This window comes from Maribacter sp. MS6, from assembly GCF_056839185.1.
In genome coordinates, this window is the sequence record NZ_CM166389.1 from 576,548 (window position 1) to 807,233 (window position 230,686).

Sequence of the window (230,686 nt, forward strand, 5' to 3'; positions counted from 1 at the left end):
TCCGCTTGCCGGCAACTGAATTAAATCCATTAATACCACAAACGCACCTATGTACCATAGTTTTACATTAAAGAAAATTAACCGTACTTCTTGGTTGGGTATATACGCACAAATAAAAATTAGGATAGCACTTGCACCCGCAGAAGCTCCAATTAAATAGGCATTCACATTAAAAAAAGCAGGAAATATATTGTAGCCCAAAAAGAAAAAGAGCCCCCCCATGATTACACCAAGGAGGTAAACATTTAGAAAACGTTTTGCATCAAAGAGATTTAAAAATATGCGCCCCACAAAATAAATGAGCAGCATGTTCCAAAAAAGATGACCAAACCCGCCATGAAAGAAGGAATAGGTAATTATGGACCAAGGCTGCAGCAAAAAATCAAAAAAGTCTTTAGGCAACTCAAACCACTGCACAATACTGTTACCGGACAGTTGCAACAAAAAAGTGGATAAACGTTCTACTATAAATATAAGCACGTTTATGGCAATAAGCTTTTCAGCAATAGATAATCTGTTGTATTGATATTTTAAATTTCCTTGCGTCATATACTAATCCCATCTATTATTGTTAAATTGATTTTTCTTCCAATACCACATCATTAAAAATCCAAAGAGCGCTCCTCCAATATGGGCAAAATGGGCAATTCCTTGACCAAACAAACTGTACCCGGTAACTCCAGAAAATAAGTCTAATCCAATTAAAACAGGAATAAAATACTTTGCTTTTACTGGAACAGGAATGAACAAAAGAAACAGCTCACTGTTCGGATAAGACATTCCAAAGGCCACCAATACACCATAAATAGCGCCAGAAGCACCAACGGCAGGCGTATTATACGCACTCAAAAAGTTATCTATGGTAGATTTTCCTGCAATCTCGTACCAGCCAGGACTATATTGTCCACTAGATATAATTTCCATAACATTCCCTTCAGTAATTCCGGCTTCTACCAATGCGGACATACCTGCATTAAAATGATAATAATTTACTCCGGTATGTATGAGTGCGGCACCCAAACCTGCCGAAAAATAAAAGAAAAAAAACTTGTTCCTTCCCCACATTTGTTCCAACGGCGTGCCAAAGGCCCATAATGCATACATATTAAACATAATATGCCAAAAGCCCCCGTGCATGAACATATGGGACAGTATTTGCCAAAATCCAAAGTTTTCGTTTTTTGGAAACCATAACGAGAACCATTCGTACATCATATCCCCATACAACTGGGTAGCAATAAAAAATAAAACATTAATAATCAATAAATGCTTAATCGCATCTGTTAGTCTACCCATCTATATAAATTTTCTATCAATATCATTTTCGGTAATCGTCACATACGTACGTTTGTTAAAGGGACTCAACGTGGTTTCTTTACAAGCAAACAAATCATTTACCAAGGCAAGTTGGGATTTATGGTCCAAAAACTCACCCGTTTTAACAGATAAAGTTTTGGATAAGGTTTTGGCCAACATATCGCTCTGTGAAAAACTATCGGCAGAAATTTCCATTTGAAAATCGGAAATTAATTGCTCCATAATCATTTGAACTTCACTTTCTACAACCACAACCGGAACTCCCTTCACTTCCGCTGTTTCAGCTCCAATTTCACCAAACACAAAACCTACGGCACAAAGATTGTCTTTTATCTCTATTAAAATTTCCAGTTCGGTTTTGGAAAAGGATAGTGAAAGTGGAAACAACAACTGCTGGCTCACGGCCTCTTTTATGGTTATATTTTTAAGAAACTTTTCGTAGAGCACCCGTTGATGCGCCCTACTTTGGTTAATAACCACCATACCTGATTTAATAGTTGTAATAATATATTTTTTACGCAACTGAAACGTAGTGGTCACTTGATTCTCCTGATCTTTTTCTGAATCAAAAATAGTACTATTAATCTCTTCCGATTCAAAAGCGATGGTGCTTGGTCTAAATTCCTGCTTGTTTGTATTCAAGCCTTCATAAAGGTTTTCCCATCCTTTTGCACTTGTCCTGGTGTATGTTCGGTAATGGGATTTCTTAAGGACCTCCTCCTTAAACGGATTAAAACCGGCATCAACAGATACACTTGGCGAGGTTACATGCTTGTTCTGGTACGCATAAGGGGTATCTAAATTCTGATTTTTTTCAAAATCCAAAGCGGGAACCACATTAAATTGACCCAAACTATGCTTAACGGCTGATTTTAAATAAGCATATAAGGTATGCTCATCATCAAATTTAACTTCGGTCTTTGTTGGATGAATATTAATATCGATAGTACCAGGATCCACATCTAGGTTTAAGAAATAACCAGGATGCGTACCAGGTTTAATTAAGCCTTCAAAAGCGCCAAGTATCGCATGATGCAGATAGGGACTTTTTATAAATCGGTTATTGGCAAAGAAAAACTGCTCTCCCCTGCTTTTCTTGGCAAATTCTGGTTTTTGAACAAAACCGGAGATGCGTACGACTTTTGTATCTTCAGTGACAGGAACTAACTTCTCGTTCGCCTTTCTACCGAAAATATTAACAATTCGCTTTCTAAAATCGTTGGAAGGCAGAATAAATACCTCACTACCATTGTTATAATATTGAAATGCAATTTGAGGATGTGCCAATGCTACCCTATGAAATTCATCGGTTATATGGCGGAATTCTACCTGATTTGACTTTAGAAAATTTCTTCTCGCAGGAATATTAAAGAAAAGATTCTTAACAAGCATGGAAGTCCCTTTGGGAACCACAGCTACCTCCTGACTACTAATTTTGCTACCTTCTATTTTAATGTGTGTACCAACTTCGTCCGTTTCGGTCTTGGTCATCATCTCCACATGGGCGATGGCCGCAATAGAAGCCAAGGCTTCTCCGCGAAAGCCTTTGGTACTTAAGTTAAAAAGATCTTCTGCCTTTTCAATTTTGGAAGTGGCATGGCGTTCAAAACTCAACCGTGCATCGGTAATACTCATTCCCTTGCCATTATCGACAACCTGAATCAGGGTTTTTCCTCCATCTTTTACAATGAGTTTAATTTCCGTTGCTCCAGCATCTATCGCATTTTCCAATAGCTCCTTTACCACCGACGAAGGGCGCTGCACCACTTCACCTGCAGCAATTTGATTCGCTACGTGGTCCGGTAAAAGTCTAATAATATCAGCCATTATTAGAAAAAGAATATGGTGAGATCAAAATCAATGATGTACAAAAAAATAAAGACTAGAACAGCCAATATTATCGCCATTCGTATTTTTAGGCTGCGGTCTCCTGCTCTGCGCGTATCTTCAACTGCATTAGTAATCTTATTTTTTAAACCACGCTGATTACTTAAGGTACTTCTAAACTTATCAAACTTAGGTTCTAGTTTATATGGGTTTCCCTTACCCTTATCATCGAAGTATCTGGGACTATAGTCATATCTTCTGTTTCTACGCAATCGCGTTATTTTACTAAGCATTCCCATAGCTTCAAAGTTACTTAAAAAGCAAAAACTGGCCTTATAAAGTAATGCCAAAATTTGTTAACAGTGCCTGTAATGAAAGTTCTATATTGGAGAATGGCAAAAGAAAGGAAAAACTAAGGGCAATGCTCCAGGGTTTTTAAAGTCCCAAAGCTGCCATTTTTATAGCGGCAATTGCAGCTTCTGCTCCTTTGTTACCATGTTTACCACCACTGCGATCAATCGCCTGTTGCAAGTTATTATCTGTAAGAACACAAAAAATAACCGGTACATCGTTATGAACGTTCAGGTCCATGATGCCTTGTGAAGTTGCGCTACACACAAAATCAAAATGCTTGGTTTCGCCCTGTATCACACTTCCAATGGCAATGATAGCATCAAAATCGCCTTGCTGAATCATTTTTTTGCACCCATAAGTAAGCTCAAAACTACCAGGAACGTTCCAACGTACAATATTATCCCCTAACGCTCCACAATCGCTTAGTGCTTCAGTAGCGCCTTTGTACAAGCCTTCGGTAATCTCTTGGTTCCATTCAGAAACAACAATCCCAAACCGAAATTTCTTCGCGTTTGGGATTGTTGTTTTATCGTACGCCGATAAATTTTTATTCGCTGTGGCCATTACGCGCCACCTTTTGCCATACCAATAAAGGCATCGATGGATGTGGCTGCCTCAGAATCGGAGAACTCTTCCTTAATACGTTGGAAAAACCCTAATGCCTTGGATTTATCTCCCATATCCAATGCTGTAACACCTGCTTTGTACAAAAACTTAGGCGTAGTATACATATTGCTACTATGAGCAGCTGCCGCTTCATAATACCCTAAGGCATCCGAAGGCTGTTCCAGTTGCATAAACGCATCGCCCAACCCTCCTTTTGCCAGTGCACCAAGAATTTCATCATCAGAACTAAAACCTTCTAAATAATCAATAGCCTCCTGATATTTATTCATATTCAAATATGCCATACCAGCAGAATAACTTGCTAAATTAGCCGCCTTGGTTCCACTGTATTCTTCCATGATATCCAAAAAACCGTATTTACCTTCAGCACCTTCCAATGCCAATGTAAACAATGAATCTTTCGCTGTTGTGCTAGCTAACGCCTGGTCAAAATACTGCTGTGGATAATACATTTCGTTTGCAGCACTAGTCTCTTTTGGTTTTTGTACAAACTGTACGTATGCCAAGTAACCTAATACACCTATAGCGACGACACCGATGATGCCTAAAATATAATTTTGGTTTTTAGAAACCCACTCCTCTGACCTTGAAGCTCCTTCGTCCAAGCTACTAAACACCTCTGCCGTTGTGCTTTCTTGCTCATCAAACTCCTGAATTTCAGCCTTAGTTTGTGGTTTAAATCCTCTTTTCTTATATGTTGCCATCTCAAATTTTATTGGTCGCGCAAAAATAAAGTTTTTATTGAAATCCAATAGCGTATTTATTCGTTATTTTTGAATTATTCGGGCAAAATAGACCTATCCAAATCAAAAATTCGGTAAATTTTAATGTTTCTCAAAACGGTATCCCTTCTTAACTATAAAAATTTTGAGTCAAAGGACTTAGCTTTTGATTTAAAAATCAATTGCTTTGTAGGTGATAACGGCAAAGGAAAAACCAATATCCTAGATGCAATTTACCACCTCTCTTTTGGTAAAAGTTATTTTAATCCCATAGCCTCACAAAACATTAAGCACGGTGAAGACTTTTTTGTAGTGGAAGGAATTTTTGAAAAGGAAGAGCGAGAAGAGAAGATTGTTTGTAGTTTAAAACGGAACAATAAAAAAATCATTAAACGAAATGGAAAAGCGTACGAACGTTTTGCTGATCACATAGGGCTTTTGCCCTTAGTTATTATTTCGCCGGCAGACCGTGACCTCATTTCAGAAGGTAGTGATGTTCGACGCAAATTTATGGATGGGGTCATTTCCCAATCGGACAAAGGGTACTTACAGTCCTTAATCAATTACAACAAGGTACTATCTCAACGAAACGCGCTTTTAAAATACTTTGCCGCCAACCATACCTTTGAAAAGGCCACCTTAACTATTTATAACGACCAGCTGCACACCTATGGGTCTGAGATATACGCTAAACGAGCTGATTTTCTTGAAAAGTTCATTCCAATTTTCAAAACCCAATACAAGGCAATTACGGGAAACACGGAAGATGTAGATTTAACATACGACAGCAAGCTTCACCTAAATGACACAGCAAGCCTTTTAGAGAAAAATCTAAATAAGGACAGGGCCTTGCAATATACCAGTGTAGGTATTCATAAAGATGACCTCAGCTTCACCATAGCAGGGTATCCCATTAAAAAATTTGGAAGTCAGGGGCAGCAGAAATCTTTTTTAATCGCTTTAAAATTTGCACAGTTTCAGTTTATGCAAGAAATTTCTAAAACTACGCCTATTTTACTTTTGGACGATATTTTTGATAAATTGGATGAAAACAGGGTAGCCCATATCATTACACTCGTAAATAATGAAAATTTTGGTCAGATATTCGTGAGCGATACCCATGCGGACAGAACAGAAAATGTGGTAAAAAAGATACATCAATCCTACAAAATATTTAAACTCTAACTATGAACCGATTGCTCATTTTTTTAAGCTTTTTATTGGTGGCCGCTTGCACTTCGGTCAGCAAAGAAAAACTCTCTATACTGAATGGATACTGGGAAATAGAACGGGTTGAATTCCCTAACGGAGGGCAAAAAGAGTATAAGATGAATACTACTGTGGATTTTATTCAGGTAGATGGATTAAAAGGATATCGTAAAAAAATGAAACCGAGATTTGATGGGAATTACGAAACATCGGATGATGCGGAATCCTTTGAAATTACTATTGAAAAAGATATATACACCCTAAACTACAAAAACAACCTTAGCACCTGGACGGAAGAGCTTACCGCAATAAGCGAAGATAACTTTTCCGTTCAAAATCAGGATGGTATCGTGTACCAATACAAACGTTTTGAACCTATTAAGATAAATCCCTAGTATGGCAAAACGACAAAACGATAACCAGAATATGAAAGAGGCGCTATCTGCCTTTATCCAAAAAAATAAGCTCCAGGGCGGTATGGATAAAGTAGATGCACGTGCTGCTTGGATGCGGCTCATGGGAAACGGCGTAAACAATTATACCACGGCTATTGAACTTAAGAACGACACGCTCTATGTTTCCCTATCTTCCTCGGTGCTTAGGGAGGAGCTTAGTTTAGGTACCTCTAAGATTATCAACATGTTAAATGAAGAACTTGGAAAAAACCTAATTAAAAGAATTGTCCTTCGCTGAGTTGTCCTATTGACTTTTATCTTAATCATAGCCAAAACACTTCAAATCGCACCTCTTTTCAACCTTAAACTGAGTTGACCTTAGTATAAACACCCATCCATATAACCTTAAGTCAAATATTCTAAAGCCTTTAGTTAAGATAAGATTTGTAGTTCAGCTACAATTTTATGTTCAAAGCAAAAAAAACCGACTCACAGCAAGTGAATCGGTCTTTACTATCTTTATAACTTAATCTGCCTAATAAATTTCCCTACCTGAAAAGTGAAAAGCGCCTTCAATAGCAGCATTTTCATCACTATCAGAACCGTGAACCGCATTCTCAGCGATATCTGTAGCAAACATTTTACGAATGGTTCCTTCTGCAGCCTCTGCAGGATTGGTAGCACCAATTAATGCTCTAAAATCTTCCACTGCATTTTCTTTTTCTAAAATAGCTGCAACGATAGGTCCTCTGGTCATAAATTCTACCAATTCACCAAAAAATGGACGTTCCTTGTGAATTGCGTAAAATTCCTGAGCATCCCTAAGACTCAACTGTGTGTATTTCATAGCTACAATCTTAAATCCTGATGCGGCTATTTTTTCCAATATAGCTCCTATGTGTCCGTTAGCGACAGCATCGGGCTTAATCATTGTAAATGTTCTATGTGTACTCATATCTAAAATTTTGCGCAAAAATACGACTTTCTAATCAACACACAACTATTCGTATCGTTGTCGCAGTTCTCCAAGCACAACACCATTATCTCCAAGCATTTGAAACAAGGCCGTTTTAGTTTTAAAATTGAATGTCACAGTCCCAAAGCTCTCAGTGCTTACCACCTCTCCTACTCTAAAGGGATTGGGTTCTCCGGTAAAACTACGGTAAGCATGGGTAAGGCCGCTACTTGTAAAGTCGATTAAAGGGTATGCTAGATTGTAATCTGTTTTAGAGAATTCCGAAATATGCCTGTCTCCAGAAAGTACCAAAACTCCCTTTGCCTTGGTATCTATAATGGTTTTTTTTAGTCGATCTACTTCATGTGGGAAGTTGCCCCAACATTCGAATCCGTGTTCATTGGACAATACCTGAATACTACTTACGATAACATTGAAATCTGCATTGGAGTTTTTCAATTCCCTTTCCAACCAGGACCATTGCGTTTCTCCAAGCACGGTCCCTTGGCCGTATTCATTAGGTTTGGTTCGCTTTTTCGTTTCGGTATCTGGTGTAAGGGCCGTTCTAAAATAGCGTGTATCCAATACAATTACTTTAACACTTCCTTCTGGTTCTTCATAAACGTGCGAGGTATAAACTCCTTCTTTTTTTCTTCTAGGACTATTTTTAGGCACATCCATGAAATCAAGAAATTCTTTCTGACTTTCTTTTTTGGCCAAAAATTCTATTCCGCCGTCATTAAGACCATAGTCGTGATCATCCCAAGTACCAATGACCGATACATCTTTTATCAAGGATGCATAACCTGGTATCGCCTTTTGTTCTTTGTACATGCTTCTGAGCTTTTGCATATCATCGGTATCGGCATAAATGTTATCACCTCCCCAAATCCATAAATCCGGGTTGATGTTTTTAATATCGTCCCAAAGCAAATTGGGCAGAGAAGCCTTATTACAAGAACCAAAAGCAATAACAAACTCATTGGTTTCTTTCATTGCTGTTTTGGTAGACCCGCAGGAAAAGATCAATAAGAAATTAAGAAGTAAGAGTATTTTTCTCATGGCATAGGTTATATGGAAATACAAAAATACACTTTCATTTTTACCATTATGGTATTAAATTGTATCTTTGCCGCCATGAATTTAGAGCATATAAATGCGCTTAAAAAGCTACTTTCACACCCAAAGAAAATAGCGATAGTTCCGCACAAAAACCCTGATGGCGATGCAATAGGATCAACATTGGCACTATGGCATTACCTAAAAAGTCAAGGACATACGGCCACAGTGGTAGCACCCAACGACTTTCCAAAATTTTTGAAATGGATGCCCGGAGCGGACCGTATTATAAATTTCGAAAAAGAAAATAGTCAGGCAAAAGATTGTGTTGCCAACGCCGAACTAATCTTTACCTTAGACTTTAACCATCTAGGAAGGGTAGGCCAAATGACTTCTTATTTAGAGGCGGCAACGGCTACTTTTGTTATGGTAGACCACCACCAAGAACCGTCAGACTATGCACAGATTATGTACTCTGATGTGCGTATGAGCTCTACTTGTGAAATGGTGTATCATCTTTTAGAGTATTTGAATGCCGAAGACGAAATAACCTCCGAAATGGCGAATTGTATCTACACGGGTATTATGACCGATACGGGTTCTTTTAAATTTAAGGCTACCACGAGCGTAACACATAGAGTAATAGCAAACCTGATAGATAAGGGTGCAGACAACACGGAAATTCATAGTCGCATTTACGACACCAATTCTCCTAGCAGGTTACATCTCTTGGGCTGTGCCCTAAAGAACATGGTAATTTTATCCGAATACAATACTACCTACATCACCTTGAGCCAAGAAGAACTGGACGAATATAATTTTAGCAAAGGAGATACCGAAGGTTTTGTGAATTATGGTCTAACGTTAGAAAATATTCGCTTTGCGGTAATCTTTATAGAAAATAAAGAGGAAGGTATTCTTAAAATTTCTTTTAGGTCTGTGGGTGATTTTGATGTAAATAATTTTGCGAGACAGTTTTTTCAAGGAGGGGGTCATACAAATGCAGCAGGAGGAAAAAGTGATGTGTCAATTCCTGAAACAACACGCTATTTTGAATCCTTATTACCTCAATTTAAAAAAGAACTTACCTTATGAGAGCAAGGTTTGGGATCGTTATACTGTTGTTAATTGTGAGCTGCGCTGGTCCGGAGCCAAGAAAACCGGTTCAGACAAAGAGCGGTAGTTTTTTTAAAGCATCCATAGAACGAAGTAAAAAACTGCTGCAACTGGAGGAAGAAAAAATTCAAAAAATCATCAATGCCGATTCCTTAAAGCATTACAGCCATACAGCATCCGGCTCATGGTATCATTATTTGGTTGTAAACGACAGCACTAGCTATACACCAAAAACCGATGACCTTGTTGTCATGACCTACGATTTGCTTACTTTGGACAACGACACCATATATTCACAAGATGAAATTGGCGTAGTGTCATATAAGGTAGACAAGCAAGAACTTTTTATCGGACTTAGAAATGCAATAAAATTGCTAAAGGAGGGCGAAAAGGCCACATTTTTGTTTCCTTCTTCACTAGGCTTTGGTATTCATGGCGATGCGAACAAAATAGGAACCAATATCCCTCTAAAATCTACAGTACATATTTTAAAGATTGAAAAACAACTAGTAAACCCAGATATTTAAATTTACCATTATGTTCAGAAAATTCTATGTTTTAATTTTATTTACTTTGGTTTTGGCCAGCTGTAAAACCAGTCAGAATCCAGAACTTGGCGATGGATTGTTCGCCACAATTCAAACGAACAAAGGCGATATCATCGTACGTTTGGAACATGACAAAGCCCCAGTAACTGTGGCCAACTTTGTATCCTTAGCAGAGGGAAACAGTCCTTTCGTAAGCGAAAATTTTAAAGGTAAAAAATATTACGACGGACTTATTTTTCATAGGGTCATGAAAGACTTTATGATACAAGGTGGCTGTCCCACGGGTACCGGTACCGGAAATCCGGGGTACCGTTTCATGGACGAGTTCAACGATTCTTTGGTTCACGATAGAAAAGGAATCCTTTCCTCCGCCAATAGTGGCCCTTCTTCCAATGGTAGCCAGTTTTTTATAACGCACAATCCAACACCTTGGTTAGATGGTGTTCATACGGTCTTTGGAGAGGTAGTAGAAGGTATTGCAGTAGTAGATTCTATTGCAAACGTACCAGTGGCAGCAGGCAACAAGCCCGTAGACAGTGTTACCATGAACACCGTAAAAATTATCAGAAATGGCAAAGAGGCCAAGCAATTTGATGCCGTACAGGTAATGACCGATTATTTTGATAACGAAGAGGAACGTTTAGCGGCTATAGCGAAAGAAAAAGCCGAAAAAATGGCTGAAATGAGAGGCATGATGGCAGATTTCGCAACCGAACTAGAAAAACAAAAAAGTACGGCAAAACAACTCCCTTCGGGACTAAAAGTACTTGTACTAAACGAAGGTGACGGTGAAAAACCAAAAATAGGTCAGAAAGTAAACGTCATGTACTCCGGGTACCTACCCGACGGTTCTTTGTTTGAAAGCAACTATGAAGAAATTGCGAAAAAGTATGGTACTTACGATGAAAGAAAAGCACAAGGAGGCGGCTATATGCCAGCACCTATGACCTACGCAACAAATTCTGGGCTTGTTGCCGGATTTGAAGAAGGTTTGTTGAGCATGAAGGTAGGTGATAAGATTCGTTTGTTTATTCCTTCCCACATGGGCTGGGGGCCACAAGGTGCAGGACCTATACCACCAAATTCAGACGTAATTTTTGATGTTGAACTAACTGGGATTAAATAAGAAAACGCCAGACTTACTTCGACATAAAGTAAATAAATCGGCATAGCTGCTAAAAAACAAACGTTTTTACCGGTAGTTGTGCTGATTTTTTTTGCTTTATTTTCTTTGAGCTGTGGATTACCCTATAAAATCCCCTTCTATAACAACGGCACTACTCCATAACGAGAAAACATTACAAAGGACTGATAACCTGTTACTGTAATTTCAGAAACGGCTGTTTCCTATCACGAATAATTGCAAATCAATGGCAAGGTGATTGTTTATAATCACTATTTACCATTCAATCACACGAAATATCCTTTGTTATAGGTAAATGGATAGGATAATTCCACTCTCAACAAGTGATTTATCCTAAGAACGATTTTGGGTAATCACTTTGGTCAGGGCGGTCATCACCATAATAGATTTTGATGGATAACGAACAAATCCATAAACCGAAAAATAAAAAGAATTGACACTGTCATTGAATAAGGCATATTTTGTTCTTGTACATTGACTTGTTGTGGACCGGCATACAAATTCCTTTATGCTAATCCCAAATGTGAGCACAGTCGGTCAATGACTAGCTAGCGTTTACTGCGATCACACCATTAGTTCGCAAGTAACTGCGGAAATAACATTCAAAGTTCTTACAAACACTGACTGAAACGACTGGAAGAAAACGACCTATTTTAAGGCGTATGCTTCAATACTTCCAATAAGAACTTCCAGAACTTCTGCACCGATGAGATAGCTACCCGCTCATCTGGTGAGTGGGGAGCCAAAATCGTAGGGCCAAAACTGATCATATCCATCTCGGGATAATTCTGTCCAAGAATACCACATTCCAATCCGGCATGGCATGCCACTACCCTAGCGTCTTCTTTGAATATATCCTTATATATTCCTTTGGCAACTTTTAAAATGGCTGAATTGGGATTTGGATTCCAACCCGGATAAGCCCCACTAAAAGCAACATCAAAACCTGCAAGTTCAAATGCAGATTTTAAAGAGTTTGCTAAATCCATTTTACCACTTTCAAGAGACGAACGTGTTAGGCACAAAATAGCAACCGTACCTTCCGCTACTTGTATTCTAGCAATGTTGTTCGAAGTTTCTACTAAATCTGTTATGGTAGAACTCATACCGTAAACACCGTTAAGTGCCGCATAAACACCCTTAATGAACTTTTTTTGCGCTCCAAGACCCATTACCTTTTTACACGTTTTTTCCTTGCTAATACTTATTTCTAAGTTTGGCTCTACCATCTTCAGTTCCTTTTTAATGGTATGCGCTACCTTCGTAAGAGCTGTTAGGAAAGCAGTTTCTTGTTTTTTATCTATGTTAATGTGGCAGGTACTTTCTCTTGGAATTGCGTTTCGCAAACTTCCACCTTCAAGCTTTCCAACCCGCATGTGATAATCCATCCCAGCATATAACAACCTGTTCATTATTTTATTGGCATTACCCAAGCCTTTGTTAATGTCCATACCGCTATGCCCTCCCTTGAGTCCGTTTACCACAAGTCGATACCCGATATCTCCATGAAGAGCGCTCTTTTCGTTATACTCTCTTTTAGCCGTTATATCAATACCTCCTGCGCAGCCTATATCAATCTCATCATCTTCCTCGGTATCTAAATTCAATAAGACCTCACCTTTTAGCACACCTTCTTTTAAGCCAAAAGCTCCCGTCATTCCGGTTTCCTCATCAATAGTAAATAATGCCTCCAAAGGAGGGTGATCAATATCATTACTTTCTAAAAGCGTCATAATTGCGGCAACGCCCATTCCATTATCCGCCCCCAAAGTAGTGCCTTCTGCCTTTACCCAATCGCCATCAACGAACATTTGAATTCCCTGAGCATCAAAATCAAACACAGTATCTGCATTCTTTTGATGTACCATATCCAAGTGAGACTGCAGAGTGACCATTTTTTTATGTTCCATACCCCTACTCGCCGGTTTTCTTATAATCACGTTCCCTACATCATCCTTAAAAGTTTCCAAACCCAAGGCTTTTCCAAACTCCATAGCAAAAGCGATGACCCGTTCCTCCTTCTTTGATGGCCGTGGAACCGCATTCAATTTGGAAAAATTTTTCCATACGTCTTCAGGTTGTAAATCTAGTAGTTCTTTGTTCATAGCATCAAAGTTATAAGCTGTAAAAATACTAACAGAAAAAGGATTTCGCTATTTTTGACCTGATGAAGATGAACCTAAAGACAGGAATTGCCCTTTCCTTGATTCCCCAAATCATACTTGTAAAATGGCTGGGTTCCCATGCAGACTGGATAGAGACCTATTATAGCAACGGCATATACCCTTTTATCTCCACATCATTTCGGTCTTTCCTGGGATGGATTCCTTTTTCCATAGGTGATGTTCTATATACTTCTTTATTTCTACTCGCGATTGGCTATCTGTACAAGAACAGACGCAACTTACTTCATAATAAAATTAGATTTTTTAGAGATGTAATAATGGTACTCTCCATTGCCTATTTTACCTTCCACTTTATGTGGGGATTCAATTATTACCGAGAACCGATCGTGGCTAAATTCGATTTAGTAGAAACAAAGGATTACCAAGAACTGGTCGACTTTACAAGACGGCTGGTCAACAAAACCAATGAGATACAATTGGCGATAACATCAGATTCCACGAAACGGGTAGCCGTTCCCTATACTCAAAACGAACAATTTCAAAAGACCTTGGAAGGATATGAGCGACTCACAAAAAAGCATCCTTTTTTAAGCTATACCAAACCGAGTATAAAAACATCACTTTTCAGCAAAGCACTTACGTATATGGGTTATGCCGGATATTTAAACCCATTTACCAACGAAGCGCAAGTAAACGGACTCTTACCAAATTTTCGTTTTCCGGTAGTTGCTGGCCATGAAATAGGACATCAATTGGGTTATTCTGCTGAAAATGAAACCAATTTCATCGGATATCTAGTGACTGCAAATAACGAAGATCTTTATTTTAAATATGCAGCCTATTCTTATGCGCTCGGTTATTGCCTTAATGATGTAAGAAGAGGCGATTCAAGGATGTTTGACGAGCTGCTATCGGAATTAAATGGCGGAGTAAAATTGAACTTTCAAGAAATGTCTGCTTTTTGGAATCAATATAAGAATCCATTGGAACCTGTTTTTAAGTCAATTTTCAACTCCTTCTTAAAGGCTAATAATCAATCACAAGGCATTCAAAGTTATAATGCGGTAGTGTCATTGTTGGTTGCCTACCACAGGGAGTATCCTTTGTAAAGTTCAAATCCAAGAATTAGATTCAAACTCAAACTCAAGTATTAATAAACAGCCATCAATACTATTTGGGTATGAACTAAATATTGAAGCTTTAGCATTTTATCTTGAACCCAAGCCACCTTCCTCCTGTTAAAATAAGACAAACAATAGCCAATTAGAACGAGAAATAGTATTTTTAAACCAACTAACAGAAACTCACTACTAATGAAAAAAACGATGCTGACGCTATGCCTTTTTTGGTGTAGTGCATTTTTATTTGCACAGGACTACTTTCCTGAAAACGAAGGCGTAAAGGCCAATAACAACAATTACACTGCCTTTACCAATGCCAAGATTTACGTTACTCCAACTGAAGTTATTAATAAGGGTACGCTACTCATCCAAAATGGAAAAGTGGTAAATGTTGGAACTTCCGTAAGTCTTCCGGCCAATACAATTATAGTAAATCTAGCAGGAAAATCTATTTACCCTTCCTTCATCGATGTCTATTCTAAATTTGGTGTAGAACAAGCTAAAAGACCAAGCGGTGGTGGCCGTTCTACGCAATACGAAGCGGAACGTGAAGGCTTTTACTGGAACGACCATATTATGCCCGAAAATGATGCCATCGGTAAATTCAAATACGATGACAAATCCGCCAAGGAACTAAGAGAAGCTGGTTTTGGGGTAGTCAACTCCCATATTCATGATGGTATTGCTAGAGGAACAGGCGTCCTTATAGCCCTAAATGCTACTGGCTCCGACGCCAATAGGGTGTTAGATGATCGTTCCGCACAGTATTTTTCATTGGATAGGAGCGTATTAAAAAGACAATCCTATCCTTCCTCACTAATGGGCACACTTGCGCTATTAAGACAAATGTACAGCGATGCAGATTGGTATTCCAAGGGTAATGCCACTACAAAAGACCGTTCATTAGAAGCGTTGAACGCCAATAAAGGAATGGTTCAAATATTTGAGGCAAAAGATAAGGGACATGCCCTTAGAGCCGATAAAATTGGTGATGCCAATGGCATTCAATATACCATTTTAGGAGGTGGGAACGAGTTTGAGCGTATAGCTGAAATAAAGGCAACGAACGCTAAATTCATACTTCCGATAAACTTTCCTGAAGCTTATGACGTTTCGGACCCATATCAAGAGAGTTATGTCTCTTTACAGGACATGCGATTCTGGAACCAAGCACCTTCCAATCCTAAGGTATTAGCAGAAAACGGAGTGTCATTTTCTCTTACGCCCTATGACCTTAAATCGATTTCCAAGTTCAATGAAAACCTGATGAAGGCAATATTATACGGTCTGCCAAAGACCAAGGCATTGGAGGCATTAACTACCGTGCCAGCTCAAATTCTTGGCAAAGAGGATAAAATAGGAAGCTTAAAAACGGGTACCTATGCCAATTTCCTTATTACATCGGGAGATATTTTTGACAAATCGACCACCCTATATGAAAACTGGGTACAGGGTACACAAAACATAATCAACAATAAGGACATTAAAGACATTCGAGGCGATTACACCTTGGCCCTGCAAGGACAAAGTTTCGATGTTTCCATTACCGGTGAAGTTGCGAAACCTAAAATAGAAGTAAAACAGGATACCGTTAAACTTACTTCAAAACTGGCCTATGATAATGATTGGATACAACTATCGTTTGCAACGAACGAGGGAGAAAAAACATATCGAATGACCGGGGCAGTTACCAAAGGCTCTGACAATCTATCAGGAAGATTAATTCTGCCAGATGGAACAGATAGCTTTTTTACAGCCGTTAAAAAATCGGTTTTTGAAAAAAAAGACACCAAAGATTCAGACATGCAAGCGCCTAAAGTGATGCCCGTAACCTTTCCTAATGTGGGCTATGGTTATACCTCCATACCTAAGCAAGAGAACGTTTTGTTCAAAAATGCTACGGTTTGGACAAGTGAGGATGCCGGAATTTTAGAAAATACGGATGTATTGGTCAAAAATGGAAAAATCACTAAAATCGGTACAGACCTTAGCGCTGGTGGTGCCAAAGTGATAGATGCCACCGGAAAACATGTTACGGCCGGTATTATTGATGAACATTCCCATATTGCAGCTCTAGCTGTAAACGAAGCAGGACACAACAGTACTGCCGAAGTAAAAATGGAAGATGTAGTAGACCCTGAGCACATGGGTATTTATCGCTCCCTAGCTGGTGGCGTTACATCCCTTCAATTGCTGCACGGTTCTGCAAACCCAATTGGAGGTCGTTCGGCTATTTTAAAATTAAAATGGGGAGAAGAAGCAGACGGACTCATTTATGATAACTCTCCTAAATTCATCAAATTCGCTTTAGGAGAGAACGTGAAACAATCCAACTGGGGCAGTAGATCACGTTTTCCGCAAACACGAATGGGCGTAGAACAAGTATTCATAAACTATTTTCAACGTGCCAAGGAATATGATACCAAAAAGAAAAACGGAGAAGCCTATCGTTACGATGAAGAAATGGAAGTTCTGGCGGAAATAATTAATGGCGAACGTTTTATTAGCTGTCACTCCTATGTACAGACCGAAATTAATATGATGATGAAGGTAGCCGAGAAATTTGGATTCGTCGTTAATACGTTTACCCATATTTTAGAGGGATATAAAGTAGCCGATAAAATGGCAGAACATGGTGTTGGTGCCGGAACCTTCAGTGACTGGTGGGCTTACAAGTACGAAGTGAACGATGCCATTCCTTACAATGCCGCCATCATGCATAACCAAGGGGTTACCGTGGCCATTAACAGTGATGACCGTGAAATGATCAGAAGATTAAATCAGGAAGCTGCCAAAACAGTGAAATACGGTGGCATGACGGAATTAGAAGCTTGGAAAATGATTACTATCAATCCAGCCAAGCTTTTACATTTGGACGAGAGAACAGGTAGCATAAAAGTAGGTAAGGACGCAGATTTGGTATTATGGTCCGGTCACCCTATGTCTATCTACACCAAAGCAGAAAAAACAATGATAGAAGGGGTTACGTATTTTGATTTAGCGAAGGACGAACAGCAACGCGCAGCAATAAAAAAAGAACGTAATGAACTGGTAAAAATGATGCTGAACGAAAAAGCGGACGGCAAAAAAATGCAGGCGCCAAAGAAAAGCGTAAAACGCGAACTAACCTGCGAAAGCCTTTAATCGCTTAAATCTAAAAACTATCAAAATGAAAAAATACATACTAATTATTGCGACAGGACTGCTTTCCTTTAAAGGAATGGCACAACAAACACCGGCCGCCAAACAAACCGAAGCTATTACCATTGAAGGTGCAACGGCACATTTAGGGAATGGGGAGGTCATAGAAAATGCCTTGATTATGTTCGAGGATGGCAAACTGACTTTTGTAGGGAGTGCCAATGCAAAAATAGCTCGTAAAGGGAATGTAATCGATGCGACTGGCAAACACATCTATCCTGGGTTTATAGCCCCGGCTAAAACTTTAGGATTGGTAGAAGTAGATGCGGTCAGGGCCACTGACGACAGCGATGAAATTGGAGAAATCATTCCCCATGTGCGCAGTTTAATTGCTTATAATGCAGAATCCAAAGTGGTAGAAAGCATGCGACCGAACGGTGTATTATTAGGACAGATCGCGCCGGAAGGTGGACGCATATCCGGAACCTCCTCAATCGTACAGTTCGATGCCTGGAACTGGGAAGATGCCGCCGTGAAAGTAGATGATGGTATACACCTCAACTGGCCAAATAGTTTTAAACAAGGTAGATGGTGGGCCGGTGAAGACCCTGGCTATTCCCCAAATAAGGATTACGCCGAACAAACCACTGCCATTGTTAATTTTATGAAAAATGCTATTGCTTACGGAAAAGCCAATTCAAAAGAACTAAATCCCGCATTCTTGGCCATGCAAGGTATTTTTGACGGCTCGCAAAGGCTATATGTATATGCAGATGGAGAGCGTGAAATCATAGATGCGGTAAATACCTTAAAGAACAATGGTGCAAAACATGTAGTTTTAGTAGGAGGTTACCATGCGTATAAGATTACCGATTTTCTGAAGCAAAACGATATTCCTATATTGGTTCAATCTACGCACAATCTCCCTGGTTTTGACGATGATGACTACGATTTACCGTACAAACTTCCAAAATTATTGGTAGATGCGGGATTACTTGTGGGACTTCAAAACTCCGATGCTTCTAATTTTCAAACAAGAAACTTACCGTTCTATGCAGGGCAGGTAGGTCAGCAAGGGCTGGACAAGGAAAAAGCCTTACAGTTGATTACCGGAAATACGGCTAAAATATTAGGTATAGACGCTGATTATGGCACCTTGGCAACAGGTAAAAGCGCAACCCTTTTTGTATCTGAAGGAGACGCCTTGGATATGCGCGGTAACCAACTTACCCATGCCTTTATAGATGGTAGAACTATTTCTTTGGAAACACACCAAACAGAGCTTTGGAAAAGGTATTCAGAAAAGTATGAAGGAAAAAAATAAGGCCTCGTTTCAAACAATGTTGGTGATAAACCAATTTATTTGATTCAATCCAAAATTCTTTTAAAACTAAAATCAATTGTAAAAAGCTTGGCATTTGCCGGGCTTTTTTTATGTAACTTGTTTACCTCCAACGAAGGTTATTTATGTAAAGCTACAAGCTAGATGATGTTGTGTCAGAGGGCAGTATTGGGTGCAATTAAAAGCAACTACTATAGAAAAACGTACCACTCATGCCTACCAAAAGCAAACAATATAAAATCTAGTCCCAATTCTGAGTTTAAAAAGGTAATTTTAAGGAGATGCACTTTGGTAGAACAACGTACTTCTAAAAATAAATTTCTACAAATCTAAAAGTCTAATCGACCAACGTGATAGTAATGACCAACATATCAACGATTATGAAACAACTGTTCTTGCTAAGCATTTTAACCCTGCTGTTTTCCTGTAAAGAATCACAGAAAACAGCATCAGATGAGCTGAAACTAGAAGGTCTACAGGAGTCTGTAGAAGTTGTGCGGGACCAATGGGGCATTAATCACATTTATGCCAAAAACCAGCACGACCTTTTCTTTGCGCAAGGCTATGCAGCTGCGGAAGACCGACTCTTTCAGTTCGAGATTTGGCGCAGACAAGCTACAGGAACCGTAGCAGAAATACTGGGAGAACGTGAACTCAATAGAGATATCGGGACACGACTTTTTAGGTTTAGAGGGGATATGACAACGGAAATGAACCACTATCACGATGAAGGAGTCGAAATCATTACGGCATATACCGATGGTGTAAATGCATATATTACCGATATAGTAAAAACACCAGAGCAACTTCCTATAGAATTTAAAATGTTAGATATCCAACCTCAAAAATGGACTCCGGAAGTCGTCATCTCCAGACATCAAGGTCTACTGGGAAATATTGACGAAGAATTACAGGTTGGCCGTACCGTGGCAGTCTTGGGCGAACAAAAAGCCAAAGAACTATTTTGGTTTCATCCTAAGGAGCCAGATTTAAAGATGGATCCCAGTATCAATACAAGTTTATTGTCCCAAGATATACTAGCACCATATCACGCCTACCGTAAATCTGTAAAATTTGACAAGGCAGATATACTGCCAAGCTATCAAAAAAAGCAGGAAACACAAACTGCCCTTACTCTACTCAATGGAAAAAATGATTCTCTAGCTATTGGCAGCAACAACTGGGTAGTAAGCGGCAATCTTATGAAAGATGGCAATACCTACATGGCCAATGATCCGCACAGAAGAATTGCTGTGCCCTCTTTGCGCTATATGGCACATCTAGTTGCTCCCGGATGGAACGTTATTGGTGGCGGGGAGCCAGAAATCCCAGGAATATCCATTGGTCATAACGAATATGGCACTTGGGGACTTACCGTTTTTGAAACAGATGGAGAGGACCTTTACGTGTATGAACTTAATCCAGAAAACCAGAATCAATACAAGTATCAAGGCCAGTGGGTGGACATGGAGCAGCTTACGGAAACCATAAAAGTAAAGGGTCAAAAAGATACTATTGTTGAACTGAATTATACCCAACACGGGCCAGTTACCCATATTGACAAAAAGAACAATGTAGCCTATGCCATGCGTTGTGCTTGGCTAGAACCAGGCGGATCTCCTTACTTGGCCTCTTTACGTATGGACCAAGCCAAAACATGGGAAGAATTTAGGGAAGCCTGTAACTATAGCAACATTCCTGGGGAAAATATGATTTGGGCGGATAAAGAAGGAAATATCGGTTGGCAGGCTGTAGGTATTGCCCCGATACGAAGAAATTTTAGTGGTCTTGTTCCTGTTCCGGGTGATGGGCGTTATGAATGGGATGGCTACCTACCTATTATAGAAAAGCCGCATAGCTTTAACCCTGCATCTGGTTTCATTGCTACGGCTAACCAAAACGTGACTCCTAATGAATATACGCATTGGGACGCCATTGCCTTCTCATGGTCAGACCCATATCGTGGTAATCGCGTGAACGAGGTACTTGGGGCTGGAAAAAAATGACTATGGAAGATATGAAGGCATTGCAGACCGACTATCTCTCCATCCCTGCCCGTACCTTAGTTCCTATGTTAACTGATATTAGTTTTGACGGTAAAGCCGCTGTGGCCAAAGAGAAAATTATGAATTGGAACTACAGCCTTGATCCTAATTCCGTTGCGGCAGCTATCTATGTGGCATGGGAAAATCAGTTAGGTCTAATGAGCGATGAACGCTTTATCCCTGAACGAGCAAAAACTACCATTTCTGAAATTCAAATGAAGCGTATTATCGATTGGCTAATGGAACCCGATACAAAATTTGGAGCCAACCCCATTTTAGGAAGAGATCAATTTTTAGAAGATGCATTTATTAATGCGGTTGAAGATTTAGAAAAAAATCTAGGTTCTGATATTACCCAATGGCAATACGGACAAGAAAAAAACAAACACACCTATATGGAACATGCATTAAGCGAGGTCGTAAATGCGGACATAAGGGCCAAATTAGACCTAGGACCGCTTCCTAGAGGTGGTAATTCCTATACCCCGGGCTCTACAGGTGGTAACTTAAGGCAAACTAGTGGCGCTTCTTTTCGTATGATCGTAAATACTGGGGATTGGGATGCTGCCTTAGGCACAAACGGTCCAGGACAATCCGGTAATCCCGATAGTCCGTTTTATGATAATCTGTTTGAACCTTGGGCAAAAGACCAATATTTTCCAGTGTATTATTCACGAAGTAAAATAGATTCGGTTGCGGTAAGTACAAAGATGCTCATTCCCTTAAGGTAAGTAAATTCGATGCCTTTAAACTTATAAAACCAATTGGATACTTTCGTCCATCAAAATTGAAACTCTGAGTGGATTTCATGAGCGATTGGGGAAGTACTTCCTAGAATATGGGAGTATCTAGAAGATTATAAATATCCTACTTGCCTAACCTCCCACCCAAATACGCCATAGGAATATAAGCCACGGCCAAATCCAACACGGTAAACCATAAAGGGCCGCCAAGCATAAAGATATTGACGCTACCACCTATAAGGAAGAACACACCTATAATCAAGGCCATGGACATTTTTCGTGTGGCGGCTATTCTAGCAGCTACAAAAGCACCTACCAACGTACCTATGGCATGGGCTAAAAATGGAAAAATAAAATGTTTGGGCTCAAATAAGTGCATGGTTGCCTTAAGGCCTTCCATAGTGGTAATATCTCCGTCTTCTGGGGGTGGAATTATAGAACCACTGAGCATAATAATCCCCATATTAACGATACTCCCTATGACTAAACCGGCAACTACGGCCAGTACATTTTTTAAGATTGGATTCATAAGTGAAAAGTTTTGGTTATTAGTTACCTCCTGTAATATAGCCATAAATAACTACTATTTAACTACTTATAATCAAGAACAAACCATAGTATACCTAGCCAAAATAAATATAATATACACCTAACAGTATACTAGGTGCTATCTGGAACCAGACATAGCGAACCTAGAAAACATACAAAACAAAAAAGAGGGCTATCGCCCTCTTTCATTTTTACTACTTCATCGTACTTAAGAAAAACGAATCAGTTTTAATCCGGTATGTCTTCGGTGATTTTTCCAACTGGAATGTCTCGTAACTACTTTATCGGTACTTGCTTCGTTTTTCGTATGTTGTTTTTTCGTATTTGTCATAATTAGATATTTTATTCATTGTTGTGATGAGTGCAATTCGCACTCCTATATAGACTCCTACTTAGACGAACAAAAAGGCAAAATATTACATTGTTATGACAAGCTTAACACTTAGCGATTCCCCGCAAAATATAAACTGTCAAGCATTTGAACCCAAATCTAACAATACTTCAAGCAAGCAATTCCAGATGCTATTATTTATCAAAAACCAGGTGAATAATCATTCTATTTCGTAATTCTGACATTACGAGACTTTCTATCCCGTTTCGAATGAAAAAGTGGTGTTTTTAGTACAACATCAATGTTAAAACTGGATATTGTTATGTACCAAAACTGAACTCTCAAGAATATCATTATAACGATTAGGTTTCGCTCTCCTAAAATAGCAGTAGGTTAATACATTTAAGATTAATTAGTTCATTAAAAACCTCTATTAGAAAACTATAATAACGCGAAGCTTAGGAAAATTAATAGCAATTCATAACACTACTTTTGTTCATAAAATCTTAAAAACCTTACGTTTAAGAGTAAGATAATACCCCAAATAGGTTTTAACTTGTATAACATAGGCGATTAGCTGCTTCCTATTCAGATTAGTGAACAAGTAAGTCTATAAAAAAAAAGACAAGTAGCAAAGCTAAATTCACAGTCATAAAGAGATAGGTATAATTGTGAGCACAACCCTTCTATAAAGTCAATATAATGCAAACGACATGAAATCAACCGAAAAGCGTACATATCAAGAATTGGAAGAAGAGATTGCCGAACTTAAGTTACGCTATCAATTCCTAAAAGGAAAAGGTCAAACCAATTTATCAGAAGATTTAGAGCATAATTTATTGGAGCACAAGCTGCATTCTACACTTCTATTTGAAACTATGCCCAGTGCATTTGTTTATGCTAAAATCATTTATAAAAAAAACATGCCGGTTGATTTTGAATTTATCGATATAAATAGAGCGTTTACTGAACTAACCGGACTTAAAAATGTAGTTGGAAAAAAGAAATCGGAAGTACTTCAAGGAATTCAGAATTCAGACGCTAAAATGTTTGAGATCCTAGGGCGTGTTACAACAACAGGAATCTCAGAACAATTAGAATATTTTGTGGAGGCTTTGGATAAATGGTTAAATGTCAAAATTGTTTCTCTAAAGAAGGGCTATTACATATCTGTAATCAATGATATTACCAAGCGTAAACAGCTTGAAGAGGAACTTATTAAAGCTAATAATGAAGCTAAAAGAAACGAAGAATACCTAAATAAAGTACAGCTAATAACACATACAGGTTCGTGGTATCTTAATCTTGCTACTAATGAAGTAACATGGACAAAAGAATTATATAGGATGTATGGCTTTGATCCTGCCCTTCCCGTGCCACCTTATACAGAGCATCAAAAGCTTTTTACTCTCGAAAGTTGGGAACGCCTTTCAGCAGCACTAGAGCAAACAAGTGAAACTGGTATCCCTTACGAACTTGAACTAAAAACAGTACGAGAAAACGGTAGCAATGGTTGGATGTGGGTTAGAGGTGAAACAGTAACTGATGAAGACAATAAAATCATTGGGCTTTGGGGGGCTGCGCAAGATATTACCGAGCGTAAGCTGGCAACAGAAGAATTGTTAAAAGCGAAACAAAAAGTAGAAGAAAGTAAAAAGTTAAAAGCTGCTAAATTAATATTGGAAAAAACCGAGAAGGAATTAAATGAGGCGCAGAAACTGGCACATTTAGGTAGTTGGTCATTTGACCTTGACACTCAAAAGATAAAATGGTCGGATGAGTCGTTTCACATCTGGGGATTAGACCCAAATAAAGATATCCCCCCTGAATTTGAAGCATTGGTTGCGCAAATTCATAAGGACGATCAAGAATTATTTACAACTGCTGTAAAAAAAGCCGCTAATCTAGGAGTGCCATATGATATCGAACATAGAATTTGCTTTCCAAACGGCGAGCAAAAAGTGGTTAGAACCATTTGCCGACCTGTAATAGGAACCACGGGTGAGGTGGTGAGCTTGGCGGGTACCGGTCAAGACATTACCAAACAAAAACTGTTGGATATAGAACTTATCAAAGCTAAGGAAAAAGCAGAGGAAAGTGAAGATTACCTGAACAAGATAATAAATAATATTGGTGACCCTATATTTGTAAAAGATGATAATTACAGATTCGTTTTGGTTAACGATTCCCTCTGTAAACTCTTAGGAATTCCCAAAAACAAAATAATTGGTAAAACATTGGCCGAAGATTTCCCGGCAGATCAGATGGAAGGTTTTCTTAAAATAGACCAGCAAGTCCTATCAAGTGGCGAAGAAAACTTAAATAAGGAGTTGGCAGCTCTTCCAAATGGGGAAGAATTGACCATTATCACAAAAAAATCTAGATATATTGATGAACATAATAACAAGTTCATTATTGGCACGATTAGGGACATAACCGAGAAAAAAAAGAATGAAGCAGATAAATTGGCCGCTAAGTTATTGCTAGAAAAAACCGAAAAAGAATTAAATGAAGCTCAAGCTTTAGCGAAAGTTGGTAGCTGGATTTTTGATATTTCCAACCAAAAGATAGAATGGTCGGATGAAATGTTTCACATTTGGGGCTACGACGTAAACAAAGGGGCTCCTAAATATGACGATCTGGTTAAGCGCGTTCACCCAGATGACCTAGATTTATGGAATGGTGCTGTTGAAAAAGCTATAAATCTGGGTAAGCCGTACGATATTAATCATCGAATTTTTCTTCCTAATGGGGAGCAAAAAACGGTAAGGGGTATTTGTCAACCGGTATTGGCAGTTACTGGTGAGGTGGTCCGTTTATCAGGTACAGGACAAGATATCACAGCGCAAAAACGATTAGATACGTAGCTTATAAAAGCTAAAGAAAAAGCTGAGGAAAGCGACCGACTAAAATCGGCATTTCTTGCAAATATGAGTCATGAACTCCGCACTCCAATGAACGGTATTCTAGGTTTTTCGGAATTGTTAAAAGGAAAGAATATTTCTGATGAAAAGAAAGACACTTATTTAGGGTTAATTGAAAAAGAAGGAAATCGTCTTTTAAGTTTTATTTCGAACATTGTAGATATTTCAAAGATTGAATCTAATGTAATTACCGTAGACAAAACTTTTTGCAATATCAATTCACTTATTGATGAGCTATATTCAAAATACTCTATTATACTGCAGGGAAAGGACATTAAACTTCAAACCAAAAAAGGGTTGGAAGACATTGACAGTTGTGTACAAACAGACCCAAATAAATTAGTTCAGGTAATCTCTAATTTATTGGAAAACGCAATAAAATTCACTAAAGAAGGTGAGATTGAATTTGGCTATACCCAATCGTTAGGCAAACTTAAATTTTATATTAAAGATTCTGGTGTTGGCATTGAAATTGAAGAACAAAAAAATATATTTAACAGATTCACGCAAGGTAAATTAGAACAGACCCACAATCACGGTGTTGGATTAGGATTGTCAATTGTACAAGGTCTTGTAACTGTTCTTGGCGGTGAAGTGGGAGTCGATTCTCAAATAGGAGTGGGTTCAACATTTTTCTTCACCATACCTTATGAAAATGAAGGTATTGAGCTAAAGGTAGTTTCAGATCATAGCGACACGGCTTTGGAAAGTGGCCATTTTACCGTATTAATAGCTGAAGATGATGAGTTTAGCTTCATGTATTTAAAGGCATGTCTTTCAGATTTCAACTGCTCCATTTTACATGCGATTAATGGAAAAGAGGCCGTTAAACTAGTAAGCGAAAACGCAGATATAGACGTAGTATTAATGGACATAAACATGCCTGAAATGAACGGAGATAAAGCGTTGGAAGAAATTAGAAAAACAAATATAAAAGTACCAATCATAGCACAAACAGGTTTGGCGATGTCTGGAGATAAACAAAGGATGTTAAAGGCCGGGTTTAATGATTACATATCCAAGCCCATATCTTCTAAGGTTTTGATAACAACAATAAACAAATACTTAAAGAAAGCAAGTGATGCTAACAATGTTAATAAAAACCCGGGGCCCCCGTATTAAATGGGCATTTAACAGCGTCAATCAAAAACTATCAAACCAAAATCTTATATCATAAAACAATTATTAAAAGGCTGCCTGACTATTCGCAAAATTGAAAAGGTAGTTTTAAATTTATATATGTTTAGAAGCCAAGAGCAAGACTATTCTACAACTGCCTCAATACTAAAAATTTTGGTAATTCAAATACAAACTAGTGCACGTTTGGTAGTTTAACACTATTGGAAGTATGAATTGTACTGTTCGAAACCGGTAGCGTTTCGGGCAAATCAATAGCGGTTAAATTCCTACCTACAGCGACTCCTCAAAACCTATCCGTTCTGGATTAGAAGAAACATCCTTACTCCAAGACACACCAATTCCATAAAAAATTAAATCAATGATAAAAAGGAAATTAAAAAAGCCTAATTTAAAATAAGTAACACCAAAATTGCTACTCAAAACATAGTTGGAATTTTAAAATAGTATGTTTTATCCTTATTTTAGAGCTTAGAAAATTAGAAGACATTTTAGGTAAGGCCCTTCAGTAAATAACACCAACTCCCAAGCCTAAACTAACCCGCATCAAATGGTAGCCGTTCCATTTTAAATGTTAAGAAAAACGCCAATGACCGATATAGAAATTGCACAAAAAGTAAAAGCGAAGCACATTAAGAAAGTTGCCCTAAAACTGGACATCAAAGAAGCTGATTTGGAGTATTACGGAAATGAAAAGGCAAAGCTTCCGTTGGATTTAATTAATAATGATAATGTCGGCAAGAGCAATCTCATCTTGGTTACGGCCATAACCCCTACTCCTGCCGGAGAAGGGAAAACCACAACATCCATAGGTCTAAACGATGGTTTGAACCATATTGGAAAAAAATCTGTTGTTGTTCTGCGAGAGCCAAGTCTTGGACCTGTTTTTGGAATGAAGGGCGGCGCGGCCGGTGGTGGATGGAGTCAGGTTATCCCAATGGTGGACATCAACCTTCATTTTACCGGGGATTTTCATGCTATTGCTATGGCTAATAATCTGCTTGCCGCTCTCATCGATAACAACATACAGAGCAAGAGCAGAAACTTGGGTATAGACCCGCGTACCGTCATCTGGAAACGATGCATGGATATGAACGATCGGGCACTCCGCAACATCATTACTGCATTGGGAGGTAAATCCGGCGGAATTCCGAGAGAAACCGGATTCAATATTACGGCCGCTTCTGAAATTATGGCCATCTTGTGTTTGTGCAATAACTTGGAAAACCTTCAAGAGATGTGCGGTAACATTTATTTAGGCGATACCTTTAAAGGCGACGCAGTGTACGCCAAAGAAGTAAACGCGGCAGGCGCCATGGCCGTGTTATTAAAAGATGCCATTAAACCAAACTTGGTACAAACCCTAGAAGGCAATCCAGCGCTGATACATGGAGGTCCCTTTGCCAATATAGCACAGGGAACCAATTCCATCATCGCCACAAAAATGGGAATGAGCCTTGGGGACTATGTAGTAACCGAAGCAGGATTTGCAGCTGATTTGGGTGCTGAAAAGTTCCTGAACATTAAATGCAGAAAAGCAGGACTATCACCAAAGGCGGTGGTCATAGTAGCCACCATCAGAGCATTAAAGTATCACGGTGGAAAATCGCTAAATACGCTAACGGAAGAAGATGTAATTGCTTTGGAGAAAGGAATGCCCAACCTAGAGCGACATATCGAAAGTATTCAGAGCTTTGGATTACCCGTGGTAATTTCAGTAAACGCATTCAGCAGCGATACCGAAGCTGAAAAACAATTCATTTATAATCATTGCGAAAAATTAGGTGTGCCCGTTGCTTTAAGCTACGGTTGGGCCAATGGTGGCAAAGGCTGTATTGAGTTGGCGGAGAAAGTTGTTGCTGCAGCCAATACCTGTAATGCAATATTTAAACCCACCTATGAACTTGAAGACGCACCATTACTAAAAATAGAAAAAATCTGCCAGACGATATACGGAGCAAAAAATGTGGTTCTTACCGCTGTTGCAAAACGACAATTAAAAAGATTTGAAGCCTTAGGCTACGGAAAACTACCTATTTGTATGGCAAAAACCCAAAAGAGCCTAAGCGATAACGATAAACTTTTAGGCCGACCAGAAAATTTTGACATTCACATTCGTGAGTTTGAAATTGCTGCCGGAGCAGGTTTTATTATTCCCATTGCCGGTAACATGCTTAGAATGCCAGGACTCCCGGTAACACCATCTTCCGAAAATATTAAAATGGATAGCGAGGGAATTATTTCGGGATTGTTTTAATAAAAATAAATCTAGACAAAGTTAGATTTCAGCCTTGAATTGTTGTGTTTCTATTACAGTCGTACCATATGCTATATCCAAAATCTCAGCGTGGGAAAACCAAAAATTGCTTTTACAAATCGAGCAGATGAGTCTACATCGTAAAGCCTACAGTAAATGACTCACTACTAATAGCTCTGTAAGATACTAGAACCATAAACAATTTTAATTTACTAGCTTTGAATATGAGTACATCAAAAAGCATATTTATCCTTTTATTATTGCTATCTGCGTTCAATTCCTGTGGAGAACCGAAACCCATAGCGGCTATTAATGTATCTGAATTAACAATTGCGGAAATACACAAGGCTTATCAAGAAAATACTTATTCCAGTAGTGAATTGGTTGCCACATACCTGCAGCGCATTAAAGATTTGGATAGCACTATCAATGCGATTACCATGCTAAACCCAAATGCACTTGACATTGCAAAGGCCTTAGATGAGGAATATGCAAAAACAGGCATATTACGTCCCTTACATGGAATCCCTTTCATCATAAAAGATAATATTAATGCCGCAGGGCTGCCAACAACAGCAGGATCTTTGGCCTTACAAAATTATATTCCCGAGAAAGATGCTTTCATAATTAAAAAATTAGTCGATGCGGGAGCGATTATACTAGCCAAATCCAATATGGCAGAATGGGCCTTTAGTCCCATGCATACCGAAAGTTCTACAGCTGGCACGACCAGAAACCCTTACAATACAGGCTATGTTCCAGCAGGCTCTAGTGGCGGTACTGGCGCATCAATTGCGGCCAACTTTGGTACTATTGGTCTTGGTACGGATACCGGAAACTCCATACGAGGTCCTGCCTCGCATAACGCCTTAGTTGGCTTTCGCACCACTTTAGGATTGGTGAGCAGAAGTGCCATTATACCGCTCTACTTAAGAAATGATGTAGTTGGTCCAATGAGCCGTACAGTAGCAGATGCTACAAAAGTGTTGGAAATTATGGCAGGTTATGACCCAAAAGACACGCTTACCAACTATTCAAAAGGTAATATCCCAGACAACTATCGTCAATTTCTTTTGAAAGACGGCCTTACAGGTGCGAGAATAGGAGTACTTAGAGCACTAAGCGAAGACGACCCACATCCTGAAATAAAAGGGTTATTTGAAAAAGCACTTTCGGACCTAAATGCATTAGGTGCCACGGTAATAGATTCCGTGATAATACCCGATTTCGATGTACTAAGCGAAAATCAATGGTGTGCAACGTTCACTACAGATATAGAAACATTTCTCGCCAACTATGTAAAAACTGATTCTTTGACTACCATAGAGGACCTTATTACGATTGGCACCAAGTCTGATTATACCAGAGAGCGATTGGAACGGAATGCGGCCAACAGCGGCAGGTGGGAAAATCCAGAAATTCCCTGCTTGGATGCCTATATAGATTCCAGACGCGTAGCATTCCGTGGGGCTATTGAACAACTGATGGATTCCTTAGAATTAGACGCCATTGTGTACCCTTCTTGGAACCATCCACCGGCTAGTATTGATTTATTTCAAGAGGAGTATAAAGGAGATAACAGTCAGGTAATAAGTCCTCATACAGGGCAACCTGCTTTTACGGTTCCTATGGGTTTTACAACGGGAAATCTACCAGCAGGATTACAATTTTTGGGTAGGATGTACGATGAGCCCACTTTGATTAGATTGACTTATGCTTATGAACAAGGGACAAAACATCGAAAATCTCCGGATTTATAAAATAATATGGAAAGTGAATAACTCCATTATTTCATAAACAGTATCATACGTTTTCCAACAAATAGTAATAGCTACATTGATTGGCTCGGTTAAGTAGCAATAAACAAAGTTTCGGGTAAAATTGTAACATTTTATTACAGTTCCAATCGTTTGTAACAACCCACTAAATTTTCAGATAATGTGTACTTTTACCCATGTCGTAATTATGAAACTAAAAGATGTATAGCCAGCTTTATTTTGATTACAACTCTACAACCCCTTGCGACAAACAAGTGGTTAATACCATGCTCCCATTTTTCAATGAAGATTTTGGGAATCCATCAAGCAATCATCACCCATACGGATGGTTGTCAAAAAGTGCCGTTGAAGATGCCACTGCATCCTTAGCAAAGAATTTAGGAGTCTCAGCTACTAGTTTAGTCTATACTTCCGGTGCAACGGAAAGTATAAATATGGTACTCAAAGGTGTGGCCAGAAAACTGCGGAATAAAGGAAAGCATATTATAACTACCCAAGCAGAACATAAGGCCGTTTTGGACACCTGCGCTTTTTTGGAGGACGATGGATATGAAGTGACATATTTGAAAGTCAATTCTAAAGGATTAATTTCTACAGAAGATTTAAGCGATATGTTACGACCCGATACAATTCTTGTATCCATTCTATATGCCAATAACGAGACCGGAATTATTCAGCCCTTACAGGAGATTGCAAAATTGACCCACCAAAATAAAAGTCTACTTTTTTCAGATACGACCCAAGCTTTAGGGAAAATAGATGTAACTAAGGCTCTAAACCAAGTAGATTTCGCCTGCTTTTCAGCGCATAAAGTTTACGGACCAAAAGGGATAGGCTTGGTTTATATTAAGGATAATGAGGACCAAAATAGTCTGCCGAGTTTTATACAAGGCGGTGGCCAACAAAAGAAACAACGTGGAGGTACTATTAATACTCCCTTAATCGTAGGATTTGCAGAGTCAGTTGAACTAGCTTATACCAATTTAGAAGAAGAAAAACGAAGATTAGAACACCTAAGAAATGAACTAGAAACTGGATTACTAAAAATTGAATTAGCGATTTCCAATACTAATACGCCAAAGCGTCTTCCAAACACAGTTCATATTTCTTTCCCCTTTGTTGACGGTACTAATTTACTAAATGCTCTAAGCGGACAAATAGCGGTTTCGAATGGATCTGCATGCAATTCCGCTGCCGTAGCACCTTCGCATGTATTGACTGCAATGGGTATTGACCGCAGTTTAGCATTCGCTTCTTTACGAATGAGTATCGGGAGATTTACAACCGAAAACGATATCAAAAATGCAATTGAAATAATCTCTAAAGAAGTAAATAAACAAAGAGAACGTAATATTTTATGGGAGCGACGTTAGAACACCGTCTCTAGTTTCGTTCATGAATAGGCCCACTTTTTTCTCGAAGCATTCCGCCAACCTTACCAGAAAGGACTGCGATCACTTCACTAAACAAACTTATTGCAATTTCCTCGGGCGTTTTAGCCCCAATTTCCAATCCGCAAGGTGCGTAAATGCGACTCAATTCTTCTTTGGAAAATTCGATTCCATTAGCTTTAAATTCAGTAATCATTTTAGCGAAACGCTTTCTAGGTCCCAAAGAAGCTATATAAGGCACCGGGGTTTTTATTAATTGCTCAAGATTGTTATAATCTGTGTTATAATCGTGTGCCATCAAAATAATTGCCGTACGTTTATCTAACTTGGGGCGCTCTTCAAAATCTTTGGGGTAGATATTTTTTACAGACCGTAGTTTTTCTTTTTTTAACTTTTGAACATTCCCAACCAGACTTACATCCCAATCCATCAACCTTGCCATTTCTAGCATCGGATACACATCATAATTATCCCCATAGATTGCCAAATGAAATTGAGGAGGTATCATTTCAATAAAAACACTTGCCTTTACCCCTTCTTCGTCAAAATGGTACGTTTTTGATTTCTGGTTTTTTAAAACTTCTTGAATTTTATTATGAAGAAAATTTCGCAACCCATTATGCTCGCAATCTTCAAGAGATGCAGAGTCCTTATCATAGTAAAAACTTCTACCTAGTGGTATAGAATCAATTTCGATATTTAGCGCGGTCACTGTAGCAATAATGTGATAATCCCTATCGGACACACATTTCTGCAGCATTTTTAACGTAGACGAGTTATCCGAAATTGGCGAAATCAAAACATCGATGATGCCATTACAGCCAAGTCCTACACCTATTTCGTTCTCCTTGGAAGTATCGTAGGTAACAATAGAAGGTTGTTGTTTTAAAATAGCGATTTGGGAGCGTTTCAAAGCATCACCTTCTAAACATCCGCCGCTAATCCCTCCTTCAAAAACACCAGATTCAAAAACTAGCATCCTCGCACCTTCTCTTCTATATGATGATTCTTCTACACGAACCACTTGGGCAATGGCACATTTTTCTCCTGACTTATTAAATGAATTATAAAGCTTTAAAATCGATTTAATTTCCTTCATGTTCGTATTAGTACTAATCTATTAAAAATAACTTCTCTAATTTATCTAAATTTAGCTATATTAAATTCTTAATTGCTAAGAAAGAAAATGAAAGATTCCTTTAATAGAACTATCGACTATGTGCGCATTGCTGTAACAGACCGTTGTAATTTACGGTGTTTTTACTGCATGCCGGCCGAAGGCATTACCTATGAACCGAAAGCACATTTACTTAGCTATGAAGAGATTACCAGATTACTAAAAATTTTAGGCGAACTAGGTTTTCAGAAAGTGCGCTTCACGGGCGGAGAACCATTTCTTCGAAAAGATTTTATACAATTGTTGGAGAATACCGCAGCATTGGAAGATTACAAATCTATTCACATTACTTCTAACGGTACCCTTTTACAGCAACATATCCCAAAACTAAAAGAATTAGGCATCTCCAAAATCAATCTAAGCATTGACTCTTTGGATAGAGAACGATTTCACAAAATCACTCGTCGTAATGATTTTGAAAAAGTAATGAAGACCTTTCATATGTTAGTAGACCATGGATTCAAAATAAAATTGAATGCGGTTATTATGAAAGGTATCAATACCCAAGATATTATTCCTTTAGCAGAATTGGCCAAAGACCATCCTGTGGATGTTAGGTTTATTGAAGAAATGCCTTTTAATGGAGGTTATAAAAAGAATGTAGAATTGTATTCCGCCCGCGATATTCGTGCGCGTTTAAATTCGTACTATTCCAATTTGGTAAACCTTCCAAGCAGGCACGGTGATACCGCAAGCTTGTTATCCGTGCCCGGTTATAAAGGAAATATAGGAGTCATTGCCGCATTCTCACGAACCTTTTGTAATACTTGTAATCGCTTACGTATTTCCTCAAAAGGAGAAATAAAGAGTTGCTTATATGACGATGGTGTGTTTAATATTCGTGATTTTATGAGAACAGGTGTTTCTGATAAAGAATTGGCGTACAAATTCAGAGAAATCGTACGGATGAAACCCAAAGATGGATTTGAAGCAGAACAATCCCGTAAGTCTCCAAAGGATGCCATGCAGAGCATGAGTAGTATTGGAGGGTAATTGAATTAATACGTCTGTCATTTCGAGCGGAGTCGAGAAATAGACAGATTTGGTAAACTACCTCGGGGCAAGTCCATGAGGTATTCGTAGGAAACCGAATTTTAATTTCCAGGCAAGCCTCGGGGTATTATACCTCTTGGCAGTGCCAATAAAAAGCATTTCGACTCCGCTCAAAGTGACAGATGAAAGAAAACACATTTATCCCATACGAAAAAGCCCTTTCAATTTTAGAAGCGCACAAAGGCGATTTTCCGATTGAATCAAGAAATTTAGAAGATTGCATCGGCGCCTATCTTGCGGAAGATTTAATTGCCGATCGGGACTTCCCGCCTTTTGATAGGGTTACAATGGATGGAATCGCTATCGCATTTGAGGCTTTTGAGAAAGGACAACGAACCTTCTTCATTGAAACCACAGCGGCTGCCGGCACTCCAAAACAATCCTTAAAGGATATTTCAAATTGTATTGAGGTGATGACCGGTGCCATAATGCCTAATGATGTTGATACGGTAATCCGTTACGAAGACCTTACTATTGAGGGTAAAAGGGCTACCATTAATCCTAATGCCATTAATCACAAACAAAACGTGCATTTCAAAGGAATTGATATTGAACAAGGAGCTATTATTGTTAACGAAGGAACAAAGCTTTCTAGTGCAGAAATAAATATTGCCGCCACCGTTGGAAAAGCTAAGTTGCGTGTCAAACAAATGCCTAAAGTGGTTATTTTTTCTACTGGAGATGAGTTGGTACCGGTACATAAAACTCCCAAATTACATCAAATCCGCAGATCTAATATCTTTGGAATTCAAGCAACGTTGAAGGAATGGGGGGTTTCATCAGAGGTACTTCATTTAGCGGATGACAAAGAAGAAATGTTGGAAGTCATTTCACAATCTTTACTGGAGTACGATTTGTTTATTTTCACTGGAGGGGTTTCCAAAGGAAAGTTTGATTACCTACCGGATGTACTAGAAGAACTTCAAGTAGAAAAACACTTTCATAAAATTCAACAACGCCCTGGCAAGCCCTTTTGGTTTGGAAGTAACGCAGATGGAAAAAAGATTTTTGCATTACCAGGCAATCCGGTCTCTTCTTTTGTTTGTGTTTATATTTATTTACAGTTCTGGTTACTGAAGTCTTTGGGTATTGCGCAAGAAGTATTACATGTACGGCTCAAGAACGATGTTGAGTTTAAACCCGACTTAGTGTATTTCTTAGAAGCAACTTTAGAAAGTTCTTCCGACGGCGCCTTAGTTGCAAAAGCGATCAAAGGAAACGGTTCCGGAGATTTCGCAAATCTTGTTAAAACAGACGGATTTTTAATTTTACCCCAAGGTAAGAGCGAGTTTTCGGCAAATGAAGTTTATCCTTTCGTATCTTACCGCAAGAAATGGTGATTCCTGCACTAAGAATTACATCTTTCTCTAGTATCTAAAAACATAATAACATGTCCACGTACAGCAAAAGAGATTTTCTAAACCATAAATTTCCTGAACTCTTAAAAACATTAAGATCAGATACCAAGGCCAATTTCGGACTTATGACGCCACAGCATATGGTAGAACATTTGATTGGGGCTTTAGGGAGTGCAACCACAAAATTTGAAGGAGAACGAATACTACCAGCAACGGAACAACAATTAGGTATGCAGAAATTCATACAAAGTGGTTCTGTTTTGGTGCATAGACCTAGTGCTAAAACAAAGGCAGATTTACCGCCTTTAACCTATGCGTCATTAGAAGAAGCGGTTTCCAATGTACCTGAAGCAGTCCAAAAGTATTATGCCTTTCAAGATAACAATCCCGAATATAAGCCCTACGCGCCATTCATGGGAGAGGTCTCTTATGAAGATGTGGAATTATTCCATTACATGCATATTAAGTACCATTTATGGCAATTTGGTTTGTTAGCGCAATATCCGTGAAGTAACCAAGATCAACAATTTTAAAATCATAGCTGTAAACCATTCACCAAAAACACTCTAATACCAACAAACAAAACCAAAATAGCTGTAACTATCTTAATCCCGTTTCCCATAAGTTTCCCTAAGCTTAAACGAATCCCGATTTGCCCTCCAATAAAAACGGCAACAATTAGCCCTATAGCCTCTATCCAAGGTACCTCAAAAGTACCCTTTGTCAATAAACCACTAATACCTGAAACAGAATTTACTAAAATAAAAAAACTAGCTAGTGCAGCTATTTTAATAGACTTGTCCCAACGCATATGATTTAGGATAGGAGCTAAAAAGATTCCACCACCAATACCTACCAAACCTGATAAGAGACCAATGCCTGCTCCTAATAAATGGGTGACATAAGGCGGATAATTTGGATTAACCTCTTGCGATTTTTTCAGATTGAACGTTTGAATTATTAATGCCAGGGATGAAATAATCAATGCACCACCTAATAGGATAAAGAAGACTTGTTCTGATAATCGAAATCGTGCTCCTAAAAAAGCGAATGGGATACTTGCTATAATAAAGGGTAGAAACTTCTTAAAATCTAGATATCCATTTTTCCAATAGAGATAACTACTACCTGAAACAACCACTAAATTACAAATCAAAGCAATACTGCGAATAGCAAAAAAGCTGGCAAAAACCAAAGCTAACAATGCCAAATAACTAGAACCCCCACCAAAACCAACAGAGGAATACAACGTTGCAATAACTAAAAAGGCTAGCATTACCAATAAGAGTTGGGGAAGGGTCAGGAGCATGAAGCCAAATACTGATTTAAACCTCCCAAAATACTAAAAATAGAACTTTCGGGAAACTGATTGCGTAATTGTTTCAAAGCTATTTCACTGCGCTTTCCCGATTGGCATACTAAATAAACAGTACGCGAAAAATCAATTTTATTAACAGTTTCACCCAATTGATCTAAAGGTATGTGAATGGTATCTGGAAGATGATATTGTTTAAATTCCCCAAAAGTACGTACATCAATAATCTGTGCATTTCTCGCCAACAATTTTTGAATTTCTTGTGCGCCAATCGTTGGAATAACCTCACAGGGGTCACTCCATTCATAAAAATCTTGGAGTTCTGAAATAGCCAAGTTCTCAGGTTGTAATTTGAACTTTATTTTTTGATAAGAATTTTGGAGTCCATCAAAAATCAGCAATTGTCCTGAAAGTACCTTTCCTATTCCTGTTAATACTTTTATCACTTCTAAAGCTTGCAAGCTCCCAATAACTCCGGGTATGATTCCCAATACGCCATGTTCATTACAATTTGGAACTTCGTTTTCCTTGGGCATATCTGGAAAAAGACAACGATATGTTGGTCCCTTCTTGTAGTTAAAAACACTAACCTGACCTTCATACCCATGTAAGGCACCATAAACGAATGGTTTTTTTAAAATAACACAAGCATCATTTACTAAATAACGGGTTGGGAAGTTATCAGATGCATCCACTACAATATCGTAATCAGCCATAATCTCAAGTGCATTCTCGCTGCTTAACAGGGTATTATAAGCCTTTATATCGGTATCCGGGTTTTGTGCCTTTAGTTTATCCATAGCGGCAAGCACTTTAGATCTACCCAGATCACTTTCAGTATAAAGTACCTGCCGATGTAAATTGGTTATAGAAACGACATCATTATCGACAATACCGATTTTGCCAACACCCATGGCATTGAGATAGGTCATAACGGGCACTCCCAAACCTCCGGCACCAACAACCAATACCCTTGCTTCCGCTAATTTTGTTTGACCCTTTAATCCAAAATCTTTCAAGGTGGTTTGTCTTATGTAGCGGTCTTTATTCAAGGGTTAGTAAGTTTTAACAAAGCCTCCTTGTACTCCACTTCAGAATTTGCATTTAACAACACGTTTTCGTTAGTAGGAAACACCAATTTAGTATCATGGTTAATTAGATATTTTCTTGGGCACGTTCCATTACCACTTTCCAAATAAGCAATGGAATTTTGTAACGCAGGAGGTTCCCATATAGCACATAAAGGTTCTGGCAATGGGTTTTCCCTTAGCGCAAAAGCAGTTGCTTGTTTTGTTTGATCACGTTGCGCTATCAATTCTTTTAAAGCATCCAAATCCATTAATGGAAGATCACAAGCCAACACCAGCCATGCAGCTTCAGGATGTTTTTTATGAGCAGAAAGCAACCCGTTATACGGACCGCGATATTCATTCAAATCTACAATGGTTGACATCCTTGAAGGCAACTCAGCAGCCTGCTCTTCTCGAAGACTTACAAAGGTTTCTTCACAAACCTCACTTAGCAAATCGTATAAATATTCGCGTTGTGGAACGCCGTGATACCGTATCAATCCCTTATCCGTTCCCATTCGGGTACTTTTTCCTCCAGATAAAACGAGTCCGTATAATTTAGCGATTGAAGTCATTCTTACCACCTGTTTTTTGTTCTAATTGTACTTCTGAGATTTTGATATCATGTGATAGTGCTTTGCACATATCATAAATTGTCAATGCACTCACAGAAACTCCAGTTAAGGCCTCCATCTCCACACCTGTTTGCTCGTTACACTTTACTGTACATGTTACTTGTAATGCATCATCAATCGGGGTAATATCAATCTGTATTTTAGAAAGATTGATTTGATGACAGAGCGGAATGAGTTCTGATGTCTTCTTGACCGCTTGAATTCCTGCGATAACCGCGGTTTGAATGATACTTCCCTTATGGCCTAAAAAATCTTGAGACGCTAGTTCAGCAAAAATATCCACAGGAAAAACAACTTTTCCAGAAGCTACAGCCGTTCGTACTGATGCTTGCTTATTTGAAACATCTACCATGGAAGCATTACCGGCTTCGTCTATATGTGAAAGTTGCTTTGTCATATATAAGTTTCAATTCCCTGCCTATGCTAAAATCATTTCAGTAAGAGGGAAATCTGTTTTTAAATTAATTTACAAGTCTTGAGCTTAAAGCAAATTCAACTGCTTTTTCAGCATGGATTTGAGTGGTATTAAATGTCGGAATAGAAACATCTGAAGGCCCAATCAACAATGGTATTTCGGTACAGCCTAATACGACGCCTTCCGCTCCATTTTTAATTGCCTCTTCTATGATTCTAATATATTCAAGCCTTGAACCCGCATTTATTTTGCCCTGAACTAGTTCTTCATAAATGATAGTATGCAATATTTCTCTATCGACCTCCTTCGGAACCAGCACTTCTACACCGAAATCATCAGTTAGAATGTTTTTATAGAAATCTCTTTCCATAGTAAATTTAGTTCCTAAAAGCAGTACTTTTTTGAGTCCGGCTTCTTTTATTTTTTCACCCGTAGCTTGCGCGATGTGAATCAAAGGCAAGTCTACATTTTGAGTTATAGCACCGCTGCATAAATGCATGGTATTCGCACAAATAAGAATCAATTCAGCTTTGGCATTCTTTAAATTTGTGGCTGCTTCAATCATTTCTATATCCAAGGCATCCCAGTCATTTTGTCCTTGTAATTTGTGAATTACAGAGAAGTCAACAGAGTCAATAACAATTTTAGCCGAATGAAATTTCCCCAAAAGTTCTTTGACTTTTTGATTTAAGACGTTATAGTAGATTTGGGTAGATTCCCAACTCATACCTCCTATCAATCCTATTTTTTTCACCTTTTACTTTTATGGATGTGCAGAAACCCAAACCGTTTTATTCTCGAACCTTTCTTTTTTCCAGATAGGAACAGTTTCCTTTAGGGTATCAATCAAAAAGCGACAAGCCTCAAAACAAGCATCACGATGCGCAGAAGAAGCACCAACTACTACAACAGGTGCTTCTACTTTTTTAAGTCCCACTGCGTGACGAATAATTACCTTATTCAGTTTCCATTTTTCAATGGCATCTACAGCAATCTTATTCATTTCCTTTAGCGCCATTTTTTCATAGGTTTCAAATTCCAAGGAAACTACTTCTTCTCCTTGTGTGAACTCACGCACGGTTCCAACAAATACGCAAATACCCCCACTATGGGCATCAGACAATTCTGAGAACACCTTCGACGTATCAATACTAGTAACTATTTCTACTATTTTTCTACTCATCAGCCTCCACTTACAGGGGGAATAATTGCAATTTCGTCATTCCGAGTTAACACCACGTTATCTTGAACATACTCACTATTTACCGCCACGGCAAAAGAAGAAAGTTTCCCGAAATCGGGAAACTTTTTAATCATATAATCTTTTAATTCTTGAACTGATTTAGGAATATCGTTGTTATCATTAATTTTAAATGCTGATTCTCCTACAATATCCTTGGCAATCCCAAAAAGCAAAACATCCATAGGCAATTATCCTAAAATAGGTTTCGTACTCATGTTACCTATGAAAGGCTGTTTATACACACGATTACCTGTCGCCTTTTTCATGGCAATAGCTACTGCAGCTGCCGCTGGAGGCAAAGCTGGTTCTCCAAGCCCTGTTGGACTTAGGGTATTTTTCACAAAATAGGTTTCCACGATTGGTGTTTCCTTCATTCGAATCAAACGGTATTTGTCGTAATTGTTGCTTGTTGCCTTTCCGTTCTCAAAAACCAGGTCACCATACATAGAGTGACCTATACCGTCTATAGCACCACCTTCTATTTGGTTTTTGGCACCAAGTGGATTTATTACGATGCCGCAATCTACGGCGACGGTAATCTTTTTTACTACTGGTTGGTCGCCCTCCATGACCACATCGGCAACTTCTGCAACATGGGTATTATGGCAATAGTATGCACAAATCCCTTGATAAACACCATCTTTAGGAGTTCGATATCCAGACTTTTCAACAGCCAATTTCAAAACATCCTGTAGGCGTTCTGCAGAATACTGGATTCTGTCATCAGTCGTTCCTTTTACCTTTTCCAATAAATCCAATCGCATTTGAACTGGATCTTTATCCAAATTCTCCGCTAGTTCATCTAAAAAAGATTGTTCAGCGAAGGAAAGGAAATTAGTATATGGTGCACGCCATGCACCCGTGGTTATATTACTCTTATAATTGGCAACGTCTACTTGATAATTCTCAATTGCTCCTGCAGGGAAGAAATTCGGAATTAATCCGTACATATTGCCATTGACGGCAGCTTCTTTTAAATGATACCCCGTAACCTCTCCATTCTTTATAGATGCTGCGATGCGGTATTTTATAGCTGGCCGATACACACCGGTCATCATATCATCTTCCCTTGTCGAAAACATTTTCACAGGTCTTCGTATCTTATCCGAAATCTCAGCAGCCTCATAAACAAAGTCACCGTATAACCTTCTTCCAAAACCACCGCCCATTCGGGTCATTTCTAAACGGATATCCTCCTGATTTCGACCAAGTAATTCCGTAACCGTTGAAGCAGCATCTGCCGGAGTTTGCACTGGACCTACCAAAAGTATTTTGGAATCGGTTACATCTGCAAAGAAATTCATAGGCTCCATAGTGTTATGCGGAAGAAACGGTGATTCGTACGTCTGTTCAACAATCTTATCGGCCTCCTTAAAAGCCTTTTGCACATTCCCATCCTTGCGCATGTTCTGGAATTCATTTCCATCTAACAAATCCGTCAATATTTTATCGTGAGCAGCAGTACTCTCTAAGGGTGAGCTTTCTGTCCATTTTGCATTAAGAGCTTTTTTACCTTTTATCGCGGCCCATGAATTCTCGGCAATTACAACAACCTTCTCGGAAGGCGATAACACTGCTGTCCAGTTCACTTGCTCCTTTTCCAAAAGAGCTTTTGCCTTCGCTCCTATTTTAATCACATCCAACACTCCGGGTACAGCTTTTGCAGCGCCATCATCATAGGATTCCAAAACTTGACCAAAAGCTGGAGGACGCAAAACCGTGGCATAAACCATACCGTCAACTTTGTAATCCAAGCCAAATAGTGGTTTTCCGGTAATGATTTTATCTATATCCACATTCCCAACATCGGTGCCGATAATCGTATAGTCTTTTGGGTCTTTTAATTTCACTTTCCCGGCAACCTCTTGCGCTTTTGTATCCTTGAATTCAGGATTTTCAGATTTGGATTCTTCCTCTTCAGCTCCTTCTGATGTAGGAATTTGCAATTTGGCAGCCTCCTTGACCACATCGCCATAACCTAAAGTCTCTCCCTTTGCATTGGTAATGACACCTTGCTTGGCAGTGCATTCGGAAGCATCAACCCCCCATCGTGCCGCGGCCGCATTAACCAACATCTGACGCGCGGTTGCTCCTGTTTGGCGCAACGCATCCCAACCGAAGCGAATAGATTGGCTACCACCCGCAACTTGCCGGGTATAATTTTGAGTATCCAAAACTACCTGGACCACATTAACATTAGCCCAAGGAACATCCAATTCCTCTGCAATAATCATGGGCATTGCCGTTTTAACACCTTGGCCAATTTCCGGGTTTGGCGAGAATAAAGTTACCATGCCTTCATCCGAAATTTTAATGAAAGCATTAAAGTCGTTATAATTGAGTTTGGAAATATCTACCGGCATTTTTACATTGTCTTTACAGGCTGTGAAAAAATTAAAACCGATGAGCATTCCGCCACTTGCTAGCGAAGAAGTTCTTAAAAAAGACCTTCTGCTAAATTTTGTTGATGTGATAGTTGACATTTTTTTCAGTTTTCAGGTTAGGCCATTTTTTTCTCTGCGGCTTTTGCAACCGCATTTTCAATTCGATTGTAGGAGGCACAACGACAAATATTACCGTGCATAGCAGTACGAATCTCTTGTCTAGAGGGGTTTGGGTTATTTTCCAAAAAGGCCGAGGCAGTCATTATTTGACCCGATTGGCAATAACCGCACTGCGGTACATCTACTTCTTTCCAAGCTTGCTGTACTGGATGGGAACCATCTTCGGACAAGCCCTCTATTGTAGTTATCTCTTTACCGTCCAATTGAGATACTAGTAGTTGACAACTACGCGCCGCATTCCCGTCTATATGAACTGTGCAAGCGCCACATTGACCTATTCCACAGCCAAATTTGGTGCCCACCATATCTAAATCGTCTCGTAGCGCCCATAGTAGTGGCATGTCTGGTGTTGCCTCTATTTCTTGAGAAACACCATTAATTTTTAGTTTGTACGTTGGCATTATAATCGTGTTTTGGTTCATAAAACAAATATGCCTTTTTCAGTATTCACTATACTAAATACACTCGAAAGACATTCTCCTCTAAGTTAAGAATAAATATGAGATGTTTAACGATTCGGTAATTCCATTAACCTTTTTTTAAGTTAAAAAGCACTGTATACAATAATACTATTCTATAAACACGGCCTTCTCAGGCTTATCATAAAACCCCGCTGGTTTTTCCTTAGTACTCAAAACAACCTTCTCAAACATCACAGTATTTTTCGGTTCCGTTATTTTTTTTTCTTCAGAAGTATACCAGGTTATCGATTTTGGAAGTTGGAGTCCGTTTACCTCCATCCAATTGTTATATCGAATCCATTTTACATTCGCTGATTTTTCTCCACTTCTATACGTTACCGTATAACCTAGCCATTGCATTTGAAACGTTTCTGGGTCATAGTGCAAAAAATATTCATCCTTGGGAGAATTACCAACTCCGGCATTGTAACTTATACGAATACCAGGATAGGTCTTTCCCTCAAACTCCAAAGAACGGGTTTCCTCATAATTAATACCATCATCCCCTAAAACAAAAGGCATTGCATAGAAGTAAAACATCAAATTATGATAGAAAACGGCATCGCCTTTATAAGAATCATTTTCATCCAACAACCAAATCTTGGAACCATCAAATCCTGTACTAAAGTCAGAAGCGTTAATTGTTTCTTTTCGGCTTTTTAGAGCTATAGTATGTGTTTCCGAATCTGCTTCTTTTGGCATCGTAAAACTTAGGGTTTTAAATGACTTCCAAGTAGCCAAGCCACCATGTGCATCAAACACCTTGGATACAACTTCTGGGTATTCGCCTTTGCCATCAATGCTAACTATGGGAACATCTTCCGGCATAGCCTCCTGTTTGTTTTTATCGGTCTTACAAGCAAATAGTATGGTAACGACGGCAAAAAGAATAATTTTCTTCATTATAATTTCTATTTATAGGTATTAAGTCGTGGCAAGATACATTAATTGACATATTGGTTTATTTTTGTAGCCCATGCAACATGTAAAACATATCAGTAGCGCCCAAAATTCTTTGGTCAAAAGAATCCTGCTACTTAAAGATAAATCTCGGGAAAGAAAAAAGACAGGCTTTTTTATCTTGGAGGGAAAACGTGAATTAAGCTTAGCTGTAAAAGCAGGGTACGCTATAGAAGCGTTATGTTATTGCGATGTCTTACAAGATATAAATCAGCTAGAAACTGAAATAGTCCTTGAGCCATCTATACATCGAATTAGTTTTTCACTTGACGTTTACAAAAAAGTAGCGTATAGAGACACTACAGAAGGTGTTATTGCCATTGTAAATGCAAAATCACACGAACTGTCCACATTGGAACTAAAAAAAGAGAAACCGTTTATCCTAGTTGCAGAAGCTCCAGAAAAACCAGGAAATATTGGAGCATTACTACGTACCGCAGATGCCGCTAATTTGGACGCTGTTTTAATTGCCAATCCTAAGACCGATTTATACAATCCAAATATTATCAGATCAAGTGTAGGCTGCGTTTTCTCTAGATCCATAGCCATGGGAACTACATCTGAAATCATTACCTATTTAAAAGAAATAGACGCCAGAATATTTTGTGCGGCGCTCAGTGCCTCTAAGAACTATACCGATGTGGATTACACAGGCGGAACAGCTATTGTTGTAGGGACGGAGGCAAGCGGACTTAGCGAAGAATGGCTTTCAAATTCCGACCAAAATATCATCATCCCGATGGAAGGAGAAATTGATAGCATGAACGTTTCTGTGTCCGCTGCAATACTTATCTTCGAAGGAAAGCGACAACGTAACGAATAATAGCAACTAAAAGTTGTCCGCCCCGTTAACAAAAAGACCAAAACAACATTTATGAATACAACGCTCATATTTTATTGCATCATTGGAATATTGATAAGCGAATATATACTGGCTACCACGCTCAATTTTCTAAACGCAAAGCGATTTAAAGAATCTATTCCTGAGGAATTATCGGATGTATTCAATTCGGAAGAGTACAAAAAATCACAAGACTATAAACTAACAAACTATCGTTTTGGAATTCTTACCTCCACCTTCTCGATCCTGCTTATTTTAAGCGTGTTGATTTTTGGTGGTTTTGGATGGGTAGATAATTGGGTTTCGAGCCTAACAGAAAACACTATAGTACAGTCCTTGCTGTTTTTTGGGGTCATTATGATGGGTAGTGACATTCTCAATACTCCTTTTGGCTATTACAAAACGTTCGTGATCGAAGAAAAATTCGGTTTCAACAAAACAACATTGAAAACTTTTATCGCCGATAAGGTTAAAGGATGGGTAATGATTTTAGTTTTAGGAGGTGGAATACTAGCGTTGGTACTTTGGTTCTTTGAATGGGCAGGAACTAACTTTTGGCTCTATACCTGGGGCCTAATCACCGTTTTTACGATTTTTATGAATCTGTTCTATAGCAAACTTATTGTGCCCCTGTTCAATAAACAGGAACCGCTGGAAGAGGGTAGTTTAAAGTCAAAAATAGAATCCTATGCGGAAAACGTGGGCTTTGAACTGCAAAATATCTTCGTAATCAATGGTTCTAAGCGCTCTACGAAGGCAAATGCCTATTTTTCCGGTTTTGGAAGGGAAAAACGTATTACCTTATACGATACACTTATAAATGATCTGGAAGAAGATGAAATTGTTGCAGTATTGGCTCATGAAGTTGGTCATTATAAAAAAAATCATATCCTATTTAACCTGGCAACTTCTATTATAGTAACAGGTGCCATGTTGTTTGTACTATCACTTTTCATCAATAACCCTATTATTTCATTAGCCATAGGAGTAGACAAGCCCAGCTTTCATGCGGCATTAATAGGTTTTGGAATGCTGTATAGTCCTATCTCAGAAATTATGGGGTTACTCATGAATTATTTTTCTCGCAAGTTTGAATATCAAGCAGATGATTTTGCTAAAAATACTTTTTCCGCATCTCCTTTAATTACCTCGCTTAAAAAGTTATCCAAGAACAGTCTAAGCAATCTTACTCCACATCCCGCCTATGTGTTCATGCATTATTCCCATCCACCTTTAAGGGATAGAATTCGGAACTTAAAGGCATAGTTTTTGTTGTCTATCAACTAGGATTATGGTAAATTTATTCTAGTATGACGGAAGCCGATTTAGAACAAGAGAAGAAACGTATTGCCACTGAGTATAAAGAACTACTACGTATTAGTTATCAGACCCTAACGGATGATGATAAAAAGCTAATTCGTAGTGCGTTTGAAATTGCGGTAGATGCCCACAAAGACCAGCGAAGAAAATCTGGGGAAGCCTACATTTTTCATCCTATTGCCGTTGCCAAAATAGTAGCGTCCGAAATTGGTCTCGATGCAGTGTCCATAGCCTCTGCCCTGCTACATGATGTGGTCGAGGACACAGAATATACTTTAGATGATATTGATCGTATGTTTGGCGAAACCGTGGCGAGAATCGTAGACGGACTCACAAAAATATCGCATTTAAAAAAGGACATGAATATCTCCCAACAAGCGGAGAATTTCAGAAAAATGCTACTTACCCTAAATGATGATGTACGCGTAATTATCATAAAAATTGCGGACCGCTATCACAACATGCTCACCATGGACTCCATGCCTGAGCACAAGCAAGTAAAAATTTCTTCCGAAACACTATACATTTACGCCCCCTTAGCACATAGGATAGGACTTTATAACATAAAAAGCGAATTAGAAGACCTTAGTCTGAAATATACGGAGCCAGAGGTATACAACGACATTAAGAGTAAGATAGAGGATAGTAAAGAAGAGCAACAAGAATACATTGACGCTTTTGCAGCTATCATAGATAATTCTTTGAAAAAGGAAGGATTAGAGTACACCATAAAAGGAAGAATGAAATCCATTTTTTCGATGCGTAAAAAAATGATGACGCAAAATGTCGGCTTTGATGAAATCTATGACAAGTTTGCCCTTCGTATCATTTATAAATCCGAAAAACAAAACGAAAAATTTCTGGCATGGAAAATCTACTCCATTGTTACCGATCACTTTACCCCTAATCCGGTGCGCCTACGCGACTGGATTTCCTCCCCAAAATCTACGGGGTATGAGGCCTTGCACATTACCGTAATGGGACCAAAGGGAAAATGGGTAGAGGTGCAGATTCGTAGTGAGCGTATGCATGAGATTGCGGAAAAAGGATATGCGGCACATTTTAAATACAAGCATGGGGACCAAAAAGAACAAGGAATAGAGGTTTGGCTTAACAAGTTACAGGAAGCGTTAGAGAACGCCAACACCAATGTGGTAGATTTTGTAGAAGAGTTTAAATTGAATCTTTACTCGAAGGAAATATTTGTTTTTACACCAAATGGAGAGTTAAAGTCTTTACCAAAAGGGGCAACTCCCCTAGATTTTGCCTTTAGCATTCACACCGAGGTAGGTATGCGTACCCGTGGCGCAAAGGTTAATGGTAAACTTGTACCCTTGAATACAACCTTAAACAGTGGAGACCAAGTAGAAATCATTACGTCCGAACAAGCAAAACCCAACCAAAACTGGTTAGATTACGCTACAACGGCAAGGGCAAGGGCAAAAATAAAGTCAGTATTACGCGAAGAAAAGAAGGAAATAGCGGAGGATGGCAAAGAAATTCTAAGGCGGAAATTAAAGTCGCAAAAAATTTCCGTAAACGAAGATTCCATCAATAAATTGGTAAGTTACTTTAAGCTAAAGACCAGTCTAGACTTGTTTTATAGAGTAGGCGTTGGCTCTATTGACAATCAAATGATCAAAGAATTTGCTTCGTCCTATAATAATGCATTTATAAGCTTCTTTAAGAACAGAATGCGTAAAAACCCGGTACCGGAAGATATAGGAAAGGACGAAATCACTTCTAAATACGACATGCTCGTTTTTGGAAAGGAAGAAGAAAAATTAGAATATAAACTTTCACAGTGCTGCAATCCCATACCCGGCGATACCGTTTTTGGTTTTGTAAGTGTTTCCGAAGGCATTAAACTTCATAAGAAAAATTGCCCAAATGCCATTTCATTACAATCGAACTATGCATATAGAATCATAAGTGCAAAATGGGTAGACTCCTCACAGGAAGAGTCTAAGGCGGAAATACAATTGACCGGAATAGATAACCTTGGATTAATCAGTGAAATTACCAAAGTCATATCGGGTAATATGCATGTAAATATGAGAAACCTAAATTTTAATACTGATGGCGGCACATTCTCCGGGAAGATAACGGTAGTAGTGAAAAATAAGGATATGCTTAAAAAAGTAATTGAAAATTTGAAACAAATTAACGGAATAGACAAAGTCACACGACTTTAGAATAGGAATAAAAATTAACTGTACCTTTGTAAATTAACCGTATGGCTATGGCTTTGGATAAAAATCAAGAAATTGTAAAGAACGTATTTACCAAATTTTTGGAAGATAACGGACATAGAAAAACCCCAGAACGTTACGCCATACTTCAAGAAATCTATGAAAGTAATGACCATTTTGATATAGAATCGCTCTACATCAATATGAAAAATAAAAACTATCGTGTAAGCCGCGCAACGTTGTATAATACCATTGAATTGCTACTAGATTGCAAACTGGTTCGAAAACATCAATTTGGCAAAACACAAGCACAATACGAAAAATCTTATTTTGACCGCCAGCACGATCATGTAATTCTTACGGATACCGGTGAAGTCATGGAGTTTTGCGACCCTCGGATTCAATCCATAAAAAAAACAATTGAAGAGGTATTCGACATTAAAATAAATACACATTCGCTCTACTTTTACGGAACTAAGAATTCCGCAGAAAAGGGTATGGAAAAAACAGAACAAACAACCAATTAATCAAGTAAAATTACAATGGCAGTAGATTTATTGTTGGGCCTACAATGGGGTGACGAAGGAAAAGGAAAAATTGTTGACGTACTAACGGCGAATTATGACATTATCGCACGCTTTCAAGGGGGTCCAAACGCAGGCCACACCTTGGAATTTGATGGTATAAAACATGTTTTGCATACGATTCCTTCGGGCATATTTCATAAGAATGCAATCAATGTAGTAGGCAATGGCGTAGTCATAGACCCAGTAATCTTTAAAAAAGAACTTGATGCTTTAAAAAAGTTTAACCTGGATATCAAATCCAAATTGTTGATTTCTAGAAAAGCGCATCTTATTTTACCAACGCACAGACTTTTGGATGCTGCATCTGAAGCGGCCAAGGGAAAAGCTAAAATTGGATCGACCCTAAAAGGTATCGGTCCTACTTACATGGACAAAACGGGCAGAAACGGTATGCGTGTCGGAGACCTAGAACTAAGTGATTGGAAAGAAAAATACAGAGCATTGGCCAACAAGCATGAAGCCATGATAGGTTTCTACGATGTAGATATTCAGTATGATCTTGCCGAACTGGAATCAGATTTTTTCAAAGCCATTAAAGAACTAAAGGAACTTACCTTCATCGATAGTGAAGAATACCTGTACCAAGCGCAAAAATCTGGTAAAAAAATATTGGCAGAAGGAGCACAAGGATCATTATTGGACATCGATTTTGGAACCTACCCCTTTGTAACATCATCCAACACTACCGCCGCAGGAGCCTGCACAGGACTTGGGGTAGCACCTAACCAAATTGGCGAAGTTAAAGGAATTTTTAAAGCCTACACCACTAGAGTAGGAAGCGGTCCTTTTCCAACGGAACTTTTTGATGCAGATGGCGAAACGATGGGTCGCGTGGGCAATGAATTTGGTGCTACTACCGGAAGAGCAAGAAGATGTGGCTGGTTAGATTTAGTAGCCCTAAAATATGCTGTGCGTATTAATGGCGTAACAGAATTAATGATGATGAAAGGCGATGTTCTTAGCGGCTTCAAAAAGTTAAAAGTTTGTACTGCTTATAATTATAAAGGTGCGAAAATCGATCATCTTCCGTTTAATATCGAAGCAGAAAATGTAACTCCTATTTATACCGAAATGGACGGGTGGGCAGAGGATTTAACAAAAATGACCCAAACGGACCAATTACCCGCTACTTTGAATGAGTATATTTCGTTTCTAGAGGAAGAATTGGAAGTGCCTATTAAAATTGTATCTGTAGGTCCGGATAGAACCCAAACCATACACCGATAGTTTTATTTCCTCGGTAAGGAGACAAATGGCGTTAAGCGAAAAAAAAGCTTAACGCCATTTTTTTTATGTACTTTAATGCAATAATATAAAGTACAAATGAGAAAATTTAGTGTATTACTTATCTTGACAATTCTATTTCTTTCCTGTAAGACCGATAAAAAACTGGAATCCATTGAACAACCGGAGACAACTGCACAAGAGGACGAATGGATTGTCCTTTTCGACGGCAGCAGCACCGAAGGCTGGAGAGCTTATAACGGAGACGCACTACCTCCGGGATGGATTGTTAAAAATGGTGAATTAACCTTTGATACCGAACTTGGTCTTGAAGAGAATTATACCGGTGGTAAGGACATCATCTATGGGGCAGAAGAATTTGACAACTTCGAATTTTATGTAGAATGGAAATTACCAAAAGGAGGTAATAGCGGGATTTTCTATCATATTAAGGAGGGTCATACCAGTATTCCGGAAATATCCCCTGAATATCAACTGATTGACGACGAAAACTATGCCAGCATTCATGACTTAACGGAATATAACCTTAGTTTAGGATATACCGATAAACCAGAAGAATTAAAGCCATTACAACAGACGGCTTCCGATTATGCTATGCACCCGGCAGATGCCGCTAACAAAATACTGCACCCCGTTGGCGAATGGAATTCCTCTAAAATTGTGTTTACCCCAGAAAAGGTTGAGCATTGGCTGAATGGAAAAATGGTAGTATCTTTTGTTCCTTGGGACGAAGCATGGCAAGAAAAAAAGAACTCCGATAAGTGGAAGAACAGCAAAGACTATGGGAAATATAAAAAAGGATATGTCGGTTTTCAAGACCATTCTAGTCCTATATGGTTTCGTAACATAAAAATCAAAAAACTATAACCACCATCTCATGAAAAAAAGAGAATTTTTAAAAAAATCGGCCATAATGGCTTCTACTACTGCTTTAATGCCTTCATTTTTACTGGCATGTAAGGAAGAAAAAGTAGTCACTGAACCAAAAACTTTAAAACGCCTTAGGACTGCTCATGTTGGTGTAGGCAATATGGGAGCGGCAGATCTTAACGACATTTCATCTCATGCAAAAGTGGACGTAACGGCATTATGTGATGTAGATGCTACCAATCTTGCAGAAGCCAAAAAACTACACCCAAATGCTAAAACATTTAGTGACTACAGGGTTATGTTAAAGGAAATGGGCGATGAGATAGACGCTGTGGTAGTTTCCACACCAGACCATTCCCATGCCCCTATATCTATGATGGCAATGGAAATGAATAAATCTGTTTATTGTCAAAAGCCTTTAACACACTATGTTTCGGAAGCAAGAGCAATGAAAAAATTAGCGGAAGAAAAGGGTCTGGTTACTCAAATGGGTATTCAAGTACATTCTTTCTATGATTATAAACTGGCAACGTTGTTAATTCAGTCCGGTATCATCGGAAAGGTACATACCGTACGAGCTTGGTCTCCAAAAAATTGGGGATATAATGGGCCGGTCCCTGAGGGAGAAGATGCGGTACCAGAAACTTTGAACTGGAACCTTTGGTTAGGAACTTCAGCAGAGCGACCATATAAAGAAGGGATTTACCATCCTGGAAATTGGAGAAAATTAGTTGACTATGGCTGCGGAACTTTAGGAGATATGGGCGTACATATTTTTGACACTCCATATAACGCACTCGCTTTAGATGTGCCACGCACTATAAAAAATGAATGCAGGGAACCGAACGGTTTTGGTTTTCCGGAGAACAATATCGTTACGTATGAGTTTCCAGGAACACCTTACACCGCAGATAATTTAAAATGGATATGGTCTGATGGCCCGGGGGCACCTAACATGCATGAGGATTTAAAACTTCCAGGTGCAAGTGAGATGGCAACCACAGCCAACGGAGCGGATACAAAAGAAGCTTCTGTTGAAGAGAAAATGTCCTTGGAGACTAAAATAAGTGGTCCAGGAACATTACCAGAACAAGGAGCCATGTTTATAGGCGACAAAGGGCGCTTGTTATTGCCACACTTTATGCAATTACCAACTAAAATTGTGGATGGAAAATATGTTGACATTTCGAAAGAGATCGAAGCAGTCAGCAAAGCGAATAACATGGGTAATCCAATCCGTGATTATGCCTCGGAAGGACCAAAACATTACCATCAATTTGTTGATGCTTGTTTGGGTACGGATGAATGCAGCGCACCTTTTAGTTATGCTTCAAAACTTACGGAAACTATTCTGTTAGGGGTAATCGCAAGCCGCTTTCCAAATCAAACATTGAATTGGGATAGCAAGAACGCAAAGTTTGCAGAAGAAGAGGCAAACCAATATCTTGAAGGTGATTATCGGGAATTTTGATAATCCTAAGTACTGAATATGAATTGATTCATCATAAATTTTAAATTAAGCCACCTCCAAGGTGGCTTTTTTATGAGTATATTTAAAAAACAGTAGTACTAAAACAGCTTACCAACTATGCATGCATTTCGCAAAAGTTTTTTTTACATTTCTACAAACCTTTTTTTTCTTCTTCTATTGGGATATTCTTGCTCAAAAGAAACAGCTCCCTTGGTATCCATAGGGCCAAATAGTTCTATTGCCCTAGTAGGCAATAACTTAGGGTCGAGAATGACACATTACGGATATTTTGAAACGGAAATGCACTTGCGCTTTCCTAACGACTCCCTCACTATAAGAAATATGTGCGATGGAGGGGATACACCTGGGTTTAGGCCACACTCTTCCCGAAATACGCCGTGGGCTTTTCCTGGTGCTGATAAATTTCAGACAGAACTTGCAAAAACCTCCGGAAGCGAAGGAAGATTCGATTATCCCGATCAATGGCTTAGTCGTGTAAAAGCAGATATTGTTATTGGCTTTTTTGGCTACAATGAGTCTTTTGAGGGACCTACTGGTTTAGATAATTTCAAAAATGAATTGCAGGCATTTATAGCACATACCAAAGCGCAACAATACAACGGAAGTAACAGTCCACAACTAGTGTTGGTATCGCCAATTGCCTTTGAGAACCTATCGGATGAGCATGACCTTCCTAATGGTGAACAGGAAAATATAAATCTTTCTATGTACACCGAGGCTATAAAAGCTATCGCTTTAAAAAATCAGGTTCCATTTATAGATATTTTTAATGCAAGTAAAGACTGGTATGGTAATGAAAACTACACAATTGACGGATTTCAATTAAACGACGTGGGCTACAAAAAATTCTCAAGCCACATAGCCCAAGTATTAACAGGCGATAAAGATATTACAACAGAAAATAATCGCAGCGCGGTTAATAAAGCGGTAAACGAGAAGAATTTCTTTTGGCTTAACGATTATAAAATACCCAATGGCGTGCATGCCAACGGACGCAGGTATGCACCGTTTGGGCCTGATAATTATCCTTATGAAATACAAAAGATAAGAGAAATGACGGCCATTAGAGATACGGCCATTTGGACTACCCTACAGCAAAAAGCCTACGATGTTGCGTTTGCAGATAGCAAAACCTTAACCTTACCAACGGTAGAAACCAATTATAACTTGGGCGACCCAGATGAGGCCAAGCGCTATATGTATGGAGAGGAAGCAGTAAATCAACTTACCGTACCAAAAGGATACAAAGTGGAATTATTTGCGTCGGAAACAGAATTTCCGGATTTAGCCAACCCCGTGCAGCTTTCCTTTGATAACAAGGGAAGATTATGGGTGGCAACAATGCCTTCATATCCACATTACAAACCTGGAGATGCAAGGCCAAATGACAAACTTCTGATTTTGGAGGATACAAATAACGATGGAAAAGCGGACAAACAAACAGTATTTGCCGATCAACTTCATTTGCCAATAGGGTTCGAGTTCGCTCCAGAAGGTGTTTATATTAGCCAAGGAACCAATCTGAAATTATTCAAGGACACGGACGGTGACGACAAAGCAGATACCATAGAGATTATTCTCAGTGGCTTTGACGACCATGATACCCACCATGCCATTTCGGCATTTAGTGCAGATCCGTCCGGAGCTTTTTATATGGCCGAAGGTGTATTTCTGCATACAAATGTGGAGACTCCCTATGGTCCGGTCAGGGCTACCAATGGTGGATTTTACCGATATGCACCACAACGAAAAAAACTAGAACGTGTAGCGCAGGTTAGCATACCGAATCCTTGGGGAATAGCATTCGACAAATGGGGCCAGGATTTCTTTTTACACACCTCGGGTCCTACCACACAATGGATGATGCCAAGCACATTAAAATCCATTTACGGCGTATCCTCTCCGTTAACGGCCAATTTAATTGAAGAAAAGCATAGGGTTAGACCAACTTCCGGATTGGAGTTTGTGTCCAGCCGACATTTCCCGGACGATGTACAAGGCGATATGCTACTTGGTAACACGATAGGCTTTTTAGGAATTAAACAGCATCAAATGCAGGAAGACGGTACGGGTTACAAAACAACACACCGTCAGGATTTGATTACTGGCGCCGATAAAAACTTTAGACCGGTAGATATGGAATTTGCACCGGACGGCTCCTTATATATGGTAGACTGGCATAATGTGCTCATTGGTCATATGCAGCATAATGCTAGAGATCCATTACGAGATCATGCCCATGGCCGAATTTATCGTATTACATACCCGTCAAGACCTCTGGTCACACCGGCTAAAATTGCCGATGCTAGCATTGATGAACTCCTAGACAACCTGAAACTTCCAGAATATAGGACACGTTATAGAACTAAAAGGGAACTTCGTGGACGCGATAGCGAAGTAGTACTAGAAAAACTAAAGGTTTGGGTAGGAAATTTGGATAAAACCGATTCCAATTACGAACATCAACGTCTAGAAGCTTTATGGGTTTCCTGGGGCCTCAACAAGGTAGATGCCGAGTTACTTCAACAGACTTTACAATCTTCGGATTATAGGGTCAGGGCAGCTTCGGTTCGTTGCTTGCGCTATATGGGGCATCAAATACCAAATGCATCGGACTTATTTAAAACAGCTGCTGCTGACAGTCATGGAAGGGTTCGTCTAGAGGCTATTACCGCTGCCTCTTGGATGGAACCGGAGGTTGGACTACAAATATTGGCGGTGGCTGAAAAGCACCCATTGGATGATTGGATGGAAGATTCCTATAATTTTTCCAATACCAGACTCAACAATGCATTCCTACCCGATGGGAAAGAAGAACTGTTGGCAACCCATTTAAAAGGCGATGATTTAGAAACGTTCGCAAAAGGAAAAGAAATATATGAACGGGAAGGCTATTGTGTTACCTGCCATCAAGAAAGCGGTTCTGGACTGCAAGCATCAGGTTTTCCAACATTGGTAGGTCAAGATTGGGTAATGGGCAGTGAAGAACGACTTATAAAACTTACCCTGAACGGACTTTATGGCCCTATGAGTGTTATGGGGCATAAGTACGACGGACAGGTACCCATGATGGCGTTTAGAGGCCTACTCAATGATGAAGAAATAGCACAAGTACTAACGTATGTCAGGAATGCTTTTGGCAATAAAGCCTCTGTAATTCGTCCAGAAAAAGTGAAGAAAATACGAAATACCACTAGGAATAAGGAAGGTTTTTATACGCCTGACGAGCTTTTAGAACAATATCCCTTGAAACAATAAGAGAAAACCATATAGATATAGCATGAAAAACATACTACCTACCATACTCATCGTACTTTTTATTTTGATCAGCTGTAAAGATGGTACAGACAAGAAAAAAGAAATGGTAATGGACGGCCCTTTAACTGCTGAGCCCATACATCTCGTCTTCGTTACCGGAGGAGAAGAATACCGTTCAGAAGAGTCGATGCCCATGTTGGCCAGATTAGCAAAACGGGAATTAAACGCCAAGGTGACTATTTGTTATGCGCTAGACTCCCTAGGCTTCGTAGAACCCAATAGATTGGATCATATAGCTGGACTCGAAGCTCTGGAGACTGCTGATTTAATGGTTATTATGACGAGATTTAGGGCGCTTCCAGAAAATGAAAGGACCTACATTTCGGACTATGTAGAATCCGGTAAGCCTATTGTAGGATTCAGAACAAGTACCCATGCCCTTAAATACGACGACCCAACCCTAGCATATTGGAACAATGAATGGCCCACAAAGGTATTTGGCCAACAATGGATAACACACCATGGTCATTTTGACGATGGTAACAATCCGCTAACGGAAGTATACGACATTGGTAAGCAACACCCCATTTTAAACGGATTTGATTCGATTAAAGCCTACTCTTGGCTCTATCACGTGGATGGTGGCGATTGGAAACTCTATGGAGATTCGGAGCCACTTTTAGAGGGGCGGTCTTTAAAATCCAAGCATCAAATGGATGGTAATCTAGATCAATACCCCTTAACGAATCCGGTAGCCTGGACCAAAAGTTATACCGGCAACAAGGGTATAAAAGCGCGAGTTTTCTTCACTACACTTGGCCACCCCTTTGATTTTAAAATTCCGGAGGTAAGAAAATTGGCTCTCAACGGTATCTTTTGGGCACTGGGAAAAGAAAAAGATATCCCCGTAGACGGCACTAACGTAGTGTTGGATTTTGCTTACGAACCGAACAATTCAGGCTTTGGCAAACAATATAAACCGAACCTTAAACCCATGCAGATAAACTAGTGGAGTGCTAAAAGAATCCCAATCTTGAAGCCGCCTAGGTTAAAAATCCTATTTTTGAAAAAAAATTACCTTGTATAGGACAGCTTCACTAATCATAACCCTATTTTTTTTCATAGGATTGGTTGCCCAAGACGAATCGTCGGAAACCAAGCAAATCAATATTGTTTACGGTGCAAATTTCACCAAAAACGAAACAGAGTACCCTGGAGCGTCTATTTTTAGTAAGGATGACCGACAGGTTCAATTTGAACACCAAGGTGCTGACTTATGGTGCGATGTTGCCATCTATTTTCAAAAAGAAAATAGATTGGAAGCTATTGGCAACGTACTTTTAAAACAAGGTGACTCCGTGGAAATGACGAGTCAAAAAATAGACTATCAAGGTGATATTAAATTGGCAAAGGCATGGGGCAATGTTGTCCTAACCAATTCGGACATGACCCTAAAAACGGATACCCTGCGGTTAAATCGCGAAACTCAAGAAGCCTATTACCAAGATAACGGCACCGTAATCGACTCTGCCAACGTGCTAACCAGTAAAGTGGGACGCTATTTTATGGAGCGCAAAAAATATCAGTTCCTGGATAGCGTTCATATAGACAATCCTGAATATATTTTGGATTCCGAACAATTGGATTATTATACCAGTTCAAAAAATGCCTATATGTACGGCCCTTCAACTATTGTGGGTGACACGTACAAGATTTATTGTGAACGAGGATTTTATGATACTAAAGTTGAAAGTGGCTATGGCATTAAAAATACAAGAATAGACTATAACGACCGCATTATGGAAGGTGATAGTGTGTATTTTAATAAAGTGCGCGAATTCGCATCAGCCACTAATAATATCACCGTAACAGATACTATTAATAAAGGTGTCGTTAGAGCGCATTACGCGGAAGTCCATAAAGCGAAAGACTCGCTTTTTGCCACGAAACGAGCCGTTTCTATTTTAGTGCAGGAACAGGATTCCTTATATGTTCATGGAGATACGTTAATGATTACCGGCAAAGCGGACGAACGCATCACGCGCGCATTTAGAAACGCTAAATTTTTTAAAACTGATTTAAGTGGAAAATGTGATTCTATTCATTCCGAAGAAAAAACGGGAATCACACAACTGATTACAAAACCGATACTTTGGAACGGTGAAAATCAAATGACAGGAGATAGTATTCATTTGATATCAAATAAAAAAACGGAAAAACTAGACTCCCTAAAAGTTCTGAACAATGCCTTTATAATTTCGTTGGATAGTATAAGCATGGAAGGCTACAACCAGGCAAAAGGAAAGGATTTGTTTGGAAAATTTATTGAAAATGAGCTTAAAATAATTGACCTGATTAAAAACACGGAGGTTGTTTATTACATGTACAATGACGATGATGAGCTCATTGGAATAAACAAAACCATTTGCAGTAAGATTCGTATTACAATGGAAAATAACGATGTGGATGAACTTACTTTCTTTACCGATCCAGATGGGGACATGTTTCCAGAAAAAGACCTTCCTGAAAATAGCAGAATCCTGAAAGGATTTGTTTGGTATGGCGATGAGCGTATTCTTACCAAGGATGATATTTTTGACGAAGATGACAACACCATAAAACTTGCAGTGATTAAAGGTCTAGATAATCCAATAGATATCGATGCAGAGGAAGAAGAAAGGAACAAGAACGAAACCGACCCTATAAACAATGCCAATTCGAAAGCTACAAATCCAAAAGAGCTTAAAAAACAAAAAAAGGTAAAGTAGCTATTTCAATGACATCGGATTTCCTAAAATATCAAGCCCAAACCACACCTCACCCTTTGGGAATGAAGGTGTCCCATGCTAAAGGTAGTTATATCTATGATACTGAAGGAAAAGCGCATTTAGATTTTGTAGCAGGTGTATCTGCTTGTGGCCTGGGACATTGTCATCCTAAAATTGTGACTGCGATTCAAGAACAAACCGCTAAATATATGCACGTAATGGTCTATGGCGAATATGACCTAGGACCTGCAGCCTCCTACGCTAAACTCTTAGCAAACAACCTACCACCTCGACTAAACACCACATATTTGGTAAATTCGGGAACCGAGGCAATTGAAGGAGCTATCAAATTAGCTAGAAGACATACCGGCCGAACCGAAATTATTGCAGCGCACCATGCTTATCATGGAAATACCATGGGCAGCTTAAGTCTTATGGGCTACGAAGAACGTAAAAGTTCATTCCGCCCCTTGATGCCGGACATCGCTTTCATACATTTTAATATAGCGCAAGAATTGGAGCGCATAACCGAAAAAACAGCTTGTGTTGTTCTAGAAACCATTCAAGGAGGTGCAGGTTTTATACTCCCAAAAAATAAGTATCTAGAAAAAGTAAGGCAACGCTGCACGGAAGTTGGGGCACTGTTAATCCTGGACGAAATACAACCCGGATTTGGACGTACAGGAAAACTTTTTTCCTTTGAGCATTTTAATTGTACCCCGGATATTCTGGTTATCGGCAAAGGTATGGCCTCGGGACTGCCTGTGGGCGCATTTACAGCTAACCGTGAAATCATGCAATCCCTTCAAAACAGTCCTAAACTGGGGCATATCACCACGTTTGGCGGCAATCCTGTAATAGCTGCCGCCTGCTTGGCGACCTTGAATGAATTACTACACACCAACCTGATTGAAGAAACGTTGGTAAAAGAAAAACTATTTAGAACATTATTGGTGCATCATTCTATAAAAGAAATACGGGGAAAAGGACTTATGCTCGCCCTTATTATGGTAAATCCTGAAAAGGCAAATGAATTAGTCTTGTGCGCAAAAAAGAACCAGCTCATCCTTTTTTGGTTATTATTTGAACCCAAAGCAGTGCGTATATCCCCTCCCCTGACCATTTCTGAAGAAGAAATTAGGATAGGCTGTGCACTGATTCTTTCTATTTTAAATGGAGAACAACAATATCCTGTTAACTAATTTGTTAATAATATAGGACTAGTGCATCCCTAAGAACACCATCAAAGACTTACTTTTATTAAAGAGTTTAACCAAAATGTTTCTATGGCGTTAGAATCTAGCGAAAGACCTGACAGGCCCATTACCAAGTTTGAATCCATGCTAAAGACAGATGATGTCTATTTCTTTGATGCAGAAGACTTTGAAGATATCATCCATCATTACCTTAACAACGGGAAAATTTCCTTAGCAAAAAAAGGAATTAAGATTGGATTACAACAACACCCAGCTTCAATAGAGTTAAAACTCCTCCAGGTAGAAGTAATGGTGTTTGAGAATGACCTTCCCGCTGCAGAAAAATTATTGGACGAATTGCAATTATTAGACGCAAACAACCAAGAAATATACATTCAACGTGCCAATATATATTCCAAAAAAGATAACCATGAAGGGGCAGTTGGTCTTTTACAAGAGGCTTTAAATCTCTCCAGCGATACCGTAGATATTTATTCTCTACTAGGAATGGAATATCTTTTCATGGACGACTTTAAAATGGCCAGGGAGAGTTTTATGAAATGTGTAGACTTTGATGAACATGATTACTCATCGCTTTACAACGTCATCTATTGTTTTGAATATTTAGAGGATTATGATGGAGCTATAGTGTATCTAAACGAATACTTGGAGCATAATCCGTATTGTGAAGTTGCATGGCACCAGTTGGGAAAACAGTATTACTGTAAACAGATGTTTTCAGAAGCATTAGCCGCATTTGATTTTGCTATTATCTCCGATGACACATTTATAGGTGCCTACTTTGAAAAAGGCAAGGTTCTTGAAAAACTCGGAAAATATAAAGATGCCATAGAAAACTATGAAACAACCATTTCTATAGAAGATCCAACCTCTCATGCTTTTTTAAGAATAGGAAAATGTTATGAAAAGCTAAATGACAGTGAGATGGCTAAATATTATTTCTATCAAACTGTACATGAAGACCCCCTTTTGGACAAAGGTTGGTTGGCCATAACCAATTATTACTTCCGAATAAAAAACTATGAAAAATCGCTTTTTTACATCAATAAAGCATTAAATATTGATGGCGGCAATGCCATGTACTGGAAAAAATGTGCTAAAATTCATGTAGCGTTAAATGATTTTGACCAAGCATACTTTGCATTTAAGCAAGCTGTAGATTTAGGGAACTATGAATTAGATACATGGTTAAAATGGGCTGAAGTAGCCCATAAGAACAATGATGTCGAAGGGGCTATTCAAATTTTAAAACAAGGGAAGGAGTTCTACCCGAATAACATAAAAATACTATATATGAGTGTTGGGTTACTGCTGTTAACGGGAGACGCCATCAACGCCCGAATTTTCCTTTTAGATGCCCTTAAATTGGACAAACAGACAAAAAAAATACACCTCTTCCAGAATCAATTTCCTGAATTTAGGGATTCCGATTGGTTAAAAACAATTGTAACCAATTCTAAAAAAGGGTAGGACACTTACCACCATTTATGGAAAACAGAAATTTGAGTCAGCATATTTTTATTATGCTAAAAGGGATGGCCATGGGCATTGCTGAATTAGTGCCCGGCGTTTCTGGCGGTACGATTGCTTTTGTTACCGGCATTTACGAAGAGTTCATCTCCTCTATCAACAATATTTCCCTTAGTACGTTTAAAACACTTAAAACGGAAGGTTTTAGTGCATTTTGGAATAGATTAAACGGTACTTTTTTAGTGGTTCTCTTTGGCGGTATGCTCTTAAGCATTCTTTCCTTTTCCAAGCTAATTACATGGTTGTTGGAATTTCACCCCATTCCAATTTGGTCATTTTTCTTTGGGTTGGTACTCGCCAGTGTCATATTTGTGGCAAAGGCTATAAACAAATGGAACTTAGCCGCTATTAGCTTGTTTGCTTTAGGAGCAATAATAGCATTTTACATTACCACCCTACCGCCTTCTGCAAATACCGATAGTTTACCATTTCTGTTCTTTTCCGGAGCATTGGCCATTTGCGCTATGGTACTGCCCGGTATTTCTGGCTCCTTTATTTTAGTGCTATTAGGGTCCTACAAGACTATTTTAGATGCCGTAAACGATAAAGACGTTAAGATTATTCTCACTGTAGGTGTTGGCGTAGTATTTGGTATATTAAGCTTTGCAAGAGTCTTAAAATGGATGTTCACAAATTATAAAAATGCAACTTTAGCAATACTTACGGGATTCATTTTAGGGTCATTAAATAAAATATGGCCGTGGAAAAAAATACTTGAAGTAATACGGGTAGGTAAGAAAGAGGTTATTATAGATGAAAACATTTCACCCTTTGCTTTTGAAGGGGACAATCAATTAGTATTTGCTATTATTACGGCTATCATAGGTTTTTCCCTTATTTTTATACTGGAAAAAACAGCTTCTAAAAAGTAAGTATAGCACTTCATGAACCAGCCTAGAACCCCTTTGGATAAAGTATTTCTTGTCTTAAAGGGCTTGTGTATGGGAGCGGCGAACAAAGTTCCGGGCGTATCTGGCGGCATTGTTGCCTTCGTAGGTGGTTTTTATGAAGAATTTATCTATTCCCTTCAAAAGATAAACGGAAAAGCGTTCAAATTACTTCTTAACGGAAGGTTTAAAAGTTTTTATCGCTACACAAACGGTTCATTTTTAACACTTCTACTTTTTGGAATGCTCATCAGCTATTTTAGTATTTCTAGAGTATTGGACTACTTCCTAGAACAGAAAGAACTGTACGTGTGGTCTGCATTTTTTGGTATGATCCTTGGCTCCATTTACTATATAGGAAAGGACTTTAATGCTTGGAACAAAAAAACCATAACTGCGGCATTTATTGGTCTTGCTGTTGGCATAGCCATTAGCTTTTTAAATCCGGCAACAGAAAACGACAATCTATTCTTTATATTTTTGTGCGGAATGATAAGCGTTTCCGGTATGACCTTACCCGGACTCTCGGGTTCTTTTATATTGATGTTGTTGGGAAACTACGTACTGCTATTGGTAGACTCTGTAAACGCTTTATATGATACCTTTTCTGAACTCGTACAAGGCGATTTTAGCTTTGTAAATAATCCTGAACGATTAGAAATCTTAACTATACTATTAGTGTTTACTGCTGGTTCCGCTGCCGGTTTGGTCACCTTATCCCATATTCTCAGCTATGTCCTTAAGCATTATAAGCATAGAACCACGGCAGTAATTCTAGGCTTTATAACAGGTTCACTTGGGGTGGTATGGCCATGGAAAACAACGGTATATAAAATAAATACTGACGGCACCCTTCTGTTGGACACCAACGGAAACCCTATTATAGTAAATTATGAACGTTTTTTACCAAACTTCGAAATATTTGAAACTTGGTGGGCATTGTTCTTTGTATTATTTGGAATAAGTATTTTATTACTCTTAGATTGGTATGGAAAAAACAGGCGACAAAGCGTTTAAATTTGGTTTACTTGGAAAGAACATCGATTACTCCTTCTCCAGGGGTTATTTCTCATCAAAGTTTTCCAAGTTAGGGCTGTTAAACTACACCTATGAGAATTTTGATCTAGGGGATATTTCAGGATTTATAGATATCATTCAAAACACTAAAAATATTTCAGGGTTAAATGTTACCATACCTTATAAAGAAGCTATTATTCCTTATTTAAACGAACTTGAACCATCAGCAAAGGCTATTGGTGCAGTTAATACTATAAAAATTAGCCCGTCTGGACTCAAAGGCTACAACACTGATGCCTATGGATTCCAAAAATCAATTGAACCATATCTAAAAAATCACCACCAAAAGGCACTCATTCTTGGTACAGGTGGTGCGTCAAAGGCTGTTGCCTATGTATTAAAACTACTGAACATTGACTATAAATTCGTCTCTCGAACAGGAAAAAATAATGGATTTACGTACGAAAGCTTAACCAAACATATCATAAAAGACTATACTGTAATCATCAACTGTTCTCCAATAGGCACATACCCCGACATAACTGAAAAACCCAACATTCCCTACACGTTCATCAGTCAAGATCATTTGCTATTTGATTTGATATACAATCCTGAAAAAACCGCCTTTCTAGCTCATGGTATGGCTAAGGGAGCAACCATATTAAACGGTTTACGAATGCTGGAACTACAAGCAGAAAAAGCCTGGGAAATCTGGAATGCCTAAGTACGCAGACTATTGACCTAAAGTGTACTTAAAGAAATGGAGCACTTTTTCGTTTACCATACAAAATCAAAAAGAAAGTATATATTCTTTGCCATTGTTTAGGTTGTTACTATCTTGTAAAAACCTAACACAAAGATGATGTCCGGAGACAATGAACAATCAACACCTGAAAGCAAGGTGATAGAAAACAACTCGGAAACTACCAAAATAGAGAAGAAGAATTTGGAGAAAAAAACCGATGAAGCAAGTACACCATTAGCAGAAGTCCAAACAGATATCACAATTGTATCTGAAGAAAACTCTGCAAAGGTAAAAGAAGAAATAAGCAGCACAGTCAGTGAAGAAATAATAGAATCGGTAACCGATAAGGATAAAACAGCTACTATTGCCGAAACAAACGAGGAAAAACCCATTAAAGCTGCGGATGACCAAAAAGCGGTAGGGTCAGCAAAAAGCGCCAAAACAGAATCCAGCAAACAATCTAAAGACGATGTCGAGGCTGTTGAGGAGATAGATGAAAGTAACGCCGAAGATGCGGAGGATACAGATACGGTTAAAAGACACGAAATTCCAATTTTGGATTACCATTCCATGACCATGGAGAATTTGGTGGGAGAACTACAACGACTCATAAAAAATGAGAAAGTACAAGCTATCAAAAAGCATGTGGATGGGATACGGGATGAATTCAATTTAAAATTCCAAGAGTTTATAGATGAAAAAAAAGAGGAATTTGTTTCTGGTGGTGGCAACGAAATAGATTTTAAATACAACTCAGTTACCAAAAGGCAATTTAACGAGTTGTATACCGAATACCGTGAAAAACGAAATCAGCATTACAAAAGCCTGGAAAAAAGCCACAAAGAGAACTTAGCCCATAGATTGGAGCTAATAGAGAACCTAAAGGCGTTGGTTAACGTAGAGGAAGATATAAATACAACCTACAATAGTTTTAAAAATATTCAGGAGCAATGGAAAAATGCAGGTCCTGTTCCACGCACAGAATACAACAATGTTTGGAAAACCTATCAGCACCATATAGAGATTTTTTATGATTTTCTTCATTTGAACAGAGAGTTAAGAGACCTCGATTTCAAACATAATTTAGAAGAAAAACAAAAAATAGCCGAACGAGCAGAATCCCTGGCCGTTGAACCAGATTTAAATAGAGCATTTAGGGAATTGCAGGTTTTGCACAAAATTTGGAAAGAAGATATTGGCCCTGTTGGCAAAGAACATCGTGAAGAAATATGGGAGCGTTTTAGCAAGGCTACCAAAATTATTCATGGACGAAGACAAGACTACTTCAAAGACTTGGACAAAGTATATGAGCAAAATCTAGAGAAAAAAAACCAAATTATAAATGAAATAACCGCCCTTTCTGAAAATGTATCCAATAACCATGGCGCAATACAAAAGCAAATAAAACAATTAGAAGCCCTACGTGATGCTTTTTTTAATGCCGGCAAAGTACCTCAAAAAGATAACGAAACTACATGGAACGCATTTAAAACTGCCGTAAGGTCATTTAACAGGAATAAAAACGCATTCTATAAAAATCTAAAAAAGGACCAAGACGAAAATTTAACCAGAAAGAGAGCCTTATTGGATATAGCCAACTCCCTAAAGGACACCGAAGATTTTGATACCGCAACAGGAGAAATGAAGCGTATTCAAAATGAATGGAAGAAAATAGGGCATGTACCACGAAAGTATTCCGATAAAATTTGGAAAGAGTTTAAAGCGGCTTGTAACCATTATTTTGAAAGGTTTCATGCATTAAAAAATAAGGAGAACAAGGAAGAAGTCGAAAATTTAAAGGGTAAAGAAGCTATCTTACTTCGGTTAAAAGAATTGCAATTAACCGAGAATAGGGAGGAAAATTTAACTACTATAAAAGTATTTATTGAAGATTGGAAAAAATATGGTCACGTACCCTTTAGACAAAAAAATATCAATCAAAAGTTTAATAAAATAATTGATGCGCTTTTCCTCAAATTGGACATTAGCAAACAAGAAATAGAGCTCTTAAAGTATGGGAATAAAATTCAACGGCTTAAAGAAGATGATAACCAAGAAAGAGCGATACAGAACGAACGTAGCTTTATCCGCAAAAAAATAGACGAATGTAAAGATGAGATTCGCCAGTTAGAAACTAACTTACAGTTTTTCTCAAATGCTTCGGAAGACAACCCCATCGTTAAGGATGTAATCAAAAAAGTGAATAGCCACAAAGAAGCATTGGATTCATGGAAAGCGAAGCTGAAAAAATTAAATATTTTGCGAAACAATCTCCATAAAGAAGCCGAAGAAGACAACTCCGAATCAGAGGAAGAATAGGATTATACAAACAAACCAAAGCCCTGCATACATAATGTCTTACAGGGCCTTCTAATTAATGGGATAGTTTAAATTAACTATTTTCTGCCAATAGAACTCCATTATAAATACGATATAGGTGTTGACAATGAGTACCATCAACAGAAAAAAGAATTATATAAAAAAATACCGACGACATACTATTAGAACTGAATCAATTAAATGATATGTAGTACTTTAGAGTGTACATAACAAACACCAGTAACAACACGTAATTAAAAAAAGCTAATAATTACAAGCATGAACAACAAAGTCCAGTTTAACCTAATAGCACTACTAATATTGATTTGCTGTTCTAATTGTGCGCCGGACAAGCTAATCCAAGATCCGATTCCTACGTTTGATTGGAGCAACAAGGTTACGGCAATTTCTGACGCCGACAGCTTACGACATGGCACTTCCTACTTATCAGTTTATTCTCAAATATACAGCTACACAGAACATATCTCCTTAGATTTAACGGCTACTGTAAGTATCAGAAATACTAGCGAAACAGATTCTATATACTTAAAAAAAGCAAATTATTATGATACAGCAGGTAATCCTATCCAATCCTACCTAGAAGCACCTATAGCGCTAAAAGCAATGGAAACTTTAGAGATAGTGATAGCCGAGGTCGACAAAAAAGGGGGAACAGGAGCCAATTTTATGTTTGAATGGGCAACAAAACCGAATGTTTCCGAGCCTATTTTTGAGGCAGTGATGATATCAACCTATGGGCAACAGGGACTCTCTTTTATGACACATGGCAAACGCGTTGATTAAAATATAAACGCTCTAATAAACTTAAAAGAGCCGCTTTTAGCGGCTCTTTTTATTCTAAAAAATACGTTATTATTTAGCAACATTAACAGCTCTAGTTTCTCTTATTACTGTCACTTTTACTTGTCCAGGATACGTCATATCCGTTTGTATTTTTTGTGAAATCTCAAAAGATAATTGGGATGCTTTATCATCACTGACTTTTTCACTTTCTACAATTACCCTAAGTTCTCTACCGGCCTGTATGGCATACGCTTTCTGAACTCCGCCAAATCCAAACGCTATTTCTTCCAAATCCTTTAAGCGTTGTATGTACGAATCTAGGACCTGTCTCCTTGCGCCGGGTCTTGCCCCACTAATGGCATCACAAACTTGAACGATGGGTGAAATAAGCGTTTTCATTTCAATTTCATCGTGGTGAGCTCCAATGGCGTTACAAACATCTGGTTTCTCGCCATACTTTTCTGCCCACTGCATACCTAATATCGCATGTGGCGTTTCTACCTCCGCCTCAGTATTGGGAACTTTACCTATATCATGTAATAATCCTGCTCTTTTGGCCATTTTAGGATTCAGACCTAATTCAGAAGCCATAACCCCACATAACTTTGCAACTTCCCTGGAGTGCTGTAGTAAGTTTTGACCATAAGAAGAACGATATTTCATTCTACCAACCGCTTTAATAAGCTCTGGATGTAAACCGTGTATGCCTAAATCTATAACAGTACGTTTGCCTATATCTATAATTTCGGTTTCTAACTGTTTCTCTGTTTTCTTAACGATTTCCTCTATACGGGCAGGATGAATACGGCCATCGGTCACTAATTTGTGTAGCGATAAGCGCGCAACTTCTCTACGGACCGAATCAAAACAAGACAAGATAATCGCTTCGGGCGTATCGTCTACTATAATTTCGACACCGGTTGCGGCTTCCAAAGCTCTAATATTCCTTCCTTCACGACCGATAATTCTACCTTTAACATCATCGGACTCTATATTAAAAACAGAAACACAGTTTTCTACCGCTTCTTCTGTTCCAATTCGCTGTATTGTGTTTATTACGATTTTACGTGCCTCTTGCTGCGCGGTTAACTTTGCCTCCTCTACGGTAGTTTGGATGTAACCCATAGCATCTGACTTGGCTGTTTCGCGTAAACTTTCAATAAGTTGGGTCTTCGCATCATCTGCCGAAAGTCCTGAAATAACTTCCAATTGTTGAATTTGGCTGTTATGCAATTTATCTACTTCTGATTGCTTTTTTTCAAAAAACTCTTTCCGATGCTCTATATCCTTCAACTTCTCATCTAACTGAGCGTTTAACTTTTTACCCCGAGCGAGATCGCTACTCACTTGGGATTCTTTGTCTCTAGTTCTCTTTTCTGCTTCGTTTATCTTTCTATCCTTGCTTATAATTACTTTCTCGTGCTCCGCTTTTAACTCTAAAAATTTTTCCTTTGCCTGCAGAATTTTATCCTTTTTGATACTTTCTCCCTCGACCTTCGCTTCCTTTAAAAGTTGGGATGCCTCTTTTTTGGCATTCGCAATGGTTTTGGAGGCTTTCCCCTTTTCCATAAACTTCGCTATTCCGAAGCCTATTGCCAATCCTACGATGGCGGCTATAATAATCATTGTACTGTCCATAGTTGTTTGTGTTAAATGAAAAAAGCCCACATTGGAGAAGTTTTGTACAAACTCCGGTAAACAGGTTTAGGGCTAACAGACTGATCAAGGATCCCTATACGAGTAGGGCTTGCTTTTACAATCTAAACTCACCCTTTTTAAAAAAATAAATGTTGAGTTCGACAAAAGGTATTACCAATGTGGGCAGTAACTTTAATTGATTTTAAAGAACGTTTTTATTGTGAAGCTAGCTTTGAATGTACCAAATCGCTTAACGCTTGTAAGCGTTGTTCTGCTTCTTGGGTACCTTCTGTCTGCTCTATGCCTTTTTGTTCTATTTTAGAGGCAAACTGCAAGGCACACATGGCCAAAACATCTTGTTTGTCCCTTACGGCATAGTTCTGCTCAAACTTCTTGGCCAATAAATCTATATTCTTCGCGGCCTTTCGCAACCCTTCTTCTTGACTTGGATCTATCGTTAACGGATATACCCTGTCTGCAATGGAAAGCTTTATTTTGAGCTTATCTGACATATTATTTTTAACGTTACTCCGAGAGCTGTGCAATGCAATGGTCCAACTCCCGTATCAACGAATTTATTTTTAGCTTTGCTTCTGTTTTATTGGTGTTACTGCCTAGCATTGAACTTGCAAGTTTAAGTGAGTTATATTTTTCCTCCCAATCCGAAACCGATTTATCAGCTTTTTGCTGAACGGACTTTATAGAAACCAATTCATTTTCTAGTTCGGTATTAGCACGTTTCATTACTTCTAATTTATGAAGCAACTTGCTAACCCTGTTTTCTAAAGAATCAACGATTTGTATTAACTCACTCATCTAAAAAATTCGATGCTATTTACACAAAGTTAACATTCATCGGCAGACTTAGCAATACTTTTGACAAATAATCTTTTAAGTATTTAAAATAGGCAATAGAAGGCCATAGACAGCAGGCTTTCACACATTCACAACAATCCTTTCTAGAATTGGCTTGGTTTAATTATTTTAGTAGCAATTTTGCACACTTATGAAAAACATCATTTTTAACTTCCTACTTCTATTGATTACTTACACAAGTTTAGGACAGGAAACGTACCCAACTGATGCTTTTAGACCTCCATTGGACATCCCCATTATTTTGGCTGGAACCTTTGGAGAGCTGCGGTCCAACCATTTTCATGCCGGGATCGACATTAAGACCCAGCAGCGAGAAGGTTTACCGGTATACGGTATTGGCAACGGCACCATTACTCGAATAAAAGTAGCGTTGTGGGGTTATGGTAAAGTTTTATATATAGCTCATCCTAATGGCTACACGTCCGTATATGGACATTTACAGAAGTTTTCTCCCAAGATAGAAGCCTATATCAAAAAGATACAATATCAAAAAGAATCTTATGAAGTAGAAGTATTCCCAGACTACGGAGAGCTAAAAATAGACAAAGGGGAACTTATCGCTTACAGTGGTAATACGGGCGGTTCTGCCGGGCCGCATGTACATTTTGAAATTCGCAGCAGCGTATCCGAAAAGCCAACAAACCCTTTACTTTATGGTATTGATGTTGCAGATGCTACCAATCCTATTTTAGAAAAATTATTTTTATACCCGCTCGCTAAAAACGCTCGGATCAACAAAAGTGAGGAACGAATCGAAGTCAATTTCACCAAGCAAAGCGATGGTACTTTTTTGGCAAATACGGTGAATGCAATTGGAAAAATTGGCGTTGGATTTATAGGGTTTGACCGTCAAGACATGGCAGCAAATAGAAACGGCATATACTCGGCTTCACTTTCCGTACACGGAAAAATATATACCGCTTACGATTTTGAATCCTTTTCCTTTGGCGAAACAAGATACCTCAATACCTTGATCGATTATGATTATTTTGGACGCTACCGAAAACGAATTCAAAAACTCTTTAAATCTCCGGGAAACAGATTAAGTATTTATGAAGAACTATATAATAATGGAGAAATTGAAATTAGAGAGGGTCTTAGTTACAATTTTTTAGTAAACATTAAGGACCTTAAAGGAAATGAGGTGATCTTAAAAATTCCGGTGGAAGGTAAAAAAGAAGAACTCAAGGTTCTAAGAACAGAAACAAAAACCGAAAATTACGTTATAGCAACAAAACCTAACAATTACGATTTAGAAGGTGCAAAAGTATATTTTCCTTCCAATACGTTCTATGAAGATTTTTATATTGACCTTAAAAAAGGAAGGGACACGGTTACTATCCACAGGAATACAGTTCCCGCACATCGTAACTTTACCATAACTTTTGACGCAACCAAATACAGCAATGAAGAACGGAAACAGTTGTTTATTGCAAGGTTGGACAGTAAATTAAGACCTAGCTATGTGAGCACCTATAAACGCTCCGGCACTTTTACGGCCAGAACTAGAAACTTAGGAACCTATACTTTGGCAAAAGATACGATAGCACCTAAAATCCGGACTAAAAACTTTAAGGAAAAGCAATGGTTAAACAATTACAGATATCTAAGTCTTGCCATTACGGATGATTTGAGCGGAATAGACACTTATTCCGCAACCTTAAACGGCAACTGGATTTTAATGGAATACGAGCCTAAAACAAATACACTTACGTACAATTTTGACGATAAGATAATAAACGAAAAGCAATGTCTTCTTGAAGTTATCGTTACGGATAATGTAGGCAACCAGAATACATTAACAACCACTTTTTTTAGAAAATAAACTGTTTGAAATTTTGCAAAAATCCTTTTATCTTTTTTTTACTATGCCAAGTTTATAGCCTAGCACAAACGGCTACTATTACTGGGATAGTCTTAAATGAAGCAAATACGCCCCTATCCGGAGTAAACATTTCTTCCGGTGCATTTGGAACTGCAACGGATGATAACGGGTTTTACCTCCTAACCATAACCGCAGATAGGGAAACACAACTTACCTTTTCACACTTAGGTCATAAAGACGTGATATTACAAGGGTTGCTATTGTCTACCAACGAAACTTTTGAATTTAGCCCCGTGCTTAAAACCGACGTTGTACAAATGGCCGGGGTTACCGTATCGCCAAGGGGAAGAAAAGAAGTTACCGGAATCACATCTATCTCGCCAGAACAATTGCGAAAAATTCCAGGTGCCAATGCAGGTGTTGAAAACATATTAAAACTGCTACCCGGCGTAAGCGCCAATAATGAATTGAGTACGCAATACGCCGTACGTGGCGGAAATTTTGACGAAAACTTGGTGTATGTAAACGAAATAGAGGTGTACCGCCCCTTTCTTATACGCTCCGCACAACAAGAAGGCCTCAGCTTTGTAAACAGCAGTATGGTGCAAGGCGTTATGTTTTCGCCAGGCGGTTTCCAAGCCAAGTATGGGGATAAACTTTCTTCGGTATTAGACATTACCTACAAAACTCCAACAACCGTTTCCGTGGAAGGTGACTTTAGCTTTTTGGGTGCCAGTGCCACCTTGGAAACCCTTTCCAAAAATAAAAAAATAAGTAGCATTACAGGACTACGTTACAGAAACAATGCCTTACTTGTAAACAGCCAACAAACCCAAAGCAATTTTAATCCTGCTTTTACCGATATACAAAGCTATTTTACGTATCGTTTTTCGAACAAGTTCAATCTAAGCTTTCTAGGAAATCTCTCGGTTAATAACTACACCAACGAACCATTAAACAGACAAACTAATTTCGGAACCCTAGAAGACCCGAAAGCACTAACGGTTTTCTACCAAGGAAAAGAAGTAAACCGCTATGCCACGGCGCTTGGCGCTTTTAAGGGAAATTATCAAGTCAGCGACAATACTACCTTAAAACTGATCACATCGCTTTACCATACAACCGAGGAAGAATACTCCGATGTTATTGCCTCGTATCAACTGGGTACCGTAGAAAGCAATCTCGGTAGCGAAAACTTAGGTGAAATTACGAATCCCAGAGGCGTCGGATCTCAATTCAATAGGGCTAGAAATGACTTGGACGCTTTAATTTTCAATCTTAATCACAGAGGAATCCACAAACGAAAAAATCTTGTGTTAGAGTGGGGAATTAAATATACCCATGAAGATATACGCGATCAACTACGAGAATCCGAATTTATAGATTCGGCAGGTTTCTCCGTTCGTCCTCCGCGCTCCGAATTTATTAACAACCAACCAGAAGAACCTTTTAACGCCCCATTAGAGGCCTTCGAAAATCTTGCGGCAACCAATTTTGTAAAGACCAATCGTTTTTCCGGATTTTTCCAGCTTGGAAATCAAAGCAAGTGGGGCGCACATGACGTATACTACAACATTGGTATCCGTAGTCAGCACTGGACCGTTAGCGGAACCGATGTTGCAAAAGTGTCACAAACCGTAATAAGTCCTAGAGCTCAGGTCGCCATAAAGCCCGATTGGGGAAAAGATATGTTATTTAGACTATCTGGAGGCGTTTATCATCAACCCCCATTTTACAGAGAGCTTAGAGATAGTTCTGGTATTATAAAACCAAATGTAAAAGCGCAAAAAGCGGTACATCTTGTAGTAGGAAACGAATATAGTTTTTTACTTTGGGAGCGGCCCTTTTCATTAATCAGTGAGGCCTACTATAAAAATTTGACCAACGTAAATCCCTACACCATTGAAGATGTACGCATACGCTATGCTGCTATTAATGATACAAAAGCATATGTTTATGGAGCGGAGATGCGACTAAATGGCGCATTTGTACCGGGAACCGAATCTTGGATAAGTTTGGGCTATTTAAAGACGGAGGAGAATAGAAACGGAAGGGGCTATATCGCAAGACCTACTGATCAGCGTATTAAAGTGGGAATTCTATTCCAAGACTATATCCCAACCGTACCGGAGTTAAAAATGTATCTGAACCTCGTTTATAGCACTGGAGTGCCCGGCGGTTCTCCAAGTTATGCAGATCCCTATATTTTTCAGAATAGATTAAGAGATTATAGACGGGCAGATTTAGGAATTTCCTATATTTTTGTAGAAAAGAACAAAAGGTATGGAACAGGGCATTGGTTGGGTTCCTTTAAAGCGCTGAGTGTTGGTTTTGAAATTTTCAATCTTTTCAACAACCTAAACTCTATCACCAATACCTGGGTGAGAGATGTGGATAGCAAAAATGAATTTGCAGTTCCAAATTTTTTAACCACTAGAGTGCTGAACCTTAGATTGCAAATGCGTCTTTAATATAGTAGTATGTACAAATTTCTATTTTTAATTGCCTCTTTTACGGCAATATCCTTGCAAGGACAAAAGAATATCTATGAGAGTCCCAGATTTGATGCATTAAGCAGTAGTCATAAAACCCTCGCTATATTGCCCTTTTTAACCCATTTAGATTTAAAAAACAAAGTTAGCGCTGCCGATTTAAAGGCGCTGGAAGAGAAAGAAGGCTACGCTGTACAAGATGCCCTAGAAACTTATTTTTCTAAACGTGGAAAAAAGAAAAAATTACCTGTTGAGTTTCAAAATACGAAAAACACAAAAGCTATTTTATCCCAAAAAGGAGTAGATTATAAAAATATTGATGTGTATACAATGAAACAGCTTAGCGAAATGTTAGGCGTTGACGGCATCATAAGTGGTACTCTAGACCTTAATGTTTTATTGTCGAATGGTGTATCTACGGATTTTAGCTTTACAGATTATTTCTCTGGAAATGCCAACTATGGCCGTATAGGAGTTAAAATTAGTGATGGGGATACAGGAAAGCTATTATGGAAATACGAAAAGGAAATCAACAAAAAAACTGGTAAAAACACAACGGACCTCATCGATAGAATGATGAAACTCGCTATCCGTAAATTCCCCTATGAACGGGAACGAAAGAAAGACAGGAAAAATTAGCAAAGCTTAAACTTCTAGTACTTCTAGTAATTAAAACAAAGGCATCTGGTGCTACAGAATGTCATTATATTTGCTTTGGACAACTGCATTTCACAGGGAATAGTTCGTTTACTGAAGCATAAATTCCTTCAAAACCCCAATGGTATAGTCTATATCTTCTTTTGTATTGTATTTTGAAAAGGAAAATCGTAATGAAGGTTTCTTTTGCTCTTCTTTAGACAAAATTTGGGACAATACATGAGAACCTTGGTCACTACCCGATTGGCATGCACTTCCTTTGGAACAGGCAATGCCCTTAATATCCAAATGAAACAATAACATCATCGCCTTATCTGGTTGTACGGGCAAATAAACATTAACCAAGGTATATGTGCTGTTTTCCAGATCTGCCGACAAGCCATTAAAACGTGCATCTGGAATTTCTTTTTCTACCTTTTTAATAAAATGCACTTTTAAATCTGTTACATACTTTTGTTCTGCCTCCAAATTTTCATAAGCATTGACAAAAGCCTCCTCCAACCCAACAATATTATGAAAGGACTCCGTTCCTGCCCTAAAACCACGCTCTTGGGAACCCCCTGAAATCATACACCCCATACCCGAGTTTTTCCTTATAAAAGCAAATCCGATGCCTTTGGGCCCATGAAATTTATGGGCGGCCGCGGCAAGAAAATCCACAGGTGTTTTCTTTACGTCCCACTCATAGTGCCCTATGGACTGTACGGTATCGGAATGCACCAGTGCTCCGTGTTCCTTTGCCAATACTGCAATAGCATGAATATCCACTTTGTTCCCAATCTCATTATTAACATGCATGATACTGACAAGCTTTTTAGAATCGTCCATTGTCAATAATTGCTCCAAATGCTTCATATCCGGATTCCCGTCAGTGTTTAAATCTACAAAATGAAGATTTACCAATCCCTTTTCGTGCAATTCCTCAGCAGTATGCAATACGGCATGGTGTTCGATTCTGGTCGTGATAATGGTCTGTACCCCTAAATCCCTTACCGCACACCTAAGCACCATATTATCCGCCTCCGTGCCGCCAGAAGTAAAAATAATCTCCGAAGGAAAGGCGTTCATCTGTTTGGCAATGGTTTTTCTAGCGCTTTCAATGGCAGTTTTGGCAGTTCTTCCAAAACTGTGTGTAGAAGAGGGATTACCATAAGAATTGGCAAGAGCCTCTTGCATTTTAATGATTACCTCTTTCCTCACTTGAGTAGTTGCAGCATTATCCAGATATACACTTTTCATTCTTTGTATGCGATTAGTTTGATGGTTACTTATCTATAGGAAATATCACTCTCCTAGGAATTACAATTTTACTTGTCAACCGTTATACAACTAGAATTGACCAAATTAAGGTAAGTATTCCCACTTAGTCTTCAAAAATAATTCAAATAAAGTTAAATAACTTGTAAATGGTTTTTAATCGCTCTTAGCATATCCCATATTTGCAGTAAATTTGGACTATGAAAAAAATGTTTAGTCTTATCCTTTTCATTTGCCTTATTTCCTGTGACGATGGAGATTTGGCTATTGAAGCGGTAGATTTTGATACTATTACGACAGTACAAACCTGCGGCACCGTTTCTGCAAGTGCATCAAATCTTCTATTTAAAATCAATGGATCTGAAGCTCTAATTTTAGAACTACCGGCCGGACTCCTAAAAAATGAAATTTCGGATGGGGTAATAACAAGTGAAATTTCTTCTACTACGAAATTGACCTACCGTATTTTCACCGATGAGGTGTCAAATGACTATTTCTGTGATGTGATACCTCCAGTCAATCCATCTGTCACCGAAGAAATTGAAGCCAACGAAGGAGCTATTTTTATCACAACAACGACGGAAGATTCGGAAAACTTTAGCCACCTCATAGAATTAAGTGGTATTTCTTTTATCACGGAAGATGGATCAAGAATTACAGACCTTCAAATAGACTTATTTGGAACTGTAACTACGGCACTATAGCCTAATGCTAACTGTTCTGGTATATGTACACTTCTGTTGCACCTAGGCCATATTTTTGATAATCGGCATCATAGTGTTTTACGTTATCGTATTTATTGAAAAGGTATAGTAATTCCTCTTTCAATACACCTTCTCCTATTCCATGTATAAATACTACCTTTTGAATACGTTTGGACATGGCAAATTCCAATTGTCTTTTTGCAGTATCTAACTGTAAGTTCAGCATCTCATAATTTCCTAAGCCTTTCGTATTCCCTACCAGTTGGTTAATGTGCAGATCTACTTCCATTTTTGGAAGGTTGCGTTCTTTGGGCTTAGTTATGGCAGATTTACGCCTTTTGGGAAGTTCCTTTTCCTTTTTAACCTGAGCAACTTCATAGTTACTAACGGTAATTTGCCCAGTGATTACCACTAATTCCCTGGCTTCGAACACCATAGAAAAATCATCCTCTGTCTCTACGGTTATAGCAGTACCGTTTACCTCTGAAACTACCCCACGAATAACATCGTCTATGGCCTCTACAGTATCCCCAATATTAAAAACAGCCATAATTTTATTTTGATTACACAAAAATAGTAGTAATTTTCCTTTCTGAATAGTTCAGCTTCATGCGCGTAGCCTTTATTTTTTTTCTTTTGACATTAGAAAGTTTTATGTTGCCCTGTTTTACAAAGCAACTTTGGGGCTTTGATTGCCCTGGATGTGGTATGCAACGGGCTATCCTTTTTTTGTTTAAAGGAGAGTTTGGAGCTGCATTTGATATGTATCCGGCTATTTATCCCATGCTACTGCTTTTCGGATTCTTAATTATGGACAAGGTACTTTCCATTAAATATGCCGGTAAAATAACCAATGTATTAATGATAAGTACCGTGGCCTTTATACTCACCAACTACATACTAAAATTCATTTAACTAAACAACCAAAATTATGGAAAAACAAAAATTACCGAATGTTACAACTGCAATGATACTAAGTATTGTTTCTTTTCTATGCTGCTGTTTTAGCGTGGGAATAGGTGGCATCTTAATGTCTGGAATTGCACTATTTTTAGTAAATAAAGATGCGAAACTATACCAACAGAATCCTGAAGACTATTCTAATTACAGTACCTTAAAAACAGTAAAAACTATAGCTATTATAGGCTTGGTATTAGGTATTGTAAGTCTAGCTTGGAGTATTTTTTCTATTGTCTCGATGGGAGGTTGGGAAGGATATATGGAACAAAACCAAGAACTTTTTGAGCAACTAGGTTTACCTTCTGAATAAAAGAGAAATGAATCAATCGCTACCCGGTGCAAGTAATGCCCTAACCTTTGGAATTTTATCTATTGTCCTGACCCTATTCTGCTGCGGACCCTTTGGAGCTATTTTCGGTTTCATAGGGCTGAGCAATGCCAAAAAAGCGGAAAGACTCTATCAAATGGATAGCACCAGCTACAGCGGTATTGAAAACGTGAAAACGGGTAGGATACTTTCTTACATTGGATTGGCAATTGCCGGAGTACTACTAATTTTGAGCATCGTCTATTTTGGTGCCCTTGGCGCCATTATTTATGCGGCAGCTCAACAAGGCGGCTTTCAATAGCACTTCGTTTTAAACTAAAAAAGTCCCGTTTCGAGAAATTGAAACGGGACTTTTTTTATTGAACCAATACGTATTACTTTTTAAACTCCGTTAAGGTAGTTTTGATAATACCTACACAATCCAATAACTCTTCCTTGGTCATTACCAACGGCGGTGCAAAACGGATGATATTCCCGTGTGTAGGTTTTGCCAGTAATCCATTTTCTTTCAAGGCCATACAGATATCCCAAGCCGTGGAGCTATCCTCCGTATCGTTTATAAGAATGGCGTTTAAAAGACCTTTACCCCGAACACTGGAAACCAAATCACAATTGGGAATAAAAGCATCTAATTCCGCCCTAAAAAGTTCACCTAGTTCAAAAGCATTCTCCGCTAGTTCTTCCTCTTTCACGACCTCCAAAGCTGCCATACCAACTGCAGCAGCGATAGGATTCCCTCCAAAAGTACTGCCATGATTTCCTGGTCTAATAACGCCCATGATTTCATCATTTGCCAGTACGGCAGAAACTGGATAAGCCCCACCGGATAGTGCTTTTCCCAATATTAAAATGTCTGGCTTAGTCTCGGGAGTACCGCTACAATGTTTGTCCGAACAGGAGCAGTTGCCACAAGTAGCCAATAATCGGCCTGTCCTAGCTATCCCGGTTTGGACCTCATCTGCTATAAAGAGTACATTATGCTTTTCACACAGGGCTTTTGCCTTGCTTAAGTAACCTTCAGAAGGCACATAAACTCCGGCCTCACCTTGTATGGGCTCTACTAAGAATCCTGCGATGTTCTTATTTTCTTCGAGTGTATGTTCCAACGCTTCAAGATTATCATATTCTATTTTTATGAATCCCTCTGTAAACGGACCAAAATACTTCCTAGCAACTGGATCATTTGAAAAAGAGATAATTGTGGTGGTCCTACCATGAAAATTATTCTCACAAACCACGATCTGCGCCCGGTTTTCTGGTATTCCCTTTTTTTCGTACGCCCACTTTCGGCAAATTTTCAATGCGGTCTCAACAGCTTCGGCTCCCGTGTTCATAGGCAAAAGCTTATCAAAATGAAAGGTCTCCGTGGCATACTTTTCATACATCCCCAACATATCGTTATAAAAAGCGCGCGAGGTCAGTGCAAGTGTTTTTGCCTGATTCACCATTGCATCCACAATTTTTGGATGACAATGTCCTTGGTTCACCGCAGAATACGCGGATAGAAAATCATAATACTTTTTCCCTTCTACGTCCCAAACATGAACACCTTCTCCCCTGCTTAGTACAACTGGTAAAGGATGATAATTGTGAGCTCCGTGTTTTTCTTCCAATGCAATTGCATCCTCAGAAGTGATGTTTTCTAAAACTGACATGATAAAAATTACTTTAAATAATACTTTAGCAATTCCTTCTATACCTTTTTTCTTTCGTAGTGTTCGAAAATTCAGCGTAGGAGAGAAATCATCCTGTAGAGTTGCTAAATTACTAAAAATTTCAATGCTTTAAAATATATTGGCTACTGGGTTCTGTTTTGCTGTTGATGTGCTACCACAGACACCTCTAGTTCTAATCGTTTGAGTTCTCTTAACACGTCATTTTTATCCATTTGCATCCAAACATATAATTTCAACATACACATCACAATAAGACAGATGAAACCACCACTGGCCCATTTAATCAACGACACTAAGGCATCAGTCTGTACAAACTGAATCACACAGAAAATGAAAATTACAAAAACACCAATATTTATAGCTGTCATTACAGATGCCAACCATCCCATTTTACCTTGGTAAACCTTACCGACTTTTTCCAATAGCGATTGTTCTCCTAAGGCATCGTAAAATTCAGCTTCTTCAATGCTTAACGCTTCCTTGATCAGCTCGTCAATTTTTTCCTCCTCTTTTTTCATCTTATTGTTCTTTTAAAATTGTTTTTAATTTTTCCCTTCCATGAAACAAGCGCGATTTTACCGTACCTACTGCAATTTCCAGTATCTCGCTCATTTCGTTCAATGAATATCCTTCGGTATAAAACAGTCTAATAACCACTTGTTGATTTACTGGTAATATTAAGATAGCCTGCTGTAGTAAAGGAACTCTGTCATCTTTTGATGTATCGGTCGTAGCTTTATCAGCTAAAACCCAATACTTCTGTAATTCTTGCTGACCTTTTTTTTGCTTATTGAAATGGTCCAGTGCTTTTCTCGTTACAATTCTAAAAATCCAACTTCCAAACTGTTCAGGTTCTTTAAGGGCATTCAGGTTAGCAATGACACTTCTCCAACTATCCTGAACAATATCTTGGGAGCTATTTACATCACGAGTAAACCAAAAGGCATGCTTACACAGCTTCACATGATATTTCTTTACCAAGGTTTCTAAAGCTTTGGAATTACCGGAACGATACTCCAACACCAACAAAGCGTCTACTGTCTTACTGCGATCAATCATAGTTCTATTTAATAGACCAAGCAAATGATAAAAGGTTCATTTTTACTAATTAATTGTTATTCTGTTTAAAGTTATCTCAATTAAAACAAAGCAATTCCTATTTTTGTGCCATGCGAAGAAAGAACAAGCGACAAGTTTTTGAAAATGTAGCAGTGGTTGATGCTGGGGCAAAAGGAAAAACCATTGGAAAAGCACCTGATGGCAGGGTTATTTTCCTAACGAATACGGTTCCAGGGGATGTTGTAGATGTGCAGACCACCAAAAAAAGAAAAGCATATTTTGAAGGTGTTGCCACAAACTTCCATTCCTTATCCGATAAACGGACTACACCAGTATGTGAACATTTTGGCGTTTGTGGCGGTTGCAAATGGCAGGATATGGGCTACGAGCATCAATTATTTTACAAACAAAAAGAAGTAGCGAACAACCTTAAGCGTATTGGACATCTAGAATTGCCGGAAATTACCCCTATAAAAGGTTCCGAAAAACAGTACTTCTATAGGAATAAAATGGAGTTTTCTTTTTCGGACAGTCGGTGGTTGACCTTGGAAGAAATCCAATCTGATACGCAAATAACAGATAAAAATGCGTTAGGGTTCCATATTCCGGGTATGTGGGATAAGATTTTGGATATCAATAAATGTCATCTTCAGGCAGACCCTTCCAACGCCATTAGGTTGGAAACCAAGGCCTTTGCAACCAAAAACAATATTACTTTTTTTAATCCCCGGAACCAGCATGGGATGTTGAGAACCCTAATGATACGTACTTCTTCTATAGGTGAAATTATGGTGTTGGTGCAGTTTTATGAAAATGAGGAGACCAAAAGAGAACTGTTGATGGAACACATAAAAACTAGCTTTCCAGAGATTACGTCATTACTGTACGTTATCAATCCAAAGCAGAACGATACCATTTACGATCAAGAAATAGTTTGCTATGCAGGCCGTGACCACATTTTTGAGGAGATGGAGGGACTCAAATTTAAAATCAACGCAAAATCTTTTTATCAGACGAACTCGGACCAAGCCTATGAACTTTATAAAATAACTCGAGATTTTGCAGGGCTTACGGGGAACGAATTAGTTTATGATCTCTATACAGGGACGGGAACGATTGCACAATTTGTAGCTAAAAAGGCTAAAAAAGTAATCGGGATTGAATCGGTTCCCGAAGCCATACTGGACGCCAAGTCCAATGCAGAAAACAATAAAATAACAAACGTTGATTTCTTTGTTGGAGATATGAAAAATGTCTTTAACACGCAGTTTATTTCGGAACACGGGGTGCCCGATATTATTATTACAGACCCCCCAAGGGATGGCATGCATAAAGACGTTGTGCAGCAAATACTAAACATTGCACCGCAAAAAGTAGTTTATGTGAGCTGCAACAGTGCTACACAAGCTAGAGATTTGGAACTGATGAAAGAACTATATTATGTAACTAAAGTACAGCCGGTAGATATGTTTCCTCAAACCCATCATGTTGAAAATGTTGTACTTTTAGAAAAGAAGTAGCTCTACTTTGGCATATGATAAATCACCATGTAAAAACAATGGTTACAACAGAAACCCGATTTAAAAAATCAAGAAACAAGTAATCGGCCAGATTTTAAATACATGAAAAATTTCGGATATAGTATTTTACTGCTCAGCATCTTCATTACCATTGCTTCTTGCGAAAAGGATGACATCTGCGTCGAAGGAACCACACCATTAATGGTTGTAGAGTTCTTTGATGTCGACAATAGGGAAACCCTTAAAAATGTAACCGCATTAAGAGTCGTAGGCGAAGGACAGACTATCACGGTAAATACGGTAGCAGATAGAACCAATTTAAATGTGATAACAGTGCCGCTTAAAACTACGGAGGATAATACGAGCTTCTTATTAATATCGGATTCAGCTGATAATGATGACGGCTCCGAAATTGGGAATATCGATACCGTTACTTTCGATTACGCTCGGTTAGAAGACTTTAAATCCCGTGCTTGTGGTTTCATCGTAAATTATGAAGAACTATCAGGAGCGTTACAAACAGATACCAATAATTGGATTCAAGAAATCGAGATTATACGTTCGGAAATCATTAACTCAGATTCTACGCATGTTAAAATATACCACTAGCCTAGCTTTTTTTCTGGGAACAATTTCTTTGGCCGCACAAAGCAAGCCAATAGATACCCAACCAAAGGATACGGTTGTCTACGAACAAGCTTATGGTTTAAGGGTAGGGATAGACCTGAGTAGATTAGTAATGTCTTCTTTGGATGAAAACTATACGGGTTTAGAACTTGTTGGGGACTATAGAATTACACAAGACCTGTTTTTAGCTGCCGAACTAGGCAACGAGAACAAAACACAACAAGAAGATTTATACGAGTTCAATACAACAGGTAGTTATCTAAAAATTGGTGTGGATAGGAATACCTACGCCAATTGGTATGGGGAGCAAAATCTTATTTTCTATGGGGCGCGCGTTGGATTCAGTACCTTTAGTAATACGATAAACAACTACCAGATATTTGACAATAACCGGTATTGGAACCCGGAGGGCTTCGCAACGGCATCCGAAACACCGGAAGAATTTAGCGGGCGTACTGCATCTTGGATAGAGGCACTTTTTGGTACTAAAGTGGAACTATTGCCAAATATCTATTTAGGTGCAAGTGTTCGGTTAGGCTTCCTATTTACGGATGCGAACGAAGGGCGATTTCCCATCTTATACGTTCCCGGTTTCAACAAGGTAACTTGGGATAGCAAATTCGGAGTAGGGTACAACTATTCTATTTCCTACTTCCTTCCGCTTTATAAAAAAAAGAACAAAGTCAAGAAAATAACGGGTGAGGAAGCAGAATAACCGACTAAAGTTCCTTCGGTGATTTCATAAAAATAGATTTCATCATCAACTTTTCATTACCGGCGTCTCGGACTACAGCAAATTTCGGAGCAAACACAGTGGCGAATATTGCCGAACCAATAGCCAAATATAACCGTGGAACCTCTATAAAAAGACCTATACCAAATCTTGCAATCAAAAATAAGACTGCGAATCCCAGAAAATTAAAGAGCAAAGCCTTGTGTTCTAACTTCATGATTAGGTTTCCTTATTGTATTTCGCCTTTTTACTTCCTTCGTACATTACATATTGCACCAATCTAGATTCCAATTGACTATTAAATACCTTTATTTTTCTTGAAGGTCTAAGACCTACAAACTTCAATGCCTGTAAATTAGAGGTAATGAACCAAGCATTGGTTCCTGGATAACCCTGTTTTAAAGTATCACCAATATCAGAATAGAATTCTTCCACATCAAAATCGGAATCCAAGTCGGAGCGGTCTAACCTTTCTCCGTATGGCGGATTAAAACACATATGCAGCATACCTTCCGTTTGCTTTTCCGTTTTGAAAAAATCGGCTCTTTCAACAGTGATATAATCAGCTAAGTTTGCGTTTCCAATATTCTCTTCTGCTTTTCGTATTGCGGACGGTGCCTTATCAAAACCTGTAATTTTATGATGAAACTCGCGTGTTTTCTTTAGACTGGAATCTACGATTTTCTCATAAAGTTCGGCATCAAAATCCGGCCACTTTTCAAATGCAAAACCATTTCTATTGATATTTGCTGGGATATTACAGGCAATCATGGCAGCCTCCGTTAGCATTGTACCACTCCCGCACATTGGGTCTAGAAAATCACATTGACCGTCCCAACCACTTAGCAATAATAAGCCAGAGGCCAATACCTCGTTGATTGGTGCAATATTGGTAGATATGCGATATCCTCTATGATGCAGGGAGCTACCCGAACTGTCCAAAGAAACATTACAGGAAGTATTGTGAATATGGATGTTGATCCTTAAATCTGGATGCTTTACATCTACACTGGGTCGATGACCATCTGTATCCCTAAACTTGTCCGCAATAGCGTCCTTTGTCTTCTGGGATACGTACAACGAATGGGTAAACTGCTCCGAATTAACCGTAGAATCGATGGCAAAGGTGTCTTCAAGAGACAGGTATTCTGTCCAATCCATCTGATAAATCTTTCGATATAAGTCTTTTTCGTCCCGGACCTGAAAAGAGTTAATGGGCTTTATAATCTTAATTGCAGTTCTTAAACACAGATTTGCTTTGTACATAAAACCGGTATCCCCTTCAAAAGAAACATTCCTGGTACCTTCTACAACATTACTTGCACCAAGGTTTCGTAGTTCTTTTGCTAGTATTTCTTCAAAGCCAAAAAGTGTTTTGGCCACCATTTTAAAATTATTCCCCATATACTATTTTTAGCATACCGCAAAAATACGCTAATTTTGATGCGGAAGTAGCTAGTTGACCACTTCGATTATAAAAGCCTAACCAACACATACATGAATTATATTCTCCCAATTCTTGGGGTACTTTTAAGTTTTGCTTTTGTTTACATTACCAAACCTAAGAAAAAGGAGCATTTTAAACTGCTGCTGGCCTTTAGTGGTGCCTTTTTATTAGCTCTTACGATATTTGAATTGCTGCCACAGGTGTACCAAGAATATTCTGGAAAAACAATGGGAATATTTATTATGGGTGGAATTTTACTACAGATTTTCCTAGAATTTTTTTCTAAAGGTGCAGAGCATGGGCATGTACATCTATCAGATCAAAGTACTGATTTCCCTTGGCTATTATTCGCTAGCCTTTCGCTTCATTCCCTATTAGAAGGTCTACCAATTCATAGTAACCACACCATCATCTACGGGATTCTTATCCATAAAATCCCTATCGCCATAATTCTGAGTATCTTTTTATTAGGTTCTAAACTAAAACTGACGAACGCAGTGCTCTTTATCCTACTCTTTTCGGCAATGACGCCAATTGGTACCTTTTTAGCGGCAAATGTTCCGGCAATTACCCAGTACGCCATGCCATTGAACGCCCTTGTTATTGGTGTGTTTCTTCATATTTCTACCGTTATTCTTTTTGAAAGTTCGGAAGGACACAAATTTAATCTCAGAAAATTGGTTGTTATTATTTTGGGAATTGTAATTGCTTATTTTTTGTAAAATGTTCAGTAAAGAGGAATCAAGAAAATTACGTGAAGAATTCTGGATAGCCTTTGGTAAATCGTTTCCCAGAAAATGGCTTTTATATAAAACTGGAATAAAGGAGATCAGTTTAAAATTTCATTTTGACCTAAAAAAGGCAGTAGTCTCTCTAGACGTAGAAGGGGATTTAGAGCAACGAATTAAATATTGGGAAAAGTTAATTTCATTAAAATCAATCCTGCTAGAGGACTACCTGCCCGAGGCAATATTTGAGGATGATTGTGTATTGGAAAACGGTAAAGAAATCTCAAGGATTCATGTAAAAAAAGAAGGAGTTTCCATCCATAATAAAAACAAGTGGCAAGAAACTATGGTTTTCTTTTATGAAAAAATGTCATTACTCGAAGATTTTTTTACCGAATACGAGGACATCTTACGAAATTAAAATACGATTTTTTTTAAAGCACAATCCGGACACCTTTGATTATACTTCGTTTTAAATCGAAACAACCGATTACTTTTGTAAGTCCAAAGATTCCCTTATGCCCATTTCCTATCCCGATAACTACGCAAGACCCATTGCTCTGCCTATAAGGGAATACCCGGAATAAAAGTCGTTTTGTCGCTTTTTATCGTCTAATAACACATGACCGTGATCGGGACGCATGGGTATAGAGACTATCCCAGAACTCTTCCTATTTCTTCTCAACTGTTCATTCACAACAGCCCTCATTACCTTATCTATTGGTACCAGACCATTTAAATGGTCTGCTTCGTAAAAAGCGCCATTTGTCTCCCTGATTACATTTCTTAGATGGATAAAATGGATTTTAGCCCCAAAATCTTTAATAATTCGCACCGAATCATTATTTGCAGATGCACCTAATGAACCTGAACAAAACGTAAGACCGTTACTGGACGGGGGACAACATTCCAGTAAAAATTTAAGTTCTTCGTAATTAGAAACAATTCTTGGGACGCCAAAAACGGAAAATGGTGGATCATCTGGATGAATGGCCAGTTTTATCCTTATTTTTTCTGCCTCGGGAATAATGGCATTCAAAAAATAAGATAGATTCTGTTGGAGTTCTTTCTTACTAATACCCAATACCGTTGCATGATTCTTATTGAATTGGTCTAAGTCAATCAATTTTCGGGAACCTGGCATTCCAGCTAAAATGGATTCCTCTAATCTTTTTCTACCGGAATCGCTCAATCCTTAAAAATAGGTATTTGCTTCCTCATAAATAGTTTGGTCAAGAGTTTGTTTAGTATTTTGGCGCTTTAAAATAAAAAGATAAAACGCGGCACCGGCAACAGGACTATAGTACAATGCCGACCCTCCAGAAGGTAAGACATAATCCAAATCGGTTCGAGTCCAATCAATTAACTGCATAAAATTATAGCAGACGACGTATATCCTATTTTCAGCTAGATTCTTTAAGGTTTGAATATAGTTTGCGATATATTCATCTTTTTCAGGAAGCCCATACTTTATAGCAGTATTAATATTTACACTTTCTACCACAGACCATTCTAGTCCGTAAGATTCAATTTCTGATTTAAGTGAAGCAATAGTTTCTACCGGCGAGACTGCCCCTAAAGGAATTTTTTGTCAGGCTGCTGCAATACCACTTGCACCGATTTGTTGATTTCATCTAAAGACACCCCGAAAGAAGAACCGAACCATCTAAACGTTTTTTTAAATACTCCATAGTCTATACGCCTGAAAATAAATTAAAACCACCATCGACATCAAAAATACTTCCGGTTACAAAACCGGAGGAATCGCTCAACAAATAATGAACTGTTCCATTAAGTTCTGAAATATCACCAAATCGACCATGAGGCGTGCTCTTTAGAATGCGGTTCGCTCTGGGGTAAAAGAACCATCTTCGTTGGTTAATAATTTACGATTTTGGATACCGATAAAAAAGCCAGGAGCAATCGCGTTCATCCTAGTTTTATGTAGATGTTTGGATGCCAGTTCTTGAGCCATCCATTTAGTGAAAATATCAATTCCTGCCTTTGCCATCGAGTAGGCTAGAAATGCCTTACTTGGCTGCTAATTTATCGAGTGTCCTGCCTAGCAGGATTACGGTAGCTCTTCTCCACTAACTGGTTGGCTTTAGGACCTCCAAGAACGCCTGTTCCTCCAGAAAGAGCATATATTAAATTTTTAATCGGTAGTGAGTTTTCATTATTTAGGTCTCTTTTGTTCGCTTTTGCCATCTCATGTGCCGCAATAATCATATACTATTTGGCGCTTAAGTTCGGAATTTCCCATTCTGGCAACTCCCTATCATAAAAATAATTCATGTAATTTTCTGTAACCTGCCCAAATTACGCTCAATAAGCTATTTTAAATTCATCTTAAATAGTAAAAGTATAAGGTGGTTTTTATAACTATATCTTCCAGTTCACTTGTGATTTAGTATTCTTTCAATTTCTTTTATTGTTTTTTCAAATACGTTTCTTTTGTAATCTTTCTAAGGAAAAATTTTTAGCCAAATGACTGGCGGTAGTTTTGACTGCCACGCAAAGCAACAAACGATTTATGTTCAAGAAGTAGACAAGAATCCCCCGCTAGTGAAAGCCTGCAAAGGTAACGGCATAACTAAATTATCAAAACCTACTTATACAGTTCCAACAGTTCCTTTTCTGTAAATTCTCCGCCACTTTTTGATTTCACAGTTCTCAGCTCCTTAATTCTTTCTGGGGTTAGCCATTTTGGATGCTTTGCAAATGCGTTGGTAACATAGGATATAATATCGGCTATATCCTTATCGGTTAACGCATCATTTGCTATTAAACCAGGCATGGATTGATTTAATTCATATAGCTCCCCATTTACATGGATAGGACCAGTTACACCATGTAACAGTATTAAAGCTAAACGCTCCACAGGTTCGGAAACATATTCCGAATATTCCAATGGCGGCGCTAACCCGTTGATTCCTTTACCGTCAATCCCATGGCAGGCAGCACAAATCTGCCGAAATAATTTAGCTCCTTTTGTACGATTATCCTCGGCCAAAGTAAAGCTTGTAAATATCGGATTCTTTTTATTCGCTACCCTATTTATAATAACATATTCCAACTCTTTCTGAAGTAAATCCGTTTGTACTTCCCTATTTTTTAAAAACGAAAGGAACGCTTCCTCTCTATCGGACAGACCACTTAAAATGGCTTCGTTTAAGATAGAGTTGTTAGCACCGGTTTTTAATAATTGTATTATCAACGTAAAAAAGTATTCCTCAGAAAGTTGAGCCCATTTACCCAATGTACTCCCTAGATACAAATCTATCAAGGTATCATTTCTACGCATTAGACTTTTAAAGAGTGTTAGTGCTTTAAGTCTGTGCTCAACGCTTATAAATTGTTCTAATTGAACCAATACATGAGCAACCAATTGAGAGTTTCGGCTATGTGCTGCCTTTTCCAACATTTCAAAACTAAGTTCACCTAAGCCTTCCAATACATAAAGTGCATGTAACTGAGCCAATGGCTTCTCCTCATCAAGAAGTACCGAGACAAGTGAAGGTATGACATCAACATCCTTCGTCATAATAAGCTTCTGTTGGGCCCGATCGCGAATCCAACCATTGTGATCATTCAAGGAGTTTAAAAGCTGTGCTTCATGTAGCTGATTTTTAATGGAACTATCTTTAGCATGACCAGGGCTAACTTTTAAAATTCTACCATAATTTAGCACAGTATCTATTTGTGAAGCTCTAGCCTTTTTTTTATAATATGGACTTGCATACGCACGATGTTGAATAACACCTTTATGCATATCAACTATGTACATACTGCCATCTGGGCCATCGGCTAAACTAACCGGGCGAAAAGCCCGGTCCAATGAAGCCAAGAATTCTTTACCTTCCCAAGCCTGTTTGGCAGAGATACTGTCGCCATGGAAGCTTAGTAAATTTCGTTTAATAAGGTTTGCTTCCGGAATACATACAAAGACGTTTTGGTGGTACTCCAATGGAAATGCGCCTCCCCTGTATACAAAAGGACTACAAGCAGCGGTAACGTTCACTAATAAGCTATCTGAATTCAAAACCCCGTTTACATATCCTCTGTTTACCAAAGTAGCCTGCAAGGGATATACGCGCTGATCCTCAGTTATAATCTGATTTACCGCGGACGTAGGATGAACATAATCATTTCTAATCATACGATTAGGAAGTACATAATCGGCTATTAACTGCGTGGCATTATTATTATAATAGAGCCTACCGAAATTATCATTTGATATTCCCCACTGGCCCCTAAAGGTTGTCGGCTCCTTAAGCCATACCCCATTTAATCTACGATACCTAAAATTGGATTTAGCGCTGTAAATCCAATTATCAATATTCATAATTAACCCGTTCGGTTGATGCTCCGGATTCCCATCGGCTGCGTAAAGCGAATCCACAACAACCCGATTCACCGGTTTATCATTCTCTATTTCCGTAAAATATAGATAAGGGGGTTCTGCATATAGTAATCCTCCGTAAACATGGGATATAGCCCTGGGTAATACGAGGCTATCTAAGAATATTTTAGCGTTATCCATAACACCATTCTTATCTAAATCCTGTAAAATTTTAATACTGCCATTTGGTTCTTCTTCGCCAAATCCTTCCATATTGGACATATATCCTGGCATCTCTACTACCCAAATTCTACCAGTATCATCAAATGACATCGCCACGGGTGCTCTCAAAAGGGGCTCCGCAGCTACTACTTCCAAATCAAAACCTGTTTCAATCTCGTAATCATCCATCGATACTGAAGTTTCGTTATATGACGGGGAGCAAGACACTATACAGCTAAGTATTACTAAGAAAGTAATGTGAAAAAATCCAAAACGTTTTTTTCCTGAAAAAGAATTACACATCAAATAGGGACTATTTAAATAACATGTATAAAAATAAACAACCAATGGCAAAAAGCACCTGCTAGTACAAACAAATGCCAAATGAAATGGTTATAAGGTATTTTTCTCACAGCGTAAAACAGGATACCTACCGTGTACAACACGCCCCCAATGAATAAAAGTTGTATCCCATCATCAGAGGTAACAGCTTTGAGGTTATCCATATCAAAAATAATCAACCAACCCATTAGCGCATATAAACCCAAAGAAACAAACTCAAATCTTCCTGTAAAAAATAGTTTTAGGATGGTCCCAACAACAGCTATCCCCCACACTATTGAGAACAATATCCAACCACTGGTAGCGGATAACAGAATTAAAGTCACAGGACTATAGGTTCCGGCTATCAAAAAATAAATACTGATATGATCTAAAATCCGCAGTCGTTCCTTTAAAGGACTTCTTGAAACTGCATGATACACTGCAGAAGCCGTAAACAAACCTATCATTGAAAAACTATAAACTAAAATCCCAAAAACTGCAATACTAGTTTTATGGGTATTCGCTACTAGTAAAACTACTAAACCAACCAATCCAAATAATGCTCCAAATCCATGAGAAATGACATTATATTTTTCCTCTTTAGGCAATTTAGAATATTCTATCATAGCTTGTCAAACTCTTCTTAAATGTAATACTCTGATTAGTTCAGTCCTTTCTTCGAATCCTTGATAATTTCGCACAAAAAAGCCCCCTTACATAACTGTAAGGGGGCTTTCGAAAAAAAGGCGGCTACCTACTCTCCCACTTGGTATAGCAGTACCATCGGCGCAAACGGTCTTAACTTCCCTGTTCGGAATGGTAAGGGGTGGGCCCCGTCGCCATGGCCACCTAAAAACTTGGATATTTTAATTTTTGCCGGCAAAGTGCCCGCAAAAATGACATAATAATGGAACAGGTACCCAAAAAGAAAGTAACGATGTATCGTTCTTGTAGAAAGACGTATATATAAGGTAATGAAAAAAGTTGCACCCCCGTCCTGGGACGGGGGATGCGCGTGCGCAAGCCTGACGGGCAATTAGTACTACTCGGCTGCGGACATTACTGCCCTTCTACCTATAGCCTATCGACGTGGTCATCTCCCACGGCCCTTTAAAGAAATCTCATCTCGTGGCCGGTTTCGCGCTTATATGCTTTCAGCGCTTATCCGATCCCGACATAGCTACCCAGCGATGCCCCTGGCGGGACAACTGGTGCACCAGCGGTCGGTCCGACCCGGTCCTCTCGTACTAGGGTCAGCTCCACTCAGATTTCTAACGCCCGCAGTAGATAGAGACCGAACTGTCTCACGACGTTCTGAACCCAGCTCGCGTGCCACTTTAATGGGCGAACAGCCCAACCCTTGGGACCTTCTCCAGCCCCAGGATGTGACGAGCCGACATCGAGGTGCCAAACCCCCCCGTCGATATGAGCTCTTGGGGGAGATCAGCCTGTTATCCCCGGCGTACCTTTTATCCTTTGAGCGATGGCCCTTCCATGCGGAACCACCGGATCACTATGCTCTTGTTTCCAACCTGGTCGACCTGTATGTCTCTCAGTCAAGCGCCCTTGTGCCATTGCACTCTACACACGATTGCCAACCGTATTGAGGGCACCTTTAGAAGCCTCCGTTACTCTTTTGGAGGCGACCACCCCAGTCAAACTACCCACCACGCACTGTTCCCTCGTTGAGGGTTAGGCCCCGGACAAGCAAAGGCTGGTATTTCAACAATGACTCCACCACACCTGGCGATGCAGCTTCAAAGTCTCCCAGCTATCCTACACATTGCTTGACCAAGGTCAATACGAAGCTATAGTAAAGGTGCACGGGGTCTTTTCGTCCCACTGCGGGTAACCGGCATCTTCACCGATACTACAATTTCACCGAGCTCATGGCCGAGACAGTGTCCAGATCGTTGCACCATTCGTGCAGGTCGGAACTTACCCGACAAGGAATTTCGCTACCTTAGGACCGTTATAGTTACGGCCGCCGTTTACTGGGGCTTCAATTCAATGCTTCTGGCCGAAACCATGACATCTCCTCTTAACCTTCCAGCACCGGGCAGGTGTCAGGCCCTATACTTCATCTTTCGATTTTGCAGAGCCCTGTGTTTTTGATAAACAGTCGCCTGGACCTCTTCACTGCGGCCCCCCCAAAGGGGGGCGACCCTTCTCCCGAAGTTACGGGTCTATTTTGCCTAGTTCCTTAGCCATGAATCTCTCGAGCGCCTTAGAATACTCATCCCAACCACCTGTGTCGGTTTACGGTACGGGCTGCTTCACTCGCTTTTCTTGGAAGTCGATATGCTGGATTATCACCTTGGCCGTAGCCTCGGTGTACTATCGGGGCGTTACCGCTCCCTTCAACGTACAATTCCGTCTGTACGCACCAACTCCTCGCCTCCGTCACTTTTAGCGTGAGCAGGTACAGAAATATTAATCTGTTGTCCATCCACTACCCCTTTCGGGTTCGCGTTAGGTCCCGACTGACCCCCAGCTGATTAGCATAGCTGGGGAAACCTTGGTCTTTCGGCGTGCGGGTTTCTCGCCCGCATTATCGTTACTTATGCCTACATTTTCGTTTGTAGCTCCTCCAGCATCCCTCGCAGGTACACCTTCAACGGCACTACAATGCTCCCCTACCCCTCTATAAATAGAAGTCACGGCTTCGGTGATATACTTATGCCCGATTATTATCCATGCGGAACCGCTCGACCAGTGAGCTGTTACGCACTCTTTAAATGAATGGCTGCTTCCAAGCCAACATCCTGGCTGTCAATGCAGTTCCACCGCGTTATATCAACTTAGTATATACTTTGGGACCTTAGCCGGTGATCTGGGTTCTTTCCCTCTCGGACATGGACCTTAGCACCCATGCCCTCACTGCGCAGAAACGTTTTATAGCATTCGGAGTTTGTCAGGAATTGGTAGGCGGTGAAGCCCCCGCATCCAATCAGTAGCTCTACCTCTATAAAACTATCTACACGCTGCACCTAAATGCATTTCGGGGAGTACGAGCTATTTCCGAGCTTGATTGGCCTTTCACCCCTACCCACAGGTCATCCCAAGACTTTTCAACGTCAACGGGTTCGGTCCTCCACTATGTGTTACCACAGCTTCAACCTGCCCATGGGTAGATCGCACGGTTTCGCGTCTACTACTACTGACTATGGCGCCCTATTAAGACTCGCTTTCGCTACGGCTCCGTTCCTGAAGAACTTAACCTTGCCAGTAAAAGTAACTCGTAGGCTCATTATGCAAAAGGCACGCCGTCACCCATATGGGCTCCGACCGCTTGTAAGCGTATGGTTTCAGGATCTATTTCACTCCGTTATTCACGGTTCTTTTCACCTTTCCCTCACGGTACTGGTTCACTATCGGTCTCTCAGGAGTATTTAGTCTTGGCGGATGGTCCCGCCGGATTCATACAGGGTTTCACGTGCCCCGCACTACTCAGGATACCGCTATCTTGCAGCTCTTTACCTATACCGGGCTATCACCGTCTATGGCCAAGCTTTCCAACTTGTTCTAGTTCATCACTGTTCGAACGTCGCGGTCCTACAACCCCGTTATTGCCGAAACAACAACGGTTTGGACTAATCCGATTTCGCTCGCCGCTACTATCGGAATCACTTTTGTTTTCTCCTCCTCCGGGTACTTAGATGTTTCAGTTCCCCGGGTTTGCCCCCGCCTTACGGCGGGTACCATGTCTTCAACATAGTGGGTTGCCCCATTCGGATATCTACGGATCATATCGTGTGTGCCGATCCCCGTAGCTTTTCGCAGCTTATCACGTCCTTCTTCGCCTCTGAGAGCCTAGGCATTCCCCATACGCCCTTTTCCAGCTTGTCGCCAAACCTTCTTATTGCTTACTTATTATATATTCGTACTCTTTACTATCATCGCATGCCAGAAGGCATACGACTAAGATTCGTGTTTCTTTCTTTTTAGGTATATACAGCACTAATGCTATATATCCTGTTCCAATATGTCAATGAACGTGTGGCGAGCCGCCACGGACAATTTAATATGTCGTGTCGACCTTGATACGCTAGAAAATAACCTAAATTATCCCTAGGCACCGCCTGGTGGAGAATATCGGAGTCGAACCGATGACCTCCTGCGTGCAAGGCAGGCGCTCTAGCCAGCTGAGCTAATCCCCCAATTACTAGTAGTTAGCAATCAGTAGTCAGTAGTTACTGCAACTACCACTCAACTTCTAGAATTTCCTATTCAGTATTTCAATCTCAATGAACGTGGCCCGGATTCTTTTAAAAACCCTTGGGGCCATTAGTAGTCCCAGGCAGACTCGAACTGCCGACCTCTACATTATCAGTGTAGCGCTCTAACCAGCTGAGCTATGGGACTTCAATTACCATTTTCCCTTGCGGGAACCCGGTATCCTATATATCATAATTGTGGAGCCTTACGTGAACATCAATAATAATCAAAGCCGAATAATAAACCGAAAAAACGGGACCGGAAACTTATTTCCGAATATGTCAGGGACTGTCCGCTGGGCGGACAATCTCTAGAAAGGAGGTGTTCCAGCCGCACCTTCCGGTACGGCTACCTTGTTACGACTTAGCCCTAGTTACCGATCTTGCCCTAGGCCGCTCCTTACGGTGACGGACTTCAGGCACTCCCGGCTTCCATGGCTTGACGGGCGGTGTGTACAAGGCCCGGGAACGTATTCACCGGATCATGGCTGATATCCGATTACTAGCGATTCCAGCTTCACGGGGTCGAGTTGCAGACCCCGATCCGAACTGTGACAGGTTTTATAGATTCGCTCCGCCTTGCGACGTGGCTGCTCTCTGTACCTGCCATTGTAGCACGTGTGTGGCCCAGGACGTAAGGGCCGTGATGATTTGACGTCATCCCCACCTTCCTCACGGTTTGCACCGGCAGTCCCGTTAGAGTCCCCATCATGACATGCTGGCAACTAACGGTAGGGGTTGCGCTCGTTATAGGACTTAACCTGACACCTCACGGCACGAGCTGACGACAACCATGCAGCACCTTGCAAATTGCCCGAAGGAAAAGGTATCTCTACCCCTGTCAATATGCATTTAAGCCCTGGTAAGGTTCCTCGCGTATCATCGAATTAAACCACATGCTCCACCGCTTGTGCGGGCCCCCGTCAATTCCTTTGAGTTTCATTCTTGCGAACGTACTCCCCAGGTGGGATACTTATCACTTTCGCTTGGCCGCCCAGTACTCAAGGTACCGGACAGCTAGTATCCATCGTTTACGGCGTGGACTACCAGGGTATCTAATCCTGTTCGCTCCCCACGCTTTCGTCCATCAGCGTCAGTATATAGTTAGTCACCTGCCTTCGCAATCGGTGTTCTATGTAATATCTATGCATTTCACCGCTACACTACATATTCCGGCAACTTCACTATAACTCAAGACGACCAGTATCAAAGGCAATTCTACAGTTGAGCTGCAGACTTTCACCACTGACTTAATCGCCCGCCTACGGACCCTTTAAACCCAATAATTCCGGATAACGCTCGGACCCTCCGTATTACCGCGGCTGCTGGCACGGAGTTAGCCGGTCCTTATTCTTACGGTACCGTCAGTAAGCTACACGTAGCTCTTTTTCTTCCCGTATAAAAGCAGTTTACTACCCATAGGGCATTCTTCCTGCACGCGGCATGGCTGGATCAGAGTCTCCTCCATTGTCCAATATTCCTCACTGCTGCCTCCCGTAGGAGTCTGGTCCGTGTCTCAGTACCAGTGTGGGGGATCCCCCTCTCAGGGCCCCTACCCATCGTAGCCTTGGTAAGCCGTTACCTTACCAACTAGCTAATGGGACGCATGGCCATCTTCTACCGCCCGAAGGCTTTAACCGTAAAGCAATGCTGCAAAACGGTACTATGGGGCATTAATCTTCGTTTCCAAAGGCTATTCCCCTGTAAAAGGCAGGTTCCATACGCGGTGCGCACCCGTGCGCCGGTCGTCATCGGTAGCAAGCTACCATGTTACCCCTCGACTTGCATGTGTTAGGCCTGCCGCTAGCGTTCATCCTGAGCCAGGATCAAACTCTTCATCGTTGTTCTGTAAATATTCGTCCCAACAAGTCCGATGTCCGTCCCCGGCCCCGATTCTCTCGATCTAATTCTATCAGGACTCGCGTCCTGTATTCTTTGATTCTTTGTTCTCTACCAAAAACCAACTACTCCGGGTCGCCCCGTTTCACCAATCTTATCTTCTCCACAATATTTCAATGAACTCCTAAATTCCCCCGAAGAGGACTTCTCTTTACCTAGACTATTTGCCTAAGCGGCTGCAAATATACAACTGTTTTTATTCCCGGCAAGCTTTTTCGAAAAAAAAATATTTTTTTTCGAAGGCCAGGAAAACAACCATATAACATCAACACTCCTAAAGAACTTCCCGCTCACAAAAACTACGTCACATAGCCCGTTCGGGGGTGCAAATGTAACACCCTTTTTCAAACCAACAACAATAAAAAACAATCTTTTTTTAAGGTTTTTTGTGCGTCAAACGCAAAAGCCTAGCATATAGACCCTTGAAAAATAAAAAGGTATTAAATCTAACGAAAATTTAAGAATTGACAAAGCTATTAAGCAAAAAAAAAGCCTAAGCAATCCGGTTTGACCTAAAACAAGACCAACCATTCAGTAATTAGCAACAATTGTAGCTCAAAAGAATAAAAAACAGATGTTTATATTATTGTAGACCTAAAGGCAACACATTATCTTTGCCATCCTTATATACTATGATACGATGATTAAAATCACATTACCAGATGGCTCCATTAAACAATTTGACAAAGGAGCGACTCCAATGGATGTTGCAAAAGGGATTAGCCCAGGATTTGCTAGAAATGTAATCTCTGCCAAGTTTAACAACACCACAGTAGAAACCACGACCCCATTAATGGAAAATGGTTCCTTGGTATTGTTTACCTGGAACGACCAAGAGGGTAAAACCGCTTTTTGGCATTCCACATCCCATATCGTAGCACAAGCGTTGGAAGAACTCTATCCGGGAATAAAACTGACCATAGGACCTGCAATTGAAAACGGCTTTTACTATGACGTTGATTTACCAGAAGGAAGTATTTCCGAAAAAGATTTCCAAAAAATAGAACAGAAAGCAATAGCGATTGCCAGAGGCAAGCATGACTATAAGATGCGTTCGGTATCTAAAGCCGATGCGCTACAACTATACAAAGATCAGGGTAATGAATACAAAGTGGAGCTTATAGAAAATCTAGAGGATGGCACAATTACTTTTTGCGACCACGATACCTTCACAGACCTTTGTAGAGGAGGCCATATTCCTAATACCGGAATCGTTAAAGCAATTAAAATTTTAAATGTCGCAGGGGCTTATTGGAGAGGCAACGAAAATAACCCTCAACTAACCCGTATTTACGGCATATCATTCCCAAAACAAAAGGAACTTACGGAATACCTTGAGTTGCTAGAGGAAGCTAAGAAACGTGACCACAGAAAACTTGGAAAAGAACTAGAGCTTTTCACCTTCTCCCAAAAAGTTGGTCAAGGCCTTCCGTTGTGGTTGCCAAAAGGTGCGGCGCTAAGAGAGCGTTTAGAGCAGTTTCTCAAAAAGGCACAAAAGAAGGCAGGTTATGAGATGGTCATCACCCCACATATAGGACAAAAGGAACTCTATGTAACATCAGGACATTACGCAAAATACGGTGAAGATAGTTTTCAACCTATTAAAACACCCAAAGAAGACGAAGAGTTTTTGCTAAAACCAATGAATTGTCCTCATCATTGCGAAATCTATAACGCGAAACCTTTTAGCTATAAGGATTTACCAAAAAGGTATGCGGAGTTCGGTACCGTATATAGGTATGAGCAAAGTGGAGAATTACATGGTTTAACAAGGGTACGCGGTTTTACACAAGACGATGCCCATATTTTTTGTATGCCAGAACAATTGGACCAAGAATTCAAAGATGTCATCGACTTATCCCTATATGTTCTAAAATCTCTTGGATTTGAAAACTTTACAGCGCAAGTTTCCGTTAGAGACTTAGATAATCCGGACAAATACATTGGTTCCGTTGAAAATTGGGAAAAAGCTGAGCAAGCCATCATCAATGCAGCAGATGAAAAGGGACTCGATTATGTCATAGAAACGGGAGAAGCTGCCTTTTATGGTCCGAAACTCGATTTCATGGTAAAAGATGCTCTGGGAAGAAAATGGCAACTTGGAACCATACAAGTAGATTACAACCTACCCGAACGTTTTGACCTTACCTACAAAGGAAGCGACAACGAACTTCATAGACCAGTAATGATACACAGGGCACCATTTGGTAGTATGGAGCGTTTTATAGCCCTATTACTGGAACATGGCGGAGGAAATTTCCCTTTATGGCTAACCCCAGATCAAACGATTATTTTACCGGTAAGCGAGAAACATGAAAAATATGCTGAAAAAGTTTTAAAATCCCTAGAAAATAACGAAATTCGCGCCCTCTTGGATAGTAGGAATGAAACTATTGGCAAGAAAATACGAGAGGCAGAAATGAACAAGATACCGTTTATGCTAATCGTTGGTGAAAATGACGAGAAGGCAAATACCATTTCTGTTCGAAAACACGGAGGTGAAGATTTAGGAGCAATTACAATAGCAGCGTTCACAGACTTGGTAAACAACGAAATAAATAGTACCTTAAAGTCGTTTTAAAAAATAAGTTTAATTAAAAATTATTAGTCATAGCAATACGTAAAAGATTTAGGCCTCAACCTAGAAGGGAAAATAAAAATCCCCACAATATCAATGAAAAAATACTTGCTCCAGAAGTAAGGTTGGTTGGCGACAATGTGGAAATTGGTGTATACCCTATCAGAAAAGCTTTGGATTTATCCAAAGAATTAGAATTGGACTTGGTGGAGATTTCACCAAAAGCAAAACCGCCTGTTTGTAAAATAATAGACTATAAGAAATTCTTATACGAACAGAAGAAAAGGGATAAGGCTATGAAGGCGAAAGCCTCCAAAGTTGTAGTTAAAGAAATTCGATTTGGTCCAAATACAGATGACCATGATTACGAGTTTAAGAAAAAACACGCGGAAAAATTCTTAAAAGAAGGTGCAAAGTTAAAAGCCTATGTATTCTTTAAAGGACGTTCAATTGTATACAAAGATCAGGGAGAAATCCTACTTTTGAAGCTAGCTTCAGAATTGGAAGAATTAGGAAAAGTAGAACAGATGCCTAAGTTAGAAGGAAAAAGAATGACCATGTTCTTAGCTCCTAAGACGAAAGGTAAATAACATATCGGTTTCGCGAATTAGCGGACCTACATAGAAACATATCAAACGCTGCTTTCTCATCTTAAAGCAGCGTTTAGATTGAAAAAAGCTGAACAAAGATTGGTTAAAAACCTGCTGAAGTTCAACGTACATAGTGAGATTAATTAATTAAATAGGAGACAATGCCTAAACAGAAAACAAAATCCAGTGCCAAAAAGCGTTTTAAGCTTACAGGTACAGGTAAAATTAAAAGAAAACACGCTTTTAAGAGTCACATTCTTACAAAGAAATCCAAAAAGCGTAAGCTTGCGTTAACGCACGATACTTTAGTGCATCAGCATGACGTAAACAGTATAAAAGAGCAGTTACGTTTAAAGTAAATTCGCTTTTTTAAAGGTAAAATTATTAACCATGGAGTTAGGCAATAAAAGTTCCATACTAAACAATTAGGACGCCTACTACAAAAAATTAGACAAAAATGCCAAGATCAGTAAATGCAGTAGCTTCCAGAGCCAGAAGAAAAAAGGTGATGAAGCAAGCCAAAGGTTACTTTGGAAGACGTAAAAACGTCTGGACAGTAGCCAAAAACGCGGTTGAAAAAGCAATGTTATATGCTTATAGAGACCGAAGAAATAAAAAGAGAACTTTTCGTGCCTTATGGATTACCCGTATTAATGCCGGTGCCAGATTACACGGAATGTCCTACTCTCAATTTATGGGTAAAGTTAAATCCAACAATATAGAACTAAACAGAAAAGTTCTAGCAGATTTAGCCATGAATCACCCAGATGCTTTTAAAGCAGTTGTAGATCAGGTAAAATAAATTCATCAAATATATCTCACTAAAAAAATCCGATTCTAACGAATCGGATTTTTTGCTTTTACTCCTTATTTTTATTGAGTCTTTAATCTAGAAATAGCAAATTTAAACTCTTTCCAATTAATTAAATCATCTTTATTCTTATCGTACCCCTGCACCAACTTGGAAGAAACTATTCCCCTTAAAAACCCACTAATTTCTGCTTCTTTTAATAATTGCACGATTTCACCCTTTGACAACTTTTGATTATTATCGACATCAAAATAATTAAAAGCCTCTTCAGGAGTTCCAAAATGATTGGTGATTAAGATTTGTATTTTGTTTAAAATCGATTCTTCTGTTGTCATCGTTCTATTATTTTAGTTCGTATTCCTTCCCAAACATGGTAATAACAATATCCCTACCAGATGCATGATTTCGATACTCACAGAGATAAATCCCCTGCCACACACCCAGGTTCAACTTTCCATCCGTAATCGGAATTTGGACAGAATTACCCATTAAAGAGGTTTTTATGTGCGCAGGCATATCATCTGCACCTTCATAGGTGTGCCTGTAATATGGCGCATTCTCAGGAACCATAACATTGAAATGACTTTCAAAATCTGCACGAACGGTAGGGTCGGCATTTTCGTTTAGTGTTAAACTAGCAGAAGTGTGTTGAATGAATATCTGACATATTCCAATATCAATTGTTGACAGTTCGAAACATTCTCTAACTATCTGTTCCGTTATCAGATGAAATCCCCTAGCTACCGGCGAAAGTTTAATCGTATGTTGAAACCAAATCATTCGTTATTCTCTTAATTAATCATAAAACTGACAACACCATCATGGGTAATCACTCTTATTGAAATACCTTTGCCCACTAAATTAAGTAACAGATGGACGTATCCAAAATAAAGATGGTAGTTACCGATATGGACGGTACGCTACTGAACTCCAACCACCAAGTAAGCAGCCGATTCTTTGAACTGTTTTCCCGTCTAAAATCTAAAGACATATTATTTGTTGCAGCAAGTGGAAGGCAATATAATAGTATTATTGACAAACTAAGCCCTATAAAAAATGATATTATTGTTGTTGCAGAAAATGGAGGTTTTGTAATGCGGGAAGAGCATGAACTACTATCCACTCCCCTACCTAGCCACTATGTTACCGAAACCTTAAAATTACTAGATGGCAGAGCGGACATACACCCCGTACTTTGTGGAAAGCATACTGCCTATCTCACTCCAAAATCAGATGCTTTTGTCGCAAAATTAAAGGAATATTATTCCAAATTTGACCTAGTTCATCAACTAGAGACAGTTAATGCAGAAATCATCAAAGTAGCTATGTTCCATTTTGAAAGTTCGGAACAGTATATCTACCCTCATGTAAAACAGTTGGAGAAGAACCTCCAAGTTAAAATATCTGGCAGTAATTGGGTAGACGTCTCTAGTGCCAACGCAAATAAAGGTTTTGCTTTGCGTCAATTGATGAACACCCATAACATTAAACCAGAAGAACTAATGGTCTTTGGAGATTATAATAACGACCTTGAAATGTTGGCCCTTTCCGATTTTAGTTTTGCTATGGAAAATGCTCATCCGAATGTCAAGGATAACGCAAAATACCATACTTTATCCAATGATAATTATGGGGTTGAAGTAGTGCTCGAAAAACTTTTGTCGCAGATATGATACGTAATAGCTATCAATAACGTTATCACTAACTGTAAAAGCTAAATGGCTTTGTGCCAACAACAAAATCCCAAAAAATAATATTTTAACGAATAAAATTATTTCTTAATACAATTGCTATGAATTTTAACCAGAACTCCGCCCTCGATAGACTTATGAGCCTATTATTCCAACCTTATAAAGAAAGTGTTTCGGATGTGAAAAAGGTATCTACCGCTTTGTTGGACAGGGGCGTTATAGCTTCAGAAAATGAAATAGTCAATGACCATATTGCATTTAGAACACTCGGAGTTCCTTTTTTAGGAATAGGGTCTTTAGAGAAAATATTCTTGCACTATGGCTATGAAAAAAGAGATTATTACTTTTTTGAAGGCAAAAAATTGAATGCGTTCTGGTACGCCCCTCCATCACCAGAATACCCAAGAATATTTATTAGCGAACTTAGGGTTTCTGACTTGAGTGAAACTGCAGTTTCGCTTGTAAATAAATATACAAAGCATATTACTTTAGATCCGGTTGATGCCCTAGATTTAAACGATGTACAAGCCGTTGGTAACTTTTTTTATACTTCTTTATGGGAATTACCGTCTATTGAAGATTACCAAACGCTTTCCCAAGATAGTGAATACGCCGCCTGGGTAATTTACAATCGGTACTATTTAAATCATTATACGATTAGTGTTCATGAGCTTAAAAACGGCTATAACACCATGGAATCGTTTAACTCATTTTTAGTTGATATAGGTATAAAACTAAATGACTCCGGCGGTGTTATAAAGGAGAGTGCAGATGGCCTTCTTAGGCAAAGTAGTTCTGTCTCCAAGATGATGGAGGCTACGTTCAAGAATGGTAAAAAAATGCTGATACCTGGCAGCTACGTAGAATTTGCAGAGCGGTTGGCACTACCTGAGTTTAAAAATATCGAAAAGTCCAACATTTCTAGAGCACAAAGAAGAGATGGTTTTGAATCGGCAAACGCTGACAAAATATTTGAAAGCACCTATTCCTCTCAAACCGGCTCGTAAATTTATCAGGTTTTCTGCTTTTTTTTACGGGCTGCGGGAAACAGGACATTATTAAGTATTAGTCGATATCCAGGGGATGTTGGATGAAGCTCGAGCTCAGTTTTCGGGTCTCCTACCCTATGCTGATAATCCTCTGGATCATGACCTCCATAAAAAGTAAAGAAACCTTTCCCTTTTATACCATGTATATACCTTGCTTCTCCATTAAGTTTATTTTCACCCAGAACTAAAACTGTCGGCTTAATTTGCTTTCTATTGAACGCTGTTGTCTGTCCCATAAAACCTTTAACTATGGAGGTATGGTTTTGGCAGAGCATTGTAGGTATGGCATCCCATTTTGCAGAAAAATCCATCAGCGAAAAGTAATCGGACTCTTTGGGAACATTACCTCTTTGTGTAGTCATATCGATGGAACTAAACTCATATTTAGCCGGATTCCGTTCCAAGGTGAAATCAGTAAAAGCAAATGTTTTTCTGTAATCCAAACTAGCTTGATAATTAGGGTCGGATGCGTCCCCGTCAAACATAGGTTCACAGATGTCTACCCCATCCGCAGAAAGCGCAATATCAAAACTATCGGTTGCGGAACACATCGCAAACATAAATCCGCCTCCAATAACGTAACTCCTAATTTTTAAGGCCACGGCACCTTTTTCTTCCGAAACCTTGTCATAGCCCAACTTTTTAGCCAATTTTTCAGCGGCCGCCTTGCCTTCTATATACCACGGCGTAGCTCTATACGCACCATAAAACTTACCATATTGCCCCGTAAAATCCTCATGATGTAGGTGCAACCAATCGTACAAAGCCAATTTATCATTTAAAACCTCCTCATCATAAATAGTAACATAGGGTATCTCGGCATAAGTCAACACCATTGTAACGGCATCGTCCCATGGCTGGTTTCCTTGAGGTGAATAAACTGCAATCTTTGGCGCTTTTTCTAGAATAACTGCATCCTGATTTTTGGACGGACTACTAATATCATCCAAAATAGCATTGGCTTGATTATCGGATAAAACTTCAAAAGACACTCCTCGTATTTGGCACTCTTTACGGATACTTTCTCCGTCTGGCAGCAAAAAAGAGCCACCTCTATAGTTTAAAAGCCATTGCACTTTTTGTTGTTTAGCAAGCACCCAATAGGTAATACCGTAGGCTTTTAAATGATTTTTCTGGGAGTCTGCATCCATTGGGATTAAAATGGAAGATGCGGATAATTGCACAGTAAAAAGAAGTAAGAATAAAGAAAACAGACTATTTTTCATTCAGCGCAACCGTTGATGATACTATTTCAAAGATAACGGAAATTAGAGAACGGCATTTTAAGCGTTACGTTAAAAAAATAGTAAAATGAGGATCAGGAAATTTAAAAGCCCATCTTTTGTCCGTCGGAGGCGCCCAGGATGACATTTAGTTATGCTCGTACCCTACAGCAAAGTCTTAAAAAGGCACTTCATTGTCCTCGTCAGGATCTAAACCTTGATTCATATTACTGCCAAAAGCTTGATCCGTGGTGGGAAGATTTTTTGTCGCAAAAGGATTTTCGTCGTTCTCATTCATTTTAGACTGGAACTCAAAAGGTGAATCAAAATCGTCTAGATTATCGAACTTACCTAAGTTTCCAATAAATTTCAATCGGATATTTTCCAATCCACCGTTCCTATGCTTAGCAACAATCAATTCCCCCTGTCCCTGAGTTGGACTTCGCTCTTCATCGTCCCACTCATCTATCTTATAATATTCAGGTCTGTATATAAAGGCTACAATATCTGCATCTTGCTCAATGGCCCCAGATTCCCTAAGGTCTGATAGCAATGGTCTCTTACTACCTCCACGCGTTTCTACTGCCCTTGATAGCTGTGATAATGCGATTACCGGAACGTTCAATTCCTTGGCTAAAGCCTTTAGATTACGCGAAATAGTCGAGATTTCCTGTTCCCTATTTCCACCTTTTTGAGAGCCTCCTGCAGTCATCAACTGCAAATAATCGATAACGATCATTTTTATTCCATGCTGTGAAGCGAGACGTCTTGCTTTAGCTCGTAAATCAAAAATAGAAAGTGATGGGGTATCATCGATGAACAAAGGTGCCTTTTCCAAAGCCTTTACCTTTACATTCAGCTGTTCCCATTCGTGCTTTTCTAATTTACCGGTACGCAATTTCTCAGAAGAAAGTCCCGTTTCTGAAGATATTAAACGTGTAATCAATTGTACGGACGACATCTCACAGGAGAAAAATGCGACCGGAATATTATGATTTACCGCCATATTCTTGGCCATGGACAACGTAAGTGCTGTTTTACCCATACCAGGACGGGCCGCAATGATTATTAAATCACTGGGTTGCCAACCCGAGGTCAGTTTATCTACCTTATCAAAACCAGAGGGCACACCACTTAAGCCCTCTTTGTTTGCTATTTCCTCTATTCTTTTCTTAGCCTGTATCACCAAATTCTGCGCGGTTTCGGCAGAGCGCTTTAGATTACCTTGGGTAACATCATATAACTTGGATTCAGCGGCATCCAAAAGGTCAAAAACATCTGTGCTTTCATCGTATGCTTCTTCAATGATTTCATTGGATATCTTTATAAGGCTACGCTGAATGTATTTTTGAAGAATAATACGTGCATGAAATTCGATATGGGCGGAAGAAGCCACCTTTTGAGTGAGTTTAATTAGGTAAAAATCACCTCCAATTGCCTCTAGTTTGCCTGCTTTCTTCAATTGAGAAGAAACCGTTAATAAATCCACTGGTTGCGATTCCTCGAACAAAACGAAGATAGCCTCATATATGAATCGATGTGCATCCTTATAGAATACATCTGGATGTAAAATATCGATTACCTCATCAACACCCTTTTTATCAATCATCATCGCGCCAATCACAACCTCTTCTAAATCAACGGCTTGTGGTGGTATTTTGCCTCTTTCAAGACTAATGATAGTAGATTTGTCAATCTTACGACCAACTAAGGGTTTCGTGTTCTCCATGAGTGCGAAAATATACAATTAACATTTAGCTAACACTGAAATTCCGGTTTAGGATGTTCACAGTTCGCTAACAATTACATGTTAATAAGTTACAATTTTGTGTTGATAACAAAAAAAAACCAGCAATTAAAATTGCTGGATTTTCCTGAGGTTGCGAAAATGGTCTTTTAACCATTAAAAACACCCATCTGTTCGTACTTTTCCATACGTAGTTTTACGAGTTCTTTTGGTGATAACTTTTGAAGTTCGCCAAAATGAGAAGCTATTTTATTCTTTAAAATTTCAAATGTTTTTTCCCTATTGGCATGTGCACCACCAGCAGGTTCCCTAACAATTTCATCTATTAATTTTAATTTTTTCATATCGGTCGCCGTCAACTTTAAAGCGCTCGCAGCAACTTCCTTGTATTCCCAGCTTCTCCATAATATAGAGGAACAAGATTCGGGCGATATAACGGAATACCAAGTGTTTTCCAGCATAAGAACCTTGTCACCTACTCCGATACCTAAGGCACCACCAGATGCACCTTCGCCTATAATTGCAACGATAATCGGCACTTTAAGCCTTGTCATTTCGATAATATTTCGTGCAATCGCCTCTCCCTGTCCACGTTCCTCTGCTTCAATTCCAGGATATGCTCCCGGAGTGTCTACCAAACAGACTACCGGTATTCCAAACTTTTCAGCAGATTTCATAAGTCGCAATGCCTTGCGGTAGCCTTCCGGATTAGCCATACCAAAATTACGGTACTGTCTTGTTTTTGTATTATACCCTTTTTGTTGCCCAATGAACATGAAAGACTGATCACCTATTTTTCCTAAACCCCCAATCATTGCTTTGTCATCCTTTACGGTGCGATCGCCATGTAATTCCAAAAAAGTATCGCCACAGATCGCTTTTATATAATCTAGGGTATACGGCCTATTTGGATGCCTTGAAAGCTGAACTCGCTGCCATGCCGTAAGATTTTTATAAATTTCCTTTCGGGTCTCGGCTAATTTTTTTTCTATCTGTTTGCAGGTTTCGGTAACGTCAACATCACTTTCTTCCCCAATAATCATACACTTGTCCAATTGGTCTTCCAGCTCCTTTATAGGAAGTTCAAAATCCAAATATTCCATAGTTCAAAAAAAGATTTAGTTAGTTGTGGGTTCAAAGATAAAACTTTAATAGCTAATCCTTAGGTCAAGTCTGTTTTTTACTGGCCTTGTGTTTTAAAAAACCGTTCGCAATAACGGTTATCAATATAATAAGGGCACCTAAATAAAATAGTGGATTCATCTGCTCTTCGGACCCAAATATAGCCCATGCCAAAAGAATACCGTAAACAGGTTCTAAATTCGTGGTGAGCATAACGGTATACGGGGTAAGCACCCTCATAATCTTTACGGATGCAATAAAAGCGTAGGACGTACAGATAAGTGCCAAGACGATAAGATACCACCAATCCGATACCGACAACGTAAAAAACTTAGTATTAAAACCACCAGATAAACCTAATAAAAGGGTCAAAAACAACGTTCCGATACCTAATTCATAAAACGATATTACAGAAGGTCTGTTCTCTTTAACCAACTGCGCGTTGATAATAGAAAAAACAGCGACCAAAAAGGCCGAGATCAAAGCGATAAGCATACCCGTACTATAGGTAGACTCTACACGGAAAATAAGATAAAGGCCAAAAATGACCAATAATCCAAATAGCAACTCATAGCCTACCACTTTACGTCTATAAACAAGCGGCTCCAACAAAGCCGTAAAAAAGCTCCCGTAGACATCATCGCCAAGGCTACGGAAACAGTGGATACCTTGATAGCCAAAAAAAAGGTTACCCAATGCAAAGACACTATGATACCGGCCAAAGTGAACCAAAGCAAAGTTTTGATATTAACCCGTAGCTTAAATTTAGACAACCGTATATACAAGAGAATAAAAATAGCGGCCAATCCCATTCGATACCAAACGAGCGGTAGGGAGTCTATAGAAATTAGTTTTCCGAGAATTGCCGTAAAACCATAAATAAAAACTATAAAATGAAGGTGGACGAGATTATGTAACCTATCTTTTTGCATTTTGTAAAAGATAAAACGCCAAGGCGCCAAAGACTACATTAGGTATAATAACGGCCAACATTGGAGAAAATCCCGACTGCTCTGCCAAGGTTCCAAAAACCTTATCAAAAAACACAAATACAAAGGCTACTAAAATACCAAAGGCAAGGTTCACACCCATTCCGCCGCGTCTCTTTACAGAGGAGACCGCAACTGCGATAATAGTAAGAATAAAGGCCGTTAATGGTAAGGCCCATCTCTTATACTTTACCAAAACGTAAGTATTAATATTGGACGCACCCTTTCTTTTTTGACTTTTAATGAACTCGTCCAGTTCATAAAGATTCTTAGTTTCCGCTACATAAGAAACCTGGGTAAGATCGTTTATTCTAAAAGGGAACAAGGTATCCAGTCGTCTTTTGCTTTCAATAAGCGCTGTATCTCCCCTAACGGTTCTCTTATTGTAAGACGTTAATCTATACGTACTGTCCTTATCGACCCATCTTATATTCGCCGCAGCTATTTTAAACTCTAGCTCGTTGTTTTCATCAAAACGTTCAAACGTAAAATTATTCCCCAATTGTCGTGCCGGATCAAAGCTACTGACATAGATAAAATCCCTTTCGTTCAATTGATTAAAAATATTACTAGTAACACGATCTTGCTTTCCTTTCTTAAGGTATTTGAACTTAAATTCATTGAAGCCGAGACTCGCGTTAGGTACAATAAACATGGTCATAAAAAACATTAGTATAGCAATAAGCGATGCTCCAATAAGGTAGGGTCTTAAAAACCTACCATAAGATACTCCAGAGCTTAAAATCGCTACTATTTCTGTGTTGTTTGCAAGCTTTGAAGTAAAGAAGATAACGGATAGAAAAAGAAATATTGGAAAAAGAAGATTGCCAATGTAAATGGTAAAGTTGAGATAATAGACTAAAATTTCATTTAAGGGAGCTTCATTATCAATCATTTTCCCGATTTGCTCCGCCAAGTTCACCATAATACCTATAGGAATGAAGAGCAGCAACATCAAAGCAAATGTGGCCAAATATCGTTTTAATATATATTTATCTAGTATCGAAAGCATTACAGCCTTTTATCCATTTGTTTTACCATCTTATCTTTCCATTCCCTAAAATCGCCTTCCAATATATGCTTTCTGGCCTCACGAACGAGCCAAAGGTAAAAACCTAGGTTATGTATGGTCGCTATTTGTTTTCCAAGGTATTCGTTGGCGGCGAACAAATGACGTAAATATGCTTTACTGTATTCTTTATCTACAAACGTAGTTCCCATTTCATCCAAAACGGAAAAGTCATCTTCCCACTTCTTATTTTTTATATTGATGGTACCATGTGCCGTAAACAACATTCCGTTTCTGGCATTTCTTGTGGGCATAACGCAATCGAACATATCAACCCCTAAAGCTATGTTTTCCAAAATGTTGATTGGCGTTCCTACACCCATCAAATATCTTGGCTTGTCCTCGGGTAAAATTTCGCATACCACCTCGGTCATTGCATATAGTTCTTCTGCTGGCTCACCTACCGATAAACCACCTATTGCATTACCTACTGCGCCGGCATTGGCAATATACTCTGCGGATTGCCTTCTCAAATCCTTGTAAGTTGACCCTTGTACAATAGGAAAAAAAGCTTGTGAATAATCATACTCAAAAGGTACTTTTTCTAAATGGTCCATACATCTGTCCAACCAACGATGTGTCATATGCATCGAACGTTTTGCATAATTGTAGTCGCAGGGATACGGGGTACATTCATCAAAAGCCATGATAATATCGGCTCCAATGACCCGTTGTATTTCCATAACATTCTCTGGAGTAAACATGTGTGTAGAACCGTCTATATGGGATTTAAACTTAACCCCTTCCTCCTTTATCTTCCTATTCGCAGAAAGGGAATAAACTTGATACCCTCCACTATCCGTAAGAATATTTCTATCCCATCCCATGAATTTATGGAGACCACCGGCACTCTTTAAAATCTGTGTCTTTGGCCTTAGAAATAAATGATACGTGTTGCCCAAAATAATGTCAGGGTCAATTTCCTCCCGTAATTCTTTTTGGTGTACGCCCTTTACCGATGCTACGGTACCCACAGGCATAAAAATTGGGGTTTCTATAGTACCGTGATCTGTTTGTATACTTCCTGCACGGGCTTTGCTAAGAGGATCGGTCTTGTGTAAAGTAAATTTCAAAAGCGTATAAATAAGGATACAAATATAATGAACTCACCGTCGCCAAAACTTAATTAAACCTAAATATCTGCAACCGATTAAAAGTAGAGGAATGGCCCAACCAACGCTCCTCTAAACTGTTGTTGATTGCCATAAAACAATAAAGCAGAAGGCTTTGCGTTCTGATGGTATAACGAGAAACGAGCTGTTTGGTACTATTATTGATTACCACTACGTTCATCAAAACTACATGATTATGAAAAAATTATCTTTAATTACAGTAATGCTACTATCCGGATTTTTTGGTTTTGCTCAAACAGGTTCCGGTTTTGGTTTAAAAGGAGGTGTTAACTATGCCGGAAACGGTGACTTCTTTAATTCTGCAGAAAACGCTATAAATTCGCCGGACAGAAATGTGGGCTACCATATTGGTGTTTTTGGCAAACTGGGTAATAAAGTTTATCTGAGACCCGAATTAGTTTATACTAGCACAACCTCTGGATACAACGAAGGAGATTTAAAATTAAATAAATTGGATGTACCGGTTTTGGTGGGACTTAATGTTATTGGCCCTTTAAACTTATTTGCAGGACCTGCTTTCCAGTATATATTAAATAGTAAGTTTGATGGTGTTAGTATTGATACCGTTGAGAATGATTTTACTGTTGGTCTAAATATAGGTGCAGGCGTGAGTTTTGGGAAATTTGGTTTGGATGTGCGGTATGAAAGAGGACTTAATGAGAATGAACTAAATTTTGTAAATAGCAACATAGGTACGTTAAATGGAGATCGTGTAGATACAAGACCTGATCAAATCATCCTGAGCTTATCATTAAAGTTATAGATAGTTTTCTTTCATGGGTTTATCCTTAATTAACAAAGCCCTTGACAAATAATGTCAAGGGCTTTGTTAATTGATAAACTGTCTGTATTAGGAGTCGATATCCAAATGGTCGGAAATTCCGTCCCCATCGGTGTCCTTAAAGGAGAAAAAAGAGCCATCAGGGTTTAGATTAATTTCATCGATAGTAGGGATACCATCATTGTCATCGTCTGCGTCCAGATAATTAGGAATACTTCTTTGTTCATCCGCGCTGTCCGTATTATCATTGTTAAGATTGCCATCACCATCCAAATCTTCCATAAAAGATGGAATTCCGTCATTATCGGAATCAGTGTCCATTTCAAACTGAAATGTATCTACGGTAAACACCAAAGGAGCATAAGGAGGTATTAAATTACTGGTAGGAACGCTAAAATAACCTAGACCAGAGGGCATAAAAATAGCCCCTATACCATAGTCATCATAGGTAAATGTTCCATCGCCGTTTTCAATAGCCTCAGTACCACTTTTAAAAAACCGTAATCCATTCCCAAATCCTCTTACCACTTGAGAAAGGTTAAATTGAACGGGCTGGCTTACACTAGAATCAAACACGGTACCATTTAACAAAGAACCCTCATACCTAACCGCATAATTATCCCCTATCGTCGGAGTTGTCCCACTCCCACCTTGCCTAACCACCAAATAATATAAGTTATGGTTCACAACTTCTCCATCCGTTCTTTGGAATTCTTCGGAATTAACAGAAATCACTTCTGTACCAAACGTTACCCCTGGCAACTGCCCACTATCAAAAATGGAAATTTTGTCTGCATTATCGCCAGCAATAGTGTCGAAACGAACTCTAAAATCAAAATCGGCAGTAGGGCTCTGAAATTCCTCATAGTTATAAAAATGCGTCTTTAAAAAAGCGACTATCTCGGTATCATCGGCATCGACCTCTTCACTTAGCAATCTTGGGGGTACCACCTCAACTTCCGGCGCACCTACGTCGTCATCGTTTCCACAAGACCATAGTGCTGCTGCCAAACATAAGGACCAACAGATATTTTTAACTTTCATCATCTCAATTATTAAGCGCGCAAGATACAATTTTCCCCTATTTTTGCTTCGAACCTTAACAAAGATTTTTTTATCTGTAATGCGCATAGACAAATACTTGTGGAGCACCCGTTACTTTAAAACTAGGAATATTGCTACAAACGCCTGCAAAAAAGGTCAGGTTAAAATAAACGACCACGTTGCAAAACCGGGTAGGGAAGTTTTTCCAATGGATACTATTGTAGTACGCAAAAATCAAATTAATTATCAATTTACAGTACTGGATATACCACCGAGCCGAGTTGGAGCCAAATTGGTGGCTATGTACAGAAAAGATACAACTCCTAAAGAGGCATTTGAGCATAACGAGTTATTAAAGTACTCCAAAGAATATTATAGAAAAAAAGGAGCGGGCAGACCTACTAAAAAAGACCGAAGAGAAATAGAAGACTATTTGGATGAGCCTACATCCGATAAAAATCCTGACGGTTCGGAGGCAGACGATAATGTCTAAGCAAAACAAATGGTATCTTTAAATATTAAAGCAGTAGACTAATGGAACAGCTTATCCTTTCGCACGACCAAATCCAATTTAAGACCAAACGTATCGCCTATCAAATTTATGAAGCAAATGTAGACGAGAAAGAAATCGTTATTGCCGGGATAGATGGAGGTGGATTAAAGTTTGCAAAAAAAATAATCGCTGTGCTCCGTAAGATTACCGATGCAGAAATTACGCTTTGCAAGGTACTCATGGATAAGGGCAATCCTCTAGAAAGTGGGGTAAGTACTTCCATTTCAGCAGATGATTTCAAAAATAAATCGATAGTGTTGGTAGACGATGTACTCAATTCAGGTACAACGCTTATCTACGGTGTGCATCATTTTCTAAAAACACCCTTAAAGCAACTCAAAACAGCTGTTCTTGTTAATCGAAACCACAAGAAATACCCTGTAAAAGCGGATTACAAGGGAATTTCCTTGTCAACTTCTTTGCAAGAACATGTAAACGTATTCTTTGAATCTAAGAACGATCGGGTATTTCTAAACTAAGCTATTCATAATTTCCAAAGCCAACTCCTCCGGGGACCTTCCGTCGCACGATAACGTAGTTCGGGCTTGGTTGTAATAGTAGCTGCGTTCAAACAGATGTTTTCCTATAAATTCGGGTAACTCGTCATCTGCGATTCCACTTATTAAGGGTCTTTGCTCTTTCTCAATAACGAGTCTTCTTATGAGCTCTCCCAGTGAAACCTTTAGGTAAATACTATTATTAGTAGCATTGATTATAGCGTCCATGTTGGCTCCGTAACACGGAGTTCCTCCACCTGTAGACAAAAGAACATTTGCGTTTGAACGTAAAATTTCATTCAAATAAAAGAATTCTTTTTTTCTAAAATACAGTTCCCCCTTATTTAGAAATAGCTGTTTGATCGATTGTCCTTCGGCTTTTTCAATATACGCGTCTAAATCTAAAAATTTAATCTTCAAGTGTTTAGCAACCAACTTACCTATGGTAGTTTTTCCGCTACCCATATACCCAACCAATACAATTTTCACGTCTTTGTTTTGTGTAAAATTCAACTAATTTTAATCGATTTCAAAAAAAAAGAAATTTATCTTAAAAAGCGTTTGGTAAGTAAAGATATCAACTTATATTTGCACCCGCATTCAGGGAACGAATGCACTGAAATTTTGACCTGGTAGCTCAGTTGGTAGAGCATCTCCCTTTTAAGGAGAGGGTCCTGGGTTCGAGCCCCAGCCAGGTCACCATATCGGAGACCATCCGAGAACAAAGCCTTGCTAATCTTATGATTTGCAAGGCTTTTTTAGTTTTGGGATATCCTATTGATTTAATGTGTTTTGTTTTAGTAGTATAGATATGGTAAACATTATTTCAAACCTGTAACATCAGTAGCAGTACTTTCGTATTTTGTCTAAAACACGGTATTATTAATTGCTCAGTTGATTAGACTATCTTCTAATCAACGTTTACAATTTAAGGAGGTAAACTTTGGTAACATCTTCTATATTCCCTATCGTTTATGGATTAATTTGCAGCATGGGCACTAAACAGCCTTTCACTGCATGATTACTAAGATGTTAACAAAATAGCTCTTTTCGAATACCAAAATTGCAATGGATTAGCACCAATTTAACTAGAGCATCATTTTTTATCCAAAACTTAGAAGCATACCTCCTAGAATTATCCTATAATAATTATGTGTTGGCTTCCCTAATTTCAAATGAGTTAACACAAAACTGGTTTGCATTACATTGAACGGCAGAAATAGAACATCTTGTAAGTAATAAAGATTTAAAATTCAATGGATAGTTGCAGAAAATGGCACTTGAGTAAATATTCCGTGTGAACTTTAGATGGACTTTCTTGAGCTTCAGAATTATCAATTCAAAAACTAGAAAAAACAACAAAGCGTAAAATATGGGAAGAAAAACTGTAAAAATTAAATCAATTCAATACCTCAACCATGATGTAATTCAAATAGTCACAGAAAAACCTAAGGAGTATACATTTACTCCAGGACAAGCAACAGATGTAGCGATTCAAACAGCGGAATGGAAGGATGAAAAAAGACCTTTTACATTTACCAGTCTACCTTCGGACGACCATTTGCAGTTTACGATTAAAACATATCCTTCGCACGATGGAGTTACGGAACAATTATCCAAACTTCAAAAGAACGATAAACTAACTGTGGGTGATGTATATGGGGCTATTCAATTTAAAGGAAATGGCATGTTTATTTCTGGTGGTGCAGGAATAACACCATTTATCTCCATTCTGAAATCCTTGGACAAAAAAGGTACACTTGATGGAAATTCGCTGCTATTTGGAAACAAGACAAAAAAAGACATATTTTTAAAAGAAACCTTAAAAAAGCTATTGGACAAAGATTATCTTAATATTTTGTCTAGAGAAAAAACGAAAGAATATCCTCACGGACATATTGACAAAGACTTTTTAAAAGATTTGGTCATAGACGTTTCCAAGTATTACTATGTTTGCGGACCTCCAAAGATGACGGAGTCCGTAATCGAAGACCTTCGCGACTTAGGGGTACAAAAAGACCACATCGTTGCTGAAAACTTTAACAGCTAAACACTAATTATCCATTATAAAGAGATGAGTAATAGCAACAAAGAAAAGGAGATAGAAAAAAAGGTAGATGACTTAAATAAAAACGCCAACAAGCCTAAATCTCAAGAGAAAATTCTTGTCGATCAACTATGTGAAGGCATTGAAACGTATGAACAACATAAGAGTAAAGTGTTCATAGGGGCACTTACCGCCGGATTGGAAATCGGCTTTAGTTACCTTTTAATTGCTATTTTATATACTTTTTTAAAAGGAAAATTCGCCGAAGCCACCATTTTCTACATTGTTGCATTTGCCTACCCTATTGGCTTTATAATCGTTGTTTTAGGGAAATCAATTTTATTTACGGAGCAAACTTCGCTTTTGGCACTACCTGTACTTCATAAAAAACGTACAATACTGGAGTTAGTGAAGCTATGGACTATCGTTATCTTCGGAAACTTGGTAGGCGGTGCTTTTATGGCGGTGTTTATTGTATTAGTTGGTACAGGCATGGGAATTATAAGCTATGATAGCGTATCGGCAATTGCCCTTCATGTGACCAAAGGAAGCGTTGCCGTCATATTCGGAAGCGCCATCATGGCCGGTTGGCTTATGGCATTATTATCTTGGTTGGTTACCTCCTCTTCTTCCACTATGGGGCGCATCTTTGTTATTTACATGATTACGGCTATAGTAGGGTTCGCAGGATTTCATCATAGTATTGTAGGTAATATAGAGGTTTTAGCTGGAGTGCTATTCACCGATTCCATTTCCATTGGAACCTACGCAGCTTTTCAAGCCACAGCGCTATTTGGAAATGCATTTGGCGGTGTATTTTTTGTGGCCTTATTACGATACAGAGCTTTCGCGGCAAATTTTTGATTATCTGGAATGACAACTGAAATTTTACCTTAACAGGTCTATCATACGGTACGCTTTTAACTCGTTTTAAAGAGCCTAGATGGCTATTAGTAGTCATTTATGAACCTTATTGTGTAACATGTTTATGATGATTTAATTGAAATTGATTAGAAATGAAAATAAAGGAATTTGATGTATTTGTTATAGGAAGTGGAAGTGCCGGGCGAACAGTTGCTGAAACTTGTGCGAAAAATGGCCTCAAGGTAGCCATCGCGGATAATAGAGTCTATGGAGGAACCTGTCCTAACAGAGGCTGCGATCCTAAAAAAGTTTTACTAGGTGCTACAGAAGTTTGGAAAACCGCCAATAAGCTCAAAGAAAAAGGCGTTACTACCACCCCAAAACTGGATTGGAAAAGATTACAAAAATTCAAACGAACCTTTACCAAAGCCGTACCTGCGGCTACAGAAAGCAACCTTAAGGATTTGGGTATTCAGCTCTACCATCAAAGCCCCATATTTATTGATGGGAACACGCTTTCTGTCGAAGGCAAAACGGTACGCTCGAATAAAATAGTCATCGCTACTGGGCAAGTACCCCGGGAACTTGATTTTGAAGGTAGCAAGCATCTTAAAACAAGTGATGATTTTCTCAATCTAAAAAAAATACCTAAAAGCATACTTTTTATCGGAGCCGGATACATAGGTATGGAATTAGCACACATGGCGGCCAGAGCAGGTAGTAAGGTAACCCTACTAGAACGTGGAGACAGACCGCTCAAAGCATTCGATTCCGATTTGGTCTCCCACCTAACGAACGTTTCCAAGGATTTGGGCATCCAGTTTATCTTTAATTCAGAAATAAAAAAAATAGAAAAACTGCGTAAAAATCTGAAGGTATATTATAAAGTAGACGGTAAAATAAGAATACAGAAAGTAAGAATGATATTCAATACCGCGGGCCGTATTCCGTCAACAAGTGCACTGAATCTTGAAAAAGGAAATGTTGTATTTTCCGCTAAAGGGATTGAGGTAAATAGTTACCTTCAAAGCACTTCTAATCCCAAGGTATATGCTTGCGGTGATGTATCCGATCATAGTTTGCCCTTAACGCCGCTTTCAGGTATAGAAGGACATACCGTAGCGGAGAATATCCTACATGGGAACAAAAAGAAGATTACGATACCCGTTGTTCCATCAGCAGTATTTACACTGCCCAATCTAGCATCCGTGGGGTTATCCGAAGATGAAGCTAAAAAACGCTATAAAAATGTTACGATTAACTATGAATCCGTTCCCGATTGGTTTAATGCAAGAAGATTGCAAGAACCTGCGTATGCCTATAAAATTATAAGCAACTCCCGAACCAAGGCAATAGTTGGCGCCCATCTTCTTTCGGGAAACGCAGCGGAGACTATCAACCTATTTGCAATGGCCATTACTAGTGGAACTACCACGGAAGATTTAAAGAAAATGATTTTCACCTACCCGTCTTGGTGCAATGATATTAAAAGCATGGTATAAAATGAATACAACCACCACGTCTGAATCCTTCAAAACAAGGCACCTTCCATCCCTTATTGTTGAAACCTATAAGTCTTGGATGGCGGACGAGCCTTTCCGTTTGAGTGCGGTAGTGGCCTACTATGCCGTTATTTCCCTTCCCGCACTTTTGATTATTATTATTAATTTAGTTGGTTCTATCTGGGGATACGAAATAGTACAAGGAGAGTTGACAGCGGAATTCTCATCTGCATTGGGCAAAGATGCAGCTACCTCTATTGAAACAATCATACGCGAAACCAGAGCCTCGGACAAAAATGCAATCTCTACGATTATTGGTATAGGCACCCTACTTTTTGGTGCGACAGGTGTATTCTATCAACTAAAAATATCATTGAACGAAATTTGGAAAATTGTTCCTAATCCAGATGCCAAACTTTGGAAAGTAGTGACAGACCGCGTGCTTAGCTTCGCCTTTATCCTAGTTATCGGATTCCTACTATTAGTTAGCTTTATCGTTACCGCCGCCATTAGTGCGCTAAATAACTACATACGTGAGGCACTTCCAGATATTCTAGTGTATGTTGCGTATTTTCTCGATTTTGTACTTTCTGTGGGTATCATCTCCATCCTATTTGCCCTGATGTTCAGATACCTTCCAGATGCAAAAATTAAGTGGAAAACAGTGTGGATAGGTTCCGTACTAACCGCCATCCTCTTCGTTATTGGCAAATTACTTTTAGGCCTCTATTTTGGGCAAGCAGACCCGGGTTCTACCTATGGCGCAGCAGGAACCATTGTTTTAGTACTTTTATGGGTATCCTATTCTTCCTTGATTCTATTCTTTGGCGCAGAATTTACGTATGTCTACGCCAATAGATATGGCGGAGGTATTGAGCCTACGAAACTCGCTGTTAAGAAATAACCCCATACTGTTCTTCTAGGTTAATTTTTAATTGGATGTCATTAATGATTTTCGAATTAAACCTGCATTTTTGAAAACGATAGAAAATTTCTATCCTAAAGAATTAATAACAAAATAACGAAGTATGGATATAGCAAATAAAGTAGTAATCATTACCGGAGCATCAAGCGGAATTGGAGAGGCAACGGCTCATAAATTAGCCAAAAAAGGTGCAAAAGTTGTCCTAACGGCAAGACGTAAAGAACGCCTGAACGATCTGGCCGAAGACATCAAAAAAAACAACGGAACCGCGCTTGTTGTAACTGGAGATGTAACCCAAAAAGAAGATTTTGAACATTTGGTTAAAAAAACCTTGGCCGAATTTGGAACGATAGATGTTTTAATCAATAATGCCGGGCTTATGCCACTCTCCTACATCAAAAAACTAAAGACAGATGAATGGGAAAAAATGGTCGATGTGAACATCAAAGGGGTATTGAACGGAGTGGCGGCAGTACTTCCTACCATGATTGAAAATAAAAGGGGACACGTAATTAATATCGCATCTAGTGCCGCACATAACTATTTTCCCGGAGGAGCGGTTTATTGTGCAACCAAAGCGGCCGTAAAAATGTTCTCGGAAGGCCTACGGCAAGAATTGGCACCAAAATATGGCATCAACGTAACGTCCATTGAGCCAGGAGCCGTATCTACAGAATTAATGAATACAATTACCGACGAGGATATCAAAGAACAGTTCAAAGAAATGCAAAAGATGACCTTCTTGGAAGCGGAAGATATTGCAGAAGCTATCTATTACGCACTTGCACAGCCTTCACGTGCCAATATCAATGACGTTTTTATTATGCCTACGGAACAACAGCGGTAATAGAAATCTAAAAAATATACTCATGAAAAATAACAAAAGACCCATAGGAAATTATATCATTGCCGGTATTTTATTGGTAATGGTAATTTTCTACCTGGTATAAGTGAATGGTATACTAAGATCGTAAGCCAAAACAAGAACAATGGAAAGAAATCGAATAAAAGACGAAGAGCAATATAAAGCTTTGCGGAATCAGGGCTACAGTAAAGAGAAATCGGCACGAATTGCCAATACCGAAAACTCAGGAAAAAAAGGAGGTGAAGCTTCCAAATACGAAGAACGGACAAAAGACGAGCTGTACCAACAGGCAAAACAAATCGGCATTGAAGGAAGGTCCAAAATGGACAAAAAGGAGCTAATCCAAGCGTTACGCAACCATTAGGACAGTACATCCAACCAAAAATAATTTATGAAATACATTAGTCCGCACATCATACGGCAAATTTTTGTCCTGTTGCTTATTGTACTTATGGGTGTCCTTATTTTTCAAGAGATGTTACCCTATTTAAGTGGAGTTTTGGGAGCAATTACCATTTATGTGATTCTTCGAAAACCTATGGAAGTGTTAGTTGATAAAGGTTGGCGTACCAACTTGGCGGCTATTTTTTTAATGGTATTATCTTTTTTATGCATTATGGTTCCGGTAGTTGGTTTGGGGTTTATGATGGGCAGCAAAATTGAATATGCGGTGGATAATTCACAAAAGGTAATCGATGCCGCCAAATCCCAATTGTCACGGGTGGAAAGCTTACTAAATGTTGACATGGCCTCAAAAATCGATACGGGTGCTATAACTGCTTGGTTATCCGACAATCTTCAAAGCCTTGCCGGAGGAACCTTTGGTATGGTTATTTCTATTATGGTCATGTATTTTCTTCTATATTTTATGCTTATCAACAGACAAAAACTCAAAGAGTCCTTGTTCGAGTACATACCGGTGAAGGAGAAAAATTTAAAGACCATAGGTAAGGAAACAAACGAAAAAGTAAAAGCCAATGCCTTGGGAATTCCCTTAGTAGCCTTAGGTCAAGGGCTGGTTGGGCTTATAGGCTTTTTAATCTTTGGTGTTCCAGACCCTTTTTTTTGGGGCGCCATTGTAACCGTAGGCTCTATGATACCGTTTGTAGGAAGTGCGCTAGGCACCGTTCCCGTATTCCTTTTGGCGCTATCTAATGGAAATACATTTCAAGCTTGGGGAATCCTGATTTATGGTACCGTAGCCATAGGTGCAACGGATAATATTTTTAGATTGTATATTCTAAAGCGATTGGATGATGTACACCCATTGATCACATTGATCGGTGTGTTGGTTGGTGTACCATTATTTGGTTTTATCGGTCTGATTTTTGGCCCGTTGTTGGTCAGCCTTTTCTTAATTGTAGTTCGTATTTATAAAAATGAATATGGACAAGCTAATCAAAAGTTATAGGTTATCCCTATCTGAACCGATATAGTAATCTAAGTGCGCCAAATCTATGTACTTGTGTACGTTCAAACTCTCCAGTTCCGTATTGATATTTGAACAATACTCCAAATCGGTTATACGAAAAGTTAAGTCCCAAATGCATTAGAAAAATCGTGTTATTGATTTCTTTTGAATTTCTATTATTTTCATTGAATATATTGCCTTGAACGGTAGCGTTGTAGGCAGACAGTTTCCAACCCAAACCATATTCCAAGAAGAATTCTGAAGTGTTGGCGGGCGCCAACATTCCGTTTTGGTTTGCGACCGACTCCCCTATTCCATTAAATTTTCCAACTCTTAGGTTAAGCTGTGGTCGTACATAGGTGAAAATATTCCCTACCGATGCATCTACTCGTCCATATGAATCGATCCAACCTAAATTATAAAGTTTATGTGCGTATGCACTTGTGAAATTGACTCCCAATTGATTGGGAATCTGTCCATCCCAATCTACAAATGCATCGTTTGAAATTGTTTCATGAAACCAATTTTGAACACGCCCTGCTTGCGAATCGGGACCAAGAATTCCGGTTTCCACACCCATACGAAAAAATGAGTTCTGAAAGGTATAGGTAGATTCGAACGTAACATAACTCCAACCGGCAAAAGGCCGTTCTATAATAGATTCGTTAGTAGTTGGCTCATCTAAATAATTAGGTGTATACGCTTTTAGACTAACCCCTAATCCATTATAGCTTTTCTTTTTATTTGGGAATAACTTCGATAAAAATGTATCCTTTTCAGGGTTCCATCTTAACGCGGCGTTTATACCATAGGTGTAATTTCTATCCGTAGTAGTGTACGCGATAAACTTATCATTATCTGTACCGAGTTCAACTTCATTGTTAAAATTGGGACCTTGGGCCAACACTAAACACGGTGTCCATAACATCATCCATACTATCTTATTCCTCATCATTATCTTTATTTAAGTCACTAAGGATAGCGAAACAAACCAAAAAAGCTTGGATGGATTACATTAATCTTTAGCCCTATCCAACAGACTAATTCATCATATTCACAGTTACGGAAAGCAGCAATTATTTGTGGAAATGCGTCAATAACCAGAACAACTTAACCGTATTATTGAGTAAAGCTTTGATGGGTAAAATTTTTGCTCACCTGGATGTGTAATACTGCAAGGCAAAACAAAACTAAAAAATCAAAATATGCGAATAGGAATCATAGGAAGTGGAAAAATTGGAGGTAATTTAGGAAAGCATTGGGCAGCGGCTGGGCATGAAGTATTATTCAGTTCCAGACATCCGGAGGAATTGGGCAGTTTGGTTAAAGAAGCAGGTCCCAATACAAGTGCAAAAAGTATAGCAGAAACGTTTGAAGCAAAGTTAGACGTATATCTTTTAGCGATGCCATTTAAAGCTATTGATAAAATATCCGAATTGTATGCAGGGGAATATGCTAATAGTGTAATATTAGATGCAACAAATCCTTATCCCGACCGCGATGGAGACATGGCGCAAGAAGTTCGCGAGGCCAACTATAACGCATCGGAATATACCGCAATGAAATTTAGTACGGCTAAAACGGCAAAAGCTTTTAATACTATAAAAGCCGAATATTTGAGAGACAGGGCTTTTAGAACCCAGGACAAATTGGCCATCCCTTTTGCCGCCCAAGATGAACCAAGTAAAGCAACCGTACAAAATTTAATAGAAGATATTGGTTTCGATGCAGTGTATGTAGGAAATTTGAGTGACACCAAAATTATGGATCCTAACGAGAAACTATACGGAATGTATACCTCTAAATCAGAACTGTTAGAAGCGGTTCATTCAAAATGACACCAAATGAAAGAAAACCATGAATTTTTTATGAAACGAGCCATTGCTTTGGCATTTGAAGGAAAAGCTGGAAACGGCGGCGCTTTTGGCGCTGTAATTACGAAAGACGGAAGTATTGTAGCAGAAGTACATAATACCGTAAAGCAACACCAAGATTGTACGCAGCATGCAGAATTAGCAGCAATCCAAAAAGCTTGTATGGTTCTCAAAAGTAAGGACTTATCCGGTTGCGTACTCTACACAAGTTGTGAACCTTGTATGATGTGCCTCGGGGCCAGTTATTGGGCTGGTTTCAAAAATATTTATTTTGGTGCATCTGCAAATGATGCTAAAGAATACGGGTATATCTATTCCAATATGTTCTACGAGGCAAATAGCAACAAACGCTACGAAGAATTTAATATGATTCAATTACTACGGGATGAGGCAGTAGCGGTTTGGCAGTCATGAATTTTAGATAGTTGACCTATTCCTATTTTGGAAAATATAATAATACCTAAATAGGTTCTGAATGAAAGTTGGTTCATAAAGTTACCAATTAAGAAAATCGAAATTAAAAAATAAGTTTAATAAGATTTCCACGGTTACCGAAGTAAATCTGGCACAATCGCGGGAATAACAAAAAACATAGTTTATATGCAAATTATATACGAATACCATGAAGTAACCGCCAGCGATAGGCTAGAAGACTTTGCGAAAGAAAAGTTGGAGCATTTACATAAGAAATTTGATTTTGTGCACCGCGCAGACGTATTTTTTAAAACTCAAAACCGTAGTGACGATGCAGAACAAATATGCGATATACGCTTGAGTATGCCCGGACCAAGAATTTTTGCGTCAACTAATGCAGAAAATTTTGAATCTGCTATTTCCGAAACCATTCGCGACTTAGAAGATCAATTACGAAAGTATAAAAACAAAGCAGGTATTAGATAAATAAACATGACAACGACAACAATAATAGGGATTACATCAGCCCTCGTAAAATCGAGAAAATATAAATTAATCTTGGTTGGCGCACAGTTTGCCTATTTGGGGTATAAACTGCTGCAAAAAAGAAAAAAAGAACAACAAATAAGTAACTCCTAATAAACTACATATGAAAAAAGAAAAAGATAAGAGCAATCTCTATAATTCAGATATTACACAAGAAGACCTTAATAAGCTAAGAAAAGAAGGTTTAAGCATGGATACCGGTGATGATCGTTTATTACAAAATAGAAAAGAACGTATCGACTTTACAGGAAAGGATTTGGACGTACCCGGAACAAATGCAAGCAATGTGATGCCAAGTGCTGGTATTTCGGATGAAGAAAACACTCTGTATGGACAAGGAGACGAGCGAAAAGAGAATTTGGAAGCCCCAGAACGAGCGAATACAAATAAGAGTTCTTGAAAACTCTTATGGTTCAAAACCTTCAAAAAGCCTTCGTTTACTGAGGTACAACCGTTTCCAATACCCGTTCTGGCCCAAAGTAATGAAAAGCCACACCAAAGGATATTACCGAAAGTATAATCCCGACCATAAATACAGTATAGGTCCAGCGTAATATTCTATATTTTCGTTCTAACACCACGCCTAGATAGTATAAGTCCTTGGTCAAGGAACTATAGATATAGCCTTTATCTTTCAGCATTTCGGCAATCGCACTTTCATAGTTTTTCAATTCCATTTTATGAAAATTCCCAAAGAATAAGAGGTTTACTTTCTTATTGGCAACATCTTCTTTGGTGAACGTTCCACTGGTGACGTTTGGCCGCGTGGCACTAATGGAAAGCACCATGGATACAATACTAAAAACTATAAAAATCAAAGTGGGAATAATCAAATAGTCGTTAGAAGGATTATCCAGCTTGGGTATTAGGTTGGATAAGGCCAAAGAGATAATTATCGCATTTACCGATAGTAGGATATTAGATTTTGTATCGGCAATATCGCTCAATTTAATATGGTTTCGCAACGTTGTACGATACAAGGTCTGAACGCCCCGATCGGCTATCCCATCCTTAAATTCTGCTTTCAGCTTTTCCTTTTTTATAAGCCTGGTTTCTTTTTTTTGGTCTTTGACCAATCGTCTTAGGTTTTTATCCTTGTCTTCCAACCAATTTTCCTTGGCATACTCCGTATAAAAACGATGCTCGCTTCTAAACATTTCGATATTCATTGCGCGCCATTCGCTGGGTGAGTACTTCGCGCTATCTGTTTTAATAAGTTCTTGACGAAGCATTTCTGATATTGATCGAAAGTCCTTTTTGGCCAGATGGCCCGAATCCGCATCCCTAATAATATTTTCAAGTTCCGTAGTCGGTTCATGCGTGCGTTTTGTCGCCAAGATAAGTGTGCATATCTCTTCGATGTCAGTTTTAGACCTGCCTTCCTTCTCTAAAAAAACCCGGCCAAATTCACAACTTTTCTCTTCATGCTTATGGGCCCCATTAATGTAGCCGGTATCATGAAACCAAGCCGCCAAAAGTATGTTTTCCTTTTGTGTATCTGAAAGTTCAACTGCCGCCATAATTTCTTGTACATTGGCTACCACTCGCTCTGTATGCCTAAGGTTATGATACAAATAGTCCGCACCAAGTTGGTCTGATAGGAGATTGGTAACATATTGTTCTGCTTTATGTACTATATTTTCCATTGTTTATTAATTTTAAATAAATAGCCTTCATTTAAGAATTTCAAAAAAACCATCCTGATTTTTTACAAGTAAAATATTTAATTTCAATTTTTGGACAGACTTGTTCATGAGCTGATTCTCTTTATCCCTGTATTTTTTTATTCGGCACAAAGTTTTTCGAAAATAGTTAAGTCCTAAAAACCCATTACCAAAATTTATAACCGCTATTAATACATGCCCGTACCGTGCTAAATAAACTAGTTAGGCTATCAAAACCCAAACCCTAGTCCAAATTGAAACAAATTGCCTTCTACAGAATTAAAATACCCCAAATTAAACGCTAGGTAGTTCCCTGCACTTGCCCAAACACCGATGCCCTGAGAGGTATGCCAGGTATTAGAATCTTCGTTTGGCTGCCAAACCCTCCCATAGTCAAAACCTCCAAAGGCACCCACGGTAACGGGAGCCAAGGCAGTTACGTATCTTTTTATTCTTACCCTTACATCCGAAGACTGGTAAAAATATGATTTTCCAGAAAAACGTTCGTCACGGAAACCGCGCAATCCGTTATCACCACCAATAGACGGGGCATGGTAAAAAAAGTAATCGCGCCCAAAGTTGGTTTTATATTCCGCTTTGGTACTTAATACCAAATTCCCAGAGGGAATCAATTTTTGTATTACCTCTGTGTCAAAAGCAAAATATCCAAAATTATTATTGCGCAATGCTGTGTTGGTTTTATAACCAGCAGTTGCACCAAAGTAGATGCCCTTTGTAGGAAAATCATCGGCATTGTCATTATAGTAATATAGAGAAGTTTCACCACCTACATAGTTTTGGCGTTCAAATATTGGCGTATCAAAATTAGTGGATGTAAAAAAGCGGTTTCCCATTTCTTCCACATCGAAAGATTCGAACAAGCCTTTAAATCGCAACGTATGATAGGCTATCCCAGCACTTAATTTAATCTGTTCCGTACGGGCGCGATAGAAATCCCTACCTACTTCATTTTCTTGGTTTTGACTATTATTTCCAAAACCAAAAAAGTTTTGGGCGTACCGCTGTGAAGATAAGTAGCCATCGACTTCAAAGTTCCATTTGGGTATGATATTGGCAAATATTCCCTGGTAATTTAGCTCGGTTGCCTGAAAATTGAAGAAATACTTCGCATTTAAGGTGTGTTTTTGACGGTATGGATTTCCATTAAAACCGTTATCAATAAATGTATTCTTAACACCTAAGGAAAAACCGTCATCCGTTCTAAAATCAAAGTTCGGAACCAAAATGTTGCGATTGGGCTTAAAGTAGCGCCAATGAAAGGTGTTGGTATTATAGACGTCGGTAAGTTGTTTAGATGGAGTTACGCCTTTAAATTCGCTTTCTTCCTGTTTCCAATCATATACTTTTAATTGCTGCCTATTTTCAATATCAAAATCGTCTTTTCCGTATCCTCCTATAAGACGTATCTTTATTTTTGCTTTGTTATTCCCTAATACCTCAAAATTATCGTTGTCTCCCAATCCGTAAATCCAGAGTTCCTCGGTTTGATCGGCATCAAACGTTCTCTCGTAAAATTTTTCGTTTTTTCTATCAGACAATAATCGTCTCATGACTACCTTGGTTTTTCCATCTGCTAGGCGGATGACCTTAATTTCGTCATCCTTCTCCGAAGCATGCAAAGCAATGCGTTTATTTAGATATGCTCCATACTCCTTAGCATACTTGGGGAGATTTTTTAGACGCTGTTTTAAGCTATTCTTGATATAATTTGCGGTACTGTCTTTTACCTCCTCGGGTAACCGGGAAAAGGCATTATCAATGTCAGACTCCGTCAGATGATTTTGAATGTATTTCGCTTCTTGCTCCCAACCTGTGGCGTCGTAATCCGTAAGAACCGCCCGATCTAATCGACTTCCGTTGTAATTAAGCCATTTGACATTTTCAATCGTTGGGCCATAGGATTGCCATTGCCTTGTAATAGGGATAAACCATTGAATTATATCTACAGCACTACCGTCAAATTTTGGAAAGGCATTGTCCCTATCCCTAGGTACGGGCATAAACTCCTTATCACCTCCCGGCGATTCATATTCCGCCCAACGCCACTGGTCTTGGTGCCTGTCCCAATCTCCCAACAGCATATCAAAAACTCTGGCACGTACAAAACTTTGCTGGTCTACGGAATACGATTCATCGCTTTTAATTTTCTCGAGCATGTCCGTCGTACTTTCAAAATCAGTGATTTTTCCTTTTGTATCAATGGTTCTGCGATACCCTTTATAATTTAGTTGTTCGTCCGACGGACGCTGTTCTATAAAGTAAAGTTCATTTCCAAACTCCTTGTTCAAACCCTGTAGCGTTTGTTGTTTAGGAACGTAAAATAGTTGTGTATTCGCGTGATTTACATCAACAGCCTTGGCCATAGGGTTAATTACCATTTGCATATACGGATGGGCTGTGGTAAAGAAATCAGAGATTAACTTTTCGGGCATTGAACCTACATATTCCTCTTCATTATAGGCGACCCCTTTTACCGTAAAACGCAAGTATTTAAGAGGGTTCTTGCGTAATGAACGCATGGCAAACTCTCGTTGATATTGATCTTGTAAGCGAATAGAATAGGATTGGTGACCGCCTCCTTTTTTCATAAACTCCAAACCTCCATAAAGGGTATCTAAATAAACAACAGGAGCTGTAACCGCCTTATGATAATAATTACGGTAACGCTCTCCCCATAAATATTTAAAAAACTTGGTATGCTCTAAATTCTCCTCAGGACCGTAAACGGAATCAAGAACGGTTTCCGCAACCTCTTTTGGGTAGGAAGCATCGCCCGTACCACTTTCAAATGCTGGTAACACATTAAATGTTTTTGGAGCGTCATCAGCAGTTATAAAAGTAACCTGAGAGGAACCATCTGTAAAATAATCTAGCTGAGCAAAGCCTTTTTTTCCATGTGTGAAATGTCCTTTATAGGGTAAGCTACCACCCACGGTATTTATTTCATCGGTTGTTCGTTTTGTGGCTTTACTGCTGCCCATAGCACCGCTTACTATCTGATGGATGTCACCACCGGAGAGGTATTGTAGACTTTCTTCGTGACCGGAAATCACTGTAATTCGATCAGAAGCCTTAGCCAAAGAACTTACCAAAATACGCAAATAATTATACCTTCTAGAAACTAGGTTGTCCGGTGAAAATGCACCTAAATCATAAATCCCATTTACTAAGGACCCAACAATAGGCAATGGAAGCAAATGGCTTTTAAAGCTTTTATGACCCGCATTTTCCCCATTGCTAAATATAGGATGATGCATAGCAATGATTAGATTTTTACCTTGTGCATCGTTAATATACCCTTCCAACTCCTCTGCAAATCGCATTCGTGTAACAATATTGGTACACTTTTTATTGATTCCCTTTACACGGGACCAGTTAGAAATAAACCATTTGGAATCTATGAGCAGTAAATCCAACGAATCATTAATAACCCTAAATTCCATAGGGCATCCATTTTTAGGTAGCACGTAGTCTTCCTGCGTCTTCACCTCATCCAAATACTCCTCTACCCGCTGAATGGAGTCGATCTGTCTACTTTTCCATTCATTATTTCCCGGCAAAAAAACAACTTCTCCTTTGAACTCCTTTGCTAGCTGTACTTGTTCGTCAATCAGGAATTTATCTTGCTGCCAAGCGCCCTTTTCTTTAGAGATATTATCACCTACTAACAGTAACGTGCTATATTCATTGGCCTTTTTCAATTTCTGATTTAAAAGCTTCTCTACTTCTTTGGAATCCTCACCAGGTTGATTACCGAATCCTCCAGCAATGAAGAATGTATGAGCTACTTTTTTTACGATAGGTTCGCTTATACTGTCCTTTGTATACTGTGCTTTATAGGTTGCGCACCCACTAAACAAAAATAAAAATAGGGCTAGATAACCTATTTTAGAAGTAGTGTTTTGTATTCTATTTTTTATCAAGATTATTTTTTTTTCTGGTTTTTATTTTCAAAAAGGAGTTGGGTATTACCCTAACCTCTTTTTGAAATTTAGTGCTATACCTTCTATTTTTTTACAATTATAGACCCTCCTCAGGTTGTGCCTTCATTCACAATTTCGGAATATCATAAATTTTAATGATACCTACCGTAGTTATTATAACCGCTACAAATTCCACTGTGATTACTGCTGCGTTACCGCCAACAAAAGAAACTGTATCGGTTTGATCCGTTATTAAATCCCTTACACCGTTTTGACCTTTACTTTTAACGATTACCTATTTATTTTCATTGATTCCGAAATCTAAACCATCATCATTCTATTGCATCAAAACCAAATACTTAAATATACTTTTAAAGTTATTTCAAAGACAAGCTTTTAACTACCGTACTTCCTCTTTTTCCTAACCCAAACGCCAATATTATTACCACTACATTTCAGGAAAACCAAAATACACTAGCGACACGATTACCGCAAAAATCAAAAGAACCAAAAACCCAATAACGATATACGTCCCGATTTTGGTTTTTTGATTCTTTTGAAAAATATAGTTCCTTGTAGGCTCCTGTGGCTCTTTCACAAATTTTGTTTGTTCTTCTCCTTGTTTCATTATTCAAATATTATGGTGATTAATCTACTTGTTGATATATACGGTCTTCCTATTTACAAATTCTAACATGCCTTCTTTAGATAATTCACGACCATAACCCGACGCTTTTGTTCCACCAAAAGGTAGTCTAGGATCCGACTTTACCATTTCATTCACAAAAAATCCACCATCAGGAATGGAAGCGATTTTTTTACGTGCGGCATCTATATCCTTTGTAAACAGCATACTACCCAAACCAAATTTTGAATTAATTGCCAAAGCAACTGCGTCTTCCCTATCCTTAGCTCGAATAATAGCGGCAACGGGACCAAAAAGTTCTTCCTCAAAAGCAGGCATGCCAGGCAAAACGTTTTCCAATACCATTGGCTCAACATGAGTACCTTCCCCTAGGTGACCATGACTTAGCTTAGCCCCTTTGTGCACAGAATCATTAACCTGTTCCTTCAAAGTATTTGCCAAATCTTTCCTGGCCATAACTCCAATTCCGGTCTTGGCATCCATTGGGTCGCCAGAATTCAGACCTTGTATTTCCCGTTTAAAAAGCGTAATAAATTTGTTGTATATCTTGTCTACCACTATAAAACGTTTTGCCGCAATGCAACTTTGGCCCGTATTCTGCATCCGCGCTTGCACCATAGTTTGGATATGAGCGTCTAAATTGGCATCTTCCCAAACGATACAAGCATTATTACCACCCAACTCCATCACCGATTTTTTTAAATATTTTCCTGCTAAAGCAGCCACAGCCCTAGCGGCCTTTTCGCTCCCTGTTAGGGTTACGCCCTGTATGGCATCATTACCTATCACGTCTTCTAGAGCTGAATGGTCTATTATCAAAGTTTGAAAACATCCTTTCGGATACCCTGCATCCAGAAATAATTTTTCCAATGCCAATGCACAACCGGTTGTATTAGAGGCATGTTTTAATATAGCCGTATTCCCAACCGTTAAATTTGGGGCCGCGAAGCGAATGACCTGCCAAAAAGGATAATTCCAAGGCATAATCGCCAAAATAGTGCCCATTGCGTCGTAACTAACAAAGCTCTCGTCTGCATCGGTCGGTATCAACGCATCTGCTAAAAACTCGGCGGCATTTTCCACATAAAAGTCACAGGCCCAAATACACTTGTCAATTTCTGCAATACTTTGCGTTATGGGCTTTCCCATTTCTGTGGTAATTAGTTCGGCATACTCTTGCTTCCTATCCCTTAAAAGCTTGGCTACCTTTTTTAAAAGGGTAGTTCTATCCTCCACGCGTTCGTCTTTCCAGATTGCGTAGGCACTCTTTGAAGCTTTGAGCAGATTAGTAACTTGTTCTTGTGTATGAGGTTTATATTGCTCCACAAGTTTATCGGTATATGGATTTATAACTTGAATCATAAGTTTATCTATTAGTGTGGCACAAACTACTTTAATATACTCACAATAAACGCTCCAATCCATTTTCATTTTAGCACAAAACAGATTTACCGACTAGAGCAACTTTTTATTTTTTTGGGTCAACCTATTCTAGTGTTTACTTCCATCTTTGTAATAATTCAATCAGTAATAACTTAAAAACAGATTTATGAACGATAACGGAAATACATTTTTAGGAGTACTTGCAGGAACAGCGATCGGAGCTGCCTTGGGCATTTTATTTGCACCTGACAAAGGGTCTGCAACAAGAAGAAAAATTGCGGAACAAGCAGAAGCAACACGAGATCAAATCGCAGAAACGACGTACGAGTTAAGAGATAGTGCTGCAGCAACCGTAGCATCTAAAAGACAATCATTGGACAACCAGCTAGAGCATATCGTTTCCGATGTTAGTCATAAAACAGAAGATGTGATTACCACTTTGGAAAAGAAATTATCAGAATTAAAAGCAAAGAACAAGAAACTTCAAAAATCGTAAATGGGGATTATAGAAGCATTAGATACCACCAGTTCTGAAGCGGCGTCCAAAGGGGAGGAATATATTAGATTAACCAAAGAATACTACGAGTTAAAAGTATTCCAGCAATTGGCCATTGTTTTTTCTATTGGATGCAAAGCTTTAATTTACGGCATTCTATCTACTTTAGGATTAATTTTTCTGGCCATTACTGCGGCTGTGAGCTTAAATACTTATTTTGAAGATGCATCCACAGGCTATTTAATCGTAGGACTATCATTTTTTGTGTTGATAGCTTTAACGTTCCTAATAAGAAAACGAATTGAAAAGTTTATCCTACTAAAACTTTCAAAAAATTATTTTGACTAATGAAACAGAAAGAATTCAACTCCTTAGAGGATATAAAGCTAGCGCTATTGACATTGAGTTTACAGCGTAAAATTCAAATGGAAGAATTAAAACTTACAAAAAATCAATTTAAGGAAGATTTGAAACCTATGAATTGGATTGGAACACTTTTCAGTGGAGTTAAAAAATACGGTTTATTATTGCTTTTGAAAAAGATAATTCGATAGTAGATTTAAAGCAAAGGGATTAAAAATTAATTTTTAAACAAACAAGCGGTAGAAATTTTCTACCGCTTGTTTATTTACTAGCTTTTCATTACAACTTATGCGCCTCCCCTTGCCGGATATTCTTCTTTAGCTATAAAATCTATGGCCGATAAGATAGCATCTAAATCGGGGCGTGCGAAAGGCATGGTCTGTATCGAGGATGCATAGAGCGTATTATCTGGCCTAACCAAAAATAGCGCAGGCTCTGAAAATATTTCCGGTTCTGACCCCTTAATGCCTTTTGATATGTAAAGGCCCAATTCCTTGGCCTTATCAATAGATAATTCATAACCTATAGGCAATTCTGGAATATTCCATTCTTTACCCGTTTTTTTTGCACGTGCCTCACTATCACAGCTAATTGCTATTAAATGAACACCACGTTTACTAAAATCTTCAAGCTTTGTGGCTAAGGTTTCCAAGTATTTTTTACAAACCGGACAATGCAGTCCCCTGTAAAAAACTAACATTGTAAATGCATCGCTACGTTGGGCCTTCAAATTCCATTGGGTATCGTTAATCAAGTCTAAGCTTAAATCTGGTACTTCTGTTTTTGGTTTAATCATTTTGTTCAATTTATATTTTTTTTAATTTAAGTGTTACCCAAGTATATCGTTAATGGTATTGAACATACTCTTGACGCGAAACAAATATGAATAATTGCGGTAAACGGAGATAGGTTGTTAGTACTATACCTGGGTGAAGGCAAACTTAACTTTGAGCTGTCAGAACTTCAACGATTCTCTTTTTGTCCTTAGTGTTGGTAATAAAAGCGGCGATATCCTCCTCAAACGCTTTTCGCTCATCCCCTATCGCTTCCCGATCCTTTGAAGAAATATTTTGTGAACGACTTAGATAATCTAGGACTTTAAGCAGCCCTTGGATTAAACCAGCATCTGCTTTACCATAGTGTCGTATGGGTTGGATGACGGTGTCAAGTAATTCAGAAGTCGAGATATTGGTTTTCATAACCACAAGCCCCATGGCCGAATGATGTGTTGATGTGTAGGCGGGCAAACGAATCATTTTGTCCAATAAGGGACCTAACTTATGCACGACATCTAAAGCGGTTCCCGGATCATTTACCCCAGGGGACATGGCACGTACCGCTACTTCCATCAGTTTTATGAGCCCCAATAGTGGATGGTTCCCATCATGTAAGTCTTTTGAAATAGTACATGCAAAATATAAGCTTTCTTCTTCCCCTTTTGTTAACGGTCTGTTGGTCTTAAAGAGCGGGTCTCCTTTATAAATATGTTGACAGGAATAAGGGATGACAACCAGTTGTAAATCTTTGGTCAAAACATCGAAATTGAATAAATCACTATCAAAACCTTGGAAATAACCATTCTTGTTTGCAGAAATAAGCTTAAAATCATCATCTCGTACCAGTTTTAACGGAATTTCTTCCGAAAGCGCTACCTCCAAAAGTTTATCCATGTTTTTAGCAGTTCGCATACATATACGTCCTACGATATTTTGGATTTGTACTGCACTAGAAATCGTATGTATAAATGAAACGAAAAGGCCAACACAACAAATCCCTAGTACTGCTGCAATAGTAGTAGACATGCCTACCGTACTGTTTTTTAGCTCATAAGCTCCTAAGGAAATTAAAATTATGGTGCAGTATAAAAGCGTACCGATATAAAATCCAAGAATTAATTGATGTTTTTTGTTAGATACCAAGCCTGGCAAAAGTCTTGGCGAAAAATTAGAAGAGGCTTGGCTCAAAACAACCATCACCATAGTGAAGCTAAAAACGGTCAATGATAATATACCACCAATTAGTGTTGATAGAATGGTGCGCGCTGTATTCGCATCTTCTATAAACAAATACGAAGTGCTTTTTTTCACCGCTGTAATTAACCCAACATTTTCTAAAGAAAGTGTCAGGAGTGCAAAAAAGAGTAGCGCCAAACTAATAAATACCGGATAAAATGCAATACTGCGTACCGCCCTTTGATAGGTATTCTTCACTATTTTTTTGGTAAAAGTGATAGGGTTTTTCATGCGTATGTATTTACCGTTAAAATACCGATAACTAGTAAAGAAAAGAAGCTACAATCAAATATAAAACTAACCTTAAGACGCGCGGACCGGACTCCTTCCGTTGGATATAGGTATCCCGTTAATGTAAAATTGGTTACAGCACGTCTACCTCCTTACTTCCCGTTACTTTTGAACAGAAACAATTTATAAACCTAAAACACATAAATATGAAAAAGCTATTAATACTAGGATTAGCAATTACAGTCTTAAGTGCCTGTAAAATGAAGAAAGAGGAACAAGGCGAAATGCCAGAAATGGATATCGATGTAACAGCCGATGCCGGAGAATTACCCGAATACGATGTTAATTGGGCAGATGTTAATGTTGGAACAAAAACAAAGACCTTGGAGATACCGAAAGTAGTTGTGGTTATGGAAGAGGAAACGGTAGAGGTGCCATATATTGATGTTGAGATGCCGGATGGTGAAGAAAAGTTTGAAAAAACCATTATGGTAGAAGCCGAAGTAACCGATAAAGAACATAACCTTGAAATACAGGAAATTTGGGCTTCAGGCGATATGTTATACGTCATTTCAAAATTGGAAGCGACCTCACAAACCATAGGAGACCAAAAAATGCGAGTATCCGACCAAGTTACCCTGTATGCTCCAGATTTAAACGTAAGACATTATATAGTTGGTGTAAAACCGGAGCGTGTATTTAATATGCAATATGATTATTTGGATTCAACAGATAAGCTTAAAGCTTCATTGAAAGATTACGCCATTATTTACACCAAGTAAGATATTGGTTGTTTGGTTGATTTGAAAAATGGTTTTGGACGTGTTAGCGTTCAGGCCATTTTTTAATATTGCAGCTAATTTCTTGTATTTTTTAATAACACTACTCAACAGTAAGCTCCTACCTGACGTCAAATCACTGAATAATGAGAATGAAAGCCAGACTTCTACAACAATTATTAGATGAACCAGAAACTGTCATCGAAAATTTAGATTTGGTTTACATAACGGATGAAAAGATGCCTATAGTTCGTTTAAAGCAAGGAGAAGATTTTAAATACCGCTTTCTAAACAAACCTTTGAAACGTAAGGAAGACCTTGAACGAATTAGCGCCTTAGTTATACCTCCAGCATGGCAGGGGGTCAAAATAACCGATTTGCCCAATGGACACTTACAAGCCGTTGGTAGGGATGCAAAAAAAAGGAAACAATATAAATACCATACGTTATGGACCAAAGCTAGGAAACAGACCAAATTCTATCGTATGTCCAAATTTGGAGCCGTACTGCCAAACATTAGAAATATGGTAGATACACATCTTGAACAGGAAGATTGGTCAAAGACCAAAGTACTGGCACTCGTGGTGCGACTCATGGAAGAAACACATATTAGAATAGGCAACGAACAATATGCAAAGCGAAACAAAACATACGGACTTTCTACCTTAAGAAAACGACATGTAATCATTGAACCTAACAAACTAAAGTTTCAATTTAAGGGGAAACGTGGAAAAGAGCATTCCATTACCCTACGGAACAAAAAACTGATTAGACTGGTCTCTGAATGTGAAGAAATTCCTGGATGGGAGCTTTTTCATTATTATGACGATAAAGGAGATAAGCAACAAATAGATAGCGGGATGGTAAACGACTATTTAAAAGCTATCAGCGGAATGCATTTTACGGCGAAAGACTTTAGAACTTGGGCAGGAGGAGTGGTATTCTTCAATGCGCTTATGGATATGGCTCCAACATCAGAACCAAAACAAATGAACAAAAATATACTGCAGGCATACGACCATACCGCTAAAGCTTTGGGCAATACAAGAAATGTATGTCGTACATCTTACGTTCATCCCCTGCTTCCAGTTGCGTGTGAAAAAGGGGAGCTGAATTCCTATTTTAAAAGAACAGCTGATTCGGACACCACCAAACCTAATTTCTCGCCATCGGAAGTGGCGTTACAAGAACTAATATCGAACTATAAACCACAATTTTAAAAAATTCGAAATATGACTTTCAATATTGAATCCGCTTGGAACGAAATGGTGAAACGCCTGGAATCTTGGGTAGACCAACTTATTGTGAACCTACCGAATATTATCATAGCGATACTCGTATTTATTCTGGCCATAATTGCCTCAAAATATATTAGTCGTTTAACCTTACGACTCCTAGAAAAAAGTAGTTTACAGCAATCGATGAAAAACGTAATCGCCAAATTGATATCCGTCTTGGTAATCATTGGTGGCTTATTTTTCATATTAGGTATTCTGGACCTAAGCAAAGCGTTGAATACTATTTTAGCCGGTGCAGGGGTAGCAGGTCTGGCGGTAGGACTGGCATTACAAGGTGCCTTGGCAAATACTTATTCCGGTATTGTGCTGTCGTATATTAAACAGATAAAATTCGGGGATTGGATAGAAAGTAACAATTTTGAAGGCGAGGTCACTAATATTGATTTGCGTGCCGTTACCATTAAACAACCGGACAACAATCTTGTATACATTCCTAATAAACTGGTTTTGGAGAACCCTATCAAGAACTTTTCTACCACGGCCCAATCCCGAGTGATCCTTAGTTGTGGTGTTGGCTACTCTTCCGATTTGGAATTTGTAAGAGAACTGGTCAATAAAACTATCGTGGAGAATTTTGAAGCGGTCGAAAATACGGATGAGGTTATTTTCTTATACAAAGAATTCGGGGACAGCTCAATCAACTTTGAAACCCGTTTTTGGATAGATTCAACATCGGCCTTAGAGGTAGCAAGAGCCAAGACTGATGCTATGATTGCCATTAAAAAGGCCTTTGACAAGAACGATATCAATATTCCGTTCCCTATAAGAACATTAGATTTCCCAAAGGGATTTACTATGGAAAACTCTTAAAAAAACACTAGGTAGTTACACAAGAAAAGCCACCGAACGGGTGGCTTTTCTATCTAAAAAATACTAATCTTATCCTACACGCTCCACCTCATCCTCACTCTTTAACACATAATCTCCATCATCCTGTTGAATATACAGGGCTTTGTTTCCTTCTTCACCATTTCGGGTAACTTCCGTTCCCTTTATGGTCTTTGTCGTTTTAGAAGTATAGGTTTCCTGAACTTTTCCTTTAGCTGTACCATTACCCCAGTTCCACTGTACTTCTGTTCCTTTTTTAATCATATCGCTTTTTTTACTGTTTGCCCTTTAAGAATACAATAAAAAACGTAGTCTTAATAGGTTTATAAACTCAATTATTATCAATGAACAATATACCGAAGGATGTTTTAAACAAAAGACGCTATCTAACCAAAGACTAACGCAAATACATCAAAATCACTGATTTTCAAATGGACTAATAATTAGATGTTCTGCATCAACCGCTGCGCTTATATAACTGTATCTTGTAAGTGGATGTAAAGTGAAAGGCATCGATAAATAAATTTTCATTCATTTTAAAACTTAAACAATTATGAGTACATACACAGAAACTGTAGGAGAACGATTGAATACTATTTTAGAGAAAACATATGACGCTGAAAAAGGCTATAAGAAAGCTGCTGAAAATACCGACAATAAAGGCTTAAAAGCTTTTTTTAACAGGAAAAGTCAAGAACGATATGACTATGGACATTCCTTAAAAACAGAAATTAAACAATTCGGGGAAGAAGTAGATAAAGGCGGGAGCGTTACTGGAACAATGCATAGAGCTTGGATGGATACAAAAGCATTCTTTTCCGCAGACGATGCAGAAGCTATGTTAGAAGAATCTATAAGAGGAGAAAAAGCAGCGGTAGAAGAATATGAAGATGTTTTGAAAGATACCGCTTTGCCATCCAGTACTGCCACACTATTAACACAGCAGATGAATAAAATTAAGACAGATCTAAATAACATTAAACGTTTAGAAGATTTGAGCTAAGGTAAAGATTGCTACAAGAAGAAAGAACCGCCTAAGGGCGGTTTTTTTATTGTTCATTAAAATTTCAACAGCTAGGTTAGGTGCGTTTATCAGCTCAAAATCATTACATGTCATTAACGGCATCATTTCATTGTTTTAAGGCAATAAAGGTTATAACCTTTAGTATCTTTTTAATGATGTATTATAAATTATCAAATACGGCAAGTAGAGAAACCTTGGAAAACCACTTAGGCAGGCCCTTTGAATATCCCAACTTTTATAAAAAAAGTGTGTTAATCAATGGTTTTGAAGAAGCTACCATACCGGTCGTTTCAATGGAAAATCATCATGTCATAACCCCTTCAATTTGGGGTATTCTTCCAGAGGGCTACAAGGAAGATTGGTCTTTTTTTCAAAATATCTGCAATACCTTAAATGTACCGATATCATCTATGGATAAACATTTATGGTATGCAAAATCCTTAGCCAATAAGAGATGTCTCATCCCTGTCACTGGGTTTTTTACTTCTTATTTAACAGATGGTGCCGTTTATCCTTTTTATTTCAGTAGAACTAACGGAAATCCTTTTTGTTTTGCCGGTATTTACAACATGACCCATGATGGCTTTCTTAGCTGTTCTATAATTACCTGCAAAGCAGATGACGTGATAAGTAAGGTTCATAACGTGAGCCAGACCATGCCCATAATTTTGTCCAACGAACTAGAATCAGCATGGCTACAGGAAGGTCTAGAAATGAATGATATAAAGGAAATATTGAACACGTCTCATGACTATCAAATTAAATCCTATCCCATTGCACGAGAATTTTACAAGAACAATATTTCCTATGATTCCATGTTGGAACCCGTCTATTACGATGCCGTTCCCACCGGCCTATTTTAAGGCTTTAAAAATCTAATCGGTTAATAATCAAACGGATTACGATATTGAGAACGGTAACAAATGATGATCTTTACTGTAAGGAAATTGATATAGAATCAAAATAACCTTTAACCTTAAATACACATATTATGTTACGATGGACAGTTACTTTTATCATATTAGCGGTTATTGCCGGAATTTTTGGATTTGGTGGAATAGCAGCAGGAGCTGCAAGTATCGCTAAAATTCTATTTTTTATTTTTTTAGTTCTTTTTGTAATCTCTCTTATCAGAGGAAGAAGTTCAAAAATTTAAAACATATATACCTAAGTTAACAACTTAATTAATACATAAATTATAGTAAAATGAAAAAATCAATAACATATTTATTCTTTACGTTACTATTTACGATTTCTCTCACATCTTTTACCAGCTGTAGAGAGAAGAAATCTACAGGGGAGAAAATAGAAGAAGGCGTAGAGGAGGTAGGTGATGGAATTGAAGAAGGCGTTGAGGAAGTAGGAGATGAAATCGACGACGCAACAGACGATAACTAAAAATTAATTTGTTTGGTTAAAAACGGTCTATTTTCTTAAATGAAAGTAGACCGTTTTTGTTAAATCTTAAAACATAAATTATGAAAGAAAACAGTTTACAAAGCGAGAAAGATTATATTGAACGGTATCAGAAAAAAGGCTATACCAGCAGCTATCGCATACAAGGGGATAAGTTGGTAGATGCAAGTTCCAAAATAGATTACAGCCCTAGGGAGGTTTTCATTGTAGCCGAGCATCGGTTTGAAGGAATAAGCAATCCTTCCGACATGTCTATATTATATGTGATCGAAACGCAAGAAGGAAGCAAAGGTACGGTCCTGGCAAATTACAGTCCTGCCAGCACTACATCCATGGCAGAATTTTTTAACAGCATCCCAAAAGATAATATCTCCGATAAGGCTACCATTTTGTAGGATGACGACGGAGGTCTAACACCTGAAATAGAATGGCCATCAAATTCTACAATTTTACTAGTGGCTGAATAACTCTAGTACTCGAATTAAAGATGGTCTCTGGTTTCATAGTTAACAGTAACTTATTAAAACCGCCCTTCTTTAGTTTAATTTTGAAAAGTCGAATACCTAGAAGTCTCATGAAGATTGCCCCAAACACATAAACCAAGCTATTTTAATTATCATTAAGGTGATTATCGTTTACACGTAGTTTCAACGGCTCCTTTCTTTTCACTTTAATGAGAGATAGTTAAAAACCGCCACCGCCCAAACCACTTTGGGCAGACCATTCCAATTTCTACGATTGTTGCATAGCGTTTTGGAGCGCGCGCATAATTATAGTATTTTCCGCTATTGTACAGCTATATTACTTTATCTTATTTTTGTAGAAAGAATGTAGATTTAAGTACGGGTTGTGCTTTCCTGATTGTATTGAGATATACTAGATCAAATGAAGATGAATATTAAATTCGATTATACGGTACTCTGTAAAACGATTTTGCACGAGCAACTAAATGCCTTAGGCTTAGCATATACGTTAAAGAACATGGGAGAAATCGAATTTAAACAAAAGCCAACAGATGCAGAGTTGAAAGAAGTAACGGAAGCGCTTGGCAAATATGGTATTGAAGTATTGAACAACCCGCAGAACGTATTAGTACAGCGAATAAAAGATACCATTGCCGAACTAGTAAATGATGCAGATAAGGCAAGAAAATATACCATCTCTAGCTATATTTCGGATAAATTAAACTACTCGTATTCCCATTTATCGACCGTTTTTTCAGAGACTACGCACTCCTCCATAGAAAATTTTATTATTTTAAAAAAAATCGATGTCGCCAAGCGTCTAATTATTCATAAAAATCTTACCTTGACAGAAATTGCGTACAGGTTAAATTACAGTAGTGTAGCCCACCTTTCGGCGCAGTTTAAAAAAACAACAGGCCTAACGCCCTCCGCTTTTCAACGAATTATAAGTAAACGAAGAAAAAAGGATTTGACGGCCTAAAAGAACAATGAGATTGTGGCGCTAGAAATTATGAACATCATTTTGGCCGATGACGATGCGGATGACAGAATGCTCTTTGAGGATGCAATAGATGAAATTGTTGTTAAGACTAATTTGTCGTTGTTCAATGACGGCAAGGACTTAATGGAGCATCTACTACAACCTGGTATTTCATTGCCCGAAATTGTCTTCTTAGATTTAAATATGCCGATTAAAAACGGGATGGAATGCTTAAAGGAGATTCGAAAGTCCGAAAGCCTTAAAAACTTATGTGTTGCCATTTATTCCACCTCATCCTCAGAACAGGATATCGAGGACACTTTTGTGAACGGAGCCAATATCTACATTAATAAACCCAATAGTTTTAAAGAATTAAAAAAAGCTATAGAAAGAGTATTGAAATTGAATTGGCAATATCATACCTCAGCTTTGAATCGTGACAATTTTTTGCTTCGTATTTAAACCTATAGTCTTTTAGGTTCAAAGAAAAACGAACCCAATTGCCATTTTGTTTGACTCCAAAGCGCTTTGATGTAAAACCAAATAACTTTCGCAGCGATCAATTTCTTATCTTAGGGGCTATATCAAAGTAAACTAAAAGCAGCTATTCAATTGTTTAAAAATTCCAAGATTTTCATAATTCTATTAATTTTGGCAGTTGGTCTATTGACCTACATTGGCAGTCGAACCTATAAGCAAGTTCAGGAGCTTCGTGAGTCTGCGGATATGGTAGCGCATACCTTACGCGTAGAGACAGAAATCAATCGTCTTTTTTCCCAGTACGCCATGATGCAGTCAGCCGTATTTGAAAATAAACTTCGCCAAAATAGTAAAACGCCACGCTTATTTGCAATACACAAAGATAGTGCAGAAGCAACGATGGTGCGTCTTCGTCTCTTGACATCTGATAATGAAATACAGCAACAAAATCTAAGAAAAGCTACCAACATTCAGGAGGAATTTTATAATGCATTAGGCTCATTTACTGCCTATCAATTGCCTATAATCGGAAAGGACAGTACCAATAGCTCGACCTTAAATTCGGTAACAGCTAATCTTGATAAGCTTGTACAACTCAAAACCGAAATGCTCCAAACCGAAGAAACCTTACTACGGAAAAGGCAGTTAGCTTATAAACAATCGCGCTATTTTACTCCACTAATGACTTTATTCTTAGGTATGTTCGCGTTATCTGTTTTTCTGTTTTCCTTTCTTCGGATAAACAGAGAACGTAAACTCACGAAGCAATCAAGCGCTTTCATACAAAATATTCTAAAAAGTAGTCCAAATGTGGTGAGCCACTTTGAGCCTGTTGAAAATGACAAGAAAGAAATAATAGATTTTAAATTTTTGTTTACGAGCGAGCAAATAAAAGATGTAACTGGGGATTTGCAAATCAATATCATAGGAACCAAACTTATAGACAGTTTTCCTATGGCCGCTGATAACGGACTTTTGGAACTCATGAAAAAATGCCTACAATCCGGAGAACCGCAAACACACGAGGCTGAATATGAATTCGACGGAAAGAAAATATGGCTTACAAATACCATTAATAAACTCGGTAATGGTGTCACTAATACCGCTCGTGACAATACCTTACAAAAACAAACAGAGGAAAAATTAAGGACCTTGAACGAACGCCTTTCCAAACAAAATCTTTTGCTCTTGGATAGCAAGGCATTTTTGAACAATATCTTTAAAAGCACCTCAAATGTAGTAATGAACTTGGCTTCGATTCGCGATGATAACAAAAGGATTGTTGATTTTAAAATCCTGTTTATGAATGATGCCATCAATGTGGTAACCGGCGATCTTCCAGAAGAAATCAAAAACAAAAAGGCCTCCGTAATCTTTCCTACGATATTCACTAGCGGTGTTTTTGAAAATTTAGTCACGTGTATTGAAGAAGATAAAAAAGTAACCTACGAAACTTCATATGAAAAAGAAGGGAACGTATTATGGTTCCAAGCTACGGCCATCAAATTAAACGATGGGGTTACCATTACCTCTACCGATATTACCGCAGACAAGCGCCGCGCAGAGCTGCAATTGCGATTGAACGAAGAGCTACAGATACAAAACTCCATTCTTATGGATGCAGAAAAAATGGCTAAAGTAGGAAGTTATAGTGCCGATATTGAAAACGAACTATTTGAATTCTCGCCAAATCTATATTCCCTTTTGGAATACGAACAGGATGAATTTGTACCAACTTTCGATAATTATAGGAAATTAATTCATCCGGATGATGAAGCAGCATACACAGAGCAATCAAAAGCAGCAAGAGAAGGCGTAGGTCCAGATGGTTTTGTCTATCGCGTAAAAACAAAAACGAACAAAGTAAAATTCTTTAAAGCTTATGGACATTTTGAGCAACGACAAAATCAAAAAATACTTGTTGGTGTGATACAAGATGTAACTCAAGAAATTAAAGCGGCGGAAAGATTAAGAACAAAAAACCAAGCACTAAAACGTTCCAATGCAGAATTAGAGTCCTTTAACCGTGTAGCGAGCCATGATCTACAGGAACCTATGCGAAAGATTCAGATGTTCATTTCACGTATTTCGGAGAAAGACCTGAGGAAACTTTCTGAAAAAGGCAGAACTTATTTCGAGAAAATTGATAGCTCTGCAAACCGTATGCAGACTCTTATTAAGTATCTATTGGCCTACTCCAGAATTAATAAAACCAAAAAAGCTTTCGTTCCTGTAGATTTAAACGAAACAATGAACAAGGTTTTAGAAGATTTAGAGGAACGAATACAGGAGTCAAAAATTGAAATTGTTGTTGACGATTTGCCTACCGTAAAAGCAATTCCGTTTCAAATGGAACAGTTACTCAATAATCTCATTTCAAACGCCATAAAATACAGAATCCCTAATAACGATGCAAAAGTAGTTATTGACTGCAAAAAACTACCAAGAGCCAAGATACCCGATGTATTTGAATACAAGCGAAAAAATTATTTTAGGTTATCCGTGATGGATAACGGAATTGGTTTTGACCAGGAAAACTCGGAGAAAATATTTGGTCTTTTTGAGCGGTTGCATCAAAAAGATGAGTACTCTGGTACAGGTATCGGTCTTGCAATTTGTAAGAAGATCACTGAAAACCACAAAGGACATATTGTCGCGGAAAGTGAAGCAGGGAAAGGAGCTTCATTTTGTGTGTATTTACCAGCCTAAGTTGGGCATCTATTGACATTCTAGAGATAAATGCCCCTAGAAACCTAAAGTATGTATACCTCTAAAGATTCATCTTCCAACAAATACACCTAAGACTTAAAATCAAAACAGGTGGCAACCACCTTTTACACTGCTTCCATTTCACAAAATTTTATAACATTTTAAGAAAACGCTCACACTTCTTGGCACAGCGTTTGGATAATCGTGTGTGCGTTCAAATTAACGCATTGATTGAAATAAAAATTTTAAAACGTAACAATATGAAAAGTAATTCGAGTACAAAGACCTACTTTTTTTCAGCCCTTATAGCATTGACCGTTAGTGTTGGCGTTATTGGTGGACAAAAGTACCTTACAGATCAAAAAAACGAAACGGCCATCGTTAAAACCGTAAACGGTATCAGTGCTTCTCAAGTGCTGTACACCGCAGACAAGGAAGGGAATATCACACCCCTCGATTTTACCGACACATCCAAAAAAGTATTGGATGCCGTAGTGCATATAAAAGCAACACAGAGTGCTCCACAAGGCAGAAGCCAAGGAATGCCCAGGGAATTGCCAGATCCGTTTAAACAATTCTTTGGAGACCGTTTTCAAATGCCGGAAGGTGGTATGCAGCAGCAGCCTAGCGTTGGAACTGGTTCGGGTGTCATTATCAATGCCAAAGGGTATATCGTTACCAACAACCACGTTATTGATAATGCGCAAGAACTGGAGGTAACGTTGCATAATAACGAGACCTACAAAGCACAGGTGATTGGTACGGATCCCACTACCGATTTGGCCTTGCTGCAAATTGATGCTGAAAACCTAAAATCGGTTTCTTTGGTAAACTCCGATGATGTGGAAACAGGCGAATGGGTATTGGCTATTGGAAATCCCTTTAGTTTAACCTCAACGGTTACCGCGGGTATCGTTAGTGCCAAAGCCCGTAACATCAATATAAACAAGGAAAAATTCGCCGTAGAGAGTTTTATTCAAACAGATGCAGCCATCAACCCGGGAAACAGTGGTGGAGCTCTTGTAAATCTAGAAGGAAACTTAATCGGTATAAATACAGCCATAGCCAGTAGAACAGGAAGCTATAGCGGTTATGGTTTTGCGGTTCCTAGTAATATTGTAACCAAAGTGGTAGAGGATCTGCTACAATACGGAGCGGTGCAACGTGGTATGTTGGGCGTAAGTATTAGAACTATGGATGGCACTATGGCCAAGGAGAAAAATATCGATTTCGTAAAAGGTGTTTGGATCGAGCAAGTTGGTGAAGACAGCGCAGCCGATAAGGCGGGCATAGAAGCCGGCGACATCTTGGTAAAAGTTGCGGATGAACGTGTAACCACTTCTCCCCGATTACAGGAAATTGTTGCCCAGCAGAGACCAGGCGACAAATTGACAGTTACCGTGAACCGAAATGGTAAGGAAAAAACCCTTGACGTAATTTTAGAAAACTCCAATGGCACCACGGATATCACCAGAAAAGAGCACAAGGAGGTCTTAAATTTTCTGGGGGCAGATTTTGAAACTTTGGATACCAAAACCGCAGAAAAACTGAATATAGATGGTGGTGTAAAAGTAGTGAACCTGTATGCGGGCAAACTGCGCCAGAGTACACAGATGAGAAATGGATTTATCATTACGCACATTGATGGTAAAAAAGTAACCGAAGTAAAAGAATTGGTTTCTATCTTGGAAAACAAAAACGGCGGCGTTCTATTAGAAGGTATTTATGAGGATGTAGCCGGTAAGCAATATTACGCTTTCGGAACGGAATCATAAGTTGTAGGTTGCTTGTTTAATCAAAAGCCCCGTCGAAAGATTTCAACGGGGCTTCTCTTTTAGTTCAACATACTCTTTTCAATAAAACTATTGAAAAGGTAGCTTGTACTATTTACTTAAATCTATACCTCCTAATGGAGTAATGACACGGTCAACGATATGAATAACACCGTTCTCTGTCTCAATGTCATCCTTGATTATTCTCGCTCCTCCAATATATACAGTTTGATAAGGCTCGTCTACAGTAACAGAAATATCATCCCATCCTTCTGCATCAATTACTTGAGTATCTTTAAACTCGTCTTTCATCACTTTTTCAGGTAAGAAATGATACTTTACAAATCTTGCTAAATCCGATTTGTTTTTAGGATTGGTTAGATGTAGATACTCGTCAACGTTCATTTGTTTAAAGGCATCGTTTGTGGGAATGAAAGCGGTGTGCGCATCAAGCATCAATAATGATGATTCCAACCCGGATAAAGCCACCAAATTTATGAAGGTAGATATATCCTTGTCCATATGTGCCAATTCAAAGGTGTCGTAATTTTCACTGTTTTCAATTGTATTTAATACTTCATTACTCCCTTGAGCCATCGCGGTAAAGTTAAAGAGCAATAAACTCATTCCCAATACCAATACTTGTTGTGTTCTTTTTTTCATACTATTATATTTTATAAATTAATAAATCAGTTTTATCCGTAAGCCTATTAATAAAATAATGCAATTAGCTTAAAATCAGATACTAAAAATTAATAGTCTTACTTGCTATATCTTGATTGGATTGCTTTGATTATTGACACAATAACAAAACCTCATATTCCGACGCCTATTTGGCACAGGTAAAAGATATTTGTCTGGTGTAAGAAGGAAAATGTACGCAGCTTACTTCTGGTTTACCCCGTTCAGAACCAAATAATATGAGAACATTGTTCAAGGAAAATCAAAAATAATCTCCACCTAAAAGCAGTTTACAAAAGCTATCGCAACTATGTTGTCATTTGGAAAATTATAAGCTGATCAAGGTAAGCTTGGTTCACTTTCCTTAAACATACCATAGTTACAAACGGTATCATGCCTCAAAATTAATAAACGGCCATTTTATGCTAAAAAAAGGCAAAAAGTCGCTTTAAATTTGGATTTCTGCTAAAAATTGATAGATTTTAGACCAAAATGAGGTAAAAAAAATATGCGGCAACTAAAAATTACAAAACAAATTACAACTAGGGATTCAAAATCTTTAGAGAAATACTTTCAGGAAATTAGTAAAATAGATTTGATTACTGCAGATGAAGAAGTAGAGCTAGCCATAAAGATACGGGAGGGCAATCAGGAAGCACTTGACAAACTGGTAAGTGCCAACCTGAGATTCGTTGTTTCCGCAGCGAAACAATACCAAGGAAATGGACTTCGGCTTTCCGATTTAATCAATGAGGGTAATTTAGGTCTCGTTAAGGCAGCAAAAAGATTTGATGAGACTAGAGGGTTTAAATTTATTTCTTATGCCGTTTGGTGGATTCGCCAGTCTATCCTTGATGCCATATCTAGAAAATCGCGCGTTGTGAGGTTACCGCTTAATAAAATTGGCACCATTGGTAAAATCAATAAAGTGTACGCCGCTTTAGAACAACAGCACCAGCGTCCACCAAGTAACGCAGAAATTGCAAATGAACTTGATCTTAAAGTAAAATTGGTGAAGAGTTCAATTAAAAATTCCGGTAAAAGTGTTTCTATGGATGCGCCGTTTAAAAATGATGACTCTTCCAATTTACACAATGTCATGGCATCGAAATCATCCAACAGTCCGGACGAAGGGGTCATGAGCGAATCCCTTTTAAAAGATATAGACAATGTGCTAGAAACCTTACCGGATAGAGAGGGCGACGTGGTTAGATTATATTATGGAATTGGAGAAAGAAATCCGTTAAGCTTGCATGAAATTGGCGACCTATTTGATATTAGCAGGGAAAGGGCAAGACAGCTAAAAGAAAAAGCGATACGCCATTTACGGCACAAGTCTCGCAGTACCCTATTACAGCCGTATTTATAGCTTCATATAAATAATGGGCGGTATTCACCAAGGCTAGAATCATCGGCTGTAAGCCTAGGATATGTGCAGGGATACAGACATCCAAGGGTTTTGGAAGGTACAATTCCAATCACTACGCATTATAAACACCACAGATAACCATAACAGTATTAAATTAAAAAACAAGATATGTTGAAGATTGAAGTGAAAGAAGGAGAAAACATAGAAAGAGCATTAAAGCGCTATAAAAGAAAATATAGAAACACAAAAGTAATGGCTAATATTAGGGAGCGTCAGCATTATACAAAGCCATCGGCCGAAAGACGTGAAATACAACAAAAAGCGGAGTACAAACAAAAATACGAAATTGAACAGGGAGAATAACCCAAAAACTACTATTCGGCAATAGTGCTATATAAAATATAGTATAAAACTTATCATTTTGTGCTTCAAGGAACTGTTCTAAATAAAATCAAATATAAAAATTGATTGTTTTTGATATAACAATCAACTTCAAGATTCGTTGTCCTTATAGTATAACAAAGTCTTAACATACGTTACTTGGAAAAAGGTTTAGATTTTTTAGGTTACACAAGTCAAATAAAATATAATGAAATTAGTATACATCCAAAGAAAAACAAAAACCGAAAAGAGATATACCCAGAAAATGGGGATGTTTACAACGAATGTTGTGTATGTTAAAAAATATCTCCTTGGGCTACCTCTAAAAACGGTCCACAAATATCGAGAGACCTATTATGGAAAGGTAAAGGACTGCGATGCCTGTTCCTTGTCTGTTTAGTAACTGTATATTCCACCATACGGAATATTATTAATTCACCCCTTTAAATTTATACATGAAAGTATTAGTAATAGGAGCCGGAAATATGGGTCTTACCTACGCCGAAGGCATGTCCAAATCTAAATTACTTAAGAAAAAGAATATCATGGTACTGGATACTTCTGAAGAGAAATTGAAGGAGCTAAACGATATAGCCCACTTTGATGCCTTTGATAGATTAGAAGACTGTGTACCAGAGGCGGACATCATTTTTATAGCCGTTAAACCGTATCAGGCAGAACAACTATTCAAACGCATATACGCTTTGGTTAAACCTGAACAATTGCTGATCTCAATAATGGCCGGCACCACTATAAAATCTATAAAGGAACTTACAGGCCTACATAAAATAGTACGCGCCATGCCCAATCTACCCGCTAAAATAGGCAAGGGACTAACCTCTTATGTGGCATCGCCCGAAGTTTCACGTATTGAACTATTGACGGTCGAAAGCCTCTTAGAAACAACGGGGAAGTCGATATTAGTAAGTAATGAAAATTTCATTAATGCGTCCACAGGTATTTCCGGTAGCGGTCCCGCCTATGTCTTCTATTTTATGCAAAGCATGATGGAAGCGGCCTTACAGATGGGCTTTACGGAGAATGTCTCTAAAGTTTTAGTTAGTCAAACGTTTACGGGTGCTATAGAATTGTTTAACCAAAACAACCTTTCGCCCAACTCATGGATGGAAAAAGTTGCAAGCAAAGGAGGGACCACTCGAGCTGCGTTAGACTCTATGGATGATAACAATGTGGGCGAATTGATAAAAGAAGCAGCCTTTGCCGCTTTTGAAAGAGCTGTAGAACTGGGAAAAGTAAATACCAAGACGAATGTAGAAGCCTCTCATCCATAATATGGAATAAATGGTTAACGTGTCTCAGCGCATTTCTTCCAAAAGCTTAGATTCACTCGTTTTTCCAGAAAAATTTATTGCACATTCTATTAAAGCCAAATGGGAGTATCCTTGAGGAAAATTTCCCAAAAGGCGCTTGGTCTCAAAATCAATATCCTCACTAAAGAGGCCTAAATGATTTCCGTAGGTCAAGACCTTTTTAAAGTGTTCTAAAGCCTTATTCTCTTTTCCGATTTTAAAAAGGCTATTGATAAACCAAAACGTACAAATGGTAAACGAAGAGGATGGCTCTCCAAAATCATCCTTGTTGGTATAACGATAAAGTAAACCATCATTACAAAGGTCTTTTTCAACCGCCATGACCGTACTAATGAATTTAGGATCTTTTGCCTCTATAAAACCATAGGATTCCATTAACAAAACAGATGCGTCCATATCTTTGGAGCCGTAGAATTGTGTGAATGCCTCCTTATCCTCGTTCCATGCCTTCTCCATCACATCGGATTTAATTTTTTCTGCCAAAGGTTTCCATTTTCCAATTTTATGCTGCTTGTTCAACAGTTCCGCCACTTTTATGGCGCGGTCTATGGCTACCCAGCATAGCACTTTGGAAAAGGTGAAGTGTTTGTCCTCTGATCGGAATTCCCAAATACCCTTATCGGCCTCTTGCCAATGTTGTTCCACTATCCAAACAATACCCTTTGTTATTCCCCACAGCTCCTCGCCGTTTTCCATTTCTAAGGGAAATTTTACAATTAGATTGTAAATTACATCCATGAGAATACCGTACATATCGTTCTGTACTTGTTCGTAAGCTGCATTCCCTACACGTACAGGTTTGGAACCCTTATAACCTGATAAATGATCGAGCGTCTCTTCGGTCAGCTTCTTTTCTCGATGTATGCCATACATAATCTGTAGTTTTTCGTCCTTGTCCGGCATTAGGTCGATAATAAATTTCAAATAACGTCTGGCAATATTCTTGTGTCCCAGTTCAGATACTACTTTAATGACCATGGAAGCATCACGTATCCAACAAAAGCGATAGTCCCAATTACGTTCTTCACCAATTGCCTCGGGCAACGAAGTGGTGGCGGCGGCCAAAACAGCTCCCGTTTCGTCATAACTCAACAATTTTAGCGTTAACGCACTACGCTTTATTTCGGAATCGAATTTTTCGTAAGAACTGGTTCGCGCAGACCAATCCAGCCAATATATTCTTGTGCGCTCCAGCTGAATATATACTGTCTCTATCGTGGGTACGATTATCTTTTCATTGTAAGTCAATAGAAAGAAACCATTTTCCTTCAACACAATTTCATCCTCTTCTACAACTGCTTTTTTATTGAAAGATGAATAAAGAAAAACCGTATCGAATTTGACCTCTTTCGTAAGGCTAGCTATAAAATGTTCTTTGATGTAGGACTTCGTTTCACCACGGGCATATTCCAATCTTGGGTCATACTTTACCTTAAATGTTGGTTGCCCGGATACTAATTTTATAAAACGGATAAGTTCTGGTGGCGCATGGTGATTACTACTCGCTTTTGCATAACGCGGCATAAAATCATGGACTTCAAAACAATCGTTCCCATTAGTGAACTTGGTCACAAGGATACACGTATTTTTTTCATAAGTCTGTTCCACTGTATAGGTTTCGTTGACTATGAATTCAAAACTACCACCAATAGTAGTGTCCAATAATTTTGCAAATATGGAAGCCGAATCAAATTCAGGAAGACAACACCAATCGATACTTCCGGTTTTTGATACCAAAGCGGCACTTTTACAATTCCCAATGATTCCGTAATCCAAATTATTCATACCTACGTTGTTACTTCAGTTAATAGTATAAGGCCCATTTTGCACCGCTGCTAAAACTAATAAAGGAAATCAAAAAACATCGCAGAATACTGCTAAACCATCAACATTTAGATGGTTTCGGTCAGTAATTGGTCGTTTTCAAATAATTATATAACGGAATGCAAAAATTATATAACATAAAAAGAGGGTTCATTACGCATCTTTGTAAGGAACAAGGTAAGTAAGCAAAAGCAGTAACCAATAGAACAAACGCACTGATGATAAACGATAAAGAAAAAAGCAAAACATACGCCAAGATAGGTCGTACGTGGTCAACAAAAAATCAAAAAGAAAATCCACATAATCCACATGACAATTTTATCATAGGTATGACGAACCAGACTACAGATCAAAACTCTGAATGAACTGATTTTTTATACGTCCCAAAACCTTACCCACTATTCAATAACCACAGCATGCAAAAATTATTAACAGTACTAACCTTATTACTTTTCTTAATATGGGCTGTTGGATTCTTTATCTACGATTTTGGCAGTAGTATACATTTTTTTCTAGCACTCGCAACGCTAACGTTTATAATAATGGTAATTAAAGAAAAGTAATAAACAAACCCCTTAAAAACAACAATCATGAAAATAGTAGAACTTAAAACAAATAATTTAGAGCACGCGTTTACACAACTCAAAGAGGATTTTGGAGGATTATTGAGCATGCATCATAAAGAATATCATTTAGAGATGGATAACGACCAAGTTATTGGAGAAATTTCAGGAATATCCGTTACTAATAGTATCTCATTTATAGAATATGATGTTGTGTTTAAAGAAGATACACTCATTGTAAGAAACACGCCGGTTACAAATCCAATTTACTTCTTGTACTGCGCCGAGGGGCAAATGAGTCATAGTTTTGGGTTAAACGGAAAAGCTAGATCGCTTAATCAATTTCAAACCGGAATATTTGCAAGTGACCCCAGCAAGGATACTTGTCTATTCTTCAGAAAAGACCAAGCGGTAAAACTTTCAAGCATTACGGTAAACACCCATGCCAGTGGCAATAGCGACAAAGATCTAAATCTTTTACAAAGGCAACTGCTTAAAACGTTCATGCCCAAAGAAGGAAAAGAAATATTTGCATATACAGGGTCGTACAATTTAAAACTTGCAGAAAAAATGAAACAATTAGAGAGCATAAAGCAAGAAGGTATTGTACGCCGACTACTTACAAAAGGAATTGTACTCATGGTACTAGCCTTAGAAATACAACAGCATAACGAGGATATTGAAAATTCAAAAAACAATTTTGGTTCCCTGAGTAGAAAGGAAATGGACACAATAAAAGAGCTTTCCAGCTTTATTAAAAATTATCCAGAGGTGAACTATAGTTTGGAATATTTAAGTAAAAAAGGAGGAATGTCTCCTGCGAAACTTCAAGAAGGGTTCAAGTTACTACACAATAGAACAGTATCGGACTTTATAAGAAATGTAAGAGTGGAAAAAGCAGAGCAACTCATTCGTACTACAGAACTTAATATCTCTGAAATAGTTTATACGGTAGGACTTACAAGTAGAAGTTACTTCTCAAAAATCTTTAAGCAAAAGTACAATTGTAGCCCAAAGTACTATCAAGATCACCAAAATACGGTAGCTGTAACAGCCTAATCATATAGTCTTAAAAATAGTGAACAACATCCGCCTTTTTAGGGCGGATTTCTTTTTTTGTCAAGCTATTTCAATGTCCACCAAAAAACATTCTCACAGCTAATTTTAATCAAGGTGTATAAACCGCTTATTTTTCATGTGCATAGGTCTCCATTTTTATTTAAATATCAACTTTAGCCTTTCATATCAGCAAAGAATAGCTGTTTTAAAGTCAATCAATACCCTCAATCATTTTTATTTTAAGGAAAATAGTAATTAAAAATAAAAGACATGAAAAAATTAACAACCAGTGTGTTGATACTACTGTCCCTATTATGGGCCGTAAGCTGTGGGCCAACACTCTCAACAACAAAGATGACAAACAATGATTTGGGGAATTACAAAACTTTTGCATACCTGCCCAACACAAACTTTGAGGTGCCGGACACTTTAGACGGCCAAAGAAGCAGAGTAGCCAAGTCTATTATCGATGCAATGGATGAAAACATGGAAGCTAAAGGGTATGAACTGGACAGAAAGAATCCAGATTTATTGGTGCTGTTAACCACTACCTATGATAAAGAGCGTATGCGAGATGTAGATGCAGTGTATGCGACCTATCCCTATAATACGCCCTATCCCGTAAGTCCATATTATGAAAACAACTACTATTGGGATTATGCTACCTATAGCGAATTTGTGGGTTATGATGTTGATTATTCCGATTATCAAGTGGGTACTTTGATCATAGATATAATCGACCGCAAGACAAAGAACAAACTTTGGACGGGAACGGCAGAACAGGCCATATATCAAATGAATACATCAGCGGCAGTAGCCGAATATGTTGATGACATTTTTGACGCGTATCCAGACGTTTCTACTAAGTAGTAAAATTTAGATTTAAGTTCATTTTAGAGTAAATTGCATTACACTATATAAAACAGCCATCTCATTTTGAGGTGGCTGTTTTATGATAATAGCCATTCTACATAGCCAATTGATTACTCTCGACTATTTATCCTGTACCCCTTTTACCAACCAACTTTCTACCTCTTGTTCCATGTCTCTTGTATGAAGTACGGCAATATCCCCGGTTGACTCAAACACTACGGCGCGCACTTGAGAAAGTTCCAGAACATTAGCCTCACGTAGTTTTGCCCTAAGATCAGATTCCGTTACCCTGGCTTTCTTTAAATTTTCATATAGTATGGTTTCTCCCTTCATGAGAAATAAAGGTTTGTTATCCGTTACGGCCGAAACTAAAGAATATCTTCTAAAATATGCTGTAGACAATTGCAATATATATAGTATGGCCAAACCAATAATACCATCCCAAAGACTTACCGATTTGGATAACACGGTAGTTGCAATGATAGAGCCCAACGCTACGGTTATGGCAAAATCGAAGCTGCTCATTTTTGAAAAACTTCGCTTTCCTCCTATCCTGGTAAATACTATAATTGCGATGTAACTCCCTACCGCTGTTAAACTTATGGCTAGTAGACTTTCAACCGAAAATTCGAACCATTTTTCCATCTGTATCATATTTTTTTTAGACTACTTACAGGGGTCATAACCCCAATTCATTAGACTGTAGCGCCAATTGGAGTTTCTAATATCATCCTTAGGTTTTTGCGCCTTATGACGATTAATATAACCAACTACTTTGTTCATATGCTCATAATCATCAGTAGATAAATCATCCTTGATTTTCTTTTTGATGGCGATAATTTTCTTTCCGCTTTTATGACCTATCGCTTCGCCATCACCACTATCTTGCCCAACGGACTTAGATTCATCTGTTTGCAACCATTCTTTCAGTGTTGCGGGAGCCATATTTACCGCATCTTTAAATTCTTGATAAATTTTTTCATTTGATTTTGACATCTTACTATTTTTAAATTAAAAACGGTAAGATTTGAATCTTACCGTTTGTTTCTCTTTTATGCTCTAAAACAGACTTTCTATTTAAAGGTCTTTACTGATGAACGTAGCATCCACGCCATTTGCTCGTGCATTTGCATAATCGCTGTAATGAAATCGGCTGTACCTTCATCGTTGTGCGCCTCCGCGTTGTCTCCAATATTTTTTCTAATAAACTTAATGATAGTCTGGTGGTCTTCAAGCAACACTGACATAAAACTAGCACTATCATTACGTTCAGGTCCATTTTCCTTTAACTCTGATAGCTCTAAAAACTGTTGCATACTGCCTGGGGCGTAAAACCCTAACATGCGAATACGCTCTGCTACTTCGTCAATCGTATTTTCTAATTTTCCATATTCTTCTTCAAAAAACACGTGCTTACTATGAAAATCTATGCCTTCTACGTTCCAATGTGCGTTACGATATTTAGTGTACATCACATATTCGTCTGCCAATAGCTGCTTTAACATTTCTACTACTGCTTCCCTATTATCTTTCTTAATTCCTATAGCTGTTTCTTTTATTTCCATTATATATTTTTAATTTATGATTATACTCCAATATACCAGTAAATAGCAAATTGATTTGACGCAAAAACGTATTTGATTATCTCAAAACAAATCTTGACCCGAACACTTAAAATCTGCTCCTTAAAAAGTAAATTCTTCAGTTAAGATTGACCATTCATGTAACTTACTTCAAAGTAAATGTTATGCAAAAACCAAATAAGAGACTTACAGACCAAACGTGTATCGTAACGGGTTCCAGTAATGGAATTGGTTCAGCCATTGCAAAGGCCATTGGCCAAGAAGGTGCGAATGTGGTTATAAATTATCACAGCGATAAAGAAGGAGCCGAGGAGACCGCAGACTGGATTTCTAAAAATTCGAATTGCGGTGATACTATGGTCCTCAAATGCGATGTGAGCAACGAAAACGATGTAAGCCAACTATTCTCTAAAACCATAGACCAATTTGGCACAGTAGACATTAGCATAGGAAACGCTGGAATGCAAAAGGATTTTCCGTTACATGAAATGAAACTACAAGACTGGCAGCAGGTTATCGATGTGAATTTAACGGGACAGTTTTTGGTAGCCAAAGCAGCAATCAAAGAATTTATGAAGCGGGGAATAAGACAGGAAGTGTCTAATTCACTTGGCAAAATTATACACATAAGCAGTGTTCATGAAATCATTCCTTGGGCCGGGCATGCAAATTATGCTAGCTCCAAAGGCGGACTCACGATGTTAATGCAAAGTATTTGTCAAGAATACGCCTCCAAAAAGATACGATGTAATAGTATTGCACCAGGTGCAATTAAAACCGAAATCAATAAAGATGTCTGGAGTACCGAGGAGGGAAGAAAAAAAATGCTAAAATTGATTCCTTACGGAAAAATTGGAGAACCAGAAGACATCGCTAGTGTGGCAAGCTGGTTGGCATCGGACGAATCAGAATACGTGAATGGTACTACTATTTTTGTGGACGGTGGAATGACCTGCTATCCTGGTTTTACGCAAGATGGATAAGGCACACCATCTCCTGAGGAAGAATTTGAAATATACCTAAAAAAACATCCAAATTACCTTAATAAAGTTGGAAAGCGATAATTAGAATAACGAGAGAGGAAAAAACCGGTTGCAACGACTGCACATGTAAAACTAAAGATTGCAAAATGACTATTTTACGTACCGCTTCAACCATAAACTGTTATAAGATTCGGGAATCCTTTACAACAATATTTAACACAAAAGCATAACTTTTTGTAGGAATTTTAACCAGCACTTACCCAATTTGTAATAAATTTGCACCGCTTAAAAACGAACTGGTTCAAAGAACTAAAATTGCCTTTATTATAAACGACGTTAAAATCCAGTTTAAAACTATTTCTAACAATGTTAGTATCTAAAATAAACCCAAAAGGAAACTTCAGCTGTTGGAGTCCTGCCATGTTAAAAGAAGTAAAAAAGAAGGCTTTCACCACCGAGATTGGGCAAGTTCTTTTTGAAGACCAAGAAGTAAAACTTTGGAAAATCGTGTTGGAACCGAATCAACGGCTACCCTTTAGAATACATAACAATACCTATAGCTGCAACTGCCTTACCGATGGTCTCTTGATATCCAGAAATGTGGATGGTGCGGTAGACCTTATACGCTTCGAAAGAGGGGAAACCTATTTTCGTGAATGCGATACGGAATATGTACATGATTTGGAAAATGTGGGTGAAAACACAGTTCGCATTACCATTGTAGAGGAAAAGGTTCAACCCTCCGAAATATTGATATGATGTGCCCTTTCAATGTTTAGTTAATATGATTATTGCTTCGCTTCAAAAAACTAGAATATAATTGCATTAGCTTTACTGGCATCAACTTTTGCTTTAATTCCAATAGGTGTAACATTAAAGTCAAAAAGTCATACGTAATATTCCTATTCTAGTTACCACTTCCTACTAAATCATTTCTAAAATACTTGTTTACACTTCGTGTTCAGTATATAAATGAAAAACTACAATCCTGGCAATAACCAAAAAACTACTCCGAACAAAGTTCAAAGTAGTTTCTTGTTTTTATAAAAAGATTTAAAAACCTTACTTGGGCGTATCTTTATCGGTAAATTGATCCCGTAACGGCTGTTTTTCCAAGCCTGCGCTATCCGGCTCTATAAATTTTTTAAAGGCTGCTGCACTTTCTATTTGCAAGTATTCCTTACCATAAATTACAATGGGATATTTCAGAAATTGAGGTTCATTTTCCAAAATTTTAAGCCAATGGTGCTCCTCCATAGATGGGGTATTTTTACCATGTTTTTTTATAAAATCCGGATGGTCGGTATGAATCAGTTCGGATAATTTTTTCCCTAATTCGCCAGCTAGTTCTACCCATTGTGTGCCGGTTACCGTATTTTTAGCAATATCCACGGCATGCAGCTTTTTCTCCGATGCGTTGGCATAGGCAAATGTCTGTTGCCCGATTGAAGTGTCCGAATGATAGTAAATTGTCAATTTTCTTTTATCTTTTGAAATCACGCCCATAGTTTTTTTAATTATACCGAAATATAGTCGTAATCATCTTTTAGCTTTAGCGTAATCAAATTCTTTTCTACTCCAAACAAGGCAGATTATATGCTATTGTGCATACAATCTCTATCTTAGGCATGAAACAACAATTAATTATCAATGAATACGCTCTTGTGGATTTTATATATAGGGATAACCTTGTGGAGCGTTGTCAGTATTATTTTACACGGTAGCCGCCCAACAAAATCACTTAGTTGGTTGTTGGCAGTGCTAGCATTACCTTTAGCCGGCCCAATACTCTATTACTTATTTGGGGTGAACCGTCGAAAATTTCGATTTTTTAGATTACGGGAAACAGAAAAACGAAAATCATTCGATGAGCAATACAGGGGCCTACATGATTTAGACCATAGGGTAAACTTTGATAATGTAAAAGAAGCAAAACTTGCCAAGCTTATTGAAAACAGCACTTTATTAGCTCCTTACAGGGGCAATGAGGTTACTATTCTCAACGGAGGCGAGGAGACTTTTGACAGTATTTTTGAAGCACTTGAAAAAGCAAAAAAATTCATTCATCTACAGTATTATATCTTTTCAAAAGGAGAACTTACAGAACGATTCTATCAACTATTTAAAAAGAAAATTTCCGAAGGGGTGGAAGTCCGATTGATATATGACTCTTTTGGCAGTTATTCGTTTAGAGGTAAATTCAAAAAAAAATTTAGTGAACTTGGGGTAAAGGTGTACCCTATGATGCCTATCCGGTTTGGAAACCTTCTGTTTACTCTCAATTATAGAAATCATAGAAAAATTATCATCATAGATGGACAAGTAGGTTTTACTGGAGGCGTCAACGTATCGGACAAATATATTAAGCCGATTTCCGACTTGGGCATATGGGAAGATTTACATACAAAACTTGAAGGGCCGGTAGTTAAAAGTCTACACCGAATTTTTGTAAAAGATTATCATTTTGCCAGTAAAGAAGAGCTCTTACTAACAAAAGACTATTTTCCGGAAATACCCTCTTCTGGAAGCCGTATTGTGCAAATAGTTGCGGCAGGACCCGACTCCAAACAACCGGCCATAATGCAGCAGTATATCGCTATGATCAACGCTGCCGAAAAGCTTATCTGTATCGCAAATCCCTACTTTATTCCAGGGAGAGCGGTAATACAAGCTTTGACAGTAGCTGCTTTGAGCGGTGTGGAAATACGATTATTGGTTCCTGAGGTTTCCGATTCTACAATGGCAAAATTTAGTATGTTCTCCAGGTTTGAACAGCTATTGGAAGTAGGGGTGAAAATATACCTAAGACCCGATTTTTCGCATAGTAAAATGATTATAATAGACGAAGAGATAGCCTCCATCGGTTCCGGTAATTTTGATTACCGCAGTTTTGAACATAATTTTGAAACCAATGCCCTGCTCTACGATACCGAACTAACGGCACAAGTGAAAGAAGAATTTGACGAAGTTTGTGCCAATTGTAAATGTATAGATTACGAGGACTTTAAAGAAAGATCCGTTTGGAAACGCCTACTAGAAGGTCTTGCCAAATTCTTTAGTCCCTTGTTATAAACTTAAATTAGAAAACAATAAAGTGAAACTTTTAATCCCCATTCTTCTTTTTATGAGCGTACAAAATATAAATGCACAGCATATTATTCCAGAAAGCATTAAAAAAGAAGCGCGTACCGCACTATCCTACTATCCCAACCTTGAGAACACGCAAATTGAATTTCGTTTCAAGGATAACATTCGTAAATCTACCATGTTGGCACAACCAGTTTTCTGGAGCTTATTCAAATCCCGGAAAAAAAGAAAATATCTGGTTCTATTGAGTAGGGATATTCAGATTTCCGGAAAAAAATTCAAAACTAAGGACGTAGACAGTGCTATTTTGATAGGGTGGCTGGGACACGAATTAGGGCATATTACAGATTATAAACATCGTAGCAGCCTTAATCTTATTTGGTTTGGAATAAAATATAGCCTTTCCGGCAGCTATATCAAAGAAGCAGAGCGCGCGGCTGATTCCTATGCGGTTGTAGCTGGAATGGAGGACTATATTCTCAAAACAAAACATTTTATTCTGAATAATGCCGAAATCGAAGAAACCTATAAAGACCGTATTAAAAAATATTATTTATCACCTGATGAAATTATGACCTTGGTCGAGGAGCGGGAAGCAAAAGCGCCAAACTAATTAGGATTTTGAACAAACTTCTCCCACTCCGCAAATCGCTCTTCGCCCATGACCCGCTCCATTTTTACCTGACCGCCTTTCTTTTTATTGCTACCGCTCCAATCATAAAAAACCGATGGTGTTACCGTATTGACTTTTACTCCTTCCAAAGCTTTTGAACGAGCTACCTTGTAATTTTTGTTGGCGTTCATTAGGAACTCGTCCAAAGCATCTGCCAATTTTTGCCCATCTATTTGTGTTTCTGTTCCTAAATACCAACAGTGATAGAAATCTTCACCTATTCGGTTGGCACAGAGCGTATATTCAGGAATTTCAATTTCGAATTTTGTTTCTAAATGTTGAACGGCGTCGTTTAATTTATTAACCGACAGTTGCGAACCAACTGTGTTTAAAAAGAACTTTGTACGACCGGTAATCTTAATTTCAGCACGTTCTAAATCCGTAAATTCAATAGTATCGCCAATAAGATAGCGCCAAGCTCCCGCTACAGTACTCATGACCAACACATAATCCTGCCCTAACACTACTTCTGAAATATTCAAGGATGGCGCTTCTTCGACCAAAGAACCATCCGATTTAATGTACTCGGGCTTAAAAGGAACAAATTCAAAATAAATGCCATTATCTGTCACCAATTTCATAGCATCGGTTTCCGGGCGCTGCTGAAAAGCGATAAAACCCTCGGAGGCCAGATAGGTATCTATTACGGTAATCGGTTTTCCTAGAAGGGCGTTAAAACTTTTTTCATAAGGCCCAAACGCGACACCGCCAGAAGTGTACACTTGTAGGTTAGGCCATATTTCGTGTATATTATTTAAACCATGATGGTCGATTACTTTTTGTAGCATCAATTCCATCCATGATGGAATACCGCTTAGTGCACCAATGTCCCAATCGGCCGCTTTCTCCGCAATATGTTGTACACGTTTGTCCCAATCATGAATTTGCGCTATCTCCTTACCAGGTTTGTAATAGTTTTGAAACCAAAAAGGGATATTACTGGCGCTAATACCACTAATTTCTCCTTCCAACGCATCATTATGTTCTTCTAAATCCGTTGAGCTTCCGAGCATCATGATTTCTTTTTCAAAAAAATCTGCGGGCAGGTCAAAATTCTTCAAAGCCAATACTTGTTGTATTCCCGCTTTACGAATAGCGGTAATCATAGCATTGGTTACGGGAATACGTTTACTAGTTTTACCGGTTGTGCCGGAACTTAAGGCAAAATAATCCGCCCTGCCCGGCCATGTAATATTTTCTTCACCTTTCTGTACCCTTCCCCACCATTTTTCTGTGATTTGGTTGTAATCAAAAAAAGGAACTTTTGAGCGAAAGTCCTTTTCCGTAGTATCGGATTCCAATACATCCTTAAATCCGTACAGTTTCCCAAACTCAGTATCCTGAGCCGTTTTCAAAAGGTCTTTCAGCACTGATTCTTGATTCTTTGCCGCATCAAAATCCGATGAGATTATATCTGAAGCATGAATTACACCCTTTATAATATTTCCTAAAATAGCCATAGCTTAATTCTTTTGTAAGTTGATAAATCCTTTTTCTCCCATGTGCGAGCGGTCGTCCGTGTTGACTGCTTTTGCCAAATGGTATAGGGATACGAGTTTACTTTTATCACTATCCCAATAAAAAGCGCTCTCCATATTTACAATTAATAAAGCTAGATTAGGATCCTCCTTCTCATTGAACCAAGCGCGAATCATGGGATTCCAAAGTTGGTCTATTTTATGATTGTCTACAATATGTGTAGCATTGCCATAAATAGAAAGATAACATTGATCCTTCTCGTTAGACATGATTAATTGTACTCTATTATCTTTTTCGATTTCCTTAAAATGGTCACTATTCTTAGGTGTAAAAAACCACAAATCGCCCTGTTCATCGAATTCTTGAAGGGTCATTGGACATACGGAAAATGGAGTTTTTTTCAAATTGGTGGCCATCATAAATACTCGTGTAGTCCCTAACAATACTCGAATCTTGTGAAGTCCTTCTTTGTTTTTTATATAGTTTGTCTGTTCCATATTTATCTATTTTTTTTATTTTTAGGCTGCATGTTTTCTGCACTCTTTTGCACAAGCCAAGCAAGAAGCAGCACATATTTTACAATGTTCGTGTTCGTGTTCACTGCATTGCTGCGCACACCATTCGCATATTTCTGCACAAAGCCTAGAGTATTCAGGTGCAAATTTACTGTCCGCAATCATAAACTTTATGGCCGCCAAACAGGCTTCTATACATTGTATACAGCATTGTGGACATTCGTTCAAACTTTCTTTGCCCGCCATTTGAACTAGGCAATTTTGACAATCTATAAAACATTCTTGACATGCTTTTATACAACTTTCATAATTTACCATCATCATTTAATATTTTTTTAGGCTGAAAATATCTCAGCTCTCGTTCGTATGTTTTACTTCATTCTTCAGCGTATTCCCATTCTCGAACGCATCAATATTCTGCATCGTTGTTTCCGCAATTTCTTGTAGCGCCGTTTCCGTAAGGAAGGCCTGATGTGCAGTTATGACCACATTTTTAAAAGTCAACAGGCGGGCAAAAAGGTCGTCCTTGAAAACTTCGTTGGAATGGTTTTCGTAAAAGAAACCTTCCTCACGTTCATAGACATCCATACCAAATCCACCTATTTTTTCCGACTTTAGGGCATCTACTACCGACTTGGTATCTAATAATTTACCCCTACCGGCATTGATTAAGATTACCCCTTCCTTCATTTTTTTAATTGAATCGGCATTTATAATATGTTCCGTTTTGTTATTTAGGGGAAGGTTCAAGGAAATAATATCGGACTGAGATAACAAGGTATTTAGGTCAACATATTTCACACCATCCAATTCGGCTAAATCAACATTTTGTTTTGCATCATAAGCTAAAATCTTACATCCAAAGCCCAGTAAAATTCGAGTTAACCGATATCCAATATTTCCTGTACCCATAATGCCAATTGTCTTTGTGCTCAATTCGGAGCCAACCAATCCATTGAGTGAAAAATCGTAGTTGCGAATGCGCTCGTAGGAAGGAATTAGCTTGCGAGAAATTGCCAATAGTAAGGCAATACAATGCTCTGCAATGGCATTGGGAGAATACCCGGGAACGTTGGTCACCGAAATACCATGTTGGGCAGCAGTTTTTAAATCGATATGGTTAAAGCCGGCCGAGCGCGTGGTTATAAATTTTATACCATATTCGCTTAATTCATTTACTATTTCTTTTGAAACATCGTCAGAAGAAAATACAGCTATCGCTTCGCAGCCTTTTGAACGTTTTACCGATTTCCCATTTAATTTTTCTGAAATAAACTGCAACTTATTTTTATTTGCATTAGCTGTTTTCAAAAAAGGAACTTCAAAATCATGGGCGCTGTATACTGCTATCTTCAAAAGGATAAAATTTATAATTAAATGTAAAAATGCCAAGAAAACAAACAATGCCGTAACCCAAATGGTGGAATTATTAATGCGAACAAACCTATTTATAAACTAAAAAACCGACAGAACAACAAGTGCTCCATCGGTTTCCAACACTAACCAATGTCATGGAAAACCATGACTCCATCAACTATGCGTTTACTTTTTGTTCCTTATGTTCGCCTTCCCGCGTTTCTTCAATCACCTTTGAAATAAAAGCAGGCAAATCGTCAGGATTTCTACTGGTTACCAAACCTTGGTCTACAACTACTTCTTCATCTACCCAATGGGCACCGGCATTGATAACATCGTCTTTAATACTAGGGTATGACGTTACCCTTCTATTTTCGATAACGTTAGCACTTATCAATAACCAGGGTGCATGACATATAGCGGCTACTGGTTTACCACTTTTAAAAAATGCCCTTATAAATTCAAGAGCGTCGTCATGCGTGCGCAACAGATCAGGGTTTGCAACGCCACCGGGGAGTACCAAGGAATGATAATCGCTTTCTTTGGTGTTTTTTACCAATTTATCTACTGGAATAGATTCTCCCCAATTACCACCGTCCCAACTTTTAATTTCGCCTTCCTTAACAGAAATGATATGAACCTCCGCACCCTCTTCTTTAAGTGAATGCAAAGGCTGAAATAACTCTGATTTTTCAAAGCCATCTGTGGCTAAAATCGCTATTTTTTTATTCTGTAATTTCATTTTATATATTTTTTTGAATTGTTAAACAATTATACAATAGGGAATATTCCTATCGTTGTCGGTAAAACTAAATAGTACCTTACAAGCATGTGTGCTGTATCAAAATGAATGTGAACTGTTTTGATATCGGTTTATCCTCCAATTATAATTAGGCTTGCTACCACTTAAAGTTCAAAGCAATGGGCTCCATATTTATATTGAAAAAGCTAAAGTTTTTAAACCTGCTTTTAGCGTAGCAACTTAAAAGATTAGTTAAGCAAACTGACTTTTGCAAAAGCGTTAAGATATTTAGCTATAAAGCAAAGGGATTATTTTGAATCTGATAATTTGGAAAAAATCTAAATAAAAATTCTAAATTATGATGAGAAAATTGATTAACGCAAATTTTGAAAATTATATTGGGTCTTCAGAAGGGTATTCAGAAATGGCTTATCAGCTTGTATCCCATACACTTACCCTAGGGTACGCCGTAATGCTGGCAGGATTGCTTTATTTTATACTGACCCTTAAAACAGTTTCGCCAAAATACAGAATGTCCAATATCCTCTCTGGAGTGGTAATGGTATCTGCTTTTTTGTTATTGTACGCTCAAGCTGGCAATTGGACCACTGCATTTACGTTTGACCCCGAAACAGGACGATACTTTTTACAACCTGGAGAAGACTTATTCAACAATGGATATAGATATTTAAATTAGTTAATCGATGTACCTATGTTGCTGTTCCAAATTTTATTTGTGGTTACGCTAACGAAATCAAGTTTTACTTCAATTAGAAATCAATTTTGGTTCTCCGGAGGACTAATGATTATAACGGGATATATTGGTCAATTTTACGAAGTATCCAATCCTCTAAAATTCTTTATTTGGGGAGCTATTTCAACAGCATTTTTTATTCATGTGCTTTTGGTAATGAAAAAAGTAATTAATGAAGGAAAAGAGAACATACCCGGAAAGGCACAAAAGACCTTAAATCATATTTGGATTTTATTCTTAATATCCTGGTTCCTATATCCCGGGGCTTACTTAATGCCGCATTTATTAGGTTTGGAAGGTGCATTTTATAATGAAGCAGGCGTAGTTGGCAGGCAAATGACTTATACGGTTGCGGATATTAGTTCCAAGGTCATCTATGGTGTACTATTAGGTAATGTAGCAACTATCTTGAGTAAATCTGAAGGATATTCAAGTATAAATGAAATTACGTCCGTTTAAACGAACTCATTACCGTCCCATCTAGTTTTATTGATTGATTTAATTACGCTTAGAAAGACATTAGAGCAAAGATTTGAATGTTTTACGACACTCTATCAGGAGCTTTTTAAATAATTTAAGAAAAAGCAAATTATGATAACAAACAAAATGAATAAAAACCTTAACAAATTTTGGCTTACTGTAGCAAGCATTCTAGTATTGCTAGTGATAGCTTGTGGGGATAGTAAAAAGAATAACGCAGCGCAATCTATTGCGGATAAAACACCAATTGTGGAAGAGGAACTTTCAAACTTACCTCCGGATATGACATTGAACGATGCAATATCGATGGTAGAAGTCTTACGAAGAAATACAGATTTTGATACGTTTTATAAAGCACTCAAATCTGCGCAAATGATACAACAAGTAGACAATTTAGAGTCCTTCACCATTTTTGCGCCCACAAATCTAGCTTTTAACCGAATTACAGAAACGAAGCTGTCACATTTAAAAACGCCGGAAGGCAAGAAAGAAATGCAACATATTTTGGGCTATCATTTGGTTGAAGATGAGTACGATTACGAGACTTTACTTACCACAGCTCGGTTAAACGAAAACGTTTTACGTTTAAAGACTTTAAATGGTGGGTACATTGCGTTAATTGTGGAAAACGATAAGTTGTTTATAACGGATGAAACAGGATTTCAGTCCGAAATTACGGAACCAGATCAAGAAGCAGAAAATGGCGTTGTACACGGTATCAATGCACTACTGTTAGCACAGTAAATTTTAAAAATAAATAATATTAACATCCATAAATCTTCGAATTTTGGGAGTAGGATAAAAAACAAAAAACATGGGAATAATTGAAGATAAACGAAAATTTAAAAGAAAAGTAGAACAAAGTAATCCTACCAATCCTACCGGAAATACGAATATTGACACCAATAAATTTGATATTGATGAAGATACCATTAAGGATCAGCAGAATAAGAAGTAAGGAGGCTGCCTAGTTCATTATCAAAAACCCTACGAGAAACTCGTGGGGTTTTTGATAATTAATTGGTCACTTCTAATCAAACACACATAGGAAAACCATAGATATAATCTGGCTATCGGTGTTCGGACTAGCGCTACTTCCCTCCTGCTCAAAAAAGTGAGCGGTCAAATAGAATTTTTACAATACCAAGGAAAGAATATTACCCAAATTTATAGTGATTGTGCTCAATTCTCAGTAGTGTTCATATGACGTATGTCATATAAGTAAAATTCAAAAACAATTATTTTTGTGAATAAACAAGACAAATGCGGGGTAAAAAAAGGTATCAACTAATGCGAAACATTTAACTATGAAAAAAATAATAACTATACTGGTAATTGCCATGCTATGGAATTCCTGTTCTTCTGCTAAGGTATTAAGCGATATTGACCAAGAAGCAAATTTTAACGACTACAAAACCTACTCTTGGTCCGAGGTGGATGAGCCTCTGAATACTGATTATCCACAATATGATAATACTTTGAACAGGAAAAGATGGAAAAATGCCATTGATGTGGCTATGCAACGGGAAGGTTTTACATTAGTGCCCAGTAATGCTGATTTACAATTGGATTATCACATACAATTTGAACACAATTCAGTAATAGACCACGGCACCTATAACGAACGGGAGGGTGATTATATACGACTAGAACCAACATCCGTTTATGAATATGACGAAGGTATTTTTACTATTCACATGATCGACCTTAAAAGCAAACAATTAGTTTGGCAGGGAGTTATAACCAAGGTTTTGGACATTACGCAAATCGATAAGGTCGATTCCAGTATAAAGCAAGCCGTCAACCGTTTGTTTGAAAAATTACGTTCTCAGATTAAAACGGAAAAGAACATGGATTAATACAACTGTGGATTATATCTTTATTGGAACTGAAGGTTCATCTACCTTGTGTGAAATTTTTGTTGGCAGTAACGCGCTAAAACTTATTAACCATATTCACAATTGTCATATACTCTTGGTACCCAGAAAATTTCAATACACAAACCTTCACGAAATTGTATTCGCTACCAATTTTAAGCATACCTATTTAGATATGCAGCTTACGCCACTCCTAACTAACCCAAAACCTGATGAAACCACTTTGAAGGTAGCTCATATCAAATCCCAAGAAATCTCAAGCAATACGCAAAAATCGGACAAATAATTACTAAAATCTGCGCTCAAAGGAACCCAGCATCAATTCTTCGCTGTGGACATGAGCGATACAGTTGCAGGTTCGCACTATGAGGTTAAAAAAGAGAATAAAATATGGATATGATGGCCGTTTTAAAAACGAAACATGGCTTATTTCAACAGCTAACCCTCGAAAACATTGAGTAAAATATAACTTATTGGACCTAAATGCATTTATTGGTATTGCCTCATAATGCTTAATTGAAAGCTAGTATAGTAAAATATATAGTGTATTTTTAGGATGTAGGTTCAAAGCCCTACCTATAACAATCTCGTAAGTTTTGGATAGTCCTAAAAGTAAAAAATGAACTTCAGGAACCTTTTTATCTTAATATTCATCCACGCGCTTTACCATTCATGTACAAACGCAGAAGAGTCAAAAATACTTAGGCTGGGTCATGGGTTGGATGTAAACCACTCCGTACATAAGGCCATGGTAAAAATGGGCGAAGATTTGGCCCGACTCTCCGATGGAAAATTAAAAGTGATCATCTATCCCAGTCAGCAACTGGGAACAGAAAGGCAATGCCTGGAGCTACTGCAAATTGGCAGTTTGGACATGACCAAGGTTTCCGTTGGCGTATTGGAAAACTTTGCCCCAAAAATGAAGGTTTTGGGGCTTCCCTTTTTATTCAGGGACAGGGAACATTCCTTTAGAGTTTTGGACGGTCCATTAGGCCAGGACCTGTTGAACGGAGGAGAAAAATACTGGCTCAAAGGTTTGGGTTACTATGACGCCGGAAGCCGAAGTTTTTATACGGTAAACAAACCCGTAAATTCACCCGAAGACCTGATAGGGCAAAAAATCCGCGTCATGGAAAGTGTTACGGCAATGGATATGGTAAGCGGCCTTGGCGGTTCCCCTACCCCAATATCTTGGGGCGAATTATATACCGCTTTACAGCAAGGTGTTGTAGACGGTGCAGAAAACAATCCACCAAGTTTTTACCTTTCCAGACATTATGAGGTGGCTAAATATTATACGCTTGATGAACATACCGTATTACCGGATGCCTTATTAATTGGAACCCATTCATGGGAAAAGCTTTCAGGAGAAGAACAGGGCTGGCTAAAAACAGCTGTCGATAACTCAATACTCTATCAGCGTAAACTTTGGCTTGCAGCCGAAAACGATGCCTTAGTGGCCGTCAAAAAGGCAGGTGTTGAAGTTATCTATCCGGATAAGGCCCTCTTTGCCGATAAAATCCAGGATTACTTTGATAAATACAAGGAAGACGCAGAATTTTATCAAATGATTAAAGATATACAAGCTATCGAATAGACCAACCAAAAGAGCAGCAAATGAGCCTAAGAGGGAGAGTTGACAAACTATTGGCCAATTTCTTGGTTATTTTAATGACAGCTATGGTATTAAACGTACTTTGGCAAGTGACTAGCAGGTTTTTATTGGGGTCGCCCAGTTCGTTTACAGATGAGTTGGCGCGCTATCTTATGATTTGGGTCGGAATCTTAGGTGCGGCATATGTAGCCGGACAAAATAGGCACGTAGCGATAGACGTACTACCAAGACGACTACCCCCGAAAACACAAAAAAAGCTAGCACTTTTCGTTCGGGTTTTCATAATCCTTTTCGCCTTGGGCGCTTTGGTTGTTGGCGGTCTGCGCCTTGTCTACATAACCCATGTATTAGATCAGAATTCCCCGGCATTACAAGTTCCCTTATCAGTAGTTTATGCCGTAATTCCTATCAGCGGGCTTCTCATTATCTATTACAAAATTACCGATATCCTTAAAGACTAACCAATGGAATACATTCCAATATTTGTTCTTGTATTCAGTTTTATTTGCCTTTTGGCCATAGGTACACCAGTGGCTTGGAGTATTGCCATTTCGTCCCTGCTAACCCTGTTGGTAAGCATTCCAATTTTACCAGCGGTGACAACCGTATCTCAGCGAATAGGAACGGGACTGGACAGTTTCGCGCTGCTGGCCATTCCCCTTTTTATATTGTCAGGAGAATTGATGAATAAAGGTGGTATCGCACACCGGCTCATCGCATTTGCAAAAACATTGGTAGGTGCATTTCCAGGAGGCTTGGCATTGATCAATATTATTTCGGCCATGCTTATGGGTGCGATTGCAGGTTCCGCAATGGCAGCCGCATCGGCCATGGGAAGTATTCTAGGCCCTGAGATGGAGAAAGAAGGCTACTCTCGCGAATTTGGTGCCGCGGTAAATATAACGGCAGCCACTACAGGTCTTGTTATTCCACCAAGTAATGTACTCATTGTATATTCTTTGGCTAGCGGAGGCGCATCTATCGCAGCGTTGTTTTTGGCAGGCTACATTCCCGGTATTCTAACGGGTCTTTTTTTAATGATTGTAGCCTCTTTTTGGGCAAAGAAGAAAGGCTATAAAGTGGGTAAGCGCAGTACATTTAAAGAAATTTTAAAAACCTTTATTGCTGCGGTTCCTAGTTTGTTCATGCTCGTGCTAGTAATTGGTGGTATCGTTACCGGTATTTTCACTGCCACAGAGGCATCTGCTATCGCAGTACTTTACAGTTTTATATTAGGGCTGGTCTATCGTGAAATCTCCATTCCAAAAATGCCACAGATACTTTTGGATTCTGCGGCTACAACAGCTGTTGTGATGCTGCTGATCGGTGCATCTATGAGTATGTCATGGGCACTGAGCTATGAAAATATGCCCCAAGAAATAAGTGCCGCACTTTTGGCATTAAGCGATAACCCCATCATTATTCTTTTGATAATAAACCTACTGTTACTCTTTGTAGGTGTTTTTATGGATATGACTCCCGCCGTACTCATTTTCACACCGATATTTCTACCTGTAGTTACGGCATTAGGATTAGATCCAGTTCATTTTGGAATCATCATGGTACTAAATCTTTGTATAGGGCTGTGTACACCTCCTGTGGGATCGGTACTTTTTGTTGGTGTAGGAATAGCCAAAACTTCAATTGAAAAAGTGGTAAAACCCTTATTACCCTTATTTATCGCTATGATTTTTGCACTGTTTTTAGTTACTTATTTTCCTGAATTAAGCCTTTGGCTGCCTAGACAATTCGGTTTATAATTATTGGATAACTACTGTTCAAGGGTTGAATGTTTAAGGGTTGTATTAGAGGCTAAACACTTAAAATAAAACCTCCTAAAGCCCAAAATATTCTTTCGCATTATGGTAAGAAATATCGCTGACCATCTTACCCAGCCATTTTTCATCAACTGGTAGGTCTCCCTTGGCTACATCGTTACCAATAAGGTTACATAAAATACGTCTAAAATACTCATGCCTCGGAAAATAAAGGAAACTCCGTGAATCTGTCAACATCCCTACAAAACAACTCAACAGTCACATATTGGAAAGGGTATTCATCTGTTTTTCCATCCCGTCTTTTTGGTCCAAATACCACCAACCCGAGCCAAATTGCACCTTTCCTTTTATACTGCCGTCATTTAAGTTCCCTGCCATAGTAGCGAATACTTCGTTATCTGCAGGATTTAGGTTATATAATACCGTTTTCGCCAATTGATCCGTGCTGTCCAAATCATTTAAAAAACGGCTCAAAGCTCTTGCTTGTTAAAAATTGCCTTTGGTCAATAATCGTTTGTTGTTGTTCCGCAAAGCTCCTATGAAACTGCTGTGCCCAGCCCCTTTTATGGTATTCCCTAGAAAGGAACAATAAAGTTCTAGCCTTAAAAAAAGCAACTTCCTCATTGGCAAGTGTTTGACCTCCCTTTATTTTAGTAAAAATAGTATTGCAGTTATGAGCGGAAGTGTCAAAGTAATACAGCTGTTCCAGACCGTGATCTGCTAATCGCCCTCCGTGTTCATGAAAAAAATCGATGCGCTGCTCCAAAGCGGAACAAAGTTCATCATAACTGTCGATACTACTATTGACGACCGATTCCAGTTTTTTGAGATAATCGTTGTAACTCGCAGCATCTTCCACCGCAAACGCCTTATCTGGTCTAAAGGTGGGATATACCTTTGGGCTTTTCCTCAGTTTTTGTATCATGGCGTGATGTTCCAATCTATCCGATGAATCATCTCGGTTGTACAAACATAATCTACTTTCTAAGCTTGTAAAAGTCCGATGGTATGGTGCGAAGTCAATTTAAGTTTCTCCGAGGTATGCTCATAGATGGCTTCTGCATTCGCTGGCGATAGAAGTTGTTCATCGATGTCAAAATAGCGTTGCAGCTCCAAATGTGTCCAATGGTACAATGGATTCCTTATCGTCTACAGTTTTCGCCCACTTCAAAAACTTTTTCTTGTCAGATGCCTTCCCGGCAATATAATCTTCAGGAATACCCAAAGTGCGCATCGCACGCCATTTTTAATGATCTCCTGCCAACCAAACCTGACTGATATTCTCGAACACTCTATTCGTCACAATATCCTCTGGGGACAAATGATTGTGGTAATCTATGATAGGCAGGTCCTTTGCATAGTCATGGCACAGTTTCTTGGCAAATTCTTCCTGTAGAAGGAAATCTGCTGTGATAAATGACTTCATCCGTTTGTTTTATTACTATGATTTTTTATTTATTCCGAAGTTTCCAAAGCTACTTTTAAATTCCATTTAACTCTGCATAGTCAACACATCTTACCGAATCAAATGCTTTGGTAAATCGGCTACCCGTTCACAACATAACTGATCCATGACCTGTTTAAATTGTGCCTTTAGCATGCTTATGGTGTGGTCTCCTCCTTGCTTGCCCAAGGCACCGCATCCGTATAGGAAGGAACGGCCCATAAAAGTAAATTTTGCTCCTGTAGCCATGGCACGGGCAATGTCCGGTCCGGAACGCAATCCGCTATCCATCATAATTTCAATATGATCACTGTATTTCGCAGTTAGTTCAGAAAGTGAATTTATGGTGGACTGAGCAGCATCCAATTGTCTGCCTCCATGGTTGGAAACGACAATACCGTCAAAACCCATTCGTATGGCATCTTGTGCATCCTGTTCGGAAGCTACTCCCTTAAGCACTAATTTCCCTTTCCATTTGTCCCGGATAGGTTTTATACGCGCCTCGTTCAAACGACCGGAAAAAGTCTTATCCATAAACTGACCCAACTGTTTTAAGTTTAAACCATCTGGAGTATATGGTTTTAAGGTTTCAAAGGTAGGCTGGCCATATTTAAGGGAGTTATAGGCCCAAGTGGGTTTACTCATAATCTGAAGAATATTGGCAATAGACATTTTTGGTGGCAGGGCTAATCCGTTGCGAATGTCCCTTGGGCGGTAACCGAAGGTAGGCACATCACAGAGAAGCACAAGTACAGGGCATTGGGCAGCTGCGGCCCTTTTTATAATATCATCCCGAAGGGAATCTTCGGCAGGGTTATACAATTGAAACCACGCATTACCCTCTGTAAGTTCGCTGGCACGCTCAATATTCATGGTAGTCACCGTACTCAAGATAAAAGGTATATTATGTTTATAGGCAGATTTTGCCAATATTTCTGGAGAATTGGGCCACATCAACCCTTGTAATCCGACTGGAGCAATACCAAACGGAGCATCGAACTCCATCCCCATAACGCTGGTCTTGGTTGAACTTATTCCTTGATTCCTCAAATACCTTGGCCTTAATTGTACCTCCCTTAGTTCTGATGTGTTTCTAGAAATGCTCACATCCTCGTTGCATCCACCGTCCAGATATTCAAAGGCAAACTTTGGGATACGCCGCATGGCCTTTTTTCTTAAATCGTCCATGGACGGATAATCGGGATTAAATTCCTTGGTCATGTAACAACACTTATTTAAAGGAAAAGGTACGTGTTTTTTGAGAAAAAAATTGAAAAGAATTCTGGCTACGGTCCTTACCAACTACAAAGACAACTATTTTATAAGGTACAAAAACAGCATAAGTACTTATCTTACTTCTCCCGAAAATTACGGTATTGCTGTATTTATGTTTTACTATGACAAGATTTTAAGACTACACTTTTTAAGAACTCCACCACCTTTTCTTTGGGCATTTCACAAGGTTTCAAAAAGTGCCTCTCCTTTGTAATATAGTAATTAAGACTTATGAAATTGGTGCCACCCAACTCATCGCCATAAATTTTATAAGATTTGCCCGAATTAAACGTAGTTTTAGTTATTCCGTAGGTCTTTTTCAGATAGGTGCCCTCAGAATAGCCTTCAGGGATATTTTCAATATAGTTCAATACTTTATGCAGTAGGGGTTCCATTATTTAATTTCTAAGGTTTTGACTTACTACATTAAACTTTTTTCAACTTAAAAAGGAACATAGACCATGAAGTACAACCTAATCCTATTTCCTAGGAGCTACAGGAGAGCATGGAACAGCCTACTTTATTTCTGGCCCAATCGGGACGCTTTGCGAACCATTTTTCGTTTTCTGGTTGTTCGTCATAAGGTTTTTTTAATAGTTGAAATAACTCATCAACCAGTGTATAATTGCCCGTATCGGCATCTTCTATTGCGAGTTGCGCCATGTAATTCCGTAATACATATTTCGGATTTACCAAGTTCATAGCTATAGTACGTTCGGTATTGCTCTTGGTTTCGAGTTTAAGGCGTTCTTCATAAACTGAAAACCATGCCGACCACTCCTCACCTATTTTACCTTTCAGTTCATCTGGTTTGTAAAATGCATCCGAGACTACTTGCAATCCATTTTCAGCCTCCTTGAAATTTGCCAGCTTTCTAAAGAAAAGGGTCATATCGGTCTCCGTCAGCTGTAAAACACGTTCCAATTCGGTAATCAACACTCCGTCTTTGGCGTTTATCTCAAACAGACCTAATTTTGATTTCATCATATCCAAATACGCAATATCTACCTCCTTTTGATATTCCGCCAGAACATTTTGTAAGGGTTCTGCTTCTCCGACAAGGGGATACAAGGCATTCGCTAATTTGAATAGGTTCCATAAGACGATTTCTGGCTGTGTTCCATACTTATAGCGTTTGTGTGCCCTATCTGTGGTGTTAGGCGTCCAACCATGGTCGTAATCCTCCAGCCATCCGTAAGGGCCATAGTCAATTGTCAATCCTAAAATAGACATATTATCCGTATTCATTACCCCATGAACGAACCCGACGCGCTGCCAATGAATCACCATCTCCATACTTTTTAGTGCAACCTCCTTAAAGAAGGAAACATAGACTTCTTTAGAAGGTGTTCCCAAATGTAAAAAGTGGTTTTTTAGAGTATAATCTACCAGAATTTTAAGGGTTTCATCATCCTGCCTAGCTGCCAATATTTCGTAATTTCCAAAGCGTAAAAACGAGGGTGCAACACGACAGACTATAGCTCCTTTTTCATAATCGGGATTGCCATCGTACATGACATCCCGCAGCACTTTATCTCCACTTAATACCAAAGACAAAGCCCTGGTGGTGGGTACCCCTAAATGAAACATCGCCTCACTGCACAGGTACTCCCGAATAGAAGACCTTAAAACTGCCAATCCATCTGCTGTTCTAGAATAGGGCGTTTCTCCTACTCCCTTTAGTTGTAAGGCCCAAATTTTGCCCGTGTGCGCAATTTCAGCCAGATTTATCGCACGACCGTCCCCTAACTGACCAGCCCAATTTCCAAATTGGTGTCCGCCATAACACATCGCATAAGGCTTTGTATCAGGTAAAAGTTCGGTGCCTGAAAAAATAGTTAGAAAATCCTTTTCATCAACGGTATCATCCAAACCGAGTGCCTCCATCATTTCTGGCGATCTGTGAATTAAGCTAGGATTTGATGGCTTTTTTGGTGTGACATAAGAAAAACAGGCGTTGGCAACTTGTCGCCTTATGTTTTCTAATACAGGATCTGCGGGCAACTCTTTATTAAACCTGTCTTTTATGTTGAACTTTATTGTCAAAATGGGTTCTTTTCTTATTGCAATTGTTTAATAGGTGCCCTCACATTTAATTTTATTAAATGTAATTGCAACCCCTATACGCAAGATAGTTTTCTTCTGTGAATCTAGTATGCCTAGATGCTTAAGAAATGAACTTTTATTCTTTAATAAATTTCAAAATAAAAAATGTAGGTTACATCTCGAATTTAGAGTTTTATAACGATGCTAGAGCATAAGAACCATCGATTAACCCCAAGAAGCGCTTCTGACCAGAAAATTTCTTAACATTTTCCTTGCCTAAACCAAAAACGAATACCAAAGGTTACAAACCCAACTACTTGGCTAAAATTCTACAGGTAGATTTTGAGCTATATGCTCTTCCTTTCTGTAATACCGGAAGTAAAATCAAGAGTTAGATTGCAAACCATTTCATTGCCAGGATTTGAATTTCACACAATATTGAATATTGACAATTAATAAGATTTGAAATCCATAAATAAGCGTTATTGACAGTATCATATTTTCGGTTATACGAGCTACTTTGGCTCACCTCTCAACAACGCATCTCGCTATAAAACAGACGTTCACATGGCTAAATGGGTCGGTAACGGTTTTGTTTTTCCTTCTTTAGCTTAAAATACTACTTTTATAACATGGCCAGGAAAATTTCATTTTTTAATAGCACATCCAAAGAAGTTATATTCCAAATTCTACTTCATCTGGTACTCTTTATCTTCTTTTCTTTTGACCGCAACGAGCCAAAGATACACGAGTACAAAATTGTTGCGTTTATCAACTACGCCATAGGCGCGCTGATTATAAATTATATATTGTTGACCCGTTTTTTCTATCAAAAAAAATACCTGCTCTTCTTTTTTTATGTTGCCATTGTTGTCGCTACAATTATTGCTGTTGAAGAGTTGGTATTGGAGCGTATTTACTTTCCCGATACGAGAGGTACGCGCTTTCCCGGAGTCGTCTACAGTCTGCTGGATGTAATGCCGGTGATTATGATTTTGGCAGGTTTCAAGTTCGCATGGGATGCTTCTACCAAGCAAAGGGAAGTTGAAGAATTACGAACATCCGTAAAAGAGAGTGAACTTCAATTTTTAAAATCACAGATTAATCCGCATTTCCTTTTCAATAATCTTAATAACCTGTACTCGTACGCTATCGAACAATCACCCAAAACACCTTCAATAATTTTAGAACTTTCGTCGGTACTACGTTATATGTTGTACGATTGCAAGGAAGACTTTGTTGCTCTTGGAAAAGAGATAGAGCACCTTAAAAACTTCACCCAGCTAAATGAACTTCAGATAGAGGACCGTGGCAAGGTCACTTTTGTGGCAGAGAATATACCGTCCGAATATCTCATAGCACCACTAATATTAAACGTGTTTATAGAAAATGCCTTTAAACACAGCACCGCCAGTCAATCCGAGGATATCAGTATCGACATCCGTATAAAAATAGATTCCAACGGTCAATTGAATTTTGAGTGTACCAACTCCTTTAGACCGGTTACGAATACAGACAAATTAAATAATGGTATTGGTCTTAAAAATGTAAAAAAACGACTACAATTATTATATCCAGATGCACATACGTTGTTAATTAGCGATGATGATCAGCGATATTCAGTACATTTAAAGATGAACTTAAAATCTGGTTTAGAATGATTCGCTGTATCATCATAGAAGACCAACCACCAGCGCAACGGGTTCTTAAAAAATATATCGCCGATGTAGGCAATATGGAATTGAAAGGTACCTTTGCCGATGCCCTGCAAGCTATGGAATTCTTGAAAACAGTTGGGGTGGACCTTATTTTTTTAGATATTCATTTACCAAAAATATCTGGTATCGACTTTTTAAAAATGCTTTCTGAAAAACCTAAAGTAATATTAACTACCGCTTTTCCGGATTACGCCCTAGAAAGTTATGAATATGACGTAACGGATTATCTGTTGAAGCCCTTTTCCTTTGAACGTTTTGTGCAAGCCGTATCAAAAATTGACACAAGTTCTTCCGAAAAATCCCATGAACCAACTAGCTCGGTAACAGATTCAAAATCAGAAGTTATATTTATAAAATCGGGTTATGAATTGATTAAGTTAATCGTATCGGATATATGTTTTATACATTCCGATGCCGATTATACAGAAGTTTTTACGACCGAAAAAAAATATCTTTCACAAGAACCCTTAAGATACTGGGAGGAAACCTTAGATCACGAACAGTTTATCCGTACCCATAGATCCTACATCCTCAATATTTCTAAAATTGAAAAAATAGTGGGGAATCAAATACTTTTGGAAGAACAGACCCGTATCCCTATTGGAAGGGCATACAAAGAAAACTTTATGCAACACGTATTAAAATAGACAATATGAAAAAGTTAAAAAAAGAAGACATTACCCAAGAAGTTTTTGACCTTTACGACGATTATGCCCATGATCGTATTCCAAGACGTTTGTTTTTAGACAAGCTCTCTACGTATGCAGTTGGTGGAATTACCGTAGGTTCCCTGCTAGGTTTCATTTCTCCAGACTATATTAAAAAAATTCAGATACCTCAAGACGATGCAAGGCTGAACAGTAGTTATATTGAATATGATTCTCCAAAAGGAGGCGGTACAATTAAAGGGTTGCTTTCCAAACCTGCAGACAGCAAAACAAAACTACCGGGGATTATAGTTGTACATGAAAACCGGGGATTAAACCCACATATTGAAGATGTAGGAAGGCGTGCGGCACTTGCAGGTTTTATTTCCTTGGCACCGGATGCATTAACGCCTTTAGGCGGCTATCCTGGCACCGACGATGAAGGTCGTGAATTACAGCGAAAACGGGATAGAAACGAAATGCTAGAAGACTTTATTGCCGCGTTTAACCACTTAAAAAATCATCCAGAATGTACTGGTAAAGTGGGTGTGGTAGGTTTTTGTTTTGGCGGATGGATATCCAACATGATGGCCGTAAAAGTACCGGAGCTTGGAGCAGCAGTTCCCTTTTATGGCGGACAACCTACAGAAAATATTGCAGCTATAAATGCCCCTTTAATGCTTCATTTTGGGGAATTGGACAAACGCGTTAACGAAGGCTGGCCAGCCTACGAAGCGGCACTTAAAGAAAACGACAAGGAGTATGTTGGTTATATGTATGACAATGCCAATCACGGCTTCCATAACGATACGACGCCAAGATATGATCGTGAAGCGGCCGAACTGGCATGGAAACGTACCATCGACTTTTTTAAGGAGAAGTTGAGTTAAAAGAAAAGTAGCTAGCATCGGTCTTTTCAAATCACAAAACCTAGGAAAAAGTACTTATTCCAAGGTATGAAATAGAGAATCCGCCTTCCCGTTAAAACTGGTAAGCGGATTCTGTCTATTTTGAATACAACGGTTTTGGTTATATCACTCAAACCCAAATTCATCCAAACCTTTATGACTTATTTTAATAGCCTCTAAAGGTTCTAGGCCGTCAAAAGTCCTGTCTTGCTCTACCATATAATAGCGCATACCGGATTTTTCATTTTGAGCTAGGATTTTGGAAAAATCTATAGTACCCTTTCCTACCGGTGCAAACCTGCCTTGTTCGTCCATATCCTTAACATGCCATATTTTAAAACGCCCTGGATATTTATCAAAATATGCTAATGGATCTGCTCCCGCTTTGGTAACCCAAAAGAGGTCCATTTGAAAATTCACCAACTCTGGATTACAATTTTCCAATAAGTAATCTATCGGAACTATACCATCCGCATCTTTTACAAATTCAAAATCGTGATTGTGGTATAACAATTCAAGACCGGCTTCTTTCGCTTTCGCTCCTAATGTGTCCAAGATTTCGGCCAAGTTCTTTGCACCGCCGGTCATGCTCATCTTTCTTGTGGCCCGATCCACCTTAAAAAGACCCATCGGCGGAACAGGAATTACGAAATACTGAAATCCGGCTGCTTTTACATGGGCCATCATAGCATCGGCATTTTCTAAAGTTACAGCTCCTTGGTGGGTGCTTACCGGACTTAAATTTAAACTTTCCAAGTACGATTTAAAATCCTCAGGCTTCATATTATAGAACATTCCGTTATCATACCCTGCTGCTTCAACATAGCGATATCCAGCATCGGAAACGGCTTTTAGAGTTTCCTTAGCATCGGAGCCCATGGCATCCCTAAGTGTGTAAAGTGCCAATCCGCCAAAAGTGGAATTGTCCTTATTAACAGTAGTCGTTTTGCTTTCTAAAGCGTCTACCTCATCAGATGCCTTACTAGGCGCATCTTTACAAGATACATTTCCTATTAGGCATACTATCATAAACAGGCTTATTACCGACATTAGCCCTTTTAATTTTTTCTTCGTTCCCATTATATTTCTATTTACACTGAGCCCTAAATGTAAGAAAATGTAAACTGAATACGGACCATTACCACTTAATTATTTATAGACCTGGCACCCAGCTAGCGTACAAAATTTGAAATTCTTTGATTTGGAAAATACAGAACTCTAAGAAGGCGATATGGAAAGTAAAGGTTACCGCAAGCAACTAAAATGAATCCGACCAAGACATCTTGTAGAATAAAAAAAAGCTTTCCCTCTAACAATCTTCGATAATAATAATAAACATAGCTGCGCAAGAGCGCAACTGCTCTCGAGCGCAACTTTCCACGAACATAACACAGCAATTTAAAGTGTTAACATTTCTTTAGGGTCGTTCGCGTTACTACTACTGTCGTTTAGAGAATAGATGAAATAGCTAAACATTTAATGATCATTTTTGTTACATAAGTAATCATATAAATTTCCAGTTCCAATGACAAAACAATTTTACACCGCTATCTGTTTGCTATTTCTGTTTACCACTGTAGCTATGGCTCAGGAACGGGATGTTTATATTAGCGGTACCGTATTGGACCAAGAGAACAACCAACCCTTGGAATATGCCACGTTGGTCATACAAAGTGTTGACGACCCCTCTACAGTTTCAGGTGGAATTACGGATATAAATGGAAAATTCAAGGTAGCGACACCTCCAGGAAATTATAATTTAAGGGTCGAATATATATCCTATCAATCTTTCGTAAAGAACAACCAAGAAATTTCTAAATCTTTAGATTTAGGCACCATACGCTTATCCATTGATGCTACTCAGTTAGAAGAAATGGTGGTTGTAGGGGAAAAAACAACGGTGGAAGTACGACTAGACAAGAAAGTGTACAATGTTGGGAAAGATCTTACCAATAGCGGAGCTACCATTAGTGATGCCTTGGACAACATACCCTCTGTAACTGTAGACGTTGATGGCGCTGTAGCCTTGAGAGGTAACGGAAACGTAAGAATTCTAATCAACGGTAGGCCCTCTGCCCTAGCTGGTTTTGGTTCAACTGATGCGCTTCGTCAACTACCAGCGGATGCGATTGAAAAAGTAGAGGTTATTACGAGTCCGTCAGCACGGTACGATGCAGAAGGTACCGCAGGTATTTTGAACATTGTATTAAAAAAGAAAAGACCCGCGGTCTTAACGGTACCATAAATACTACCGTTGGTTTTCCTAGCGCGGCTTCACTTACCGCAAATCTTAACTTAAGAAAAGAAAAGTACAATATCTTTACGACCTTAGGATATTCTTATCGTGAACCACCAGGAAACGGATTTGCGGACAATACCTACTTTAGTGACGACAGTCAGTTCGATAGAATTAAAGAAGTCCGCGATATCAATAGGATAAATAGTGGTTTTAATCTCAACCTAGGTATGGAGTATTTCTTAACGGAAACCTCCTCACTTACAGCAAGCGCATTCGCAAGGACAAATGACGGGGAAGATATTACCTCAAATATAGCCACAGGATTTGTAGGGACCGAAATTAGTCGTGTTACCCTGCGCGTGGAAGACGAACAAGAAGAGGAAAAAAGTGCACAATTTTCCCTTAACTATAATAACGATTTTAATGAAGAGGGACATAAACTTACCATTGATCTACAGCTGTCGTACGACGAAGAGTTTAAACCAACACCAATTATAGAAAATCAAACCTTTCCTACTATAGCCCCGATTGCAAATCTGAATATAGAAGAATTGGAGCTACAAAATGAATATTTAGCTCAGGTAGATTATGTGTTACCAATGGGAGATGCCCAATTTGAAGCAGGGTACCGAGGTAATTGGGAACAGTCGGATACGGATTTTTATCTCGAAGAAGAGCTTGATTTAGGTTCTGGTGTTTTTGTTCCAAACGCGGGACTTGTCAACCGTTTCGTTTTTAACCAGAACGTGAATTCATTTTACACGCAATATGGAGATAAGTTCGGTGATTTTTCTTTTCTGGCCGGACTTAGATTAGAAAACACCGAACTTAAGGGAGAAATTATAGGTGCAGATGTAGAACGTTTACAAGAGATTATAGGCGAGGGAATAGACATTAATTTTGATAAGAATTACTTAGGACTTTTCCCTACATTGAACCTAATTTATGAGTTGGCAGAAAACGAAAATATAACCTTAGGATATAATAGACGAATCAACAGGCCCCGAGGACGATTTATCAATCCATTCCCATCCCAATCTAGCCGTACCAATATTTTTCAAGGTAATCCTGATTTAGACCCGGCCTTTGCCAATGCATTTGATTTAGGATATTTGAAAAGATGGGACAAATTGACCTTGACCTCATCTGTGTATTATCAAAAAGAGACCAATTCTTTTGAACGTATACAAGAAGAAACGGGACAGGTGACCAGCGATGGTATCGTAGTCATCCGCTCTATACCCATTAACTTGGCCACTAACGAGCGTGTGGGCGCAGAACTCGGATTGTTGTACAACCCTACCAAATGGCTTCGATTAAACGGTAGTTTTAACTTCTTTGAATTCAATTCGGAAGGAGAATTCAACGGGGTAGATTTTGGGGCAAAAAATACAAGTTGGTTTTCCAGATTTAGCTCAAAAGTAACACTCCCAGGTAAAGTAGATTGGCAGACCAACGCCTTTTACCGTGGGCCTACGAATAATGCACAAACTCAAAACGAAGGTATATTTACATTGAATTTGGCATTTAGTAAGGACATTCTTAAAGATAACGGCACACTGGCATTAAATGTGAGTGACCTTTTAAATTCAAGAAAAAGAATATCGTCAACGGAGACTCCATTTTTTACCTCGGAAAGTGAGTTTCAATGGCGGGAACGACAAATTACGCTTTCTTTTGTCTACCGTATCAATCAGAAAAAGAAACGCGGTGAGGGAAGACAACGTGGCGGAGATGATGATGATGATGGCGAATATTAGAATTTCTATTGACAGATGCGCTCACGTAGGATAAAAATAGCGTAGTGCGATTTCATTCAAATCCTACTGTACGCTACAAACATCGCTGATTATTTCCTCAACAATTTATTTGGTATTAAAATAGGGAGATGCTACTGGCGCCACAAGTGAATCTTCAGCAAGGGAACAAGAAATAAAGAAAATATATATTTAGGTCTTATTCAAAGCAAAATGAACTACTAACTTCAACATCCAAGTGCTTTGGATAATTGTACTAATAGGGCATTTTTAGCTGACAAATTTTATTTACTGTAAGTTGTAATTCTGTAGTGCCAACTTAAGACTGTCGCGCCAATGGGGAATCCGTAAATCAAAAGTCGATTTTACCTTAGCCTTATCCATTACGCTATAACTTGGCCTTCTGGCTGGCAAAGGATAATCTACGGTCCTAATTGGTTTTAGCGCTACATCTATATTAGATTCTTCAAATATTGCCTTGGCAAAATCGTACCAGCTGGCTACCCCTTCATTACTATAATGATAGATCCCATATGCTTCTGTATCTTTTTGTATGAGTCGAAGAATAATTCTTGCAAGATCACCAGCATACGTAGGGCTTCCAATTTGGTCAAAAACAACGGAGAGACTTTCTCGTTCACTCCCAAATTTTAGCATTGACTTCATAAAATTGCTTCCGAACTCGGAATACAACCACGATGTTCTAATGATAAAGTAGCCTGTCAAAATTTTACTTACTTCCAGTTCGCCTCTATATTTAGAGAGACCGTATGCACTTATAGGCTCAGGGGTATCAAATTCGGTATACGGTATACTCTGTTTTCCTGAGAAAACAAAATCGGTGGAGACCTGTATGAGTTTTGTTTCACTCTCATTACAAGCTAACACCAAATTTTTAACTCCAAGACCATTAATAGCATTGGCTTGTGCAAAATGTTCTTCCGCTGCATCTACATTGGTGTAAGCGGCACAATTAATACAATAATCGTAGGTAGTTTTTCTAAAAACTTCTGCCACGGAATCTTTATCGGTAATATTAAGTTGATCAGATGTACAAAAGGTAAAGTTTAAAAGGTCATCAGTTTTTGCAATCGATTTAATGGCCGAGCCTAATTGTCCGTTTGCTCCGGTAACTAAGACATTCATCATACGTTAGAGATTATAAGGCTGGTTTTTCCGTTTGATTAAAATAAGGTAGAACAAAATCTTTATCAGAGATAATGAGTTCGCTATCGGGAAGTTGCCAATCTATGGCAAACTCAGGGTCATCATATCTAATACCTACTTCGGCTTCTTTATGATACAAATTATCACATTTATAAAAAAATGTTGCCGAGTCACTGAGCGTAAGAAAACCATGGGCGCAACCCCGAGGTATAAATAACTGTTTGTTATTCTTTTGGGAAAGAGTAGTGATAAATACATTTTTATAGGTAGCAGAATCATTACGAAGGTCCACGACAACATCTAAAACTTCCCCATCTAAAACTCTTACCAGTTTTGCTTGGGCATATTTCCCTTTTTGATAATGCAAACCCCTGAGCACACCTTTTGAAGATTTAGACTGGTTATCCTGTACAAAATTTACAGGGGCACCTATAATAGCATCAAATTTTTGCTGATTATAGCTTTCAAAAAAATAACCTCTCTTATCAATAAAAATACTAGGCTCCAATATATAACATCCTTCTATGGTTGTAGCTTCTACTTTCATTATGTTCGCAACATCTTTTTGTTTGTTAACAGCGTAAAAAATAACTGGCTGAAGCAATTTGCAGAACTGCTACCTGCTAAGATAGGGCATTTTTCAGGTACATGAACTTACATAGCTAGATTTCAAAACTCCAAACTGTTATAGCATTCGTGCAGCCTATATTTCACAAAGTAAGACGTTAAGTACATCAATAGTCGTGAAAAAGAATTCAAAAAAAAGAATTTTTCTTTTGATCATAAATGAACGGGGACTTATTTTGGCTAAGTAAGGCGCGACACTTAAAAGCATCACATGACTTTGGTGGAGCCATTAAACTGTAACCAACATATGCTAAATAACACCTTGTATTTTTGGGTTTCGTCTAAAAGACCAACATAGACAAGGTGTCTAAATCAAAAAATTAAGTAAACCTCCGCTCCGGTCTAAATGCATCAATCCCCATACTAGTTTTTTTGCCATCCACTATTTCCGAGACCAATTTACCAGTTGCTGGACCAAGACTCCAGCCCATCATGGCATGTCCTGTAGCGAAAACAAGATTATTATAATCCTTGGACCTACCAATATAAGGCATACCATCAGGAGAAACGGGACGCATTCCAGTTTTGGCATTATCGATTTCTTCTTGTTTAATTTCCAATTCCGGATAAAAACGTTTGGCTCCGTTGGCGATGGCCAATACCCGTTCTTTTCTAACGATGTTGTTAATTCCTGTAAATTCCATCGTACCAGCAAAACGCGTGAATCCCTTCATAGGCGTAACCGCCATTTTTGCCTCCATAAGGATTGCCGGCATACCTATACCAGTTTCTCTTTCTACGTTGATGCGATAGCCCTTGCCAGCTTGCAAAGCTAATTTTATATTCAATTTTTTGGATAATTCCCCAGACCAAGACCCCGCGGCCATTACGACCTCATCTGCCTCATAGGACCCCTTATCGGTCACTACTGTAGCTACTTTTGAATTGGCTACGTCCATATCCAATACCGTTTCATTGGTCCTGATTGCAACTCCCACGCTTTTAAGGTAGTTCAACATTTTAGGCATAAACTCGGTCGGGGTGGTATGGCCGTCACATTCGTAATGTATCGCGCCTTTTGCATCGATTCGGATATTGGGTTCTATGGTATCCAGCTCATTTTTATTCAGTTCGCTGACTTCTAATCCTAGGAAGGCAGCTTTTTTGGCTACCTCAGCCTCGTGTTCGTAGGCCGCATCTGTCTGATATAACATCAATAGGCCTTTACGCTCTAGTTGAAAGCTACCCAAATCTCCCGACGCCTTAATATCGGCAAATAATTCTCTACTAATGATGTTGATGTCCTTGATAATAGGTATGGCTTTTTCTACTTTTTCTTTGGTAGATGATTTATGAAAATACCAGGACCATTTCATAAAATCCCAATCCAGTCTTGGTTTCATGTAAAATGGACTGGCAGAATTGAACATCATTTTAATGCCTTGGGCAATCATTCCAGGAGACGCCAAGGGAATGACATGACTAGGGGTAAGATATCCGGCATTCACAAAAGACGCTCCAGACGTAATGTCCGACTTGTCTATTACCGTTACTTCATTGCCTTGTTTTTGTAAAAAATACGCAGAACAGAGTCCAACAATACCACCACCTACAATTACTATATTCTTTCCCATACCTATATCACTTGAAACCCATATGCATATGGATCGTCATCATCTATTGTTATTGTGTTCTGACCGTAAATCTTGGCCCATCCCTGTATACTGGGAATGATAGCAGGTGTTCCTTTTAAATCCGTTTCCTCTTCTACCCTACCTATAAACTTGGAACCTATATAACTTTCATGTACAAAAGGTTCTCCTTTTTTCAATTTACCTTTTGCGTGCCACTGCGCCATCCGAGCCGAAGTCCCCGTGCCGCATGGCGAACGGTCTATAGCCTTATCACCATAAAAAACTGCGTTTCTGGCGGTGGCATCCGGAGACATCGTATCTCCTGTCCAGAGCATATGACTCACATCCTTTATGGTTTCATCTTCAGGATGTATAAACTTGCCCTGGTATTTTTCATTTATTTTAGCCCGCAGTTCCTGACTAAACTGAATTAACTCACTTGCCGAAAAATCTTGAATACCAGAAAAATTCTGTTGCGGATCTACAATGGCGTAAAAATTACCTCCGTAGGATACGTCAAAAACCAAATCTCCCAAAACGGAGGAGGTAATGGTTAAATCCGTTGCGGCTAAATACGATTTCACGTTGGTCAATCGTACCCAATCTACTTTATTTCCCGTTTGCTGATAAGCAATTTTCACGAGTCCTGCGGGAGTTTCCATGCGAACTTCCCCAGGAACTTTAGGAATAATCAAACCTTCTTCTATGCCTATGGTGATAGCACCAATGGTACCGTGACCGCACATAGGCAGGCAACCACTCGTTTCTATAAAAAGAATTCCAAAATCGTTATCCGAATCAGCCGGAGGATAAAAGATACTACCGCTCATCATATCATGTCCTCTAGGTTCATACATCAAACCTTTACGGATCCAATCGTACTCCCTTAAAAAATGCTGACGCTTTTCGCTCATGTTCGCACCGATAAGCTCAGGGCCACCATGTTTTATAACCCGTACCGGATTACCACAGGTATGGGCATCTATACAAACAAAAGTATTCTTGGGCATGTACTTATTTCGTTTTTTGAATGTAAGCGTTTATTCGTTTTTCTAAAATAGGCAATGTAACCGTTCCCTGCTCCAATATAATTTCATGGAAGTCACGAATATCAAATTTAGTACCCAACTCCTTTTCTGCCTTAGCACGTAATTCGCGAATTTTTATCTCACCCATCTTATAAGAAATTGCCTGTCCGGGCCATGCAATATAGCGATCGGTTTCGGTATTCACTTCGTGTTCCGAAAGTGCCGTATTTTCAAGCATATAGTTAACGACCTGCTCGCGTGTCCAACCCTTAGAATGGATTCCCGTATCCACTACCAATCTACAGGCGCGCCACATTTCATAGGTATATTTCCCAAACTCCTCGTATGGAGTCGTGTAGATACCTAATTCATTCCCTAGAAACTCGGTATACAAGGCCCACCCCTCTCCGTACGCTGATAGATAGGTATTCTTTCGAAACTGGGGAATACTGTCTCCTAATTCACGATTTAAACTTCCTTGTAAATGATGACCGGGAACGGCCTCATGAGCGGTTAGCGACGGTAAGGTATATAAAGGCCTACTATCCAGTTTATAGGTGTTCACCAAATAAAAACCCGGTTGCGTATCAGAAGACGGACCCGAATAACGACCACCTGTGTATTTAGGAGCAATAGCATCGGGTACTTTTATAACTCCGTAGGGTCTTCTAGGAAGGGTATTAAAGAATTTAGGGAGCTCGGCATCAATACGTTTGGCAATATCCCTTGCATTCATTAATAGTTCTTTTCCTGTTTTGGCATAAAACTGCTCATCGGTACGTAAAAAGTTCAAAAACTCATTAAAATTCCCTTTAAAACCGACTTTTTCGATTATTTTTTTCATTTCAGACTTTATACGGGCTACCTCAGCCAATCCGATAGCATGGATGTCATCTGCCGAGTACTCCGTTGTAGTCGTGTAATAGTTAATTCTATTCTGATAAAATTCCCGTCCGTTAGGGGTTTCCGATATGCCTAAAGCTTTTCTAGTTTTGGGGATATACTCGGTCTCAAAAAACTGCTTTATTTTTTTGAACGAAGGCACTATGTTTTTTTCGATTGCGATTTGCGCAGCGGTTAAGATAGAATCGGACTGTGCTTTGCTCAAGGTAGATGGCAAACTGATAAATGGCTCGTAAAATGCACTTTGACTAACATCATCTACAATATGAATATCATACGTAGATTCATACCCCTTAAAAATGACCTGAGGTTGGGAAATGCCTTTTTCAATTCCTTCCCTAAGGAGTACCAAATGTTCATCTACAAAAGTGGGCACTGCATTCAAGATGGTCAAATACCTAACTGCATCCTTATGGCTTAAAATGGGTTTTATGCGATAGTTTAAGTTAAGATGAAAGCCTTGATCAGCTTGAATTGGATTCAAATACATTTCATACGCATACTCATCTATTGTATTCTGTAGCCTGAAACGCAAAAGTTCATAAGAAATCTGCTCGGTTTCCGACAAATTAGAGAAATCTACTTTCTCTAGCTGACTTAACTGGGCTTGTGCAAAATCGGCTTGCTTCTTTTCCAATTCGGCCAAGTGCCTTCCTAAAGGATACTCCGCGTAGTCGTACACGCGAAACTCCGATACCGTATCGATAATATTTTCCAATGCCTCAGAATTGGTCACCTGGGCAAAAGCAAATGCGCTCCCAAGTAATAAAACACTTAGAATTGTCCGAGTGGAACTTATAATATGATTGCGCATTTCAGATTTGTTTATTTCTGTTTATATGCTCTTAATGGTATGTAAACCATCTACTATCCTAGTAATTCCTAAAGGATTTTCATCCTGCAAAGCCTTAGGTAGTGATTCTTTTGGCCAGTTCTGGAAACTTACCGGTCGTACCCAACGTCTAATGGCTCCCGTTCCTACCGATGTAAACCTACTATCAGTCGCTGCCGGAAATGGACCACCGTGCTGCATAGACGGACAAACCTCTACCCCTGTTGGTACACCGTTGAAAATAATACGTCCTACTTTTTCTTGGAGTGTATCTACAATTGTCTTGTATTTTTTTAGTTCATTTTCATTACCCAACACGGTACCGGTAAGCTGTCCTTCCAATTTAGCGATAATGGCTTCCATTTCTTTTGCATCAGAACAACGGACAATAATAGAAAAAGGGCCGAACACCTCTTGGTGTAATTTTGGGTTTTTAAGAAAATTAGCTCCGTTTACGGTCAATACGCGCTGTTGTGCCACATTAGGTGCTACTGTGGTATCATAATCGGCCACCATGTCCACGGCTGCTTGGGCAGAAAGTTCTTTCTTCCCTTTTTCATAGTTGCTATGAATATTGGGATGTAACATACAAATAGGTTCCAAAGTTGCAATTTCGGCACCTAAAGTTGAAATAAAACCATCCAGGGAAGTACTCTTCATTCCTAATATGAGTCCTGGATTCGTACAAAACTGACCAGCTCCTAACATAATAGATCCCGCATAACTTTTGGCCCATTCATCACCCTTGTCGGTCAAAGCGGAAGGTAAAATAACAATTGGGTTTACGCTACCCATCTCTGCAAAAACGGGAATAGGCTCATCGCGCTCATTGGCTAACCTGTAAAGTGCCGTTCCTCCCTTTATACTACCAGTAAAACCTACACCTTTGATCACGGGATTCATTACCAACTGTTCGCCCACTTCTATACCGCTACTATTCAGGTTGGAAAAAACACCGTTGGGCATTCCAGTCAACTCGGCTGCCTTAATGATGGCAGACGCCACAAGCTCCCCCGTACCGGCATGCATGGGATGACCTTTTACGATTACAGGACAACCAGAGGCCAAAGCACTAGCGGTATCACCGCCGGCAGTTGAAAAAGCTAATGGAAAATTACTGGCACCAAAGACTACAATAGGACCGATTGGGCATAACATTTTACGAAGATCTACTTTAGGCATGGGTTGGCGTTCCGGTTGTGCGGTATCAATACTGGCTTCTACCCAAGAACCCTCCTCCAATAAATTGGCAAAGGCGTTTAATTGCCCCATGGTCCTTCCTCGTTCCCCAACTGCCCTTCCTTCTGGAAGTCCGGATTCTTGAGTGTACACTTGAATCAATTCATCTCCCAAATTTTCTATTTCTTGCGCAATTGCACGTAAAAATCCGGCTCTTTGCTTTCCAGTAAATCCGCGATAAACTGCAAATGCTTCTTTCGCCAGGGCGGTAGCATCTTGTATTTCTTCCTCATTAGCTTCATAGAATGTCCATTGGGTAGGGAGGTTTAATTGGGGATTAAACGTTTTGAATTTTTTGTCTCCTTTTTTTGAAAGTTTCGCTCCAATATAATTAGCTCCTGAAATCATCTATGCTTCTATTTTTTTATTCTTATCAAAAATAAGAAACAACCCACAACATTTAATAGCGTAGTTATTTCTTATTTAATTCTTTTAATTATGAGTTATTCAAACGCATGATATTAAGACCAATTCAACTCTTTGTAAGCGGGCAATGTTGGTCTTTTGGCCAAACCATCACTAATCACTTTGGCAACCCTAGCCCTTTCCGCTCCTATCAATGGTAGTCTGGGCGCTCTAACATGTTCGGTTCCAATTCCTGTTGCAACCTCGGCCATTTTAATATTCTGTACCAGTTGAGGATTTATATCCAATTCCAATACTGGCAGGAACCATCTATAAATTTCCAAAGCTTCTGCTATTCTGCCAGCTTTTGACAGTTCATAGACAGCACAAGTTTCTGCAGGAAAGGCACATACCAAACCGGCCACCCAACCATCTGCACCCATAAGGATACTTTCCATTCCTAGGGTATCTACTCCAGTGAGTACTTTTAATCGATCTCCAAAACGCGCTTTGATTCTGGTAACGTTAGAAATATCTCTGGTAGATTCTTTTACCGCTTCTATATTTTTACATTCCAGCATTTCCTCGAACATATCCAAGGTAACCTCGATACCATAATCCACAGGATTGTTATAGATCATGATGGGCAAATCCGTACTATTGGCTATGGCTTTAAAATAAGTTACTGTTTCATAATCATTGGCCTTATAGCGCATAGGAGGTAAAATCATTAAACCTCTAGCGCCACATTCTTTTGCCACGCTTGCCGCTTCGATAGCTCCTGTAGTCGTTTGCTCCGCTATATTAATAATAACCGGCACGGCGCCATCTACCATGCGAACCGTTTCTACGATGAGTTGTTTTTTTTCGGCTGCGGTTAAGGTACTGGCCTCTCCCAAAGTACCGCCAAGGATAATCCCAGAAACTCCGGCATCTAATTGGGCTTTTATATTAACTTCAAACATTTTCATGTCTAAAGTATCGTCTTCGTTGAACTTGGTTGTTACTGCTGGCATAACGCCTTTCCACTCAATACTCATGTCTGCTTTTTTAAAGTTAATCAAAGATACGGTGGGTCGTAAAGGATATAATTCATCAATTTTAACCTTAAGTTATACTATATTACCTTATTTTTACTATTTGTATAGCTTAATAGGTAAATACCACACATTCTGAAAATATATCCTTTTGAAATACCAAAGCCAGTAGCAGGAGCATTAATTGTTCAAGTGGATACCGAATTGGTATTTTTTGACAAATTACATCAACATGAAGAAATTCAAATAAGCTTATTGGTAAAGGGGGAAGGAAAACTAATTATCGGAGATAGTATTCATTCCTATTCATCAGGCAATCTTTTTGTTATCGACGGAAAGATACCGCATCTATTTCAGAGTAACCTAAGCGATGAGTCCTCCCACATGATTTCCTTGTTTTTTACTAAAGAGACGTTCGGGAATGATTTTTTTTCTATTCCTCATCTGGAACAGACCCAATCTTTTTTTGACAAGCCAAACACTGGTTTTAAGGTGTCCGAAAAGAATTTAGAGGCAAGACGGATTATAAACGAACTACCTGCTGCAGATACGCTCTCAAGATTCATTCTTTTCTTAAACCTACTTAAAACTATAGGAGAAAATGAGACTACGATATTAACAGGTTTTGTGCATCCAAAGTCACTAAGTGCTAATGAAGGAAAGCGCCTTCAAGATGTACTGGACTATGTGATGAACAATTTTGAAAAGGACATTAAATTAATCACCGTTGCCAATCTTGCATTTATGACGCCCAATGCTTTTTGTAGATTTTTTAAACAGCGTACCAATAAAACCTTTTTTCAATTTTTAATAGAACTAAGGATAGAACATGCAAGTCAGCTACTTTCCTCAAAAAAAGACTTGAATATTATGCAAATTGCAGAAGCATCTGGATTTGGGTCTATTTCAAATTTTAACCGAAAATTCAAACAACTTAAAAAGATTACACCTTCTACTTACCTACGAATGCAGGAGAAGAGGCATCAACGCACGGACCTTTTGTCTTAGGTCCTAGTCTAAATATATTTAGATTCCGAGTAGCTGTTTTTACTTTTGAAATATTTCAAAATATATTCCAAAAAAATTACTTTGAATTCATGGATAGCTTTATATCTTTACCAACTGTTATTTTAGCGACTGGCCCACGTGGTGAAATTGGTAGACACGCTACCTTGAGGGGGTAGTGTTCGCAAGGACGTGCTAGTTCGAATCTAGTCGTGGGCACAAAAGCCGAGTAAACTGCTCGGCTTTTTTTGTGTTTTGTTTAAACTTTAACGTGTCGTTTTGAACGTAGTATTCTTTATAGTTGTAAATTTGTTTAACCATTCCTGATAAAAAATGAACAACGTAAAGAAAAATTTCAGTATTCGTGATTTAGAAAACCTTTCTGGAATTAAAGCGCATACCATTAGAATTTGGGAAAAAAGATACAATCTATTATCTCCCGAGCGCACAGACACCAATATACGCACCTACAATTTAGCGAGTCTCCAAAAGCTTTTAAATATTACGCTACTTTATCATAACGGACATAAAATTTCAAAAATAGCCAAGATTCCGGAACGAGACATTCCGATAGTAGTTCGCGAGATAGTATCCAAGAATAGCCCTAAAAATCATGCCATGAACGCCTTTAAGTTGGCTATGATGAATTTTGACCAAACCATATTCTTTAATACATACAATAGTTTAATTAACGAAAAATCATTCAGAGAGGTTTTCAAAGAAACCTTTATACCCTTGCTGAACGAATTAGGTCTTTTATGGCAAACCGATACTATTAGTCCTGCCCACGAACACTTTATCACCAGTTTGATAAAACAAAAAATTCTAATCAATACAGAGAAATTACAACATTTAAAACCTACTAAGACCGATAAGGTGTTTGTAGCTTTTTTACCTGAAAATGAGATACACGAAATAGGCTTACTCTATCTTAACTACGAAATAATTCTTAGGGGATATAAAAGTATTTATTTAGGGCAGACTATACCTATGGAAAATTTAATGGATTTGATGAAGTATTTTGATAACATATACTTTCTTTCTTATTTTACCGTGGTGCCGGAAAAAGACCGCATTGGCAAGTATATAGAGGAATTTAAAGACTTGGTCAGCGAATATAACAATCCTAACCTTTGGATCCTTGGAAGACAAGTACAGCATTTGGATGAATCCAAGCTTCCCAATTTTGTAAAAACGTTCCATTCTATAGACCAAGTTGTTAGTCGTTTGTAATCAATAAATCCTGCTTTTTACATTTTATGGGTATAAAAATTAACATTATAGGTTCGGGTTTCTCGTCGCTATCGGCCGCATGTTATCTTGCAAAAGAAGGGAACAAGGTTTCCATTTACGAGAAAAACGAGGCCGTAGGAGGTAGAGCTTCAAAATTTACAAAGGAAGGTTTTACTTTTGACATGGGACCAAGTTGGTATTGGATGCCAGACATCTTTGATAAGTTCTTTGCAGATTTTGGGAGAAAAACAGCTGAATTTTACACGCTGGACAAACTTAGTCCGGCCTATAAAATTTTCTTTTCAGATGATGTTATTACCATTGGTGACAGCATGGATAAAATATGTGCCGAATTTGAAAGAATCGAAAAAGGCAGCTCTGTAGAGCTACGCAAATTTATTGCAAGTGCACAGGAAAATTATGATATTGCCATCAACAAAGTGGTTCTAAGGCCAGGTCTATCTCCTTTAGAACTGGTTACAAAAGAAACGGTACTCAGGGTAGACCAGTTTTTTAAAACTATCAGCTCTCAAGTTCGTAAAAAGTTTAAAAATCCGAAGTTAATTTCCACTTTGGAATTTCCGGTTTTGTTTTTAGGGGCAAAACCTAATAAAACCCCTTCGTTTTATAATTTTATGAATTTTGCCGATTTTGGCTTAGGTACATGGCATCCCAGAGGAGGTATGTATGAAATCATAAAAGGTATGGAGGCGCTAGCCAAAGATTTGGGCGTTCATATCCACACCAGTAAACCGATAGATAAAATTCTTGTTGAAAAAGGCAAAGCCATTGGTATCGTAAGTGACGGAAAAGAAATACTATCCGATGTAGTTTTAAGTGGTGCGGACTACCATCACTCGGAGACTTTATTGGATGAAGAGCATAGACAATATTCCGAAGGTTATTGGGACAAAAAAACCTTTGCACCTTCCTCATTGTTATTTTATATCGGGTTTGATAAACGGATTAAAAACGTGGAGCACCACAACCTCTTTTTCGATACCGATTTTGAACTGCACGCAGAAGAAATATATGATGACGCAAAATGGCCTACAGACCCCTTGTTTTATGCCAATTTTCCTTCCATTACGGACAGTACGATGGCACCGGAAAACTGTGAAGCAGGATTTTTCTTAGTTCCCATTGCTCCCAATCTGGAGGATACCGAGGCTTTAAGAACGCAATATTTAGACATTATTTTAAATAGATTTGAATCAAAAACAGGACAAAGCGTTAGAAATAATATTATATTTAAGGAGTCCTTCTGTGTAAATGATTTTATTGATAGATACAACTCCTATAAGGGAAACGCGTACGGAATGGCAAACACATTAACCCAAACAGCCTTCCTGAGACCAAATTTGAAAAGCAAAAAAGTGAAAAATCTTTTTTTTACCGGTCAACTTACCGTTCCCGGTCCGGGAGTTCCACCTGCCTTGATTTCAGGAAAATTGGTTTCAGAATTAATTACTAAATCTAATTAGTCTAGAGTATGAAAGCTACGTTTGATACGGTATCATACCAATGCAGCAAACTTGTAACAGAGAAGTACAGTACTTCTTTTGCGTTGGCTACAAAAATGCTGTCCCCTTCCATACGAGAGGACATCTATAACATCTACGGGTTTGTCCGATTTGCAGACGAAATTGTAGACACCTTCCACAACTATGACAAGGAACGACTTTTTAATAAATTTGAGCAAGAGCTAGAAGCTTCCATAGCGGATAAGATAAGTTTAAACCCAATATTAAATTCCTTTCAGCATACATTTCATAGGTACACGATTCCAATGCATTTGGTTGCCTCTTTTATGAAAAGTATGCGAATGGACCTTACTAAAAACATCTACAAAACGGAACAGGAATATAAAGATTATATCTACGGTTCGGCAGATGTAGTTGGCCTCATGTGCCTAAAGATCTTCGTAAAAGGGGATAACGAAGCGTATGAACGCTTAAAGGATTCTGCGATGGCCTTGGGTTCCGCTTTTCAAAAAGTAAATTTTCTTAGGGATGTAAAAGCAGATTTTGAGGATTTAAATCGTTCCTATTTCCCAAATACAAATCTTACGGAGCTAGACGAGGAGTCCAAAAAGCGAATCGTAGATGAAATAAAGGCTGACTTCCAGTTAGGATATGAAGGTATTATGGCCTTACCTGCTGAAGCCAAATTTGGCGTATATACCGCTTACAAATATTATTACAAACTTTTGCAAAAACTACAAAACACTCCTTCGTTGGATATTAAAAACACCCGGATTAGGGTACCAAATTATCAAAAATTTGGGCTACTCGCTAGGTCTTATGTAAAATATAAAATGAAACTTGTTTAAATGAAAATAGCACTTTGGATTTTAATATTCTTCGGAACTTTTTCCTTTATGGAGTTTATGGCATGGTTCACCCATAAGTACATTATGCACGGATTCTTATGGTTTTTGCATAAAGACCATCATCATAAAGACCACGACTCATGGTTCGAGCGAAACGATGCTTTCTTTATCTTTTACGCAATTATAAGTATGTCACTATTTTATGTAGGGGGTAACATAACCTGGCATGGCTATCCGCTTGGGTTTGGTATACTAGCTTACGGAATCGCCTATTTTTTGGTACATGATATTTTTATACACCAACGGTTCAAAATCTTCCGAAATGCCAACAACTGGTATGCAAAAGGTGTTAGACGTGCACATAAAATGCACCACAAACATTTAGGAAAAAGTGATGGCCAATGTTTTGGGATGCTCTTTGTTCCGTTTAAGTATTTCAAAAAATAACTATGCCCAAAGCCTTAGTAATCGGAGCTGGCATTGGAGGCCTTGCATCGGCATTACGTTTATGCAAAAAAGGCTACGAGGTTACCGTTGTGGAGGCTAATGGCTACGCAGGAGGTAAATTACATGCCATTGTACAGGATGGTTACCGGTTTGATTTAGGTCCGTCTCTATTTACCATGCCCCATTTTGTAGACGAACTTTTTGAACTTTTCAATAAAAGGCCTACGGACTACTTTAACTACCACCGAAAAAAAACGATTTGTAATTATTTTTGGGAAGATGGCCATGAATTTAGTGCTAACGCCGATATTGATACATTCACCAGACTGGCCGCTACAAGTTTTTCGGAACCGAGGGAACATATTGCAAACTTTATCGATGCCAACAAAAAAAAATATGAGTTAACCGCTTCCCTCTTTCTAGAAAAATCGTTGCACAAATTAGGCACCTACCTATCCAGACAAACAATAACCTCTATTCTTAATATTGCCAGTTTGGATATCAATAGCTCCCTGGATAGCACTAATCAATCGTATTTTAAAAATCCAAAACTGGTACAACTGTTCAACAGATATGCTACCTATAATGGCTCCTCTCCATACAAAACACCTGGTATTATGTCTATGATACCACACTTAGAGATGCATTACGGTACATTTTTCCCACAAGGCGGCATGCATCAAATTAGCCAAAGCCTGTATCAACTTGCGGTAGATGTAGGTGTTGATTTTAAATTTAATGAACCAATAACGAGAATCAACCTAAAAAATAAAAAGGCCATTGGAGCTACATCATCCAAAATGGAATATCCTGCAGATGTGGTGGTTTCCAACATGGATGTCTATCCTACCTATAAAAAATTACTAAAAAATCAGCCAGAACCGACCAAAACACTAAAACAGGAACGTTCTAGTTCCGCGTTAATCTTTTACTGGGGCATAAACAAGGAGTTTGCAAACCTAGACTTGCACAATATACTATTTAGCGATTCTTACACCGCCGAATTTGAACATATTTTTAAACAACGTACCCTGTATAAAGACCCCACCATATACATCAATATTACATCAAAAGAACGCCCCGAAGATGCACCAAAAGGACACGAAAACTGGTTTGTGATGCTAAATGCACCCGGTAACTATGGTCAAGACTGGGAGACCTTAAAGGCAGCAGCAAGAAATAGTATTATTTCTAAAATCAATAATGTCTTAAAAACAGACATAGAAAAATACATCACTACAGAGCATGTTCTAGATCCTAAAGGTATTGAGAATGCAACAAGTTCTTATCGAGGCGCTTTGTACGGAGCAGCAAGCAATAACAAATTTGCTGCTTTTTTAAGGCATCCTAATTTCTCAAGACGCATCAAAAATCTCTATTTCTGCGGGGGTTCGGTACATCCAGGTGGTGGGATTCCGCTGTGCTTACTTTCAGCTAAAATTGTGGAAGATTTGGTACCTAATATCAAAAAACATGCTTAGGCTGCTACAAAGACATAAGCTAAACTTGGCTATTGGTACCATATGGCTTTTTCATATTTCTGCAATGCTAGGAATTGCCATCGGTTACGTAGATTGGTTCGTAGAAAAAACACCTTTGAACCTTAGCCTTTCGCTTTTGCTATTTTTGGTGTTTTTTCCTATTGATACAACAAAGAAAATTATATGCTTCGTTATATTTTTTGCAGGAGGTATTTTTGCAGAATGGCTTGGGGTGGAACATCAAATTTTATTTGGCGACTATGCGTACGGCAACAACTTTGGCCCCAAACTGGATGGTGTACCTTATTTAATAGGCGCATATTGGGCCATTCTTACCTTTGTAACGGCTAGCATTCTAGATTATACAAAGTGGCATACTACCGTTAAAATTCTTGTAGCAACATTTCTAATGGTTGTGTTAGATTTTTTAATGGAACACACCGCACCTATTTTTGATTATTGGACTTTTGCCGGCGGCCTTCCAACTATGGAGAATTACGTAACTTGGTTCGCTTTGGGAATGGTATTTCAACTCACGATAAAGCTTTTTAAAATAACAGGGAACAAAAAGCTATCCGCACATATCTACATGGCCCAGTTCGTGTTCTTCCTATTGTTTTATTTTTTATTTCCCTAAAAAGGTAATTCAGGCACACCCTTCCAATTCCCCTTTGATTTATAGGGTTCAAATCTGGAAAATAATTCCTCGCTATACCAATCTAAGGTTTTTGTTTTCTTAATGGCATGGGTATGCGCTCTACTTTTGTAGGCAAAATCCATTAGGGATTCCTTATCTTTCCATAAGCTAAACGTTGCCATTTGCAAAAATGGAACTTCACCGATTCCCTTTGTGAATAACAAGCCTTTATTTTCCTTTAAGGGAGCTTGTGATGCAGGAACACTCTTCCAAAACGTACGCAGCATCTTAGGCTTTATAGTTGCCCTGGTTATTACGGCTATGTAAGGATTGTTTTCATTGATAACAGTACTGCGCACGAATGGATTTAGACCCGCCCAAGTTCCCTTTGCCTTAATGCTTCTTAAAAACAAGGTCCATCGCTGTACTGTTTTGTCTACATAGCGTTTATACAAGGGTGACGTATCAAAAAAAACATCGGCAGCTTCTTCGCTTTCCCATACTTGCAGTAGTGCATAAACAGACCAATCAGCAAAAGGGTCAAAACCATCCTTACCGCTTCCCATAAGTTTATAATGCAGCAAGCCCTTTTCTTTGGCTAAATGCTTATGCGCAAATTGCATCATACCAAAGGCCCAGATCTTAGTTGCAAAAGAACCGTATCTAAAAAAAGTAAGGGTCGTTACTTGATTCATTTCACATTATTCCGAAATAAGTTCAACAAGCAGATTGTCCACCTTTTCGTTACGCCAATCCGCAATGGCATTTTGATGAACTGCAATGCTACCATTTTTATCGATAATATAAGATCCCGGTGGTTTTAATAAAGCAATAGGACTGGGATCACCTACAATTTGGTACGTTACCGGAAATGTGTACCCGTTCTTTTGCATAAAAAGCTCTACGGGCGCGCGTTCCTCATTGGTAATAATATAAAAATCAACTTTGCCCTTATACCTATCGTAGAGTGCCTGCACATCTTTTAGTTGGGCTTTTGAGGGCAGATGCCATGAAGCCCAAAATGTAATAAAAACAACCTTACCCTTTGATTTCTCAAAATTGATAAAGTCCCACTCGGCATTTTTAAGACGCCAATCGTAACTACTTACTTCTCCTCTATTATCGATTGTAATAACGGTAGGTGCAGTTGCGAACCACCGATTTAATAATAACTTACTAAAATCGCCTAACGGTGTTATGAAAAAGGACAAAACAATTGCAATTACCAATAATGTATAAAACGTTTGTCTTTTCATTTTAAGTCAGTGAAAGTCAAAACTAAAAAACTCCCGAGGATAATCGGGAGTTCTGAGAAACTATTTCATTTTAATTGCTACGATGCATTTTCCCTTTTGATTACGTTTAGTGCAGATCCCTCTCTAAACCATCTTATTTGTGCATCGTTATACGTATGGTTTGCTTTGATTGTGTCTTTTGAACCATCAGAATGAACCACCTCAATCGTCAACGGCCTGTCCGGTGCAAAATCAGCAATATCAACAAAATTGAAGGTGTCGTCTTCCATAATTAAGTCATAGTCACTTTCATTGGCAAACGTAAGACCTAACATTCCCTGCTTTTTAAGGTTGGTCTCATGAATACGGGCAAAAGACTTTACGAGTACCGCTGCAACTCCTAAATGTCTGGGTTGCATTGCTGCGTGCTCTCTGGAAGAACCTTCGCCGTAGTTATGGTCACCTACCACCATAGTCTTAATCCCTGCAGCCTTGTAGCTTCGCTGTGCATCTGGAACCCCTTCGAACTCACCTGTTAATTGGTTTTTTACAAAGTTGGTCTTCTTATTGAAGGCATTTACTGCACCGATGAGCGTATTATTTGCAATATTATCCAAATGACCTCTAAACCTTAGCCATGGTCCTGCCATCGAAATATGATCCGTGGTACATTTACCAAAAGCCTTTATCAACAACTTTACACCTTGCAACTCTTCATTTTTTATTGGCACAAATGGCTCCAATAATTGCAGTCTTTCCGAGTCCTCGGCAACTACAACCTGAACGCCCGAACCATCTGCTTCGGGTGCAAGGAAACCTGCGTCCTCCACTTCGAAACCTTTTGGGGGCAGTTCCCAACCTGTTGGCTCATCAAAACGTACCTCTTGTCCGTTTTCATTAATCAACGAATCCGTTAATGGATTAAAGTCCAAACGGCCCGCTATTGCAATAGCGGCAGTTATCTCAGGTGACGCTACAAATGCATGGGTATTGGGGTTACCATCTGCACGCTTTGCAAAGTTTCTATTAAATGAATGCACAATACTGTTCTTTGGTGCGTTCTTAGGGTCGCTATACCTAGCCCATTGCCCTATACAAGGACCACAAGCATTGGTAAATATTTTAGCATCCAATTTTTCAAATACATTTAATATACCGTCTCTTTCTGCGGTAAAACGTACTTGCTCTGAACCGGGATTGATACCTAATTCCGATTTCATTTTCAAACCTTTGTCCAGTGCCTGTTGCGCTATGGAAGAAGCCCTTGACAAATCTTCATAAGATGAGTTGGTACAAGAACCGATCAAACCCCATTCTACTTGTATAGGCCATTCATTTTTAGTGGCTTTTTCTGTCATATCACTACCCACAGGTGTAGATAAATCGGGTGTGAAAGGTCCGTTTAACAACGGCCCTAATTTAGAGAGGTCAATATCTATGACCTGGTCAAAATAATTTTCCGGATCTGCGTACACTGCCGCATCTGCCGTAAGGTGTTCTTTGACGGCATTTGCAGCATCGGCAACATCTGCTCTATCAGTAGCTCTAAGATAGCGCTCCATAGACTCGTCATAACCAAATGTAGACGTAGTTGCCCCTATCTCGGCACCCATGTTACAAATAGTTCCTTTACCTGTACAAGACAATGCTACTGCACCAGGTCCAAAATATTCTACGATAGCTCCCGTACCACCTTTAACCGTAAGTATCTCGGCTACTTTTAAAATAACATCTTTTGGAGCTGTCCAACCAGATATATTCCCGGTTAATCTAACACCAATTAATTTGGGGAATTTTAACTCCCATGCCATCCCGGCCATTACATCAACAGCATCGGCACCGCCAACACCAATGGCCACCATTCCCAAACCTCCGGCATTTACCGTGTGGGAATCGGTACCAATCATCATCCCTCCTGGAAAGGCGTAATTTTCTAAAACCACTTGATGTATGATTCCAGCTCCTGGTTTCCAAAAACCAAGCCCATATTTGTTGGAAACGGATTCTAAAAAATCAAAAACTTCTGAACTAGCGGTATTGGCAAATTTCAAATCCGCCTCTGCACCATTTTTGGCCTGTATCAAGTGATCACAATGTGTCGTGGTAGGCACTGCTACTTTTTTCTTTCCGGCTTGCATAAATTGCAAAAGTGCCATTTGCGCGGTTGCATCCTGTAATGCAATACGATCTGGAGCAAAATCTACGTAATCCTTACCTCTTGTAAAAGCCTTAGTAGGAGTACCGTCCCACAAGTGGGAGTATAATATTTTCTCAGAAAGGGTAAGTGGTTTCCCGACAATTTCGCGAGCTTTGTTAACTCGGTCCGCCATAGTGGCGTACACCCCTTTAATCATATCGATATCGAATGCCATTCTTTATTTATTTTAAGGTTAAATCAATTTAGTAAATTTAAGGAAATAAGCGTCGTTATTAAAACTTTAAACGCAGCTTTCGGTGTTTTTAGATAATTGAAGGATTTTTAAGAGAGCAGTAAACTAAAACGTTAAATTAAGTACCTGCTTTTTAACAAGAAGGTAATAAAACAGAAAAAAACTAGACTACAATAGTCTATCAATAATATCTTCCTCAGAAATCCCCTCGGCTTCGGCCTTATAATTTTTGATAATTCGATGTTTTAGAATACCTTTTACAACGGCTTTAACATCTTCTATATCCGGTGAATATTTGCCATGAATTGCAGCATTTGCCTTTGCACCTAAAATTAAGTTTTGTGATGCTCTTGGTCCGGCTCCCCAGTCTAAGTATTGTTTCACATAATCCGACGAGGTAGGTAAATTAGGTCTCGTGCTATTTACTAATTTTACGGCATATTCTACCACGTTGTCCGGAACCGGTATGCGCCTTACCAACTCCTGTACTTCTATTATTTCGTTGGCGGTAAATTGTGGCCGAATGGTATTAGTATTGGTTGACGTTGTGTTTTTCACTACTTGGATCTCTTCCTCTATCGTAGGGTACTGAAGTTCTATAGCAAACATAAAACGGTCCAGTTGCGCTTCTGGCAAAGGATATGTACCTTCTTGCTCAATTGGATTCTGAGTGGCGAGAACAAAATAGGGCAACGCCAATTTATGCTGCTGACCTGCAATGGTTACTGCCCGCTCTTGCATAGCCTCCAAAAGTGCTGCTTGGGTCTTTGGCGGTGTTCTATTGATTTCATCCGCAAGAATGATATTCGAAAAAATAGGGCCTTTTATAAATTTAAAGCTCCTATTTTGATCTAACACTTCACTACCCAAAATATCGCTGGGCATTAAATCTGGCGTAAATTGTATTCTTTTGAAATCTAGGCCAAGTGCTTGTGCAATCGTATTTACCATTAAGGTTTTTGCCAACCCTGGAACACCGATTAACAAGGAATGGCCGCCGGTGTATATAGACAATAGTATTTGGTCTATAACCGCGTGCTGTCCAACAATAGCTTTTGCTATTTCTTTTTTAAGTCCTAAATGTTTTTCTACTAGATTTTGAATAGCAGCAACGTCCGACATATATTAATCTTTTACCCAGTTATTAGCAAAATCACAGTCCCTATTTGCATCATTTACGCTTACATAGGTATCCGCAATATGTTCTGCCATCCATTCCTTAATTGCGGTAAACTGTTTCTGGGTCAATGCTAATTGCTGAATTTTAAGGTAGTCCTGTGCAAAATCTGCCTTATGCTCCTCATACCTATTGGTTACTTTCAATATTTTATATTTAGGCGGACCACCTCTAGGATCCTGCTCCAAAACGGGATAAGATATCTCATTATCTTTTAAGTTACGGACTTGATTGTACAACGCAGGATCCATTTTTGTAAGCTCAAAGCGAGATCCAAAATCCTGAGGGTTGCGCAATATACCCCCATCAAATTTCGTTTCCTTCTCATCAGAAAAATTCAAAGCTGCCTCGGCGAATGTAAATTCTTCGTTGATAATTTTTTGCCTAATACTATCAAGTTCCGCTTTTGCCTCAGCTGCTTCTTCTTCCGAGATTTCAGGTTGAAGCAAAATATGACGTATATCCCGTTCTTGCCCACGAATCTTTTCAACAAAAATAATATGGTATCCCGACGGGGTTTTAAAAGGTTCGGAAACTTCACCCTCCCTTAGACTAAAGGCAACATCCTTGAAACCTTTATGAAATCCCGTGTTTTTAGTAATACTATAAAAACCACCTTGCGATTTTGATCCTGGATCTTGGGAATACAAAATAGCCTTTACACTAAAGCTGGCATCATTATCCTCTATATCCGCTTTTATCTGATTAAGCTTGTCAATTACTTTCTGGTTTTCCTCATCAGAAGGTTCAGGAGATTTTACTATCTGTGCAATTTCCAACTCTGCTCCAAGCATAGGACGCTCATCTGCAGGAATATTGTTATAGAACTGACGCACTTCTTCGGGAGTAATTTCAATATCCTTGATAATTTCCTGCTGCATCTTCTCCGACAACATTCTTAGCTTGTTTATTTTGTACAACTCCTCCCTAAAACTCTGCTCGTCCTGTTTCTTATAGTATTTCAAAACCTTGTCCATAGATCCGATTTGTTGAACCAAGGACTGTAACTGTGATTCGCCTTGCGCGTTTACCATATCATCGGATACCAAAATACTATCCTGTACGGCTTGGTGGGCATACAAACGGTCTTCCATTAATTTTCCTAAAAGTCCGCAATGGGTAATATCATCGGTATCCGCACCTTGGCTCTTTAAATCGATCATTGTTTTCGCAATATCAGAATCCAAAATCACATAATCCCCAACCACCGCAGAAATTCCGTCTAACTTTATTCGTTTAAAGTTATTGGTAGAATCATTTTTCTTGGAAATATCCGCTTCTGCTATAACTTCTTCTGGTTCCACTTGATTATCCGGCACATTGGGAACCGTATGCTGTCCAAAGGCCATGACGGAACATATGGCCAATACTGTTGTTAAAACCGTCTTACTCATCCTTGTAATACACTTCAAATTCTTTATCCTTAATTGCTTCATCTATGATTTCTGTTTCAAGTTTACGCAGGTAGTCTATTTTTCTGCGATTCAATAATACTTGTTTTATGGAAGGCGCTATAAAAGATAATGGCGCTATGTCGTTTAAATCTTTAACTTCTTCAATCTTTCCCAAATATACCCCGATTGAATCCTCCAATTCAAAAAATTGTGATTTTTTTAAGTACCTATCCTGGTTTTCAAAGTTAATTGGTGGTATTTCGACAAGGACTCTAGAAGCACGTACCCAAATAGAATCATTGAAATGCAACTTTTTGAACTGCACTCCTATCGAGTCCAAATAGGAAACATCTTCTTTCTTAAAACTTTTTAGCCGTTGTCCAACTTCTTCCTTATTTAAAAAATTTTTTGGCAGGGAGACAAAGCGCATTCTTACTATTCGCTCCTTAAGCTTAAAATTTTCCTTCTCCTCTTCGTAGAATTGCACTAACTGTTCTTCCGAAACTAAGGAATCGGAACCCTGTGAGACAAGTGCCTCCTTATAGGCCCTTGTGTACAAATCGGTCCTGTAGTCTGCCACTAGGGCATCGAATTTTCTTAATTCGCTTTCTTGAAGGTTTATTTTAGCCTTGCTCAACAATAGCTGTTTAGAAGCCCAGTTGGTGATATAATTGTTTACAAAAGATACACTATCGGATTCGGACATTCCATCTGTAATATAAATGGCAATGTCATCTGCATATAAATAATTCTCTCCTACCCTTGCCAAAGGTTCCTTGTCTTCATTCTTCTTAAAATAAGAACCACAAGATTCTGACAAAAAGCCTAGCAGAATAAAAGTAACGGTAAAAAGAGTGAATGGTCTTTTTTTCAAGGTTTTAAAAATAAACATCGAACAAAAATAGTAATTACAAAATCCCTCGCAAACCTTGTCCGTTTTACTTAACACAAATTTAGGCCTAAGAAACTTACACAAACGCACTTATTTGGTATGACCCAACACAAAGCGATACCAAGTTAGGTACTGGACCCTTAATTCGTATAGCTTTTTGTCCGTTAGATTTGCAACGAAAAGCTTAATTTTGAAATCAAAATAGAATATTTTGGACAGACAATTGAAACTCATCTGGGATTTTAAGGGCCCGGTTGCCTTAAAAACGGCAGAACATCACGAAAAACACCTAAAAGAATACATAAACTTAGAGAAACTGGACGTTAATATTACTGGGCATGGAGCCTTAAACGAGATGCATAGTATAGCGTATATGGTGGTAAACGAGCTAGATATGATTCCAGTAAGGGATGCGTTGAAGCCCCATAGAGGCGAGGTGTACGCCAATGACTAAAATGTACTATTAGGCTCTTTTTACCCTTTAAAATTTGTAGATTATAAAAGTGGAAGATGAAAACAAACCTTGTATTACTTATTCTAACGATAACGTTTTTGAGCTCTTGCTCCAAACAAAACAGCAGCTCTATACTAACTCGGGCATTGGCATCTGAGAATGCAGATATAAGACGGGTAATGGATAATGCAGAGCCTTTCGAGATACAAATTAGATATACCCAAATAGATAGAAGAAATGACAGTGTGTTGTTTACAGACTATGATTTTCAGGTGGATAATGATCACTACTTTTACCCAGCGAGCACGGTTAAATTCCCGGTAGCAGTTCTGGCGCTGGAACGTTTGAACCAAACAGACAGCCTTGACCGCCATACCAAGTATTATATAGAAGGTGATTCCATAGAATCTACCATTTCCCAAGATGTTTCCCAAATTTTTGCGGTCAGCGACAATCTTGCCAATAACCGTATGGTAGAGTTGCTTGGACAAGATGCCATTAATAAAGGTTTACGGGACAAAGGGATACGACCCGTTCGTATCGCTCATCGATTGGGTTACCATTCCGATGATTTAAATACAAAACCTTTAATCATCTATTTGAACGATAGTACTACAGGAATTTCAAAGGCGACTTTTAATACCGCGCCAGAGCCTCTTGAGCTGGGAAGGATAAAAAAAGGCGTTGGGTATTACGAGGAGGACGTCCTGATAAAAGAAGCTTTTGATTTTAGTCTAAAGAACTACTATCCTATTGCCGCCCAGCACGGAATGTTGAAGCGAGTCATATTTCCAAATACGTTTGCTCCCCATGAACGGTTTGACCTATCTGCCGAACAACATGACTTTTTATTAACGTCAATGAAAACGCTACCAAGAAATGCAGGATACGATGCCAATGACTATTACGATGGTTACTGTAAGTTCTTTTTATACGGAGACACTAAAGAGAAAATCCCAGAGCACATAGAGATTTACAACAAGGTAGGTTTTGCGTATGGTACGTTAACGGATTGTGCGTATATCGTAGATAAAAAGAATGATGTGGATTTTTTGTTGACAGCAACGATATTGGTAAACAAAAACGGAATTTTTAACGATAACGTTTACGAATACGATGACATTGGAATTCCATTTTTAGCAGCCTTAGGAAGGGAAATACACGCTTTAGAAATAACACGAAAAAAGTAACATCCTATCTGTAACAAAGCTATGGCAGACATCGTAAAACAGACAAGAATAAACAAATACTTAAGTGAAGTAGGCTATTGTTCCAGAAGAGCGGCAGACAAGCTGATCGATCAAGGAAGAGTGACCATTAATGGCCAAGTTCCCGAAATGGGAACTAAGGTAGTCGATGGTGACGACATTCGAGTTGACGGGGAAGCCGTTTCAACTCCAACAGAAAAACATGTGTACCTAGCATTTAACAAACCTATTGGTATTGTGTGCACCACGGATCGTAGCGTGGAAAAAGACAATATCATCGATTTTATAAATTATCCCAAACGTATTTTCCCTATCGGTAGATTGGACAAACCCAGTGAAGGACTAATTTTTCTAACCAACGACGGAGATATAGTTAACAAGATATTAAGGGCAAGAAACAATCATGAAAAAGAATATTTAGTCACCGTTGACAAGCCCATACAATCCGATTTTTTAAAGAAAATGAGAAATGGGGTACCAATATTGGACACCATAACCAGAAACTGTGAAGTAAGTCAAGTTAGTACCTACCAATTTAGAATAATACTAACGCAGGGTTTAAACCGACAAATAAGACGCATGTGCGAACACTTGGGTTATCGGGTTAAAAAGTTAAAGCGAATTAGAATTATGAACGTAAGCCTAGATTTACCCGTAGGTAAGTGGAGAGATTTAACATCGGAGGAACTAACCCAAATTAAAAGACTGGTAGACAACTCCTCCAAGACGAACGAGCCAGAGAGCTAGTGGGAGCATATAGCTATTTTTCAAAACTTACAAGACGATAATACTTCCAAGCCGTGAAAACCATGAGCAAGAAAATACAGCTCGTAACCGGTATGCAAGTCTAAAGCCGAAACACCTTGGTCAACCAGCGCATGTAAACCGACTTTTAGCTTGATCTACGCATCTAGAGTACCAGACTTTTGGCAAGCGCAGGTATCAATAAAAAATAAGTATACCCCTGCAAAGGAAAACTCGAATTAGCTTCACCTCAGATACCAAATTCAAGTATTATTTCACAAAAAAATTTATACTATAAATACAAGGATTTTGTTTCTCACAACGCCTGAAATTAACACTATTTAAACATAATTTATGATAAGAAACCAAAGCAGAGCGCTTTAAATCATTATCTTAGATAACAAAACGTTGCACATAATTACATAGTCACATGAAACAGAATCGAAAAGAATACCAAAAAAAATCCATCCTATACCCGATAGTTTTGGCACTAATGCTTGTGGTGGTCTCAAATACCACTTTACTAGGACAAGATGCAGGCTTCCAGGAATATTCAGGAGAAATATTGGATAGCGATACCAAAAAACCTTTAGTATTTGCAACCCTTACGATAGAAGGTTCAAATATAAGTACGATTACAAATACGGATGGGGAGTTTTCACTAAAAATCCCAAATGGCAGTACTGGAAAAAATGTTGTTATCTCCTTCCTTGGCTATAAGACAATTTCACTTCCCATTGTTGGGCTAACACAGGTGGATAATGAGATTTTCATGACAGAGTCTGTCGTAAAACTGAGTGAGGTCAACTTAAGTGTTCCCAAAGACGCAGAAGCGTTGGTTAGAGAGACCTTAGGAAAAAAAGGGGAAAACTATCTTAACGATCCAACAGTAATGACGGCGTTTTATAGGGAAACAATTAAAAAAAGAAACAAAAACGTGAGTCTGTCCGAAGCGGTCGTAAACATCTATAAAGCGCCTTACAACTCGTATAAACGAGATGAACTACAGCTATTTAAAGCAAGAAAAAGTACAGATTATAATAAACTTGACACAGTAGCGCTAAAACTTCAAGGAGGCCCTTTTAACACATTATTTGTAGATATGGTCAAATATCCCAAATATATCTTTACCAATGAATCTATAGATTATTACGATTTTGCTTTTGATAGCTCAACACGGGTAAATGACAAATTAATCTACATCATAAATTTCAAGCAAAAAGAGACTATTTTAGATCCCTATTATACCGGAAAGCTATATATAGATGCTGAAAATAAAATTCTCACCAGTGCTATATATTCCTTAAATATTACCAACAAAAGTTTGGCTTCTCAAATGTTCGTAAGGAAAAAACCCCGGAATGCCGAGGTATGGCCCACAGAAGTGGCCTATCGCGTAGATTACAGAGAAAAAGACGGAAAATGGTACTACGGGTATAGTAATGTGCTACTGGAATTCAAAATAGATTGGGATAAAAAATTATTCAATTCGGTATATTCCATGAGTTGTGAAATGGCAATAACAGACTGGGAATTAAATCCTACCAATGCTCAACTTAGTTCAAAAGAAAAAATTAAGTCTTCCGTAATATTAAGCGATGAAGCTATTGGTTTTGCGGACCCAGATTTTTGGGGAGAGTACAATATTATAGAACCAGAAAAATCCATAGAATCTGCCATAAAAAAAATACAGAGACAGTTACGTAGATCAAAATCAACGGATGGCGGCACTAGAGCAAGGTAGTTGTTAATTCAACCTATTATTAATATTAAAATGCCCAGTTTTCAAATGAAAGCTGAGCATTTTAGGTTTAAGGGGCCTGTACTTTATTTAGGCATTACAACTGTATCAACGGCATGTATAACGCCATTGGTAGCAGCTACATCCGCTATAACGACAGTAGCCATTCTGCCTTTTTCATCTGTTAACTTTACACTTCCGCTATCAAGAGACAGTATAATTTTACCTCCTTGTACCGTAGTAACCTCAAAAGCTCCGTTATTAGCTTTAATGGCATCGATCACAGCAGCTGCTTCAAACTTACCGGATACTACATGATACGTAAGAAGACCTGTTAATGCATCCTTACTTTCAGGCTTTAATAAACCTTCTACGGTGCCATCTGGCAAAGCTGCAAAAGCATCGTTTACGGGAGCAAACACCGTGAAAGGACCTTCGCTGCTTAGGGTTTCTACCAAGTCGGCAGCTTTAACCGCTGCTACCAGCGTTGTAAAATTTTCATTAGCGGCGGCGACACCTACTATGTTTTGGGCTTGCACAATTGTTGCTGCGAACAAGGCTGCAGAAACGAACATAATTTTAATCATTTTCATATTATTGTTTTTAAGTTTTGGTAAATGTATAGTATTGATTGTAGCACAAATCATAAATTTTGTTTAATTTTTATACAAATATGTTAAACATTTTACATTTTGTGTTTTTATGTATTTCGAATTGTAAAAAACCAACAATCATGAAACTAACCAGACGCAACTTTTTCAACGGTATATTAGGAATCACCTATACTACGTTTTTATATTCCTTTGGTTACAACAGGAAAAATCTTTCTGCAGTAGGGCAAACAAAAGTGCTTCCTAAAGCGTTAAAAAAAGGAGCTACTATTGGCTTAATCGCTCCCGGCTACTCTTTCGCCCAATACGTTGAAACTGGCTATAAAGGCCTTAAAGGAAATGGGGTACAAGAGCAACCACACCAAAAGAATTTACAAGTTCCATGGCTATTTTAGCAATACGGATGAGGAGCGTGCCGCAGATATCAACGAGCTATTTGCCAATGAGAACGTAGATGCCATCTTATGTATACGTGGTGGTTACGGTTGCACACGTATAATGCATCTTCTAGATTATGATGTTAGAAGAAGAAACCCGAAAGCCTTAATCGGTTTTAGCGATGTCACCGCTTTACTAAACGGAATATACAAACAAACCGGCCTAATCTGCTTTCACGGCCCAGTACGCAACACTATAAATGACCTTTTTAGTAAAAAAGGGTTCAAAGATCTTTTGGAAAACAAAAAGCCCGTTTACCGCATTTCGAATGCGATACTACCCGAAGACTTAAAAGCCAATACGGAATACGAAAGATATACTATCAATCAAGGAACCGCCAGCGGAGAACTAACAGGTGGAAGTTTAACGCTAATAAATGCATAAATAGGCACACCATATGAAATAGACTTTACGGATAAGCTTGTCTGCATTGAAGATGTTGAAGAAGCACCATATCGTATAGACCGTTTGTTGACCCAACTGATACAGGGCGATACGTTTACAAAAGCCTCTGGAAATATTTTTGGCGTCTGTGCGGGATGTGACCGCCCGAGCGCACCGGATACGTTTACGCTTAAAGAAATACCAATGGACAGAATAAAGCCTCTTGGAATTCCAGCGGTATACGGCATAAGTTTTGGACATGTTGACCAGAATTTCACCTTCCCTATAGGAATTCAAGCTGTCATGAACACCAACACCATGACGATTGAACTAAAAGGGCCTTGGGTTAGCTAAGATTAATTGGCCACCTCACTGATAAATTTTAGTCGGTACAGTCGCAGTTCCTCGTCTTCGTACTCGCCATCAAACTCGCTCATGGCAGCCTCCAAGTCATCTGTCTCCGCTTCCAAAAAGTATTCATGTATTTCCTCTTGTTGGTCTTCATCCAGCACCTCATCGACCCAATACCCCAAATTTAATTTAGTCCCGCTGAATACAATTTGCTCCATCTCCTTTATCAATTCATCGATTTCAATACCTTTTGCAGAAGCGATATCCGTCAAAGGTAATTTACGATCTACATTTTGAATAATGTATAATTTAAGACCCGAATTTGCACCTGTACTTTTGACCACCAAATCATCTGGTCTAATAATTTCGTTTTCTACAACATAATCAGAAATAAATTTTAAAAAAGGTTTACCATATTTCTTCGCTTTTCCCTCTCCTACACCATGTACATTGAGTAACTCATCCGTAGTAATAGGATATTTCAAAGCCATATCCTCTAATGAGGGGTCTTGAAAAACTACAAAAGGCGGCACTCCCAATTTGTTTGCTTGTGACTTTCTCAAATCCTTTAATTGTTTTAGAAGCTTAGCATCTGCCACGCCGCCCGTTTTTGCGGCACCTACTATCGCATTGTCATTTTCTGCGCTGTAGACATGATCTTTGGTCATCATAAAGGAAGTTGGTTTCTCCAAAAACGCCTCCCCTTTTTCTGTAAGGTGTATAACACCGTATTGTTCTATCTCTTTTTTTAGGAGGCCGGCAACCAAAACTTGGCGTACCAAAGCCATCCAGTGGCTTTTATCCTTATCGGAGCCTATTCCAAAAAAGTCCTTTTCATTGGTTTTGTGCGACGAAATTATTGCATTGCTCTTGCCGCGTAAGGCACAAACTACCTCCTTAGATTTAAATTTTTCACTAGTACCTTTTACTACCCGCAACAACTTTAAAACATCTTCGCGAGCTTCTTCCTTTTGTTTTGGATTGCGGGTATTATCGTCCATATCGGCACCTTCGCCTGTTTCCTCATCGAATTCTTCTCCAAAATAATGCAACATGAATTTTCGTCGAGACATGGAAGTCTCTGCATAGGCCACAACCTCCTGCAACAGCGCATTTCCTATTTCCTGCTCTGCAACAGGTTTCCCCGACATAAATTTTTCCAGTTTTTCTATGTCCTTGTAGGAGTAAAAGGCCAAACAATGCCCTTCTCCGCCATCTCTTCCTGCCCTTCCTGTTTCTTGGTAATAACTTTCTATACTTTTAGGTATATCGTGATGGATTACAAAACGAACATCAGGTTTATCTATACCCATACCAAACGCAATTGTAGCCACTACCACATCCACATCTTCCATCAAGAACATATCTTGATACTTAGATCTTGTTTTGGCATCAAAACCAGCATGATAGGGAACCGCACTTATCCCATTTACCTGTAGTACCTGAGCAAGCTCAGCGACTTTTTTACGACTTAAACAGTATATTATTCCAGATTTACCTTGATTCTGCTTCACAAACCGTATAATATCCGCTTCCACATTTTCGGTCTTCGTACGCACCTCATAGTATAAATTAGGCCTGTTGAAAGATGCTTTAAAAAGTACGGCGTCATTTATCCCCAAGTTTTTAACAATATCCTCCTGTACTTTAGGTGTGGCAGTGGCCGTGAGGCCAATTATTGGAATGTTACCTCCCAAACGCTCCACAATAGACTTAAGATTTCTGTATTCCGGCCTAAAATCATGTCCCCACTCCGAGATACAGTGCGCCTCGTCTACCGCAACAAAGGACACCTCTACAGAGCGCAAAAACTCTACATTTTCCTCTTTGGTAAGGGATTCAGGGGCAACATACAAAAGCTTGGTAATACCATCTGTTATATCCTTTTTCACCTGCTTGATCTCGGTCTTGTTCAAAGATGAATTTAAGACGTGTGCAATACCATGCTCTGAAGAAACACCCCTAATAGCGTCTACCTGATTTTTCATAAGTGCAATCAAAGGAGAAACTACGATTGCCGTACCGGGCTTCATTAAAGCGGGTAATTGATAGCAAAGAGATTTTCCCCCTCCCGTGGGCATAATCACAAAACAGTTCTTATTTTGTAATATTTGTTTAATAACTTCCTCTTGAAGCCCCTTGAACTGGGAGAAACCAAAATATTTTTTTAAAGAGGCATGTAAATCAACTCCGTTCAAAGCTTTCTCGTCTATCACGTTTTTTAATTTAGTGCTAAGAAATTATGTAAGTAAATTATTTGGTAGTTAACATCAAGAATCGCAACCAAATTATTATTGGATACATATCCTATACCATTAAGTTTATGTAATTTTGTAATCTTAAAGATAAGACAATCTTTTAGGAATACAATTCATAAAATTGAATAATACGTTGACATCTGCAAGTACGATTATCGATTTAGCGAAAAAGACGATTAAAACGGAGCGAGATGCTATTACGCACCTCATTTCCTTGGTAGACGAAGATTTTGCGAACGCCGTTAATTGCATAATAGCCTCTAAAGGCCGTGTCGTAATTTCAGGAATTGGTAAGAGCGCTATCATCGCATCTAAAATTGTTGCCACCTTAAATTCTACGGGGACACCTGCGATATTTATGCATGCTGCGGATGCCATACATGGAGATTTGGGAACCGTTCAAGATAATGATGTGGTCATCTGCATCTCCAAAAGTGGAAGTACTCCTGAAATAAAAATGTTAATCCCACTGTTGAAACGAGGGAAGAATAAATTAATAGCCATGACGGGAAATCCTGATTCTTTCTTGGCCCAACAATCCGATTTTCTCCTGAATACTTTTGTAAAAGAGGAAGCCTGTCCTAACGGTTTGGCACCAACCACTAGCACTACCGCACAACTTGTTATAGGAGATGCCTTGGCCATTGTATTATTGGAACTTAAAGGTTTTAGCAGTGCAGACTTTGCCAAATATCACCCAGGAGGTGCGTTGGGTAAAAAATTGTACTTAAGGGTTTCGGATATTATTAAGAATAATCAGATACCCCAGGTACAACTGAATGAAGAAGTTAAGCAGGTAATCATAGAGATTTCAAAAAAAATGCTTGGGGTAACGGCTGTTTTGGATGATGAAAAAATTGTTGGAATTGTTACGGATGGTGACATTAGAAGAATGTTAAACAAGCACGACAATATAAAGGGACTAACCGCGGCCGATATTATGAGCCAAAATCCTAAAACCGTAGCTACCGACACCCTTGCTATCGAAGCTTTGAAACTTATGCAACAAAAAGGAATATCTCAGTTATTGGCCGTAGATAAAGGGGAATACAAAGGGATTATCCACTTACACAATCTCATAAACGAAGGTATTTTATAATGGGAGAAAAATCAACAACACCGCCTAATGAGATGTCCTTTTTGGACCATTTGGAAGAATTAAGGTGGCATTTAATACGATCAACCTTGGCTATTGTCATTATTGGTTGTGCGGCCTTTTTAATGAAGGACTTTATTTTTGACACGATTATTTTTGGTCCTAAGAAAATGGATTTTCCCACATATAGGGTATTTTGCGAGATTGCGACTTTATTAGGTTTTGAGTCCGCTTTTTGTGCAGACGAATTACCTTTTACCATACAAAGCAGGCTGATGTCCGGTCAGTTTTCTGCACATATATGGACTTCCATTTGGGCAGGATTCATTATTGGTTTTCCTTACGTATTGTATGAAGTTTGGAAGTTTATTAGCCCTGGACTTTATGAAAAAGAGCGGAAAAATTCAAGAGGATTTATCCTAGTAGCATCTTTCTTATTTTTTATGGGGGTGCTTTTTGGATATTATATAGTAGCGCCTTTATCCATCAACTTCTTGGGCACCTACCAAGTAAGTTCTGAGGTTACAAATGAATTTGACCTTGCTTCCTATATTTCTACCATCAGGACTTCGGTTATCGCATGCGGTATTTTATTCGAATTACCGATAATCATTTATTTCTTGACAAAAGTAGGCTTGGTAACCCCAGAAATAATGAAAAAATATCGAAAGATAGCCTTGGTTATCGTTTTGATATTATCCGCTGTAATTACGCCACCGGATGTAACAAGCCAAATTATCGTTGCTTTTCCTGTTTTAATTTTATACCAAGTAAGTATCGGTATTTCTAAACGGGTTCTAAAAAACGAGGCAAAAAGAGAACGTAAAGCAGCCGAAAAGGCAAAAGCGGAAAAAGCGAAAGCAGAAAAAGCAAGAAAAGATGTCAAACCAAATTGATGAATTTAATGCCTATCGTTCCAAAATGAACGATAAGCTTCTGGGTGATAACAATAAGATTATTAAGCGCATTTTTAATCTAGACACCAACGCGTTTGCCAAGGGTGCATTGGACGTGAAGACCAAAGAACTTTTAGGTCTGGTTGCCTCCACGGTGCTTAGGTGCGATGATTGTGTAAAATACCACCTTGAAAGCTCCTATAACGAAGGTGTCACCAAAGAGGAAGTTATGGAAACCTTGGGAATTGCAACCCTTGTAGGGGGCACTATCGTTATTCCTCACCTTAGGCGCGCCTATGAGTATTGGGAAGAACTGGAAAATCAGCACCGTTAAATAAACATTAAAACCTTTTCTTGGCAATGAATAAGGTTTAGATTTGAAAAGATGAAGCTAAGAGCCGAAAACATAATGAAATCCTACCGAGGCCGCAGGGTGGTAAAGGGCATATCGTTGGAAGTAAACCAAGGTGAAATCGTAGGACTCTTAGGACCAAACGGAGCTGGTAAAACAACATCGTTCTATATGATTGTTGGTCTTATTAAACCCAATGGTGGCGCTATCTATTTGGACGATATGGAAATTACAAAGTTTCCTATGTACAAAAGGGCCCAAAACGGAATTGGCTATTTGGCACAAGAAGCCTCGGTATTCAGAAAATTAAGCATTGAAAAGAATATTTTGAGCGTTCTCCAACTTACTAAGTTGAGCAAGAAAGAGCAGCATATGAAAATGGAATCCCTTATTGAGGAGTTTGGATTAGGCCATATTCGTAAAAGCCGTGGAGATTTGTTATCAGGTGGAGAACGAAGACGTACCGAAATTGCAAGGGCATTGGCAACAGACCCTAAATTTATTTTATTGGACGAACCCTTTGCAGGGGTAGACCCCGTTGCGGTGGAGGATATACAACGTATCGTAGCCCAATTAAAGAACAAGAACATTGGTATTTTAATTACCGATCATAACGTTCAGGAAACCTTGGCCATTACGGAACGTTCTTACCTTATGTTTGAAGGTGGCATTTTAAAATCCGGAATTCCGGAAGATTTAGCTGCCGATGAAATGGTACGAAAAGTCTACTTGGGACAGAATTTTGAACTTCGCAAAAAGAAGTTGGATTTTTAGGATTACTTTATTTGAGAAAACACATAACACAACTCCGTAGCAATTTGCATACTCCGTTCCCAATATTTTTCTTGCTGCAACGGAGTAGTGTCAAAAGCCTTAGGGTCTTCAAACGTAAGCGCTATTCTTTTCTCGGCTCCGGAAATATAAGGGCAATTGCTATCTGCATGACCACAGGTTAAAATCGCAGCAAAGTTGGACTTTGGATTAAATGCGTTGTCATATGCTTTTGAGAACCCCACTATGGGATGCAAGTTGTCTCCGAATTTAATGGAATACACTGGGTTAGTTCCTTCCGAAAGATTTGTAATCTCAAACCCCATAGTACTTAAAACATCAACTACCGTTGGGAACAAAGCTGTTGCCTCAGTTCCTCCGGAATAGGAAAATACATTTTCGATTCCAAAATACGTGGCCATGGTTTGCGCCCAAATCTGCGACAAATGACTTCGACGTGAATTATGAGTGCATATAAAATTCAAATTTATAGTTATACCCGCATCTTTTTTGTTTTGAATGAAATCGATAAGGTTGTGCAATACGGGCAGTCGGTCTTTTGGAATATCTGATAGATCCAATTTACTTATGGTTTGGCGAATACCTTCAAATAAACCTGAATTTTCTCCTCTCATTTAGCAATAATACAACATATCCAATTCGTACTAACAACTTAAACCCAAACCTAACGATTATTTAATCTCAAAAGTCAATGTAGCCCAATTGGATTCATAATCTACATCAGCATCCTCTTTTGTCTCCATGTGAATTGTTGCCACATACCACTTCCCTTTTGCATTTGGCCGTATGGTAACCAGTCCATTTTCGTTGGTCCTCGTAGCGTTTTCATTATCATGAGCATTCTGTCCTGGAACAGCCGTGCTATAATGAACTGTTTGATTGGCCAAAGGCTTACCATTTCTTAGCAACTTGAACGAAATAGGTACGCCTAAACCTACCTTAAAAGGATTGCTCATGGGCACAAATTCAATTGGATAACCTAAAGGCTTCATAAAGTCCATGGAGCTTTCCTCTCCTATTTGAAGCAACGATTTAACGTGCTTAGAATAGCGTTCCCTTGCCCCATTATCATCTATTCTTAGTGCCTTTCTTTCGGTAATAATGCTTTCCAGACCTTCGTGCTCCAAATAACTAGCAAAGGCATTTGCATCCATTTCTAAAATTCTCGGCAACGTGGATATCCCTGCAACATAGGTACCTGGATTTCCAGTGGTAAAATTTAAATAGGTAATTTTATCCTTTATCATGAATTGACCTTCTTCAGGTTCTAAAAGATAATCTGGACCAATGATTTTTGAATTGATAATACGATCTGCGGTAATGGCATTCTCACTGGTATCAAAAGTCCCATTAAGTAAATAAAGTTGCGTAGGCGCATCAGGTTGTAAAAAATGGGAATCCGTCTTAAGAAACAGCTCATGAGATGAAAACAAAACGGTGGCGAACAAAAGGAGGAACAAATAGCTTATTTTACGCATCATAGTAGTTTTTAGATTATACACTACCTACGAAGAAAACTAGGGAAGGTTTTATTTTTTATTTAAAATCGAACAATGTTTCAAATTATAAAGCCCCCAACAAAAAAATAATAGCTCCAAAATAAGTGCCGGTGTAAATTGCATAGAAACACCATCAAATAATGTACTCACTATTCGTCCAAAAGAAATACCTCCCATAAATAACACATTGCAAACCGTAGCTGCATACCAGAGTTTAGCGTTGTAAGCACCCATCAGCCAAAATATACCAATCCCAATGTAAATGCCCATGATAGCACGGAGCATATTCTTTAGCTCCAGGGCTTCCACTTGAAAATCCAGAATCAATGGCATCAAGTACGATGGGTGACCACCATAAACACAGCCAGCGATTATTACAATAACCCCCGAAAGCAACAAGTTTAGATTTCTGTTCGTTTGAATGACCACTATTTGCTATACAATTTATAATAATACCAAGCGGCAACACCTCCTACCAAAGAAAATATGGCCAACATGCCAAAGACTAGCTGGTGACCCACCACACCGGGATTGGAATCCAGTAAGTAACCCATGGCCGGTCCTGCAAAAATATCGGGTGTGTAGCCAATTAGGGAAATAAGACCCACAGCGGTACCTGTTAGCACCAATGGAATCTTTCCACGCTCCATTACGGCAAAGTAAAGGGAGCGTGCCGCATAAACTCCCGTAGCTACGACCAAAATAGAAATAAAGAATAAGGCCGTAGACGAGTCGGAAATAACTCCGGTGGCAAATAGCAATGCTCCGATAAAAGAAACTATAAAACTGACCAACAACCAGTAGGTAGTCTGTGAGCGATCTGCCAATATCCCGATTAGTATCCCAACAACCGGGCGCACGAATAATAACAATGTTCCAACTTGTGCCGACTGTACTTGGTCGTATAACATCACATCTTGGGCATAAAGCGAAAATATATCGGTGATTTTATAACCTACATAAGCACAAAGGATAATTACCATTAATAAACCTACAGCTGGTAATTTCAGTACTTCCTTTATTTGAGAAACGGTAATTTTATCCAGAACAATAGCCCGTTCCGCTGCTTTATCCATCCGCATAAAAAACCAAACTAAACCACCTACGATAACAACAATACCTGAAGAAACCAAAATTACATATTTAAATGCGGTCCTGCTTTCTGCGATGGTAGCTTCGGCTATTTCGGAGCTGATAAAAATAGAAAAAATAAGAACACCCATAGTCCCGAACAACGCACCGACCAAACCACGGCCACCGTCTAGAAACCCAAAGGCTTTACCCTGAGATGTTGCCCCGCCCCAAACGCGGGTGGCTTTTATCATAGCAGCCCAAAATAAAAAAATCGTAGTAAAACCCCAATAGCCATACAGTACCTTAAGAACAGCATAGCTTGGATAGGTGGCGTATACCAATCCACCTAATGCGGTCATCCAGAGCGCAACGGCAATAAGTTTTCTTGGTGGGTACTTATCTGCCAAGGGGCCACCAAAAAGATAGGAAACTAGAGCAACAAACCCATAGACCGAAAAACATAATCCCAATTGTGTATTGTCCAGGGCAAAAACATCCAATACGGTAGGTCTAAACACCCTAGCCAGCACAAACGGGAGAATAAAAACGCTTTCACCTGCCAATATTAACAAAAGGAGATAGTACCAAGGGGCTCTTTGAGATTGCTTCATGCTTCTTTTATAGGAATCCAGATTTCTTCTTCAGAATTGGGATTGTTATTTTCGTAATTGGCGCCTAGCACCTCAAAATGAGGACGGTTGTCCAATACAAATTTAGATTTTGGAATCCAGTCTCCATAAATATAATGAAAGATACTAGGGTCACCGCTTTCACCTTTGTAATCAAAAAGAGCATATAGTCCCCCAACAATCGTAAATGTCTCCATCCCTTCCGGAACACTATTGTAATCAAGCACTTCAACTAGTGCGTATCTCATAAATTCCCGTTCTGGAGTAAAAACGCTATGATATTCAGGCGGGTATACTTGCAGAGAAATAAAATCGGTACCTACCCTATTTTGAATTTGTCCTCGCATGGGCATAAAACTACGCCACAATTCTCCGGTTCTGTTGTTGACCAAACTCATAAATAGTGACTGTCCAATACCCTTGGTGTCTTTTCTTTGGATTATTCTCGGTTGCATCATTATTGAGCTCCTAAATCAATTTCGAAAAGGCAAACAGGTGCCTCATTATAGTGCAACGGCAAGGAGTCCGTATTTGATAAATCGAACATCCCTAAAAATTTGAAACCTGCTTTCGTATAATGTGCAATAAGTTTGGTATTGTTGCCCAATGTATCCAACCTCACAAACCGTTTTTGATTTTCTTTAGCATACGCTTTAGCCCATGATACAATGGTTTCGACAAAATTACGTCCTCTAAAATCGGAGTTCGTTGCTATACGGTGAATATACACTGCGGCATCCCTATTGCGTTCTTCCCAAATGGCTGCATCGGTAAAAGTAACTGCCCAAACACAGGCCATTTTTTTATCTAGCATTAGTTTGAACTGGCGCTGTTCTGCTATTTCGGTTTCGATAAGTGTTGGGTCAAAATCTGGCCATACTACCACTGTCTTTTTTGTTTTCTGATACTCCGAGGCAACTGTATAAAGGCGAAAGATTTCGGCGATATCATGAGGTTTAGAATTAATGATTGTCATAAATTAATCTATGTCCTTAATTATAATTACTTACCACAACAAGCTTTAATGTTCTTAAATAGCCTAACCTCGGGCTATTCCGAAATTCATGAGTTACTCTACTTTTGATTCCAGCGGCTCACTAAAGAGCTCAAAACATAAAAAAGAATAATAATAGGCACCGCCAAAAATTGCATTGTTATTAAGAACACGAGACTAAGCGTTAAAAATATATAACGCAATGCATTATCGGTAAAACTCCAATTCTTGAATTTAAGGGCGAACAAGGGCAGGTTACAGTTCAATAAAAAAGCACTCAACAACGTTAGACCTATCAAAAACCACTGGTTCAGCAGCATATCACTGAGCACGGCACTTGGATGATAAAACAGGATCAAAGGAAGCGACAGAATCAACAAAGCATTGGCAGGTGTAGGCAACCCGATAAAGGAAGACACCTGATTTTCATCCAAATTAAACTTGGCTAGGCGATAGCCAGACGCCAAGGTAACAATGAAGCCGACAAAAGGGAGCAATGATGTGAAGTTGAATCCTTCGGTAGAAATTAGGGAATACGTATCCAAATTCCAGCCTCCAGTTTGAGACATACCCAACAATTGAAACATAACAATACCTGGCACCAATCCGCTCGTAACCATATCTGCCAACGAATCCAGTTGCAATCCTAATTCGCTCTTTACATTAAGAACGCGTGCGGCCAAACCATCAAAGAAATCGAAAAAAATACCCAAAGCCACGAATATGGCGGCAATTTCCAATTGGTTCCAAACAGCAAACACAGCGGCCACGCAACCACAAAAGAGATTGAGCAGCGTTATAAAATTGGGAACATGTTTTTTCATAAAATAGTGGACTTTATGGAATACTAAAAATGATTTTAGTTTCTGGTGCTACGTGTAAACTTAAAGCTAAAAATAGCATATTTCTTTGGTTACACCTTCTTTACCCATAGTTTATACCAAGCAGTTGTAAGTTTATTCGTCATGAGATAGCAATTACCTCGCAAAAATGTGATATGCTAAAAATGGACTTTAGGGTAGCTTCAGGATTATTTGCATCTTTGCAGCGTTTAGGTTCAGCGCAGCATTTATGTTTAAAAAAATAGTACTTACATTTCTTTTACTTTTAACCATTGTTAGGGGTTATTCCCAAGCGACGCAATTATCCCCACTTTCAAAATTAAGCCTACTTACCGTAGGCACCGGCCAAGATCTGGCAGCTAAATTTGGACATAGCGCCATACGTTTACAAGATCCGGCGATAGGTATAGATGTGGTTTATGGTTACGGTACCTACAACTTTGATGACCCCAATTTTTATCTAAATTTTACGCGTGGTAAATTAGATTATATGATTACACGTAGCACGTTTGACCTATTCGAAAGAAGTTATGTGTATGAGCAACGGTGGATCAAGGAGCAAGAGCTAGACTTGGACTTTGTCCAACGAAGTGCCATCGTCGCCTTTTTAGAAACCAATTTACTACCTCAAAACCGTTTGTATAAATATGATTTTTTATTTGAGAACTGCGCCACTAAAATTCCCGAAGTGTTTGAAAAGAATCTTGGCAATGCCCTACAGTTTGATTATACGCATTTAGAAGAGCAGTTTACGTTTAGGCAACTCATACATCAAAATTTAAATGTAAACTCTTGGTCTAATTTTGGAATAGACTTGGCGCTAGGTTCTGTAATTGACAGAAAGGCTTCGCCTTACGAACACCTATTCCTTCCTATTTATGTTTACGAACAACTAAAACATACTACCTTAAACGGTGCTCCAATTGTCACAAAAGAATCGATACTTCTGGATATACCCACGCAAAAAGAGGATACTTTTTTTGTTGTAACACCAGTATTTTGGCTAGGACTGCTATTGTTTGTAGTACTGTTTGTTACAATTACAGATGTAAAGCAAAACAGACGGACAAAATGGGTAGACATACTTTTGTTTTCCTTTACGGGAATAGCTGGTTGCATCATCCTATTTCTATGGTTCTTTACGGACCATGATGCCACTAAGGCCAATTTTAATGCGCTTTGGGCATTTGCGCCCAACCTTATCATCGCTTTTTACCTGCTTAAAAGTCAACCAGCCAAATGGATTAAAACATATCTTGTAATTGTACTGGCACTACTTGTAATTAGCGTAATTTTGTGGATTGTAAAAGTGCAAGTATTCTCCATTTTAATGGTCTTTGTGTTATTGGCCTTGGGAATCCGATACCTGTTTCTTTTGCATCATTTAAAAAAAACCGCACAGGCTCTCTAGACCAAAAAGATGTTTTACACTTGATACTTGCGCTTGAACTTATATCTTTATGAATTTACTTACGGTTGAAAATATTTCTAAATCTTATGGCGAACTGGTCCTTTTTGAGAACCTTTCCTTTGGCATCAACAAAGACCAAAAAATAGCCCTAATTGCCAAAAATGGCAGCGGAAAAACATCGATTCTCAATATTTTGTCGGGAGCGGATAGTCCCGATACCGGACAGGTTAGCTATCGAAAAAGCACGCGCGTATCTTTTTTGGCACAAGAACCGTTAATGGATCCGGAATTAACTGTTGAAGAAACAATTTTTGCTTCTGACAATGAGGTGCTACAAGTAATTTCCAGCTATGAAACAGCCTTGCAGAACCCAGAGGATGCAGATGCCTACCAAAAGGCTTTTGAGGCCATGGACCGTTTTCAAGCTTGGGATTTGAAACCCAGTATAAGCAAATTCTCTTTAAACTGAAACTAGAGGATATGAATGCCAAAGTAGGAATGCTTTCCGGCGGACAGAAAAAACGATTGGCATTGGCAGATGCCCTGATCAATAAACCCGATTTATTGGTGCTGGACGAACCTACGAACCATTTAGATCTAGAAATGATTGAATGGTTAGAAGAATATTTCGCTAGAGAAAATATGACCCTGTTTATGGTTACCCACGACCGTTTTTTCCTAGAACGTGTGTGTAACGAAATAATTGAGCTAGATAATGGTGTCCTCTACCCTTACAAAGGAAATTATTCCTACTATTTAGAAAAGAAGGAACAGCGTCTGGAACAAGAAAGTGTTGAGCAGCATAAAACAGAACTCCTTTTCAAAAAAGAACTGACTTGGATGCGTCGCCAACCAAAGGCGCGCACCACAAAATCAAAATCCAGAATAGACGATTTTAATACCATAAAGGAAAAAGCAAGCAATCGCAGAAAAGAGCATGAGGTACAGTTAGAGCTGAACATGGAGCGCATGGGCAGCAAGATTTTAGAATTTGTAAAAGTTTCTAAATCCTTTCCTAACAAACCCATTCTAGATAAGTTCGAATATAATTTCTTAAGAGGGGAACGGATAGGAATCATAGGTAAAAACGGTACCGGAAAATCTACCTTTTTAAATATTTTATCTGGAAGGGACCAACCCGATAGCGGTAAGGTCATTGTTGGTGAAACAATTAAATTTGGTTATTATACCCAAAAAGGTATTACCATAAAAGAAGGGCAAAAGGTAATAGACGTCATACGGGAATTCGGTGACTACATTCCCTTGATGAAAGGAAAACAAATATCTGCCCAACAATTATTGGAGCGCTTTCTTTTTGATAGAAAAAAACAATATGATTTTGTGGATAAGTTAAGTGGAGGGGAACGTAAACGTCTCTATCTATGTACCGTGTTAATTCAAAATCCTAATTTTTTAATTCTAGATGAGCCTACAAACGACTTGGACATTGTAACACTTAATGTATTAGAGAGTTTCCTGCTGGATTTTCAAGGTTGCCTGCTCGTTGTGTCGCATGACCGCTATTTCATGGATAAAATTGTAGACCACCTATTTGTATTTAGAGGAGATGGTGTTGTCGAAGATTTTCCAGGTAACTATTCCGATTACCGCGCTTATGAAGATAGTCAGGTACAGGAAAAGAGGGAACTAAAAGAAAAGACCGATGTTTCCAAAACTACTTGGAAAAAAACGGAGACTACAAACAAACTGTCGTATAACGATCAGAAAGAGTACAAACAATTGGAGCGGGACATTAAAAAATTAGAAACCAAAAAAGAAGAACTACAGGCAAAATTTACCGATTCTTCGTTATCTGGGGACGAAATTTCCTCCCTATCCATAGCGCTAGGTGAATTATCGGAAACAATCGATGTAAAAACAGAGCGTTGGTTTGAGCTTTCTGCACTAATGGAAGGATAAAACCTCCTTTTATAATGACCTGATCTTTTAAAACTATAGTTTAACGACACCTTTTTTCGATAAGGTGTTTTTAGGGTTCGTGCAGTTTACCGAGTGAATTCTGCACTTTAACCGAACTTCTGTCAGATACCGAGTAATATGGGTTGTTCGGCGAACGGCAACCCTCAAAAATACACTTGCGCCCGTTATAATAGTGTAACAAACGCAAGTCATGAAAACAATAGCTACCATCTTCTTTATCTTCTTCATTGGAATGAGCGCACAAGCTCAGAACAACACAACGGATGTTAAGGTCGAAACTATCGAAATGACTATCGTTACCGAAACCGTAAAGGAATTGAACCTGGAAACTAAAACTGAAGTTGCTAGATTATACAAGTTCAAAAATGCCAGAGTAACCAAGGCATTGTCTTTTACTACCAAAAGAAACAAAGCTAAAATGGCTTAATCTAAAAGTTACTCACTGTAATGATGCAAGTGCCAGTTGCTAAAACCTCCTGCCAGAGTTTTTGACAAACGGGCACTTTTATTTTATAGCGCACCATAAGCTACCATTTCCTTACAGCGAAAACATTGCCTTACAATATTCTTCGTTTTCATTGGTATTAGTACATTTGAGGAATTCTGAAATTGATAAAGTGTTTCGTTTTCTTTGCCGTATAAAATTCCTCCTAAGCGCGACCAATCAACATGGTGTGCATTCGCCTTTTGTCTATAACTTTATTACCAAAGGATTATACCGAAAAGGGACTAAAACATTCACGGTAACTGAAAATGTTCTAATAAAAAGCATATCCTACTTTTCTCATAAAAAAATAGGGTTGGTGCCGGACGCCAACGAACTTAAAGAACAGCTGGATTCTGTTTTCAAAAATCTAGAATATGACTCACTTCCCTATGATATTATGTATACCGACGTTAAGAACGAACCGGCTAATAACATGGATAGTAAATACAGACACAACGAAACCATACTCATAATAACTGGAATCTATGCGTCCAAAGAAAGTCTAACTTTGTGGAAAGAAATTAAAAAACGTGAAGAAGTCCGCGTAACTATAGACGTATTTCACTGCGGTTTGGTCTTTTTTAGAAGAGAACAGGTGAAGGAACATTTTAAGATCCGGATATAATCCCTTAATTTTATCCTTTAATCCTAGACTATGAACAACAATACCATTTATATTATCCTAGGAGTCGTTTTCGCGATTTACGTAGGATTTCGGTTAATGAATAGAGGGAAATCTAGAGAAAGGAAATCACGCAAATTCATGGGAGATTACAAACGTAAGGATAAACAAGAGTAGGTAGTAGCCAATAAAAAGAGATTAGAGTTTATCCAATTCTGAGTCAAATTCAAGAAGCTTAATATAGTTCATCACTCATGGGTCATCAAACCACCGCTTACAAATACCCGCCTTAAGCAACCCGAAAAAAATAGAAACTTGAAACTTTGTACCCTCAGCTCAGTATAAAACATTTTACGAAACCCGAAAAAAAAGCATGAAGATTTACACCAAGACCGGAGACAAAGGAACTACGGCCCTCTTTGGAGGCACACGTGTCCCTAAACATCATATCCGTATAGAAAGCTATGGTACAGTAGACGAGTTAAATTCGTGGTTAGGACTTATCCGAGACCAAGACATTGCTAGTTCCTCAAAACAAGAACTTACCAAAGTGCAAGAAGACTTATTTACGCTTGGAGCTATCTTAGCCACCGACCCAGAGAAAGCAGTACTTAAAAATGGAAAGGAACGTCTCAATATACCAAAAATTGAAGAATCGCACATCCATAAACTAGAAATTGCCATAGACGCCATGGAGCAAGATTTGCCACAAATGACGCATTTTATTCTTCCCGGTGGTCACACCACCGTGTCATACTGTCATATAGCGCGTACCGTTTGTAGAAGAGCAGAACGGATGGCGACCCTCTTGAACGAAAATGAACCTTTTGATGAACTGGTGCTCTGGTATTTAAACCGCCTGTCCGACTATCTTTTTGTACTGGCACGAAAATTGTCCAAAGAACTGCAGGCAGATGAAGTAAAATGGATTCCCGAAAAAAAGGACTAATAAATCCCTAATTTATTCGTTATCAATTTATAAAGTAAAAAAATGTTGATAACTAAGGCGAAATAATTACGAATTATCTTGACTATCATCATTAAAAAATTATTTTTGCAAAAATTTTAAATTACACGATTACCATGTATTGGACATTAGAACTAGCATCTTATTTAAGTGATGCACCTTGGCCGGCAAGCAAAGACGAATTGATTGATTACTCAATTAGAACTGGAGCACCATTAGAAGTGGTGGAGAACTTGCAGTCCATGGAAGAAGAAGGTGGTGAGATTTATGAGTCTATCGAAGAGATCTGGCCAGACTATCCCACGGAAGAGGATTACCTCTGGAATGAAGACGAATATTAGTCGTCACATATAAAAAGAGAACTATACTATTGATTCTAACTAACTTGAATTAAATAGTTCATAGTATTTTTTGAAGAGACGCCCTTAATGGGCTTACATATCATAATTACTACTAAAAAGTCTCCATGGAGGCTTTTTTTTTATGTAATTTTGGCAGTACAAAAAGGTTTTTTAGTCGAATATAATTACTGGAATGGCTTTTGTTCTTTAATGCACGTCGATTATGAAAATCGGCTTTTAATCAATACTAGTAAAACTTCTTAAACATTAAATTTTTGAAGTTTTGATACAAATACATAAATACATATGAGTTTTATAAATTCCGTCTTAAAAGCTTTTGTTGGCGACAAATCAAAAAAGGACGTAAAAGAGCTTCAACCCTTAGTCAAACAGATAAAATCTTTTGAAGCGGAGATGGAAAACTTAAGTTTGGATGAGATTCGTCAAAAGACTATTGATTTCAAGAAAAGAATTAAGGAGTCCTACCAAGATATTACCGCCCAAATAGCCGAACTGGAAAAAGAGGTTCATGAGTCTACCGATATTGACAAGAACGAGGACAGCTATGCGGAAATAGATAGATTAAAACAAGAAGCATATACGATTTCTGAAGCTACTTTAAACGAAATATTACCGGAAGCTTTTGCTGTAGTAAAAGAAACGGCCAAGCGCTTTGCCAATAACGAAACCCTTACGGTTACCGCATCCGCGAACGATAGACTAATCTCCGGCAGCAAGGATTATGTTACGTTGGACGGAGAAAAGGCCATCTGGAAAAATTCGTGGGACGCCGCAGGTAAAGAAGTTACTTGGGACATGGTGCATTACGATGTGCAATTAATTGGAGGTATTGCCTTGCACCAAGGAAAAATTGCAGAAATGCAAACGGGTGAAGGTAAAACCTTAGTGGCAACACTGCCACTATATTTGAACGCACTTACGGGCAACGGAACGCATTTGGTAACCGTGAACGATTATCTGGCAAAAAGGGATAGCGCATGGATGGCTCCTATTTTTGAATTTCATGGCCTTTCCGTAGATTGTATAGATCACCACAAGCCTAACTCAGATGGTAGACGGGCGGCCTATAATGCAGACATTACCTACGGCACCAATAACGAATTCGGTTTTGATTACCTAAGGGACAATATGGCGCACACTCCAAAAGATTTGGTACAACGCCCGCATAACTATGCGATTGTAGATGAGGTAGACTCGGTTTTAGTAGATGATGCTCGTACACCTTTAATTATTTCAGGACCGGTACCGGAAGGAGACCGTCACGAATTTAACGAACTGAAGCCAAAGGTTAACGAAATCGTGCAAAAACAAAGACAGCACTTGACAGGTGTTTTAGCAGAAGCAAAAAAACTGATAGCCGCAGGCGATACCAAAGAAGGTGGATTTTTATTACTGCGGGTTTTCAGGGGGCTACCTAAGAACAAAGCGCTGATAAAATTCTTAAGTGAAGAGGGTGTAAAGCAACTGTTGCAGAAAACAGAGAATTTTTACATGCAGGACAACAATAGGGAAATGCCCAAAGTGGATGAAGACCTATTGTTCGTAATCGATGAAAAAAACAACCAAATAGAACTTACCGATAAAGGAGTAGACTATATTTCTGGAGAGCAGAATAGAGACTTTTTCGTTATGCCGGATATTGGCGGAGAAATTGCCAAAATAGAGGAACAAAA

The 230,686-nt window shown here is 38.7% G+C and carries 223 protein-coding genes, 4 tRNA genes, 3 rRNA genes, 1 other RNA gene and 6 pseudogenes (2 of these 237 cut by a window edge); 134 read left to right on the plus strand and 103 right to left on the minus strand.

Going from position 1 to position 230,686, the window contains the following annotated elements:
- From MS6x_RS02550 to MS6x_RS02575, 6 genes are all read right to left on the minus strand, one after another.
- Nucleotides 1-549, minus strand: partial view of a rhomboid family intramembrane serine protease gene (locus MS6x_RS02550; protein ID WP_482605210.1) — the 5' portion only. The gene continues 333 nt to the left of window position 1, outside the view; the window shows 549 of its 882 coding nt (coding positions 1-549); its start codon is at nt 547-549; the stop codon falls past the left edge of the window.
- A gap of 3 nt (nt 550-552) precedes the next feature.
- Complete coding sequence (locus MS6x_RS02555; RefSeq protein ID WP_482605211.1) at nt 553-1,296, minus strand: rhomboid family intramembrane serine protease; 744 nt, start codon at nt 1,294-1,296, stop codon at nt 553-555.
- Nucleotides 1,297-3,144 (minus strand): DNA mismatch repair endonuclease MutL, encoded by a 1,848-nt coding sequence (gene mutL / locus MS6x_RS02560; RefSeq protein WP_482605212.1) that lies wholly within the window; start codon nt 3,142-3,144, stop codon nt 1,297-1,299.
- Nucleotides 3,145-3,146: 2 nt separating this feature from the next.
- Nucleotides 3,147-3,437, minus strand: a complete 291-nt coding sequence (locus MS6x_RS02565; protein WP_482605213.1) for a riboflavin synthase subunit beta — start codon at nt 3,435-3,437, stop codon at nt 3,147-3,149.
- Nucleotides 3,438-3,579: 142 nt separating this feature from the next.
- Nucleotides 3,580-4,062: a 6,7-dimethyl-8-ribityllumazine synthase gene (ribH, locus tag MS6x_RS02570; RefSeq protein WP_482605214.1), complete on the minus strand. Its 483-nt coding sequence runs from the start codon at nt 4,060-4,062 to the stop codon at nt 3,580-3,582.
- Nucleotides 4,062-4,829 carry a tetratricopeptide repeat protein gene (locus MS6x_RS02575; protein ID WP_482605215.1) on the minus strand — a complete coding sequence of 256 codons (768 nt, stop codon included), beginning with the start codon at nt 4,827-4,829 and terminating at the stop codon, nt 4,062-4,064. Before MS6x_RS02575 ends, ribH begins: the two co-directional genes overlap by 1 nt.
- Before the next feature lie 123 nt (nt 4,830-4,952).
- Between MS6x_RS02575 and recF the strand changes: the two genes are divergently transcribed.
- Genes recF through MS6x_RS02590 form a run of 3 tightly spaced genes read left to right on the plus strand, consistent with a single transcriptional unit; the run spans nt 4,953 to nt 6,749 of the window.
- Entirely contained in the window at nt 4,953-6,032 is a 1,080-nt protein-coding gene (gene recF, locus MS6x_RS02580) for a DNA replication/repair protein RecF (protein ID WP_482605216.1), read from the plus strand.
- A 2-nt stretch (nt 6,033-6,034) separates the two neighbouring features.
- Nucleotides 6,035-6,451 (plus strand): hypothetical protein, encoded by a 417-nt coding sequence (locus tag MS6x_RS02585; RefSeq protein ID WP_482605217.1) that lies wholly within the window; start codon nt 6,035-6,037, stop codon nt 6,449-6,451.
- Between the two features lies 1 nt (nt 6,452).
- On the plus strand, nt 6,453-6,749 hold the full coding sequence (locus MS6x_RS02590) for a DciA family protein (RefSeq protein ID WP_482605218.1): 297 nt from the start codon (nt 6,453-6,455) through the stop codon (nt 6,747-6,749).
- 237 nt (nt 6,750-6,986) lie between these two features.
- Here the strand turns inward: MS6x_RS02590 and MS6x_RS02595 are convergent, their stop codons facing one another.
- Together MS6x_RS02595 and MS6x_RS02600 are read right to left on the minus strand one after the other, a co-directional pair.
- Nucleotides 6,987-7,406 (minus strand): nucleoside-diphosphate kinase, encoded by a 420-nt coding sequence (locus MS6x_RS02595; protein ID WP_482605219.1) that lies wholly within the window; start codon nt 7,404-7,406, stop codon nt 6,987-6,989.
- A 45-nt stretch (nt 7,407-7,451) separates the two neighbouring features.
- A complete protein-coding gene (locus MS6x_RS02600; protein ID WP_482605220.1) occupies nt 7,452-8,468 on the minus strand; it encodes an alkaline phosphatase D family protein in 1,017 nt (338 codons plus the stop codon).
- 75 nt (nt 8,469-8,543) lie between these two features.
- On the opposite strand from MS6x_RS02600, the gene MS6x_RS02605 reads away from it, so the two are divergent.
- Genes MS6x_RS02605 through MS6x_RS02615 form a run of 3 tightly spaced genes read left to right on the plus strand, consistent with a single transcriptional unit; the run spans nt 8,544 to nt 11,255 of the window.
- Nucleotides 8,544-9,560 carry a DHH family phosphoesterase gene (locus MS6x_RS02605; RefSeq protein ID WP_482607131.1) on the plus strand — a complete coding sequence of 339 codons (1,017 nt, stop codon included), beginning with the start codon at nt 8,544-8,546 and terminating at the stop codon, nt 9,558-9,560.
- Complete coding sequence (gene gldI, locus MS6x_RS02610) at nt 9,557-10,108, plus strand: gliding motility-associated peptidyl-prolyl isomerase GldI (protein WP_482605221.1); 552 nt, start codon at nt 9,557-9,559, stop codon at nt 10,106-10,108. Before MS6x_RS02605 ends, gldI begins: the two co-directional genes overlap by 4 nt.
- A 10-nt stretch (nt 10,109-10,118) precedes the next feature.
- Nucleotides 10,119-11,255 carry a peptidylprolyl isomerase gene (locus tag MS6x_RS02615; protein WP_482605222.1) on the plus strand — a complete coding sequence of 379 codons (1,137 nt, stop codon included), beginning with the start codon at nt 10,119-10,121 and terminating at the stop codon, nt 11,253-11,255.
- A gap of 671 nt (nt 11,256-11,926) precedes the next feature.
- On the opposite strand, the gene MS6x_RS02620 is transcribed toward MS6x_RS02615, so the two are convergent.
- Entirely contained in the window at nt 11,927-13,378 is a 1,452-nt protein-coding gene (locus tag MS6x_RS02620) for an aminoacyl-histidine dipeptidase (protein WP_482605223.1), read from the minus strand.
- Nucleotides 13,379-13,446: 68 nt separating this feature from the next.
- Here MS6x_RS02620 and MS6x_RS02625 point away from each other — a divergent pair, with 68 nt between their 5' ends.
- The 4 genes and pseudogenes from MS6x_RS02625 to MS6x_RS02640 all read left to right on the plus strand — a co-directional run bounded on the left by MS6x_RS02625 (nt 13,447) and on the right by MS6x_RS02640 (nt 21,779).
- On the plus strand, nt 13,447-14,508 hold the full coding sequence (locus MS6x_RS02625) for a DUF3810 domain-containing protein (RefSeq protein WP_482605224.1): 1,062 nt from the start codon (nt 13,447-13,449) through the stop codon (nt 14,506-14,508).
- Between the two features lie 204 nt (nt 14,509-14,712).
- Nucleotides 14,713-17,664: an amidohydrolase family protein gene (locus MS6x_RS02630; protein WP_482605225.1), complete on the plus strand. Its 2,952-nt coding sequence runs from the start codon at nt 14,713-14,715 to the stop codon at nt 17,662-17,664.
- Between the two features lie 25 nt (nt 17,665-17,689).
- Nucleotides 17,690-18,985 carry an amidohydrolase family protein gene (locus MS6x_RS02635; protein WP_482605226.1) on the plus strand — a complete coding sequence of 432 codons (1,296 nt, stop codon included), beginning with the start codon at nt 17,690-17,692 and terminating at the stop codon, nt 18,983-18,985.
- A 398-nt stretch (nt 18,986-19,383) separates the two neighbouring features.
- Nucleotides 19,384-21,779 (plus strand): annotated as a pseudogene (locus MS6x_RS02640) (penicillin acylase family protein).
- Between the two features lie 136 nt (nt 21,780-21,915).
- On the opposite strand, the gene MS6x_RS02645 reads toward MS6x_RS02640, so the two are convergent.
- Nucleotides 21,916-22,320 carry a hypothetical protein gene (locus MS6x_RS02645; RefSeq protein ID WP_482605227.1) on the minus strand — a complete coding sequence of 135 codons (405 nt, stop codon included), beginning with the start codon at nt 22,318-22,320 and terminating at the stop codon, nt 21,916-21,918.
- Between the two features lie 228 nt (nt 22,321-22,548).
- Nucleotides 22,549-22,671, minus strand: a complete 123-nt coding sequence (locus MS6x_RS02650; protein WP_482605228.1) for a hypothetical protein — start codon at nt 22,669-22,671, stop codon at nt 22,549-22,551.
- A gap of 713 nt (nt 22,672-23,384) precedes the next feature.
- Between MS6x_RS02650 and MS6x_RS02655 the strand changes: the two genes are divergently transcribed.
- Both MS6x_RS02655 and MS6x_RS02660 read left to right on the plus strand, forming a co-directional pair.
- Nucleotides 23,385-25,538, plus strand: a complete 2,154-nt coding sequence (locus MS6x_RS02655) for a PAS domain-containing protein (protein WP_482605229.1) — start codon at nt 23,385-23,387, stop codon at nt 25,536-25,538.
- A 3-nt stretch (nt 25,539-25,541) separates the two neighbouring features.
- A complete protein-coding gene (locus MS6x_RS02660; RefSeq protein ID WP_482607132.1) occupies nt 25,542-26,717 on the plus strand; it encodes a response regulator in 1,176 nt (391 codons plus the stop codon).
- 288 nt (nt 26,718-27,005) lie between these two features.
- On the opposite strand, the gene MS6x_RS02665 is transcribed toward MS6x_RS02660, so the two are convergent.
- Complete coding sequence (locus MS6x_RS02665) at nt 27,006-27,155, minus strand: hypothetical protein (protein ID WP_482605230.1); 150 nt, start codon at nt 27,153-27,155, stop codon at nt 27,006-27,008.
- A 166-nt stretch (nt 27,156-27,321) separates the two neighbouring features.
- Between MS6x_RS02665 and MS6x_RS02670 the strand changes: the two genes are divergently transcribed.
- The 3 genes from MS6x_RS02670 (at nt 27,322) to MS6x_RS02680 (ending at nt 32,140) form a co-directional block, all read left to right on the plus strand.
- On the plus strand, nt 27,322-28,989 hold the full coding sequence (locus MS6x_RS02670) for a formate--tetrahydrofolate ligase (RefSeq protein ID WP_482605231.1): 1,668 nt from the start codon (nt 27,322-27,324) through the stop codon (nt 28,987-28,989).
- Nucleotides 28,990-29,213: 224 nt separating this feature from the next.
- Complete coding sequence (locus MS6x_RS02675; RefSeq protein ID WP_482605232.1) at nt 29,214-30,749, plus strand: amidase; 1,536 nt, start codon at nt 29,214-29,216, stop codon at nt 30,747-30,749.
- A 218-nt stretch (nt 30,750-30,967) separates the two neighbouring features.
- Nucleotides 30,968-32,140, plus strand: a complete 1,173-nt coding sequence (locus MS6x_RS02680) for a cysteine desulfurase family protein (RefSeq protein WP_482605233.1) — start codon at nt 30,968-30,970, stop codon at nt 32,138-32,140.
- Between the two features lie 10 nt (nt 32,141-32,150).
- On the opposite strand, the gene MS6x_RS02685 is transcribed toward MS6x_RS02680, so the two are convergent.
- Nucleotides 32,151-33,257 carry an XdhC family protein gene (locus MS6x_RS02685; RefSeq protein WP_482605234.1) on the minus strand — a complete coding sequence of 369 codons (1,107 nt, stop codon included), beginning with the start codon at nt 33,255-33,257 and terminating at the stop codon, nt 32,151-32,153.
- An 87-nt stretch (nt 33,258-33,344) separates the two neighbouring features.
- On the opposite strand from MS6x_RS02685, the gene moaA reads away from it, so the two are divergent.
- The 3 genes from moaA to MS6x_RS02700 all read left to right on the plus strand — a co-directional run bounded on the left by moaA (nt 33,345) and on the right by MS6x_RS02700 (nt 36,255).
- Nucleotides 33,345-34,328 (plus strand): GTP 3',8-cyclase MoaA, encoded by a 984-nt coding sequence (gene moaA, locus MS6x_RS02690; protein ID WP_482605235.1) that lies wholly within the window; start codon nt 33,345-33,347, stop codon nt 34,326-34,328.
- 182 nt (nt 34,329-34,510) lie between these two features.
- Nucleotides 34,511-35,728: a molybdopterin molybdotransferase MoeA gene (locus MS6x_RS02695; RefSeq protein WP_482605236.1), complete on the plus strand. Its 1,218-nt coding sequence runs from the start codon at nt 34,511-34,513 to the stop codon at nt 35,726-35,728.
- A gap of 50 nt (nt 35,729-35,778) precedes the next feature.
- Entirely contained in the window at nt 35,779-36,255 is a 477-nt protein-coding gene (locus MS6x_RS02700) for a DUF1569 domain-containing protein (protein WP_482605237.1), read from the plus strand.
- A gap of 26 nt (nt 36,256-36,281) precedes the next feature.
- Here MS6x_RS02700 and MS6x_RS02705 read toward each other — a convergent pair whose 3' ends face one another.
- The 10 genes from MS6x_RS02705 to MS6x_RS02750 form a co-directional block, all read right to left on the minus strand.
- Entirely contained in the window at nt 36,282-37,055 is a 774-nt protein-coding gene (locus MS6x_RS02705) for a sulfite exporter TauE/SafE family protein (protein ID WP_482605238.1), read from the minus strand.
- A complete protein-coding gene (gene moeB, locus MS6x_RS02710; RefSeq protein WP_482605239.1) occupies nt 37,046-38,113 on the minus strand; it encodes a molybdopterin-synthase adenylyltransferase MoeB in 1,068 nt (355 codons plus the stop codon). Before moeB ends, MS6x_RS02705 begins: the two co-directional genes overlap by 10 nt.
- Complete coding sequence (gene mobA, locus MS6x_RS02715) at nt 38,110-38,706, minus strand: molybdenum cofactor guanylyltransferase (RefSeq protein WP_482605240.1); 597 nt, start codon at nt 38,704-38,706, stop codon at nt 38,110-38,112. Before mobA ends, moeB begins: the two co-directional genes overlap by 4 nt.
- Nucleotides 38,690-39,163, minus strand: a complete 474-nt coding sequence (moaC, locus tag MS6x_RS02720; RefSeq protein WP_482605241.1) for a cyclic pyranopterin monophosphate synthase MoaC — start codon at nt 39,161-39,163, stop codon at nt 38,690-38,692. Before moaC ends, mobA begins: the two co-directional genes overlap by 17 nt.
- Before the next feature lie 64 nt (nt 39,164-39,227).
- Nucleotides 39,228-39,935: an aspartate/glutamate racemase family protein gene (locus MS6x_RS02725; RefSeq protein WP_482605242.1), complete on the minus strand. Its 708-nt coding sequence runs from the start codon at nt 39,933-39,935 to the stop codon at nt 39,228-39,230.
- 9 nt (nt 39,936-39,944) lie between these two features.
- On the minus strand, nt 39,945-40,364 hold the full coding sequence (locus tag MS6x_RS02730; RefSeq protein WP_482605243.1) for a molybdenum cofactor biosynthesis protein MoaE: 420 nt from the start codon (nt 40,362-40,364) through the stop codon (nt 39,945-39,947).
- Complete coding sequence (locus tag MS6x_RS02735; RefSeq protein WP_482605244.1) at nt 40,364-40,606, minus strand: MoaD/ThiS family protein; 243 nt, start codon at nt 40,604-40,606, stop codon at nt 40,364-40,366. Before MS6x_RS02735 ends, MS6x_RS02730 begins: the two co-directional genes overlap by 1 nt.
- Before the next feature lie 6 nt (nt 40,607-40,612).
- Nucleotides 40,613-42,907: a xanthine dehydrogenase family protein molybdopterin-binding subunit gene (locus tag MS6x_RS02740; RefSeq protein ID WP_482605245.1), complete on the minus strand. Its 2,295-nt coding sequence runs from the start codon at nt 42,905-42,907 to the stop codon at nt 40,613-40,615.
- A gap of 17 nt (nt 42,908-42,924) precedes the next feature.
- On the minus strand, nt 42,925-43,389 hold the full coding sequence (locus MS6x_RS02745; protein ID WP_482605246.1) for a (2Fe-2S)-binding protein: 465 nt from the start codon (nt 43,387-43,389) through the stop codon (nt 42,925-42,927).
- Nucleotides 43,390-43,557: 168 nt separating this feature from the next.
- Nucleotides 43,558-44,352 (minus strand): DUF6503 family protein, encoded by a 795-nt coding sequence (locus MS6x_RS02750; protein WP_482605247.1) that lies wholly within the window; start codon nt 44,350-44,352, stop codon nt 43,558-43,560.
- 73 nt (nt 44,353-44,425) lie between these two features.
- On the opposite strand from MS6x_RS02750, the gene MS6x_RS02755 reads away from it, so the two are divergent.
- The 17 genes from MS6x_RS02755 (at nt 44,426) to MS6x_RS02835 (ending at nt 67,501) form a co-directional block, all read left to right on the plus strand.
- Nucleotides 44,426-45,232: a TrmH family RNA methyltransferase gene (locus MS6x_RS02755; protein WP_482605248.1), complete on the plus strand. Its 807-nt coding sequence runs from the start codon at nt 44,426-44,428 to the stop codon at nt 45,230-45,232.
- A gap of 51 nt (nt 45,233-45,283) precedes the next feature.
- Nucleotides 45,284-46,516, plus strand: a complete 1,233-nt coding sequence (locus MS6x_RS02760) for a M48 family metallopeptidase (protein WP_482605249.1) — start codon at nt 45,284-45,286, stop codon at nt 46,514-46,516.
- A 44-nt stretch (nt 46,517-46,560) separates the two neighbouring features.
- Nucleotides 46,561-48,765, plus strand: coding sequence for a RelA/SpoT family protein (locus MS6x_RS02765; RefSeq protein ID WP_482605250.1), 2,205 nt, complete (start codon nt 46,561-46,563; stop codon nt 48,763-48,765).
- Nucleotides 48,766-48,812: 47 nt separating this feature from the next.
- The gene (locus MS6x_RS02770; RefSeq protein WP_482605251.1) at nt 48,813-49,289 is read left to right on the plus strand and encodes a Fur family transcriptional regulator; all 477 of its coding nucleotides are present in this window, start codon (nt 48,813-48,815) and stop codon (nt 49,287-49,289) included.
- A 15-nt stretch (nt 49,290-49,304) separates the two neighbouring features.
- Nucleotides 49,305-50,576 (plus strand): adenylosuccinate synthase, encoded by a 1,272-nt coding sequence (locus tag MS6x_RS02775; protein ID WP_482605252.1) that lies wholly within the window; start codon nt 49,305-49,307, stop codon nt 50,574-50,576.
- 96 nt (nt 50,577-50,672) lie between these two features.
- Entirely contained in the window at nt 50,673-51,461 is a 789-nt protein-coding gene (locus MS6x_RS02780; RefSeq protein WP_482605253.1) for a 3-keto-disaccharide hydrolase, read from the plus strand.
- Between the two features lie 10 nt (nt 51,462-51,471).
- Entirely contained in the window at nt 51,472-52,935 is a 1,464-nt protein-coding gene (locus MS6x_RS02785) for a Gfo/Idh/MocA family protein (protein ID WP_482605254.1), read from the plus strand.
- Nucleotides 52,936-53,052: 117 nt separating this feature from the next.
- Nucleotides 53,053-56,214, plus strand: coding sequence for a PVC-type heme-binding CxxCH protein (locus tag MS6x_RS02790; RefSeq protein WP_482605255.1), 3,162 nt, complete (start codon nt 53,053-53,055; stop codon nt 56,212-56,214).
- 22 nt (nt 56,215-56,236) lie between these two features.
- On the plus strand, nt 56,237-57,223 hold the full coding sequence (locus tag MS6x_RS02795) for a ThuA domain-containing protein (RefSeq protein WP_482605256.1): 987 nt from the start codon (nt 56,237-56,239) through the stop codon (nt 57,221-57,223).
- A 91-nt stretch (nt 57,224-57,314) separates the two neighbouring features.
- The gene (locus MS6x_RS02800) at nt 57,315-58,982 is read left to right on the plus strand and encodes an OstA-like protein (RefSeq protein WP_482607133.1); all 1,668 of its coding nucleotides are present in this window, start codon (nt 57,315-57,317) and stop codon (nt 58,980-58,982) included.
- A gap of 8 nt (nt 58,983-58,990) precedes the next feature.
- Nucleotides 58,991-60,184, plus strand: coding sequence for an aspartate aminotransferase family protein (locus MS6x_RS02805; protein WP_482605257.1), 1,194 nt, complete (start codon nt 58,991-58,993; stop codon nt 60,182-60,184).
- Nucleotides 60,185-60,268: 84 nt separating this feature from the next.
- Nucleotides 60,269-61,669, plus strand: coding sequence for a tetratricopeptide repeat protein (locus tag MS6x_RS02810; RefSeq protein WP_482605258.1), 1,401 nt, complete (start codon nt 60,269-60,271; stop codon nt 61,667-61,669).
- Nucleotides 61,670-61,686: 17 nt separating this feature from the next.
- Entirely contained in the window at nt 61,687-62,601 is a 915-nt protein-coding gene (locus MS6x_RS02815) for a DUF368 domain-containing protein (protein WP_482605259.1), read from the plus strand.
- Nucleotides 62,602-62,613: 12 nt separating this feature from the next.
- The gene (locus tag MS6x_RS02820; RefSeq protein ID WP_482605260.1) at nt 62,614-63,633 is read left to right on the plus strand and encodes a DUF368 domain-containing protein; all 1,020 of its coding nucleotides are present in this window, start codon (nt 62,614-62,616) and stop codon (nt 63,631-63,633) included.
- Entirely contained in the window at nt 63,605-64,357 is a 753-nt protein-coding gene (locus MS6x_RS02825) for a shikimate dehydrogenase family protein (RefSeq protein ID WP_482605261.1), read from the plus strand. The genes MS6x_RS02820 and MS6x_RS02825 overlap by 29 nt, the downstream gene beginning before the upstream one ends.
- A 138-nt stretch (nt 64,358-64,495) precedes the next feature.
- Nucleotides 64,496-66,697, plus strand: coding sequence for a DUF349 domain-containing protein (locus tag MS6x_RS02830; protein WP_482607134.1), 2,202 nt, complete (start codon nt 64,496-64,498; stop codon nt 66,695-66,697).
- A gap of 279 nt (nt 66,698-66,976) precedes the next feature.
- Nucleotides 66,977-67,501 (plus strand): DUF3124 domain-containing protein, encoded by a 525-nt coding sequence (locus MS6x_RS02835; RefSeq protein ID WP_482605262.1) that lies wholly within the window; start codon nt 66,977-66,979, stop codon nt 67,499-67,501.
- A 69-nt stretch (nt 67,502-67,570) separates the two neighbouring features.
- Here the strand turns inward: MS6x_RS02835 and rny are convergent, their stop codons facing one another.
- The 4 genes from rny to MS6x_RS02855 form a co-directional block, all read right to left on the minus strand.
- A complete protein-coding gene (rny, locus tag MS6x_RS02840; RefSeq protein ID WP_482605263.1) occupies nt 67,571-69,139 on the minus strand; it encodes a ribonuclease Y in 1,569 nt (522 codons plus the stop codon).
- 48 nt (nt 69,140-69,187) lie between these two features.
- Nucleotides 69,188-69,297: non-coding RNA, 6S RNA (gene ssrS, locus MS6x_RS02845), on the minus strand.
- A gap of 57 nt (nt 69,298-69,354) precedes the next feature.
- Nucleotides 69,355-69,651, minus strand: a complete 297-nt coding sequence (locus MS6x_RS02850; RefSeq protein ID WP_482605264.1) for a cell division protein ZapA — start codon at nt 69,649-69,651, stop codon at nt 69,355-69,357.
- Between the two features lie 13 nt (nt 69,652-69,664).
- Entirely contained in the window at nt 69,665-69,955 is a 291-nt protein-coding gene (locus MS6x_RS02855) for a hypothetical protein (protein ID WP_482605265.1), read from the minus strand.
- Nucleotides 69,956-70,145: 190 nt separating this feature from the next.
- Here MS6x_RS02855 and MS6x_RS02860 point away from each other — a divergent pair, with 190 nt between their 5' ends.
- Genes MS6x_RS02860 through MS6x_RS02870 form a run of 3 tightly spaced genes read left to right on the plus strand, consistent with a single transcriptional unit; the run spans nt 70,146 to nt 74,971 of the window.
- Nucleotides 70,146-71,840 (plus strand): M23 family metallopeptidase, encoded by a 1,695-nt coding sequence (locus tag MS6x_RS02860; RefSeq protein ID WP_482605266.1) that lies wholly within the window; start codon nt 70,146-70,148, stop codon nt 71,838-71,840.
- Between the two features lie 5 nt (nt 71,841-71,845).
- On the plus strand, nt 71,846-74,311 hold the full coding sequence (locus MS6x_RS02865; RefSeq protein ID WP_482605267.1) for a TonB-dependent receptor: 2,466 nt from the start codon (nt 71,846-71,848) through the stop codon (nt 74,309-74,311).
- Between the two features lie 9 nt (nt 74,312-74,320).
- Nucleotides 74,321-74,971, plus strand: coding sequence for a hypothetical protein (locus tag MS6x_RS02870; RefSeq protein ID WP_482605268.1), 651 nt, complete (start codon nt 74,321-74,323; stop codon nt 74,969-74,971).
- 108 nt (nt 74,972-75,079) lie between these two features.
- Here MS6x_RS02870 and MS6x_RS02875 read toward each other — a convergent pair whose 3' ends face one another.
- Complete coding sequence (locus MS6x_RS02875) at nt 75,080-76,228, minus strand: cysteine desulfurase family protein (RefSeq protein WP_482605269.1); 1,149 nt, start codon at nt 76,226-76,228, stop codon at nt 75,080-75,082.
- A 218-nt stretch (nt 76,229-76,446) separates the two neighbouring features.
- Between MS6x_RS02875 and MS6x_RS02880 the strand changes: the two genes are divergently transcribed.
- Nucleotides 76,447-76,950, plus strand: a complete 504-nt coding sequence (locus MS6x_RS02880; protein ID WP_482605270.1) for a hypothetical protein — start codon at nt 76,447-76,449, stop codon at nt 76,948-76,950.
- A 7-nt stretch (nt 76,951-76,957) separates the two neighbouring features.
- On the opposite strand, the gene MS6x_RS02885 is transcribed toward MS6x_RS02880, so the two are convergent.
- A complete protein-coding gene (locus tag MS6x_RS02885) occupies nt 76,958-77,500 on the minus strand; it encodes a Smr/MutS family protein (protein ID WP_482605271.1) in 543 nt (180 codons plus the stop codon).
- 86 nt (nt 77,501-77,586) lie between these two features.
- On the opposite strand from MS6x_RS02885, the gene MS6x_RS02890 reads away from it, so the two are divergent.
- Genes MS6x_RS02890 through MS6x_RS02900 form a run of 3 tightly spaced genes read left to right on the plus strand, consistent with a single transcriptional unit; the run spans nt 77,587 to nt 78,539 of the window.
- The gene (locus MS6x_RS02890) at nt 77,587-77,865 is read left to right on the plus strand and encodes a DUF2752 domain-containing protein (protein WP_482605272.1); all 279 of its coding nucleotides are present in this window, start codon (nt 77,587-77,589) and stop codon (nt 77,863-77,865) included.
- Between the two features lie 16 nt (nt 77,866-77,881).
- Nucleotides 77,882-78,220: a CCC motif membrane protein gene (locus MS6x_RS02895; RefSeq protein ID WP_482605273.1), complete on the plus strand. Its 339-nt coding sequence runs from the start codon at nt 77,882-77,884 to the stop codon at nt 78,218-78,220.
- Between the two features lie 7 nt (nt 78,221-78,227).
- On the plus strand, nt 78,228-78,539 hold the full coding sequence (locus MS6x_RS02900; RefSeq protein WP_482605274.1) for a CCC motif membrane protein: 312 nt from the start codon (nt 78,228-78,230) through the stop codon (nt 78,537-78,539).
- A 73-nt stretch (nt 78,540-78,612) separates the two neighbouring features.
- On the opposite strand, the gene rocD is transcribed toward MS6x_RS02900, so the two are convergent.
- The 3 genes from rocD to MS6x_RS02915 form a co-directional block, all read right to left on the minus strand.
- Nucleotides 78,613-79,893, minus strand: a complete 1,281-nt coding sequence (gene rocD / locus MS6x_RS02905; RefSeq protein ID WP_482605275.1) for an ornithine--oxo-acid transaminase — start codon at nt 79,891-79,893, stop codon at nt 78,613-78,615.
- 143 nt (nt 79,894-80,036) lie between these two features.
- Nucleotides 80,037-80,432: a DUF6768 family protein gene (locus MS6x_RS02910; protein ID WP_482605276.1), complete on the minus strand. Its 396-nt coding sequence runs from the start codon at nt 80,430-80,432 to the stop codon at nt 80,037-80,039.
- A gap of 1 nt (nt 80,433) precedes the next feature.
- Nucleotides 80,434-80,973, minus strand: coding sequence for an RNA polymerase sigma factor (locus MS6x_RS02915; RefSeq protein ID WP_482605277.1), 540 nt, complete (start codon nt 80,971-80,973; stop codon nt 80,434-80,436).
- A gap of 110 nt (nt 80,974-81,083) precedes the next feature.
- On the opposite strand from MS6x_RS02915, the gene rlmD reads away from it, so the two are divergent.
- The 3 genes from rlmD (at nt 81,084) to MS6x_RS02930 (ending at nt 83,835) form a co-directional block, all read left to right on the plus strand.
- Nucleotides 81,084-82,493 carry a 23S rRNA (uracil(1939)-C(5))-methyltransferase RlmD gene (gene rlmD / locus MS6x_RS02920; protein ID WP_482605278.1) on the plus strand — a complete coding sequence of 470 codons (1,410 nt, stop codon included), beginning with the start codon at nt 81,084-81,086 and terminating at the stop codon, nt 82,491-82,493.
- A 102-nt stretch (nt 82,494-82,595) separates the two neighbouring features.
- Entirely contained in the window at nt 82,596-83,102 is a 507-nt protein-coding gene (locus tag MS6x_RS02925; RefSeq protein ID WP_482605279.1) for a DUF6452 family protein, read from the plus strand.
- Nucleotides 83,083-83,835 (plus strand): DUF6048 family protein, encoded by a 753-nt coding sequence (locus tag MS6x_RS02930; RefSeq protein ID WP_482605280.1) that lies wholly within the window; start codon nt 83,083-83,085, stop codon nt 83,833-83,835. The genes MS6x_RS02925 and MS6x_RS02930 overlap by 20 nt, the downstream gene beginning before the upstream one ends.
- Nucleotides 83,836-83,839: 4 nt before the next feature.
- Here MS6x_RS02930 and MS6x_RS02935 read toward each other — a convergent pair whose 3' ends face one another.
- Together MS6x_RS02935 and MS6x_RS02940 are read right to left on the minus strand one after the other, a co-directional pair.
- Nucleotides 83,840-84,070, minus strand: a complete 231-nt coding sequence (locus MS6x_RS02935; RefSeq protein WP_482605281.1) for a hypothetical protein — start codon at nt 84,068-84,070, stop codon at nt 83,840-83,842.
- Between the two features lie 2 nt (nt 84,071-84,072).
- Nucleotides 84,073-85,257, minus strand: coding sequence for a THUMP domain-containing class I SAM-dependent RNA methyltransferase (locus tag MS6x_RS02940; RefSeq protein WP_482605282.1), 1,185 nt, complete (start codon nt 85,255-85,257; stop codon nt 84,073-84,075).
- Between the two features lie 93 nt (nt 85,258-85,350).
- Here MS6x_RS02940 and MS6x_RS02945 point away from each other — a divergent pair, with 93 nt between their 5' ends.
- Nucleotides 85,351-86,022, plus strand: a complete 672-nt coding sequence (locus tag MS6x_RS02945) for a ZIP family metal transporter (RefSeq protein WP_482605283.1) — start codon at nt 85,351-85,353, stop codon at nt 86,020-86,022.
- A 1-nt stretch (nt 86,023) separates the two neighbouring features.
- The gene (locus MS6x_RS02950; RefSeq protein ID WP_482605284.1) at nt 86,024-86,449 is read left to right on the plus strand and encodes a DUF4268 domain-containing protein; all 426 of its coding nucleotides are present in this window, start codon (nt 86,024-86,026) and stop codon (nt 86,447-86,449) included.
- A 120-nt stretch (nt 86,450-86,569) separates the two neighbouring features.
- Here the strand turns inward: MS6x_RS02950 and uxuA are convergent.
- From uxuA to MS6x_RS03010, 12 genes and pseudogenes are all read right to left on the minus strand, one after another.
- A pseudogene (gene uxuA / locus MS6x_RS02955) lies at nt 86,570-87,613 on the minus strand (mannonate dehydratase).
- Nucleotides 87,614-87,722: 109 nt separating this feature from the next.
- Nucleotides 87,723-87,914, minus strand: a complete 192-nt coding sequence (locus MS6x_RS02960; RefSeq protein WP_482607135.1) for an SDR family oxidoreductase — start codon at nt 87,912-87,914, stop codon at nt 87,723-87,725.
- Nucleotides 87,863-88,039, minus strand: a complete 177-nt coding sequence (locus MS6x_RS02965) for a hypothetical protein (RefSeq protein ID WP_482605285.1) — start codon at nt 88,037-88,039, stop codon at nt 87,863-87,865. Before MS6x_RS02965 ends, MS6x_RS02960 begins: the two co-directional genes overlap by 52 nt.
- Nucleotides 88,040-88,074: 35 nt before the next feature.
- Nucleotides 88,075-88,257, minus strand: a complete 183-nt coding sequence (locus tag MS6x_RS02970) for a hypothetical protein (RefSeq protein ID WP_482605286.1) — start codon at nt 88,255-88,257, stop codon at nt 88,075-88,077.
- A gap of 3 nt (nt 88,258-88,260) precedes the next feature.
- Nucleotides 88,261-88,335 (minus strand): annotated as a pseudogene (locus tag MS6x_RS02975) (hypothetical protein); the annotation flags it as partial.
- A 301-nt stretch (nt 88,336-88,636) separates the two neighbouring features.
- On the minus strand, nt 88,637-90,781 hold the full coding sequence (locus MS6x_RS02980; RefSeq protein ID WP_482605287.1) for a DUF7133 domain-containing protein: 2,145 nt from the start codon (nt 90,779-90,781) through the stop codon (nt 88,637-88,639).
- A gap of 128 nt (nt 90,782-90,909) precedes the next feature.
- A complete protein-coding gene (trhA, locus tag MS6x_RS02985) occupies nt 90,910-91,542 on the minus strand; it encodes a PAQR family membrane homeostasis protein TrhA (RefSeq protein ID WP_482605288.1) in 633 nt (210 codons plus the stop codon).
- Between the two features lie 115 nt (nt 91,543-91,657).
- Nucleotides 91,658-91,769: ribosomal RNA gene (gene rrf, locus MS6x_RS02990) — 5S ribosomal RNA — on the minus strand.
- A gap of 162 nt (nt 91,770-91,931) precedes the next feature.
- A 23S ribosomal RNA gene (locus MS6x_RS02995) occupies nt 91,932-94,766 on the minus strand.
- Between the two features lie 233 nt (nt 94,767-94,999).
- Nucleotides 95,000-95,076, minus strand: a tRNA-Ala gene (locus MS6x_RS03000).
- 131 nt (nt 95,077-95,207) lie between these two features.
- Nucleotides 95,208-95,281: transfer RNA gene (locus tag MS6x_RS03005), tRNA-Ile, on the minus strand.
- A 167-nt stretch (nt 95,282-95,448) separates the two neighbouring features.
- A 16S ribosomal RNA gene (locus MS6x_RS03010) occupies nt 95,449-96,975 on the minus strand.
- Together the 16S, 23S and 5S rRNA genes with 2 tRNA genes alongside form the textbook arrangement of a ribosomal RNA operon.
- A gap of 697 nt (nt 96,976-97,672) precedes the next feature.
- Here MS6x_RS03010 and thrS point away from each other — a divergent pair.
- The 4 genes from thrS to rplT all read left to right on the plus strand — a co-directional run bounded on the left by thrS (nt 97,673) and on the right by rplT (nt 101,002).
- On the plus strand, nt 97,673-99,613 hold the full coding sequence (thrS, locus tag MS6x_RS03015; RefSeq protein WP_482605289.1) for a threonine--tRNA ligase: 1,941 nt from the start codon (nt 97,673-97,675) through the stop codon (nt 99,611-99,613).
- A 29-nt stretch (nt 99,614-99,642) separates the two neighbouring features.
- Nucleotides 99,643-100,200, plus strand: a complete 558-nt coding sequence (gene infC / locus MS6x_RS03020) for a translation initiation factor IF-3 (protein ID WP_482607136.1) — start codon at nt 99,643-99,645, stop codon at nt 100,198-100,200.
- 161 nt (nt 100,201-100,361) lie between these two features.
- Nucleotides 100,362-100,559, plus strand: a complete 198-nt coding sequence (gene rpmI / locus MS6x_RS03025; protein WP_047245905.1) for a 50S ribosomal protein L35 — start codon at nt 100,362-100,364, stop codon at nt 100,557-100,559.
- A 98-nt stretch (nt 100,560-100,657) separates the two neighbouring features.
- A complete protein-coding gene (gene rplT / locus MS6x_RS03030; RefSeq protein ID WP_482605290.1) occupies nt 100,658-101,002 on the plus strand; it encodes a 50S ribosomal protein L20 in 345 nt (114 codons plus the stop codon).
- A gap of 71 nt (nt 101,003-101,073) precedes the next feature.
- Here rplT and MS6x_RS03035 read toward each other — a convergent pair whose 3' ends face one another.
- Together MS6x_RS03035 and MS6x_RS03040 are read right to left on the minus strand one after the other, a co-directional pair.
- Complete coding sequence (locus MS6x_RS03035) at nt 101,074-101,346, minus strand: EF-hand domain-containing protein (protein WP_482605291.1); 273 nt, start codon at nt 101,344-101,346, stop codon at nt 101,074-101,076.
- 7 nt (nt 101,347-101,353) lie between these two features.
- Entirely contained in the window at nt 101,354-101,791 is a 438-nt protein-coding gene (locus MS6x_RS03040; RefSeq protein ID WP_482605292.1) for a secondary thiamine-phosphate synthase enzyme YjbQ, read from the minus strand.
- A gap of 92 nt (nt 101,792-101,883) precedes the next feature.
- Here MS6x_RS03040 and MS6x_RS03045 point away from each other — a divergent pair, with 92 nt between their 5' ends.
- Nucleotides 101,884-102,684: an HAD family hydrolase gene (locus tag MS6x_RS03045; protein ID WP_482605293.1), complete on the plus strand. Its 801-nt coding sequence runs from the start codon at nt 101,884-101,886 to the stop codon at nt 102,682-102,684.
- Nucleotides 102,685-102,803: 119 nt separating this feature from the next.
- The gene (locus MS6x_RS03050; RefSeq protein WP_482605294.1) at nt 102,804-103,709 is read left to right on the plus strand and encodes a 2-oxoadipate dioxygenase/decarboxylase family protein; all 906 of its coding nucleotides are present in this window, start codon (nt 102,804-102,806) and stop codon (nt 103,707-103,709) included.
- Between the two features lie 5 nt (nt 103,710-103,714).
- Here the strand turns inward: MS6x_RS03050 and MS6x_RS03055 are convergent, their stop codons facing one another.
- From MS6x_RS03055 to tgt, 7 genes are all read right to left on the minus strand, one after another.
- Nucleotides 103,715-104,977, minus strand: coding sequence for an asparagine synthetase B (locus tag MS6x_RS03055; RefSeq protein ID WP_482605295.1), 1,263 nt, complete (start codon nt 104,975-104,977; stop codon nt 103,715-103,717).
- A gap of 175 nt (nt 104,978-105,152) precedes the next feature.
- Entirely contained in the window at nt 105,153-106,703 is a 1,551-nt protein-coding gene (gene dnaB / locus MS6x_RS03060) for a replicative DNA helicase (RefSeq protein ID WP_482605296.1), read from the minus strand.
- Between the two features lie 167 nt (nt 106,704-106,870).
- The gene (locus MS6x_RS03065) at nt 106,871-107,824 is read right to left on the minus strand and encodes an acetyl-CoA carboxylase carboxyltransferase subunit alpha (RefSeq protein ID WP_482605297.1); all 954 of its coding nucleotides are present in this window, start codon (nt 107,822-107,824) and stop codon (nt 106,871-106,873) included.
- A gap of 64 nt (nt 107,825-107,888) precedes the next feature.
- Nucleotides 107,889-108,452, minus strand: a complete 564-nt coding sequence (locus MS6x_RS03070; RefSeq protein WP_482605298.1) for a DMT family transporter — start codon at nt 108,450-108,452, stop codon at nt 107,889-107,891.
- On the minus strand, nt 108,419-108,775 hold the full coding sequence (locus MS6x_RS03075; protein WP_482605299.1) for an EamA family transporter: 357 nt from the start codon (nt 108,773-108,775) through the stop codon (nt 108,419-108,421). The genes MS6x_RS03070 and MS6x_RS03075 overlap by 34 nt, the downstream gene beginning before the upstream one ends.
- A complete protein-coding gene (locus MS6x_RS03080; protein ID WP_482605300.1) occupies nt 108,762-109,844 on the minus strand; it encodes an LptF/LptG family permease in 1,083 nt (360 codons plus the stop codon). The genes MS6x_RS03075 and MS6x_RS03080 overlap by 14 nt, the downstream gene beginning before the upstream one ends.
- Entirely contained in the window at nt 109,844-110,974 is a 1,131-nt protein-coding gene (tgt, locus tag MS6x_RS03085; protein ID WP_482605301.1) for a tRNA guanosine(34) transglycosylase Tgt, read from the minus strand. Before tgt ends, MS6x_RS03080 begins: the two co-directional genes overlap by 1 nt.
- Nucleotides 110,975-111,209: 235 nt before the next feature.
- On the opposite strand from tgt, the gene MS6x_RS03090 reads away from it, so the two are divergent.
- Complete coding sequence (locus MS6x_RS03090; protein ID WP_482605302.1) at nt 111,210-111,797, plus strand: porin family protein; 588 nt, start codon at nt 111,210-111,212, stop codon at nt 111,795-111,797.
- Between the two features lie 87 nt (nt 111,798-111,884).
- Here the strand turns inward: MS6x_RS03090 and MS6x_RS03095 are convergent, their stop codons facing one another.
- Nucleotides 111,885-112,862: an FKBP-type peptidyl-prolyl cis-trans isomerase gene (locus MS6x_RS03095; protein ID WP_482605303.1), complete on the minus strand. Its 978-nt coding sequence runs from the start codon at nt 112,860-112,862 to the stop codon at nt 111,885-111,887.
- Nucleotides 112,863-112,938: 76 nt separating this feature from the next.
- On the opposite strand from MS6x_RS03095, the gene MS6x_RS03100 reads away from it, so the two are divergent.
- Together MS6x_RS03100 and MS6x_RS03105 are read left to right on the plus strand one after the other, a co-directional pair.
- Complete coding sequence (locus MS6x_RS03100) at nt 112,939-113,352, plus strand: RNA-binding S4 domain-containing protein (protein ID WP_482605304.1); 414 nt, start codon at nt 112,939-112,941, stop codon at nt 113,350-113,352.
- A gap of 41 nt (nt 113,353-113,393) precedes the next feature.
- Entirely contained in the window at nt 113,394-113,891 is a 498-nt protein-coding gene (locus MS6x_RS03105) for a phosphoribosyltransferase family protein (protein ID WP_482605305.1), read from the plus strand.
- On the opposite strand, the gene MS6x_RS03110 is transcribed toward MS6x_RS03105, so the two are convergent.
- On the minus strand, nt 113,883-114,398 hold the full coding sequence (locus MS6x_RS03110) for a shikimate kinase (protein ID WP_482605306.1): 516 nt from the start codon (nt 114,396-114,398) through the stop codon (nt 113,883-113,885). The genes MS6x_RS03105 and MS6x_RS03110 overlap by 9 nt on opposite strands.
- A gap of 137 nt (nt 114,399-114,535) precedes the next feature.
- Here MS6x_RS03110 and MS6x_RS03115 point away from each other — a divergent pair.
- From MS6x_RS03115 to MS6x_RS03150, 8 genes are all read left to right on the plus strand, one after another.
- Nucleotides 114,536-114,611: transfer RNA gene (locus tag MS6x_RS03115), tRNA-Lys, on the plus strand.
- Between the two features lie 670 nt (nt 114,612-115,281).
- The gene (locus MS6x_RS03120; protein ID WP_482605307.1) at nt 115,282-115,959 is read left to right on the plus strand and encodes a ferredoxin reductase domain-containing protein; all 678 of its coding nucleotides are present in this window, start codon (nt 115,282-115,284) and stop codon (nt 115,957-115,959) included.
- Between the two features lie 24 nt (nt 115,960-115,983).
- Entirely contained in the window at nt 115,984-116,820 is an 837-nt protein-coding gene (locus MS6x_RS03125) for a formate/nitrite transporter family protein (RefSeq protein ID WP_482605308.1), read from the plus strand.
- Between the two features lie 152 nt (nt 116,821-116,972).
- Complete coding sequence (locus MS6x_RS03130) at nt 116,973-118,322, plus strand: dihydrolipoyl dehydrogenase family protein (protein ID WP_482605309.1); 1,350 nt, start codon at nt 116,973-116,975, stop codon at nt 118,320-118,322.
- A gap of 1 nt (nt 118,323) precedes the next feature.
- Entirely contained in the window at nt 118,324-119,226 is a 903-nt protein-coding gene (locus MS6x_RS03135) for a YihY/virulence factor BrkB family protein (protein ID WP_482605310.1), read from the plus strand.
- A 124-nt stretch (nt 119,227-119,350) separates the two neighbouring features.
- Complete coding sequence (locus tag MS6x_RS03140; protein ID WP_482605311.1) at nt 119,351-120,094, plus strand: SDR family oxidoreductase; 744 nt, start codon at nt 119,351-119,353, stop codon at nt 120,092-120,094.
- A 142-nt stretch (nt 120,095-120,236) separates the two neighbouring features.
- Nucleotides 120,237-120,476: a DUF7218 family protein gene (locus tag MS6x_RS03145; RefSeq protein WP_482605312.1), complete on the plus strand. Its 240-nt coding sequence runs from the start codon at nt 120,237-120,239 to the stop codon at nt 120,474-120,476.
- Nucleotides 120,477-120,503: 27 nt separating this feature from the next.
- Nucleotides 120,504-121,523, plus strand: a complete 1,020-nt coding sequence (locus MS6x_RS03150; RefSeq protein WP_482605313.1) for an AI-2E family transporter — start codon at nt 120,504-120,506, stop codon at nt 121,521-121,523.
- A gap of 7 nt (nt 121,524-121,530) precedes the next feature.
- Here MS6x_RS03150 and MS6x_RS03155 read toward each other — a convergent pair whose 3' ends face one another.
- Complete coding sequence (locus tag MS6x_RS03155; RefSeq protein WP_482605314.1) at nt 121,531-122,478, minus strand: lipid A-modifier LpxR family protein; 948 nt, start codon at nt 122,476-122,478, stop codon at nt 121,531-121,533.
- Nucleotides 122,479-122,728: 250 nt separating this feature from the next.
- Between MS6x_RS03155 and MS6x_RS03160 the strand changes: the two genes are divergently transcribed.
- From MS6x_RS03160 to MS6x_RS03175, 4 genes are all read left to right on the plus strand, one after another.
- Nucleotides 122,729-123,361 carry an NADPH-dependent F420 reductase gene (locus MS6x_RS03160; RefSeq protein WP_482605315.1) on the plus strand — a complete coding sequence of 211 codons (633 nt, stop codon included), beginning with the start codon at nt 122,729-122,731 and terminating at the stop codon, nt 123,359-123,361.
- A 6-nt stretch (nt 123,362-123,367) separates the two neighbouring features.
- The gene (locus MS6x_RS03165; RefSeq protein ID WP_482605316.1) at nt 123,368-123,811 is read left to right on the plus strand and encodes a nucleoside deaminase; all 444 of its coding nucleotides are present in this window, start codon (nt 123,368-123,370) and stop codon (nt 123,809-123,811) included.
- A 186-nt stretch (nt 123,812-123,997) separates the two neighbouring features.
- The gene (hpf, locus tag MS6x_RS03170) at nt 123,998-124,297 is read left to right on the plus strand and encodes a ribosome hibernation-promoting factor, HPF/YfiA family (protein ID WP_482605317.1); all 300 of its coding nucleotides are present in this window, start codon (nt 123,998-124,000) and stop codon (nt 124,295-124,297) included.
- Nucleotides 124,298-124,460: 163 nt separating this feature from the next.
- Nucleotides 124,461-124,757, plus strand: a complete 297-nt coding sequence (locus tag MS6x_RS03175) for a hypothetical protein (protein ID WP_482605318.1) — start codon at nt 124,461-124,463, stop codon at nt 124,755-124,757.
- A 37-nt stretch (nt 124,758-124,794) separates the two neighbouring features.
- On the opposite strand, the gene MS6x_RS03180 is transcribed toward MS6x_RS03175, so the two are convergent.
- The 4 genes from MS6x_RS03180 to MS6x_RS03195 all read right to left on the minus strand — a co-directional run bounded on the left by MS6x_RS03180 (nt 124,795) and on the right by MS6x_RS03195 (nt 131,973).
- Nucleotides 124,795-126,003, minus strand: a complete 1,209-nt coding sequence (locus tag MS6x_RS03180) for a Pycsar system effector family protein (protein ID WP_482605319.1) — start codon at nt 126,001-126,003, stop codon at nt 124,795-124,797.
- A gap of 248 nt (nt 126,004-126,251) precedes the next feature.
- Nucleotides 126,252-129,965: a ShlB/FhaC/HecB family hemolysin secretion/activation protein gene (locus MS6x_RS03185; RefSeq protein WP_482605320.1), complete on the minus strand. Its 3,714-nt coding sequence runs from the start codon at nt 129,963-129,965 to the stop codon at nt 126,252-126,254.
- A 448-nt stretch (nt 129,966-130,413) separates the two neighbouring features.
- On the minus strand, nt 130,414-130,593 hold the full coding sequence (locus MS6x_RS03190; protein WP_482605321.1) for a hypothetical protein: 180 nt from the start codon (nt 130,591-130,593) through the stop codon (nt 130,414-130,416).
- A 24-nt stretch (nt 130,594-130,617) separates the two neighbouring features.
- Complete coding sequence (locus MS6x_RS03195; RefSeq protein ID WP_482605322.1) at nt 130,618-131,973, minus strand: NAD-dependent succinate-semialdehyde dehydrogenase; 1,356 nt, start codon at nt 131,971-131,973, stop codon at nt 130,618-130,620.
- A 187-nt stretch (nt 131,974-132,160) separates the two neighbouring features.
- Between MS6x_RS03195 and MS6x_RS03200 the strand changes: the two genes are divergently transcribed.
- The 3 genes from MS6x_RS03200 to MS6x_RS03210 are packed head-to-tail and all read left to right on the plus strand — an operon-like array spanning nt 132,161 to nt 133,044.
- Entirely contained in the window at nt 132,161-132,490 is a 330-nt protein-coding gene (locus MS6x_RS03200) for a YtxH domain-containing protein (RefSeq protein WP_482605323.1), read from the plus strand.
- Complete coding sequence (locus MS6x_RS03205; RefSeq protein WP_482605324.1) at nt 132,491-132,838, plus strand: hypothetical protein; 348 nt, start codon at nt 132,491-132,493, stop codon at nt 132,836-132,838. It begins immediately after the preceding gene.
- Complete coding sequence (locus tag MS6x_RS03210; RefSeq protein WP_482605325.1) at nt 132,838-133,044, plus strand: hypothetical protein; 207 nt, start codon at nt 132,838-132,840, stop codon at nt 133,042-133,044. The genes MS6x_RS03205 and MS6x_RS03210 overlap by 1 nt, the downstream gene beginning before the upstream one ends.
- Before the next feature lie 95 nt (nt 133,045-133,139).
- On the opposite strand, the gene MS6x_RS03215 is transcribed toward MS6x_RS03210, so the two are convergent.
- A complete protein-coding gene (locus tag MS6x_RS03215) occupies nt 133,140-133,649 on the minus strand; it encodes a peroxiredoxin-like family protein (RefSeq protein ID WP_482605326.1) in 510 nt (169 codons plus the stop codon).
- Between the two features lie 145 nt (nt 133,650-133,794).
- A complete protein-coding gene (locus MS6x_RS03220) occupies nt 133,795-135,096 on the minus strand; it encodes a DUF2254 domain-containing protein (protein WP_482605327.1) in 1,302 nt (433 codons plus the stop codon).
- A 206-nt stretch (nt 135,097-135,302) separates the two neighbouring features.
- Here MS6x_RS03220 and MS6x_RS03225 point away from each other — a divergent pair, with 206 nt between their 5' ends.
- The 3 genes from MS6x_RS03225 to MS6x_RS03235 all read left to right on the plus strand — a co-directional run bounded on the left by MS6x_RS03225 (nt 135,303) and on the right by MS6x_RS03235 (nt 137,983).
- Nucleotides 135,303-135,878 carry a hypothetical protein gene (locus MS6x_RS03225; protein ID WP_482605328.1) on the plus strand — a complete coding sequence of 192 codons (576 nt, stop codon included), beginning with the start codon at nt 135,303-135,305 and terminating at the stop codon, nt 135,876-135,878.
- A 149-nt stretch (nt 135,879-136,027) separates the two neighbouring features.
- On the plus strand, nt 136,028-137,095 hold the full coding sequence (locus MS6x_RS03230; RefSeq protein WP_482605329.1) for a DNA topoisomerase IB: 1,068 nt from the start codon (nt 136,028-136,030) through the stop codon (nt 137,093-137,095).
- A gap of 12 nt (nt 137,096-137,107) precedes the next feature.
- The gene (locus MS6x_RS03235) at nt 137,108-137,983 is read left to right on the plus strand and encodes a mechanosensitive ion channel family protein (RefSeq protein ID WP_482605330.1); all 876 of its coding nucleotides are present in this window, start codon (nt 137,108-137,110) and stop codon (nt 137,981-137,983) included.
- A 69-nt stretch (nt 137,984-138,052) separates the two neighbouring features.
- On the opposite strand, the gene MS6x_RS03240 is transcribed toward MS6x_RS03235, so the two are convergent.
- Nucleotides 138,053-138,265, minus strand: coding sequence for a hypervirulence associated TUDOR domain-containing protein (locus tag MS6x_RS03240; protein WP_482605331.1), 213 nt, complete (start codon nt 138,263-138,265; stop codon nt 138,053-138,055).
- A 289-nt stretch (nt 138,266-138,554) separates the two neighbouring features.
- Here MS6x_RS03240 and MS6x_RS03245 point away from each other — a divergent pair, with 289 nt between their 5' ends.
- From MS6x_RS03245 to MS6x_RS03285, 9 genes are all read left to right on the plus strand, one after another.
- Complete coding sequence (locus tag MS6x_RS03245; protein WP_482605332.1) at nt 138,555-139,004, plus strand: ferritin-like domain-containing protein; 450 nt, start codon at nt 138,555-138,557, stop codon at nt 139,002-139,004.
- 107 nt (nt 139,005-139,111) lie between these two features.
- A complete protein-coding gene (locus MS6x_RS03250) occupies nt 139,112-139,888 on the plus strand; it encodes an SOS response-associated peptidase (RefSeq protein WP_482605333.1) in 777 nt (258 codons plus the stop codon).
- A 128-nt stretch (nt 139,889-140,016) separates the two neighbouring features.
- On the plus strand, nt 140,017-140,181 hold the full coding sequence (locus MS6x_RS03255) for a DUF1328 family protein (protein ID WP_482605334.1): 165 nt from the start codon (nt 140,017-140,019) through the stop codon (nt 140,179-140,181).
- A 50-nt stretch (nt 140,182-140,231) separates the two neighbouring features.
- Nucleotides 140,232-140,423 carry a hypothetical protein gene (locus tag MS6x_RS03260; protein ID WP_482605335.1) on the plus strand — a complete coding sequence of 64 codons (192 nt, stop codon included), beginning with the start codon at nt 140,232-140,234 and terminating at the stop codon, nt 140,421-140,423.
- A gap of 80 nt (nt 140,424-140,503) precedes the next feature.
- A complete protein-coding gene (locus tag MS6x_RS03265; RefSeq protein WP_482605336.1) occupies nt 140,504-140,836 on the plus strand; it encodes a hypothetical protein in 333 nt (110 codons plus the stop codon).
- 490 nt (nt 140,837-141,326) lie between these two features.
- The gene (locus MS6x_RS03270; protein WP_482605337.1) at nt 141,327-141,887 is read left to right on the plus strand and encodes a helix-turn-helix domain-containing protein; all 561 of its coding nucleotides are present in this window, start codon (nt 141,327-141,329) and stop codon (nt 141,885-141,887) included.
- 15 nt (nt 141,888-141,902) lie between these two features.
- Nucleotides 141,903-142,349, plus strand: a complete 447-nt coding sequence (locus MS6x_RS03275; protein ID WP_482605338.1) for a response regulator — start codon at nt 141,903-141,905, stop codon at nt 142,347-142,349.
- 189 nt (nt 142,350-142,538) lie between these two features.
- Nucleotides 142,539-145,076 carry an ATP-binding protein gene (locus MS6x_RS03280; protein WP_482605339.1) on the plus strand — a complete coding sequence of 846 codons (2,538 nt, stop codon included), beginning with the start codon at nt 142,539-142,541 and terminating at the stop codon, nt 145,074-145,076.
- A gap of 260 nt (nt 145,077-145,336) precedes the next feature.
- Entirely contained in the window at nt 145,337-146,851 is a 1,515-nt protein-coding gene (locus tag MS6x_RS03285; protein ID WP_482605340.1) for a Do family serine endopeptidase, read from the plus strand.
- A 108-nt stretch (nt 146,852-146,959) separates the two neighbouring features.
- Here MS6x_RS03285 and MS6x_RS03290 read toward each other — a convergent pair whose 3' ends face one another.
- A complete protein-coding gene (locus MS6x_RS03290) occupies nt 146,960-147,511 on the minus strand; it encodes a fasciclin domain-containing protein (protein WP_482605341.1) in 552 nt (183 codons plus the stop codon).
- Nucleotides 147,512-148,037: 526 nt separating this feature from the next.
- On the opposite strand from MS6x_RS03290, the gene MS6x_RS03295 reads away from it, so the two are divergent.
- The 4 genes from MS6x_RS03295 to proC all read left to right on the plus strand — a co-directional run bounded on the left by MS6x_RS03295 (nt 148,038) and on the right by proC (nt 150,571).
- A complete protein-coding gene (locus tag MS6x_RS03295; protein WP_482605342.1) occupies nt 148,038-148,898 on the plus strand; it encodes a sigma-70 family RNA polymerase sigma factor in 861 nt (286 codons plus the stop codon).
- Nucleotides 148,899-149,066: 168 nt separating this feature from the next.
- Nucleotides 149,067-149,261 carry a 30S ribosomal protein S21 gene (gene rpsU / locus MS6x_RS03300; RefSeq protein WP_482605343.1) on the plus strand — a complete coding sequence of 65 codons (195 nt, stop codon included), beginning with the start codon at nt 149,067-149,069 and terminating at the stop codon, nt 149,259-149,261.
- Between the two features lie 226 nt (nt 149,262-149,487).
- Complete coding sequence (locus MS6x_RS03305; RefSeq protein ID WP_482605344.1) at nt 149,488-149,679, plus strand: hypothetical protein; 192 nt, start codon at nt 149,488-149,490, stop codon at nt 149,677-149,679.
- Nucleotides 149,680-149,734: 55 nt separating this feature from the next.
- Entirely contained in the window at nt 149,735-150,571 is an 837-nt protein-coding gene (gene proC / locus MS6x_RS03310; RefSeq protein ID WP_482605345.1) for a pyrroline-5-carboxylate reductase, read from the plus strand.
- 24 nt (nt 150,572-150,595) lie between these two features.
- Here the strand turns inward: proC and MS6x_RS03315 are convergent, their stop codons facing one another.
- Nucleotides 150,596-152,395 carry a glycoside hydrolase family 15 protein gene (locus MS6x_RS03315; RefSeq protein ID WP_482605346.1) on the minus strand — a complete coding sequence of 600 codons (1,800 nt, stop codon included), beginning with the start codon at nt 152,393-152,395 and terminating at the stop codon, nt 150,596-150,598.
- 257 nt (nt 152,396-152,652) lie between these two features.
- Between MS6x_RS03315 and MS6x_RS03320 the strand changes: the two genes are divergently transcribed.
- The 4 genes from MS6x_RS03320 to MS6x_RS03335 all read left to right on the plus strand — a co-directional run bounded on the left by MS6x_RS03320 (nt 152,653) and on the right by MS6x_RS03335 (nt 154,926).
- Nucleotides 152,653-152,799, plus strand: coding sequence for a hypothetical protein (locus MS6x_RS03320; RefSeq protein ID WP_482605347.1), 147 nt, complete (start codon nt 152,653-152,655; stop codon nt 152,797-152,799).
- 51 nt (nt 152,800-152,850) lie between these two features.
- Nucleotides 152,851-152,997 carry a DUF5670 family protein gene (locus tag MS6x_RS03325; protein ID WP_482605348.1) on the plus strand — a complete coding sequence of 49 codons (147 nt, stop codon included), beginning with the start codon at nt 152,851-152,853 and terminating at the stop codon, nt 152,995-152,997.
- Nucleotides 152,998-153,024: 27 nt separating this feature from the next.
- Nucleotides 153,025-154,056: an AraC family transcriptional regulator gene (locus MS6x_RS03330; RefSeq protein WP_482605349.1), complete on the plus strand. Its 1,032-nt coding sequence runs from the start codon at nt 153,025-153,027 to the stop codon at nt 154,054-154,056.
- Between the two features lie 270 nt (nt 154,057-154,326).
- The gene (locus MS6x_RS03335) at nt 154,327-154,926 is read left to right on the plus strand and encodes a DUF4136 domain-containing protein (RefSeq protein ID WP_482605350.1); all 600 of its coding nucleotides are present in this window, start codon (nt 154,327-154,329) and stop codon (nt 154,924-154,926) included.
- Nucleotides 154,927-155,049: 123 nt separating this feature from the next.
- Here the strand turns inward: MS6x_RS03335 and MS6x_RS03340 are convergent, their stop codons facing one another.
- The 3 genes from MS6x_RS03340 to MS6x_RS03350 all read right to left on the minus strand — a co-directional run bounded on the left by MS6x_RS03340 (nt 155,050) and on the right by MS6x_RS03350 (nt 156,494).
- A complete protein-coding gene (locus MS6x_RS03340) occupies nt 155,050-155,574 on the minus strand; it encodes a DUF421 domain-containing protein (protein WP_482605351.1) in 525 nt (174 codons plus the stop codon).
- Between the two features lie 21 nt (nt 155,575-155,595).
- Nucleotides 155,596-155,925, minus strand: coding sequence for a DUF3140 domain-containing protein (locus MS6x_RS03345; RefSeq protein ID WP_482605352.1), 330 nt, complete (start codon nt 155,923-155,925; stop codon nt 155,596-155,598).
- Nucleotides 155,926-156,002: 77 nt separating this feature from the next.
- Complete coding sequence (locus MS6x_RS03350) at nt 156,003-156,494, minus strand: Dps family protein (RefSeq protein WP_482605353.1); 492 nt, start codon at nt 156,492-156,494, stop codon at nt 156,003-156,005.
- A gap of 182 nt (nt 156,495-156,676) precedes the next feature.
- Between MS6x_RS03350 and MS6x_RS03355 the strand changes: the two genes are divergently transcribed.
- Nucleotides 156,677-157,495, plus strand: a complete 819-nt coding sequence (locus MS6x_RS03355; protein ID WP_482605354.1) for an SDR family oxidoreductase — start codon at nt 156,677-156,679, stop codon at nt 157,493-157,495.
- A 366-nt stretch (nt 157,496-157,861) separates the two neighbouring features.
- Complete coding sequence (locus MS6x_RS03360; protein ID WP_482605355.1) at nt 157,862-158,254, plus strand: hypothetical protein; 393 nt, start codon at nt 157,862-157,864, stop codon at nt 158,252-158,254.
- Nucleotides 158,255-158,557: 303 nt separating this feature from the next.
- Here MS6x_RS03360 and MS6x_RS03365 read toward each other — a convergent pair whose 3' ends face one another.
- Complete coding sequence (locus tag MS6x_RS03365) at nt 158,558-159,001, minus strand: arsenate reductase family protein (RefSeq protein WP_482605356.1); 444 nt, start codon at nt 158,999-159,001, stop codon at nt 158,558-158,560.
- A gap of 144 nt (nt 159,002-159,145) precedes the next feature.
- On the opposite strand from MS6x_RS03365, the gene cls reads away from it, so the two are divergent.
- Nucleotides 159,146-160,567, plus strand: a complete 1,422-nt coding sequence (cls, locus tag MS6x_RS03370) for a cardiolipin synthase (RefSeq protein WP_482605357.1) — start codon at nt 159,146-159,148, stop codon at nt 160,565-160,567.
- A 22-nt stretch (nt 160,568-160,589) separates the two neighbouring features.
- Nucleotides 160,590-161,195 carry a hypothetical protein gene (locus tag MS6x_RS03375; protein WP_482605358.1) on the plus strand — a complete coding sequence of 202 codons (606 nt, stop codon included), beginning with the start codon at nt 160,590-160,592 and terminating at the stop codon, nt 161,193-161,195.
- Here the strand turns inward: MS6x_RS03375 and MS6x_RS03380 are convergent.
- From MS6x_RS03380 to MS6x_RS03400, 5 genes are all read right to left on the minus strand, one after another.
- Nucleotides 161,192-162,715, minus strand: coding sequence for a GH3 family acyl-acid amido synthetase (locus MS6x_RS03380; protein WP_482605359.1), 1,524 nt, complete (start codon nt 162,713-162,715; stop codon nt 161,192-161,194). The two genes, MS6x_RS03375 and MS6x_RS03380, sit on opposite strands and share 4 nt — an antisense overlap.
- Before the next feature lie 3 nt (nt 162,716-162,718).
- Entirely contained in the window at nt 162,719-163,231 is a 513-nt protein-coding gene (locus MS6x_RS03385; protein WP_482605360.1) for a pyridoxamine 5'-phosphate oxidase family protein, read from the minus strand.
- Nucleotides 163,232-163,252: 21 nt separating this feature from the next.
- A complete protein-coding gene (locus MS6x_RS03390) occupies nt 163,253-163,573 on the minus strand; it encodes a four-helix bundle copper-binding protein (RefSeq protein ID WP_482605361.1) in 321 nt (106 codons plus the stop codon).
- Between the two features lie 27 nt (nt 163,574-163,600).
- A complete protein-coding gene (locus MS6x_RS03395; protein ID WP_482605362.1) occupies nt 163,601-164,605 on the minus strand; it encodes a 2-hydroxyacid dehydrogenase in 1,005 nt (334 codons plus the stop codon).
- A gap of 178 nt (nt 164,606-164,783) precedes the next feature.
- Nucleotides 164,784-165,347, minus strand: a complete 564-nt coding sequence (locus MS6x_RS03400) for a type 1 glutamine amidotransferase domain-containing protein (RefSeq protein WP_482605363.1) — start codon at nt 165,345-165,347, stop codon at nt 164,784-164,786.
- A gap of 424 nt (nt 165,348-165,771) precedes the next feature.
- On the opposite strand from MS6x_RS03400, the pseudogene MS6x_RS03405 reads away from it, so the two are divergent.
- From MS6x_RS03405 to MS6x_RS03435, 7 genes and pseudogenes are all read left to right on the plus strand, one after another.
- Nucleotides 165,772-166,560: pseudogene (locus MS6x_RS03405) on the plus strand (bacteriorhodopsin).
- 132 nt (nt 166,561-166,692) lie between these two features.
- Nucleotides 166,693-167,325, plus strand: a complete 633-nt coding sequence (locus tag MS6x_RS03410) for a fasciclin domain-containing protein (RefSeq protein WP_482605364.1) — start codon at nt 166,693-166,695, stop codon at nt 167,323-167,325.
- Between the two features lie 70 nt (nt 167,326-167,395).
- Nucleotides 167,396-167,539: a hypothetical protein gene (locus MS6x_RS03415; protein WP_482605365.1), complete on the plus strand. Its 144-nt coding sequence runs from the start codon at nt 167,396-167,398 to the stop codon at nt 167,537-167,539.
- Nucleotides 167,540-167,888: 349 nt separating this feature from the next.
- Nucleotides 167,889-168,440 (plus strand): DUF4136 domain-containing protein, encoded by a 552-nt coding sequence (locus MS6x_RS03420; RefSeq protein ID WP_482605366.1) that lies wholly within the window; start codon nt 167,889-167,891, stop codon nt 168,438-168,440.
- 637 nt (nt 168,441-169,077) lie between these two features.
- Complete coding sequence (locus MS6x_RS03425) at nt 169,078-170,055, plus strand: TRAP transporter substrate-binding protein (protein ID WP_482605367.1); 978 nt, start codon at nt 169,078-169,080, stop codon at nt 170,053-170,055.
- Nucleotides 170,056-170,075: 20 nt separating this feature from the next.
- Nucleotides 170,076-170,534 carry a TRAP transporter small permease gene (locus tag MS6x_RS03430; protein WP_482605368.1) on the plus strand — a complete coding sequence of 153 codons (459 nt, stop codon included), beginning with the start codon at nt 170,076-170,078 and terminating at the stop codon, nt 170,532-170,534.
- A gap of 3 nt (nt 170,535-170,537) precedes the next feature.
- On the plus strand, nt 170,538-171,833 hold the full coding sequence (locus tag MS6x_RS03435) for a TRAP transporter large permease (RefSeq protein ID WP_482605369.1): 1,296 nt from the start codon (nt 170,538-170,540) through the stop codon (nt 171,831-171,833).
- 75 nt (nt 171,834-171,908) lie between these two features.
- Here MS6x_RS03435 and uxaC read toward each other — a convergent pair.
- The 4 genes and pseudogenes from uxaC to MS6x_RS03455 form a co-directional block, all read right to left on the minus strand.
- Nucleotides 171,909-173,277 (minus strand): annotated as a pseudogene (uxaC, locus tag MS6x_RS03440) (glucuronate isomerase).
- A gap of 90 nt (nt 173,278-173,367) precedes the next feature.
- Nucleotides 173,368-174,516, minus strand: a complete 1,149-nt coding sequence (locus MS6x_RS03445; RefSeq protein ID WP_482605370.1) for an alpha-hydroxy acid oxidase — start codon at nt 174,514-174,516, stop codon at nt 173,368-173,370.
- A 164-nt stretch (nt 174,517-174,680) separates the two neighbouring features.
- On the minus strand, nt 174,681-174,965 hold the full coding sequence (locus tag MS6x_RS03450) for a peptide methionine sulfoxide reductase (RefSeq protein ID WP_482605371.1): 285 nt from the start codon (nt 174,963-174,965) through the stop codon (nt 174,681-174,683).
- A gap of 91 nt (nt 174,966-175,056) precedes the next feature.
- Entirely contained in the window at nt 175,057-176,610 is a 1,554-nt protein-coding gene (locus tag MS6x_RS03455) for a protein adenylyltransferase SelO (protein WP_482607137.1), read from the minus strand.
- Nucleotides 176,611-177,248: 638 nt separating this feature from the next.
- On the opposite strand from MS6x_RS03455, the gene MS6x_RS03460 reads away from it, so the two are divergent.
- From MS6x_RS03460 to MS6x_RS03470, 3 genes are read left to right on the plus strand one after another with little or no spacing between them, the layout of a single operon-like run.
- Nucleotides 177,249-178,277 (plus strand): sensor histidine kinase, encoded by a 1,029-nt coding sequence (locus MS6x_RS03460; RefSeq protein ID WP_482605372.1) that lies wholly within the window; start codon nt 177,249-177,251, stop codon nt 178,275-178,277.
- Nucleotides 178,274-178,981, plus strand: a complete 708-nt coding sequence (locus MS6x_RS03465; protein ID WP_482605373.1) for a LytR/AlgR family response regulator transcription factor — start codon at nt 178,274-178,276, stop codon at nt 178,979-178,981. The genes MS6x_RS03460 and MS6x_RS03465 overlap by 4 nt, the downstream gene beginning before the upstream one ends.
- Nucleotides 178,982-178,986: 5 nt before the next feature.
- Complete coding sequence (locus MS6x_RS03470; RefSeq protein ID WP_482605374.1) at nt 178,987-179,871, plus strand: dienelactone hydrolase family protein; 885 nt, start codon at nt 178,987-178,989, stop codon at nt 179,869-179,871.
- A gap of 144 nt (nt 179,872-180,015) precedes the next feature.
- Here the strand turns inward: MS6x_RS03470 and MS6x_RS03475 are convergent, their stop codons facing one another.
- The gene (locus tag MS6x_RS03475) at nt 180,016-180,969 is read right to left on the minus strand and encodes a sugar phosphate isomerase/epimerase family protein (RefSeq protein WP_482605375.1); all 954 of its coding nucleotides are present in this window, start codon (nt 180,967-180,969) and stop codon (nt 180,016-180,018) included.
- A 445-nt stretch (nt 180,970-181,414) separates the two neighbouring features.
- Between MS6x_RS03475 and MS6x_RS03480 the strand changes: the two genes are divergently transcribed.
- Both MS6x_RS03480 and MS6x_RS03485 read left to right on the plus strand, forming a co-directional pair.
- A complete protein-coding gene (locus MS6x_RS03480) occupies nt 181,415-182,134 on the plus strand; it encodes a TonB-dependent receptor (RefSeq protein WP_482605376.1) in 720 nt (239 codons plus the stop codon).
- A gap of 221 nt (nt 182,135-182,355) precedes the next feature.
- Nucleotides 182,356-183,888: an outer membrane beta-barrel family protein gene (locus MS6x_RS03485; protein ID WP_482605377.1), complete on the plus strand. Its 1,533-nt coding sequence runs from the start codon at nt 182,356-182,358 to the stop codon at nt 183,886-183,888.
- Nucleotides 183,889-184,173: 285 nt separating this feature from the next.
- On the opposite strand, the gene rfbD is transcribed toward MS6x_RS03485, so the two are convergent.
- From rfbD to MS6x_RS03520, 7 genes are all read right to left on the minus strand, one after another.
- Nucleotides 184,174-185,034 carry a dTDP-4-dehydrorhamnose reductase gene (rfbD, locus tag MS6x_RS03490; protein ID WP_482605378.1) on the minus strand — a complete coding sequence of 287 codons (861 nt, stop codon included), beginning with the start codon at nt 185,032-185,034 and terminating at the stop codon, nt 184,174-184,176.
- Nucleotides 185,035-185,044: 10 nt separating this feature from the next.
- On the minus strand, nt 185,045-185,599 hold the full coding sequence (gene rfbC / locus MS6x_RS03495; RefSeq protein ID WP_482605379.1) for a dTDP-4-dehydrorhamnose 3,5-epimerase: 555 nt from the start codon (nt 185,597-185,599) through the stop codon (nt 185,045-185,047).
- 400 nt (nt 185,600-185,999) lie between these two features.
- Nucleotides 186,000-187,253: an NAD(P)/FAD-dependent oxidoreductase gene (locus MS6x_RS03500; RefSeq protein WP_482605380.1), complete on the minus strand. Its 1,254-nt coding sequence runs from the start codon at nt 187,251-187,253 to the stop codon at nt 186,000-186,002.
- 2 nt (nt 187,254-187,255) lie between these two features.
- On the minus strand, nt 187,256-188,263 hold the full coding sequence (locus MS6x_RS03505; protein WP_482605381.1) for a 4-hydroxyproline epimerase: 1,008 nt from the start codon (nt 188,261-188,263) through the stop codon (nt 187,256-187,258).
- Between the two features lie 4 nt (nt 188,264-188,267).
- Nucleotides 188,268-189,998, minus strand: coding sequence for a DUF885 domain-containing protein (locus MS6x_RS03510; protein ID WP_482605382.1), 1,731 nt, complete (start codon nt 189,996-189,998; stop codon nt 188,268-188,270).
- Nucleotides 189,999-190,019: 21 nt separating this feature from the next.
- Complete coding sequence (locus tag MS6x_RS03515) at nt 190,020-191,603, minus strand: aldehyde dehydrogenase (NADP(+)) (protein ID WP_482605383.1); 1,584 nt, start codon at nt 191,601-191,603, stop codon at nt 190,020-190,022.
- 113 nt (nt 191,604-191,716) lie between these two features.
- Entirely contained in the window at nt 191,717-192,640 is a 924-nt protein-coding gene (locus tag MS6x_RS03520) for a dihydrodipicolinate synthase family protein (protein ID WP_482605384.1), read from the minus strand.
- A gap of 189 nt (nt 192,641-192,829) precedes the next feature.
- On the opposite strand from MS6x_RS03520, the gene MS6x_RS03525 reads away from it, so the two are divergent.
- The 8 genes from MS6x_RS03525 to MS6x_RS03560 all read left to right on the plus strand — a co-directional run bounded on the left by MS6x_RS03525 (nt 192,830) and on the right by MS6x_RS03560 (nt 199,772).
- Complete coding sequence (locus MS6x_RS03525) at nt 192,830-193,645, plus strand: AraC family transcriptional regulator (RefSeq protein ID WP_482605385.1); 816 nt, start codon at nt 192,830-192,832, stop codon at nt 193,643-193,645.
- A gap of 132 nt (nt 193,646-193,777) precedes the next feature.
- A tRNA-Leu gene (locus MS6x_RS03530) sits at nt 193,778-193,861 on the plus strand.
- 114 nt (nt 193,862-193,975) lie between these two features.
- Nucleotides 193,976-194,875 carry a MerR family transcriptional regulator gene (locus tag MS6x_RS03535; protein ID WP_482605386.1) on the plus strand — a complete coding sequence of 300 codons (900 nt, stop codon included), beginning with the start codon at nt 193,976-193,978 and terminating at the stop codon, nt 194,873-194,875.
- Nucleotides 194,876-194,901: 26 nt separating this feature from the next.
- On the plus strand, nt 194,902-196,359 hold the full coding sequence (locus MS6x_RS03540) for a phytoene desaturase family protein (RefSeq protein WP_482605387.1): 1,458 nt from the start codon (nt 194,902-194,904) through the stop codon (nt 196,357-196,359).
- Between the two features lie 8 nt (nt 196,360-196,367).
- Nucleotides 196,368-197,207 carry a phytoene/squalene synthase family protein gene (locus MS6x_RS03545; RefSeq protein ID WP_482605388.1) on the plus strand — a complete coding sequence of 280 codons (840 nt, stop codon included), beginning with the start codon at nt 196,368-196,370 and terminating at the stop codon, nt 197,205-197,207.
- Nucleotides 197,208-197,654 (plus strand): sterol desaturase family protein, encoded by a 447-nt coding sequence (locus tag MS6x_RS03550; RefSeq protein ID WP_482605389.1) that lies wholly within the window; start codon nt 197,208-197,210, stop codon nt 197,652-197,654. It abuts the gene before it with no gap.
- A 2-nt stretch (nt 197,655-197,656) separates the two neighbouring features.
- The gene (gene crtD / locus MS6x_RS03555; protein ID WP_482605390.1) at nt 197,657-199,135 is read left to right on the plus strand and encodes a 1-hydroxycarotenoid 3,4-desaturase CrtD; all 1,479 of its coding nucleotides are present in this window, start codon (nt 197,657-197,659) and stop codon (nt 199,133-199,135) included.
- Nucleotides 199,128-199,772, plus strand: coding sequence for a carotenoid biosynthesis protein (locus MS6x_RS03560; protein WP_482605391.1), 645 nt, complete (start codon nt 199,128-199,130; stop codon nt 199,770-199,772). Before crtD ends, MS6x_RS03560 begins: the two co-directional genes overlap by 8 nt.
- Here MS6x_RS03560 and MS6x_RS03565 read toward each other — a convergent pair.
- The 6 genes from MS6x_RS03565 to MS6x_RS03590 all read right to left on the minus strand — a co-directional run bounded on the left by MS6x_RS03565 (nt 199,769) and on the right by MS6x_RS03590 (nt 206,842).
- Nucleotides 199,769-200,467: a DUF3291 domain-containing protein gene (locus tag MS6x_RS03565; RefSeq protein WP_482605392.1), complete on the minus strand. Its 699-nt coding sequence runs from the start codon at nt 200,465-200,467 to the stop codon at nt 199,769-199,771. The two genes, MS6x_RS03560 and MS6x_RS03565, sit on opposite strands and share 4 nt — an antisense overlap.
- A gap of 6 nt (nt 200,468-200,473) precedes the next feature.
- Nucleotides 200,474-201,028 (minus strand): TlpA family protein disulfide reductase, encoded by a 555-nt coding sequence (locus tag MS6x_RS03570; RefSeq protein WP_482605393.1) that lies wholly within the window; start codon nt 201,026-201,028, stop codon nt 200,474-200,476.
- Between the two features lie 77 nt (nt 201,029-201,105).
- Nucleotides 201,106-203,379 (minus strand): aconitate hydratase, encoded by a 2,274-nt coding sequence (locus MS6x_RS03575; protein WP_482605394.1) that lies wholly within the window; start codon nt 203,377-203,379, stop codon nt 201,106-201,108.
- Between the two features lie 186 nt (nt 203,380-203,565).
- Nucleotides 203,566-204,519, minus strand: a complete 954-nt coding sequence (locus MS6x_RS03580) for an AAA family ATPase (protein WP_482605395.1) — start codon at nt 204,517-204,519, stop codon at nt 203,566-203,568.
- A gap of 3 nt (nt 204,520-204,522) precedes the next feature.
- Entirely contained in the window at nt 204,523-205,968 is a 1,446-nt protein-coding gene (locus MS6x_RS03585; protein ID WP_482605396.1) for a peptidylprolyl isomerase, read from the minus strand.
- Nucleotides 205,961-206,842: a peptidyl-prolyl cis-trans isomerase gene (locus tag MS6x_RS03590; RefSeq protein ID WP_482605397.1), complete on the minus strand. Its 882-nt coding sequence runs from the start codon at nt 206,840-206,842 to the stop codon at nt 205,961-205,963. The genes MS6x_RS03585 and MS6x_RS03590 overlap by 8 nt, the downstream gene beginning before the upstream one ends.
- Before the next feature lie 229 nt (nt 206,843-207,071).
- On the opposite strand from MS6x_RS03590, the gene MS6x_RS03595 reads away from it, so the two are divergent.
- The 4 genes from MS6x_RS03595 to MS6x_RS03610 all read left to right on the plus strand — a co-directional run bounded on the left by MS6x_RS03595 (nt 207,072) and on the right by MS6x_RS03610 (nt 211,010).
- Nucleotides 207,072-207,314, plus strand: coding sequence for a hypothetical protein (locus tag MS6x_RS03595; protein ID WP_482605398.1), 243 nt, complete (start codon nt 207,072-207,074; stop codon nt 207,312-207,314).
- Nucleotides 207,315-207,370: 56 nt separating this feature from the next.
- On the plus strand, nt 207,371-208,504 hold the full coding sequence (locus MS6x_RS03600) for a serine hydrolase (RefSeq protein WP_482605399.1): 1,134 nt from the start codon (nt 207,371-207,373) through the stop codon (nt 208,502-208,504).
- Between the two features lie 21 nt (nt 208,505-208,525).
- The gene (gene rluF / locus MS6x_RS03605) at nt 208,526-209,269 is read left to right on the plus strand and encodes a 23S rRNA pseudouridine(2604) synthase RluF (RefSeq protein WP_482605400.1); all 744 of its coding nucleotides are present in this window, start codon (nt 208,526-208,528) and stop codon (nt 209,267-209,269) included.
- Nucleotides 209,270-209,696: 427 nt separating this feature from the next.
- The gene (locus MS6x_RS03610) at nt 209,697-211,010 is read left to right on the plus strand and encodes a carboxypeptidase-like regulatory domain-containing protein (RefSeq protein ID WP_482605401.1); all 1,314 of its coding nucleotides are present in this window, start codon (nt 209,697-209,699) and stop codon (nt 211,008-211,010) included.
- Nucleotides 211,011-211,093: 83 nt separating this feature from the next.
- Here the strand turns inward: MS6x_RS03610 and MS6x_RS03615 are convergent, their stop codons facing one another.
- Nucleotides 211,094-211,594 (minus strand): fasciclin domain-containing protein, encoded by a 501-nt coding sequence (locus tag MS6x_RS03615; protein WP_482607138.1) that lies wholly within the window; start codon nt 211,592-211,594, stop codon nt 211,094-211,096.
- Between the two features lie 146 nt (nt 211,595-211,740).
- Here MS6x_RS03615 and MS6x_RS03620 point away from each other — a divergent pair, with 146 nt between their 5' ends.
- The 3 genes from MS6x_RS03620 to MS6x_RS03630 are packed head-to-tail and all read left to right on the plus strand — an operon-like array spanning nt 211,741 to nt 212,794.
- Nucleotides 211,741-212,013, plus strand: a complete 273-nt coding sequence (locus MS6x_RS03620; RefSeq protein WP_482605402.1) for a hypothetical protein — start codon at nt 211,741-211,743, stop codon at nt 212,011-212,013.
- Nucleotides 211,958-212,440: an LD-carboxypeptidase gene (locus tag MS6x_RS03625; protein ID WP_482605403.1), complete on the plus strand. Its 483-nt coding sequence runs from the start codon at nt 211,958-211,960 to the stop codon at nt 212,438-212,440. The genes MS6x_RS03620 and MS6x_RS03625 overlap by 56 nt, the downstream gene beginning before the upstream one ends.
- Before the next feature lie 45 nt (nt 212,441-212,485).
- Nucleotides 212,486-212,794, plus strand: coding sequence for a hypothetical protein (locus MS6x_RS03630; protein WP_482607139.1), 309 nt, complete (start codon nt 212,486-212,488; stop codon nt 212,792-212,794).
- Nucleotides 212,795-212,796: 2 nt separating this feature from the next.
- Here MS6x_RS03630 and recQ read toward each other — a convergent pair whose 3' ends face one another.
- Nucleotides 212,797-215,007: a DNA helicase RecQ gene (recQ, locus tag MS6x_RS03635; RefSeq protein WP_482605404.1), complete on the minus strand. Its 2,211-nt coding sequence runs from the start codon at nt 215,005-215,007 to the stop codon at nt 212,797-212,799.
- Nucleotides 215,008-215,170: 163 nt separating this feature from the next.
- On the opposite strand from recQ, the gene MS6x_RS03640 reads away from it, so the two are divergent.
- From MS6x_RS03640 to lptB, 4 genes are read left to right on the plus strand one after another with little or no spacing between them, the layout of a single operon-like run.
- Nucleotides 215,171-216,148 (plus strand): KpsF/GutQ family sugar-phosphate isomerase, encoded by a 978-nt coding sequence (locus MS6x_RS03640; RefSeq protein ID WP_482605405.1) that lies wholly within the window; start codon nt 215,171-215,173, stop codon nt 216,146-216,148.
- The gene (tatC, locus tag MS6x_RS03645) at nt 216,148-217,041 is read left to right on the plus strand and encodes a twin-arginine translocase subunit TatC (RefSeq protein ID WP_482605406.1); all 894 of its coding nucleotides are present in this window, start codon (nt 216,148-216,150) and stop codon (nt 217,039-217,041) included. The genes MS6x_RS03640 and tatC overlap by 1 nt, the downstream gene beginning before the upstream one ends.
- Nucleotides 217,025-217,375: a carboxymuconolactone decarboxylase family protein gene (locus tag MS6x_RS03650; protein WP_482605407.1), complete on the plus strand. Its 351-nt coding sequence runs from the start codon at nt 217,025-217,027 to the stop codon at nt 217,373-217,375. Before tatC ends, MS6x_RS03650 begins: the two co-directional genes overlap by 17 nt.
- A 51-nt stretch (nt 217,376-217,426) precedes the next feature.
- Complete coding sequence (gene lptB / locus MS6x_RS03655) at nt 217,427-218,167, plus strand: LPS export ABC transporter ATP-binding protein (protein WP_482605408.1); 741 nt, start codon at nt 217,427-217,429, stop codon at nt 218,165-218,167.
- Nucleotides 218,168-218,169: 2 nt separating this feature from the next.
- On the opposite strand, the gene MS6x_RS03660 is transcribed toward lptB, so the two are convergent.
- From MS6x_RS03660 to MS6x_RS03690, 7 genes are all read right to left on the minus strand, one after another.
- On the minus strand, nt 218,170-218,799 hold the full coding sequence (locus tag MS6x_RS03660; protein ID WP_482605409.1) for a low molecular weight phosphatase family protein: 630 nt from the start codon (nt 218,797-218,799) through the stop codon (nt 218,170-218,172).
- Nucleotides 218,800-218,856: 57 nt separating this feature from the next.
- Nucleotides 218,857-219,666 (minus strand): DUF4198 domain-containing protein, encoded by an 810-nt coding sequence (locus MS6x_RS03665; RefSeq protein ID WP_482605410.1) that lies wholly within the window; start codon nt 219,664-219,666, stop codon nt 218,857-218,859.
- A 48-nt stretch (nt 219,667-219,714) separates the two neighbouring features.
- Nucleotides 219,715-220,113 (minus strand): DUF4345 domain-containing protein, encoded by a 399-nt coding sequence (locus MS6x_RS03670; protein WP_482605411.1) that lies wholly within the window; start codon nt 220,111-220,113, stop codon nt 219,715-219,717.
- Nucleotides 220,113-221,369: an MFS transporter gene (locus MS6x_RS03675; RefSeq protein ID WP_482605412.1), complete on the minus strand. Its 1,257-nt coding sequence runs from the start codon at nt 221,367-221,369 to the stop codon at nt 220,113-220,115. The genes MS6x_RS03670 and MS6x_RS03675 overlap by 1 nt, the downstream gene beginning before the upstream one ends.
- Nucleotides 221,366-221,845 carry a GyrI-like domain-containing protein gene (locus MS6x_RS03680; protein ID WP_482605413.1) on the minus strand — a complete coding sequence of 160 codons (480 nt, stop codon included), beginning with the start codon at nt 221,843-221,845 and terminating at the stop codon, nt 221,366-221,368. The genes MS6x_RS03675 and MS6x_RS03680 overlap by 4 nt, the downstream gene beginning before the upstream one ends.
- On the minus strand, nt 221,845-222,363 hold the full coding sequence (locus tag MS6x_RS03685) for a GNAT family N-acetyltransferase (protein WP_482605414.1): 519 nt from the start codon (nt 222,361-222,363) through the stop codon (nt 221,845-221,847). The genes MS6x_RS03680 and MS6x_RS03685 overlap by 1 nt, the downstream gene beginning before the upstream one ends.
- A 98-nt stretch (nt 222,364-222,461) precedes the next feature.
- Entirely contained in the window at nt 222,462-223,205 is a 744-nt protein-coding gene (locus tag MS6x_RS03690; RefSeq protein WP_482605415.1) for a CDP-alcohol phosphatidyltransferase family protein, read from the minus strand.
- A gap of 247 nt (nt 223,206-223,452) precedes the next feature.
- Here MS6x_RS03690 and MS6x_RS03695 point away from each other — a divergent pair, with 247 nt between their 5' ends.
- From MS6x_RS03695 to secA, 8 genes and pseudogenes are all read left to right on the plus strand, one after another.
- Nucleotides 223,453-224,634, plus strand: coding sequence for a lipoprotein N-acyltransferase Lnb domain-containing protein (locus MS6x_RS03695; RefSeq protein ID WP_482605416.1), 1,182 nt, complete (start codon nt 223,453-223,455; stop codon nt 224,632-224,634).
- Between the two features lie 49 nt (nt 224,635-224,683).
- Nucleotides 224,684-226,554: pseudogene (locus MS6x_RS03700) on the plus strand (ABC-F family ATP-binding cassette domain-containing protein).
- Between the two features lie 211 nt (nt 226,555-226,765).
- Nucleotides 226,766-227,002 carry a hypothetical protein gene (locus tag MS6x_RS03705; RefSeq protein WP_482605417.1) on the plus strand — a complete coding sequence of 79 codons (237 nt, stop codon included), beginning with the start codon at nt 226,766-226,768 and terminating at the stop codon, nt 227,000-227,002.
- A gap of 247 nt (nt 227,003-227,249) precedes the next feature.
- Nucleotides 227,250-227,687 carry a hypothetical protein gene (locus tag MS6x_RS03710; RefSeq protein ID WP_482605418.1) on the plus strand — a complete coding sequence of 146 codons (438 nt, stop codon included), beginning with the start codon at nt 227,250-227,252 and terminating at the stop codon, nt 227,685-227,687.
- Between the two features lie 30 nt (nt 227,688-227,717).
- Complete coding sequence (locus MS6x_RS03715) at nt 227,718-227,861, plus strand: hypothetical protein (RefSeq protein ID WP_482605419.1); 144 nt, start codon at nt 227,718-227,720, stop codon at nt 227,859-227,861.
- Between the two features lie 196 nt (nt 227,862-228,057).
- Nucleotides 228,058-228,633, plus strand: coding sequence for a cob(I)yrinic acid a,c-diamide adenosyltransferase (locus MS6x_RS03720; RefSeq protein WP_482605420.1), 576 nt, complete (start codon nt 228,058-228,060; stop codon nt 228,631-228,633).
- A 134-nt stretch (nt 228,634-228,767) separates the two neighbouring features.
- Nucleotides 228,768-228,992 (plus strand): DUF2795 domain-containing protein, encoded by a 225-nt coding sequence (locus tag MS6x_RS03725; protein ID WP_027064442.1) that lies wholly within the window; start codon nt 228,768-228,770, stop codon nt 228,990-228,992.
- 306 nt (nt 228,993-229,298) lie between these two features.
- Nucleotides 229,299-230,686: the 5' end (the start) of a preprotein translocase subunit SecA gene (secA, locus tag MS6x_RS03730; protein WP_482605421.1), read on the plus strand. The gene runs 1,975 nt beyond the window's last position; the window shows 1,388 of its 3,363 coding nt (coding positions 1-1,388); it begins with the start codon at nt 229,299-229,301; its stop codon lies off the right edge, out of view.

Excerpts from the sequence above, each read along its gene's own strand:
- MS6x_RS02555 (WP_482605211.1), bottom strand. The coding sequence starts at position 1,296 with ATGGGTAGACTAACAGATGCGATTAAGCATTTATTGATTATTAATGTT.
- mutL (WP_482605212.1), bottom strand. The coding sequence starts at position 3,144 with ATGGCTGATATTATTAGACTTTTACCGGACCACGTAGCGAATCAAATT.
- MS6x_RS02565 (WP_482605213.1), bottom strand. The coding sequence starts at position 3,437 with ATGCTTAGTAAAATAACGCGATTGCGTAGAAACAGAAGATATGACTAT.
- ribH (WP_482605214.1), bottom strand. The coding sequence starts at position 4,062 with ATGGCCACAGCGAATAAAAATTTATCGGCGTACGATAAAACAACAATC.
- MS6x_RS02575 (WP_482605215.1), bottom strand. The coding sequence starts at position 4,829 with ATGGCAACATATAAGAAAAGAGGATTTAAACCACAAACTAAGGCTGAA.
- recF (WP_482605216.1), top strand. The coding sequence starts at position 4,953 with ATGTTTCTCAAAACGGTATCCCTTCTTAACTATAAAAATTTTGAGTCA.
- MS6x_RS02585 (WP_482605217.1), top strand. The coding sequence starts at position 6,035 with ATGAACCGATTGCTCATTTTTTTAAGCTTTTTATTGGTGGCCGCTTGC.
- MS6x_RS02590 (WP_482605218.1), top strand. The coding sequence starts at position 6,453 with ATGGCAAAACGACAAAACGATAACCAGAATATGAAAGAGGCGCTATCT.
- MS6x_RS02595 (WP_482605219.1), bottom strand. The coding sequence starts at position 7,406 with ATGAGTACACATAGAACATTTACAATGATTAAGCCCGATGCTGTCGCT.
- MS6x_RS02600 (WP_482605220.1), bottom strand. The coding sequence starts at position 8,468 with ATGAGAAAAATACTCTTACTTCTTAATTTCTTATTGATCTTTTCCTGC.
- MS6x_RS02605 (WP_482607131.1), top strand. The coding sequence starts at position 8,544 with ATGAATTTAGAGCATATAAATGCGCTTAAAAAGCTACTTTCACACCCA.
- gldI (WP_482605221.1), top strand. The coding sequence starts at position 9,557 with ATGAGAGCAAGGTTTGGGATCGTTATACTGTTGTTAATTGTGAGCTGC.
- MS6x_RS02615 (WP_482605222.1), top strand. The coding sequence starts at position 10,119 with ATGTTCAGAAAATTCTATGTTTTAATTTTATTTACTTTGGTTTTGGCC.
- MS6x_RS02620 (WP_482605223.1), bottom strand. The coding sequence starts at position 13,378 with ATGAACAAAGAACTACTAGATTTACAACCTGAAGACGTATGGAAAAAT.
- MS6x_RS02625 (WP_482605224.1), top strand. The coding sequence starts at position 13,447 with ATGAACCTAAAGACAGGAATTGCCCTTTCCTTGATTCCCCAAATCATA.
- MS6x_RS02630 (WP_482605225.1), top strand. The coding sequence starts at position 14,713 with ATGAAAAAAACGATGCTGACGCTATGCCTTTTTTGGTGTAGTGCATTT.
- MS6x_RS02635 (WP_482605226.1), top strand. The coding sequence starts at position 17,690 with ATGAAAAAATACATACTAATTATTGCGACAGGACTGCTTTCCTTTAAA.
- MS6x_RS02645 (WP_482605227.1), bottom strand. The coding sequence starts at position 22,320 with ATGAATCCAATCTTAAAAAATGTACTGGCCGTAGTTGCCGGTTTAGTC.
- MS6x_RS02650 (WP_482605228.1), bottom strand. The coding sequence starts at position 22,671 with ATGACAAATACGAAAAAACAACATACGAAAAACGAAGCAAGTACCGAT.
- MS6x_RS02655 (WP_482605229.1), top strand. The coding sequence starts at position 23,385 with ATGAAATCAACCGAAAAGCGTACATATCAAGAATTGGAAGAAGAGATT.
- MS6x_RS02670 (WP_482605231.1), top strand. The coding sequence starts at position 27,322 with ATGACCGATATAGAAATTGCACAAAAAGTAAAAGCGAAGCACATTAAG.
- MS6x_RS02675 (WP_482605232.1), top strand. The coding sequence starts at position 29,214 with ATGAGTACATCAAAAAGCATATTTATCCTTTTATTATTGCTATCTGCG.
- MS6x_RS02680 (WP_482605233.1), top strand. The coding sequence starts at position 30,968 with ATGTATAGCCAGCTTTATTTTGATTACAACTCTACAACCCCTTGCGAC.
- MS6x_RS02685 (WP_482605234.1), bottom strand. The coding sequence starts at position 33,257 with ATGAAGGAAATTAAATCGATTTTAAAGCTTTATAATTCATTTAATAAG.
- moaA (WP_482605235.1), top strand. The coding sequence starts at position 33,345 with ATGAAAGATTCCTTTAATAGAACTATCGACTATGTGCGCATTGCTGTA.
- MS6x_RS02695 (WP_482605236.1), top strand. The coding sequence starts at position 34,511 with ATGAAAGAAAACACATTTATCCCATACGAAAAAGCCCTTTCAATTTTA.
- MS6x_RS02700 (WP_482605237.1), top strand. The coding sequence starts at position 35,779 with ATGTCCACGTACAGCAAAAGAGATTTTCTAAACCATAAATTTCCTGAA.
- MS6x_RS02705 (WP_482605238.1), bottom strand. The coding sequence starts at position 37,055 with ATGCTCCTGACCCTTCCCCAACTCTTATTGGTAATGCTAGCCTTTTTA.
- mobA (WP_482605240.1), bottom strand. The coding sequence starts at position 38,706 with ATGACTTCAATCGCTAAATTATACGGACTCGTTTTATCTGGAGGAAAA.
- moaC (WP_482605241.1), bottom strand. The coding sequence starts at position 39,163 with ATGACAAAGCAACTTTCACATATAGACGAAGCCGGTAATGCTTCCATG.
- MS6x_RS02730 (WP_482605243.1), bottom strand. The coding sequence starts at position 40,364 with ATGAGTAGAAAAATAGTAGAAATAGTTACTAGTATTGATACGTCGAAG.
- MS6x_RS02735 (WP_482605244.1), bottom strand. The coding sequence starts at position 40,606 with ATGGATGTTTTGCTTTTTGGGATTGCCAAGGATATTGTAGGAGAATCA.
- MS6x_RS02740 (WP_482605245.1), bottom strand. The coding sequence starts at position 42,907 with ATGTCAACTATCACATCAACAAAATTTAGCAGAAGGTCTTTTTTAAGA.
- MS6x_RS02745 (WP_482605246.1), bottom strand. The coding sequence starts at position 43,389 with ATGCCAACGTACAAACTAAAAATTAATGGTGTTTCTCAAGAAATAGAG.
- MS6x_RS02750 (WP_482605247.1), bottom strand. The coding sequence starts at position 44,352 with ATGAAGAAAATTATTCTTTTTGCCGTCGTTACCATACTATTTGCTTGT.
- MS6x_RS02755 (WP_482605248.1), top strand. The coding sequence starts at position 44,426 with ATGCAACATGTAAAACATATCAGTAGCGCCCAAAATTCTTTGGTCAAA.
- MS6x_RS02760 (WP_482605249.1), top strand. The coding sequence starts at position 45,284 with ATGAATACAACGCTCATATTTTATTGCATCATTGGAATATTGATAAGC.
- MS6x_RS02765 (WP_482605250.1), top strand. The coding sequence starts at position 46,561 with ATGACGGAAGCCGATTTAGAACAAGAGAAGAAACGTATTGCCACTGAG.
- MS6x_RS02770 (WP_482605251.1), top strand. The coding sequence starts at position 48,813 with ATGGCTTTGGATAAAAATCAAGAAATTGTAAAGAACGTATTTACCAAA.
- MS6x_RS02775 (WP_482605252.1), top strand. The coding sequence starts at position 49,305 with ATGGCAGTAGATTTATTGTTGGGCCTACAATGGGGTGACGAAGGAAAA.
- MS6x_RS02780 (WP_482605253.1), top strand. The coding sequence starts at position 50,673 with ATGAGAAAATTTAGTGTATTACTTATCTTGACAATTCTATTTCTTTCC.
- MS6x_RS02785 (WP_482605254.1), top strand. The coding sequence starts at position 51,472 with ATGAAAAAAAGAGAATTTTTAAAAAAATCGGCCATAATGGCTTCTACT.
- MS6x_RS02790 (WP_482605255.1), top strand. The coding sequence starts at position 53,053 with ATGCATGCATTTCGCAAAAGTTTTTTTTACATTTCTACAAACCTTTTT.
- MS6x_RS02795 (WP_482605256.1), top strand. The coding sequence starts at position 56,237 with ATGAAAAACATACTACCTACCATACTCATCGTACTTTTTATTTTGATC.
- MS6x_RS02805 (WP_482605257.1), top strand. The coding sequence starts at position 58,991 with ATGACATCGGATTTCCTAAAATATCAAGCCCAAACCACACCTCACCCT.
- MS6x_RS02810 (WP_482605258.1), top strand. The coding sequence starts at position 60,269 with ATGGCGTTAGAATCTAGCGAAAGACCTGACAGGCCCATTACCAAGTTT.
- MS6x_RS02815 (WP_482605259.1), top strand. The coding sequence starts at position 61,687 with ATGGAAAACAGAAATTTGAGTCAGCATATTTTTATTATGCTAAAAGGG.
- MS6x_RS02820 (WP_482605260.1), top strand. The coding sequence starts at position 62,614 with ATGAACCAGCCTAGAACCCCTTTGGATAAAGTATTTCTTGTCTTAAAG.
- MS6x_RS02825 (WP_482605261.1), top strand. The coding sequence starts at position 63,605 with ATGGAAAAAACAGGCGACAAAGCGTTTAAATTTGGTTTACTTGGAAAG.
- MS6x_RS02830 (WP_482607134.1), top strand. The coding sequence starts at position 64,496 with ATGTCCGGAGACAATGAACAATCAACACCTGAAAGCAAGGTGATAGAA.
- MS6x_RS02835 (WP_482605262.1), top strand. The coding sequence starts at position 66,977 with ATGAACAACAAAGTCCAGTTTAACCTAATAGCACTACTAATATTGATT.
- rny (WP_482605263.1), bottom strand. The coding sequence starts at position 69,139 with ATGGACAGTACAATGATTATTATAGCCGCCATCGTAGGATTGGCAATA.
- MS6x_RS02850 (WP_482605264.1), bottom strand. The coding sequence starts at position 69,651 with ATGTCAGATAAGCTCAAAATAAAGCTTTCCATTGCAGACAGGGTATAT.
- MS6x_RS02855 (WP_482605265.1), bottom strand. The coding sequence starts at position 69,955 with ATGAGTGAGTTAATACAAATCGTTGATTCTTTAGAAAACAGGGTTAGC.
- MS6x_RS02860 (WP_482605266.1), top strand. The coding sequence starts at position 70,146 with ATGAAAAACATCATTTTTAACTTCCTACTTCTATTGATTACTTACACA.
- MS6x_RS02870 (WP_482605268.1), top strand. The coding sequence starts at position 74,321 with ATGTACAAATTTCTATTTTTAATTGCCTCTTTTACGGCAATATCCTTG.
- MS6x_RS02875 (WP_482605269.1), bottom strand. The coding sequence starts at position 76,228 with ATGAAAAGTGTATATCTGGATAATGCTGCAACTACTCAAGTGAGGAAA.
- MS6x_RS02880 (WP_482605270.1), top strand. The coding sequence starts at position 76,447 with ATGAAAAAAATGTTTAGTCTTATCCTTTTCATTTGCCTTATTTCCTGT.
- MS6x_RS02885 (WP_482605271.1), bottom strand. The coding sequence starts at position 77,500 with ATGGCTGTTTTTAATATTGGGGATACTGTAGAGGCCATAGACGATGTT.
- MS6x_RS02895 (WP_482605273.1), top strand. The coding sequence starts at position 77,882 with ATGGAAAAACAAAAATTACCGAATGTTACAACTGCAATGATACTAAGT.
- MS6x_RS02900 (WP_482605274.1), top strand. The coding sequence starts at position 78,228 with ATGAATCAATCGCTACCCGGTGCAAGTAATGCCCTAACCTTTGGAATT.
- rocD (WP_482605275.1), bottom strand. The coding sequence starts at position 79,893 with ATGTCAGTTTTAGAAAACATCACTTCTGAGGATGCAATTGCATTGGAA.
- MS6x_RS02910 (WP_482605276.1), bottom strand. The coding sequence starts at position 80,432 with ATGAAAAAAGAGGAGGAAAAAATTGACGAGCTGATCAAGGAAGCGTTA.
- MS6x_RS02915 (WP_482605277.1), bottom strand. The coding sequence starts at position 80,973 with ATGATTGATCGCAGTAAGACAGTAGACGCTTTGTTGGTGTTGGAGTAT.
- rlmD (WP_482605278.1), top strand. The coding sequence starts at position 81,084 with ATGCGAAGAAAGAACAAGCGACAAGTTTTTGAAAATGTAGCAGTGGTT.
- MS6x_RS02925 (WP_482605279.1), top strand. The coding sequence starts at position 82,596 with ATGAAAAATTTCGGATATAGTATTTTACTGCTCAGCATCTTCATTACC.
- MS6x_RS02930 (WP_482605280.1), top strand. The coding sequence starts at position 83,083 with ATGTTAAAATATACCACTAGCCTAGCTTTTTTTCTGGGAACAATTTCT.
- MS6x_RS02935 (WP_482605281.1), bottom strand. The coding sequence starts at position 84,070 with ATGAAGTTAGAACACAAGGCTTTGCTCTTTAATTTTCTGGGATTCGCA.
- MS6x_RS02940 (WP_482605282.1), bottom strand. The coding sequence starts at position 85,257 with ATGGGGAATAATTTTAAAATGGTGGCCAAAACACTTTTTGGCTTTGAA.
- MS6x_RS02945 (WP_482605283.1), top strand. The coding sequence starts at position 85,351 with ATGAATTATATTCTCCCAATTCTTGGGGTACTTTTAAGTTTTGCTTTT.
- MS6x_RS02950 (WP_482605284.1), top strand. The coding sequence starts at position 86,024 with ATGTTCAGTAAAGAGGAATCAAGAAAATTACGTGAAGAATTCTGGATA.
- MS6x_RS02965 (WP_482605285.1), bottom strand. The coding sequence starts at position 88,039 with ATGGCAAAGGCAGGAATTGATATTTTCACTAAATGGATGGCTCAAGAA.
- MS6x_RS02970 (WP_482605286.1), bottom strand. The coding sequence starts at position 88,257 with ATGATTATTGCGGCACATGAGATGGCAAAAGCGAACAAAAGAGACCTA.
- MS6x_RS02980 (WP_482605287.1), bottom strand. The coding sequence starts at position 90,781 with ATGGATGATTACGAGATTGAAACAGGTTTTGATTTGGAAGTAGTAGCT.
- trhA (WP_482605288.1), bottom strand. The coding sequence starts at position 91,542 with ATGATAGAATATTCTAAATTGCCTAAAGAGGAAAAATATAATGTCATT.
- thrS (WP_482605289.1), top strand. The coding sequence starts at position 97,673 with ATGATTAAAATCACATTACCAGATGGCTCCATTAAACAATTTGACAAA.
- rpmI (WP_047245905.1), top strand. The coding sequence starts at position 100,362 with ATGCCTAAACAGAAAACAAAATCCAGTGCCAAAAAGCGTTTTAAGCTT.
- rplT (WP_482605290.1), top strand. The coding sequence starts at position 100,658 with ATGCCAAGATCAGTAAATGCAGTAGCTTCCAGAGCCAGAAGAAAAAAG.
- MS6x_RS03035 (WP_482605291.1), bottom strand. The coding sequence starts at position 101,346 with ATGACAACAGAAGAATCGATTTTAAACAAAATACAAATCTTAATCACC.
- MS6x_RS03040 (WP_482605292.1), bottom strand. The coding sequence starts at position 101,791 with ATGATTTGGTTTCAACATACGATTAAACTTTCGCCGGTAGCTAGGGGA.
- MS6x_RS03045 (WP_482605293.1), top strand. The coding sequence starts at position 101,884 with ATGGACGTATCCAAAATAAAGATGGTAGTTACCGATATGGACGGTACG.
- MS6x_RS03050 (WP_482605294.1), top strand. The coding sequence starts at position 102,804 with ATGAATTTTAACCAGAACTCCGCCCTCGATAGACTTATGAGCCTATTA.
- MS6x_RS03055 (WP_482605295.1), bottom strand. The coding sequence starts at position 104,977 with ATGAAAAATAGTCTGTTTTCTTTATTCTTACTTCTTTTTACTGTGCAA.
- dnaB (WP_482605296.1), bottom strand. The coding sequence starts at position 106,703 with ATGGAGAACACGAAACCCTTAGTTGGTCGTAAGATTGACAAATCTACT.
- MS6x_RS03065 (WP_482605297.1), bottom strand. The coding sequence starts at position 107,824 with ATGGAATATTTGGATTTTGAACTTCCTATAAAGGAGCTGGAAGACCAA.
- MS6x_RS03075 (WP_482605299.1), bottom strand. The coding sequence starts at position 108,775 with ATGCAAAAAGATAGGTTACATAATCTCGTCCACCTTCATTTTATAGTT.
- MS6x_RS03080 (WP_482605300.1), bottom strand. The coding sequence starts at position 109,844 with ATGCTTTCGATACTAGATAAATATATATTAAAACGATATTTGGCCACA.
- MS6x_RS03090 (WP_482605302.1), top strand. The coding sequence starts at position 111,210 with ATGAAAAAATTATCTTTAATTACAGTAATGCTACTATCCGGATTTTTT.
- MS6x_RS03095 (WP_482605303.1), bottom strand. The coding sequence starts at position 112,862 with ATGATGAAAGTTAAAAATATCTGTTGGTCCTTATGTTTGGCAGCAGCA.
- MS6x_RS03100 (WP_482605304.1), top strand. The coding sequence starts at position 112,939 with ATGCGCATAGACAAATACTTGTGGAGCACCCGTTACTTTAAAACTAGG.
- MS6x_RS03105 (WP_482605305.1), top strand. The coding sequence starts at position 113,394 with ATGGAACAGCTTATCCTTTCGCACGACCAAATCCAATTTAAGACCAAA.
- MS6x_RS03120 (WP_482605307.1), top strand. The coding sequence starts at position 115,282 with ATGGGAAGAAAAACTGTAAAAATTAAATCAATTCAATACCTCAACCAT.
- MS6x_RS03125 (WP_482605308.1), top strand. The coding sequence starts at position 115,984 with ATGAGTAATAGCAACAAAGAAAAGGAGATAGAAAAAAAGGTAGATGAC.
- MS6x_RS03130 (WP_482605309.1), top strand. The coding sequence starts at position 116,973 with ATGAAAATAAAGGAATTTGATGTATTTGTTATAGGAAGTGGAAGTGCC.
- MS6x_RS03135 (WP_482605310.1), top strand. The coding sequence starts at position 118,324 with ATGAATACAACCACCACGTCTGAATCCTTCAAAACAAGGCACCTTCCA.
- MS6x_RS03140 (WP_482605311.1), top strand. The coding sequence starts at position 119,351 with ATGGATATAGCAAATAAAGTAGTAATCATTACCGGAGCATCAAGCGGA.
- MS6x_RS03145 (WP_482605312.1), top strand. The coding sequence starts at position 120,237 with ATGGAAAGAAATCGAATAAAAGACGAAGAGCAATATAAAGCTTTGCGG.
- MS6x_RS03150 (WP_482605313.1), top strand. The coding sequence starts at position 120,504 with ATGAAATACATTAGTCCGCACATCATACGGCAAATTTTTGTCCTGTTG.
- MS6x_RS03155 (WP_482605314.1), bottom strand. The coding sequence starts at position 122,478 with ATGATGAGGAATAAGATAGTATGGATGATGTTATGGACACCGTGTTTA.
- MS6x_RS03160 (WP_482605315.1), top strand. The coding sequence starts at position 122,729 with ATGCGAATAGGAATCATAGGAAGTGGAAAAATTGGAGGTAATTTAGGA.
- MS6x_RS03165 (WP_482605316.1), top strand. The coding sequence starts at position 123,368 with ATGAAAGAAAACCATGAATTTTTTATGAAACGAGCCATTGCTTTGGCA.
- hpf (WP_482605317.1), top strand. The coding sequence starts at position 123,998 with ATGCAAATTATATACGAATACCATGAAGTAACCGCCAGCGATAGGCTA.
- MS6x_RS03175 (WP_482605318.1), top strand. The coding sequence starts at position 124,461 with ATGAAAAAAGAAAAAGATAAGAGCAATCTCTATAATTCAGATATTACA.
- MS6x_RS03180 (WP_482605319.1), bottom strand. The coding sequence starts at position 126,003 with ATGGAAAATATAGTACATAAAGCAGAACAATATGTTACCAATCTCCTA.
- MS6x_RS03190 (WP_482605321.1), bottom strand. The coding sequence starts at position 130,593 with ATGAAACAAGGAGAAGAACAAACAAAATTTGTGAAAGAGCCACAGGAG.
- MS6x_RS03195 (WP_482605322.1), bottom strand. The coding sequence starts at position 131,973 with ATGATTCAAGTTATAAATCCATATACCGATAAACTTGTGGAGCAATAT.
- MS6x_RS03200 (WP_482605323.1), top strand. The coding sequence starts at position 132,161 with ATGAACGATAACGGAAATACATTTTTAGGAGTACTTGCAGGAACAGCG.
- MS6x_RS03205 (WP_482605324.1), top strand. The coding sequence starts at position 132,491 with ATGGGGATTATAGAAGCATTAGATACCACCAGTTCTGAAGCGGCGTCC.
- MS6x_RS03210 (WP_482605325.1), top strand. The coding sequence starts at position 132,838 with ATGAAACAGAAAGAATTCAACTCCTTAGAGGATATAAAGCTAGCGCTA.
- MS6x_RS03215 (WP_482605326.1), bottom strand. The coding sequence starts at position 133,649 with ATGATTAAACCAAAAACAGAAGTACCAGATTTAAGCTTAGACTTGATT.
- MS6x_RS03220 (WP_482605327.1), bottom strand. The coding sequence starts at position 135,096 with ATGAAAAACCCTATCACTTTTACCAAAAAAATAGTGAAGAATACCTAT.
- MS6x_RS03225 (WP_482605328.1), top strand. The coding sequence starts at position 135,303 with ATGAAAAAGCTATTAATACTAGGATTAGCAATTACAGTCTTAAGTGCC.
- MS6x_RS03230 (WP_482605329.1), top strand. The coding sequence starts at position 136,028 with ATGAAAGCCAGACTTCTACAACAATTATTAGATGAACCAGAAACTGTC.
- MS6x_RS03235 (WP_482605330.1), top strand. The coding sequence starts at position 137,108 with ATGACTTTCAATATTGAATCCGCTTGGAACGAAATGGTGAAACGCCTG.
- MS6x_RS03240 (WP_482605331.1), bottom strand. The coding sequence starts at position 138,265 with ATGATTAAAAAAGGAACAGAAGTACAGTGGAACTGGGGTAATGGTACA.
- MS6x_RS03245 (WP_482605332.1), top strand. The coding sequence starts at position 138,555 with ATGAGTACATACACAGAAACTGTAGGAGAACGATTGAATACTATTTTA.
- MS6x_RS03250 (WP_482605333.1), top strand. The coding sequence starts at position 139,112 with ATGTCATTAACGGCATCATTTCATTGTTTTAAGGCAATAAAGGTTATA.
- MS6x_RS03255 (WP_482605334.1), top strand. The coding sequence starts at position 140,017 with ATGTTACGATGGACAGTTACTTTTATCATATTAGCGGTTATTGCCGGA.
- MS6x_RS03260 (WP_482605335.1), top strand. The coding sequence starts at position 140,232 with ATGAAAAAATCAATAACATATTTATTCTTTACGTTACTATTTACGATT.
- MS6x_RS03265 (WP_482605336.1), top strand. The coding sequence starts at position 140,504 with ATGAAAGAAAACAGTTTACAAAGCGAGAAAGATTATATTGAACGGTAT.
- MS6x_RS03270 (WP_482605337.1), top strand. The coding sequence starts at position 141,327 with ATGAAGATGAATATTAAATTCGATTATACGGTACTCTGTAAAACGATT.
- MS6x_RS03285 (WP_482605340.1), top strand. The coding sequence starts at position 145,337 with ATGAAAAGTAATTCGAGTACAAAGACCTACTTTTTTTCAGCCCTTATA.
- MS6x_RS03290 (WP_482605341.1), bottom strand. The coding sequence starts at position 147,511 with ATGAAAAAAAGAACACAACAAGTATTGGTATTGGGAATGAGTTTATTG.
- MS6x_RS03295 (WP_482605342.1), top strand. The coding sequence starts at position 148,038 with ATGCGGCAACTAAAAATTACAAAACAAATTACAACTAGGGATTCAAAA.
- rpsU (WP_482605343.1), top strand. The coding sequence starts at position 149,067 with ATGTTGAAGATTGAAGTGAAAGAAGGAGAAAACATAGAAAGAGCATTA.
- MS6x_RS03305 (WP_482605344.1), top strand. The coding sequence starts at position 149,488 with ATGAAATTAGTATACATCCAAAGAAAAACAAAAACCGAAAAGAGATAT.
- proC (WP_482605345.1), top strand. The coding sequence starts at position 149,735 with ATGAAAGTATTAGTAATAGGAGCCGGAAATATGGGTCTTACCTACGCC.
- MS6x_RS03315 (WP_482605346.1), bottom strand. The coding sequence starts at position 152,395 with ATGAATAATTTGGATTACGGAATCATTGGGAATTGTAAAAGTGCCGCT.
- MS6x_RS03320 (WP_482605347.1), top strand. The coding sequence starts at position 152,653 with ATGATAAACGATAAAGAAAAAAGCAAAACATACGCCAAGATAGGTCGT.
- MS6x_RS03325 (WP_482605348.1), top strand. The coding sequence starts at position 152,851 with ATGCAAAAATTATTAACAGTACTAACCTTATTACTTTTCTTAATATGG.
- MS6x_RS03330 (WP_482605349.1), top strand. The coding sequence starts at position 153,025 with ATGAAAATAGTAGAACTTAAAACAAATAATTTAGAGCACGCGTTTACA.
- MS6x_RS03335 (WP_482605350.1), top strand. The coding sequence starts at position 154,327 with ATGAAAAAATTAACAACCAGTGTGTTGATACTACTGTCCCTATTATGG.
- MS6x_RS03340 (WP_482605351.1), bottom strand. The coding sequence starts at position 155,574 with ATGGAAAAATGGTTCGAATTTTCGGTTGAAAGTCTACTAGCCATAAGT.
- MS6x_RS03345 (WP_482605352.1), bottom strand. The coding sequence starts at position 155,925 with ATGTCAAAATCAAATGAAAAAATTTATCAAGAATTTAAAGATGCGGTA.
- MS6x_RS03350 (WP_482605353.1), bottom strand. The coding sequence starts at position 156,494 with ATGGAAATAAAAGAAACAGCTATAGGAATTAAGAAAGATAATAGGGAA.
- MS6x_RS03355 (WP_482605354.1), top strand. The coding sequence starts at position 156,677 with ATGCAAAAACCAAATAAGAGACTTACAGACCAAACGTGTATCGTAACG.
- MS6x_RS03360 (WP_482605355.1), top strand. The coding sequence starts at position 157,862 with ATGTTAGTATCTAAAATAAACCCAAAAGGAAACTTCAGCTGTTGGAGT.
- MS6x_RS03365 (WP_482605356.1), bottom strand. The coding sequence starts at position 159,001 with ATGGGCGTGATTTCAAAAGATAAAAGAAAATTGACAATTTACTATCAT.
- cls (WP_482605357.1), top strand. The coding sequence starts at position 159,146 with ATGAATACGCTCTTGTGGATTTTATATATAGGGATAACCTTGTGGAGC.
- MS6x_RS03380 (WP_482605359.1), bottom strand. The coding sequence starts at position 162,715 with ATGGCTATTTTAGGAAATATTATAAAGGGTGTAATTCATGCTTCAGAT.
- MS6x_RS03385 (WP_482605360.1), bottom strand. The coding sequence starts at position 163,231 with ATGGAACAGACAAACTATATAAAAAACAAAGAAGGACTTCACAAGATT.
- MS6x_RS03390 (WP_482605361.1), bottom strand. The coding sequence starts at position 163,573 with ATGATGATGGTAAATTATGAAAGTTGTATAAAAGCATGTCAAGAATGT.
- MS6x_RS03400 (WP_482605363.1), bottom strand. The coding sequence starts at position 165,347 with ATGAAATTACAGAATAAAAAAATAGCGATTTTAGCCACAGATGGCTTT.
- MS6x_RS03410 (WP_482605364.1), top strand. The coding sequence starts at position 166,693 with ATGATAACAAACAAAATGAATAAAAACCTTAACAAATTTTGGCTTACT.
- MS6x_RS03415 (WP_482605365.1), top strand. The coding sequence starts at position 167,396 with ATGGGAATAATTGAAGATAAACGAAAATTTAAAAGAAAAGTAGAACAA.
- MS6x_RS03420 (WP_482605366.1), top strand. The coding sequence starts at position 167,889 with ATGAAAAAAATAATAACTATACTGGTAATTGCCATGCTATGGAATTCC.
- MS6x_RS03425 (WP_482605367.1), top strand. The coding sequence starts at position 169,078 with ATGAACTTCAGGAACCTTTTTATCTTAATATTCATCCACGCGCTTTAC.
- MS6x_RS03430 (WP_482605368.1), top strand. The coding sequence starts at position 170,076 with ATGAGCCTAAGAGGGAGAGTTGACAAACTATTGGCCAATTTCTTGGTT.
- MS6x_RS03435 (WP_482605369.1), top strand. The coding sequence starts at position 170,538 with ATGGAATACATTCCAATATTTGTTCTTGTATTCAGTTTTATTTGCCTT.
- MS6x_RS03445 (WP_482605370.1), bottom strand. The coding sequence starts at position 174,516 with ATGACCAAGGAATTTAATCCCGATTATCCGTCCATGGACGATTTAAGA.
- MS6x_RS03450 (WP_482605371.1), bottom strand. The coding sequence starts at position 174,965 with ATGGAACCCCTACTGCATAAAGTATTGAACTATATTGAAAATATCCCT.
- MS6x_RS03460 (WP_482605372.1), top strand. The coding sequence starts at position 177,249 with ATGGCCAGGAAAATTTCATTTTTTAATAGCACATCCAAAGAAGTTATA.
- MS6x_RS03465 (WP_482605373.1), top strand. The coding sequence starts at position 178,274 with ATGATTCGCTGTATCATCATAGAAGACCAACCACCAGCGCAACGGGTT.
- MS6x_RS03470 (WP_482605374.1), top strand. The coding sequence starts at position 178,987 with ATGAAAAAGTTAAAAAAAGAAGACATTACCCAAGAAGTTTTTGACCTT.
- MS6x_RS03475 (WP_482605375.1), bottom strand. The coding sequence starts at position 180,969 with ATGGGAACGAAGAAAAAATTAAAAGGGCTAATGTCGGTAATAAGCCTG.
- MS6x_RS03480 (WP_482605376.1), top strand. The coding sequence starts at position 181,415 with ATGACAAAACAATTTTACACCGCTATCTGTTTGCTATTTCTGTTTACC.
- MS6x_RS03485 (WP_482605377.1), top strand. The coding sequence starts at position 182,356 with ATGGAGTATTTCTTAACGGAAACCTCCTCACTTACAGCAAGCGCATTC.
- rfbD (WP_482605378.1), bottom strand. The coding sequence starts at position 185,034 with ATGATGAATGTCTTAGTTACCGGAGCAAACGGACAATTAGGCTCGGCC.
- rfbC (WP_482605379.1), bottom strand. The coding sequence starts at position 185,599 with ATGAAAGTAGAAGCTACAACCATAGAAGGATGTTATATATTGGAGCCT.
- MS6x_RS03500 (WP_482605380.1), bottom strand. The coding sequence starts at position 187,253 with ATGGGAAAGAATATAGTAATTGTAGGTGGTGGTATTGTTGGACTCTGT.
- MS6x_RS03505 (WP_482605381.1), bottom strand. The coding sequence starts at position 188,263 with ATGCCCAAGAATACTTTTGTTTGTATAGATGCCCATACCTGTGGTAAT.
- MS6x_RS03510 (WP_482605382.1), bottom strand. The coding sequence starts at position 189,998 with ATGCGCAATCATATTATAAGTTCCACTCGGACAATTCTAAGTGTTTTA.
- MS6x_RS03515 (WP_482605383.1), bottom strand. The coding sequence starts at position 191,603 with ATGATTTCAGGAGCTAATTATATTGGAGCGAAACTTTCAAAAAAAGGA.
- MS6x_RS03520 (WP_482605384.1), bottom strand. The coding sequence starts at position 192,640 with ATGAGTATTGAGTGGAAAGGCGTTATGCCAGCAGTAACAACCAAGTTC.
- MS6x_RS03535 (WP_482605386.1), top strand. The coding sequence starts at position 193,976 with ATGAACAACGTAAAGAAAAATTTCAGTATTCGTGATTTAGAAAACCTT.
- MS6x_RS03540 (WP_482605387.1), top strand. The coding sequence starts at position 194,902 with ATGGGTATAAAAATTAACATTATAGGTTCGGGTTTCTCGTCGCTATCG.
- MS6x_RS03545 (WP_482605388.1), top strand. The coding sequence starts at position 196,368 with ATGAAAGCTACGTTTGATACGGTATCATACCAATGCAGCAAACTTGTA.
- MS6x_RS03550 (WP_482605389.1), top strand. The coding sequence starts at position 197,208 with ATGAAAATAGCACTTTGGATTTTAATATTCTTCGGAACTTTTTCCTTT.
- crtD (WP_482605390.1), top strand. The coding sequence starts at position 197,657 with ATGCCCAAAGCCTTAGTAATCGGAGCTGGCATTGGAGGCCTTGCATCG.
- MS6x_RS03560 (WP_482605391.1), top strand. The coding sequence starts at position 199,128 with ATGCTTAGGCTGCTACAAAGACATAAGCTAAACTTGGCTATTGGTACC.
- MS6x_RS03565 (WP_482605392.1), bottom strand. The coding sequence starts at position 200,467 with ATGAATCAAGTAACGACCCTTACTTTTTTTAGATACGGTTCTTTTGCA.
- MS6x_RS03570 (WP_482605393.1), bottom strand. The coding sequence starts at position 201,028 with ATGAAAAGACAAACGTTTTATACATTATTGGTAATTGCAATTGTTTTG.
- MS6x_RS03575 (WP_482605394.1), bottom strand. The coding sequence starts at position 203,379 with ATGGCATTCGATATCGATATGATTAAAGGGGTGTACGCCACTATGGCG.
- MS6x_RS03580 (WP_482605395.1), bottom strand. The coding sequence starts at position 204,519 with ATGTCGGACGTTGCTGCTATTCAAAATCTAGTAGAAAAACATTTAGGA.
- MS6x_RS03585 (WP_482605396.1), bottom strand. The coding sequence starts at position 205,968 with ATGAGTAAGACGGTTTTAACAACAGTATTGGCCATATGTTCCGTCATG.
- MS6x_RS03600 (WP_482605399.1), top strand. The coding sequence starts at position 207,371 with ATGAAAACAAACCTTGTATTACTTATTCTAACGATAACGTTTTTGAGC.
- rluF (WP_482605400.1), top strand. The coding sequence starts at position 208,526 with ATGGCAGACATCGTAAAACAGACAAGAATAAACAAATACTTAAGTGAA.
- MS6x_RS03610 (WP_482605401.1), top strand. The coding sequence starts at position 209,697 with ATGAAACAGAATCGAAAAGAATACCAAAAAAAATCCATCCTATACCCG.
- MS6x_RS03615 (WP_482607138.1), bottom strand. The coding sequence starts at position 211,594 with ATGATTAAAATTATGTTCGTTTCTGCAGCCTTGTTCGCAGCAACAATT.
- MS6x_RS03620 (WP_482605402.1), top strand. The coding sequence starts at position 211,741 with ATGAAACTAACCAGACGCAACTTTTTCAACGGTATATTAGGAATCACC.
- MS6x_RS03625 (WP_482605403.1), top strand. The coding sequence starts at position 211,958 with ATGGGGTACAAGAGCAACCACACCAAAAGAATTTACAAGTTCCATGGC.
- tatC (WP_482605406.1), top strand. The coding sequence starts at position 216,148 with ATGGGAGAAAAATCAACAACACCGCCTAATGAGATGTCCTTTTTGGAC.
- MS6x_RS03650 (WP_482605407.1), top strand. The coding sequence starts at position 217,025 with ATGTCAAACCAAATTGATGAATTTAATGCCTATCGTTCCAAAATGAAC.
- lptB (WP_482605408.1), top strand. The coding sequence starts at position 217,427 with ATGAAGCTAAGAGCCGAAAACATAATGAAATCCTACCGAGGCCGCAGG.
- MS6x_RS03660 (WP_482605409.1), bottom strand. The coding sequence starts at position 218,799 with ATGAGAGGAGAAAATTCAGGTTTATTTGAAGGTATTCGCCAAACCATA.
- MS6x_RS03665 (WP_482605410.1), bottom strand. The coding sequence starts at position 219,666 with ATGATGCGTAAAATAAGCTATTTGTTCCTCCTTTTGTTCGCCACCGTT.
- MS6x_RS03675 (WP_482605412.1), bottom strand. The coding sequence starts at position 221,369 with ATGAAGCAATCTCAAAGAGCCCCTTGGTACTATCTCCTTTTGTTAATA.
- MS6x_RS03680 (WP_482605413.1), bottom strand. The coding sequence starts at position 221,845 with ATGATGCAACCGAGAATAATCCAAAGAAAAGACACCAAGGGTATTGGA.
- MS6x_RS03685 (WP_482605414.1), bottom strand. The coding sequence starts at position 222,363 with ATGACAATCATTAATTCTAAACCTCATGATATCGCCGAAATCTTTCGC.
- MS6x_RS03690 (WP_482605415.1), bottom strand. The coding sequence starts at position 223,205 with ATGAAAAAACATGTTCCCAATTTTATAACGCTGCTCAATCTCTTTTGT.
- MS6x_RS03695 (WP_482605416.1), top strand. The coding sequence starts at position 223,453 with ATGTTTAAAAAAATAGTACTTACATTTCTTTTACTTTTAACCATTGTT.
- MS6x_RS03705 (WP_482605417.1), top strand. The coding sequence starts at position 226,766 with ATGAAAACAATAGCTACCATCTTCTTTATCTTCTTCATTGGAATGAGC.
- MS6x_RS03715 (WP_482605419.1), top strand. The coding sequence starts at position 227,718 with ATGAACAACAATACCATTTATATTATCCTAGGAGTCGTTTTCGCGATT.
- MS6x_RS03720 (WP_482605420.1), top strand. The coding sequence starts at position 228,058 with ATGAAGATTTACACCAAGACCGGAGACAAAGGAACTACGGCCCTCTTT.
- MS6x_RS03725 (WP_027064442.1), top strand. The coding sequence starts at position 228,768 with ATGTATTGGACATTAGAACTAGCATCTTATTTAAGTGATGCACCTTGG.